A 230,686-nucleotide genomic window follows, 5' to 3' on the forward strand; every position below is an offset into this window, starting at 1 on the left:
CACACGTCGACCAGCGGCACGCGGCTGCTGAGCCGGCGGGTCTTCACGTCCACCACGCTGGCGATCTGGACCCGCCAGCTCGCCGGCCTGGTCGGAGCCGGGCTGCCGCTGGAGCGCGCGCTGACAGCGCTGGGCGACGAGGCCGAGGATCCCAAACAAGGCGAGCTGCTCGCCCACCTGCGCGCCGAGGTCAACGCCGGCTCGCCGTTCGCGCGGGCGCTGGCCAGCGCGCCACGCGAGTTCGACGACGTCTACCGCGCGGTGGTCGCGGCCGGCGAGCAGAGCGGCCAGCTCGGCCGGGTGCTCGACAAGCTGGCCGACGATCTGGAAGAACGCCAGGCGCTCAAGGGCAAGCTGATCGGCGCCACGCTGTATCCGGCGATCGTCTCGCTGGTGGCGATCGTGATCGTGGTGTTCCTCGTCACCTACGTGGTGCCGCAGGTGGCGCAGGTGTTTGCCGGCGGCAAGCGCGCGCTGCCCTTCCTGACGATGGCGATGCTGGCGATCAGCGATTTCCTGCGCACCTGGGGCTGGCTGCTGCTGCTGGCGCTGGCCGGCGCGGTGGCGATGCTGAGCCTGGCGCGCCGCAACCCCGCCACCCGCGAGCGGCTCGACGCCGCCTTCCTGACGCTGCCGCTGATCGGCAAGCTCGCGCGCGGCTACAACGCGGCGCGTTTTGCCGGCACGCTGGCGATGCTGGCCGGCTCGGGCGTGCCGATCCTGAAAGCCTTGCAGGCCGCGGCCGAGACGCTCTCGAACCGCGCCATGCGCGCCGACGCGCTCGACGCGCTGGCGCAGGTGCGTGAAGGCGCGCCGCTGGCGTCGGCGCTGGCGGCCAAGAAACGGTTTCCCGGCCTGCTGCAGATGTTCGCCCGCCTGGGCGAGCAGACCGGCGAGCTGCCGCTGATGCTGCAACGCGCCGCCACCCAGCTCAGCGCCGAGGTGCAGCGCCGCGCCATGCAGACCGCCACCATCCTGGAGCCGCTGCTGATCGTGGTGATGGGCGCGGCGGTGATGCTGATCGTGCTGGCGGTGCTGATGCCGATCATCCAGCTCAATACCTGGGTGAAGTGACACCCGCCCGGCCGCTCGAAGGCCGACCGGCCCGGCCTTGACCGGGCCGGCCGGTGCCCCGGTCAGCGGACGGCGCCGGATTCCAGCGTCACCCGCGTGGCGGCCTTCTGGCCGGCATCGCTCTGTGCCGTCACCACCACCTCGAACACATCGCGGCTGCCGGCCGGCGGAAGCCCCGTCAGCGTGCCGGTCTGGGGATCGATCTTGAGCCAGCTCGGCAACGCGGTGCCGTCCGCCAGCGTGGCCGTAAACGCCACGCTGCTGCCCGCCGGTTTCTCGAACACAGCGCCGGCCTCGAAAGTCACGCCGCGGACCGGGTCGGCGCTGATCTGGCTGATCGGCCGCACCGCGACCAATCGTCCGTCACCGCCACCCGCGCCGGCACTGGCACTGGCGGATGCACCGCCGGCACCACCCGTGCCGCCAGTGGACTGACCCGTAGCCGAGCTGTCGCCGGTGATCCCCGCCGAGCCACCTGCGCCGCCGGCAGCGTTTGCGCCACCGGTGTCGACCAGGCCACCCGCATCTGCGGCACCGGTTGCACCAGCGGTCCCGGCGGTGCTGCCCGTGCCCGTTGTGCCCGTGGTGGCATTGGTGCGGCCTGCACCACCAGTGCCGCCAGCCCCACCCGATGCGCCATCGGCAGCCGAACCGCCCCCCGCACCGTTCGCACCGGCGGAGCCGAATCCGGCATTGCCGCCTGAAGTACCCCCACCGAAGCCACCACCAAGGCCCCCCGAGGAACCGAATCCGCCCGAAAGACCTGCGCCCTCCGGCGAGCCGGCCGAGCCTGCCGAGCCCGACGACGACACGGGGACGGTCAGCCCGCCGCCAATCACGGTCAGACTGCCCGGCTGGACCACCGCGGCACCGGTCGAGACCGGTGTGGGTGCGACCACGGGCGCAGTCACCACCCGCGTCTGCGTGGCCAGGTTCTCGGCCTTCACGCTCGGCGAAGGCTTGACGGTCAGACGGCCGTCGACAAAACCCAGCTCGTAGTTGTCGGCCGTGCCCTGGCCGGCCACGATGGCGTAGTCGCCCGGAGGCAGGCCGTTGCCGGTGGGCGCGGTCAGCGTCACGTCACGCACCACGCCGGCATCGTCGGCGTACTTGAGCTGGCTGGCGTCGACGCTGTAGCTCAGCGCCGGGTCGCTCTCGCCCGCGGTCTTGCTCTTGTCGTCGGCCGTCACGGTCAAGGCGGCCTTGTCGACGCTCAGCGTGCCGTCGACCGACACGATGGCGTAGTTGGCCGCCGTCGCACCCGAGAGGGTGATCACGTGGCTGCCCGCGGTCGCCTGCGCACCCGTCGCGGTGCTCAGGCCGACACCCGTCACCACGGCGGCGGTGTCGCTGTACTTGAGCTGCGAGGCGTCGACGGAGTGGCTCAGCAGCGGATCCGCGTCGCCGTAGGTCTTGTGCCGGTTGTCGGCCGTGACGGTCAGTGCCGCCCGGTCCACCGCCAGTTCGCCGTCGAGCACGGTGATGACATAGTTGTCCGCCACGCCCTCGCCGACGATGCGGTGCGTGCCCGCCGTGGCCGCTGCGCCCGTGGCGGTGCCCAGCGTCACGCCGTCGGCCACGGCGACCGTGTCGGTGTACTTCAGCTGCGCCGTGTCGAGGCTGTGGGTCAGCGTCGGATCGGCGTCGCCGTAGGTCTTGCGCTGGTTGTCGGCCTGCACGGTCAGCGCCGCCTTGCCGACCACCATCTGACCGGCCGTGAACTGGCCCACGCGATAGTTGTCACCGACGGCGAGCGTGCCGATGTCGATGGCATGCAGCCCGGCCGTCGCTGCCGCCCCCACCGCGGTGGAGAGCGCGCCGGCAAAGACATCGGCGGCGCTGTCGCCTTCGGCCAGCCCCAGGCCACCGATGCCGAACGTCAGCACCGGGTCGGCATCGCCGTAGGTCTTGGCCTTGTCGTCGGCACGCAACTCGAGGGTGCGCGCCGTGATGTCGGCGGTGGTGCCGGCCTGGCCGGTGATGCTGTAGTTGCCGAGGTCGGCGCCGGCGTAGCTGCTGGCCAGCGTCACGGTCTTGCCCGCGCCGACGTTCTTGTCGGCAAACGTGCCCGTGGCGCGCAGGGTCAGGTCGTCGCCCGTCACCAGCCCGTTCAGGCTCGCGGCGCTCGTGTCGACCCTCGCGGCGGTGTTGCCGTCGTAGACCTTGCCGGTCGCCGTCACGCCCGTGACCGTCAAGGCCTTGGCGGTGATGTCGGCCGTCGTGCTCGTCTGGCCCGTGATGGTGTAGTTGCCAAGGTCGACGCCGCCGTAGCTGCTGGTCAGCGTCACGGTCTTGCCCGTGCCGACATTCTTGTCGGCAAAGACACCCGTGGCGCTGAGCGTCAGGTCATCGCCGGACACGAGGCCGGCGAGGCTCGCGGCACTCGTGTCGACCACCGCGGCGGTGTTGCCGTCGTAGGTCTTGCCGGCGGCCGTCACGCCACTGACCGTCAGGGCCTTGGCCGTGATGTCGGCATGGGTCGTGGTCCGGCCGGTGATGCTGTAGTTGCCCGCATCGGCGCCGTCCAGGCTCAGGCTGTCGATCGTCACCACCTTGCCCGTGCCGACGTTCTTGTCGGCAAACGCTGCCGTGGCCAGGCTCGTGTCCAGGCCGACGGCATCGGCGCCGATCACGCCGACCAGGCTGCCGGCGCTGCCGACGGTGGCCAGGGTGTTGCCGTCGTAGACCTTGCCGCCGGCCGTCGCGCCGGTCACCGTCAAGGCCTTGGCGGTGATATCGGCGCGGGTCGTGGTCTGGCCCGTGATGCTGTAGTTGCCCGCATCGGCGCCGTCCAGGCTCAGGCTGTCGATCGTCACCGCCTTGCCCGTGCCGACGTTCTTGTCGGCAAACGCTGCCGTGGCCAGGCTCGTGTCGAGGCCGACGGCATCGCCGCCGATCACGCCGACCAGGCTGCCGGCGCTGCCGACACTCGCCACGGCCGTGCCGTCGTAGACCTTGCCACCGGCCGTCGCGCCGGTCACCGTCAAGGCCTTGGCCGTGATGTCGGCGCGGGTCGTGGTCTGGCCCGTGATGCTGTAGTTGCCCGCATCGGCGCCGTCCAGGCTCAGGCTGTCGATCGTCACCACCTTGCCCGTGCCGACGTTCTTGTCGACGAACGCTGCCGCGACCCGGCTGGCATCGAGGCCGACGACATCGTCGCCGATCACGCCGACCAGGCTGCCGGCGCTGCCGACACTCGCCACGGCCGTGCCGTCGTAGACCTTGCCGCTGGCGGTAGCGCCGGTCACCGTCAAGGCCTTGGCGGTGATGTCGGCCGTCGCACTCGCCTGGTCGGTGATGCTGTAGTTGCCGAGGTCGGCGCCGTCGTAGCTGCTGCTCAGTGTCACCGTCTTGCCCGTGCCGACGTTCTTGTCGGCGAAGACACCCGTGGCGCGGAGCGTCAGGTCGTCACCGGTGATCAGCCCGGCGAGGCTCGCGGCGCTCGTGTCGACCATCGCACCGGTGTTGCCGTCGTAGACCTTGCCCGATGCCGTCACGCCGCTGACCGTCAGAGTCTTGGCCGTGATGTCGGCCGTCGTGCCGGCCTGGTCGGTGATGCTGTAGTTGCCGAGGTCGGCACCGTCGTAGCTGCTGCTCAGCGTCACGGTCTTGCCCGTGCCGACGTTCTTGTCGGCGAAGACACCCGTGACGCGGAGCGTCAGGTCGTCACCGGTGATCAGCCCGGCGAGGCTCGCGGCGCTCGTGTCGACCGTCGCACCGGTGGTGCTGTCGTAGACCTTGCTGCTGGCCGTCACGCCGCTGACCGTCAGCGCCTTGGCCGTGATGTCGGCCGTCGCACTCGCCTGGTCGGTGATGCTGTAGTTGCCGAGGTCGGCGCCGTCGTAGCTGCTGCTCAAGGTCACGGCCTTACCCGTGCCGACGTTCTTGTCCGCGAACGTGCCCGTCGCGTTGAGCGTCAGGTCGTCGCCTTCCACCAGCCCGGCGAGGCTTGCGACTGCCGTGTTGACGGTCGCATTGACACCGCCGTCGTAGACCTTGCTGCTGGCCGTCACACCGCTGACCGTCAGAGCCTTGGCCGTGATGTCGGCCGTCGTGCTCGCCTGGTCGGTGATGCTGTAGTTGCCGAGGTCGGTGCCGCCGTAGCTGCTGCTCAGCGTCACGGTCTTGCCCCTGCCGACGTGCTTGTCCGCGAACGTGCCCGTCGCGTTGAGCGTCAGGTCGTCGCCTTCCACCAGCCCGGTGAGGCTTGCGACTGCCGTGTTGACGGTCGCGTTGACGCCGCCGTCGTAGACCTTGCCGCTGGCCGTCACACCGCTGACCGCCAGCGTCTTGGCGGTGATGTCCGCGCTCGTCGTGGTCTGGCCCGTGATGCTGTAGTTGCCTACATCCGCGCCGTCGTAGCTGCTGCTCAGCGTCACTGTCTTGCCGGTGCCGACGTTCTTGTCGCCGAATGCACCCGTGGCGTTGAGCGTCAGGTCGTCGCCCTCCACCAGCCCGGCGAGGCTTGCGCCGGCCGTGTTGACGGTCGCGTTGACGCCGCCGTCGTAGACCTTGCTGCTGGCCGTCACACCGCTGACCGTCAGCGCCTTGGCCGTGATGTCGGCCGTCGTGCTCGCCTGGTCGGTGATGCTGTAGTTGCCGAGGTCGGTGCCGCCGTAGCTGCTGCTCAAGGCCACCGTCTTGCCGGTGCCGACGTGCTTGTCCGCGAACGTGCCGCTGGCGCTGAGCGTCAGGTCGTCGCCTTCCACCAGCCCGGCGAGGCTTGCGCCGGCCGTGTTGACGGTCGCGTTGACACCGCCGTCGTAGACCTTGCTGCTGGCCGTCACGCCGCTGACCGTCAAGGCCTTGGCCGTGATGTCGGCCGTCGCACTCGCCTGGTCGGTGATGCTGTAGTTGCCGAGGTCGGCGCCGTCGTAGCTGCTGCTCAGTGTCACCGTCTTGCCCGTGCCGACGTTCTTGTCGGCGAAGACACCCGTGGCGCGGAGCGTCAGGTCGTCACCGGTAATCAGCCCGGCGAGGCTCGCGGCGCTCGTGTCGACCGTCGCACCGGTGGTGCCGTCGTACACCTTGCCGCTGGCCGTCACGCCGCTGACCGTCAAGGCCTTGGCCGTGATGTCGGCGCTGGTCGTGGTCTGGTCGGTGATGCTGTAGTTGCCTGCGTCCGCGCCGCCGTAGCTGCTGCTCAGTGTCACCGTCTTGCCCGTGCCGACGTTCTTGTCGGCGAAGACACCCGTGGCGCGGAGCGTCAGGTCGTCACCGGTGATCAGCCCGGCGAGGCTCGCGGCGCTCGTGTCGACCGTCGCACCGGTGGTGCCGTCGTAGACCTTGCTGCTGGCCGTCACGCCGCTGACCGTCAGCGCCTTGGCCGTGATGTCGGCCGTCGCACTCGCCTGGTCGGTGATGCTGTAGTTGCCGAGGTCGGCGCCGTCGTAGCTGCTGCTCAAGGTCACGGCCTTACCCGTGCCGACGTTCTTGTCCGCGAACGTGCCCGTCGCGTTGAGCGTCAGGTCGTCGCCTTCCACCAGCCCGGCGAGGCTTGCGACTGCCGTGTTGACGGTCGCATTGACACCGCCGTCGTAGACCTTGCTGCTGGCCGTCACACCGCTGACCGTCAAGGCCTTGGCCGTGATGTCGGCCGTCGTGCTCGCCTGGTCGGTGATGCTGTAGTTGCCGAGGTCGGTGCCGCCGTAGCTGCTGCTCAAGGTCACGGCCTTGCCCGTGCCGACGTTCTTGTCCGCGAACGTGCCCGTCGCGCTGAGCGTCAGGTCGTCGCCTTCCACCAGCCCGGTGAGGCTTGCGACTGCCGTGTTGACGGTCGCGTTGACGCCGCCGTCGTAGACCTTGCTGCTGGCCGTCACACCGCTGACCGTCAGAGCCTTGGCCGTGATGTCGGCCGTCGTGCTCGCCTGGTCGGTGATGCTGTAGTTGCCGAGGTCGGTGCCGCCGTAGCTGCTGCTCAAGGTCACGGCCTTACCCGTGCCGACGTTCTTGTCGGCGAACGTGCCCGTCGCGCTGAGCGTCAGGTCGTCGCCTTCCACCAGCCCGGCGAGGCTTGCGCCGGCCGTGTTGACGGTCGCGTTGACACCGCCGTCGTAGACCTTGCTGCTGGCCGTCACACCGCTGACCGTCAGAGCCTTGGCCGTGATGTCGGCCGTCGTGCTCGCCTGGTCGGTGATGCTGTAGTTGCCGAGGTCGGTGCCGCCGTAGCTGCTGCTCAAGGTCACGGCCTTACCCGTGCCGACGTTCTTGTCGGCGAACGTGCCCGTCGCGCTGAGCGTCAGGTCGTCGCCTTCCACCAGCCCGGCGAGGCTTGCGCCGGCCGTGTTGACGGTCGCGTTGACGCCGCCGTCGTAGACCTTGCTGCTGGCCGTCACACCGCTGACCGTCAGCGCCTTGGCCGTGATGTCGGCCGTCGCATTCGCCTGGTCGGTGATGCTGTAGTTGCCGAGGTCGGTGCCGCCGTAGCTGCTGCTCAGCGTCACTGTCTTGCCGGTGCCGACGTTCTTGTCCGCGAACGTGCCCGTCGCGTTGAGCGTCAGGTCGTCGCCTTCCACCAGCCCGGCAAGGCTTGCGCCGGCCGTGTTGACGGTCGCGTTGACACCGCCGTCGTAGACCTTGCTGCTGGCCGTCACACCGCTGACCGTCAGAGCCTTGGCCGTGATGTCGGCCGTCGTGCTCGCCTGGTCGGTGATGCTGTAGTTGCCGAGGTCGGTGCCGCCGTAGCTGCTGCTCAAGGTCACGGCCTTACCCGTGCCGACGTTCTTGTCCGCGAACGTGCCCGTCGCGCTGAGCGTCAGGTCGTCGCCTTCCACCAGCCCGGCGAGGCTTGCGCCGGCCGTGTTGACGGTCGCGTTGACGCCGCCGTCGTAGACCTTGCTGCTGGCCGTCACACCGCTGACCGTCAGCGCCTTGGCCGTGATGTCGGCCGTCGCATTCGCCTGGTCGGTGATGCTGTAGTTGCCGAGGTCGGTGCCGCCGTAGCTGCTGCTCAGCGTCACTGTCTTGCCGGTGCCGACGTTCTTGTCCGCGAACGTGCCCGTCGCGTTGAGCGTCAGGTCGTCGCCTTCCACCAGCCCGGCAAGGCTTGCGCCGGCCGTGTTGACGGTCGCGTTGACGCCGCCGTCGTAGACCTTGCTGCTGGCCGTCACACCGCTGACCGTCAGCGCCTTGGCCGTGATGTCGGCCGTCGCATTCGCCTGGTCGGTGATGCTGTAGTTGCCGAGGTCGGTGCCGCCGTAGCTGCTGCTCAGCGTCACTGTCTTGCCGGTGCCGACGTTCTTGTCCGCGAACGTGCCCGTCGCGTTGAGCGTCAGGTCGTCGCCTTCCACCAGCCCGGCAAGGCTTGCGCCGGCCGTGTTGACGGTCGCGTTGACACCGCCGTCGTAGACCTTGCTGCTGGCCGTCACACCGCTGACCGTCAGCGTCTTGGCGGTGATGTCCGCGCTCGTCGTGGTCTGGCCCGTGATGCTGTAGTTGCCCACATCCGCGCCGTCGTAGCTGCTGCTCAGCGTCACTGTCTTGCCGGTGCCGACGTTCTTGTCGCCGAATGCACCCGTCGCGCTGAGCGTCAGTTCGTCGCCTTCCACCAGCCCGGTGAGGCTTGCGACTGCCGTGTTGACGATGGCGTTGACGCCGCCGTCGTAGACCTTGCCGCTGGCCGTCACACCGCTGACCGTCAGCGACTTGGCCGTGATGTCGGCCGTCGTGCTCGCCTGGTCGGTGATGCTGTAGTTGCCGAGGTCGGTGCCGCCGTAGCTGCTGCTCAAGGTCACGGCCTTACCCGTGCCGACGTTCTTGTCCGCGAACGTGCCCGTCGCGCTGAGCGTCAGGTCGTCGCCTTCCACCAGCCCGGTGAGGCTTGCGACTGCCGTGTTGACGGTCGCGTTGACGCCGCCGTCGTAGACCTTGCTGCTGGCCGTCACACCGCTGACCGTCAGAGCCTTGGCCGTGATGTCGGCCGTCGTGCTGGCCTGGCCGGTGATGCTGTAGTTGCCGAGGTCGGCACCGTCGTAGCTGCTGCTCAGCGTCACGGTCTTGCCCGTGCCGACGTTCTTGTCCGCGAACGTGCCCGTCGCGCTGAGCGTCAGGTCGTCGCCTTCCACCAGCCCGGTGAGGCTTGCGACTGCCGTGTTGACGGTCGCGTTGACGCCGCCGTCGTAGACCTTGCTGCTGGCCGTCACACCGCTGACCGTCAGAGCCTTGGCCGTGATGTCGGCCGTCGTGCTGGCCTGGCCGGTGATGCTGTAGTTGCCCGCACCCGCGCCATCCAGGCTCAGGTTGCCGAGCGTCACCGTCTTGCCGGTGCCGACGTTCTTGTCGGCGAACTCAGCGGTCACCTGGCTGGCGTCAAGGCTGACCGCGTCGCTGCCGATCACGCCGACCAGGCTGCCGGCGCTGCCGACCGTGGCCAGGGTGTTGCCGTCGTAGACCTTGTCGACGGCCGTCGCGCCGGTCACCGTCAGGGCTTTGGCCGTGATGGTGGCCGCCTGGCTGCCGGCCGCGAGCACGTAGTTGCCCGCTTCGGTGCCGCTCAGGCTCAGGCCGCCGAAGGTGACGGCGCTGGCATCGGCCACGTTGACGCCGTTGTAGGTGGCGCTCGCGGTGCCGACGAGGCTGACGCTGTCGCCGGTGTAGCGACGGCCATCGCCCGTGCTGCCGCTGCCGACCGCCTCGGCCGCCAGCAGGGCGGCGCTGCCGATCGGGGTGGCTTGGGCAGTGCCGTCGTAGACCTTGCTCGCGGCCACGCTCAGGCCCGTCAGGGTGACGGTCTTGGGCGTGATGTCGGCCGTGACCGAGTCGGTGCTGATGGTGTAGTTGGCCGCGTCGGCGCCGCTCAGGCTCAGGCCGCCGAGCGCGACGCTCTTGGCGGTGCCGACATGGCGATCGACGAAGCTGCCCGAGGCCGTGCCGCCGATGGCGAGCGTGTCGCCGGTGAGGTATTTGCCGTCGAGGTTGGTGGCGCCTCCGCCGGTCAGGCTGGCGGTGCCGCTGACCGTGGTGGTGGTGCTGCCGTCGTAGACCTTGCTGTCGGCGGCGAGGCCGGCCACGTTGATCGCCTTGGCCTGCACCGTGAGGGTGGCGCTGCCGGTGGTGACGGCGATCTGGTAGCCCAGATCGCTGGTCAGCGTGCCCTGGCCGCTGAGCGTCAGGGTGTGCGAACCGACCGGGATGAAGCCCGCGCCGGACGCCGTGTAGCTGCTCGTGGAAGAGGCCAGGCTGCCGGTGGTGGCGCTCGCCAGCGTGTCGCCGTCGATCAGGCCGCTGATGTTGACGCCCGGGGCGCTGCCCGGCTGGCCGTAGGTGATGGTCGAACCCGCGCCGAGCGAGGCGGTCAGGGTCGGCGCCACGCTGTACAGGAACCAGTCGCCGGCGCTGGCATAGGCGGGGTCGGAGCCGGCGCTGTAGCTCTGGTTGTAATGCTTCGAGTAGCCCGTCATGCCCTCGGTGGTGTCGACCGGGCTGGCCGAGTACACGAGGTAGCGGCCGGTGCCCGCGTCGATGCCGGTATCGGCGGCGACGTTGTTGACGAAGTCGCCTGCGGCGGCCATGACGAGCGTGCCGCTGGCGTTGGTGACGGCCTGGTCGAGCACGACGTCGGTGGCGCTGCCGGCGGCCTGCAGCGTCATGCCGCTGGTGGTGGTGAGCCCGTCGACGGTGCCCACCGATCCCACGGTGAGGTTGCCGCTGCTGGTGCGCACGTTGGCCGTGCCGACCGTGCCGGCCAGCGTGCCGATGGTGTTGCTGCCGGCGTTCAGCGCCACGGAGCCGGTGCCGTCGAGCAGCAGTTGCGTGGCGTTGAGCGTGTTGCCGGCGTTCTGCGTCAGCGCCGCGCTGCCGTGGGCGGCGAGTTGCAGCACACCGGTCGCTGCGGTGATCGATGCGCCGTTGGCGAGCGTGATGGCACCGTCCGTGCCGGCCACGGTCAGCGTGCGGCCGGCGGCCTCGGCCGAGGTGACGGCGCCCGACAGCGTCGTGCCGCCGCTGCCGCCTTGCAAGGTCAGGTCGGCGTCGAGGCTGCTGCTGCCGCTGCGCAGCATCGCAGCCTGCGTGAAGTCGAGTGTGCCGACGGTGGTGGCGCCGCTCTGGTCGGCGCGGCCGAAGACGATCTCGGCAAAGCCGCTGGACTGCTGGATCACGCTGCCCATCTCGGCGCCGGTCATCGCCAGGCCGCTGCCGCTGGCGCTGCCCAGGTCGACCGCGATGCTCGCGTCCGATGCACCGACCGAGAGCGTGGCCGTGTTCGAGCCCTGCAGCACGGTGTCGCTCTGCAGCGCCAGCCCGCCGGCCAGCCCGGTGTAGCCGCGGGTTTGCAGCGTGAGCGACTCGGTGGCGCTGCTGCCGATCGTGGCGCCTTCGTTGAAGCGGATGCCGCGGCCGTTGCCGGCCGCGTCGATGCCCTGGTTGACCACCGAGATGCTCGCGCCGTCGAGGTTGGACAGGCGGATGTCGCCGGCGTCGTCGGACGTCTTGTCGGTGCTGGCCAGCAGGGTCAGGCTGACGCTGCCGGTGCCCGCATCGATGTGGCTGCCGGCCTGCTGGACGATCTCGGCCACGCAGGTGGCGCAGTCGGCGTCGACCACACCGGCGGCCAGGCTCTGGTTGGCGATGGCGGTGAAGTTGCCGTTGTCGGTGCGAATGTCGGCATAAAGGTGGATCGAGCGACCCGCCTCCAGCGTCAGGTCGCCGCCGTTGCCGCCGGCCGAGGTGGTGATGTCGCGCAGCACCGTGATGTCGTTGCTGGCCTGCAGCGTGACGTCGGTGCCGGCATCGAGCAGGCCCGTGAGGGCCGCCGGCGTGATGACCACGTCTTCACCGGTGTTGGCCGAGAAGCCCAGCAAGCCGGTGCCGGTGTTGCCGCCCACGCCGGTGTAGCCCGCGTTGTCGCCGGCAAACCAGCTGCCGGCCCAGTTGGCCCCGCCGCCGGTGTTGACCTGATCGGCGCTGTCGGGCGCGGTGTTGCTGTCGCTGACCAGCGTCAGCGCCAGCGCGCGGCTGCCGTTGTTGCCACTGGTGGTGTTGGGCGTGGTCCAGATCAGCGGCCGCCAGGCGACCTGCTCGGCGCCGGTCACGGCGGTGGGCAAGAGCGTGGCGTGCACGTCGGTGCTGTAGCTGTAGCCGTCAAAGCTCGACGTGTTCATGCCGTCGGCTGCGGAGGCGAATCCGATCATGCTGTTGCGCCAGCTCACCGGCCCTGCGGCGCCCTGCGCACCGGACAGCAAGGTGATCGCACCCACGCCGGGCACGCCGCAATAGGCCAGGTTGCTCAGCAGCAACTGGTCGCCGGTGGCCACGCTCTGCCCACTCACGTTACGGGTCAGCGAGATCAGCTGGGCGCCGACGCCATCGCCGGCGACGTTGCCGACCACGCTGTTGGCGGCCGAGACCACCGCACCGGTACCGCCTTCACCAAATGCGTGGCCGGTGCTGCCGTCCACCCAGGTCACCGCGCCAGCGCCGGCACCACCGCCGGCGATGTCGTTGGCATTGGTCCAGTCGGACGTGCGCACGAGGTAGTTCGTGTAGCTGCCGTCACTGAGCACCTGGACGCCGGAATAGATGATGGCGGTGTAGTACCAGGGGTCGTAACTCGACAGGCCTCGGCCGACGTGGTCGCCGGCACTGGCCCCGACCAGGCTGTTGCCGACGCCGACCTCGCCGACGATGCCGCCTGCCGTGCCGTAGGTGACGGCGCCCACTTGCGAGGTGGCGCCGTTCGACCACCAGGGGCTGGCCACCACGTAGTTGCCGGCGGCCAGCGCCGTGATGCCGGAGGTCACATAGTGTTGAAGTGAGTAGGGGTCGACGAAGGCCGCATACGACACCGCGTCGCCATGCTGGGATCCGACCAGCGAGTTGCTCGCGCTGATGCTGCCGCCGGCGCTGCCATCCTTGAGCAGCCCGTTGCTGCCGTCGATCCAGGTGGCGGCGCCGAGCGAGCTGGGGGCTGAATAACTGTCCCAGGCGGCGGACTGGTTCCAGAACGGCGAGCCGATCACGGCATTGCCGTCGGCCAGCACGGTGACACCGCCCAAGCCGACGCGGTCACCGGCCTGATCGGAACGGCGGTCGGTCCAGTCGTACGAGAAGTTGGAGCCGACCAGTCGATAGACATAGTCGCTCGGCAGACTGAAGCCGAGACTGCCCGAGGCGATCTCACCGACCAGGCTGTTGGCGGCCGACACCGTGCCGGTCACGCCGGCCGTGCCGCTGCCCCAGGTGACGGCACCGCGCTCCTCGTTCCACTGCGGATTGATCAGCAGGAAGTTGCCGTTGGCGAGCTCCGCCACGCCGTCGAGCGGAAGGCGAAAGCCCAGCACATCGTCGGTGTGGTCACCGACCAGGCTGTTGGTGGCACCGAGCGTGCCACCCTGGCTGGCATCGGCCAGCGTGCCGGTGGCGCCGTTGATCCAGGTGACGGCGCCGGCGCGCGTGGCGCTGCCGTTGTTCCAGCTCGGGCTGCCGATCAGCGCGTTGCCGTTCGACAAGGTCGCGACGATGGGTTTGGCGTTGTAGGCGAAATGGCTCGTCAGGTAGCCCCAACCGTCGGACTCGATCTGCGTGCTCGCCACCGAAGTCGTGCCGTAGTTCTTGCCGGCCACCGGATAAGTCCAGGTGCTGCCGTTCCAGTAGGCGAAGGTGACGTTCCAGCTGGTGCCGAGCTGATAGGGCCCGAGGTTGCGTGTGCCGGTGGGGGAGTAGCTGTCCGAGTTGCGGCTGCTCACGACCGGCACAACCCAGGTGCTGTCGGCCAACGTGCCGAGGCGGTCACCGGCCGACACCAGGGCTGTGTGGGTGGCGTCGGTGAAAACGTCCTGGGTGCTCCCGACCAGGCTGTTGCCCGCACTCACGGCGCCGGTGGGCGCACTCGCGCCGAGCCAGCTGATCGCGCCGCGGCCGTTGCCCCAGCTGGGGCTGATGGCCAGGAAGTTGCCATCCTGCAGGGCCGTGCCGAGCAGGCCGACGTGGTCGCCGGTGGTGGTGAGTTGATAGGTCGTGTCGGTATAGACAGCAGCGTTGACGGTGTGGCTGCCGGTGACCGTGGCGTACTGGTCGGAGGTGCTGCCCACCAAGCTGTTGCCCGCGCTCACCGAGCCGGCGATGCCGGCGCTGCCGTCGGCCCAGGTCGCGGCGCCCTTGCCGGCATCCCAGCTCGGGCTGCGCACGACGTAGTTGCCGTCGGCGAGCACGTCGACGGTGGCGGTCGGGTTGGCGTACCACGGCGTCGTGATCGGCGAGGCACCGTCCACTGGGTTCCCCAGCACGCGCGAGTACGAGCCGACGTAGCTGCCGACGTAGTCGCCGGTATTGCTGCCGACCAGGCTGTTGGTGCTCGAAACCGCGGCGCCGTTGGCGCTGCTGCCGTGCACGTCGCCGTTGCTGCCGTCGACCCAGGTCACCGCGCCATAGGCGGTGGTCGAATACTGCGCGCTGCTGCGGTTGCCCCACAGCGGGCTGAGCACGATGTAGTCGGTGCGCAGGCCATCCGCACCTGTGGCGCCCACGCCGATGGCGCCGCCCGAGCCGACCTGTTCATAGTCATCGCTGCCGACAAGACTGTTGCCGGCCGAGACCGCCCCGCTGACGCCGCTGGTGCCCGAACCCCAGGTGACGGCGCCGGCATCGGTTGCGCCGGCAGCGGTGTTGTCCCAGGTGCTGGAGACGACCGCGTAGTGGCTGCCGCTCAATTCGAGCACCGACGCGCCCACGCCATCAGACGCCGTGCTGCCCACCAGGCTGTTGGCGGCCGACACGCTGCCGGCGACACCCGCTGCGCCGTCGCCGAACGTGACCGAGCCGCGGCTGCCGCTCCACGAGGTGTCGACCACCAGGTAGTTGCCGTTCGCCAGTTCGGTGATGCCGTCGGTGGTCGCGAAGGTGCGTGTCGACGAGGTGGTGCTGTAGCTGTACGGGCTGGGCACGAGGTCGTAGGTGGCGGTCGGCGTGCCGATGCTGTTGCTGCGTGCGCCCAACCCATCCCCCGCACCACCGATCAGGCTGTTGCCGCCGCCCACGGCAGCGCCCGTGCCGGCCTCGCCGAAGGCCCGGCCGGTGCTGCCGTCCACCCAGGTGACGGCCCCGTTGGGAGCGTTCTCGAGATAGCGCCCGACCGCGGCATTGCCGCTGTCGGTCCAGTACGGACTGGCCACCAGGTAGTTGCTGTCGATGGCACCCACCGGCGTCACGCCACCGCTGCCGACGAAGTCGTAGGCATTGCTGCCCACCAGGCTGTTGCCGCTCGACACCACCCCGGCCGTGCCTCCCGCACCGGACCAGGTCACGGCGCCGGCATAGGCCGCAGCGCCGTTGCTCCACTGCGGGCTCGCGATCACGTAGCTGCCGTCGTCGAACAGCGTCAGGTTTCTGCCGATGGCGTCGCCGCCGGCACCGGGCGGTGTGCTGCGCCGGTTGGTGGCGCCGGCCGTGTAGGTGAAGGGGAGCGAGGCGTCGAAGCCGATCACGTAGACCTTGTCGCCGCTGGCATCGGTCGACACCGGCGCCAGGGTGCGGATCGGCGTAGCCCCTGTCGTGGCCACGCTGGCCGACACCTCGGCGCCCGCTGCACCGGTGAACAGCGCGCCGGTGGCGCCGTTCATCCAGGTCACTGCACCGCGGCCGTTAAACCAGTTCGGCGTGGCGATGGCGACATTGCCGTCGGCCAGTTCGTGCACGGTGGTCGTGCCGGCAACGGCCACATCGCCCCACGGCTCGTAGGTGGACACCTTGCCGAGCTGGTCATTGGCGGTGACCGACACGCTGGCTCCGGCCGTGACGGTGCTGCCGCTGTAGCTGTAGCTCGTCACGCTGTCGGTGTTGGCGGTGCTGCCGACCAGGCTGTTGGCCGCACTCACCAAGCTGCTGCCGGCCGCCCCGGTGGCACTTTGCCAGGTGATCGCACCGGCCGACGCCGTGCTGCTGGCCGTGATGGCGTAGGCGCTGGGTGTGCCGATGGTGGACGAATCGCTGGTCGACGTACCGAAGACGTTGACGCCGCTGACCGTGCCGTACTGCGGGCTCAACACCAGGTAGTTGTCGTTGCCCAGTACCTGGATGCCGGCGCTGCCGACGTGATCGCCCGCGCCGCTGCCACGCAGGTTCGACAGCAGGGCGCCGTTCGAACTGTCGAACAGGTAGACCGCGCCGGTGTCGGCCGTGGCGGCGGTGTCGGCGTTCGGTGCGGTGATGACGACGTTGCCGTTGCCGAGCACCTGGGTCACGGTGCCGAAGCCGCTGGTCGCGTCGGGCGTGGGGTCGTCCATCGCCAGGCTGGCGATCGAGCTGGCGGCGTTGTCGACGATGATGTTGCGCGGATCGAGCAGCAGGCGGCCGGCCTGGCCCTGCGGCGCCGACAGGTCGGCCGTGCCGGCGAAGATCAGGTCGCCCTTGCCCGACACCTCGGCCTGGCCGCCGTCACCACCGGCGCCCGCGCCGCGTGCGAAGACGTGGCCGCCGAAGGTGGTGCGGTCGTCCGACCAGACCACCACCTGGCCGCCGTCACCCTGCACGCCGGCATCGGCGCGCAGCACGGTGCTGGCGTTGATGCCGACGTTCAAGGCGTTGGCCAGGTCGGTGTCGTGGCCCTGGAAGCCGCCGCCCACCCGCACCCGGCCGCCACCGGCCTGGCCGCTGGCGTCAAGGTTGGCCGCGCGCAGCTGCACGCTGTCGGCGCTGACGGCGATCTCGCCGCCGACCGCCGCGGCCCCGGTGCCGCGGGCGCTGATCTGCGCCGAGCTGTAGACGACGCCCGCGGCGCCGTCATCGGCGGCGATGCGCACGCTGCCACCGCCACCCGCGCCGTCGGCATTGAGCGTGGCGGAGGCGGTCTGGATCGTGGTGTCGGCGCTGATCGCGATCCGGCCACCGGCACCCTGGCTGGCGCTGGCGTCGATGCGGCCCGACTGGCTGACGAAATCGGCGCCGACCCGCACGCTGCCGGCCTGCGCGCCGCTGGCGTCGAGCGTGCCGGAAAGGTCGACCGTGCTGCCTTCGACGTCGATGCGCCCGGCGCCCGCCTTCACCGTGCCGCCGGCCGAAACCAGCCGCACGCCGCCGTCGTGTTCGACCAGTTCGGTGGCGCCCGCGCTGCCGGCCACGGCCTGTTCGAGCAGGCGGTTGGCGGCGCCGGCACTCAGGATCACCCGGCCGCCTTCGGCCTGCACCAGCTGGCGGTTGGCGACCAGCGCCTTGACGCTGGCCGGATCGACCTTGACACCCAGCAGCTGGTTGCCGCCGAGGTCGAGCGTGACCGCGTCACCGGCGGCCAGCGCCACCGTGCCGAGCTGGGCGCTGATGACGCCTTCGTTGATCACCTCGGGCGCCAGCAGGGCCACGTAGCCGCCGTCGGCCTTGAGCGTGCCCTGGTTGAGCACCTTGCCGAGCGCGTCGCCGCGCACGAAATTGAGCTTGCCCGACATGAAGTCGGCGTCGGCCAGATCCAGCGAACTGGCCACCAGGCCGCCCACGTCGACCTGCGAGCCCTTGCCGAAGACGATGCCGTTCGGGTTGACCAGGATCACCTGACCGTTGGCATTCAGGCGGCCGTGGATGGCCGACGGATCGGCGCCGAGCACGCGGTTGAGCGTCACCGACTGGGCGTCGGGCTGCCGGATGTTGACCTGGGCCTGCGCGCCGATGTCGAAGGTCAGCCAGTTGATGGCCGCGCGCACGCTGGTCTGCTGGATGTTGAGCGCGTTGCCGTTCTGGCTGATGCCGGCCTGGCCCGCCACCACCGTGCCGCCGCTCGGCAGCGCGTTGACCGCCGGCGGCCCCGCCGCCTGCACCCCCGATCCCGTGCCCAGCAGCGTGACGGCGAGCACCGCGCCGACCACCGACGAGCTGCGCTTGCCGCGCCCACGGGCGAACTCGGCCACGGCGACAAAGGCGCCGACGATGTCGTTCCAGACCAGGCGATAGACGCGATTCATGGAGCCGGGGCCGTTTTTCATGGTTCAACTTTCTGACGATCGGATGGGCGTCGCGCAGTGACGCCGTCATCCAGGAACTGGGGGTGTGCGGGGCGGAGGGCGGGCGGGCCGCTCAGAAGGTCTTGAGCGCGGAGACGAACAGGCGCGGGTTGCGCCTTGTGCCGTCGCCGTCGGCGTCGGTGGCCAGGTTGCGGGTCGGGTTGCTGCCGTGGCGCCAGGCCAGGCTGGCACGCACCAGCACCGCGCTGGGTTTGCCCCAGGTCACGCCGACGCCGCTGCCGGCCAGCGTGTAGCGGTTCGGGCTCAGGCTGGCGACGTTGAGCGTGTGGTCGCGGGTCAGCCAGGCGCGGTCGTGGAACAGCGCCACCGACAGATCGGCTCCGTATTGACGGCGCCACTCCAGGCTCAGCAGCCGGCCGTCGTCGCCGCTGGGCTCCGAGCTCGAATAGGCGCGCACCGCCGAGGTGCCGCTGGCGAGGAACTTCTCCGACGAATCGAGGTTGCCGCTGGCGAACTGGCCCGACAGCTGGGCCGACAGCGTGTTGACCCGGTCGATGCGCTGCAGGCGCGTCAGCGAGGCGTTGAGCTTGCGGAAGCGGCCTTGCCGGTCGGGGCCGTTGGCGATCTGGTCGGACGCCAGGTCGCCGGCATTGCCGCCGAGATCGAGCCGGCCCAGCGTCAGGCCGAGGCTGAACTGGGTGATGCCGCCGCCGAAGGCGTCGTCGAGCCATTCGCCGTCCAGGCCCAGGGTGTTCAGGTTCAGGCGCTTGTCGTTGAGCGCGATGCCGGCCACGGCGTTGTCGAACCGCTTGCGGTCATGGCCAAAGGTGGCGTTGAGCTTGCCGGCGGTGCTGCGCAGCCAGGGGTAGTTCAGCGTCAGGCCCAGCACGCCGGCGCCGCCGGTGTAGCGGGTGCCCGACAGGCTGTAGCCGTAGTGCAGGCGCGAGGCCGAAGCGCCCACGCGCAGGCCGTCGTGGCCGACCGGCAGGCTGTAGGCGGCGCGCCCGTAGGTCGAACCGCGACTGGTGTTGACCAGCACCTGCACCTGGTCGCCCAGGCCCAGCGGGCTGTTGACGGTGCCGCCCAGCGTCAGACGCTCGGCGCCGCTGGCCTTGGAGCCGGCGTTGTCGATCTGGGCCAGGCCGGCGTAACGCGGGGTGTCCTGCACCGACACCACCAGGCGCGACTCGCCCGCCTTGTCGCCCGGTTCGAGCAGCGAACTCGCGCTCAGGCCCGGCATCTCGTTGAGCAGGCTGACGGCGCGCTGCACGTCGTCCGGCCGCACCGGTTCGCCGATCTTCTGGCGTGCGCCCATGTAGGCCAGCACCTGCTCGTCCGACAGGTGTCGGCCCGCCTGCGGGCGGTCCACACGCACCGCGCCGAGGCGGCCTTCGAGCACCGCGATGGTGACCGCCCCGTCGCGGATGTCCTGGTCGGGCAGATAGGCACGCACCAGGAAACCGCGCTGGCGGTAGACCTCGGCCACCGCGTCGGCGGCGCGGCGCAGGTCGGCAAAGGTCGACGGCTTGCCGATCCAGGCGGCCAGCGCGGCCTGCAGGTCGGTCTCGGGCACCAGGGTCGCGCCGGTCAGGCGAAAGCTGCCGACCTGCACCCGCGCACCCTCGGCGGTGTCGGTCGGTCCCTGGGGCTTGGGGCTCGGCAGGGCCGGCGCCGGCCGAGGCGTCGGCTGGGTGCGCTCGACATCGAGCAGCAGGTTGCCCGCATCCGGCGCGGTCTGGGCCTGGGTCAGGGTGCACGCCAGCAACAGGCCGGCAGACAGGCCGCGAACGGCGGGGGGCAAGGAGTTCATGGTCATTTCGGTGGTTTCGGCACCGGCCACGGCGCAGACGGCATGGATCGGGGGCGAAGACGTGGCGGGATGCGGCTCTGACAAAAATGAAAATCGCGCAAGCCAGTCTAGAAATACCCCTGCGAATCGATGGGTCGAACAGACTGGAGAAAACCTCGCAGTTGCCGATTCGGGCGGTATCGGTCGGGAATGCCCCCAACTGAAGGCCTGTCCGGGTCTTTCTTCGGGCCTTGGCATCAGGCATGCTTGGTTCCAATCGAAATCAGCCGCACTTGGCTTTCGTGTTTGGAGGTCCGCATGAACCGCAGCCCGTCCACCGATCTGGTCCCCACCCAGAACGCCCGCCCATCGGCGATCCCGATCGCCCAGATGCGTCACCTCTACCGTCTCGACGAGGTCGAGAAGCGGCTCACCAAGCTGCCGACCAAGGAGCATGAGCACCTGCGCGCCACCTACGAGCGCATGCTCGAGAAGGGCCCGGAGCGCTTCCAGGTCAAGCCCTCGTCGCTGCCGGCGATGGATCACCTGTACAGCACGCTGCCCAACTTCCATCCGGTGCTCGACGACGTCAAGCGCCAGCTCGCGCTGTGCGAGGACAGCCGCGACGCGCTCGAGATCACGCCGATGCTGCTGCTCGGCCCCCCGGGTGTCGGCAAGACCCACTTCGCCCGCGAGATCGCCCAGCTGCTGGGCACCGGCATGGGTTTCCTGTCGATGAGTTCGCTGACCGCCGGCTGGGTGCTGTCAGGCGCCAGCTCGCAGTGGAAAGGCGCGCGGCCCGGCAAGGTGTTCGAGACGCTGGTCGACGGCTCGTACGCCAATCCGGTGATCGTGGTCGACGAGATCGACAAGGCCGGCGGCGAACACGCCTACGACCCGCTGGGCGCGCTCTACAGCCTGCTCGAGCACGACACCGCGCACAGCTTCGTCGACGAATTCGCCGAGGTGCCGATCGACGCCAGCCAGGTGATCTGGGTCGCCACCGCCAACGACGAGCGGTCGATCCCCGGCCCGATCCTCAACCGCATGAACGTCTACGAGGTGCACTCGCCCGACCGCGACGCGGCGCGCGCCATCGCGCTGCGGCTCTACCAGGGCATCCGCCAGTCGCACGACTGGGGCCAGCGCTTCGAGGCCGTGCCGTGCGACGACGTGCTCGACGCGATGGCCGCGCTCGCCCCGCGCGAGATGCGGCGCAGCTGGATGACCGCCTTCGGCAACGCCAAGCTGGCGCGCCGCGAGCGCATCGAGGTGGCCGACCTGCCCGATCAGGGTGCGGGCAAGCGCAACCCGATCGGCTTCGTGCACTGAATCAGACCGCGGCTCGAATCCCCGCCGGGCCGGCCGTCAGATGCCGGCCCGGCTTCATTCCGGTGCACGGTGCAGCACGCGCCGCAGGCCGGCCAGGTCGAGCACCCGCAGGCCGCCGTATTCGATGCGGATCAGGCCCTGCGCCTGCAGCGTCTTCAGCGCCTCGTTGACCCGCTGGCGCGACAGCCCGACCAGATACGCCAGCTCCTGCTGCGTGATGCGCAGCACCTCGCCCACGCCGGGGTAGAGCACCGGGTGGAACAGCGCGGCCAGGCCGCGCGCCACCTTGGTGTCGGGGTCGTTGAGGCGGTCGATCTCGCGCGCGGCGATGAACTGGCCGAGCCGCTCGTTGAGCTGGTTCATCACGTAGCGGTTGAAGGCGATGCTGCGGTCGAGCAGCCACTCGAAGGTGGTGGCCGGCAAGCCCGCCACCACGCTCTTGCGCAAGGGCTCGATGTTGTAGCGGTAGACCTCGCGCTTGAGCAGCGTGCCCTCGCCGAACCAGGCGCCCGGCGGCACGCCGGTGAAGGTGATCGAGGTGCCGACCGAGCTGTCGTTGCTCATCTTGAGCAGGCCGTCGACCACGCCGAACCAGAAGCTCGCCGGCCGGCCGATCTTGCAGACGAAGTCGCCCACCGCCGCATCCACCACCTGCAGGTCGGCGATCACCCGCTCGCGTTCGTCGACTGCCAGCACCCTCAGCCACGGCACCATCTCGAGTTCGTCGCGGGTGGCGGCGCGCGCGCGCTGGCGCAGCGGCTCGCGCGTCGGCCGCGATGCGGTCTGGAAGGAGGGGTCGACGGGGGCCATGCCGGCGAGGTGACGCGTCCAAGTTGACGAGGCACTGACAAGTGCCTGTGCAACACACCTGGGAAAGTCCCGCCCGGGGTGTCCCTTAGATTGTCGTCCGGCCGACAACCTGACGTCAAACATCTGCCTACGATCGCGCACCATGCACCCCGGTGTGGTCACTGCCGACCCCACCGACCCGAGGAGATCACCGGTGTCCACCACATTCCCGCGCCTGCTGCTTGAACACGCCGCCCGACGCCCCGATGCGCCGGCGCTGCGCGAGAAGGAATACGGCATCTGGCAGACCTGGAGCTGGCGCCACCTGGCCGAGCAGGTGCGCCTGATCGCCGGCGGCCTGGCCGCGGCCGGCCTGCAGGCCGGCCAGCACATCATCGTGGTCGGCGACAACCGCCCACGCCTGAGCGCCACCATGCTCGCCGCACAGAGCCTGGGCGCGATCCCGGTGCCGCTGTACCAGGACGCGGTGGCGGCCGAATTCGTCTTCCCGGTCAACAACGCCGAGGTCGCGTTCGCGGTGGTCGAGGACCAGGAACAGGTCGACAAGATGCTCGAGATCCGCGAGCACTGCCCGCAGCTCGCGCACATCTGGTTCGACGATCCGCGCGGCCTGCGCAAGTACGACGAGCCCGGCCTGGCCTCGCTCGAGGCGCTGATGGCCGAGGGCCAGGTGCATGCGCAGCGCCACGCCGGCTTCTTCGAGGCGGCGATCGAGCGCACCCGGGCCGACGACGTGGCGGCGATGTTCTTCACCTCCGGCACCACCGGCAACCCCAAGGGCGTGGTGCACACGCACGCGTCGCTGATCGACCGCTCCGGCGCCGGCGCGCGTTTCGACAAGCTGACCGAGCACGAGGAGGTGCTGGCCTACCTGCCGCCGGCCTGGATCGGCCAGAACTGCTTCAGCTACGCGCAGTGGCTGGTGTGCGGCTACGTCGTCAACTGCCCCGAGTCGGCCGCCACCGTGACGATCGACCTGAAAGAGATCGGCCCGACCTACTACTTTGCGCCGCCGCGCGTCTTCGAGGGCCTGCTGACCAGCGTGATGATCCGCATGGAAGACGCCAGCCGCATCAAGAAGTGGCTGTTCGAGCGCTGCATGGCGCTGGCCCGCCGGGTCGGCCCGGCGCGCATGGACGGGCAACAGCTGGGCGCGCTCGACCGCTTCAAGTACGCGCTCGGCGACCTGTGCATCTACGGCCCGCTGCGCAACTCGCTGGGCATGAGCCGGGTGCGCGTGGCCTACACCGCCGGCGAGGCGATCGGGCCCGACCTGTTCACCTTCTACCGCTCGATCGGCATCAACTTGAAGCAGCTCTACGGCTCGACCGAGACCGCCGTGTTCGTCTGCCTGCAGCCCGACCACGAGGCCCGCGCCGACACGGTGGGCGTGCCGATCGAGGGCGTGCAGATCAAGCTGGCCGACAACGGCGAGATCCTGGTCAAGAGCGGCGGCCTGCTCAAGGAGTACTACAAGAACCCGGCCGCCACGGCCGAGGTGCTCAACGCCGAGGGCTGGTATCACACCAGCGACGCCGGCTTCATCGACGCGCACGGCCACCTCAAGATCATCGACCGCGTCAAGGACGTCGGCCGGCTGATGGGCGGCGCCAACGACGGCGCGATGTTCGCGCCCAAGTACGTCGAGAACAAGCTGAAGTTCTTCCCGTACATCAAGGAGGCGGTGGCCTTCGGCGACCGGCGCGAGCGGGTCTGCGCCTTCATCAACATCGACGTCGAGGCGGTCGGCAACTGGGCCGAAAAGCGCAACCTGCCCTACGCCGGCTACACCGACCTGGCGCAGAAGCCCGAGGTCTACGAGCTGATCCGCGACTGCATCGAGAAGGTCAACGCCGACCTGGCGCAGGACACCTTGCTGACCGGCAGCCAGATCAGCCGCTTCCTGGTGCTGCACAAGGAACTCGACGCCGACGACGGCGAGATGACGCGCACCCGCAAGGTCAAGCGCGGTTTCATCAACGACAAGTACAAGGTGCTGGTCGACGCCCTCTACGACGGCAAGACCGAGCAGTTCATCGAGACGGTGGTGAAGTTCGAGGACGGCCGCAGCGGCAGCGTCTCGGCCACCTTGAAGATCGGCGACGCCCGGACGTTGCCGGCAGTGCGGAGGGCGGCATGAGCGGCACGAACGACAAAGAGATCGGCGACGTCATCCTCGACGTCAGGAACATCAGCCTGCGATTCGGCGGCGTCAAGGCGCTGACCGACATCAGCTTCAACGTGCGCGAGCACGAGGTGCGCGCCATCATCGGCCCCAACGGCGCGGGCAAGAGCTCGATGCTCAACTGCATCAATGGCGTCTATGCGCCGCAGGAAGGCAGCATCACCTTCCGCGGCCAGACCTTCGGCCACATGAACAGCCGCCAGGTAGCCGAGATGGGCGTGGCACGCACCTTCCAGAACCTGGCGCTGTTCAAGGGCATGAGCGTGATCGACAACATCATGACCGGGCGCAACATGAAGATGAAGTGCAACCTGTTCCAGCAGGCGCTGCGCATCGGCGCGGCCGCCCGCGAGGAAGAGGCGCACCGCGCGCACGTCGAGCAGATCATCGACTTCCTCGAGATCCAGGCCTTCCGCAAGACGCCCGTGGGCCGTCTGCCCTACGGCCTGCAGAAGCGCGTCGACCTCGGCCGCGCGCTGGCGATGGAGCCGCAGGTGCTGCTGCTCGACGAGCCGATGGCCGGCATGAACGTCGAGGAGAAGCAGGACATGTGCCGCTTCATCCTCGACGTCAACGACGAGTTCGGCACCACCATCGTGCTGATCGAACACGACATGGGCGTGGTGATGGACATCTCCGACCGCGTCGTGGTGCTCGACTACGGCAAGAAGATCGGCGACGGCACGCCCGATGAAGTGCGCGCCAACGAGGACGTCATCAGCGCGTACCTCGGCACGAGTCACTGATGACCCCCACGCTTGCCACTTCGTGCGCTGCGCTGCCCCCCGAGGGGGCGCCAGTTGCCTTGGGGCGGCCCGGCGGCAACTGAACCGAGTAAAAACATCATGGGCTTTTTCCTGGAAACCTTGTTCGGCGGCCTGATGGCGGGCATGCTGTATTCGCTGATCGCGCTCGGCTTCGTGCTGATCTACAAGGCCAGCGGCGTCTTCAACTTCGCGCAGGGCGCGATGGTGCTGTTCGCGGCGCTGGCCATGGCGCGCTTCGCGGAGTGGGCGCCCCAGCTGCTGGGCTTCGACAACAAGATCCTCGCCAACCTGATCGGCTTCGGCATGGCGATGCTGGCGATGATCGCGGTGGCCTGGGTGATCGAGCGTTTCGTGCTCGGCAAGCTGGTCAACCAGGAAGGCATCACGCTGCTGATGGCCACGCTGGGCATCACCTACTTCCTCGACGGCTTCGGCCAGACGCTGTTCGGCTCGGACATCTACAAGATCGACGTCGGCCTGCCCAAGGACCCGCTGTTCCTGTTCGAGAGCGTGTTCCAGGGCGGCGTGCTGATCAGCCAGGAGGACCTCTACGCCGCGGTGATCGCCGCCGCGCTGGTGGCCGCGCTGAGCCTGTTCTTCCAGAAGACCGCCACCGGCCGCGCGCTGCGTGCGGTGGCCGACGACCACCAGGCGGCGCAGTCGATCGGCATCCCGCTCAGCCGCATCTGGGTCATCGTCTGGTCGGTCGCGGGCTTCGTCGCGCTGGTCGCCGGAATGATCTGGGGCAGCAAGCTGGGGGTGCAGTTCTCGCTCTCGCTGGTGGCGCTGAAGGCGCTGCCGGTGGTGATCCTGGGCGGCCTGACCAGCGTGCCCGGCGCCATCATCGGCGGCCTGATCATCGGCGTGGGCGAGAAGCTCTCGGAGGTCTACATCGGCCCGATGTTCGGCGGCGGCATCGAGATCTGGTTCGCCTACGTGCTGGCGCTGCTGTTCCTGGTCGTGCGGCCGCAAGGCTTGTTCGGCGAGAAGATCATCGACCGCGTCTGAGCACCCAAGGACAACAACATGATTTATCGTGAAAACGGTCAGTTCAAGACCAGCTACCGTGCCGACCAGCAGATCTTCCCGATCCGCCAGGACCGCATCGCCGTGCTGCTGCTGCTCGCGTTCGCGGCGCTGGTGGTGCCGGCGATCGCGTCCGAGTACGTCTTCCGCGCCATCCTGATCCCGTTCCTGATCCTGTCGCTGGCGGCGCTGGGGCTGAACATCCTGGTCGGCTACTGCGGCCAGATCTCGCTGGGCACCGGCGCCTTCATGGCGGTGGGCGCGTATGCGGCCTACAACTTCTCGGTGCGCATCGACGGCATGCCGCTGATCGCCGCGCTGCTGCTGGGCGGGCTGTGCGCCACCGGCGTGGGCGTGCTGTTCGGCATCCCGAGCCTGCGCATCAAGGGGCTGTACCTGGCGATGGCGACGCTGGCGGCGCAGTTCTTCACCGACTGGGCCTTCCTGCGCATCCGCTGGTTCACCAACGACTCGTCGTCGGGTTCGGTCAGCGTGGCCGGGCTCAACGTGCTGGGCATCCCGATCGACACCCCGGTGCAGAAGTACCTGTTCTGCCTGGCCTTCCTGAGCGTCTTCGCGCTGCTGGCCAAGAACCTGGTGCGCGGCAACATCGGCCGCGAGTGGATGGCGATGCGCGACATGGACGTGGCCGCCGCGGTGATCGGCATCCGGCCGATCTACGCCAAGCTCACCGCGTTCGCGGTCAGCAGCTTCATCGTCGGCGTGGCCGGCGGGCTGTGGGGCTTCGTGCACCTGGGCTCGTGGGAGCCGGCGGCGTTCTCGATCGACCGCTCGTTCCAGCTGCTGTTCATGGTGATCATCGGCGGGCTGGGCTCGATCATGGGCAGCTTCTTCGGCGCCGCCTTCATCGTGCTGCTGCCGATCCTGCTCGACAACGCGCCCTACTGGTTCGGCATCCCGATCGACACCGCCACCGCCGCGCACCTGACGTCGATGATCTTCGGCGCGCTGATCGTGTTCTTCCTGATCGTCGAACCGCACGGCCTGGCCCGGCTGTGGTCGATCGCCAAAGAGAAGCTGCGGCTGTGGCCCTTCCCGCATTGACGCCGTCGCAGCGCCTGCGCCCCCGCACAAACCCCGACGGACGAATCGCCGCCTAGAGCGTTCTGAGTCTCACGTTCCCGTACCCGCACTGACGCGTGCGTTTCCCTAGACCCTCTGGAGACAAACATGAAGTTGAAGTCCATCGCCACGACCGCGGCCATCGCCGCGGCCGGTCTTGCCAGCCTGGTTTCGGCCACCGCCGCGCAGGCCCAGGTCAAGGAGCAGTACTTCCCGCTGCTGGTCTATCGCACCGGCCCGTACGCGCCCAACGGCGTGCCGTGGGCCAACGGCAAGCAGGACTACATCAAGATGATCAACGCCCGTGACGGCGGCATCAACGGCGTGAAGATCAGCTTCGAGGAATGCGAGACCGGCTACGCCACCGACAAGGGCGTCGAGTGCTACGAGCGCCTCAAGGGCAAGGGCGCCACGCTGATCGATCCGCAGTCGACCGGCATCACCTTCGCGCTCACCGACAAGGCGCCGGGCGACAAGATCCCGCTGATCACGCTCGGCTACGGCCTGTCGGCGGCGGCCGATGGCGGCGTGTTCAAGTGGAACTTCCCGCTGATGGGCAGCTACTGGACCGGCGCCGACATGCTGATCCAGCACATCGGCAAGAAGGAAGGCGGCCTCGACAAGCTGCGTGGCAAGAAGATCGCGCTGGTCTACCACGACAGCCCGTTCGGCAAGGAGCCGATCCCGCTGCTCGACGAGCGCCAGAAGATGCACGGCTTCGAGCTGGTCAAGATTCCGGTGACGGCGCCGGGCGTGGAGCAGAAATCAGCCTGGCTGCAGGTGCGCCAGCAGCGCCCGGATTACGTGCTGCTGTGGGGCTGGGGCGTGATGAACTCGACCGCGCTCAAGGAAGCGCAGGCCACCGGCTACCCGCGCGAGAAGATGTACGGCGTCTGGTGGGCGGGTGCCGAACCCGACGTCAAGGACGTCGCCGAAGGTGCCAAGGGCTACAACGCGCTGGCGCTCAACACCTCGGGCCAGCAGCCCAAGGTGATCCAGGACATCCTGAAATACGTGCACGACAAGGGCCAGGGCACGGGGCCGAAGGATGAAGTGGGCTCGGTGCTCTACACCCGCGGCCTGATCATCCAGGCGCTGGGCGTTGAGGCGGTGCGCCGCGCGCAGGAGAAGTACGGCAAGGGCAAGGTCATGACCAGCGAGCAGGTGCGCTGGGGCCTGGAGAACCTGGCGCTCGACGACAAGAAGCTCGCCACGCTGGGCCTGACCGGCGTGATCCGCCCGATCAGCACCTCGTGCCAGGACCACATGGGCTCGACCTGGGCCCGCGTGCAGACCTGGGACGGCGCCAAGTGGAGCTTCACGTCCGACTGGCTGCAGGCCGACGAGATGATCATCAAGCCGATGGTCAAGGCCGCGGCCGACAAGTACGCGGTCGAGAAGAAGCTGACGCGCCGCGCACCGGCCGACTGCCAAGGCTGACCTGAACGTTTCACACACGAGGGCCCCTCGGGGCCCTCTTCACAGCGCCGCGGGCGGTGCTGCGAAGAGTCACAAGGGCACGCGATGAGCACACCGAACATCCTTCTCAACGTCAACGGCATCGAGGTCATCTACAACCACGTCATCCTGGTGCTCAAGGGCGTGAGCCTGCAGGTGCCCGAAGGCCGCGTGGTGGCGCTGCTGGGCGGCAACGGCGCGGGCAAGACGACCACGCTGCGTGCGGTCAGCAACCTGCTGGCCGGCGAGCGCGGCGACGTCACCAAGGGCAGCATCGAGCTGCGCGGCGAGCGCATCGAGAAGCTCAGCACCTCGGACATGGTCAACCGCGGCGTGGTGCAGGTGATGGAAGGCCGGCACTGCTTCGCCCACCTGTCGATCGAGGACAACCTGATGACCGGCGCCTACACCCGCCGCGACGGCAAGGCCGCGGTGGCCGAGACGCTGGAGAAGGTCTACAACTACTTCCCGCGCCTGAAGACGCGCCGCACCAGCCAGGCCGCCTACACCTCGGGCGGCGAACAGCAGATGTGCGCGATCGGCCGCGCGCTGATGGCCAACCCGAAGATGGTGCTGCTCGACGAGCCGTCGATGGGCCTGGCGCCGCAGATCGTCGAGGAGGTGTTCGAGATCGTGAAGGACCTCAACACCAAGGAACGCGTGACCTTCCTGCTGGCCGAGCAGAACACCAACATCGCGCTGCGCTACGCCGACTACGGCTACATCCTCGAGAACGGCCGCATCGTGATGGACGGCGAGGCCCACGCGCTGCGCGAGAACGAGGACGTCAAGGAGTTCTACCTCGGCATGGGCGGCGGCGACCGCAAGAGCTTCAAGGACGTCAAGAGCTACAAGCGGCGCAAGCGCTGGCTGGCCTAGCCCGCTGCGTGCGGCCTGCTTGCCGGCTGAAGACACCCGCTGCTGGAGACCGGATCGATGTCGGAAGACTGGGGCTTCGCCGCCCCGCCATTCAAGCCTGACGAGGCCCTGCAGCGGCTGCGCCGCGAGCTGCGCGAGCTGGGGCTGACCGAGCGTGCCGGCGTGTTCGAGCGGCGTGGCACGCCGATCGCGCGCGCGGCGGTGGCCGGCGCCACGATCGCGGTGGCCGTGGTCGAGCGGCCGTCGCGCCGCAGCCCGCAGTGGCGGCCGCGGACGCTGGCATCGAGCGCCGAGCAGCGCGCTTTCGTCACCCACCTGAAACAACAACTCGGCGCCTGGAGCGAAGACGATGACTGAGACCCTCGACGCGCTGGAGACCCGCGCCCCCGCCACCCGCGAGGCGGCCCTGCTGGCTGCGCTGCCGGCGCAGATCGGCCACGCGCAGCAGCACAGCGCGGCCTTCGGCGCCATCCTCGCCGGTGTCGACGCCGGTGCCGTGACCAGCCGCGCCGCGCTGGCCGGCCTGCCGGTGACACGCAAGAGCGAGCTGCTGGAACGCCAGAAGGCGCAACGCGCCAGCGACGCCTTCGGCGGTTTCGCGACCATCGGCTGGGCCAGCCAGGCCGGCGCGCGGCGCACCCGGCGGGTGTTCCAGTCGCCCGGGCCGATCTACGAACCCGAAGGCGAGGCCGGCGACTACTGGCGCATGGCGCGGGCGATACGCGCCGCCGGCTTCCGCGCCGGCGATCTGGTGCACAACAGCTTCAGCTACCACCTGACGCCGGCCGGATCGATGATGGAAACCGGCGCGCTGGCGCTGGGCTGCACGGTGTTTCCGGGTGGTGTCGGCAACACCGAGTTGCAGTTGCAGGCCATCGCCGAACTCAAGCCGGCGGGCTACATCGGCACGCCGAGCTTCCTGAAGATCCTGGTCGACAAGGCCGCCGAGACCGGTGTCGACATCGGCAGCGTGCGCAAGGCGCTGGTCAGCGGCGAGGCCTTCCCGCCGAGCCTGCGCGACTGGCTGCGCGAGCGCGGCATCGAGGGCTACCAGTGCTACGCCACCGCCGATCTCGGGCTGATCGCCTACGAGACGCCGGCCCGCGAAGGCCTGGTGATCGACGAGGGCGTGGTGGTCGAGATCGTGCGTCCCGGCACCGGCGACCCGGTGCCCGACGGCGAGGTCGGCGAACTGGTCATCACCACGCTCAATCCGGATTACCCGCTGATCCGCTTCGGCACCGGCGACCTGTCGGCGGTGCTGCCGGGCGCCTGCCCGAGCGGGCGCAGCAACACCCGCATCAAGGGCTGGCTGGGCCGGGCCGACCAGACCACCAAGGTGCGCGGCATGTTCGTGCACCCCTCGCAGGTGGCCGAGGTGGTGAGGCGTCATCCGGCACTGCTGCGCGCCCGGCTGGTGGTCGAAGGCGAGATGGCCAACGACCGCATGACGCTGAAGGTCGAGGTGGCCGACGCCCCCGCAGGTCTGGCCGAACAGGTGGCACACAGCGTGCGCGACGTCACCAAGCTGCGCGCCGAGGTCGAGCTGCTCGCACCCGGCAGTCTGCCCAACGACGGCAAGGTGATCGAGGATGCGCGAAGCTACCACTGAGCGCGGCGGCGCCCGTGCATCGGTTTCTACGTGGTTCCCGACATGGACGGGCGACATGCCGCCGCTAGCATCGGCACGATGTCCGATGGTCTGTTCCGCTCTAGGAGACGTTGAATGAAGAAACTGATGCTGGCCTCGTTGGCCGTTCTGACTGCAGGCGCGGCATTCGCGCAGGAATATCCGAGCAAGCCGGTCACGATCGTGGTGCCGTTTGCAGCCGGTGGCCCGACCGACAAGGTCGCACGCGACTTCGCCGAAGCGCTGCGCAAGCCGCTGGGCGGCGCGACGATCGTGGTCGAGAACGTCGGCGGCGCCGGCGGCACGCTGGGCGCATCGAAGGTCGCCAAGGCGGCACCGGACGGCCACACGCTGCTGCTGTATCACGTCGGCATGGCGACCTCGCCGGCGCTGTACCGCAACATGCCCTACAAGACGCTCGAGGACTTCGAGTACCTGGGCCTGATCAACGAAGTGCCGATGACGCTGGTCGGCCGCTCGACGCTGCCGGCCAACAACTACGCCGAACTGGTGAAGTGGCTCGAGGCCAACCGCGGCAAGATCAACCTGGCCAACGCCGGCCTGGGCGCCGCCTCGCACCTGTGCGGCCTGCTGTTCCAGCAGAGCCTCAAGATCGACATGACCACCGTGCCGTACAAGGGCACTGCGCCGGCCATGACCGATCTGCTGGGCGGCCAGGTCGACCTGATGTGCGACCAGACCACCAACACCACCAGCCAGATCGCGTCGGGCAAGGTCAAGGCGTTTGCGGTCACCAGCAGCAAGCGCCTGACGACGCCGGCCCTGTCCAATCTGCCGACGCTCGACGAATCCGGCCTGAAGGGTTTCAACGTGTCGATCTGGCACGGCCTGTATGCCCCCAAGGGCACGCCCAAGGCGGTGCTCGACAAGGTCAACACCGCCCTCAAGGCTGCGCTGAAGGATCCGGAATTCATCAAGCGTGAAGAAGCGCTGGGCGCCGTGGTGACGACCGATGCGCGCACCAACCCGGCCGAGCACAAGGCCTGGGTCACCAGCGAGATCAACAAGTGGACGCCGGCGATCAAGGCCGCTGGCCAGTACGCCGACTGAGTCGACAAAACGCGACAAATCGTCGGGCATCAGCCCCGGCGAGGTGTCGATGAAGCCTCGAATCGGCAAAAGCGGCACACCGTCGGGTGTGCCGCTTTTTTTATGTTCGGTTCAGGCACCAGTCTTGAGTACGATTGCGGCGATCTCGATCGAGATCAAAAGTTTCAGGTTTTCGACAATCTGAACTGCGTGGTTTGCGTGCTGCAAGTCTCGCCCCCCATCGACAACAACTCTGCCCCTGGTGCAATGGCCGCTCATGCGTGTACTCCTGCTTGAAGACGACATCGATCTGGGTCAGGCGGTCGACGACCACCTGGAGGCGGCGGGCCATTCGGTCTACTGGTGCAAGCTGGTCTCCCAGGTGCGCAACGTGACCTTCGATCTGGCCCTGGTCGACCTCAACCTGCCCGACGGCGACGGCGTCGACCTGGTGCGCTACTGGCGCCAGGCCGGACGCCTGACACCGGTGATCATGCTGACCGCACGTGACCAGGTCAGCGACCGCATCCGAGGCCTGCAGGCGGGCGCCGACGACTACCTCGTCAAGCCCTTCGACCTCGACGAGATGCTCGCCCGCATCGACGCCGTGCTGCGGCGCAGCTCACCCTCGCCGCGCCTGCAGGTGCACGACAACGTGGTCGATCTCGAGCAGCGCCAGGTGCTGCACCAGGGCCAGCCGCTCGACCTGACGGCCATGGAATGGGCGGTGCTGCGCTGCCTGGCCAGCCGACCAGGACGCATCTTCAACCGCGGCGAAATCGATGTCGCGCTGGCCGCCGACGGCCAGCCCAGCAGCGACAGCAACACGCTCGAGGTGATCGTCAGCCGGCTGCGCAAGAAGCTGGGGGCCGACGTGATCAGCACCCATCGCGGCATGGGCTATCGGCTCGATGTCTGAGACCGGCAGAAAGAACAGCCTCGAACGGCTGCTGCGACATCGGCTGCTGCTGCTGATCGGCGGACTGTGGGTTGCGGCATCGGTGGTAGTCTGGTACGGACTGCGTTCGCAGACCAATGCCCTGCTCGACCTGATCCTGCTCGAAACCGCCGAGCAGCTGATGGTGATGCCCGACGAGGCGCTCGGCGATGGCAGCTCGCCGCCGCGGGTGATCGAGATCGGCACCGACGAGGCCGACATCGTCTATCAGGTCTACGACGGCAACGGCCGCCTGCGCCTGCGCTCCCACGCCGCGCCGACCACGCCCATGATCGCCGTGCAGCAGGATGGCCGGATCGAGACCGACCGCTGGTACCTCTTCAGCCTGACCCATCCGGATCGGTCGCGCCGGGTCCTGATCGGCGAGTCGCAGTCGCACCGCAACGGCGCACTCTGGGACCTCAACGCCTGGCTGATCGCACCGCTGGTGGTGCTGCTGCCGCTGATGGCGCTGGTCTTGACGCGCGTGTTGCGGCAATCGTTCCTGACGCTCGAGCCGGTGCGGGACAACCTCGACCGGCGCGCCCCGCATGAGCTGCATGCGGTCGACGTGTCGGCTGCACCGCTCGAACTGCAACCGATGCTCGAGACCGTCAACCGGATGATGGCGCGGGTGAGTTCGCTGGTGGAGGCCGAGCGGGCCTTCGCCGCCCACACCGCCCACGAGCTGCGCACGCCGCTGGCGGCCGCGCGGGCGCAGGCACAGCGCCTGGCCGTCGAGGCGAACGAGCACGGCACGCCGCAGCTGGTCGAACGGGCGCTGGCCCTGATGCGCCAGCTCGATCGCCTGACGCGGCTGGCGAGCCGGCTGCTGCAGCTGGCGCGGGTGGATTCGGGGGTCGCACTCAAGCGCACGGACGTCGATCTGCGCCAGCTCGCCGAGCTGGTGACCGACGAGTTCGGCGACGCGCGCGCCCAGGGTTTCCTGCTGCCGACCGAAAACACCGACGGCGCACACGAAGAGGTGTCCGGCGACGTCGACGCCCTGGGCATCGCCCTGCGCAACCTGATCGACAACGCCCTGAAGCACGGCGGCGAGCAGCCTCGCGTGCGGGTCTGTGTCGGCCATCGCCGGCTGGCGGTGCAGGACTGCGGCCCGGGCATCGCCGCCGACGAGCTGCAGCGTCTGGCCAAGCCGTTCGAACGCGGCCCCACGGTGGCCGAAGGATCGGGGCTGGGGCTCACGATGGTCCAGACCGTCGCCCGCCAGTCCGGCGCGACGCTGGATTTCACGTCACTCGACGGCGTCGCGGGCGGCTGGCGCTTCGAAGTCAGCCTGTACTTCCCCGAGGGCGCCCAGGCCGAGGAGGCAGCCGCCGCCCGGCAGGATCCGCCCGGCGGCGGCTGAGCCGCCACCCGGCCTCAACTCAGATCGACCTGCGCGAACTTGCGCTTGCCCACCTGCAGCACGTAGCGGCCGGCGGCGAGCTTGAGGCCCTTGTCGCTGATCACGCCGCCGTCGATGCGCACGCCGCCCTGCTCGATCAGGCGCATGGCCTCGCTGGACGACGGCACCAGGTTGGCCTGCTTGAGCAAGGCGCCGATGCCCAGCGGCGCGCCCGACAGGCTGACCTGCGGCAGATCATCGGGAATGCCGCCCTTGGCGCGATTCTGGAAATCCTGCTCGGCCGCGTCCGCCGCCGCCGCGCCGTGGAAGCGCGCGGTGATCTCCTTGGCCAGCAGCACCTTGGCGTCCTTGGGGTTGCGGCCGGCGTCGACCTCGGCCTTGAGCGCAGCGATCGCCTCTTCGCTGCGAAAGCTCAGCAGGGTGAAGTACGACCACATCAGCGTGTCGCTGATCGACAGCAGCTTGGCGAACATGTCGTTGGCCGCCTCGCTGATGCCGATGTAGTTGCCCTTGCTCTTGGACATCTTCTCGACGCCGTCGAGCCCGACCAGCAGCGGCATGGTCAGGATGCACTGCGGCTCCTGGCCGTATTCGGCCTGCAGGTGGCGGCCCATCAGCAGGTTGAACTTCTGGTCGGTGCCGCCGAGCTCGAGGTCGCTTTTCAGCGCCACCGAGTCGTAACCCTGCATCAGCGGGTACAGGAACTCGTGCACCGCGATCGAGGTGCCGGCATGGAAGCGCTCGTGGAAATCGTTGCGCTCCATCATGCGCGCCACGGTGTAGCGCGAGGCCAGCGCGATCATGCCGCGCGCGCCCAGCGGGTCGCACCACTCGCTGTTGTAGCGGATCTCGGTGCGCGCCGGATCGAGCACCAGGCTGGCCTGGCGGTAGTAGGTTTCGGCGTTGAGCTTGATCTGCTCGGCCGTCAGCGGCGGGCGGGTGGTGTTGCGCCCGGACGGGTCGCCGATCATCGACGTGAAGTCGCCGATCAGGAAGATCACCGTGTGGCCCAGGTCCTGCAGCTGGCGCAGCTTGTTGAGCACCACGGTGTGGCCGAGGTGGATGTCGGGCGCGGTCGGGTCGAGGCCGAGCTTGATGCGCAGCGGCGTGCCGCTGGCCTCCGAGCGCACGAGCTTCTTGAGCCAGTCGGCTTCGGGCAGCAACTCCTCGCAGCCCCGCCGGCTCACTTGCAGGGCCGCCAGGACGGCGTCGGAGGGCGGAGTGGGCGAGGTGTTGCTGAACGGCAGGCTGGACATGAAATAGCTACGGGTTATTACAAAAATTCACGCTGGTACGCGCCGGTATACTCGGTCGGTCGCAAGGCGATCCGGATTCTAGAGCGGCATCAAATGCCGCCGGGACGTGGCCTGAGGGAGCGGATTCAAGCAGTAACCAGGTGCATCCACGTCGCACCGCCAGCACAGAGACGACATGGTCAAGAATTTCGGTGAACACACGCGCCATTGGATGGCGCGTGCAGAACTGGCGCTACGCCATCACCCCCGGGTCATCAGCGGCGCCGTCCTCACGCTGCTGCTGGGCAGCGGCGTGACGGCCTTCGGGGTCGCACCGCTGACGGCGATCGACACCACGCCGGTGGCCACCCGCATCATCAGTGAAAGTTTCGCGGCGCAAGATCTGTCGGGCCAGTTGCAGGCGCTCGACGAACTGGCGCTGACGCTGCACCGCAGCGACGTCACGCGGTCGACCGACACCGCCGACACCCTGCTCAGCCGCCTGGGCATCCACGATCCCGAAGCCGCAGCCTTCCTGCGCAACGATCGCACCGCCCAGCGCACGCTGATGGGCCGCAGCGGCAAGCTGATCCGCGCCCGCGGCGACGGCAGCGCCGGCGGCGGTCAGCTGCAGGAACTGGTGGTGCGCGGTCCGGCGGCCGACAGCCGGCACGCGGCCACCCATTTCAATCGCCTGACGATCACCCGCACCGCCCAGGGCCTGAGCGCCACCGCGCAGGATCTCCCGCTGGTGGCCGACGTGCAGGTCGGTTCGGGCACGATCGAGTCGAGCCTGTTTGCCGCCGCAGACGACGCCGGGCTGCCCGACGCCGTGACGGTCCAGATGGCCGAGATCTTCGGCAGCGAGATCGATTTCCGCCGCGAACTGCGCAAGGGCGACACCTTCTCGGTGGTCTACGAAACGCTCACCGCCGACGGCGAGCCCATCACCTGGCACTCGGAAGCCGGCCGCGTGCTGGCCGCGCGTTTCGTCAACGACGGCCGCACCCATGAGGCCGTGTGGTTCCAGGATGGCGACCAGAAGGGTGGCTACTACGGCCCGGACGGCAAGAGCAAGACGCACCTGTTCCTGACGTCGCCGCTGAAGTTCTCGCGCGTGAGCTCGGGCTTCGCGATGCGCTTCCATCCGATCCTGAAGCAGTGGCGGGCCCATCTGGGCGTCGACTATGCGGCGCCCACCGGCACGCCGGTGCGCTCGGTCGGCGACGGCGTGGTGGATTTCGCCGGCGTCCAGAACGGCTACGGCAAGGTGGTGGTGGTTCGGCATGCCGGTGAACGCAGCACCGTGTACGCACACCTGAGCCGCATCGACGTGCGCAAGGGCGAGCGGATCACGCAGGGCGCAAGCCTCGGCGCGGTGGGCTCGACCGGCTGGGCCACCGGCCCGCACCTGCATTTCGAATTCAAGCTGGCGGGCAAGCAGGTCGATCCGGTCAAGATCGCCCGGGCCTCCGAAACCGTCGAACTGCCCGCCGCCGCCAAGCCCCGCTTCGACAACGTGGCGGCCGTGGCGCGCGAGCGGCTGGCCGCCGGCATGCATCGGGCTGGCGCAGTGGCTCGCATGGAGTGAGCCCGGCGAGCGGCACGGTGACGACACATTGCATCGGCCTGATGTCGGGCACCTCGCTCGACGGTGTCGACGGCGTGCTGTGCCGATGGGATGAGAGCGATCGCTGGCACGGCGTGGTGGCCCATGTCCACCAGCCTTTCGAAGCCGATTTCCAGGCGCAGCTGCTGGCGCTCCAGGCCAGCGGCCCTGACGAACTGCACCGGGCGGCGCTGGCCGGCAACGCACTGGCGCGCCGTTATGCCGAGGTCGTCGAACGGCTGCTGCAGCAAGCGGCCATGCCGGCCAGCCAGGTGCGTGCGGTCGGCGCGCATGGCCAGACCGTGCGCCACCAACCGCTGGCATTCGACGGCGTGGGCTACACGTCGCAGATCAACAACCCGGCCTTGCTGGCCGAACGCTGCGGCATCGACGTGATCGCGGATTTCCGCAGCCGCGATCTGGCCGCGGGCGGCCAGGGTGCGCCGCTGGTGCCGACCTTCCATCACGCCGTCTTCGGTGATCCGAACCGCACCCTCGCGCTGGTGAACATCGGCGGCATCAGCAACCTGACGCTGTTGCAGGCCGGGCTGGCGCCGCGTGGCTGGGACGTCGGCCCGGGCAATGTGCTGATGGACCTGTGGACCATCCGCCACCTCGGTCGCACCTATGACGAGGGCGGCCGCTGGGCCGCCTCGGGCCAGGTCCTGCCGGGCCTGCTGAACGCGCTGCTGGCAGAACCCTTTCTGGCGCTGTCGCCGCCCAAGAGCACCGGACGGGATCTGTTCCATGCCAGCTGGCTCGATGCCCATCTGGCACGCAGCGCACGATCGGCCGAACCAGCCGATGTTCAGGCCACGCTGTGCGCGTACACCGCGCAGTCCATCGCCGGCGATCTGCTGCGCCTGCAACTGCAGGTGGATGAACTGCTGGTCTGCGGCGGCGGCGCATTGAATGGCGAACTGATGCGCCAACTGCAGGCGGCCCTGGCTCGGACACCCGTGCTGTCCAGCGACGAACGAGGTCTGCCGCCCTTGCAGGTGGAAGCGGCTGCATTTGCATGGCTGGCACATCAGCACCTGCGCCGACAAGCGGCCAGCGAGCCGGCGGTGACCGGCGCCCGGGGGCCGCGCATCCTGGGCTGCTGCTACCCTGGGTATTGAGTTCCGAAGCTCGCAGGACCGCATTGCAGACAAAAGAAAAGCCGCCCGAGGGCGGCTTTTCTGCAAGCGTGACGATCGCTCAGGCCGAGAAGCTCGACCCGCAACCGCAGGTGGTGGTGGCGTTCGGATTCTTGATCACGAACTGGGCGCCCTGCAGATCTTCCTTGTAGTCGATCTCGGCGCCGGCCAGGTACTGCAGGCTCATGGCATCGATCAGCAGCGTGACGCCGTTCTTCGACATCTGGGTGTCGTCATCGTTGACGATTTCGTCGAAGGTGAAGCCGTACTGGAAACCCGAGCAGCCGCCACCCTGAACGAAGACGCGCAGCTTGAGGTCAGGATTGCCCTCCTCTGCGACCAGATCCGCCACCTTGGAGGCGGCACTGTCGGTGAAGATGATGGGGCTGGGCATCTCGGTCTGGATGTTTTCTGCAACGGCGCTCATGGGGCTCTCCTGCTCTTTGCTTGGTAACGGGCGGATGACGAAGGGGTTCGGCGAGCAGGCCGAATCCCCCGGGAATCATTTCATATCGTTGCCAGCGGCCAGCAGCTTCAGCGCCGGCTTGTCTTCGATAACGGCGGCAACGGAACCCGAGGTCAGTCGCTGCAAGGCACCATCGATGGTGGCACCCTGGTGCATTTCAAGCGACTCGTAACGCACGTCGCCCTGGATGCGGGCCTTGGGCTGCAATTCCAGCAGAAGCGTGGATTCGACCGGCCCCATCACCGTCCCGTTGATGATGACATGACCGGCCTTGACCGTACCGATGACCCTGGCTTTTTCGCTGATGACGAGAATGCTCTTGTCGTCGGGACTTGCGACGACGTCGCCCTGCACTTCACCGTCGATGCGCAAGCCGTCGCTGAAACGCAAGGTGCCCTGCACCACAGTGCCTTCGCCGATGAGGCTGCGGATGGCAGGCTGTTTCTTCGAACCGAACATGAATGATTTTCCTGAAGCTGGGAGGAGGATCCGGGGGCACAGTCGGCGGAACGCTGCACCCCGTCAAAGCGAGGGTCCGGATGTCACAGGCGGGCAATTTCGGTGGCCTGCACCTTGCCGCTGGCATCGAGGACCTTGACCTCCAGTTGTTTTACCACGGCCGTCGCCGGGTAGTCGACCGCACCTTCCAGGCGTTGATACTGTTTCAGATTTACAGTATTTGTTGCGATCTGGACAGCCTGTGTCCAACTGCGTCCGTCCTGCGTGCCGCTCAGATGCAGCTCGTATCGACCCTTGAATTCGCCCGAACGTCCGCCGGCCAGTATCAACAGGCCCTGGAACCGCAAGCGCCCGGGCGCCTCGATCTCGACCTGCAAACCCCGCAAGGTCAACAGCTTCGTACTGCCCGTGGAGGGCATCAGCCGCTCGAAGAAGGCCAGGTCGCGCGTCAGCGCCAGGTTCTCGGACTCGAGTGCCTTCACCCGGGACGCAAGACTTTCCTGCGTCGCCCGTTCGGCCTTGAGCAGACTGTCGGCAGAGTTGGCGATCGAGATCGCGCGCTCATGCTCGGAGCGCAGGCGCACCAGTTCTTCTCGCAGCAGCTTCAGTTCTTCGTGAGCGCCCCGGTCGAGACCGGCAAAGTCCTTGCCGAATTCATAGGCCCAAAGGCCCAGGGCAGCGCAGAAGCCCAGCATCACCGCGAAGAAGATCCACCTCACCGGCCAAGGCAGGCGACTGCGCACGGTGACACGGGGCGCACTGACAGATAGACGACGACGTATGAGCTTCCAGCGCATGCCAAAAAATGGGGACCGAGCAGCACTCGGTGGGTGGTCAGTTCGACGACTGTCGCCGAATTGAAACGCACCATACACGAAGGGCCACCGATGGTGGCCCTTCGATCGCAGGCGTACGCAACAAGGCGCGCCAGCTTGCTCGCAGGAGACTCCGGGTGATCGGAGCCCTCCTGCGCCAGATCAGCGCTTGCTGAACTGCTTGCGACGGCGAGCGCCGTGCAGACCGACCTTCTTGCGCTCGACTTCGCGCGCGTCACGCGTCACGAAGCCGGCGTTGCTCAGTTCGGGCTTGAGCGCTGCGTCGTAGTCGATCAGCGCGCGCGTCACGCCGTGGCGCACTGCGCCGGCCTGGCCCGACTCGCCGCCACCGTGCACGTTGACCTTGATGTCGAACGCTTCAGCGTTGTTCGTCAGGAACAGCGGTTGCTTGCAGATCATGATCGAGGTTTGACGACCGAAGTACTCTTCGACCGTCTTGCCGTTCACGATGATCTTGCCCGTGCCCTTCTTGATGAACACACGTGCGACCGACGACTTGCGACGGCCCGTGCCATAGTTCCATTCACCGATCATGGCCGTTCCTTAAATGTCCAGCGTCTTCGGCTGCTGAGCGGCGTGCGGGTGCGTGTCACCGGCATAGACCTTCAGCTTCTTGATCATCGCGTAACCCAGCGGGCCCTTGGGCAGCATGCCCTTGACGGCCTTCTGGAGTGCACGGCCGGGGTGCTTGGCCTGCATGTCACGGAAGTTGGTTTCGAAGATACCGCCCGGGTAGCCCGAGTGACGGTAGTACTTCTTGTCGATCGACTTGGTGCCGGTCACGCGGAGTTTTTCTGCGTTGACGACAACGATAAAGTCACCGGTATCCACGTGAGGCGTGTAGATGGCCTTGTGCTTGCCGCGCAGGCGGAGGGCGACTTCGCTGGCCACCCGTCCGAGAACCTTGTCCGTTGCGTCAATCACAAACCACTCATGCACGACCTCTGCCGGCTTGGCACTGAAGGTATTCATGGCAAATCTCTTTGCAAGGGTTTGCGGCTACTGCCAGTGCCATCGGTGCCGCTTATCGGGGCGGCCGCTCAAGCTCCTGGACTGGAACCGGCCGTGCCATGCCTGCTTGCGCCTGCATCACACCGGGGAACCAGCTCTTCCGCGTAGCCAAAGACGGAAAAGCCCGCGAGTATAGCGCGAGCGCCGTACCGCGGGCCATGGCATGCGAACGGCCGGGACTGGATGCCCGGCTCGCCCGCATCACGTCAGGTCACTTGCCGCTCGGCACCTTGCCCTCGACACCCTTGACGTAGAAGTTGACGCCGCCCAGGAACTTGTCGTCGGCGACCTCGTCCTTCTTCAGCACTTCCTTGCCGTCCTGACCCACGATCGGGCCCTTCCAGATCACGAAGCTGCCGTCGATCAGGCCGGCCTTGACCGTCTCGACCTTGGCCTTCAGTTCGGCCGGCACCTTGTCGGAGATCGACACGATGTCGATCGCGTTTTCCTTCACGCCCCACCACACGCCGCCGGTCGTCCAGGTGCCTTCGAGCGCGTCCTTGATGGCCTTCTTGTAATACGGCGCCCAGTTGATGATGGCCGAGGCCAGGTGGGCGTTGGGCGCGTACTTGCTCATGTCCGAGTCCCAGCCGAAGGCGAGCTTGCCCTTTTCGTCGGCCTTCTGCAGCACCGCGCTGGAGTCGGTGTTCTGGAACAGCACGTCGGCGCCGCCGGAGATCAGGCTCTGCGCGCCCTCGCCTTCCTTCGGGGGATCGAACCACTTGTTGATCCAGACCACCTTGGTCTTGACCTTCGGATTGACGCTCTGCGCGCCCATCGTGAAGGCGTTGATGTTGCGGATCACCTCGGGGATGGGGATCGAGCCGACCACGCCCAGCGTGTTGCTCTTGGTCATGCCGCCCGCGATCACGCCGGCCATGTAGGCACCTTCGTAGGTGCGGCTGTCGTAGGTGCGCAGGTTGGCGGCGGTCTTGTAGCCGGTGGCGTGCTCGAACTTGACGTCCGGCGTGTCGGCGGCAACTTTCAGCATCGGCTCCATGTAGCCGAAGGTGGTGCCGAAGATCAGCTTGTTGCCCTGGCCGACCAGATCGCGCATCACGCGCTCCGCGTCAGCCGACTCGGGCACGTTCTCGACGAAGCTGGTGACGATCTTGTCGCCGAACTCCGCCTCGGCGGCCTTGCGTGCGTTGTCGTGCGCGAAGGTCCAGCCCGCGTCACCCACCGGGCCCACGTAGGCAAACGCCACCTTCAGCGGCTCGGGCTTGGCTGCGACCGAAGCCGCGGGCTCGGCGACTGGCGCTGCAGGCTCTTCCTTCTTGCCGCAACCCACCAGGGCCGCCGACATCGCGAGCGATGCCAGCGCGGTGAGCTTCATCACGGAACGCTTGGTTGGATCTGTCATCGGTGTCTCTCTTCATGAGGGTCGGATCAGGCGGTGAATTATGGCGGCGGCACCGACCCGGTACCGCCTCCTGCAGATCAGAAATGAGCCTCGAACTTCAACTCGGGCGCCGACACCTTGGTGCCGGGCAATGACGCACGGTTGCCGAACTTGTGCTTGATGTACTGGTAGCCGATGCCCGCGTAGAAGGTCTTGGGCGTGCCGGCCACCGAGCCGATGTCCCACAGCAGGGCCGAGTCGAGCCAGGTCTCGGGCGAAGTCTGGGCACCGCCGCCGTCCAGGCCCTTGGCACCGGTGAAGTTGGCAAAACCCTTGAACACGGCCGGCGTGCCGGCCTGGAACGGGAAGTTCCAGACCGCAGCCAGCCGGGCCGTGCCGTCGAAATGCACGTTCCGGCCGGCGAAGCTGTTGTTGTTGTGTTCCTTGTAGTACAGCAGGCCCAGCGTCAGCAGTCCCGGCACGTCGAACTCGACCTTCGGGCCCGCGATGAACTTGACCAGGCCGGCCCCGAAGGCGTCGTTCTTCGAGTTGAAGTCGAAGCCGGTCTGCCACGCCACGTCACGCACCGGGCCGAACTTGACCGGGCTGCCGCCGAGCTTGCCCAGGCTCAGCGAGTTGCTGTAGACGACGTAGACCTCCTGGGCGCCGCGCGTGCTGTTGCGCGCCGGGTTGTTGACGTCGGACTTGAGCATGTCCAGGGTGAAGAAATTGACGCCGTACTTGAAGCCACCGACGTACTGCAGCGTCACGATGGTCTTCTTGACTTCCGCGGCATTGCCGGGCTCCTTGAACTTGGTGCCGTAGGTCAGGCCGATGGAGGCATTGCTCCAATCGGCAGACTGGGCGACGCCAGCGATCAGGGCCAGGGAAACAGCGCAAGCGAGCTTGGTTCTGGAGAGCATGTCGAACTTTCGGTGTTGGAGTGAAGCCACCCCGACACCTCGCAAATCGCATACCAAAGTGCACACACTTTTACGCGCCAAAACCGCACTTGAATGAGGGCCTCGAGCACGGCTTGCGGGCGTCGACGCACCAAGCCGAGGCCACGCTCAGCTGCCCGGGAAAAACGGCTTGCCGATCGAGGCCGGGATGTTGGCGCGGATCCAGGCCGGGTTGCGCGAGATCAGCACCAGCACGACGATGGTGGCGATGTAGGGCAGCATCGTCAGCACCTGGCTGGCGATCTGCACGCCCTCGCCCTGCAGGTGGAACTGCAGCATCGTCACGCCGCCGAACAGGTAGGCGCCCAGCAGCACGCGCGCCGGCCGCCAGGTCGCGAAGGTGGTCAGCGCCAGCGCGATCCAGCCCTTGCCGGCCGTCATGCCCTCGACCCACAGCGGCGTGTAGATCACCGACAGATAGGCCCCCGCGACCCCGCACAGCGCGCCACCCACCATCACGGCGGCCAGGCGGATGCGCCGCACCGGATAACCCAGCGCATGCGCCGACTCGGGCGACTCGCCGACGGCGCGCAGCACCAGCCCGGCGCGCGAGCGGTAGAGGAACCACATCAGCGCGAACACGAACAGGACGGTCAGGTAGACCATCGGGTGATGCTTGAAGAAGGCCGGGCCGACGAAAGGCAGGTCGGCCAGCAGCGGCACCTCGAAACTCGGCCGCTGGGCCAGTTTTTCCTGCGTGTAGCGGATGCCGAGAAAGGCCGAGAAGCCCGCGCCGAACAGGCTCAGCGCCAGGCCGGTCGCGTACTGGTTGGTGTTGAGCCAGATCACCAGCAGGCCGAAGACGGCCGCCATCAAGGCGCCGGCAATGGCCCCGGCGCCGAACGCCAGCCAGTCGTTGCCGGTGTGCACCGAGGTGGCGAAGCCGGCGATGGCCGCCACCAGCATCATCCCTTCGGCCCCCAGGTTGAGGATGCCGGCGCGTTCGTTGATCAGCAGGCCGAGTGCGGCGATGGCCAGCACGGTGCCGGCGCTCAGCGTCGCGGCGATCAGCAAGGCGATTTCATTCATGGTGCGTGCTCGATCGCGTCAGGCGGTCTTGAGGAGTTGCGGCCGCACCCAGCGGATGCGGTAGGCGATCAGCGTGTCGCAGGCCAGCAGCGAGAACAGCAGCAGGCCCTGGAACACGCCGGTCAGCGATTTCGGCAGGCCCAGGCGCGACTGCGCCAGCTCGCCGCCGATGTAGAACATGCTCATCAGCACCGCCGAGAACACGATGCCGACCGGATGCAGCCGGCCGACGAAGGCGACGATGATGGCGGCGAAGCCGTAGCCCGCCGGCACGTAGGGCGTCAGCTGCCCCAGCGGCCCGGCGGCTTCGAGCGCACCGGCCAGGCCGGCCATGCCGCCCGAGATCAGCAAGGCCGTCCACAGCGCGGTGCGCGACGAGAAACCGGCGTAACGCGCCGCCGCCGGCGCCAGCCCGCCGACCTGCAGCGCGAAGCCGCGGTAGGTGCGAAACAGGAAGGCCGTGAACGCCGCCACCGCCACCAGCGCGATCAGCGTGCCGGCGTTCAGGCGCAGACCGTCGATCAGGCGCGGCACCTTGGTGATGGCGTCGAAGGTGATGGTCTGCGGGAAGTTGTAGCCCAGCGGGTCCTTCCACGGCCCGTAGACCAGGTAGCTCAGCACCATCTCGGCCACGTACACCAGCATCAGGCTGACGAGGATCTCGCTGGCGTTGAAGCGGTCGCGCAGCAGCGCCACGATGCCGGCCCAGACCATGCCGCCCAGCACGCCCGCGAGCAGGATCGCGACCACGATGCCGCGGCCCATCCAGGCCGTCTCGGGCCCGGCCTGCATCGCCACCCAGCCGCCGGCCAGCGCGCCCAGGATGTACTGCCCCTCGGCGCCGATGTTCCACAGGTTGGAGCGGAAACACACCGCCAGGCCGAGCGCGATCAGCACCAGCGGCACCGCCTTCACGCTCAGCTCCGACAGCGCGTAGGCGTTCTTGAGCGGCTCGACGAAGAACATCTGCAGGCCGCGCACCGGGTCCTTGCCCAGCAGCAGGAACAGCACGATGCCCAGCAGCACCGTGATCACCAGCGCCAGCAGCGGCGAGGCCAGCGACATGACCCGCGACGGCTGCGGGCGCGCTTCAAGCTTGAGCATGAACGAGCTCCCCTTCGATGGCAGCCGTGCTGCGGTTGACCGGTTCGGGCCACAGCCCCGACATCCATTCGCCGATGCGCTCGACGCTGGCCTGCGCGGTGGCGATCGACGGCGACAGCCGTCCTTGCGCGATCACGACCAGCCGATCGCAGATCTCGAACAGCTCGTCGAGCTCCTCGCTGACCACCAGCACCGCGCAGCCGGCGTCGCGCAGCGCCAGCAGTTCGCCGCGGATCTGTGCCGCAGCACCCACGTCGACGCCCCAGGTCGGCTGGCTGATCAGCAGCAGCTTCGGCCCGGCCTCGATCTCGCGGCCGACGATGTACTTCTGCAGGTTGCCGCCCGACAGCGACTTGGCCGCCGCCTCCGGCCCGCCGGCCTTGACGTTGAAACGCTCGATCAACCCGGCCGCCTGCTGGCGGATCGCCGCCATGTTCAGCCAGCCGCTGCGCCGGTCGACGCCTTCGGTGCGCGTGAGCAGCACGTTGTGCGCGAGCGAAAGCGTGGGCACCGCGCCGCGGCCGAGCCGCTCCTCGGGCACGAAATGCATGCCCTGGCGCCGCAGCGCACGCGGCGAGGCGCGCGACACGTCGCGGCCGAACAGCATCACGCTGCCCGGCGTGCCGCGCGGATCCTCGCCCGACAGCGACGCCATCAGCTCCTGCTGGCCGTTGCCCGACACACCGGCGATGCCGACGATCTCGCCGGCTCGCACGTCGAGGCTGACGTCGCGCAGGTCCATGCCGAACGGATCCTGCTTGGCCAGGCTCAGGCCGCGCACCTCGAGCGCCAGCGCACCCGGCCTGGCCGGGCGATGCGTCAGCGCCGGCGGCTCCGAGCCGATCATCAGGCGCGACAGCGACGCGTTGCTCTCCTGCGCGGGATCGACCTCGCCGGTCACCTTGCCGCCGCGCAGCACCGTGCAGTGGTGGCACAGCGCGCGGATCTCGTCGAGCTTGTGGCTGATGTAGAGGATCGAGCAACCCTGCTCGGCGAGCTTGCGCAAGGTGACGAACAGCTTGTCGACCGCCTGCGGCGTCAGCACCGAGGTCGGCTCGTCGAGGATCAGCAGCTTCGGGCGCGTCAGCAGCGCGCGCACGATCTCGACCCGCTGGCGCTCGCCGACGCTGAGCGTGTGCACCGGGCGCAGCGGGTTGACGTCGAGGCCGTATTCACCGGCCACCGCGCGGATGCGGTCGATCACCTCCATCAGGCCCATCGACTTGCCCAGGCCGAGCAGCACGTTCTCGGCTGCGGTCAGCGTGTCGAACAGCGAGAAGTGCTGGTAGACCATGCTGATGCCGAGCGCGCGCGCCTGCGCCGGGCTGGTGATCGTGACGCGCTCGCCGTTCCATTCGATCTGGCCGGCGTCGGGCTGCACCGCGCCGTAGATGATCTTCATCAGCGTCGACTTGCCGGCGCCGTTCTCGCCCAGCACGGCGTGGATCTGGCCGGGCATCACGGTCAGGCCGACGCTGTCGTTGGCGCGCACCGCCGGGTATTGCTTGGTGATGCCGCGCAGCACCAGTCGAGGGGTCTGGCTCATGTCGGGGTACCCCGCAGCAGGAGGTGGAGAAGGAAGGGGTCGAGACACATGGCGGCGCTCAATCGCGTTGATGGCGGGGCTGCCCGGCCACCCAGGTGGCGCGCAGGTTGCGTTCGTCGCCCAGCACCAGCCAGGCAAACAGGCGTTCGTGCAAATCCTGCGCCAAGGCGTCGCGGTGCCGGGCCACGGCGCCGTGCGACCAGTCCCACACGCACAGGTCGGCGCTGCAGCCGGCATCGAACGAGCCGATCTCGTGCGCCAGGCCGAGCGCTTCGGCGCCGCCGCGGGTGGCCGCATGCAGCGCCTTGAAGGCCGTCAGCCGCACGCCCTGCAGCGCCTGGATCTTGTAGGCATCGGCGAGCGTGCGCTGCATCGACAGGCTGGTGCCGCCACCCACGTCGCTGGCCATGCTGACGTGCGCGCCGGCCGCCTCAAGAGCCTGCCAGCCGAACAGGCCGCTGCCCAGGAACAGGTTGCTGCTCGGGCTGTGGGCGATCTGCGCGCCGGTATCGGCCAGCAGCGCGCGGTCGGTGTCGTCGAGCCAGATGCCGTGTGCCAGCACGGCGCGTCCGTTGAGCAGGCCGGCGCGGTGGTAGACGTCGAGGTAGCTGCGCGCCTCGGGGAACAGCTGGGCCACCCACGCCACCTCGGTGCGGTTCTCGGCCACGTGGGTCTGCATGTAGAGGCCGGGCACCTCGGCCATCCAACGCCCGGCCATCGCGAGCTGTTCGGGCGTGCTGGTGGGTGCGAAGCGCACCGTCATCGCGTAGGACAGGCGGCCGGTGCCGTGCCAGCGTTCGATCAGCGTGCGGCTGTCGGCGTCGGCGCTGGCCACGTCGTCACGCAGGCCGTCGGGGCAATGACGGTCCATCAGCACCTTGCCGGCGATCAGCCGCATGCCGCGGGCATGGGCGCCGGCCAGCAGCGCATCGGCCGAGACCGCGTGCACGGTCGGGAACACCACCGCCGAGGTCGTGCCGTGCGCGAGCAAGGCGTCGAGAAACGTCTGCGCGCCGGCGTGTGCCACGGCCGGGTCGGCGTAGCGGCGCTCGGCCGGAAAGGTGTAGCGCTCCAGCCAGTCGAGCAGCTCGGTGCCGTAGCTGGCGATGACGTCGAGCTGCGGGCTGTGCACGTGGGTGTCGATGAAACCCGGCAGGATCAGCCGGCCGGCGTGATCGTGGCGCTGCCAGTCGTCGCCCGGCGCCTGCGGCTGGGCGGCGACGATGCGGCCGTCCTCGATCAGCAGCCAGTGATCGGGCCGCCAGCGCACGGCGGGCAGCGCATCGGCCGGCGCGGCCCAGCCGGGGTCGGCGGTGAAGTCGAGCAGGTCGCCGAACAGGGCTTGACGAACGGGTGCGCTCATGCCGATTTCCCGTTCGCCTTGGACGGGCTGAGGCCTCGTGCGACGTCGCGCACGGTTTCGCGCAGCCAGCGCAGGGACGAGGCACTGTGGCTGACGTCGTGCCAGAGCTGGTAGTAGGTCATGCTGGGAAAGTTGACGGGGCAGCGCACGATGCGCAGGGGCAGCAGGTCGACATAACGTTGGCAGAACAGCCGGCCGGTGGTGAGCACGAGCTGAGTTTGCGCCAGCATCAGCGGCACCAGCGCGAAGTGCGGGCTGCGCACCGCGATGCGCCGGCTCTTGCCCAGGCGCTGCAGGTGTTCGTCGATCACGCCGCGTGCGCCGGCATGCAGCGCGGTCGGGGCGACGTGCTCGGCGTCGAGGTAGCGATCGAGCGTCCAGCTGCGCGGGTTGCGCACGGCGGCGTGATCCTGCCCGACCAGGCAGACGATCTCGTCGGAAAACAGCCGCCCGAGGTGCAGCTCGCCGGGGGGTTCGAGCCAGTTGCCGATCACCAGGTCGACCTCGCCACGCGCCAGCCGGGCGCGGTAGTCGTAGTCGGCCGACAGCGCGTGGATCGTCAGCTGCGCCATCGGCGCCTCGTGCTTGATGCGCGCCACCAGCGTGGGCAGGAATGTGGGGTCGAGGTAGTCGCTCGCCGCGATGCGGAACTCCACCGCCTGGCTCTGCGGCGAGAACGCGCCGAACGCGCGCTCGCCGAACTTGCCGCCGAACAGCTGCTCGGCGCTGCGCAACAGCGTCTCGGCCGGGCCCATCAGCTGCAGCGCCACCTCGGTGGGCACCATGCCGGTGCCGGCACGCACCAGCAGCGGGTCGCCGGTGAGGGCACGCAGGCGCTTGAGTTGGGCGCTGACGGCGGGTTGGGTGGTGGCCAGGCGCATCGCTGCTCGCGACACGCTGCGTTCGGTGATCACGGTGTGCAAGACCCGGACAAGATGAAGCTCGATCTTGTCAAAGTTGGGGCGGTTGTCCATACCGTTCGAAGCATACTTTCTATCCACCAGCACGTATAGCTGCGGGAAACCAAAGGAGTATGGTGCGGGTGATTCCCGAGCAGCCCCCAGCAGGAACGAACGATCCATGACCGACACCCGGCCCATCCGTTTCCATCACCGCGGCAGCGTGCAGACCGTTGCCGGCGCACCCACCACCCGCAGCCTGCTCGAGTGGCTGCGCGAAGACCAGCGCTGCACCGGCAGCAAGGAAGGCTGCAACGAGGGCGACTGCGGCGCCTGCACCGTGATCGTGGCCGAACTCGCCACCGAACAGGACCGCAAGACACCCGGCGCCACGCTGATCGGCAGCGGCGATTCGACCTTGCGGCTGCGCAACCTCAACGCCTGCCTCACTTTCCTGCCCACGCTCGACGGCAAGGCGCTGATCACGGTCGAAGACCTGCCACGCGCCTGCGGTCTGCCGGCAGGTCAGCTGCATCCCGCGCAGCAGGCGATGGTCGATTGCCACGGCTCGCAATGCGGTTTCTGCACGCCCGGTTTCGTGATGACGATGGCCACGGTGCACGAGCGCCAGGCGGCAACGGATCAGCCCGCCAGCCGCGCCACGCTGTCCGACGACCTGGCCGGCAACCTGTGCCGCTGCACCGGCTATCGGCCGATCCTGGACGCCGCGATGCGGCTCGGCGACGCCACCGCCGCCCGCATCGACGCCGCGCCGATCGCCGCCGCGCTGCAGGCGCTGGCGCACGATGCGCCGCTGCATTACGCCGCGCAGAACCCGGCCGTGATCGCCGACGGCATCGCGCGCACCGACCATTTCCACGCGCCGCGCACGGTGGCCGAACTGGCCGCGCTGCGCCTCGCCAACCCGCAGGCACGCCTGCTGGCCGGCGCCACCGACATCGGCCTGTGGGTCAACAAGCTGTTCCGCGACCTGGGCGAGCTGCACTTCATCGGCGAAGTGGCCGAGCTGAAGCGGCTGGCCGTCATCGACGGCGCGCTGCACATCGGCGCGGCCGTGAGCCTGGAAGACGCCTGGTCCGCGCTCGCCACGGCCACGCCCGAGCTGACCGAAGTCTGGAAGCGTTTCGCCTCGCCGCCGGTGCGCCACGCCGGCACGCTGGGCGGCAACATCGCCAACGGCTCGCCGATCGGCGACGGCGCGCCGGTGCTGATGGCGCTCGATGCACAACTCGTGCTGCGCCTGGGCGACGTCACGCGCACGGTCGCGCTGAAAGACTTCTACCTCGGCTACATGGTCAACGCGCTGGCGCCGGGCGAGTTCATCCAGGAACTGCGCGTGCCGCTGCCCGATGCACACACCCTCGTGCGGGTCTGGAAAGTCTCCAAGCGCTACGACAGCGACATCTCGGCGCTATGCGGCGCATTCGCGTTGAAGCTCGATGCCAACAGTGTGATCGGCCATGTGCGCCTGGCCTGGGGCGGCCTCGCCGCGACCGTGAAACGCGCGGTCGGCGCCGAAGTCGCGCTGCTCGGCCAGCCCTGGAACGAGGCCACGCTGCAAGCGGCTCAAGTCGCGCTGGCGCAGGAGTTCCAGCCGCTCGACGACCTGCGCGCCAGCGCCGCCTACCGCCGCACGGTGGCCGCCAATCTGCTGCGCCGGCTGTGGCTCGAAACCCGCCTCGACGCGCCTCTCGACGCGACGCACACCCGCGTCTGGAACACCGCCAACCCGACCGAATCGGAGGCCGCATGAATGTCCTGAACGACGCCTTCGCCAAGCCGATCGACGCAACAGCCGACGCGCCTGATCCACGCCGCGTCGGCGTCAATCGCGCACACGAATCGGCCCACCTGCACGTGGCCGGTGCCGCGCCCTACATCGACGACATCCCCGAAGTGGCCGGCACGCTGCACGCGGCGCTGGGCCTGTCGCCGCTGGCGCACGGCAGGCTGCTCGGCATCGACCTCGACCTGCTGCGCGCCCAGCCCGGCGTGGTGGCGGTCTACACCGCCGCCGATCTGGCGGGCTTGAACGACTGTGGCCCGATCGTGCACGACGAGCCGATCCTGGCCGAAGGCACCTTGCGCTACGTCGGCCAGCCGGTGTTCGCGGTGATCGCTCAAACGCGCGACCTCGCCCGCCGCGCCGCCGACCTCGCAAAGAAGGCGATTCGCGCCGAGCCGCTGCCGGCAGTGATGACGGCCCGCGAAGCCCACGCGCTGCAGCAGTACGTGGTGCCGCCGATGAAGCTCGCGCGTGGCGACGCCCCCGCCGCACTGGCCGCCGCACCACATCGGCTGAACGGCAGTTTCAGCCTCGGTGGCCAGGAGCAGTTCTACCTCGAAGGCCAGATCTCGTATGCGATCCCGCAGGAAGACGGCGGCCTGCTGGTGCACTGCTCGACCCAGCACCCGAGCGAGATGCAGCACCTGGTGGCTCACGCGCTCGGCCTGTCGTCGCACCAGGTGCAGGTGCAGTGCCGGCGCATGGGCGGGGGTTTCGGTGGCAAGGAGTCGCAATCGGCGCCGTTCGCCTGCATCGCCGCACTGGCCGCGCAGCGGCTGGGCCGGCCGGTCAAGCTGCGGCCCGATCGCGACGACGACATGTTGATCACCGGCCGGCGCCACGGCTTCGAGTTCGACTACGAGGTCGGCTTCGACGACGCCGGCCACGTGCTTGGCGTGACGATCGACATGATCGCCAACGCCGGCCATTCGGCCGACCTGTCGCCGCCGGTGATGACACGTGCGCTGTGCCACTTCGACAACGCCTACTGGCTGCCGAACGTGGCGATGCGCGGCTACTGCGCGCGCACCAACACGCAGAGCAACACCGCGTTCCGCGGCTTCGGCGGGCCGCAGGGCGCGCTGGCTGTCGAGTGGATCCTCGACGGCATCGCGCGCCAGCTCGGTCTCGACGCGCTGGCGGTGCGGCAGGCCAACTTCTACGGCGTGACCGATCGCAACGTCACGCCCTACGAGCAGGTCGTCGAAGACAACGTCATCCACCCGCTGGTCGAGCAGCTCGCCCGCGAGGCCGATTACGCCGGGCGTCGCGCCGAGATCGACGCCTTCAACGCCAGCAGCCCGGTGCTGAAAAAAGGCCTGGCGCTGACGCCGGTGAAGTTCGGCATCAGCTTCAACGTCGCGCACTTCAACCAGGCGGGCGCGCTGGTGCACGTCTACGCCGACGGCTCGATCCTGGTCAACCACGGTGGCACCGAGATGGGCCAGGGCCTGAACACCAAGGTGGCGATGGTGGTGGCGCACGAACTGGGCGTGGGTTTCGAGCGCGTGCGTGTCACCGCCACCGACACGCAGAAAGTGGCCAACACCTCGGCCACCGCGGCGTCGACCGGCAGCGACCTCAACGGCAAGGCGGCGCAGGACGCGGTGCGGCAGATCCGCGCGCGGCTGGCCGCGTTCATCGCCCGACGCTGGCAGGTGTCGGCCGACGCGGTGGTGTTCGGCAACGACGTCGTCAGCGCGGGCGAACACCGCATCGGTTTTGCCGAACTGGCGACGCAGGCGTATTTCGGCAGCGTGCAGCTGTGGAGCGACGGCTTCTACGCCACGCCCGGCCTGCACTGGAACCGCGAGACGCTCAAGGGCAAGCCGTTCTTCTACTTCGCCTACGGCGCCGCCGTCAGCGAGGTGCTGATCGACACGCTGACCGGCGAATGGAAGCTGCTGCGCGCAGATGCGCTGCACGACGTGGGCGCCTCGCTGAATCCGGCCGTCGACATCGGCCAGGTCGAAGGTGCCTTCGTGCAGGGCATGGGCTGGCTGACCACCGAGGAGCTGTGGTGGCACCCCAAGACGGGCAAGCTGATGACGCACGCGCCCAGCACCTACAAGATCCCGACCGCCAACGACGTGCCCGAAGCTTTCCACGTCAAGCTGTTCGAGAACCGCAACAGCGCCGACACCATCCACCGCAGCAAGGCGGTCGGCGAGCCGCCGCTGCTGCTGCCGTTCAGCGTGTTCCTGGCGATCCGCGACGCGGTGTCGGCGGCGGGCGGTCACCGCACGCAGCCGCCGTTGCGCGCACCGGCCACCAGCGAGGCAATCCTGGATGCGGTGATGGCGGTGCAAGGCGCGGCCACGGCGTGATCGGGCCACGGGCATGAGTCACGCCGCGCTGTTGTCCACCGCTCGGCAATGGCTGGCGAGCGGCGTGCCGTGTGTCGATGTCAGCGTGGTGGCGCATCGCGGCTCGGTGCCGCGCGAGAGCGGCACGCACATGCTGGTGAGCGCCGGCGAGGTGGCCGGAACGATCGGTGGTGGGCACCTGGAGCTGAAGGCGATCCAGGCCGCGCAGGAACTGCTGGCGGCAGGGTCGCAGCGGCTGGCCGCGCTGGCGCACGCGCCGCTGGATCTGCATTTCCCGCTCGGCCCCGCGCTCGGCCAATGCTGCGGCGGCAGCGTGACGCTGCGCCTGCAGCCGCTGACCGCCGACGCGCTCGCGGCCTGGAGCACCGCCACGCCACGTTTCCACCTGCAGCTCTACGGCGCCGGCCACGTCGGCCGGGCGATCGTCGCGCTGCTGGCCGGCATCGACTGCCGGGTGCAGTGGATCGACGAACGCGAGGCCGAATTCCCGCCGCTGCGGCCCGGTGCGTTCGAGCCCGCACACATCGAACGCGTCTGCGTCGAGCCGGTCGAAGCCGAGGTGGCCGTCGCGCCGCCGCTCTCGCATTACCTCGTGCTCACGCACAGCCACGACCTCGACCTGCGCATCACCGAGGCGATCCTGCGGCGCGGCGATTTCGCCTTCTGCGGCCTGATCGGCAGCCAGACCAAACGTGGGCGTTTCATGCACCGCTTCGAGCAGCGCGGCATCGGCGCCGACACGCTGGCGCGCCTGACCTGCCCGATCGGTGTGCCGGGCATCGCCGGCAAGGAGCCCGAAGTGATCGCGATCGCGGTGGTGGCGCAGCTGCTGGCCGGCGGCACGGGCTGAACCGGGCCGCACGGACGAGGCTCGGGCTCTCGAGGCTCAGCGCGTGCGCGTGATCAGCCCGGCGTCCTGCAGCTCGGCCAGCGCCTGCTCGAAACGCAGGCCTTCGATGCACATGCGCAGGTTCGCGAACGACTTGCCTTCGATCTGGCCCGCCAGGGCATCGGACAGCGCCTTGAACAGGCGCAGCGCCGTCAGGTCGTTCTGGCGCAGGGCCTGCACCAGCGCGTCGAGCTCGCCGGCGGTGGGCGGCGGCGCCACACGTTCGGGGCGAGGCGGCGGCGGCTGCAGCAGCGTCTGCAAGGTCGGCGCGCTGGCCACCTGCAGGCGCACCATCGCCGCGCCGAGTTCGGCCAGCATGGCCTGGATGCGCGACATCAGCTCGGCGTTCAGCGGCGTGCCGGCGTGCCGTGGCACCTGTTCGAGCACGGTCTCGAGCGCGCCCGCCACGACGTGCACCGGATGCGCGCCCAGGTTGCCGGCGACGCCGCGCAGCTTGTGCGCCTGCTGGCGCGCCTGTTCGACGAAGCCGGCGTCGATCGCCTGGCGCAGCTCGCCGGCAATGCCGCCGAACTCGTCGAACAGGCGCGCCAGCAGGCGCTTGAACAGCGCCTCGTCGCCGAGCATGCGGCCGTGCGCCGACTGCGCGTCGATGCCGTCGATCGCCGGCCAGTCGGCGGGCAGCGCCAGCACGGCCGGCACGTGGCTGGACAGCACCTCGCGGCGCACCCGCTGGACATGGGCGCGCACCGTGCGCACCAGGTGTTCGACCTCGAACGGCTTGCTGATGAAGTCGCTCATGCCCACCGCATGGGCGCGCTCGCGGTCGCTGGGCAGCGCGCCGGCGGTCAGCGCGATCACCGGCACGGCCTGCAGGTCGGCGCGCTCGCGCATCAGGCGCACGGCCTCGAAGCCGTCCATCACCGGCATCTGCAGGTCCATCAGCACGATGTCGAAGGCGTCCGGGCGGGCCTGCAGCAGGTCGAGCGCCTCGCGGCCGTTGCCGGCGGCGTTGACCAGGGCGCCCTCGCGCTCGAGGATCAGGCGCGCCATCTCGAGGTTGATGCTGTTGTCCTCGACCACCAGCACGCACACGTGCGGCAGGCGCTGCGCCGCCTGCGCGGCCGGGTCGGCCGGCCAGGCCGTGCCGCTGCGCTGACGTGCCCGCGCCGCGGCCACCGCACTGGCGAGCGTGCTCGCCATGATCGGCTTGCAGAGCACGGCATCGATCGAGGCCGCGGCCGGCTCGCGCCGCAAGGCGTCTTCTTCGCTCGGCGCCACCGTCATGACCAGCGGCGGCATCTCGGCGAACACGCCGTCGGCGGCGCATTCGGCCAGCCGCCGGTGCAGCAGCGCCAGCGTGGCCAGGCCGTCGCGGCCGGGCATCTGCCAGTCGAGCACCAGCGCGTCGAAGGGCGCGCCCGCGGCGGCCTGGGCGACGGTGCGTTCGATCGCGGCGTCGCTGCTGGCCACCGCTTCGACGCGCCAGCCGAGGCTGGCCGCGGCCTCGGACAGCACGGCGCGCTGCAGGGCGTGGTCGTCGACCACCAGCACGTGGATCGGCGCGCCGCCGGCGCCGGCCGGCACGCTGGCCTCGTCGACGTCGAACGAGAGATCGAAGCTGAACTCGCTGCCCTTGCCCGGCGCGCTGCGCAAGCTGATGTCGCCGCCCATCAGGCGCACCAGCCGGCGCGAGATCACCAGGCCCAGGCCGGTGCCGCCGTAGCGGCGGGTGGTGCTGGCGTCGACCTGCGCAAACGGCCGGAACAGCCGCGCCTGCTCGGCCGCCGAGATGCCGATGCCGCTGTCGCGCACCGTGAAGCGCAGGCGCAGGCGCCCGCTCTGGCGCGCCACCAGCGCGACCTGCAGCAGCACCTCGCCGACGGTGGTGAACTTGAGCGCGTTCGACAGCAGGTTGTTGAGCACCTGGCGCAGCCGCATCAGGTCGCCGTCGAGCTGGTCGGGCAGGCCGGCGTCGCAGCGCATCACCAGTTCGAGGGTGCGGTCGTGCGCGCTCAGCGCCATCAGGCCGCGCAGGTCGTCGAGCAGGGCCTGCAGGCTGAACGCGCTGCGGTCGATGCGCAGCTCGCCGGCCTCGATCTTGGAGAGGTCGAGCACGTCGTCGATCACCGCCATCAGCGACTTGCTGGCGCCGCGCATCTTGCGCAGCAGGTCCTGCTGGTCGGGGTTGAGGCGGCTGTTCTCGAGCAGGTGGCTCAGGCCGACGATCGCCGCCATCGGGGTGCGGATCTCGTGGCTCATGTTGGCCAGGAACTCGCTCTTGGCGGCGTTGGCGCTTTCGGCCTGGCGGGTGCGGGCGGCGAGTTCGGCGTTGGCGTCGGCGAGCTTGCGCTGCGCCGCCTTCAGCTCGGTGATGTCGGACACCTGCACGAAGAAGCCGCGCACCACGCCGTCCTCGATGTCGGGCACGTACTGCAGCCAGGCGTCGACCAGGCTGCCGTCACGGGCCGTGTGGCCGCGCTCGAACTGCTGCGGCTCGCCCGCCAGCACGGCGCGGATGTGCGGCTTGCTGAGCGCGTAGCGCTCGGCCCCGATGACGTCGGCCAGGCGCGGCTGCGGCGGCCGGGTCGGGTCATGGCCGAGCCACTCGATGTGCGCCCGGTTGGCGAACACGCAGCGCTCGTCGCGATCCCAGTACGCCAGCATGCCCGGCACGTTGTCGGCGATGAAGCGCAGGAAGCGCTCGCTGGCCTGCAGCGCGGCCAGGCGGTCGCGCCGCTCGGTGACGTCGTCGACCTGCATCAGCGTGTAGAGCACCTGGCCGCGCTCGTCGCGCACCAGCGCGGCGCTCAGCTGCACCCAGACCTTGCTGCCGTCGCGGTGCGCATAACAGCGCTCGGCGCTGTAGCGCCCGCCCTCGCTGCTGGCGAGCTGCTGCAGGCCGCTGCCGGCGAGCTCGGGATCCTCGGGGTGGCGCAGCTCGCGGGTGCGCATCTGCGCCAGCTCGTCGGCGCCGTAACCGAGCATCTGCTGCAGGGCCGGGTTGCTGCGCAGGATCCGGCCGTCGATCGTGACCAGCGCCATGCCGAGCGCGGAGCGTTCCATCGCCAGGCGGAAGGTCGCCTCGCTGTTGGCCAGCCGGTGACGGTCGCGCCGCCCGCGGGCCTGGGCGGCCGCCAGCAGCAGCGGCGGCAGCATCGTCAGCAGCAGCGGCAGCACCGTCACCCAGCCCGACGCGAACAGCGGGGGATCCTGGCCGGCCGGCACCGTGCCGAGCCCGACCACCACCGACATCGCCAGGGACGAGGTGAAGACCACCAGCCCGGCGCCCCACAGCGGCAACTGCACGGCGGCCACCACCAGCGCCGCCGACACGTAGACGAACGGGTGCGGCATCGAGCGGATCGCCAGCGCCGAGATCAGCGCACAGGCCAGCGCGGCACCGGCCACCAGCGCCAGATCGCGCCGGCGCAGGGGTTGCGCCTGGGGACCGAGCGGCCATTCGAGCACCATCGTCAAGGTGGCGACCGCACCGAGCACCGCGCCCTGGAACCAGACCGTCCAGATCGCCGCGGGCACCGGTTCGCCCAGCGCGCCGAGCAGCACGGTGGCGACGCTGGCGCTGGCTGCGGCCGGCAGCACGGCCGCGGCCAGCAGCATCGCCAGCAGCGTGGACGGCCCGCCGAACGGCCGCTGACGCGAGCGCACCTGCACGATCATCAGCGCCATCAGGCCGGTCTCGACCAGGTTGGCGAGCATGAAGGCCAGCGCGGTGATCACCGGGTTGCCAAGCACGATGTTGGCCAGCGTGATCGCCAGTGCGCTCACCAGCAGCAGCCCCGGCCAGGCGGCGCGTGCGTGGCGCACCAGGAAACCGGCGGCCACCGCATTGGCCCACCAGACGCTGGCGATCGATTCGGGCTGGCGCAGCAGCAGCAGCGCCAGGGTGGCGAGCCCGAAGCTCAGCGCACCCAGCAGCAGCAGGCCCTGCCAGCCGGCGCGCGGGCGTGGCGCCGGCCAGGCGGTCGTGTCATCGATCTGCGGGGGGAGCGGGGGCTCGTCGGACTGGCTGCTGAACACGGCACGGCACCTCTTTGCCGAGCGATTCTAGGCACGCCGCCTAGACCACCGCGCCAGCTTCTCGACGGGCGGCGCGCAGGACGCTCGAAAACTCTGCGGCGGGCATCGGCACGCCGTACAGGAAGCCCTGGAACTGCCGGCAACCGAACTCGCGCAGCATGTCGCCCTGCGCCGCCAGCTCGACCCCTTCGGCCACCACGCTCAGGCCCAGGCTGGCCGCCAGCGCCACGATGGCACGCGACAGCCGCGCGTCGACGGTGTCCTCGAGGATGTCGCGCACGAACGAGCGGTCGATCTTGAGCTGGTCGAACGGCAGCCGCTTGAGGTAGGACAACGACGAGAAGCCGGTGCCGAAATCGTCGAGCGAAAAACCCACGCCGTGGTCGCGCAGGCGGTGCATGCGCGCGGCGATGTCGTCGACGTCGCCCACCAGTGCGCTCTCGGTGAGCTCGAGCTTGAGGCGGCGCACCGGCGCGCCGGTGCGTGCCAGCGTGGCCAGCACGAAGTCGACGAAATCGGGTTCGTGCAGCTCGCGGGCGCTGATGTTGAGCGCCACGGTCAGGTCGTCGAGATCGGCGTCGCGCTCCCAGGCGCACAGCTGCTCGCAGACCTGCTCGAGCAGCACCCGCCCGAGCGGCACGATCAGGCCGGTTTCCTCGGCCAGCGCGATGAATTCGGTCGGGCCGATCACGCCGCGCTGCGGGTGGTGCCAGCGCACCAGGGCCTCGGCGCCGAGCGCGGCCGAGCGGTCGCCGACCTGCAGCTGGTAGACCAGCTGGAACTGCCGGCAGGCCAGCGCGGTGCGCAGCTCGGCCTCGAGCGCCGAACGGGCCTCGACCGCCGCCTGCATCGCCGGATCGAAGAACCTCAGGCAGCCGCGGCCGGCCCGCTTGGCCTCGTAGAGCGCGATGTCGGCCCACTTCAGAAGCTGCTCGGCCTGCTCGGCCTTGTCGGCATCGACCGCCACCACGCCCATGCTGGCGCTGCAGTGGTGCAGGTGGTCGCCGATCGCGTAGGGCTCGGCCAGCACCGCCAGCAGCTTGGCACCGGCCGCCTCGGCAGCTGCGGCGGGCGAGACCGCCGAGCGGCGCTCGTGCATCAGCAGCACGGCGAACTCGTCGCCACCGAGCCGCGCGACGATGTCCTGCTGGCGCACGCAGGCCTTCAGGCGGACGGCGACCTGGCGCAGCAGCTGATCGCCGACATCGTGGCCGTGGGCATCGTTGACGAGCTTGAAATGGTCCAGGTCGACCAGGCACAGCGTGGCGCTGCCCTGGCCGAGCTGGTCGCCGACCAGGCTGAAGCGCAGCAGCTCGACCAGCCGGCGGCGGTTCGGCAGCTCGGTCACGGGGTCGTAGAACGCCAGGCTGAAGGCCTGCGCCTCGGCTTCCTTGCGGCGCGAGATGTCGCTGAGCGTGCCGATCATGCGCATCGGCCGACCGGCCTCGTCGTGCTGCACGACCCGCCCGCCCTCGAGCACCCAGACGTAGCTGCCGTCGCCGCAGCGCATGCGGTGCTCGCTCTCGTAGCCGCTGCTGATGCCGCGCCGGTGGCGGTCGAGGCGGCGCTGCACCGCCGCGGCGTCGTCGGGGTGGACGCGTGCGCGCCAGGCGTCGACGCTGGTGTCGCCCGCGCCTTCGTCGTCGCCCAGCAGGATGCGCCACTGCTGCGACAGCGTGACGCTGTGCTCGCGCAGATCCCAGTCCCAGACGCCCTGCTCCGCGCCCTCGACCGCGAAGATCCAGCGCGCCTCGTTGCGCTGCAGGTTCTCGGCGTTGTCGCGGTACAGACGCAGCACGTTGGCCACGCGCGCGTGCACCACCGGCGGGCTGAAGGGCTTGGTGATGAAGTCGGCGGCACCGAGCGCGAGGGCGAGCGACTCGTTGGCCTCGTCGACATGCGCCGTGACGAAGACCACCGGCATGCCCTGCAGATACGGGTCGCGCTTGATGCGGCGCAGCAGCTCGAAGCCGTCCATGCCGGGCATCTGCGCATCGAGCAGCACGATGTCGCAGCGGTCGTGGCCCAGGCGCGTCAGGGCGTCGGCACCGGAGGTCGCGAAACACACGGTGTACTGGGGCTCAAGGATGCGCGAGAGCAGCTGGATCGCCGCCACGTCGTCGTCGACTATGAAAACCCGCGGCAGACTCGACATGACGGTGTTCGGAACTGGTGAAGGGACAGGAAACGGGGACAGGTTCGGCGCGCGCCCGCCAGCCGGATTTGACACGAAGTCGACGCGCCCCCGCACGGTGGCGGCAGCTCACTCGGGGGCCGGGTCGACATCGTTGCGCAACGGCGAGGCAATACAGTATGCCTTCGGCTCGATGACGGCCGATAGTCGCAAAACTGAAAACCGGGGTGTCGGACGACGCGCTCGGGCGGACACGCCCGATGCCATCGGTACTGTGGCGTTTTCGTAAATCGGGGTTTGAAACGCAAGGGCATGCAACAAGCGGAAAAACCGGCGCTCAAACTGGAGCGATGACCCTTGATTCAGGGCGCGACATGGCGCAGGCGCCACACCGGGGCTGGCACATTGCAGCTATCTTGAAGATCTCTGCATCAACCTGAGTCACGCCTTGGACGCACAAGCAAAGCCGGTGACCCGCAAACACTGGGTCAGGCTGCTGTCGATCGGCCTGGTGGCCACCGCCGTCGGCGCCCTGGTGGCGCTGATTGTCGACGAGGTGCAGACCTCGCGCCTGCAGGCCCGCCTGATCAGCCGCCTGAGCGGCGAACTCAAGCACACGCTCGAGCTCGGGCCCAGCGACGCGATCCGCTACCCCGGCGACGGCCCCTACGACGCGCGGCTGGGCTACCACCAGCTGCCCGGCCTGATCGAGCGCCTGTCGGCGCAGCAGTTCGACGTCACGGCGCAGGCCCGCATGTCGGCACGCCAGATCGCGCTGCGCGATCAGGGCCTGTTCACCATCTACGCCGAGAAGGACCAGGCCGGGCTGACGCTGCGCGACTGCCGCAACGCGCCGCTCTACAGCGCGCGCTACCCGAAGCGGGTCTTCGAGGGCTTCGACGCCGTGCCGCCGCTGCTGGTGGCGTCGCTGCTGTTCATCGAGAACCGCGAGCTGCTCGATGCCGACCGGCCGACCCTGAACCCGGCCGTCGAATGGGCCCGGCTCGGCAAGGCGGTGGGCGAGCAGGCGCTGCGCCTGGTGGGCGACGACCACCGCACACCCGGCGGCAGCACGCTGGCCACGCAGCTCGAGAAATACCGCCACTCGCCCGACGGCCGCACCGACTCGGCGGCCGAGAAGCTGCGGCAGATGGCGTCGGCCTCGCTGCGCGCCTACCTCGACGGCGAGAACACCCTGCCGCGGCGGCGCCAGATCGTCGTCAACTACCTCAACACCGTGCCGCTGGCGGCGCGTCCGGGCTTCGGCGAGGTCAACGGCATGGGCGACGGCCTGTGGGCCTGGTACGGGCGTGATTTCGACGAAGTCACCGCACTGCTGAGCCAGGCCGACGACCCGGCCGGGCCCGGCGCCTTCGAGCAGCGCCAGCGCAAGGCCGCCGCGTTCAAGCAGGCGCTGTCGCTGATGGTGGCGCAGCGCCGGCCCTCGCATTACCTGGGCGCGGGCAGCGACGGCTCGCTGGCCGACCTGACCAACAGCTACCTGCGCGTGATGGCCGAGGCCGGCGTGATCCCCGCCGCGCTGCGTGACGCGGCGCTGGCCGCACCCCTGAAGCGGCTGCCCAATCCGCCACGCGAGACGATGGCACCGTTCACCGAACGCAAGGCCAGCACGGCGCTGCGCAGCCGGCTGTCGAACCTGCTGGGCGTGCCACGCGCCTACGACCTCGACCGGCTCGACCTCAGCGTCGACAGCACGCTCGACGGCGCGACCCAGCAGGCGCTGACGCGCACCCTGGTCAGCCTGCGCGAGCCCGAGGCCGCCCGCGCCGCCGGGCTGTACGGCCACCACCTGCTCAAGCCGGGCGACGACCCGAGCAAGCTGCAGTTCAGCTTCACGCTCTACGAGCGCGGCGAACGCGCCAACCTGCTGCGCGCGCAGACCGACAACGTCGACCAGCCCTTCGACATCAACGAAGGCGCCCGCCTCGACCTCGGCTCGACCGCCAAGCTGCGCACGCTGGTCAGCTACCTCGAACTGGTGGCGCAGCTGCACGAACGCTGGAGCGGGCTCGACCGCACGGCGCTGCTGGCGCTGAAGCCGGTCGACAACGACAACCTGGCGCGCTGGGCCCGCAACCACCTGCTGGGCGCCGCCGACAAGAGCCTGCCGGCGATGCTCGAGGCGGCCATGCTGCGCACCTATTCGGCCGACCCCGGCGAAAGCTTCTTCACCGGCGGTGGCGTGCACACCTTCGTCAACTTCGACCCGGAGGACAACTTCCGGGTGCTCACGGTGCGCGAATCGTTCCGCCGCTCGGTCAACCTGCCGTTCATCCGGATCATGCGCGACGTGGTGCGCCACGTGCTGGCGCAGTCGCCCGGCGCCGCCTTGCTGAGCAACCCCGCCGATCCGGCCCGGCGCGAATACCTGGCGCGTTTTGCCGACCGCGAGGGCAGCCAGTTCCTGACCTCGTTCCACACCAAGTACCGCGGCCTGACCCGCGAGCAGGCCGAAGACCTGCTGCTGCGCGACCTGCGCGCCACGCCGCCGCGACTGGCGGCCGTGTTCGGCGTGCTCGAGCCGACGTCCGGGGTCGACGCGCTGGGGGCCTTCCTGGCCCGGCGCCTGCCCGGCACCCGGCTCACGCCGGCGGCGGTGCAGTCGCTGCTCGACAAGTACGGGGCGCAGAACATGAGCCTGGAGGACCAGGGCTACGTGGCCGGCATCCACCCGCTCGAGCTCTGGCTGGTCGGCCACCTGCGCCAGAACCCCGGCGCGCGCCTGCCGGCCGTGCTGGCCGCCAGCAAGGACGAGCGCCAGCGGGTCTACGGCTGGATCTTCCGCACCCGCCACAAGCAGGCGCAGGACGTGCGCATCCGCCAGCTGCTCGAGTTCGAGGCCTTCGCCACGATCCAGCGCAGCTGGCAGCGCCTGGGCTATCCGTTCGGATCGCTCACGCCGTCGTACGCCACCGCGCTCGGCGCCTCGGGCGACCGGCCGGCGGCGCTGGCCGAGCTGATGGGCATCATCGTCAACCAGGGCATGCGGCTGCCGGCCTCGCGCATCGAGTCGCTCGCCTTCGCCACCGACACGCCCTATGAAACCCACCTGACGCGCCGGGCCGGTGCCGGCGAGCGGGTGCTGCCCGCCGAAGTCACGCTGACCGTGCGGCGCGCCCTCACCGACGTGGTCGCCAGCGGCACCGCCGGGCGGCTGCGCGGCTCGCTGGTGCGCAGCGACGGCAGCGCGGTCGAGATCGGCGGCAAGACCGGCACCGGCGACCACCGCTACGACGTCTACGGCCCGCGCGGGCAGCTGATCTCGACCCGGGTGGTCAACCGCACGGCGACCTTCGTGTTCCTGATCGGCGAGCGCTATTTCGGCACCGTGATGGTCTACGCCCACGCGCCCCATGCCGAGAAGTACAAGTTCACCAGCGCGCTGCCCACGCAGCTGCTGAAGTCGCTGGTGCCGATGCTCAAGCCGCTGGTCGACAACGACGCCTGCAGCGCGGCGGCCGACGACGCCACCCAGCGCGCCAGCGCGGGGGTCGGCCGCTGACGATTGAGCATGCGCAAGCCCGGCCCGCATGTGCACCTCACGCGCGATGACCCGGATGTCGACCTGCGGCCGCAACGGTGACAATCGGCACGAAGTTCGGCACACAAGAACATAGCTCCTGACCTGCACCGTGCGATCCCGCGTGCGCACGGCCGTCGACAAGAACCGCATCAAGCCCGGGGAGGATCAGGCCGTGAGCAACCGCCTGAGGAAGCAGTTGAAAGGCGATCCACGTGGCCGCTAGAAAAAGTCCGGCCCCGCCGGCGACCGGCAAGGCGCCGGATCGACAGGGCGCCAAGGCGGGCGAAACCGTGCCCGACAGCCGTTTCCCGATCGTCGGGCTGGGCGCGTCGGCCGGCGGGCTGGAGGCCTTCGAGCAGTTCTTCCGCCAGATGCCCGCCGACAGCGGCATGGCCTTCGTGCTGGTGCAGCACCTCGACCCCAGCCACGCCAGCATCCTGGCCGAGATCCTGCAGCGCAGCACCACGATGCCGGTGGTCGAGGCGCAGGACCAGATGGCCGTTGCGCCCAACCGCGTGCACGTGATCCCGCCGAACCGCGACATGGTGATCTTCCACGGCGCGCTGCAGCTGAGCGTGCCGGCCGAGCCGCACGGCCAGCGCATGCCGATCGACGCCTTCCTGCGCTCGCTGGCCGACGACCACGGCGCCGACGCGGTCGGCATCATCCTGTCGGGCACCGGCACCGACGGCACGCTGGGCTTGCGCGCCATCTTCGGCGCCGGCGGCCTGTGCCTGGTGCAGGAGCCGGCCACCGCCAGGTACGACGGCATGCCCAGCAGCGCGATCAAGGCCGGTCATGCCACCCGCGTGCTGCCGCCCGACCAGATGCCGCAGGCCCTGCGCGACGGCACCCGGCCGCTGGCGATCCGACAGGCCGTCAGCGCACCCATCCCCACCGCGGCGAACGGGCTGGTGAAGATCCTGATGCTGCTGCGCTCGAGCACCGGACACGACTTCTCGCAGTACAAGGTCAGCACGATCGGGCGGCGCATCACGTCTCGCCCGAGCGGCTGCGGCGCTTCTTCGCCAAGGAGGACAGCGGCTACCGGATCAAGAAGGAGATCCGCGAGATGGTGGTGTTCGCTGTGCAGAGCGTGATCAAGGATCCGCCCTTCACGCGGCTCGACCTGCTGGCCTGCCGCAACCTGATGATCTACCTCGAGCCGGAGCTGCAGAACCGCCTGGTCCCGGCCTTCCACTACGCGCTCAAGCCCGGCGGCGTGCTGCTCCTGTCGCCGTCCGAGAGCGTGGGCAACCACACCGAGCTGTTCGAGCCGATCAGCCGCAAGTGGAAGATCTACCGCGCCCGCCCGACCGTGGCTTCGACCCGCGCGGTGCTCGGCAGCGGCCTGTCGTGGGCGGCCGACGGCGCCAGCCGCCCCTCACCCGACACGCGCCCGGTCGCCCGCGAGCCGCAGATCGCCGACCTCGCCCGCCGCACGCTGCTGCAGTCGTTCGCACCGGCGGCGGTGGTGACCGACCTGCAGGGCAACGTGCTGTACGTGCATGGCGAGACCGGCAAGTTCCTGCGCCCGGCACCGGGTCATCCGTCGCACAACGTGGTCGACATGGCCCGCGACGGCCTGCAGCTCGAACTGCGCGAGGCCATCGGGCTCGCCGCCGGCCAGGGCCTGGCGACGCACAACCGCGAACTCAGCGTCAAGACCGATCGCGACGAACAGCCGCTCAACCTCAGCGTGCGGCCGATGCACGACCCCGAAGGCCGCCAGAGCATGCTGCTGGTGAGCTTCCAGGAACGCGCACCGGCGACCCTTCCGGCCACCACACGCAAGTCGCGCAGCAAGGTGTCCGAAGAGGCCCGGCGCATCGCCGCCCTCGAACGCGAGCTGACGCACGCCAAGGAAAGCATGACCGCCATGCTGGAGGAGCAGCAGGCCTCGAACGAAGAGCTCAAGTCGACCAACGAGGAGCTGCAGTCGACCAACGAGGAACTGCAATCCACCAACGAGGAGCTCGAGACCTCGAAGGAAGAACTGCAGTCCGTCAACGAGGAACTGGTGACGGTCAACAGCGAGCTGCAGATCAAGATCGAGCAGATGGCCAACATGCAGGACGACATGAAGAACCTGCTCGACAACATCCGCGTCGGCACGATCTTCCTCGACCGCCACCTGCTGATCCGGCGCTTCACGCGCGACGCGACCCGCGTCTACCGGCTCGCCGGCATGGACGTCGGCCGCCACCTCGCCGACATCCGCAGCGAGCTGCAGGGCGTCGACCTGCTGGCCGACGCGCAGACCGTGCTCGACACGCTGGTGCCGATCGAGCGCGAGGTCGGCACCGCCGGCGGCGTCTGGTACCTGGCGCGCATCCAGCCCTACCGCACGGTCGACAACGTGATCGACGGCGTGGTGCTGACCTTTGCCGACGTCACCGAGCGCGTGCAGGCGATCGCCTCGCGCCAGGCGCGCGAGCTGGCCGAAGCGGTGGTCGACGCGGTGCGCGAGCCGCTCGTCGTGCTCGATGCCGGCCTGAACGTGATCTCGGCCAACCAGGCGTTCTGCGAGGCCTTCGGCGTGACGGCACCGGACACGCTGGGGCACGGCATCTTCGAGTTCGGCGACCGGCAGTGGGATTTCCCGGCGATGCACGAACTGCTCGAAGTGATCCTGCCGCGCGAGCACAGCTTCGAACACCGCCGGGTGCTGCACGATTTCGCCGGCCTCGGATCGCGGCAGCTCCAGCTCAGCGCCCGCCGGGTGCTGGAGAACGCCGGCATGGGCAAGCTGGTGCTGGTGGTCGTCGAGCGCATCACCGACACGGAGGCCGGCACATGAGCCGGCGCGTGCGCTCGCAGCCGGGTGCGTCGCGCCAGGGCCCGGACCTGCCGGCCGCTGCCGCTGCCGCGACGCCCGTCGCGACCGAGGCCGAACGCCGCGCCGAAGCGATGGCCCACGAGCTGCAGGTGCACCGCATCGAGCTCGAGATGCAGAACGACGAGCTGCGCCGCGCCCAGATCGCGCTGGAGACGGCGCGCGACCGCTACATCGACCTGTACGACTTTGCGCCGGTGGGCTATTTCACGCTCGACACCAACGGCCTGATCACCGAGGCCAACCTGACCGGCGCCGACCTGCTGGGCGAAGCCCGCGCCAAGCTGGTGGGGCGGCGCTTCGAGCGCTACATCGCGCCGGTCGACCGCGACCGCTGGCATCGCCACGCCCTGAGCCTGTCGCGGCGCGGCGAACCCGGCCGCATCGAACTGCTGGTGCAGGGCGCGGGCGGGCGCAGCATCCACGCCCAGCTCGACGGCCTGATGGCCCGCGCGAACCACGACGCGCCGCTGCTGCGCATCGCGCTCACCGACATCAGCGAGCGCAAGCACGCCGAGTCGGAACTGCGCCTGGCCGCCACCGCGTTCGAGGCCCAGGAAGGCATGATGATCACCGACGCGCACGGCGTGATCGAGCGCGTCAACAAGGCCTTCACGCAGATGACCGGCTACAGCGCCGCCGAAGCGATCGGCCAGACCGCCAGGCTGCTGCACTCGGGCCGGCACGACCCGGCCTTCTACGCTGCCATGTGGGACAGCCTGCAGCGCACCGGCACCTGGCAGGGCGAGGTCTGGAACCGGCGCAAGTGCGGCGAGGTGTATGCCGAGTGGCTCACCATCACCGCCGTGCAGGACGAGCACCGCACCGTGACGCGCTACGTCGGCACCATGCTCGACATCTCGCAGCGCAAGGCGCGCGAGGAAGAGATCGCCCAGCTGGCCTTCTACGACCCGCTGACCGGCCTGCCCAACCGGCGCCTGCTGAAAGATCGGCTGAACCAGGCGATGGCCATCAGCGCGCGCTCGCAGCGCGAGGGCGCGCTGCTCTTCATCGACCTCGACCACTTCAAGGACATCAACGACACCCGCGGCCACGACAAGGGCGACCTGCTGCTGCAGAACGTCGCGCAGCGCCTGAGCGGCTGCGTGCGCGAGGGCGACACCGTCGCCCGCATCGGCGGCGACGAGTTCGTGGTGATGCTCGGCGCCGACCTCAGCACCGCCACCGACGAGGCCGCCTCGCATGCGCGCAGCGTCGCCGAGAAGATCCTCGCCGCGCTCAATCTGCCGTACCTGATGAGCGGCGAGTTCGTGCACTGCAGCGCCAGCCTCGGCGTGGCGCTGTTCAACGATCACCACGACACGGTCGACGAACTGCTCAAGCGCGCCGACCAGGCGATGTACCAGGCCAAGGCGGGCGGACGCAACACGCTGCGCTTCTTCGACACCGCGGTCCAGCAGACCATGATGCTGCGCGCCGCCCTCGAAGCCGAGCTGCGCCTGGCGGTGCAACGCGATGAACTGGTGCTGTGCTACCAGCCGGTGATCGACCACCAGAACCGCCTGCTCGGCGCCGAGGCCCTGGTGCGCTGGAAGCACCCGCGGCGCGGCCTGGTGTCGCCGGCCGAGTTCATCCCGATCGCCGAGGACCGCGGCCTGATCCAGGCCATCGGCCGCTGGGTGCTCGAGACCGCCTGCACGCAACTGGCCACCTGGGCCGCCGACCCCGCGACGGCCGATCTCGTGCTGTCGGTCAACGTGAGCGCACGTGAACTGCACGAGCCGCAATTCGTCGAGCGGGTGATCGAGATCCTCGCGTGCACCGGCGCCAGGCCGGCCCGGCTCAAGATCGAGCTCACCGAAAACGCGGTGCTCGACCACGTCGACGACAGCATTGCCAAGATGAAGCGCCTGAAGGCGCACGGCATCCGCCTGGCGCTCGACGATTTCGGCACCGGCCACGGCTCGCTCTCGCTCCTCAAGCGCCTGCCGCTCGACGAACTGAAGATCGACCGCACCTTCGTCCAGGATCTGCTGACCGACACGCACGACGCGGCGATCGCCCGCACCATCGCCGCCCTGGGGCTCAACCTCGGCATCTCGGTGGTGGCCGAAGGCGTCGAAACCCCCGCCCAGCGCGACCTGCTGATCGCCTGCGGCTGCCGCATCTTCCAGGGCGACCTGTTCGGCCCACCGGCAGCACTGGAGGCGCTGGCCCGGATGGCCATGCCAAAATGATGGGGTTTCGAAGGTAGCGGGCCGTTAGCTCAGTTGGTCAGAGCAGAGGACTCATAATCCTTTGGTCGTTGGTTCAAGTCCAACACGGCCTACCAAAGACAGCTACGCAAGAGACCAGAAAAGACGAAATGTTCAAGTAAATCAACAATTTACGTCTTTTTTATTGCCCGCATGAGGCCAGTTAACTTGGCTTGCCTCCAGCCTTTTTGTGGGTAACTTTGCGGGTAGCTTCCCCATGTGATCCCATGCAGGGGTAAAGTTACCCGCATGGCAGCGACGAACAACCTCGACGACAAGAGCATCCGTGCCGCGATCAAGCGGGCGATGAAGGCGCAGGCCGGCGAGCGGCTGACCGATGGCGATGGCTTGCGCCTGGACGTGCAGCCGACCGGTTCTGCCTGGTGGCGCTGGCGCTACCGCTTCGGCGGGAAGGAGGGGATGCTGTCTCTCGGCACCTACCCCGACACGTCCCTGTCGGCAGCTCGCGGCAGGCGCGACGAGGCGCGCGAGCGGCTGGCAGCCGGGATCAACCCGAGCGAGGCGCGCAAGGATGACAAGGCGGCCCAGGCGCTGAAGGCTGAGGCTGCCCGCCTGGCCGCAGCGGGATTGCCCGGGCCTGGCACGTTCGAGCACGCGGCCCGGGAGTGGCATGCCCGCATGGCGCCGAGCTGGTCGGAAGGGCACGCTGGCAAGGTGCTGGCGCTACTGGTGAATGACCTGTTCCCCTTCATCGGCACGAGTGCGCTTGCCGAGCTGACCCCGCCCGAGCTGTTGAAGCACGCTCGGCGCATCGAGGCCCGCGGTGCGGTCGAAACCGCATACCGGGCCCTGAAGGCGGCTGGCGCCGTGTTCCGCCACGGCGTGCAGAACGGCTACTGCGACAGCGACCCCACGCGAGACCTGAAGGGCGCCATCGTGCTGCCCGTACCGGAGCATCGGGCTGCCATCACCGACCCAGCCAGGTTGGGCGAACTGCTGCGGGCCATCGACGGATACCAAGGCACGCCGGTTGTACGCTCCGCTCTCGCGCTGGCGCCGCTGGTTTTCCTGCGACCGGGTGAGCTGCGCAAGGCCGAGTGGGCAGAGTTCGACCTCGACGCAGCCGTGTGGACCATCCCGGCTGCGCGCATGAAGGGGCGGTTGAAAGCCAAGCTCAACGGCCCCGATCATGTGGTGCCGCTGGCGCCACAGGCGGCGGCAATCCTGCGCGACCTGCAACCGCTGACGGGTGCCGGCAAGTACGTGTTCCCGAATCCGCTCACGCCCGACCGTCCGCTATCCGACAACGGTGTGCTGTCAGCGCTGCGCCGGATGGGCTTCGACAAGGACGAGATGACGGGCCACGGATTCCGTGCCACGGCGCGGACCATCGCGGCCGAGCGGCTGAAGATCGACCCCGTGGTGCTCGAAGCGCAGCTTGCGCACGTAGTGGCCGATGCGCTGGGCCGGGCCTACAACCGTACGCAGTACCTCGACCAGCGCCGCGACATGATGACCCGCTGGGCCGACTACCTGGACCGCCTGCGCAAGGGCGCAGAGGTGGTCGACCTGACAAGCAAGCGGGCCTGACCCGCGAACCCGCGCCGACCGGCTGCCGGCATCGGGCGGGGCCGGAAGCTGCTGGAACAGTGACCGACCCCTGACCACAACGTGCACACCTGAAAGGACCGCACATCATGGCTACCGAAACTGTATCTCTCGCCGCCAAGCCAGTCGCATTCCCGCTCATGGGCTGGGCTGGTGACATGCACTCGTATCCCGGCGACGCCCCCGCCGTCATCGTCAACCCGGAGGCAACGCCCGCCGCCCTGCTGGACTGGGCTGTGGGTCAACTGTCGCAACTGAACTTGCTGCTTGAAGTCATGGGCACGGCCCGGAGTGAACGCATCGCCATCCCGATGGAGGAGGTCATCGGCGCCATTCGGAACACCACCGAGCCGGTGCAGGCCGCGCTGAAGTACGCCCTGGAGAACAAGAGGTTCGACGCCGCCCGCGTCTGACCCTGAATCGGCCCCAGCTAGGCCCGCGAACCGAAGAGCGGGATTCCTTCCCCCGCCTGCTGGGGCACCTTCTTGGAAGAACACCGAGAAGGGGGTGTGCATGGACGACCACATCTATCGAACGTTGCGCGCTGCTGCGTTGAACGTCTTGAAGCCACATCTTGATGCGCTCTTGGCCCATGACGTTCCTGAAGCGGTTGAGGTACGGGGTGGGAAGGCCACAGTTCTGAGACGCGAAAGAGAACAAGTCATCGCACTGCGGCGCGCCCGTCTTCCATCGGAAAAAGAGCGAAGCGCCGCCCGCTTGTTGGCCGTGGTTGTGAAGCATCGTGCGCTCGTCTTGTGGCGCGAGTGGCCGTTCCCAAATTGGCCGAACCAGAAAATAGACGACAAGTCATTGCCCTTGCGGCGCTTGGACCGAATACAACTTGAATCGTTGGAGAACCGGACGCTGGTTGCGGTGAAGCGGTTCGCCGCCCAACTGCCGAAGCGCGAAGCCGACCGCTTGGTCGGATTGGTAACGGGCACTGGATTCCAAGTCGCAGTTGCTGCCGCCATGGAAGAGATGGAGGTAGCGCGACATGCACCAGAGTCAGATGCCATGCTGTGTATCGGCTGGTACGACGCAACGATGGACGCGGCGCATTGGTTCGCCATGAAGGCAATCGGCCCGGAAATGGCTGCGATGTTGCTGTGTCGGTACAACCCGAATACGGAAACACTGGCCGCTGCCGAGCATTCAACCAATGACAAGACGAGGCCACGCCACCTGGTTCAACTGAGGCAACGCTTCGAGGACATCAATCGAACTGATCCTTCCAATCGCGCCTTGGTCGATTGGCTACGCATCGCCCGTGAACTGGAGTTGCGGTATCACTCGTGGATTGACCAATATGTCGGTGATGCCGGAATTCCAGTCGCCGTGTCAAAACCGTTGACGACCGCTCAGGCCGAACCCGTGACACCTACGCCGCCAGCGCCAGCGGCCGAATCACCAACGGTGGCCCGACAGCGGCAGCGAGCGCAGGAATTGGCGATCCTCGCCAAGCTGACCGACTTGGGCGTCGATGCCAAGGCCGTACCGCCCGCGCCCGCTGGCAAGCCGTCCAAGGCGAAGCAGGACGTGAAGGCAGCGCTGGGCTACTCCAAAGACGTGATGAACAAGGCGTGGCAGCGGCTGCGTTCGGCGGGCGATATCAGGGACGCCCAACCCTAGGCCGGCACCCTGGGCCAAACTGGCCCAAAGCCTAGGGTTGAACGGCCTAGGGAGCGGTCTGGATGATGCCTCATGCATAACCGCTTAGGGCCGAAAACGTCGGGGAAGGCCCACCCGAATCCATCATCGCAATCGCTGCCAACTGGCGTTGACGACGTGCGGTTGGTCGATGCGAAGTTCTCATCCACGACCGGCGGCATGTCGCTGAGTTGGTGGTACGAGAAGGTGGCCACTGGCGAGGCACCGCCGCCCGTTCACCGCGCTCCGCGCTGCACTCGCTGGCGCCTCACCGACGTGGTCGAGTTCTGGAAGAGGTTTGCCGAAAAGGCGAACACCGAGGCATCCGACACCGTGATGGTGACTGCGAAGAAGGCCAGCGCCGCCGCCCAGGCGAAGCGCAGCGCCAAGGCCATGCAAGGTTAGGGGCCGGCCATGCAGACCAACCCTGAAAACGACAAGGGCCGGCACCCTGGACAAGCGCCGGCCCCCATGCAGACCGGCGACGATCCTACCGTGATTCGTCGTCCGCCCAGGCCGTTCACTCCGCGCCAGCAGCGCGCCATCGATGCGCTGCTGCAGGGACCGGTGCAGACCTGCCGCCTGCCGCGAATCGCTGGCGTCAACAACGGCCCCGACCTGGTGGCCACGCTGCGCGAGAAACTGGGCCTGGAGATTCCGTGCCCCATGCACAAGGTGAGTGACCGCGACGGCAACCGCGTGGAGGCCGGCGAGTACAGCCTGACCGCCGCCGACCGATCGAAGATCAATGCCTTCATGCTGGCGCTGGCCGCTGATCTGCGGGAGAGCGGCGCATGAGAACGCTTGACCACGCACAAGCTCGGCCGGCATACTGGTTGCAGGTGCTTGAAACCACCTTGAATCACGCGGATAGCCGCCCCGACAGCGCGGCTTTGTCACGCCCGAATTTCGTCAAGGTTTTGGGGTGGCAGATGGGCCATCGCGTGAGCATGGCCACTCGACGTGATTCGAGGTTTCAACATCTGCCACTCCACCCCGTGCCGTGTGAAACCGGCCGGTGTGGTTCTTCGATGCTCATCCCGGAGCCCGAGACCATGACGACCCCCAAGTCGGCACAAGCTGCCGCATCCGCACCCCTGGCGCCCCCCCCCCCGCCACTACCTGAAGCGCCTGGCTTTCCGCCTGGCGCACAACGCAGCTTTGCGCCGTGCCGAGCTGCGTGCCCGCGCCTATGGCGTCATCGCCGCCGACCGCCTGAGCCGTGGGAGCGCAGCATGAGCACCGCCCACGACTTGGAGAAGCTCGTGCGCGCTGTTGGCGACGTGACCTGCCTGGTGTCCGTGGCCGCCGACCTGGCGGAAAGCATCGACGCAGGTGACCACGGCCGCACGCACGTCCTGGCCGCCGTGCTGCGCGCGCTGCGGGTGCAGGCCCGTGCCGCGTTCGACCTGGCCGACGCGCAGTGGATGGACGCCCATCGCGCCGCGACCGCCACCACCACCCCCGAACAAGGAGCCTGACATGGCCGCCAAGAAGAAGACCGGCGCGGCCGGTGACGCCGCTGCATTGCCTGCCGTGTGGGATCAGCTCCCGTTTCGCACCAAGCGCAAGGACTGGGCACCGCGTGCGCCGGGTGTCGACGAAGATGCGACGCTGGTGTCGATGGAGGCACTGCGCGCCGTGATGCTCTCGATGAAGGAGGTTGCGCCGCAGGATGTTCACGCCCTGGCCCACCGCATCCACTGCTCGGTGAGGAGCGCCACCGCCGCAGCGTGGTCGGGCGACTGGGACAACCGCGACCAGACGGCGCACTGGTTCATGCACGAGCTGGTCGAGTGGGCGTGCCTGGCGATGCGCGAGGTCGGCCGTGTCGAGTACCTCGACGAGAAGATGGACCGGCATCGCAAGGCGCTGGAAACGATGCGCCAGATCGACGCCAAGGAGAAGGCCGAGAACGTTGCCCGCCTGGCCGCCGGCCGCAAGGCTGCTGCCGAGCGCTGCGCCGTCGCTGCGCTGAGTGCGTTCCCGCATCAGGCGCACGCCGTCATCCATGTGGCTGCGGGCGTGCCGGCAAGGAGCGCAGCATGAGCGAGCCCGCCGACCTCTTCCGCGCCGCCGTCTTGGCCGAGCTGGGCAACACGCCCGATTACATCGTTCCCGGCGAATTCCACCGCTTCAGCACCAACGGCCGCCCGAACAACCGCGACGGCTGGTGCAAGCTGTTCGCCGATGGCTACGGGGGTGCGTTCGGCTGCATGCGACAGGGCTTCACGAGTTCCTGGAGCAACCGCGCCCACCGCTTCACCAGCCCGACCGACCGCATCGTGCAGGCCCAGCGCATCGCCCAGGCCCGGCAGGAACAAGCCGAGAACCAGCGCCAGCAGTGGGCGCACAACGGCGAGCGCAACGCCCGGCTGTGGGCTGCGTGTCGGCCGCTGGTGCCCGGTGATGCCGCGTCGCTGTACCTGCGCCACCGCCTGAAGGTGGGCGTACTGCAGGCGCCCGCGGCGCTGCGCTTTCACCCGGGCCTGGACTACTGGCACGACGGCCAGAAGATCCGCACCTTCCCCGCCCTGGTGGCCGCCATCACCAGCCCTGCCGGTGAGCTGGTGGCGCTGCATCGCACCTACCTGAGCCGCGAGGGCCGCAAGGCCGCCGTGCCCACGGCCAAGAAGCTGACCCGCGCGTCGGGGCCGGTGCTCGGTGGCTGCATCCGCCTGGCCGAACCGACCGAGGCCGGCCTGATCGGCGTGGCCGAAGGCATCGAGACCAGCCTGGCCGCCGGCATCGCCGGGCGCCTGCCGGTGGTGGCCGCGTACTCGTGCGGGGCGCTGGCCGCGTGGCAGTGGCCGCAGGGGACACAGACCATCGCCATCTGTGCCGACGCCGACGAAGCCGGGCAGAAGGCCGCCCGCGAGCTGGGTCAACGCGCCCTCGCTGCCGGGATCAAGGTGCACGTCGCCACGCCATCGGTAGCGGGCCTGGACTGGTGCGACCTGCTGGCTAGCCGCGACCTCGACCGCCCGCCCTACAGCCATCCGCAACAACATCAAGGGGCCGCCCATGAATGACGACCTGAACACCGCGGCCGGCGACCTCGATCACCTGGCACGAGTGGCCGCTGGCGAAGCCGGTGAAGTCGAGCAGGTGCACGCCGAAGTGACCGAACTGGCCGCAGTCCGCAAGGCCCGGCGCAAGAGCACCCAGGCGACCGCCCCCACCAAGCCCAGGCGCAGCGGGCACGGCGCAGGCGCGCAGTTCCTGATTCTCGACGGCAGCGAGGGCCAAGGATCGGCCGGCGTGTACTTCGTCGGCCGCGATGCCGAGGGCAACGAGAAGGCGCCGCTGTGGGTCTGCGCGCCGCTGCACATCCTGGCCAAGACCCGGGGCGCCAAACAAGCCGACTGGGGCCGCCTGCTGGACTGGCACGACGCAGACGGACACCCGCACCGCTGGGCCGTGCCCGATGAGCTGCTCAGTGGCGACGGCCTGGACGTGCGCCGCGAGCTGATGCGTCAGGGGCTGGCCATCTCGCCGAACCGGGCCGCGCGCGAGATGCTGTCGACCTATCTGCAGGTCTGGCCGGTCGACGCCCGCGCGCGATGCGTGGAGCGGCTGGGCTGGGCCGGGCCGGTGTTCGTGCTGCCCAATGAGGCCATCGGCGCTGATGCCGAGTTGGTGGTGTTCCAGAGCGCCAGCGCCATCGAGCCCGCATTCAGCAGCGCCGGTACCGTCGACGACTGGCGCGCCCAGGCCGCCGCGCTGGCTGCAGGCAACAGCCGCATGGTGTTCGCCATCTGCTGCGCGCTGGCGCCGCCGCTGGCCAGCCTGGCGGGCGAGGATTCGGGCGGCTTCCACCTGCGCGGCAAGAGCAGTTCGGGCAAGTCGACCGCGCTGGCGCTGGCCGCATCGGTGTGGGGCTCGCCCGCGACCTTCCCGCGGCTGTGGCGCACCACCACCAACGGACTCGAAGGGCTGGCGACGATGCACAACGACGTGTTGCTGATCCTCGACGAGCTGAGCCAGTGCGACCCCAAGGACGCGGGCGACGCCGCCTATCTGCTGGCCAACGGGCAGGGCAAGACGCGTGCGAGCCGCGCCGGCATGGCGAGGCAGGCTGCGCGCTGGCGCCTGCTGTTCCTGTCGGCCGGGGAAGAGAGCCTGTCGGCCATGATGACCCGCGCCGACAAGCGGGCGAACGCGGGGCAGGAAATCCGCCTGGCCGACATCGAGGCCGACGCGGGCGCCGGGCTGGGTGCGTTCGACACCTTGCACGGGCACCCGAGCGGCGCGGCGCTGTCGCTGGCGCTGAAGGATGCGGTGCAACAGCAGCACGGCGCCGTCGGCGTCGCCTGGCTGCGGCTGGTGGTGCGGGATCGCCTGAAGCTGGCCGATGAAGTGACGGCGCTGGTGCGCGAGTTCGTGGACGCCTACACCGAGCCCGGCTCCAGCGGGCAGGTGATCCGGGTGGCGCGGCGCTTCGGCCTGGTCGCGGCTGCCGGCGAACTGGCCACGGACTACGACCTGACCGGCTGGCGAGGGGGCGAGGCGTTCGACGCCGTGGGGCAGTGCTTCACGTCTTGGCTGGCCGGGTTCGGTGGCGCGGGAAACCGCGAAGACCGGGCGCTGTTGACACAGGTGCGGGCGTTCTTCGAGGTGCACGGCGCCAGCCGCTTCGAGAGCATGGAAGCCACCGTTGAACAGCGTGTCGCCAACCGGGCCGGCTTCTGGCGCGACGGGGAGGACACCGGCCGGCAGTTCCTGGTGCTGCCCGAGGTGTTCAAGCGCGAGCTGTGCGCGGGGTTCGATCCGAAGGCCGCGGCGAAGGCGCTGATCGAGGCGGGTGTGATCCTGGCCGGCAAGGACGGGAAGGCCAGCCGCAGCGAGCGATTGCCCGGCATCGGCGCCACGTCGCGGGTGTACGTGTTCGGGTCGAAGCTGTGGGCGTGCGAGGAATGACCGCGCGTTTCCAGTCGCCTGCAGTGCAGGCGCATCACTTTCTCGGTGTGACAGGTGTGACGGGTGTGACGGGTGTGACAAACCCGGCTCTACAGAGGGAAACCCGGGCCGCGCCGGCTGTCACACCGGGATCGAAAGCCGGTGTGACACGGTGTGACGCTCGCGCTTCAGAGGGTGACGGGCCGGAAAGCAGCGCCAGCCGGAGCCCGTCACACCACGTCACACCGCAACTTCTGGCCGGTGTGACAGGCCGCAGAAGGCGTTTTCCCAGGGACACCGGGTCGGGTCACACCTGTCACACCCGTCACACCGCAAAAAGCGTGCATCTGCAGATGCAGCAGACCGCACCAGCACCAGCAACCACCCGAACACGAGGAACTGACCCATGAACGAACTCAACATCGCCGACGCACTGGGCGCCGACGCCGACGACTTGGCGGAGATCGCCGTCGAGATGGAAGACGCGGGCCTGACCGTGCGGCAGGTGGCCGCTGGGCGGCTGCAATGACGGGCGCCGATGTGATCGTGCGCGGCATGCGCGCGGCTGGCTTCAACTTCTCAGGAGCATGAACATGGCAACGAGCAAGAACACCAAGATCCAGACCACTCCGGAGCCAGCTCCAGCAGCACTGCCGGCAACCGCTGACGACCTGGCACGGCAAGCCAAGGCCAAAGCCGAGGACGAGAAGTACTTCGCCACAGTGATGGCGGACGGCACCATCAATATGATGGTGACGCAAACCTATCTGCCGGAATTCAACAAGGCCACGACAGTGGAGGCATTGGAAAAAGTCCGTCAACAACAGGTCAAGGCCATCGCAGCCGGCGACCTGACCCAGCTGGAGCAAATGCTACTGACCCAGGCCGCCGCGCTGCAGGCGATGTTCATTGACTTGGCGGTGCGGGCCAAGAAACAGAACCAGTTCGACGGCATCCAGACCATGACCGGGCTGGCGCTCAAGTGCGCCGCGGGCAGCCGGCAAGCCATCACCGCGCTCGCCGAACTGCGCATGCCCAAGACGGCGGTGTTCGCCAAGCAGGCCAACGTGACCACCGGGCCGCAGCAGGTCAACAACGGCACGCACCCGCAGGCCGGATCGGCTCGCGCGGAAAAAATCGCAACCCGACCAAACGAACTACTGGAGGCAAGCCATGAGCAACGGCTGGACACCCGAGCGCAGGGCCAAGGCGGCCGAGCAGATCCGGGCGCGCGAGCCCTGGAAACGGTCAACCGGGCCACGCACGGATGAGGGTAAGGCCATCGCATCGCGCAACGCATTCAAGGGCGGCTGGCGCGCGCAACTGCGGGTGTTGCGCAAGGACGTGAACACGTTGCTGCGCGAACTGCGAGAGCTGGTGGGCAGCGGCTGACCTCGGGGCGGCGGATCCGCCGAATAGTGGATCGATCAGTCGTCATGGGCTGGAGGCCTCGCCCTACGATGTCTCCCCACTTCCTGGAGACCGTCATGAGGATCAACCGCGTGGCCGCCGCACTGGCGACCTTGGCACTGTCGGGCATGACCAGTGCCGCCAGTTTCTGCCCGCCGCAGCAGCTGGGTGCCAAACGATGAGCAGACACCCGGGCGACAGGATCTTCGTGGGCTTCATCCTGTTCGTGGTCATCATTGGGGTCTTGGCCGCAGTAGTAAGGGGAGCTGCCTGGCTGAAGGAGAACGGGCCATTCCTCTTCTGGACGCTGGTCATTGCCGGCATCCTCAAACTGATTGAGGTCTACAAGGACCGGCCGCAACCACCAAAGTTGAACGCTGGGCCCAGCACGCCCCGCGCACCAGGGCAACAAGCAGCCGCAAGCCCTGAGCCAATGAACGCCAGCACGACAGGCGCTCCAGGGCCGACAGCGCATCGTTGCCGCCCACGCTCAGGGCGAGGTAGGTGACGTCGGCAGAGACGCGGCCGACCTGGCCCGCCACATCGCCGGCAATGCTGCCGTCGACGGCGACCAGACCCGCCCGCCGTGGACCCGCGACCTGTCCGGGAAGATCAAGGCGCGCTCCGATGATCTGGTAAACAGGCAGGCGGTAAACACGAGGGCAAACAAAGAGGCCGCCGTTTACTCGGACCGCATCGTCATCGAGGCCAACGCGGCGCGCATCGCCCAGGTTCGAGGCGAGCACCGGGCCGACATCGCCCGCATGCGGCCCTGGTGCTGGGCCTGCTGGCCGACCTGATCCGAGCGAACGCGGCGCATCGCGTGGGTAACTTTGCGGGTAACTTTGTCAGTAAGTTGATCAATTCCTAGGGGATTCGGTAGAAACACGGCCTACCAGAAATCACAATCGAATCAAGGGCTTGGCTTCTCGGCCAAGCCCTTTGCACTTGCGCCGGGGCGGCCGTATCGGCCGCCCCGGTCGGTTCATTCAGGCTGCTTCACGATCACCGGCTCGATCTGGAAGACCTGCTCGGACTGCGGATCGACCGTCACCTTGACCCAGTGCAGGCTGGGGCTGCCGAAGGTCTCGAGCCGGGTGAAGTGGGTCAGCATCCGGCCCGGGCTGTGCAACGGCTTGTCGACCTTGAAGTAGTGCGTGTCGCCATGCACCAGCAGCACCTGGCCGTTGAACGCGGCGGTCTGCTTCTCGACCTGGGCCATGAAGTTGCGGTAGCCGCTGACGCCCGGCAGCTTGCTTTCGTCGGCGTCTTCGGTTTCCGGCAGATCGAAGCCCGGGTCGCCCTGGATCACCAGCACCACGCCTCGCGCCTGGCTGTCGCGGGCCTTCTGGAACGACTGCGCCAGCCAGGCGATGTTGGCGGCGTCGCGCTCGGCGTGTTCGGCATTGGCCGCGTCGCACTGCGCGACCGTGCGCGCACTCTTGCTGATGCACTCCTTGGCGTTGAGCACGACGTTGTTGTTGCTGCCCGGCACGTTGAGGCCGACGAACAGCACCGGGCCGTGGCTGAAGCGCGTGTTCTCGATGTACTTGTCGCCCGGCGCCTGGCCCTGGTGCTCGAGCGGCATCTGCACCTGCCCGAGGCTGGCAAGGGTCGGGTACATGACGCGGCGCAGATGGGCCAGGCGCTCCAGCGCGTCAAAGCCGCCGTTGTTGAGTCGATGGCAATCGGTCCATTCGTTGTCGCCGGGCACGTAGACCACCGGACGGCGCATGCCGGCAAACATCGTCAGCGCGTCGGTGTAGATGTCGTCGGTGCATTTGGAACTGCCGTCCTTGATGTCGCCGTCGTAGATCGAGAAGGCGATGTCGGAGCGGTTGATGCTGGCCAGCACGGCCGGCAGTTTCTTGTCGTCGCCAGCCTTCTTGTAGGGCATGTCACCCCACAGGCCGAACGAGTAGGTGCCGGCATCGTGGTGGCGGGCATGCATCGGGGCGTGGCGCTCGCCCAGTGCGGCGCAGCCGGTCAGGGCGGCCAGCATCAGCGGTGCGGCGAGGGTGGCAAGGCGCAGTCGGGTCATGTGTCTTTCCTTCGAAGGCAAAGCGGCCCGCGGTGATCGACGCATCGATCAGCGCAGGCCGGTGCTGCAATACCCGGCATCGGCGTCGGCCGCTGCGGGTACCGCTTGGACAAGGTCGGCGCGAGCCGACCGATCAGAACGAGTAGCGCACGCCCGCGCCCAGGGCGCGCGGGTCCTTGCCGGCGACGACGCTCGGGAAGTTGTCCGAACTGACCAGGGTGCCGCGAGCGGCCGAGTCGTTGGTCAGCTTGGTGAAGTAGCCGTAGACGGCGACTTGCTTGTCGATGGCGTAGTTGGCTTCGAAGGCCATGCCCTTGATGCCGTCGTTGGCGCCGGTGCTCGACTCGCCCGACTTGCCCAGGCTGGCCTTCAGGGTGAGGGCCGAGTCCAGCTTGTAGGCGCCGGTGATGACGGCGTTGCTGGTTTCCTTGCCGTTGCTGTTGTCGAGCTTGCTGAAGGCGACGCCCACGGTGAAGTCGCTCAGGGCCGTGCCCAGCGTGACCTTGGTGGCCTTCATCGCCTTGCCGGCGGCGATGGCGTCCTTCTGGTTCTCGATGGCGACGCCGCCGTTGAACATGCCGTCGTTGTACTCGACCGAGGCGCCGAACACCGCCTTGTTCAGGACCGTGGTCTTGGCCTCGTCAGGCGAGTAGGCCACCTTGGCGACGATCGCGTTGGCGAACTTCGGGCTGGCGTAGTGCAGCACGTTGGTCTTGCGGGTGTGCACGTTCTGGAAGTTGGCGTTGCCGATGGCGACGCGGCTGCCCTTGCCGTGCACCAGGATCTCGAGCAGGTCGCCCTGGCCCCACAGGCCGCCGGAGGTGCCTTCCAGGGTCTTGAGCGGCATGTCGTAGGTGCCGACCAGCACGGTGCCGGCGTTGGCGGACTTCAGGCCGACGAAGCTGTTGCGGTTGGCGAAGGCCTTGCTGTTGGCGGTGTCGTCAGGGGCGACGCCGGTCTCGACCTGGAAGATGGCGCTCAGGGCGGGGTTGAACTTGTGCTCGCCCTTGATGCCCAGGCGCGAGGCGAAGTTGCTGGCCATGATGCGCGAGACATCGCCGTCGCTGGTGCTTTCCAGGCCGAGGTCGATGCGGCCGTACCAGGTGAATTCGGTCGACTGGGCCGAAGCGGCCATCGGCGCCGCAGCGCCGACGAGGGCCAGCAAGGCGGCGATCGAGAAAATGTTCTTGCGGGTATTGATCTGCATGGCTGATGAGTTCGGTTGTTGGCTTTGAACGTCCGCGGGAAACCGCATCCGAGCCAGTCAAGGCTAATTTCCACTTGTTGCAAACCGATGACGCACTCGGGCCCTACCCGCGGCCGATGCACCTGCCCCACAGCTTCGAAAAAATCATCCGACGTCACAGGCGCGACACGTCGGGCAGGCATGAAAAAAGGGTCTGGCAATTCGCCAGACCCTTTTTGATGGTGCAGAGGACTGCGTCAGCCCCGCCTCCGGCCGGACCGCTTCAGAACGACGTCCAGTCCTGCTCGGCGGCTTGTGCCGGCTGCGGCGTGGCGCGGGCCGGCGCGCTGGCCTGGGCGGCCGGCGCGCGCGGCGACAGCGGCGCACGCGGCGCTGCCGGGGCCTGCGGCCTGGCGCTGCTGCGCGAGTGCCCCGCCGCGCGGGCGCCTGCCACCTCGTGACCCAGCTTGAACACGCTGACGATCCCGACCAGCTGTTCGGCCTGCTGGCGCAGGCTCTCGGCCGCGGCGGCGCTTTCTTCGACCAGAGCGGCGTTCTGCTGCGTCACCTGGTCCATCTGCGAGACGGCCTGGCCGACCTGGCTGACGCCGGCACTCTGCTCGACGCTGGCGGCGCTGATCTCGGCCACGATGTCGGTGACACGCTGGATCGCGCCGACGATCTCGGTCATCGAGCCACCGGCCTGATCGACCAGGGCGCTGCCGTTCTCGACCTGCTCGACGCTGCGCGTGATGAGCGTCTTGATCTCCTTGGCCGCGTCGGCGCTGCGCTGCGCCAGGCTGCGCACCTCGGCGGCCACCACGGCGAAGCCGCGGCCCTGCTCGCCGGCACGCGCCGCCTCGACGGCCGCGTTCAGCGCCAGGATGTTGGTCTGGAAGGCGATGCCGTCGATCACCGCGATGATGTCGGCGATGCGCTTGGAGCTGTCGTTGATGCCCTTCATGGTGTCGACCACCTGGGCCACCACCTCGCCGCCCCGGGTGGCGACGTTGCACGCGCCCAGCGCCAGCTGGTTGGCCTGCTTGGCGCTGTCGGCGTTGTTGCGCACGGTGCTGGTCAGCTGGTCCATCGTGGCGGCGGTCTGCTGCAGCGCGCTGGCCTGCTCTTCGGTGCGCTGGCTGAGGTCGACGTTGCCCTGCGCGATCTGCGAGCTGGCGGTGGCGACGCTTTCGGCATTGCCGCGCACGTTGGCCACCACCGCCGACAGGGCCGCCTGCATGGTGCTGAGCGCCGCCATCACGCTGACGGTGTCACCCGCGCGCAGGCTGATGGGCGTGGACAGGTCGCCCTCGGCCACCCGCCGGGCCAGGTCGGCGGCAACCTCGGGTTCGGTGCCCAGCTGGCGCGTGACCGAGCGGCTCAGCCAGTAGCCGCAGGCCAGCCCCACGGCGACCGACAGCGCCACCAGCAGCAGCATCATGGCGCGGCCGCTTTCGTAGATCTCGGTCACTTCCAGGGCGGTGCTGCGGGCGTTTTCGGCCTTGAACTCGGCCAGCGCCGTCATCGCATCGTCGACCGCGTTGCTGGCTTTCGCGTAATCGCCGAACAGGTAGACCGCCACGTCGACGCTGTCGCTCAGGGCTGACGCCTGGGCCACGCCGTACATCTTCTCGGCCGTCTGCTTGTAGGTCTGCCAGAGCCGGTCGGTTTCGACGAACTTGCGCTTGCCGTCCTCGCGCACGAACAGCGGACGGGCCTTGTCGAGATGGGCCTCGACCTCGACGATCCGGGCCTTGACGCGGCTGAGCGCCTCGGCACGCTGTGCGTCGGTGGTCGCCAGCAGCGCGTTGCGCAGCGCACGGCCGACATACAGCAGGCCGATGTTGGCCTCCTTGACCTCCGAAAGCCCGATCAGCTCGCGCTCGTACATCGTGTCGGCCGCCTCGTTGATGAGGCCCGCGTTGCGGATGCCGACGCCGCTGACGATGGCCCCCAGCAGGCAGACAGCCAGAAACGCACCGAGAAGTTTGGTTCCAAGTTTCATGATGACGTTGTTGTCGTTTTGGTGATTCGGACGAGCTGGCGTGGACGCCCTCGTCCGGCCAGCACCTGAGAGCTGATTCTTCGGCCGATGGCCGACGGGCTTGAACCCTCGGGCGCCGATGCTTGAGCGACATCAAGGTCGATGCGTGCAGACTGCCAATCTTTCCGGTCTTGCCGGATCGGGACGCCAGGCCCGGTTCAGCCCCACAGGTCCAGCGGCGGATCGGCGGTGACGGCGCGCAGGATGTCCGAGCGCGACACGAAGCCGATCAGCCCGCCCTGCGCGTCGCTGACCGGCAGGCCCGGCAGGCCGGTGCCGAGCAGGGCAGCGGCCAGGCGGCGCAGATCGGTGTCGGGCGATGCCGCCGGCACGGGCGTCCACATCACGGCGCGCACCGGCTGGGCCAGCCAGGCCCGCCAGGCCGGCGGGTCGGTGGCGGCACGCTCGAGGGAGTCGCCACGCATCAGTTCGGCGCGCAGCAACAGCCCGACCAGGCGGGCGTCGGTGTCGAGCACCGGCGCCTGGCCGATGCCTTCGCGGGCGAGCTGCTGCCAGGCCTGCAGCACGCTGGCATCGGCCGCCACCGACAGCACGCGCCGGCTCATCACGTCGGCCACGCAACGCAGCGACTGGCGCGGCTGCAGGGCCTGCCCGGCATCGGCGTAGGCCGCCAGGGCGGCGCGGTGGCCGGTGTCGGCGGGCGTGGACAGGGGCGACTGCGGGCGATCCGGTGCGTCATCGGGCTCGCGGCCCAGCGTGGCGATGCGGCGCGGGCGCGCCACCGCCGTCGTCGGCGCGACCTGGCGCAGTTGCTCGAGCGTGGCGGCGTACATGCGGCCACCGATGCCGTGGACGTAGAACATCTGCGCAGGCTCCTCGGGCGGCGGTGGGTGCGGCCGGCGCCGCCGGGACGCCGCTCAGCCCTGCTTCTGGCTCAGCGCGTTGCCCACCAGGCGTGACGTGATGTCGACGATCTGGATCATGCGCTCGTAGGCCATGCGGGTCGGGCCGATCACACCCAGCGTACCGACCACCTGGCCGTCGACCTCGTAGGGCGCCGACACCACCGACAGCTCCTCGATCGGCACCACGCCGCTCTCGCCGCCGATGTAGATGCGCACGCCGTCGGCGCGGCTGGAGCCGTCGAGCAGGCGCAGCAGCTGGGTCTTCTGCTCGAACAGGTCGAACATCTTGCGGATCGAGCCCATGTCGCTGCCGAAATCCTGCACGCCCAGCAGGTTGCGCTCGCCCGAGACGATCAGCTGCTCGGTGTCCTCGTTGACCGCCTCGGTGCCGGCCTGCACGGCCGCCTGCATCAGGGTGCCGATCTCGCCGCGCAGGGCGTCGACCTCGAGCTTGAGGCGCTCGCGCACGCCTTCTATGCTGAGCCCGGCGTAGTGGGCGTTGAGGTAGTTGGTGGCCTCGACCAGCTGGCTCTGGGTGTAGTCGTGGGCGGTGAACAGCACGCGGTTCTGCACGTCGCCGTCGGGCGAGACCAGGATCAGCAGCACGCGCCGCTCGCCCAGGCGCAGGAACTCCATGTGGCGGAACACGCTGGGCTTCTTGGGCACCGTGACCACGCCGACGAACTGGCTCAGGCTCGACAGCAGCTGCGCGGCGTTGGCGATCACGCGCTTGGGTTGGTCGGGCTGGAGCAGCGGCGCGCTGCCGGTGTCGGCCACCTCACGGGCAAACGCCCGGCTGGTGAGCATGCTGTCGACGAACAGCCGGTAGCCGCGGGCGGTCGGGATGCGCCCGGCCGAGGTGTGGGGGCTGGCGATCAGGCCGAGCTCCTCGAGGTCGGACATGACATTGCGGATGGTCGCCGGCGACAGCTCGAGCCCCGAGGTCTTCGACAGCGTGCGCGAGCCCACCGGCTGGCCGTCGGCGATGTAGCGCTCGACCAGCGTCTTCAGCAACATCTTCGCGCGTTCATCCAGCATGGAAACGATTGTAGGTCGCCCCCGTGGGCACGCCAGACCGGGCTGAACCGAGGGTCGAACGGCACGGCATGTCACAGGCGCTGTGGTGTAATTTCTGCATGATCAGCCGCTTCCGTCACGCCGCGCTCGTGGGCAAGTACCAGGCCCAGGGCATGCGCCCGTTGCTGGAGGAAATCGCCCATGTGCTGACCCGGCGCGGGCTCGAGGTCTCGGTCGAGGCGGCCACCGCGCAGAACACCGGCATCACCGGCTACACGGCGCTGTCGGCCGACGAGCTGGGCCGGCACTGCGACATCGCGATCGTGGTCGGCGGCGACGGCACCATGCTCGGCATCGCCCGCCACCTGGCGCGTTTCGGCGTGCCGGTGGTCGGCATCAACCAGGGCCGGCTGGGCTTCATCACCGACGTGCCGGTGGCCGGCGTGGCGCGTGCGCTCAATGCGGTGCTCAACGGCGACTACGAAGAAGAAACCCGCGCCATGCTCGAAGGCCACGTGCTGCGCGGCGGCGAGCCGATCTACGACGCGGTGGCCATGAACGACGTGGTGCTGCGCAGCGGCGCGACCGCGATGCTGGAGCTGCGGGTGGCGGTCGACGGCCAGTTCGTCGCCAACTTCCGCGCCGACGGCCTGATCCTGGCGTCCCCCACGGGCTCGACCGCCTACGCGCTGTCGGCCGGCGGGCCGATCCTTCACCCGAGCGTGGCCGGCTGGCTGCTGGTGCCGATCGCCTCGCACATGCTGTCGAACCGGCCGATCGTGCTGCCGGACTCGGGCGAGGTCACGATCGACATCGTCTCGGGGCGCGAGCCGAGCGTCAATTTCGACATGCAATCCCTCGCCAGCCTGCTGCACGGCGACCGCATCAGCGTGCGCCGCTCGGCGCACCGGGTGCGTTTCCTGCATCCGCCGGGCTGGAACTATTACGCCACCCTGCGCCGCAAGCTGCACTGGAACGAAGGCGCCTTGCCGCACGACGGCCACGGGTGACCCAGAAGACACCGATGCTCAAGCGACTGTCCCTGCGCGATTTCGTCATCGTCACCACGCTCGAAGTCGACTTCAGCGCCGGCTTCGCGGTGCTGACCGGCGAGACCGGTGCCGGCAAATCGATCCTGATCGACGCCCTGCAGCTCGCGCTCGGCGGCCGCGGCGACTCCGGCGTGGTGCGCGAAGGCGCCACGCGGGCCGAGATCAGCGCCGAGTTCGAGCCCGTCGATCCGGCCCTGACGGCCTGGCTCGACGAGGCCGGCTTCGGCACCGACGACAGCCTGCTGCTGCGCCGCACGGTCGACGCGCAGGGCAAGAGCCGCGCCTGGATCAACGGCAGCAGCGCCACGGTGGCGCAGCTGCGCGAGCTGGGCGAGCAGCTGGTCGACATCCACGGCCAGCACGCCTGGCAGAGCCTGACCCGGCCGGCCTCGGTGCGCGCCCTGCTCGACGCCTACGCCGGGCTCGACACCGGCGCGCTGGCGCAGGCCTGGGCGCAGTGGCGCGAGCACCAGACCCGGCTCGATTCGGCACGCGAGCGCGGCGGCGAGATCGAGCGCGAACGCGAGCGCCTGGCCTGGCAGATCGGCGAGCTGGCCAAGCTGGCACCGGCGGCCGACGAGTGGGCCGAGCTCAACGCCGAACACGAACGCCTGGCGCACGCCCAGGCCATCCTCGACGCCACCCAGCTGGCCCTGCACCTCACCAGCGAGGCCGACACCAGCGCCCGCGTGCTGACCGGCCAGGCCGCGCACGCGCTCGAAAGCGTGGCCGCCTACACCCCCGCGCTGGCCAACGCGCTGGACGTGCTGCGCGCGGTGCAGAACGAGCTGGCCGACGCCACCCACAGCCTCAACCTGGCACTGCGCCACACCGAACTCGACCCCGACCGGCTGGCCCAGCTCGATGCCCGCCTGGCCAGCTGGCTGAGCCTGGCGCGGCGCTATCGCCGCCAGCCCGAAGACCTGCCCGCCACGCTGCAAGGCTGGCGCGACGAGCTGCGCAGCCTGGAGGCCGCCGCCGATCTGGCCACGCTGGAGCAGGCCGCCGCGCAGGCCAAGGCGCTGCTGCTCGACCAAGCCGCCCGGGTGTCGGCGCGCCGCCGGCAGGCCGCGCCGCAGCTCGCCCAGGCGGTCAGCGCGGCGATGCAGGATCTCGGCATGGCCGGCGGGCGCTTCGAGGTGCTGCTGCAGCCGGCCGACGAGGTGCAGGCACACGGCCTGGAATCGGCCGAGTTCCTGGTCGCCGGACATGCCGGCAGCACGCCGCGCCCGCTCGCCAAGGTGGCCTCGGGCGGCGAACTCTCGCGCATCGCGCTGGCGATCGCCGTCACCACCAGCCAGATCCGGCTGGCCCAGGGCGCGGCGGCCGGCACGCTGATCTTCGACGAGGTCGATGCCGGCGTCGGCGGCGCGGTGGCCGAAACCGTCGGCCGGCTGATGCAAAGACTCGGCCGCGAGCGCCAGGTGCTGGCCGTCACCCACCTGGCGCAGGTGGCGGCCTGTGCCGACCTGCACCTGGTCGTCAGCAAGGCCAGCGCCGAGGGCCGCACGCACAGCCAGATCCGCGCGGTGGCCGGCCAGCAACGCGTCAGCGAGATCGCCCGTATGCTGGGTGGCCAGCAGCTGTCCGGTGCCGGACTGGCGCACGCCCAGGAAATGCTCGCCGCAGTGCAGTCGGACGAGCGATCGGCGGGCACGCCACCGGCGCGACGCTGAACCGAACTGCCAACACACCCCACGCCATGAGCTCCCGACCGCCCTACCTGCCGCCCATCCCGACCCACGTGCCCGGCGCCACCGCGGCCGAGCTGGCTGCGCTGCCCGAGCCGGTGATCCTGATCTCGGGCATCTCGGGCGGCGGCAAGTCGGTCGCGCTCAACGCGCTCGAGGACGCCGGCTATTTCTGCGTCGACAACCTGCCGCCCGAGCTGCTGCCGGAATTCATCCGTCTGCAGCGCGCCCAGGCGGTGCGCAAGGTGGCGGTGGCGGTGGACGTGCGCAACGCCGCGTCGCTGCCCAAGCTGCTGCCGCTGGTCGACCAGCTGCGCCGCGAGGGCACGCGCATCCTGCCGATGTTCCTCGAGTCGCGCTCGGACACGCTGGTGCGGCGCTTCTCCGAGACGCGGCGCCGCCACCCGCTGTCGAGCCGGCAGGACGACCAGGGCCAGACCCGCTCGGCGCTGATCGACGCGATCGAGCACGAGCGCGAGCTGCTCGCCTCGCTGCGCGAGGTCAGCACCGTGATCGACACCAGCGACCTGCGCCCGGCCCAGCTGCGCACCTGGGTGCGCCAGCTCGTCGGCGCGGCACATTCGTCGCTGACGCTGGTGTTCGAGTCGTTCGCCTTCAAGCACGGCGTGCCGCGCGACGCCGATCTGGTGTTCGACCTTCGCGTGCTGCCCAACCCGCATTACGTGCGCGAGCTGCGCCCGCTCAACGGCCGCGATGCCGGCGTGATCGACTTCATGCACGCGCAGCCCGAAGCGGCCGAGATGCTGGCGCAGATCGAAGGGTTCCTGCTGCGCTGGCTGCCCAGCTACGCGATGGACCAGCGCAGCTACCTGACGGTGGCGCTGGGCTGCACCGGCGGCCAGCACCGCTCGGTCTACGGCGCCGAACAGCTGGCGCAGCGCTTCCGCGAGCGCGTGCCGACCCTCGTGCGGCACCGCGAGATCGAAGCACGCGAAGCCGTGCTGTGATGACACCCGACCCGGCGGTGCTGCACGATCTGCCGCTGTTTCCGCTCGGCACGGTGCTGTTCCCGCGCGGCGTGCTGGCGCTGAAGGTGTTCGAGGTGCGCTACCTCGACCTCATCAGCACCTGCCTGCGCGAGGGTTCGCCGTTCGGCGTCGTCACGCTGATGCAGGGCGGCGAAGTGCGCCGCCCCGGCGACAGCGTCAAGTTCGAGCGCGTCGGCTGCCTGGCCACGCTGCAGAGCTGCGACAGCGACCAGCCCGGCATCCTGCAGGTGCGCTGCATCGGCGGGCGCCGCTTCGAGCCCGAGCAGACGCTGCAGCGCGCCGACGGGCTCTGGCTGGCCGGCCACGCCACCTTGCTGGCCGACGACATCACGCAGGCGCCGCGACCCGAATCCCACGGCGCCGTGCTGGCGCTCGGGCGTGCGGTGGCGGCGCTCGACCAGCGCGGCCAGCACCCGTTCCAGGCGCCCTACTGCTACGACGACGCCGGCTGGGTCGCCAACCGCTGGTGCGAGATCCTGCCGATCCCGCTGGCCACGCGCCACAAGCTGATGGCCCTGCCCGACCCGCACGCCCGGCTGCAGCTGGTCAACGACTTCCTGTGCCGTCACGGCATCGTCGACGCCTGAATTTCGGGCCCGATCGTCAGGTGATATCGAGCAGCACCTTGCGCAGCGGCGCCGGCAGTCCGAGCCGGTGCAGATCGGCTGCAGCGTGCCAGCGGCCGGCACCGAGCTGCTGATTCAGCACGGCATCGAGGCGCTCGAGCGGGCCGTCACCGCGTTCCCCGTCACCCCCGCCGGGCTCACGGGCTTGCAGCACCACCGGCGCCGGCAGGTGCAGGCGGCAGGGGTGCAGCGTCCAGTCGAGGTGCGTGAGCACGTGCACGAAGCCGGGCAGGCGGTTCGCCTGCAGCCGCTCGGCATGGCCGCCGAGGGCGGCGAGCAGCTGCGCCGTCAGGCGCTCGACCGCGTCGGTGTCGTCGAACAAGGGCCAGGCCCAGAGCCCCGCCCAGATGCCGGTGTCGGGACGCTGCTGCAGCCAGACCGCGTCGCCCAGGCTGAGCCACAGGCACCAGTTCTCGCGCCGGCTGCGCTTGAGCTTGCGCGACTTGATCGGATAGGTCAGGACCGACCCGGCGGCATGCGCGCGGCAGGCGCGCTGCAGCGGGCAGGCGGGGCATTGCGGATCGCGCGGCGTGCAGACCGTGGCGCCCAGGTCCATCAGGCCCTGGGTGTAGGCCGGCATGTCGGCGGCGTCGGTCGGCACCAGCCGGTCGGCCTGCGCCCACAGCACCTTGGCCGCGCCCGCCTGGGCCAGGTCGCCCTCGAACGCCAGCAGCCGCGCGAGCACGCGCTTGACGTTGCCGTCGAAGATCGAGACCCGCTCGCCGTGGCAGAACGAGGCGATGGCGGCGGCGGTCGAGGGGCCGATGCCCGGCAGCTCGACCAGCTGCTCGGCACGGCGCGGCAGCGCAGCGCCGTGTTCGGCCACCACCACCTGCGCGCAACGGTGCAGGTTGCGCGCGCGGCTGTAGTAGCCCAGGCCGCTCCACAGCGCCAGCACGTCGTCGAGCGGCGCGGCGGCGAGCGCGGCGATGTCGGGAAAGCGCTGCAGGAAGCGCTCGTAGTAACCGAGCACGGTGGCAACCTGGGTCTGCTGCAGCATGACCTCGGACAGCCAGACGCGATACGGGTCGCGGCTGGCCTGCCAGGGCAGGCCGTGGCGGCCGTGCTGGCGCTGCCAGCGCACCAGATCGGCGGCGATGGATGGCAGCTCGGCCGTGGCGGCGCGGCTCAAACCTGGATCACGTGTGTGCCCAGATCGGGCCGGTCGCCGGGGCTGGCCGGCGCGCTGCCGACGAACGCCTGGTTGAGCGCCAGCATCGACACCGGCTCGCTCGGCCGTGCCACGGCAGCGGGCGCAAGCGCCTGCAGGGTGGAGGTCGTGACCGTGTCACCACCGACGTGCAGGAACTCGCGCCGCGTGGCCGAGCGGCGGGCGCCCTCGAACAGCGCGGCCAGGCCGGCCTCGATGTGGGCCAGCCGCTCGTCCTGCTGCTCGAGTTCACCCAGCCGGGTCTCGAGTTCGGCCGAAGCCGCCTGGATGCGTTCGAGCGATTCACGGCGGCGCTTGAAGGCGCGCCGGCGCTCGCGCAACTGGCCGTCGACCTGCGCCGAGGCGGTGCGGTTCCAGAGCTCGATCTCGCTGGATGCGCTCTCGAACACCACCCGCAGGCGCGACATCAGCATGCGGCGGAACTGCTCGAGGAACCGCGGCTGCGCCAGCCGCATCGCCTGCGTCAGGCCGAGGTACTGGATGTAGTTGCGCTCGATCAGCGCCAGGTCGTCACGAAAGCGCGACAGGTCCGGCGTCGGCGCCGGCACCAGGCTGAAGGCGAACTCGGTGTTGAGGCGGGTGAACGAGGCGGCCAGCATGTCGCGGATGTCCTGGCCGCGTTTCTGCGCCTCGTCGAGCATGCTGCGCAGATCGGCGAACAGCTGGGTGAACGAGCGCCGCGCCCCCAGCTTGAGCAGCGACTCGCGGATCGAGCGGATCATGCCCTCGACCTGCACCCGCAGCGGCTCGCCCGCCAGGCACTGCAGCAGGTCCTTGAGCATGCGGGTGTGCACCGCGCGCAGCGCCTGCAGCTGGGTGGTGCACTGCTCGAACTCGACCGTCTCGGCGCTCACGCGCTGCAGCATCAGCTGCACCTTGCTGCTGTTCTTGCCACGCAGGCCGCGCAGTTCGGACAGCTGCTCGGCCAGGTGGCGGCGCAGGTCGGTCAGGTTGCGAACGGTCGACTGCTGCACCACCGCCAGCGCCTCGAGCGTGAGCTGCTCGAACACCGCGCGGCGCTGCGGCAGCAGCTGCTGCGCCAGCGCCTGCTCGAGCGCCAGCAGGCGGCTGTCGACCAGCAGACGGGCGTTGCCCTCGACCCGCGCCTCGAGCGCCTGGCGGGCCGACAGCGGGAAGACGCGCGAGCTCGGCATCTCCAGCGTCTTGGCGACCTGCGCACACTGCCTGGCGATCTGCGCCTCGTTGAGCTCGATGCTCGACAGCGGGTCGTACAGCGCATCGATCTTGTTGAGCACCACGTAGCGCGTCAGCGCCTGCGAGGCCAGGTGGTCGCGCCAGATCTCGAGGTCGGACTTGGTGACGCCGGTGTCGGCGCCGAGCACGAACACCACCACGTGGGCGCTCGGCAGCAGGCCGACGGTGAGTTCCGGCTCGGCACCGATGGCGTTGAGCCCCGGTGTGTCGATCACCACCAGGCCGCGCTTGAGCAGCGGGTGCGGCACGTTGATCAGCGCGTGGCGCCACAGCGGGATCTCGACCAGCCCGTCGTCGGACATCGGCGGGTTGTCGGCGAGCTGTTCGTCGTTCCAGAACCCGAGCGCGCGGGCCTCGTCGACGCTGGCGCCGCGCGTGCCCATCACGGCGGTCAGCGCGCGGGCGAAGGCTTCCGGATCCTTGATGTCGATCGGCTGACGCACCCAGGCGCGCGGCTGGCCGCGCAGCTCGGACAGCGAGGCACCATCGAGCCGGGTGTCGATCGGCAGCAGCGACAGGCCGGGCGACTCGTCGGCGTCCCAGCCCAGCTCGACCGGGCACATCGTGGTGCGGCCCGGCGTGGCCGGCATGATGCGGCGCCCCGCGTCGGCGAAGAAGATCGCGTTGATCAGCTCCGACTTGCCGCGCGAGAACTCGGCGACGAAGGCGACCACCAGCTTTTCGCCGGCCAGACGCTGGCGCAGCGAATCGAGCAGGTCGTTGGCCGATTCGTCGAGCAGCGCGTGCTCGCGCAGAAAGCGCACCAGATCGCGCACCCGCTCTTCGAGTTCGGCGCGCCAGTTGCCCATGGCATCGAGGCTGCGCACAAAAGGCTCTTGGGGGAGCTCGGACGGATGTTCAAACGTGGGCATGCCTGATCCCTGCTAGACGGCCAAAGTTCATGGTATCGCAGCCCCCCTGGCCGGCAACGCCTTGAAACGCCAAGGCTGTCACGGCCGGTGGGTCAACGGCGCTGGCAAACCGGACAGAAATATGTTGCACGCTGGCCCTGGACGATGCGGCGCACGAGCGCGCCGCAGCGCCGGCACGGCTGATCGGCGCGATCGTAGACCTGCGCCTGGAGCTGGAATGCGCCGCCCATGCCGTGGGCATCGCGGAAGTCGCGCAGCGTCGAACCGCCCGCCATCAGCGCCTGGCGCAGCACTTGGCGGATCGCCTGGACCAGCCGCTCGCAGCGCGCCAGGCTCAGGCGCTGCGCCGCCAGTCGGGGATCGATGCCGGCCACGAACAGCGCCTCGGAACAATAGATGTTGCCCACGCCGACGACGATGTCGCCCGCCAGCAGCGCCTGCTTGATCGCCACCCGACGCCCGCGCAGACCCTGGTGCAGCACGCTGGCGGTGAAGCCGTCCTCGAGCGGCTCGACACCCAGCCCGCCGAGCAGCCTGGCGGCGCAGCCGGCCTGGAGCGACGGCGACCAGACCACTGCGCCGAAGCGGCGCGGGTCGGTCAGGCGCAGGCTGCCGCGGTCGGTGACCAGCTCGACGTGATCGTGCGGGCCGGGCGGCGGCAGCTGCGCCTCGAAGCGCAGCGAGCCCGACATGCCCAGATGCCAGAGCAGGCCACCGGCCGGCGTGCTGCCGTCCTGCAGCGGCATCCAGATGTACTTGCCGCGCCGCGCCAGCTCGCCGATGCGCTGGCCCGCCAGCTGCTGCGGCGCCACGCCGATCGGCCAGCGCAGCGGCTTGCCCAGCTGCAGGGCGCGCACCGTGGCGCCGCCGATGCGGTCGACCAGACCGAGGCGCGTGACTTCGACTTCCGGCAATTCAGGCATGAATGGATTATCTGAGCCCGGCTCGCCCGTCCGGAGGCGCCGCCTAGAATGAATTGATGCTTGGAGTCCGTCTCATGCGCCTGTCTGTCAGCCCGTCCTGCACGGCCCCATCGAATCGCCACATCGGGCCGCCGCACCAGTCGGGCATCGACAAGACGGGTTTGCCACGCTGGCTCGCCAGCGCGTCGATCGTGCTGGCGGTGCTCGCCACGCCGGCCTGCGCGCAGGTTCGGCCGGCCACCGGGCCGCAGGCCACCGTGAACAACTCGGCGCTCGACGCCGAGACGTTCTACCAGCTCTTCATCAGCGAACTCGAATTGCGCCGCGGCGAGCCCGGCATCGCCTACCAGGTGATGCTCGACGCGGCGCGGCGCACCCGCGACGACCGGCTGTACAAGCGCGCGGTCGACATGGCCATCGGGGGCCGCGCGCCCGAGCAGGCGCTGGCCGCGCTCAAGCAGTGGCGCCAGACGCTGCCCAAGTCGCGCATGGCGGCCGAGTTGCAGGCGCAGGTGCTGATGGCGCTGGGCCGGCCGCAGGACGCCCGCGAGCCGATGCGCGCGCTGATCGAACTCACGCCGGCGGCCGACCGCGCACGCACGATCTCGGCCCTGGCCGGGCTGGTCGTGCGCGGCGACAAGGCCGCCGCCGCGGCCGGTGCGGTCGACGAAGTCCTCAAGCCCTGGAAGGATCAGGGTGCGACCCGCGCCAGCGCCCTGCTCGCGTCATCGCGCGCCTGGCTGGCGGCAGCCGACAACGGCCGGGCCCTGACGCTGGCGCAGGAGGCGCAGCGCGTGGAGCCGGGCGCCGAAACCGCCGCGCTGGTCGGCCTGGAGCTGTTCGGCCAGGACCCGCGTGCCGAACAGCTGGTGCAGGCCTACGTGAAGACGCCACAAGCCAGCGCGCCCCTGCGGCTGATCCATGCCCGCCGCCTGACCGCCGCGCAGCGCTACCCCGAGGCGCTGGCCACCGCCCAGGCCATCATCGCCAAGGAACCCGAATTCGCGCCCGCCTGGCTGATGCAGGGCGCGCTGCAGATCGAGCTGGCACAGACCGAGGCCGCGCGTGGATCGCTGACGCGATTTCTGGAACTGAAGGACAAGGCGGTCGCTGCCGACGATGACGAGGACGTCGAGGAAACTGCCGCGACCCATCAGGCCGGTGACGAGCAGGAACGCAATCAGGCCTACCTGATGCTCGCGCAGGCAAGCGAACAGCTGAAAGACTATGCCGCCGCGCAGCAGTGGCTCGAACGGCTCGGCAACAACCCGAGTTCGTCCGCGGTGGTGCTGCGGCGCGCCTCCCTGCTGGCGCGCCAGGGCAAGCTCGACGACGCACGCGCACTGGTTCGCGCCCTGCCCGAGCAGACCGCCGACGACAGGCGCGCCAAGGTCATGGGCGAGACCCAGCTCCTGCGTGACGCCAGGCAATGGCAGGCCGCCTACGAGGTGCTGGTGGCCGCCAACGGCGCACTGCCCGACGATCCGGACCTGCTCTACGAACAGGCCTTGCTGGCGGAAAAGCTGCTGCGTTTCGACGAGATGGAGCAGCTGCTGCGCCGGGTGATCGCCATCAAGCCGGATCAGCAGCATGCGTACAACGCCCTGGGCTACAGCCTGGCCGATCGGGGCCTGCGCCTTGCCGAGGCGCGCCAGCTCGTAGCCAAGGCGCTGGAGCTGGCGCCCGGCGATCCGTTCATCACCGACAGCCTGGGCTGGATCGAGTTCCGCATGGGGCGCGTGCAGGAAGCGTTGGTGCTGCTGCGGGGCGCCTATGGCCAGCGGCCCGACGTGGAGATCGGCGCGCATCTGGGCGAGGTGCTCTGGTCGCTGGGCCAGCACGACGAGGCACGCCAGATCTGGCGCGCCGGCCAGGAACGTGACGCCAACAACGAGGTGCTCGCCGAAACCCTGGCGCGGCTCAAGGTCCGGCTGTGAGCGCACCGGGCTCGATCAACCGGGAAGCACCGGCGCGGCCGATCCGGTCGGCAGCGCAGAAGCTGGCCCGGGCCACCCTGCTGGCGGCGGCCTTGTGCGGCCTGACGGCCTGCCAGAGCCTGACCCCGAGCACGCCGGTGGCGGGTGCGCAGTTTGCCGGTCGGCTGGGCGTGAAGGTGGACGGCGACGAGCAGCGATCCTTCAGCGCATCCTTCGAACTGCGTGGCGATGCGCACCACGGCTGGATGGCCTTGAGCAATCCGCTGGGCACCCAGATCGGCCGCGCGGAGTGGGCGCCGAGGCAATCGGTGCGCCTGCTCGGCAGCGACGGCCTGCGGCAGTACGACAGCCTCGACGCGATGGCGGAAGACCTGATGGGACAGGCCCTGCCGATCGCCGCCCTGTTCGATTGGCTCGATGGCCGCCCGTGGTCGGCGGCGGCCCACAGCCCGCTGGCCGACGCGGGTCGCGTCGGCTTTCGCCAGCTGGGCTGGGACGTGCAGCTCGAGCGCCAGCAGGACGGCCTGATCGTCGCCGTGCGCGAGCAGCCGTCACCGCGGGTGACGGTCCGCGCCAAGCTCGACACGCCCTGACCGAGGGCATCACGAAACACCACGCGGCAGCCGGCCACCACACCGGGGCGCCCGCCACACCGATGATCACAGCGCTCTACGACCTGCTGGCCCCGGCCAAGCTCAACCTGTTCCTGCATGTCATCGGGCGCAGAGCCGACGGTTATCACCTCCTGCAATCGGTCTTCCGGCTGATCGACTGGTGCGACACCCTGCATCTCGAATTGCGTCGCAACGGCCAGATCAGCCGCAGCGATCTCGGCCCCGCACTGCCGGCCGACGATCTGTGCCTGCGCGCCGCACGGGCCCTGCAGACCGCCAGCGGCACCCCCCTGGGCGTGCACATCAGCATCGACAAGAAGGTGCCATGGGGCGCGGGCCTCGGCGGCGGCAGCTCGGATGCGGCCACCACGCTGATCGGACTCAACCGTCTGTGGCGACTGGACTGGTCACGAGAGCAGCTTGCGACCCTGGCCCTTCAACTGGGTGCTGACGTGCCGTTTTTTGTCGGCGGACGCAATGCCTGGGTGGAAGGCATCGGCGAGAAACTCACGCCGATCGAGCTGCCCGGCGCCGCTTATGCTGTGGTGAAACCCGAGGTCGCGATCCCGACCGCTGCAATTTTTTCGAGCCCCCTCTTGTCAAGGGACACTTCGCCCGCTATAGTTGCGGACTTTCTTGCAGACACAAAGTCGTTTGGCAAAAATGATTTGCAGCGCAGCGCGCAAGCGCACAGCGCCGAAGTCAGCCAAGCACTGAGCTTGCTGGAACACCATGTCGGCGCAAGCCGCATGAGTGGATCAGGAAGCGCCGTGTTTGCTTGTGCGGGGCTCGCGCCCGGTGCAAGCGCAAAGTCTGAAGGTTGGCAGCAAGTCTTGGCGACATTGCCGCAAACCTGGACAGCGCGCTGGTGCCACGGTCTGGATGATCATCCCTTGTCGGGATGGTCCAAGGACTGAATCGCAATGAATTCAAGGTCTGTTCGCAAGAACAGTCCTGTGTAGGGGAGTCGCCAAGTTGGTCAAGGCATCGGATTTTGATTCCGACATGCGAGGGTTCGAGTCCTTCCTCCCCTGCCAAATCATCTGAAGGCGCCCGCTGGCTTCCGGCGAGGCGCCTGTTTTTTGATCTCACGCTGATTTCGGCCACTCGACCATCACAGGACCACGAGCATGCTCGCCGACACCGTTCTCTTCACCTGCAACGCCAACCCGGCGCTCGCCCAGGAAATTGCCTCCGACCTGCACATCGAACTGGGTAAAGCCAGCATCGGTCGTTTCTCGGATGGCGAAGTCACCATCGAAATCCAGCAGAACGTGCGTGCACGTGATGTCTTTGTGGTCCAGCCGACCTGCGCGCCGACCAACGAGCACATCATGGAGCTGCTGCTGATGGTCGACGCCCTCAAGCGCGCTTCGGCCGGGCGCATCACGGCCGTGATGCCCTATTTCGGCTATGCACGCCAGGATCGCCGGCCGCGCTCGACGCGGGTGCCGATCAGCGCCAAGGTCGTGGCCAACATGCTCGAGGCCGCTGGCGTCAACCGCGTGTTGACGATGGACCTGCACGCCGACCAGATCCAGGGCTTCTTCGACATCCCGGTCGACAACATCTACGCCTCGCCGGTGCTGCTGTCGGATCTCAAGTCCAAGAGCTACGAGAACCTGGTGGTGGTGTCGCCCGACGTCGGTGGCGTGGTGCGCGCACGCGCGCTGGCCAAGCAGCTCGGCTGTGATCTGGCCATCATTGACAAGCGCCGCCCCAAAGCCAACGTGTCCGAGGTGATGCACATCATCGGCGACATCGACGGCCGCAACTGCGTGATCATGGACGACATGATCGACACCGCCGGCACGCTGGTGAAGGCCGCCGAGGTGCTCAAGGAGCGCGGCGCCAAGAGCGTGTACGCCTATTGCACGCACCCGGTGTTCTCGGGCCCGGCGCTCGACCGCATCGAGAGCTCGCATCTCGACGAAGTCGTCATCACGAACACCATCCCCCTGCGCGGCACGGCCAGGCAGTCCAAGAAGATCCGCCAGCTGTCGGTGGCCTTCCTGTTCGCCGAGACCATCCGCCGCATCTCGGATGGCGAATCGGTGACGTCGCTGTTCGCCGAACAGAACAACAATTTCTGATCCGGCGGCGTTTGCCGCCACCACCCGGGTACCTGGTCGCGGGGCCCTTCCATTCTGGAGAATCCAAATGAAATTCGTCGCATTCGCTCGTGAGCTGCAGGGGACCGGAGCGAGCCGCCGCCTGCGCCACGGCGGCAAGGTGCCGGGCATCGTCTACGGTGGCTCGGGCAAGCCGACCTCGATCGAACTCGATCACAACGCGCTGTACCACGCGCTGAAGAAGGAAGCCTTCCACTCGTCCATCCTCGAGATGGAACTGGCCGGCCAGTCCGAAAAGGTCGTGCTGCGCGCCCTGCAGATGCACGCATTCAAGCAACTGGTGCTGCACGTGGACTTCCAGCGCGTGGACGAAACCACCCGCATCAAGAAGAAGGTGCCGCTGCACTTCGTCAACGAAGCCGAGTCGCAGGCCGTCAAGCTCGACAAGTGCCTGATCAATCACGTGGTCAGCGAACTTGAGATCGAGTGCCTGGCCGAGAAGCTGCCCGAGTTCCTGACCGTCGACCTCGGCGGCCTGAGCAAGGGTCAGTCGCTGCACGTCGACGACCTCAAGCTCGAAGCCAGCATCAAGGTCGTGACCCACGGCCGCAAGAACCCGGTCGTCGCGACCGTGGTGCCGATCGTCGAAGAAGAAGTGATCGTTGCCGCACCGGTCGAAGCACCTGCCAAGGGCAAGGGCAAGGGCAAGAAATAAGACTGCTCAGACCGCTGTTGCCTGCAACCGGTTCGAACCCAGCCCCGCCCGCGCGGGGCTTTTCACTTTCTGGGCCGGCCCGCCATACCATTGACGCGCATTCGGAGCGCACCGACCTGATCAGGATGTCCGCATGATTCGACTCTTCGTCGGCCTCGGCAACCCGGGCCCCGAGTACGAGGCCACGCGCCACAACGCCGGGTTCTGGTGGACCGATGCACTGGCCCGACGCTGGAACTGCCAGCTCCAGCCCGACCGCAGCTACCACGGCCTGATGGCGCGCTGCACCCAGCGCGGCACGCCGGTCTGGCTGCTGCAGCCGATGACCTACATGAACCTGTCGGGCAAGTCGGTCGCGGCGCTGGCGCGCTTCTTCAAGATCGAGCCGGCCGAGATCCTGGTCGTGCACGACGAACTGGATCTGCTGCCCGGCCAGATGAAGCTCAAGCAGGGCGGCAGCGCAGCCGGTCACAACGGCTTGAAGGACATCCAGGCCCAGCTCGGCAACCCGGAGTTCTGGCGCCTGCGCCTGGGCATCGGGCACCCGGGGGTCAAGGCCGAGGTGGCCGCCTACGTGCTGCGCAAGCCGCCGTCAGCAGAACGGGAGGCGATCGAGGCCTGCATCGATCGGTCGCTGGATGCCGTCGACCGCATGCTGGGCGCCGACATGCCGGCCGCGATGATGCAGATGCATGCCAAGCCGCCGCGGCCCAAACCGCCACGCCCCGTCACCGCACCAGGCGCGCCGGTGCCGCCCACCGAACCGTCGGCCTGATGGCCGGCGTCAAGATGCGCAGACGGTGCTGCCTTGCGCCGCCTGCAGCATCACGTACTTGCGCTCGAGCTGCTGGTGGGTCTCGACATGTGCCGGATCGACCGGAATGCACTCGACCGGGCAGACCTGCACGCACTGCGGTTCGCCGAAATGGCCGACACATTCGGTGCAGCGCGCCGGGTCGATGACGTAATAGTCCTCGCCCATCGAGATCGCCTGGTTCGGGCACTCGGGCTCGCAGACGTCGCAGTTGATGCACTCGCTGGTGATGATCAGCGCCATGGATGTCTCCCGTGCGAGCCAGCGGCGAGCGCAGGCATCAGGCCGCTCCTCATTTCTGGGTGACGCGACGCTGCAGGCGCTCGAGCACCGACGGCGCCACGAACTTCGACACGTCGCCACCCAGCACCGCGATCTCGCGCACGAAGGTGCCGCTGATGAACTGGTACTGATCGCTCGGCGTCAGGAACAGGGTTTCCACCTCGGGCATCAGCTGGCGGTTCATGCCGGCCATCTGGAACTCGTATTCGAAGTCGCTGACGGCACGCAGGCCGCGCACGACCACCTTGCCACCGTGCTCGACGACAAAATCGCGCAACAGGCCGCGGAACGCCACCACCTCGACATTGGGGTACTTGGCCGCCAGTTCCCGCGCGATCTCCAGCCGCTCCTCGACGCTGAACATCGTGCGCTTGTGATGCCCTGCGGCCACGGCGACGATCAGGCGACTGAACAGCCGGCTGGCGCGGCGCATCAGATCCTGGTGGCCCAGCGTCATCGGGTCGAAAGTGCCGGGATAGATGGCTGTGAGTTCCTGCGTCACCGGGGTCAAGAAGGGCTCCTCGCGTCAGTCGGTTGGAAGGGACAGGGGCGGATCAGTGTAATCGTTCACTGACATCGCAAGCCGCTCCAGCAGGTGGAAGTGCACCATGCCGGCGCAGCCGATGCGGCGAATGCGCAGCCCCATCCCGGCCAGCGCTTCCTCGCCGAATGCGCGGTCGGCCTCGAGGTAGATCCAGCCATCCGGCCGCAGCAGGTGCACGGCCTGCGCGAGTGCAGCGGCAAAGAGATCGAGCGAAAAAGGCGGGTCGAGCAGGATGAGGTCGAAGCTCGCCTCCTTCTGCTCGCCCATCCAGGCCAGCGCATCGGTGCGCAGCACGTCCACCGTGTCGGCACCCAGGCGGTCGCGCGTGGCCTGCAGTTCATGGACCAGCACGGCATCGAGTTCCAGCATGCGAACCCGGCTCGCACCACGCGAAGCCGCCTCGAAGCCGAGCGCGCCGCTGCCGGCGAAGGCGTCGAGCACGCTCCAGCCGTCGAGCGACTGGCCGAGCCAGTTGAACAGCGTCTCGCGCACCCGGTCGGGCGTGGGGCGCAGGCCGGGCCGGGCCGTGAAACGCAACTTGCTGCGCTTCCAGCGCCCGCCGATCAGGCGCACCTCGCCGGCGGATGGGGCAGCCGTGCGTGGCGCCGGGCTGGGGTCGGAACGTCGAGAACGCGGATTGCTCATGGCCGGATTGTAGAAACCGGGCGCCGCCCCCGAAAACCGCGCCGCAGCGGTCGCGGCGCCACGAGGCGCACTGCCTACAATCGGCGCGACCGCCTCGCGAGCCCTTCGCCGGCCCATCGATCTTCTCCTTGCGCGCACGCCTGCGCGCCTGCCCCATGTTCAGTTTCCTGCGCCGCAAGGCAACCCCGCCGCCGCCGACGGTGGCACCCGTGACCCCGGAATCGCCGGCCGTCGAGGTCGTCAGCGCACCGCCACCCGCCGCCGTCGAGAACCGCGGCGGCTGGCTGAACCGCCTGAAGCAGGGCCTGCGCCGCACCGGCTCGTCGATCGCCCAGGTGTTCACCGGCACGCAGATCGACGATGCGCTCTACGAAGACCTGGAAGCCGCGCTGCTGGTCGCCGACGCCGGGGTCGGCGCCACGCAGTTTCTGCTCAACGACCTCAAGCGCCGGGTCAAGGAGACCCGCACCACCGACCCGGGCGCCGTCAAGGCCCTGCTGGCCGATGCGCTGACCGACCTGCTGACGCCGCTCCAGGGCACGCTGAAGGTCGATGCCCAGCAGCCCACGGTGATCATGGTGGCGGGTGTCAACGGTGCCGGCAAGACCACCACCATCGGCAAGCTCACGCGCAACCTGGCCGAGGCCAACTGCAAGGTGCTGCTGGCCGCCGCCGACACGTTCCGGGCCGCCGCGCGCGAGCAGCTGGCGGTGTGGGCCGACCGCAATCAGGTCGAGATCGTCAGCCAGGAGGGCGGCGACCCGGCCGCCGTCTGCTTCGACGCCATCTCGGCCGGCCGCGCGCGCGGCTGCGACGTCGTCATCGCCGACACCGCCGGACGGCTGGCCACCCAGCTGCATCTGATGGAGGAGCTGCGCAAGATCCACCGCAGCATCGGCCGGGCCATGCCGGGCGCGCCGCACGAAGTGCTGCTGGTGGTCGATGGCAACACCGGCCAGAACGCGCTAGCACAGGTCAAGGCCTTCGACACGGCCCTCGGCCTGACCGGCCTGGTCGTCACCAAGCTCGACGGCACCGCCAAGGGTGGCGTGCTGGCAGCCATCGCGCTGTGGGGGCGTGAACGGCAGGCGCGCGGGCTGGGCGCCGTGCCGGTCTACTTCATCGGCGTCGGTGAAAGCCTGGCCGACCTTCAGACCTTCGACGCCCGGGAGTTCTCGCAGGCCTTGCTGAACTGAATCAGGCGGCGACCGCGACCGGCGCGGGCACGGCCGCCTGCTGCCGGCCGATCCAGCCGCACAGATGGGTCTGCAGGACCTCGACCGCGCCACCCCCGTCAGCAAGCGACTCGCGCACCGTCCCGGGTTCGATGCCGGCGATCCAGGCTGAAACGGCGTCGCGCGGGTCGGCACCGTGGTCATCCCCGTCGCTCACCATGCCTGCGATGGCGTCGGCAGGGACGAGACGGCCGTTGATGTCCAGCAGCGTCGGCACGTTCAGCAGATCGGCCGCATCCACCAGCACCTGGCCCGGCTCGAGCAGCGCCCAACTGGCACCGCGCAGCATGCTCAGCTGATCGGGCAGCACATCGACTTCACGGCACAGCACACGCGCCTGGTCCATCTGCTCGCGCATCTCGGCACCACGCGGACCGTCGCCCTCGACCAGCACCACCGGCCCGGCCAGTTCGGGGCGATCGGCCAGCAGCAGGCGCAAGGCAGGCGTCGCGCAGCGGTCGAGGATCCAGACCACCTTGTCGGTCTGCGGCAGGGACAGCACGGTCGACACGGCGTCGGCGATCGCGGCCGGATCGTTCGGATCGAAGGTCAGCCCGCACAGCACGTACGGCGTGCCGGCTCCGGCATGCTCCGACCAGGTCGGCCCGAGGTAGATCGGCAGCCCGTGGCGCATGAAGGCGCCATAGGCGGTGCTGACTTCCTTCCACACCGCGGCCAGGGCATCGACCTGCAGCAGGCCCGGGATGCTGTAGACACGCTCGGCGGCGATGCCTTGGCGCTGCAGGCCACGCAGGACACCCGGTCGGGCGCTGGCAAACAGCAGGTCGGCGATCTGGTCGAGCAAGGCGCCATTGATCGACGGCCGGGCGCTGGCATGGTGCAGCCCGGCCTCGACACGGATCAACGGGACATGCCGACGTCGGGCGCACAGGGCGCTGGCCAGCAGGGCATCACCGTCACCCAGGGTCAGCACCGCGAGCGGGTTGAATTCATCCAGGACACGCCCGAAACGCTCGAAGATCAGCGGCAGAACACGCTCGAGGTCGGCACCGGCAGGCGCTCCGAGGTGCAGGCCGATTTCAAGTGACGGCAGCAGACGCTCCATCTGCTCCCAGGGCCAGACCGTCGCCTTGACACCCGGATTGACCAGCACCATGCGCGCAGCGCCGGCCTGCTCGGCCATGCGCTTGGCCAGGGCCGCGAACTTGAGCGCCGCGCTGGCCGTGTCGGCGACACAAAGAACCACGCCGGATCGAGGCGGCATCCCGGCTCTCTGGGTGCGCTCGACCGCGATGGCGGGCAGCGGCGCGACCGGCTGTTCCAGCATCACCCGCTTCGCGACCGATTCGAGATCCAGCGCGGAATCGGCCTGGACCCGTGCGGCGATCACCGCCAGCTGACGCGCCGAAACCGCCAGCAAGGCGTCGACATCTTCGAGCAGATCGTCGCCGACCGGTTCGACCAGCAGGGGATCCGCGTCGGTCAACGTCGCCAGCTCGGCTGCCTCGACAGCCATGTCGGCGAGTGTCGAATCGGCAGCAGCGGCCTCCTCGGGCACGGCTACCGACTCGGGCTGCGGATCGACAGCCGGCGCGGCAATCGGTTCAGGCTCGACGGTCCGTGGTGCAACGACCGGCGCGGCAGGCGCACGCTGCGGAACGACCGACGGCGTGAAGTCGGATTCGCCGATTTCCTCGCGCAGTTCAAGTGCCGTGCGTTCGACCAGCGCCTCGTTCACGACATCGGTGCCATCCAGAAAGCTGGCCAGGAGGACACGGTTGCACAGCCGGTTGATGCGGCGCGGCACGCCCCCCGTCCAGCGGAAGAGGCTGTCGAAAGCACCCTCGTCGAACGAGGGCCGGCCACTCCAGCCCACGTGCTTGAGGCGGTGCTGAACATAGCCTTGTGTTTCTTCGATGCCGAGCGGCCCGAGGTGATAGGAGGCCGTGACACGCTGGCGCAACTGCTCCATCGACGGCGATTCGAGCAGGCGGCGCAACTCGGGCTGGCCGACCAGGAAACTCTGCAGCAGCGCCTTGTTGCCGAGCTGGAAGTTCGACAGCATGCGCAGCTCCTCGACCGCGCGTGGATCCAGATTCTGGGCCTCGTCGACGATCAGCAAGGCATGCCGGCCCTGTGCGGCCAGCGCGGTCAGGAAGGCTTCGAGCGTGGCGATCAGGTGCGCCTTCGATGTCCCCTGCGACGGGATGCCGAACGCGGTGATGATGGCCTGCAGCAACTCCCCGGACTCGAGCTGCGTGCTAACGATCTGGGCAGGCAGGACCTTCTGGCGGTCGAGCCCCTCGAGCAGCATGCGGACCAGGGTCGTCTTGCCGGCACCGATCTCGCCGGTGATGACGATGAAGCCCTCCGACTGGGTGACGCCGTACTGCAGATAAGCGAGCGCCCGACCGTGACCCCGGCTGTTGAAGAAGAACGCCGGATCGGGATTGAGCTGAAACGGTTGCCCGTGGAAACCGAAGTAGGACTCGTACATCGAAGCGCCGTCAGAAGCGGTGGAGCAGACCGAACGACAAGGCGGTCTGATTGGCATTGGTGACCGCGGTCGAATCGACCCACTGGCGACGCAGCGCCGCCGACACGGTCGTGCGCAGTGAAAGCTGGCGGCTGGCGCCGAAGCGAACGCTGAGATTGTTCGTGACCACGCCGGCGTTGGTGCCGAACCCGACCACGCGACTGCGGGTGAGGCTGAAATCCGCCGTGGCATCGGGCTGCAGGCGTCGGGTCATGCCGAGCGACGCGCCATATTGCCGTGCATTGCTGGAGAACAGCGGCGGCGGATTGACGCCGATCAGGTCTTCGGTTCGATCGTAGAAACCTCTGAGGGTGATCGTATGGCGCACACCGAGCAGCGCCGCAGACAGGCTGGCCGAGTTGAGCAACTGGGCGCTGGGCGAGAACAGGTCCAGCGCACTCGCAAGAGTGGCCGGCAACCCGCGTTGCGCGATCAGCTGCTGCACGGCCGTGGCACGCTCGACCGGATTGGTGATCCGGGTGCTGAGCAATGAATCGAGCAATTGCGCCACATCGCCGCCGGCCGGCAAGGCGGCCACCTGTGCGGCATAGGTGGTCGATCGACGCTGCATGTCGGCATTGAGAACCAGGAAAGGAGCACGATGCGCCAGATTGACCGCCCAGCCCGTACCGAAGAACCGCTTCTCGACCAAGGCGCCGACTGACGTGCGTTCGGATGGCTCCCAACGCAATCCGAAACCTCTCAGGGTCTCGCGCTGGTCGATGCCGCTGTAACGGGCGTGATCACTGCCAGCCGTGAGTGTCAGCACCAGTTGCGGTGCGGCCTCGTACATGGCGCTCAGTCGCGCAGTCTCGAACAGGACACTGCTGTCGGGCAGGTTCGAGTAATCGGAAGAGTCTCGCGTGTACTCGGCCCGCAGTCCCAGCGGTTGAGGGCGCAGCTCGTAGCTGGCACGCTGCGATAGCAGATAGGTATCGATCCGCGTATCCGTGCCCCCGGCATTGCGGTTCTGGAACCAGCTGTGGTCCGTGCGCAGTTGCAGGCGCTCGCGAGGACTCAGTTCACGCTCGACATAGGGGCTGATGCGCTGGCGATAGACCGTGGTCCGATTGAAGATCGTCGAGGACTCGTCCTCGAGCACGCCAAATGGATTGCCCGCCGTGGTGTCGGCACTCAGCCTGCCGTCGACGAACAGCCACCGCTCGACCAGTTGCGCCGTCAGATCGGCCTGCGCGCGAGGAAGCAGGCGATCTGCCTGACTGCGCCCGAGATAGGTGACGGCATCCGCGGCGAGCGAAGCATTCAGCCTGTAGCCTGGATTGACCGTCAACACGTCCAGCCTGGGCGTGACGATCAGGACCGAATCGGAGCGAGCCACCTCGGCCTCGGCAAACGAGACGTTGTTGGTGGTCACGCTTCTGACCTGCACAGCCGGCTGCACGACCACCGACTGAGCCGAAGCAGCCTGGGCTGCATTGAGCACGACGGCGCACAGCATCACGCGCCCGATCGGCAATCGGAGAATACGGCCTACCTGGCCCGACGCTGCACGGTATCGCGACAGGTCAAGCCGAGTAGTAATAGCCGTAGGCATCACTCGCTCCCTTGTTCTGACACTTGTTGAGCACAGACAGAACCACCGGGCACTGGGCGACTGCGGCATAGGCCTGCGTCACCACCGAGTGCGTGGTCTTCTCGGCCTCGACCACCATCACGACCTGGCCGACGTGAGAAGCGAGCACCCGGGATTCAGTGGTGGGAATCAGAGGTGGTGCATCAAACACGATGATGCGATCCGAGTACTTGGCCGCCAACTCGTCCAGCAGATTGCTCATTGCAGCGCTGGCCAGCAGTTCGGTCGATTTCTGATTGGCCGCACCGGCTGGCAGGATGCTGAGCTTTTCGACATTGGTACGCAACAGCACGTCGGAAAGCGGCAGGTCCTTGGACTGCAGCACATCCAGCAAACCGGGTGCCGGCTCGACGCCCAGGCGCCGCAACACGGACGGTCGGAGGACATCGGCATCGACCAGCAGAACGTGGTGATCGACCTCCATGGCAATGCTCATGGCCAGATTGATGGCAAAAAAGGTCTTGCCTTCCTCGGGCATGGCGCTGACCACCTGGATCAGGTTGGCGCGAGGGATCGTCTGGCCGGAGTCTCCGTTCGCATTGGCCAGCAGTGGACGCTTGATGATGCGCATCTGTTCGGCAAGCTTCGACCTGGCCTGAGACGGCACCAGATAACCCTCTCGCTCGAGCCGTGCGAGGTCGATGACGACCTCGCGCGAGCGCCGCGCAACCGCCTGCTCCAGATCGGCATTGACCGTGGGGGCAAGTTCAGCCGGTGCAACCGGAAGAGGGGTCGGCAATGCACGTCCGGCTGCCGCTGGAGCGCCTGTCGGCATCGGAACCACCGGTACTTCAATCCCGGCACGGCGCAGTTCTTCCAGGCGCTTGGCTGCCTGTTCAATGATGCTCATCGCTCGTAACCTTCTTGATCAGTTGCCGGAGTGCATCAAAAGGAATGCAATCCAACCGAGATGAACCGTGACAAACAATGCCACGACACCGGTGATGCGCAATCTTTCGTGGCGCTCTAGATCCAGCGCCATCGCATCCTGAATGCGGCTCAGTCCACCGAGCACGGGACGCTTGGTGAATTCCCGCAGCTCACGCTCTGACGAGAACGTCGGCTTGAGCAGCGTCATGCCGTATGCCGAACCGATGCCGGCCATCAGCGCCAGGATCATCACCACCGCAGCCAACTGGATTCGACTCGGGAAAACCGCTGTCGGAAGCACACGCGGCGGCTCGATCAGCCGGAAATCGGCAAGAGACGAGGACTGGTCGATCTTGACGCCAAAGGATGCAGCCTCGCGGCGAGTGACCAGCTGCTCGTAGTTCCTGCGAATCACGTCGTAGTCGCGATTGAGCTGAGCAAGCTCGGCTTCGGCTTGCGGCATGCGACCGGCTTGTGCCCGGATCTCTTCCAATCGTCCCTGCTGCGTGCCCAGTTGAGCCCGCAGCGAAGCCACACTGGCTTCGGCCTCGGCAAACCCGATGCGAAGACGCTGATACACCGGATTGGTCGCTGCCGCGGCAACACGCGGCTTGCTCGACTCGGCGCGGCTCTTGGTATCGGACTCCTGACGCCGCTGCGCCTCGAGTTGGGCGATCGTCCGGCGCGTGGTCAGAACATCCGGGTGCACATCCGTGTAGCGGCGCAGCATCTCATCGAGTTGACGCTTCTGGGTCTCGATGCGCGCGTCCAGTTCGGGCGTGTACGAGGCCTGGGCCGAAGCGGCATCCGAGGGCAGCTGCGGCTCCTCTGACGCCAGTTCCCGCCGCATCGCGTCGCGCGCTTGCTCGGCGGCACTGAGTTGCACACGCAGGCGATTGATGTCGTCGGTCAGTGCCCCCATTCGAGCGAAATAGTCCTGATTGGAGGTTGACGCAACGGTCATGTTGCGCAACTTGAAATCCTTGAGGCGGTTCTCCGATTCAACCAGTTTCGACTCGTAGAGCTTGATCTGCTCGTCGATGAAACGGCTGGCCTCCTGGGAATCCTTGCGCTTGCTGTCGACCCCGGCATCCATGAACATGCCGACGAGCGTCTCGACCAATCTCAGCGCCCGGGCACTGTCGACGTCGCGGTAGCTGATCGCGTACATGTTCGTCCCGCCCTGCAGTTCGACCTTGATCGCCTTCATCAGGGCGTCGACCTGACGCTCATCCTCCAAGGGAGAGCCTTTCGACAAGCCGATGACCGGGTTCTTGATCAAGTTCTCGACCGCGGGCCGAGTCACCAGGGTGCGTCCGATCATGCGCACCTGCTGGTCGATATCAGGCTGAAAGGCCAAGCCGGCCATCAAGGGCTTGAGAACCGTCTGCGTGTCGACGTAGATGCGCGCACTGGCAGCGTAGCGTTCAGGGACGACCCACGCGATGACCGCTCCGAGCAGCGCCACCGACCACGTGACTGCGACAGCAAGCCACCGATAACGCCAGACACTGCGAGCCAGATGCGTGGCTTGTCTGGAAAATTCATTCATACCCGATATCACCTGTGATCAACCGTTCATGCTCGGTGATGTGCACACATCACCCAGACCCATCCGTGCAGACCGGCCCGCCGACAAGACAGACCGGGCTGCCACGTTGCCGATCACGCGGGATCAGAACCAGCTTTGCGGCACGATGACGATATCGCCCGGTCGGACGTCGACGTTGGCAGAGATGTCACCGCGCTTGAGCAGGTCCTTCAGGCGCACGCTGTACTGCTTGCCGCCTTCCGCGCCCCGCACCAGAACGGCGCCGTTGCCGTCAGCGAAGTCGGTCAGACCGCCGGCTTGAATCATGACGTCGAGGATGGTCATGTTCTGGCGAAACGGCACGCTCTGCGGACGAGTCGCCTCGCCGACGATGCGGATCTGCTCGCCGAATGCGCCCTGGAAGGTGCTCACGACGACGGTCACGACCGGATCGCGGATCACCCGAGCGAGCAGTTGCTCGATTTCACGCGCCAGATCGGCGGGATTCTTGCCTGCCGCCAGCACGTCATCGACCAGGGGCGTGGAGATCCGTCCGTCAGGACGCACCGTCACGTTCGCGGAGAGTTCAGGATTGCGCCAGACGACGATGTTCAGCGTGTCGAGGGGCCCGATCTTGTAGCGATGGCCGACCGTCTCCGCAGCACGAGGTGCGGGCGGATAGTTGTTCGTCGTGCCGCAGGCAGCCAGACCCACGACCACGGAAAGGCTGGCCAGCAACAGCCCCAGAATGCGCCCCATACGGATTGGTGCCAGATCAAATCTCATGCTTGTTCCTCTGGATATAGACAAGGTTGGGCCAAGAACCACGCGAGATCGTAGCGCGGGGTCGGTGTGGATCCATCGAGACACCCCGACCCCGGGGCCTAGACGTGCAGTATGAACGCGGTGTAGACACGCTCGGATCAACTTCGGGTCACGTGCCCCTGAAACGACAACGGCGCACGGGCCTGAGCCCGTGCGCCGTCGACCGAGGATGGAAAACGCGCGGTCAGTGTGCGCCTTCTCGGAAAAGAACCACGCTGACGGTCTCGATCAGCACCTGCAGATCGAGCAGCAGGGAGTTGTTCTTGACGTAGTACAGATCGAACTGATGCTTGCGACGCGCATCGTCCAACGACGCGCCGTACGAGAAGCGCACCTGTGCCCAGCCGGTCAGGCCCGGCTTGACGGTGTGGCGCAGGTCATAGTAAGGAATCTGTTCCCGCAACTGCGCCACGAACGACGGACGCTCCGGACGCGGACCGACCATCGACATCTCACCGCGCAGAACGCTGAACAGTTGCGGCAGCTCATCGATGCGGGTCTTGCGGATGAAGGCGCCGACACGGGTGATGCGGTTGTCATTCTTGGTCGCCCAGCGAGCCACGCCATCCTTCTCGGCATCGGTGCGCATGCTGCGGAACTTGATGCACTGGAAGGTCTTGCCGCCGAGACCGACGCGCTCTTGCTGATAAAGAATCGGGCCACGGCTGTCGAGCCGGATCATGACCGCGGTCAGCGCCATCAGCGGCGCACCCAGCACCAGCAAGGTGGCCGAACTGACGATGTCGAACACGCGCTTGGTGATCTCCCGTGCCCGCCCCTGGACGAAACCGTCACCGTAGACAAGCCAGCTGGCCTTCAGGCTGTCCACCGGAACTTCAGCCTTGGTGCGCTCGTAGAACCCCGCCAGATCGAGGATCGGCACGCCCGCAATGCGGCAATCGAGCAACTGATCCATCGGCACACCCCCACCGCGCTGCTCACGCACCGCCACGATGATCTCGTCGACGCGGTGGGCACGAACCAGTTCGGACAGCTTGCTCTGACTGTTGAAGGTCGGCGCATCCGGCGAAGTGCGGCTGGAAGCCGAGTCGGCGGCAGACGGGAAGAAACCGACCACCTCGTAACCGATCCATTGATCCGCCGAGCGCAGATCGGTGCAGACCTGCTGAGCCTCGGCACCGCTGCCGACGATCAGGACACGACGGATGCCGACTGCGCGACGCACCATCCAGGCTGCACCGCGGTAGACCGCCATGCCGGCCAGCAGGTAGACCAGCGAGTAACCCACCAGACGGCTCGCATAGCCGTCGTAGTCGACAAACTTGATTGCCAGGTAGGTGATGTAGCCGCCGACCGCAAACACGAAGGCGATGCGCAACACGAGGGGAAGGATTCCCAGGTTGCGATGGCGATACAGCCCCACGAAGGAATACATCAACGCCATGACGAGGGCGAAGGCGCAAGCCGACAGCAAGACGCTGGGGGTCGTCAACGATGCCATCGCTGAAGCACCGGAAGCCGCCTGCGACAAGGTCATCGCGGACAACAACGTGGCGATGAAGCAGAGCAGTCCATCTGCGAGCAACTCGACGAAGTGCGTACCCGACGTGCGGTGCTGAAAAACTCGAAACATCCGTGATCCCCCTCAGGCGAAACGATGCAGCCATTCGGCTTGCCCGCAACATTGGGTCGTTGCGTCTGAGAATTCTCGTTCGTGGAAGTGCTCGGAGGACCCCTCCATGTGGGTGTAGCCATACATCCCGACGTGCAACAGCAGCCTTCCGTGATGTAGTGACGCCGAGGTGAGTCGTCCGGCCCACTCTTTTCAGATGTCACGCACGCAAGCGCCCTCGCCCGATGCGGACTGCGGGCCGGAACCCGCAAACTTGAAGGCGACCGACACCGAATTCAGCACTTCAGGCCGACATGCAGGGCGACCACGCCGGCCGACATGTTGTGCACGTCGACGTGCCCGAAACCCGCCGTCTTCATCATCGATTTCAGCTCGGCCTGAGGCGGATGCATGCGGATCGACTCGGCCAGATAGCGGTAGCTCTGCGCATCACCCGTGAGCACCTGACCGAGACGTGGCAGCACGTTGAACGAGTACCAGTCATACGCGCGCCGGAGCGGCTCGGCGACACGGGAGAACTCCAGCACCAGGAGCTTGCCGCCGGGCTTGAGCACCCGAGCCATTTCGCCCAACGCCACATCCTTGTGGGTCATGTTGCGCAGGCCGAACGCCACGCTGACGATGTCGAATCGGGCCGAAGGGAACGGCAGGCGCTCGGCATCGCACAGCACCGTCGGGAGTTGCAGCCCTTCGTCGAGCAGCCGGTCACGTCCGGTGCGCAACATGGACTCGTTGATGTCGGTGTGGACGACCGTGCCGCTGGCCCCGACCTTGCGCGCGAACTGCCGCGTGAGGTCGCCGGTGCCGGCGGCGATGTCGAGCACCTGATGGCCTTCCCGCGCACCTGAAACAGCGACCGCGTAGGCCTTCCAGAGCCGGTGCATGCCCATCGACATGGCGTCGTTCATCACGTCGTAACGCGATGCCACCGAGTCGAAGACGCCTCGAACCAGATCGGCCTTCTGGCGCTCGTCGACCGTCTTGAATCCGAAATGCGTGTCGCTCATGGAGGTCTCAACCGATAGGAATCTGGCGACGAAGCCGCAGCGGGTGTGCGCTCGTCAGTGTGTGCAAGAGGCGTCAATGGCTGGCGCACGCGCCGCCGGACTTCGGCGGCATCGGGGCGTCGCGATCCACGCCTGCCGCCTTCAGGCGCGCCTCGTAGTCGCTCCACACCTGGGCCTGATTGACACCGAGCTGGTGCAGGTACTCCCAGGTGAAGATGCCGGTGTCGTGGCCGTCGCTGAACCGGGGCTGGATCGCGTAGTGCCCCACCGGCTCGACGTCGACGATCTCGACCATGCGCTTGCCCGTCTGCAAGACCTCCTGCCCCGGGCCATGACCCTGGACTTCGGCCGACGGCGAGCAGATCCGCAGCAGCTCGAAAGGCAGCTCGAACGCGCTGCCGTCAGCGAACTCGATGGCCAGCACGCGCGTGCGCTGGTGCAGCGTCAAGGCGGTGGGACGGATGCGTGCGACTTCGGTCATGGCGGGAAAACTCATCTGAAGGGTCGGTCGATCGAACGCCGCGGCGGCCGTCCTGGGTTCCGGACGGCGTGTCCGGCTCAGGCCTTGCCCTGGTTGGCAACAGCCGCCGCGGCCTTGGCCACCGCCTCGGCATCACCGAGGTAATAGCTGCGGATCGGCTTCAGGTCGGCATCGAGCTCATAGACCAGCGGCACGCCGTTGGGGATGTTGAGGTTGACGATGTCCGCGTCGCTGATGCCGTCGAGGTACTTCACCATCGCGCGGATCGAGTTGCCGTGCGCGGCGATCAGCACCCGCTTGCCCGACAGGATGGCCGGCGCGATCGAGTCGTTCCAGAACGGCAGCACCCGCGCCACGGTGTCCTTGAGGCACTCGGTGAGCGGCACCTGCTCGGCGTCGAGCTTGGCGTAGCGGACATCCTGGCGCTGGCCGCGCGGGTCATCGGCTTCGAGCGCCGGCGGCGGCGTGTCGTAGCTGCGGCGCCAGATCAGCACCTGCGCGTCGCCGTACTGCTTGGCCATGTCGCCCTTGTTGAGGCCCTGCAGCGCGCCGTAGTGGCGCTCGTTGAGGCGCCAGCTGTGCGCCACCGGAAGCCAGGTGCGGTCCATCTGGTCGAGCGCATGCCAGAGCGTCCAGATCGCGCGCTTGAGCACCGAGGTGTAGGCGATGTCGAATTCGTAGCCGCCCTCCTTGAGCAGGCGTCCGGCCTGCTGGGCCTGCGAGACACCGGTGGGCGTGAGCTCCACGTCGGTCCAGCCGGTGAAACGGTTCTCCAGGTTCCAGGTCGATTCACCGTGGCGGATCAGCACGAGCTTGTACATGGCAGGTAGGCGTGTGTGGATGAGGCGGGCCGAATTCTATAATCCGGCCCCTTCATCTCCTAGACGCCAGTTTGGCGGACACCCGCGTGACCTTCCTTCTCGACAACTGGTATTGGATTGCAGCCGCGCTCGTGTCCGGTGGCGCGCTGATGTGGCCGATGCTCAAGGGCGGCGATGCCGACGCGATCGGCGTCACGCAGGCCGTGCAGCTCATCAACCGCGAAAAGGCGGTGGTGATCGACGTCTGCACGAAAGACGAATACGCCGCGGGCCATGTCGCCAACTCCCGCAACGTGCCGCTGGCCGACCTGGAGTCGAGCAAGAACCTGCCGACCAACAAGGCGCTGCCGCTGGTGGTGGTGTGCGCCACGGGCACACGCGCCAGCCGCGCCATCGGCACGCTGACCAAGCTCGGGCACCAGCGCGTCCACGTGCTGTCCGGCGGCCTGGCGGCCTGGCGCGAAGCGAATCTGCCGGTCGAAAAATCCGCCTGACCGACACACGGACTTTGAGACCCCGGCCGCCGCGATCGCCGCGTCGGCCGGACAATCGGTATCTTTGGCATGAGTCCGGATGTCGGGCTCGTGACCCGATGACTGCAAAGCGGATCGCATGAAACCCGTCAAGATGTACACCACGCAGGTCTGCCCGTACTGCCAGCGTGCGAAGGCCCTGCTCAAGCAACGCGGCGTCGAGCACGTCGAGGAAATCCGCATCGACCTCGATCCGGTGCAGCGCAACCACATGATGGAGATCACCGGACGGCGCACCGTGCCGCAGATCTTCATCGGCGACACCCATGTCGGTGGCTGCGACGACCTGATGGCGCTCGATCACGCCGGCGGCCTCCACACGCTGCTGCAAGCCTGACGATCCGACGCCCGGTCGCAGGCCCCTCGTGACGAGCGGCAGCGACACGGGCGCAGCGCGGCAACAACGGTCGTCGCAACCCTGCGTGCCGAGCGCACAATCGCACCCCTCGACACCACGGCCGACCCAGGTCGGCCACGTTCCGTGAGCTCTGCTTCCAACCGCCGCCTCACGCCCGGCGAGCTTGCCGGCCTGACGCTGGGCGCCCTGGGCGTCGTCTATGGCGACATCGGCACCAGCCCGCTGTACGCCCTGAAGGAAGTCTTCCACGCCGGCCATGTCCCGCCGAGCGACGCCAACATCCTCGGGGTGCTGTCGCTGATCTTCTGGACCATGACGACGGTGATCTCGCTGAAGTACGTGCTGCTGATCCTGCGCGCGGACAACAACGGCGAAGGCGGGCTGATCGCGATGCTCGCGCTGGCCACGCACGCCGTGCGCGAACGCCCGGCCCTGCGCGACACGCTGATGATCGTCGGCCTGTTCGGCACCGCCGTCTTCTACGGCGACGGCGTCATCACGCCGGCGATCTCGGTGCTCTCGGCGGTCGAGGGCCTCGAAGTCGCCACCCCGCAGTTGCACAACATGGTGCTGCCGATCACGCTGGTCGTGATCACCGGCCTGTTCGCGGTGCAGCGCCTGGGCACCGGCGGCATCGGCAAGGCATTCGGCCCGATCACGCTCGTCTGGTTCGGGGTGCTGATCGCGCTCGGCCTGCCGCACATCGTCGCCAACCCGGCGGTGCTGGTCGCGGTGAGCCCGACCTATGCGATGGCCTTCTTTGTCGACCAGCCGCTGGTCGCCTTCATCGCGCTCGGGGCGGTGGTCTTGTGCGTCACCGGCGGCGAGGCGCTCTACGCCGACCTGGGCCACTTCGGCAAGCTGCCGATCCGCATCGCCTGGTATGCGCTGGTCATGCCGGCGCTGGTGATCAACTACTTCGGCCAGGGCGCGATGCTGCTCGGCCATCCCGAGGCGATCGACAACCCGTTTTTCCTGATGGCGCCCAAGTGGGCCCAGCTGCCGCTGGTGTTCCTGGCCACGGCGGCCACGGTGATCGCCTCGCAGGCGCTGATCACGGCGGCGTTCTCGGTCACCAAGCAGGCGGTGCAGCTGGGCATCCTGCCGCGCATGGTGATCAAGCACACCTCCGTGCGCGACACCGGCCAGATCTACGTGCCCTTCGTCAACTGGGGGCTGTACGTCTTCATCGTGCTGGCGGTGGCGCTGTTCAAGAGCTCGTCGAACCTGGCCTCGGCCTACGGCATCGCCGTCACGCTGGACATGACGATCACCACCATCATGACCTTCTACGTGATCCGCTACGGCTGGCGCTACCCGCTGTGGCTGTGCATCGCCGCCACGGGCTTCTTCTTCATCATCGACGTCACCTTCTTCGCCTCCAACATGCTCAAGCTGTTCGGCGGCGGCTGGTTCCCGCTGGTGATCGGCGTGGGCATGTTCACGCTGATGCTGACCTGGAAACAGGGCCGCGCGCTGATGGCCGAACGCCTGCGCGACGACGCCATCGATCTCAAGAGCTTCCTCGAAGCCGTCTTCGTCAGCCCGCCCACCCGGGTCAGCGGCACGGCGGTGTTCCTGTCGGCCGAATCCGGCCTCACGCCCAATGCGCTGCTGCACAACCTCAAGCACAACAAGGTGCTGCACGAGCACAACCTGTTCGTCTCGGTACGCCACCACGACGTGCCCTGGATCGGCTTCGACCAGCGCATCCAGATGGAGCAGCTGGGCCGCCACTGCTGGCAGGTGACGCTGAATTTCGGCTTCAAGAACGACCCCGACGTGCCCGAGGCGCTCAAGCTGCTCGAAGGCCGCGGCGTGCCGCTCGACGAGATGGACACCAGCTACTTCCTGTCGCGTGACATCGTCATCCCGACCTTCGGCCATGGCATGTCGATGTGGCGCGAGAAGCTGTTCGCCAACATGCACCGCAACTCGGCGGCGGCGGCCGACTTCCTCAACCTGCCGTCGAACCGGATCGTCGAACTGGGCGCCAAGGTCGAGATCTGACGCGCTGCGCTCAGCGCCCCGCCGGCCAGAAACGCAGCCCGATCGCCCCCAGCAGCGTGCCCCAGAACACGCCGCCGGCGTGCGCCAGCGGGGCGATCGCGATGTCCCAGCCGGCGACGTGGATCAGCGGCCCGGCCCACGGCTGTTCGAGCGCCACCTTGAGCAGCAGGCCGGCCAGCACCGCCGCCCCCAGCCCGCGCTCGCCGGTCGATCGCCCGCGCAGGCAAAGGCCGGTCGCGCACACCGCCACGCCCGCGTGCAGCACGCCCGACAACCCGCCGTATCGCTGCAGCTGCGGCTGAATCAGCAGGCTCAGATGGGTCAGCGGCCAGGCCAGCGCCCAGGCCCAGGCGGCCGCTCGCGGCGGATTCAGGAACCAGCCCAACAAGGCCACCAGCAGCGCACCGAGCAGGTTGGCCAGCCAGTGCAAGTCACTGAAATGCACCCAGGCGGCGCTCCACCAGCGCCACGGCTCGGCCCCGGCCCGGGCCGGCTGCCAGCTCAGCACCTCGCGGCTGAGCGGATCGGCCACGCCCATGAGCAGCGCAGGCACCAGCAGCAGCGCCCAGACCATCAGCCAGGCGACGCGGCCCGAACTCAGGCGCAGAGGGCGCATCACGCCGCGGGTGCCGCGGTTCAGGCGCCGAAGACGGCCCGCCAGAGCGCCAGCACGGCTTCGCGGTGCGCCGCCAGCGGGCCGAGTTCGGCCAGGTCGAAGGCGGTGCTGGCTTCGTCGAGCCGCGCCCGGTGCTGGGCCCGGCGCATCTCGCGGTAGGCGTCGGCCGCGGCGGTGCCTACACCTTCGGGCAGCAGGCCGACCTGTTCGGCACGGCCGAGCAAGGCGATGTTGCCGAGGTTGTCCATCAGGCCCGGATGCACGGCGCTGTGCGCCAGCACCAGCAGCTGCACCGCGAACTCGACGTCGATCATGCCGCCCGGGCTGTGCTTGAGCTCGAACCGGTCGGCTCGCAGGTTCTGCGCCGCGCGCATGCGCTCGCGCATGACACGCACCTCCTCGCGCAGCGCGGGGAAATCGCGCGGCGCGCACAGCACGCTGCGGCGCGTCGCCTCGAACCGTGCATCGAGCGCCGGCAGGCCCGCACACCAGCGCGCCCGCGTGATGGCCTGGTGCTCCCAGGTCCAGGCGGTGTTGCTGCCGCGGCCCTGCTGATAACGCTCGAACGACGCCAGCGACGTCACCAGCAGGCCGGAGTTGCCGTTGGGCCGCAAGGCGGTGTCGATCTCGTAGAGCGCGCCCGCCGAGGTGCGCAGCGACAGCCAGGTGATCAGCTTGCGCGCGAACGCGGCGTAGATCTCGGCGGCGCGTTCGTCGTCGTCCTCGTAGACGAAGACCAGGTCGAGATCGCTGCCGTAACCGAGCTCCTTGCCGCCCAGCTTGCCGTAGGCGATGACCGCGAACTGCGGCTCGGCGCGGTGGCGCTGGCGCAGGTGCTGCCAGGCCCAGCACATGCCGCATTCGAGCGTGGCGTCGGCCAGCGCCGACAGGTCGTCGGCGACCTGCTCGACGCTGATCTCGCCCTCGACGTCGCGCACCAGGATGCGGAAGGTCTCGGCCTGGTGGGCGCGCCGCAGCGTGTCGAGCAGCGACTCCTCGTCGGCCTGGCCGGAGCGCATCCAGGCCAGATGGCGCTCGTCGAGATCGGACCGGTAGGCCCGCGGGTCGAAGCGCTGGTGCGACATGCGCGCGTCGGCCAGCTCGTCGATCACGCCCGGGTGCTGCATGAGGTAGCGCATCGGCCAGCGCGCCAGGCCCAGCAGCTGCAGCAGCCGGCCCAGCACCTGCGGCCGTTCGGCCAGCAGCGCCAGATAGCTGTCGCGGCGCAGCAGCGGCTCGACCCAGTCGATGAAACGCAGCAGCGCCTCGTCGCGCTGCGCCGGCGTCAGCGTGGTCTGCGCCTCGATGATGCGGCGCGCGCGGGCGAACAGGTGCGTCAGGCGCTGGCGCGCCTCGTCGCGCAGCAGCACCACCCGCGGGTGTTCGACAAAGCGCTGCACCCGCTCGGCCACCGCCGGGTTCAGGCCGACCAGCAGCGCCGGGCTGTCGAGGCTGAGCGGCTCGCCGCCGCAGTTGCGGCAGCCCGAGCCGCCGTTGCCACGCTGGGGCGGGCGGCCGTCGTGCAGCAGCGCGTCGAACTCGGTGGCGACCACCTCGCGGTGCGCGCACAGCTGCTCGATCAGCTCGCAGGCGTCGACCCGGCAGGCCAGCCCCATCGAGGCGGCGATCCAGCGCAGATCGGCATCGGCGGTGGGCAGCAGGTGGGTCTGCTGATCGTCGAGAAACTGGATGCGGTGCTCGACCCGGCGCAAGAAGACATAGGCCTGCGCCAGCCGCTCGGCGGTCTCGGGCTTGATCATGCCCACCGCGGCCAGCAGCGACAACGCCTTGACCGTCGAGCGGGTGCGGATCTCGGGGAACTGGCCGCCGCGCACCACCTGCAGCAGCTGCACGATGAACTCGATCTCGCGGATGCCCCCGCGCGACAGCTTGACGTCGTTGGCGCGCTCGGGCCGGCCGGCGGCGCGGCGATTGGCCTCGTCGCGGATCTTGCGATGCAGCTGGCGCAGGCCCTCGAACACGCCGTAATCGAGGTAGCGCCGGTAGACGAACGGCCCCACCGCATCGGCCAGCGGCTTGGCACGGCCGGCCAGCACGGCGCTGCGCGGCGCCACCACGCGGCTCTTGAGCCACGCGAAGCGCTCCCACTCGCGGCCCTGGACGAGAAAGTACTCCTCCAGCATCGCCAGACTGACCACCGGCGGGCCGGCGTTGCCGTTGGGCCGCAGCGCCAGGTCCATGCGGAAGACGAAGCCGTCCTCGGTGACGTCGCCGATCAGCGCACGCAGCCCACGCGCCAGCTGGGCGAAATACTCGTGCGCCGAGATCACGCCGGCGCCGTTGGCCCGGCCAAGGGTCTGGCCCTCTTCTTCGTAGACGTAGATCAGGTCGATGTCGGACGACACGTTGAGCTCGCGCGCGCCGAGCTTGCCCATGCCGATGATCCAGAAATCGATGTCGCCGCCGGCCGCGTTGCGGGGTGCGCCATGCTGGGCATCGAGTTCGGCACGGGCGCTGCCCAGCGCGTGTTCGAGCGTCACCTCGGCCAGCTCGGTCATGGCCGAGGTGACGACCTCGACCGGCACGCGGGCCTCCACGTCGAGCACCGCCAGGCGCTCGAGCACCAGCTGGCGCAGCACCCGCAAGGCCGCCGGCACGCCGCGGCCGCGCTGCAGCAGCACGGCCAGCGTCTGTTCGATCTCGGCGCGGCGCGGCGGGCCCGGGGGCAGCAGCGCCAGGTCGGCAGCGAGCGCGCGGCGCACGCGCTGCACGAAGCGGCTGTGAGAGGCGTCGGCCGTGGGGATGGGCGGGGTGGGGTCCAATACCGCCACTGGAGTGTCGTGCTCAGCCAAGGCCTTGACCTCGCAGCAACAACGCTGTGCTAGCGTTCCATCGGTCGTGCCACGTCCCAGCTGGGATCCGTGCGCCGCCGCCCGCTTCGGCCTGTCGTGTTTCCATGTCCCTCGCTTCGCGCTCTCTTGCTCTCGTTCATCGCGGCCGCGCCCTCGCACAGCCCCTCGTGTCAGGCCTGCTCCGGGCGGCCATCGGCGTCGCCAGTATCGTCGTCGCGGCTTGGCTGACCTTGCAATGGGGAATTCTCCCCCGCCTCGACCACTGGCGCCCCGAGATCGAGGCCTGGAGCAGCAGGAGCCTGGGCCTGCCGGTACGAATCGGCACGCTGGCGGTGCGCGGCGACCTCTGGTCGCCGACGATCCTGGTGCGCGACCTGCAGCTGCTGGCTGCCAACGGCCAGCCCGGGCTGCGGCTCGCCGACGTCGAAGCGGTCATCACGCCCGGCTCGCTGCTGCCGCGTTCACTCACCGACTGGCGCCCGCACCTGCGCCGCCTCAGCCTGCGTGGCGCCGATCTGGCGGTGCAGCGTCTGGACGACGGCCGCTGGCAGCTGGCCGGCCTGGTGCTCGCCGACGGTGACGGCAGCACGGCCCGCCGCCTGGTCGACTGGCTGCTGCGCCAGGGCGAGGTCGTGATCGCCGCCAGCACGCTCACCTACGCCGACACCCGCCTCGGTCCCGCCCCCGCACGCCTGAGCGACATCGAGCTGCTCTGGCGCAACCGCCTCGGCCGCCATCGGCTCACGCTCGGGCTCAGCGCGCCGCCGGACTGGGGCGGCCCGCTGCGCGCCGAGCTCGACCTGCGCGAGCCGCTGCTCGCCGCCGCCGGCCTGTGGCGCTCGGGCGACTGGGCGCGCTGGCGCACCGACATCCAGGCGCAGCTGCCCGCCGTGGCCCTGCGACGCGCCCAGGCGCTGCTGCCGCAGTCGGTCACCAACGGCCGGTCGTGGCAAGGTGGCAACGGCGCGCTGTCGCTGGCGCTGCGGCGCGACCAGGGCGAGTGGCGCAGCGCCCGCATCACGGCCGATCTGCGCGACCTGCAGCTGTCGCCGGCCCCGGGCGCCGAGCCGCTGCGCATCGCCCAGCTCGCCGGCACGCTGGTGGCGCAGATCGACGCCCGATCGCTGCAGCTGCAGGCCAGCGACTGGCAGCTGCAGCTGGCCGACGGCGCTGCGCCCTCGGCCACACGAACCACCGCCCCCGCCAGCAGCTGGTCGCTGAACTGGGATCGCAGCGACGCCGCCCAGGCCCGGCACACGCTGCAGGCCGACCGGCTCGACATCGCCACGCTCGCCACGCTGGTGCCGGCGCTGGCCCAGGCGCTGGCGCCGTCGGCATCGACATCCGCGCCGCCTGCCGCACCCGGCTGGCTCGCAAGCAGCAGGCCGGCCGGCACGCTGCGTGACCTGGAACTGCAGTGGAACGCGCCCCCCGGCGCCGCGCCCACCTGGCGCGCCAGCGGCCGGCTCAACGGGCTGAGCCTGCAGCCGGGCGAGCCGGCCGCACCGACCGGCACCGATCCGCCGGGCAGCGGCGTCGGACGGCCCGGCCTCTCGCCGGCCGATCTGCGCTTTCGCGCCAGCCAGGCCGGCGGCGAGGCCGAGCTCGACATGCGCGCCGGCTGGCTGGCGTTTCCGGGCCTGTTCGAGGAGCCGCGCCTGCCGCTCGATCGCCTGCAGGCCCAGCTGCGCTGGCGGCTGATCCCGGACGGCGCCTCGGCCCGGCCCGCCGCGGTCGAGATCGACGTGCGACACCTGCAGGTCGACAACGCCGACCTGCGCGGCGAGGCCAGCGGCCGCTGGCAGGTGCGGCTGACGGATCGCGCCGTCGACGACCGGGCCGCCCGCGCCTGGGCCGCCTGGCCCGGCCAGCTCGAACTGCAGGCCCGGGTCGCCCAGGGCGACGCCACGCGGGTGCACCGCTACCTGCCGCAGGCCATCCCGGCGGATGTGCGCCATTACGTGCGCGACGCCGTGCGCGCCGGCCAGGTGCACGACTGGCAGGCCCAGGTGCGTGGCGCCTTGCGCGAGTTTCCGTTTGCCGATCCGGCGCAGGGTCGCTTCGAGATCGGCGGCCGGGTGCGTGGCGTCACGCTCGACTACGTGCCGGCCAGCCTCGGCCTGGCCGGCCCCGCCTGGCCGCGCCTGAGCCAGCTCGACGGCGGCCTGCACTTCGAGCGGCTGGGCATGCAGATCCGCCAGGCCAGCGCCCGGCTGGCCGACAGCGGCCGCGGCGAGACGCTGTTGACCGGCGTCGACGGCGGCATCACCGACCTCGCCCATCAGCCCGAGCTCAAGCTCGAAGGCCGCGCCAGCGGGCCGCTCGACGACATGCTGCACTACGTCGACCGCTCGCCGGTGGGCGGCTGGCTGGCACAGGCGCTGGCCCAGGCCAGCGGCAGCGGCGCCGCGGCGCTCGACCTGAAGCTGGCAATTCCGCTGCTCGACGCCGAGCGCAGCCGCGTCACCGGCCGGCTCGCGCTGGCGGGCAGCCAATTCCAGATCCATCCGCTGGTGCCGCGCCTGAGCGACGTGCGTGGCGAACTGACCTTCAACGAACAGGGCTTCACGCTGCGGCCGACCCGCGCGCGCGCACTCGGCGGCAGCGTGCTGCTGCAGGGCGGCATGGACGCCGACCAGCCGGTGCGCCTGTCCGCCGAGGGCCAGGCCAGCGCCGAAGGCCTGCGGCTGGCTGCGCCCCACGAGGCGCTGGCCACGCTGGCGCGCCAGATGACCGGGCAGGCGCCGTACCGGCTGCAGATCGCGATCGATCGCCAGGGCACGCGCGTCGACGTCGCCAGCGCGCTGACCGGCCTGGCGCTGCAGCTGCCCGCCCCGCTCGGCAAGAGCGCCGAACTGGCCTGGCCGCTGCGCCTGCAGGTCGACGACACGACACCCGGCGAGGGCTCGCGCTGGTCGCTGCGGCTGGCCGACCGGGTGGCCGCACGCTGGCAGACCGAAGCCACCGGCGCGATGCCCGAGCGCGGCTGGCTGCAGGTCGGCCAGGCCACCCGCGACGCCATGCCCGCCCTGCCGAGCGAAGGCTGGAGCGTGTCGCTGGCCGACGCCCGGCTGTCCATCGACGCCTGGACGCAGTGGTTCGACCGCTTGGGCGAGCGGCCTGGCGGCGCGTCCGCCGCCGCACCGGCCCGGCCCTCCGACCGCACCGAGTCGCTGGCCGCGCTGCACGACGTCAGGCTGCAACTGGGTGAACTCGAATGGCGCGGCCGGCGCTTCCATCAGGTCGACGCGCGGCTGGTGCAGAGCGCCGGCATCGACGGCCAGCACTGGAACGGCCGCGTCGAGGCGCAGGAGCTGGCCGGCGACATCGAGCTGCGACTGCCGCCGCAGCCGAGCCAGCCGGCCCGGATGCGCGCCCGGCTGACGCGGCTCACGCTGGCCCGCGCGGACGGCGGCGCCTCGGCACCGACGCGGGCATCGGCGCCCATGCAGTCCTTCGACCCGATCGCCGAGCCGACGCCTGCCGCGAGCGCGACGGACGGCGCCACCGCCCGCGCCTCGCCGCTGCCGAGCCTCGACATCGAGGTCGAGCAGTTCCAGCTCGGCCAGCGGCCGATGGGCCGGCTGGTGCTGCGCGCCGGCCACCGGCCCGGCAGCCGCGCCGGCGCCTGGCACGACGAGTGGCAGATCGACCAGCTCTCGCTGCAGACCCCCGACGCACGGCTGGCGGCCACCGGCGTCTGGCAGACCACGCCCGGCGCGGCGGGCGTGCCGCTGTCGGCGCTCGAACGCAGCGGCAGCACGCGGCTGAACTTCAAGCTCACGCTCGACGACAGCGGCGCGCTGCTGGACCAGCTCGGCTGGCCCGGCACGGTCCAGGGCGGCAGGGGTTCGCTGCAGGGGCGCATCGGCTGGCCGGGCTCCCCGTTCGATCCGTCGGTGCGCCAACTCGACGGCCAGCTGCGCATCGATCTCTCGGCCGGGCAGTTCCTGCAGGCCGATCCGGGCGTGGCCAAGCTGCTGGGCATCCTCAGCCTGCAGTCGCTGCCACGGCGCTTTCTGCTCGACTTCCGGGATCTGTTCCAGCAGGGTTTCAGCTTCGACCAGATCGACGGCGACGTCGACCTGCAGGCCGGCCTGGCGCGCACCCGCAACCTGCGCATGCGCGGCGTGCAGGCGCTGGTGCTGACCGAGGGCGAGGCCGACCTGAACGCCGAGACGCAGGACCTGCACGTCTGGATCGTGCCGGATCTGGACGCCGGCGCCGCCTCGCTGGCCTACGCCGTCATCAACCCGGCCGTCGGCCTGGGCACGCTGCTGGGCCAGCTGTTCCTGCGCAGATCGCTGACCGAAGCGGCCACCCGCGAGTTCCGCGTCGGCGGAACCTGGGACACGCCCTCGGTCACGCCGATCGGCCGCCAGCAGGGTCGGCCGCTGCCGCAACCGACCGGCGATCCGGCCGAGGCGGCGGCGTCGCAGCCGGCCACGCAGCCGTGAGTGATCCAACCCGACCTCCAACCCGGTACCCCGCATGAAGATCGCCGCGATCCAGATGGTCTCCAGCCCCGAGCTGGCCCACAACCTCGAACGCGCCACCGCGCTGGTGGGCGAAGCCGCCGCCGCGGGCGCCGAGCTGGTGGCGCTGCCCGAATACTTCTGCGTGATGGGCCGCCACGACACCGACAAGCTCGCCATCGCCGAGACGCCCGGCAGCGGGCCGATCCAGCAGCGCCTGGCCGAGCTGGCGGCCAAGCACGGCATCTGGCTGATCGGCGGCACGCTGCCGCTGCGGGTCGACGGCGACGCCGATCACGCCACCAACAGCTGCCTGGTCCACGGCCCGACGGGCCAGCTGGTGGCGCGCTACGACAAGATCCACCTGTTCCGCTACGACGACGGCGAGCGCCGCTACGACGAGGCCGCCACGCTGCGGCCGGGCCGCGAGCCGGTCGCGTTCGAGGCGGTCGGCCGCAGCGGTGAGACGTTGCGGGTGGGGCTGTCGATCTGCTACGACCTGCGGTTTCCGGAGCTCTACCGCGCGCTGATGCGCCCGCCCTGCGACCTGCTGGTGGTCGGCGCGGCCTTCACCTACCCGACCGGCGAAGCCCACTGGGAGCTGCTGCTGCGCGCCCGCGCGGTCGAGAACCAGTGCCACGTACTGGCCAGCGCGCAAGGCGGGCGCCACGCCAACGGCCGGCGCACCTGGGGCCACAGCCTGGTGGTCGACCCGTGGGGCCGGCTGCTCGGCGATCTGGCCGAAGGCGAAGGCGTGGTGCTGGCCGAGGTCGAAACCCGCCGCACGACCGAGGTGCGCACGCAGTTGCCGGCACTGCAGCACCGCGTGCTTTGATCGGGGAGCAAGGCAACTTGGGGCGGCCCGGCGTTTCCTTGAGCGGCGCTGCCTCGTTCAGCGCGAGCCGAACATCATGCGCCGGGCGATCTGCGACTTCACCATCGGCAGGCCCTGCAGCAGCGACAAGCCGGCGCCGCGCAGCGTGTTCAGCCCCGGCAGCGGCCAGGTGAAGCTGCGGGCCAGGAAATCGGTGGCGGCGATCATGGCCCAGCGGTCCGGCGCGCGCTGCCAGGCCACCCGGGCGAGCGCCTGGTCGATGTCGGCGTGGCGCGCCAGCGCGGCGAGCAGCGCCTGGGCGTCACGCAGGCCGAGGTTCAGGCCCTGGCCGCCGACCGGGTGCAGCGTCTGCGCCGCGTTGCCGATGCGCACGGTGCGGCCCTGCACCAGGCTGCGCTCGGCATTGAGTCCGAGCGGGAACGCCTTCAGCGCGCTGATGCCGACCAGCTTGCCCACCCGCGCCGGCAGCACGTGCTGCAGCACCGCCAGGCGCTGGGTGTCGTTCAGCTCGCGCACCGGATCGTCGTCGGCATCGACACACCAGACCAGCGCGGCGCGGGCGCGGCCGTCTTTCGGTGGCAACGGCAGCAGCGCGGCCGGGCCTTGCGGCGTGAAGCGCTCGTAGGCCACGCCGGGCTCGCCGCCGTCGACGAACACGCTGCCGACCCAGGCGGTCTGGCGGTAGTCGTGGTGCACCGCCTTGCGCGACTGGTCGGCGAACACGCCGCCTTCGGCGATCACCGCCAGGTCATGCGACTCGACGATGCCGGCGTCGATCTCGACGCCATCGGCCCGAGGCACCACCGCGCTGACCTTGGTGCCCCAGCGCGCGGCCAGGCGCTGCGGCTCCTGCGCGCAGGCGTCCAGCCAGGCGGCACGCAGCGGCGCGACGATGGCGCCGTAACTCGCCACCGCGCCGAGCTGCGCCAAACCTTCCTGCTCGGCGCGGATCAGCAGCTCGGGCTCGCCGCCCGGGCGCCGGCCGGGCAGCGGCAGCAGGTCGAGCAAGGCAGGCTGCTGCTGCGACACGTGCACGGCCAGAATCGGCGCGGCCTGGGCGGCGATCTGGGGCCACAGGCCGAGCCGGGTCAGGTCCTGCACCGAGCCCTGCGCCAGCGCCAGGGTGCGGGCGTCGGCCGACACGTCGTGTTCGGCCGGCAAGGCGTCGTAGACCGTGATCTGCAACTGCGGCAGGCGGCGCTGCGCCTGCAGCGCGAGCACCAGCCCGACCGGGCCGGCACCGATGATGGCCAGGCGCCTGGGCTGGGCGGGCTCGGGAACAGGTTCTGCGGCGGCGGACAGGAGTTCGTCCATCGATGAAGGGGGCGCGGACTGCGGCATCGGGATGTGCGTCGTTGAGCGTGCGGGGGCGCGGTGTGGCGATTGTCGGCGGGCCGGCACGCTGCGCCAGCGGCCGCGTCAGATCGCCAGCGGATCGACGTCCACCGCCCAGCGCAGGATGCGCTGCTCGCTCACCTGGCACTGGTTCAGCTGCGGCACCCAGCGCGCCAGGAAGCGCTGCAGCACCACCCGCGAGGGCGACTCGATCAGCATCTGCGCCCGCTCCACATTGGCCACCCGCTGGATCGCCGGCGGCACCGGCGGGTAGATCAGCAGATCCTGCAGCGCGGGGTGGTCGGCCTGGATCTGCGCACCCAGTTCGGCGGTGCGGTCGAGGAAGGCGGTGGCGGCCTGCTGGCTGCGCGCCTCGCAGCGCAGCAGCGCGAGGTGCGCAAACGGCGGCAGCCCCGCCTGCTGTCGCTCGATCAGCTGGCTTTTGGCGAACGCGGCGTAGTCGTGCGACACCAGCGCCGCATACAGCGGGTGGCCGACGTGCCAGGTCTGGATCCACAGCTCGCTGCGGCCGGCCTGCGCGGCGTCACGCCCGGCCCGCCCGCCGGCCTGCATCAGCAGCGAGAACAGCCGCTCGGGTGCGCGGAAATCGCTGCCGAACAGGGCCGAGTCGGCATTGACTGCAGCCACCAGCGTCATGCGGCGGAAGTCATGGCCCTTGGCGACCATCTGGGTGCCCACCAGCACGTCGACCTCGCCGGCGTGCACGCTGGCGAGCTGGCTCTCGAGGCTGCCTTTGGCGCGGGTCGAATCGGCATCGATGCGGCCGATGCGCGCGCCGGGCAACAGGTCGCCGAGCTGTTCCTCGAGCCGCTCGGTGCCGCGGCCGACCGGCTGGATGTCGGGGTCGCCGCAGTCCGGGCAGGCACGCGGCACGCGCTCCGAGAAACCGCAGTGGTGGCAGCGCAAGGTGCGGTCGAGCTTGTGGAAGACGCGCCAGGCGCTGCAGTGCGGGCAGGCGCTCTTCCAGCCGCAGCCGGTGCAATGCAGCACCGGGGCATAACCGCGGCGGTTGAGCAGGATCAGGCTCTGCTCGCCGCGTTCGATGCGCTCCTTCAGCGCAGCCACCAGCGCCGGCACCAGCGGCTGCTTGTGCACCGCGCCCTGGCCGAACTGCGCGGCGATGCGCGCCAGGTCGACCAGTCGCACGGTCGGCAGGCTGCCGGCGCCGATCCGGCTCGGCATGGCCAGCAGCTGGTAGCGCGCCCCGCCCGGCAGCGTCGGCGAGGCGTTGTGCCAGGTCTCCAGCGACGGCGTGGCCGAGCCCAGCAGCACCGTGAGCGCCTCGTTGCGGCCGCGCCAGACCGCCAGGTCGCGGGCCGAATAACGCGCGCCCTCCTGCTGCTTGTAGGACGGGTCGTGTTCCTCGTCGACCACGATCAGGCCCAGCCGCGGCAGCGACGCGAAGATCGCCATGCGGGTGCCCAGCACCACGTCGGCCAGCCCCAGGTGCGCCGCGAGCCAGCTCTGCAGGCGCTCGGCGGGTGTCAGGCCGCTGTGCAGCGAGACGATGCGGCGGGCCGGAAAGCGGGCGCGAAAGCGCGCCTCGAGCTGCGGCGTCAGGTTGATCTCGGGCACCAGCACCAGCGCCTGGCGGCCTTGCGCCAGCACGTCGGCGACGCAGCGCAGATAGACCTCGGTCTTGCCGCTGCCGGTCACGCCGTGCAGCAGGTGCGTGCCGGGCTCGGCGCCGGCCAGCGCCTGCAGCACGGCCTGCTGCTCCGCGCTCAGCGGCAACAGTTCGTACGCGGGCACATCGACCTGGCCGATCGGCTCGGCGGCCAGGCGTTTGTGCAGGCGCTTCAAGCGGCGCTGCAACTGGGTGGCGTCGAGATCACGCAGCTCGCCGGGCAGCACCGACAGTGCCAGTTCGCCGGTCGAGCGCTGGTAGTAGGCCGCGGCAAAGCTCACCAGCGCGCGCCAGGGCGGGCCGAGCGGCGGCAGGGCGTCGAGCACCTCGGCGACCGGGCGCAGCTCGATGTCGGGGGCCTGCGGCTCGGCCTCGGCCCAGGCGATGCCGCAGACGGTCCGGCGGCCCAGCGGCACCCGCACGAGCTGGCCGGCCGCGAGCGGCAAGTCGCTGGCGTAGCTCAGTGCGCTGTCCACCTGGCTGTGGCGTGGCAGCTCCACCAGCACCGAGACACGGTGCCCTGCGGTTGGCAGATCCGAGGCGAGGGACTCCATTCAGTTAGCCGGCTGAGCTCTCGCCTGTTCGAGCAAATCGACGCAAGTCCCTGATCACCAACGAGTTTTCACAACTGTCCACCTTTGCTGTGGATAACTTTGTGAACAAGCTGAGAAAACCAGCGACAAACCCTTGTGAATCAAGCACCAAAGTCGGATTGCATGTTCTTGCGGCAGCAACCGTGCAGTACCAAAACTTTTCCATATCAAGGACTTAGCAGCGACCTTGATGACACGCGGATGTGCGAATGCAGCATGCACCGCTTCAAAACGGTGCACGCCGACATTGGGGACAACTGTCAGAAATCGGGGCTGAAAACAATGCTGTTTCACAGCTTTTCAGCCCGCTCCGGCGCAGCGTTCAGGTCTGAGCGCGCCAGCGGCGCGAATGCGCATGCACCGCGTCGACCAGCACCGACACCGCCTCCGGCGGCGTGAACTGGCTGATGCCGTGGCCGAGATTGAAGATGTGGCCGGGGTGCGGGCCGAAGCTGTCGAGCACGGCCTGGGCCTCGCGCGTGATCTGCTCGGGCGACGCGAACAGCACGTTCGGGTCCAGGTTGCCCTGCAGCGCAACCTTGTGGCCGACTCGCCGGCGGGCCTGGTCGAGGTTGACGGTCCAGTCGAGGCCGACCGCATCGGTGTCGCACGCGGCGATCTCGTCGAGCCACAGGCCACCGCCCTTGGTGAAGACGATGCGCGGGATCTGCTGGCCGTCGTGTTCGCGCTTGAGCTGCGCCAGCACGCGCCGGGTGTAGGCCAGGCTGAAGGTCTGGAACGCGCCGTCGGCGAGCACGCCGCCCCAGCTGTCGAAGATCATCACGGCCTGCGCGCCGGCTTCGATCTGGGCGTTCAGGTAGGCCGCCACCGAATCGGCGGTCACGGCCAGCATGCGGTGCATCAGGTCGGGGCGCTGATACAGCATGGTCTTGACCAGCCGGTAGTCGTCGCTGCCACGGCCTTCGACCATGTAGCAGGCCAGCGTCCACGGGCTGCCCGAGAAGCCGATCAGCGGCACACGGCCGTCGAGTGCGCGCCGGATCGAGGTCACGGCGTCGAACACGTACTGCAGCTTGGCCATGTCCGGCGCTTCGAGCGCGGCCACGGCGGCTTCGTCACGCACCGGCGTGGCAAAACGCGGGCCTTCGCCGGCCGCAAAGCTCAGACCCAGGCCCATCGCGTCGGGCACGGTCAGGATGTCGGAGAACAGGATCGCGGCGTCGAGCGCATAACGCTCGAGCGGCTGCAGCGTCACCTCGGTCGCAAAATCGACGTTCGTGGCCAGCCCCATGAAGCTGCCGGCCTTGGCGCGGGTGGCGCAGTACTCCGGCAGATAACGCCCGGCCTGGCGCATCAGCCAGATGGGGGTGTGGTCGGTCGGCTGGCGGCGCAGGGCGCGCAGGAAGTTGTCGTTTTGCAGTGCGGCGTACATCGGGCGATTGTAGGCAGGGCGGCCGGTAGGAAATGGAAAACGCCCGCGGCTGCGGGCGTCTGCTTGCGGTCGGACAAACGGCTGCGCCGTCCGTCCTTCGGGCAATGTCTTATTTCTTGCGGAACTTGCGGATCGCGGCGATCTGCGCGGCCATCGCGGCGAACTCGCCCTGAGCCTTGGCCAGGTCGAGATCGCTGGCGGCGTTTTTCATGGCCTCTTCAGCCAGGCGCTTGGCCTCGATCGCCTTGGCCTCGTCGAGGTCATGACCACGGATGGCGGTGTCGGCCAGCACGGTCACGCGATCGGGCTGGACTTCCAGGATGCCGCCGGCGACGAAGACGAACTCTTCCTCGCCGTTGTCAGCCCGCTCGATGCGCACGGCGCCCGGCCGGATGCGCGTGATCAACGGCGTGTGCTTGGGCAGGATGCCCAGCTCGCCGCTCTCGCCCGGCAAGGCCACGAACTTGGCCTCGCCCGAGAAGATCATTTTTTCCGCCGAAACGACGTCAACATGAATGGTTGCCATAACGGTCTCGATAAGCGTGTAGAAGAAGGGGCAGGAAGCAAGCAGACGGGTGTCAGGCTAGGCGCCTGCCGCCCGTATGCGCCGCTTACTGCATCTTCTTCGCTTTTTCGAAGGCTTCGTCGATGGTGCCGACCATGTAGAACGCCTGCTCGGGCAGGTGATCGCACTCGCCGGCCACGATCATCTTGAAACCGCGGATGGTTTCCTTCAGCGGCACGTACTTGCCCGGCGAGCCGGTGAACACTTCGGCGACGTGGAAGGGCTGCGACAGGAAGCGCTGGATCTTGCGAGCGCGCGACACGGCCAGCTTGTCTTCCGGAGCGAGCTCGTCCATGCCCAGGATGGCGATGATGTCGCGCAGTTCCTTGTAGCGCTGCAGAACCTGCTGCACGGCACGGGTGGTGTTGTAGTGCTCTTCACCGACGACGTTCGGGTCGACCTGGCGGCTGTTCGAGTCGAGCGGATCGACCGCGGGGTAGATGCCCAGCGAAGCGATGTCACGCGACAGCACGACCGTGGCGTCCAGGTGGGCGAAGGTGGTGGCAGGCGACGGGTCGGTCAGGTCGTCCGCAGGGACGTAGACGGCCTGGATCGAGGTGATCGAGCCGACCTTGGTCGACGTGATGCGCTCTTGCAGGCGGCCCATTTCCTCGGCCAGCGTCGGCTGATAGCCCACGGCCGACGGCATGCGGCCGAGCAGTGCCGACACTTCGGTACCGGCCAGCGTGTAGCGGTAGATGTTGTCGACGAAGAACAGCACGTCACGGCCTTCGTCGCGGAACGACTCGGCGATCGTCAGGCCGGTCAGCGCGACGCGCAGACGGTTGCCCGGGGGCTCGTTCATCTGGCCGTAGACCATCGCGACCTTGGACTCGCCCAGGCTCTCGAGGTTGACGACGCCCGAATCGGCCATCTCGTGATAGAAGTCGTTGCCCTCACGGGTCCGCTCGCCCACACCCGCGAACACCGACAGACCCGAGTGAGCCTTGGCGATGTTGTTGATGAGTTCCATCATGTTCACGGTCTTGCCGACGCCGGCGCCACCGAACAGACCCACCTTGCCGCCCTTGGCGAACGGGCAGATCAGGTCGATCACCTTGATGCCGGTTTCCAGCAGGTCCTGCGACGGGCTCAGCTCGTCATAGGCCGGTGCCTTGCGGTGGATCGAGGCCGACAGCTCCATGCTGACCGGACCGCGCTCGTCGATCGGGTTGCCCAGCACGTCCATGATGCGACCCAGCGTCGCCGGGCCGACGGGCACGGTGATCGGCAGGCCGGTGTTCTTGACTTCCAGACCGCGGCGCAGGCCGTCGGACGAGCCCAGCGCAATGGTGCGGACCACGCCGTCGCCGAGCTGCTGCTGGACTTCCAGCGTCAGTGCGGTGCCTTCGAGCTTCAGCGCGTCATAGATGCGCGGCATCTGGTTGCGCGGAAATTCCACGTCCACCACGGCGCCGATGCACTGAACGATCTTGCCGACCGCACCAGCGGTGGCTTGAATGTTGGCCATTTTTCGTTCCTTCAATCTTGATTCGTTGCGAGCCTGTCCGCCCCCTCGGGTGCCGCTGTGCGGCGCCCTGCCCCCCGAGGGGGTCAAGGAAACTTGGGAGCGGCCCGGCGTTTCCTTGCGATCGAATGCGCGATCAACCCACAGCGGCGGCGCCGCTGACGATTTCCGACAGTTCCTTCGTGATCGCGGCCTGGCGGGTCTTGTTGTAGACCAGCTTGAGCTCGCCGATCAGGCTGCCGGCGTTGTCGGTTGCGGCCTTCATCGCCACCATGCGCGCGGACTGCTCGGAGGCCATGTTCTCGGCGACCGACTGGTAGATCAGCGCTTCCGCGTAACGCACCATCAGGTTGTCGATCACCGCTTGCGCGTCGGGTTCGTAGATGTAGTCCCAGCCGTGCGACTGCTGCTCGGCGGCCGACTGCGACAGCCGTTCATCCGACAAGGGCAGCAGTTGCTCCACCTGCGGCTCCTGCTTCATCGTGTTGAGGAAGCGGGTGTAGCAGATGTAGACCGCGTCGAGCTTGCCTTCGGCGTAGAGGTCGAGCAGCACCTTGACCGGGCCGATCAGCTTGTCCAGATGCGGCGTGTCACCGAGCTGGGTGGCCTGCGAGACCACCTTTGCGCCGATGCGGTTCAGGAAACCGAGACCCTTGTTGCCGATCGCGACCGCCTGCACCTTGGTGCCGGCGGCGTCGAGTTCGCGCATCTTGTTGGTCACGAGCCGCAGCACGTTGGTGTTCATGCCACCGCACAGACCCTTGTCGGTCGTGACGATGATCATGCCCACCACACCGCTGCCGCTGTTCTTGACCACGAACGGATGGTGGTACTCGGGCGTCGCCCGCGACAGGTTGGCCGTGATGTTGCGGATCTTGTCGGCATACGGACGAGCCGCCCGCATGCGTTCCTGCGCCTTGCGCATCTTGGACGCAGCGACCATTTCCATGGCCTTGGTGATCTTCTTGGTGTTCTCCACCGACTTGATCTTGCCGCGTATTTCCTTGCCTGCCGCCATGACGGTGCTCCTTGTGAGTCAGTCAGTGAGGCTTCAGGCGAAGGACTTCTTGAACGCAGCGATCGCGCCTTGCAGCTCGGCTTCCGCGTCCTTGTCCAGGGCCTTGGTCGTTTCCAGCTTCTGCAGCAGGGCGGCGTGGCTGGTCTTCAGGTACTGGTGCATGCCCGATTCGAAGGCCAGGACCTTCTTCACCTCGATGTCGTCCAGGTAACCCTTGTTGACCGCGTACAGCGTCGCACCCATCAGGCTGATCGGCTGCGGCGAGTACTGAGCCTGCTTGAGCAGTTCGGTCACGCGTGCACCGCGATCGAGCTGCTTGCGCGTCGAAGCGTCGAGGTCGGAAGCGAACTGCGCGAACGCAGCCAGTTCACGGTACTGCGCCAGGTCGGTACGGATACCGCCGGACAGGCCCTTGATCAGCTTGGTCTGTGCAGCACCACCGACGCGCGACACCGAGATACCGGCGTTGATGGCGGGGCGGATGCCGGCGTTGAACAGGCTGGTTTCCAGGAAGATCTGGCCGTCGGTGATCGAGATCACGTTGGTCGGAACGAAGGCGGACACGTCACCGGCTTGCGTTTCGATGACCGGCAGAGCCGTCAGCGAACCGGTCTTGCCCTTGACCGCACCCTTGGTGAACGCCTCGACGTAGTCGGCATTCACGCGGGCTGCGCGCTCGAGCAGACGGCTGTGGAGATAGAACACGTCGCCGGGGAAGGCTTCGCGGCCCGGCGGACGGCGCAGCAGCAGCGACACTTGACGGTAGGCGACGGCCTGCTTGGACAGATCGTCATAGACGATCAGCGCGTCTTCGCCACGGTCACGGAAGTACTCGCCCATCGTGCAGCCGGTGTAGGCCGAGATGTACTGCATGGCGGCCGATTCCGACGCCGAGGCAGCCACGACGATGGTGTATTCCATCGCGCCGGCCTGCTCCAGAGCGCGCACCACGTTCTTGATCGACGAAGCCTTCTGGCCGATCGCAACGTAGACGCAGGTCATGTTCTGACCCTTCTGGTTGATGATCGCGTCGATCGCCACGGCGGTCTTGCCGGTCTGGCGGTCGCCGATGATCAGCTCGCGCTGGCCACGGCCGATCGGCACCATCGAGTCGATCGACTTCAGACCGGTCTGCACCGGCTGGTCGACGGACTTGCGTGCGATCACGCCCGGCGCGACCTTCTCGATCACGTCGGTCATCTTGGCGTTGATCGGGCCCTTGCCGTCGATCGGCTGACCGAGGGCATTGACCACGCGGCCGATCAGCTCGGGGCCGACCGGCACTTCCAGGATGCGGCCGGTGCAACGCACCGTGTCGCCTTCGGAGATGCCTTCGTATTCGCCCAGGATCACGGCGCCGACGGAGTCGCGCTCCAGGTTCAGGGCCAGACCAAAGACGTTGCCGGGGAACTCGAGCATTTCGCCGGCCATCGCGTCGCTCAGCCCGTGCACACGCACGATGCCGTCGGTCACCGAAACGACGGTGCCCTGGTTGCGAACATCAGTGGCTGCGCCAAGACCCTCGATGCGGCTCTTGATCAGTTCGGAAATTTCTGCGGGATTCAGTTGCATTGCGTGCTCCCAGTCTGGTCAAGCGGCCTCTTTGCAGAGGGCAGACGTGACGCAGGGATGAATTCGATGCGTGTCGTCACGCGCTTGGTTTGGCTGTGCCGTGCGCTCACGCGCTCAGCGCCACCTTCATGCGTTCGAGACGGGCTTTGACCGACGTGTCGAGAACCTCGTCACCCACGACGACACGAATGCCGCCGATGAGTTCGGGCTCCAGGGTGACGTTCACGGACAGCTTGCGGCCGAACCGCTGCTCCAGTGCCGCCACGACCTCGGCCAGCTGAGCCGGCTCGATCGGATAGGCACTGAAAATCGCGGCATCCGCCACGCCGCTGGCCGCATTCACCAGTGCATTGAACTGCACCGCGATGGCCGGCAGCACCGCAAGGCGACCGTTGTCGATGACCGTGCGCAGGAAGTGCTGCACACCGGTCGACAAGGACACACCCGCGGCAGCGGCGACCACGTCGTAGACCTGTTCGGCCGACACCTTGGGGCTGCCGGCGAACTGGCGCAGTTCGGCGTTCTCGGCCACTTGGGCCAGGGCAGAGACTTGCTCTACCCAGACCGCCACGTCACCCTGACGGGCGACCTGGTAGAGGGCTTCGGCGTAGGGACGCGCGACTGTAGCGAGCTCGGCCATGTTTACAGCTCCGTCTTCAGGCGGGTCAGCAGCTCGGCGTGGACGCCGGCGTTGACTTCGCGCTTGAGGATCTGCTCGGCACCCTTGACCGCCAGGGCCGCGACCTGCTCACGCAGAACTTCGCGGGCCTGGATCGACTGCTGGTCGGCTTCCGCCTTGGCAGCAGCGACGATCTTGGAACCTTCTTCTTCGGCGCGTTTCTTCGCTTCGTCGACGATGGCCTGTGCACGCTTTTCAGCGTCGGCCAGCAACTTGGCGTTTTCATTGCGCGATTGGACGAGCTGCTCTTCGACGCGCTTGTTCGCGGTGGCCAATTCGAGCTTGGCTTTGTCGGCCGCAGCCAGACCGTCCGCGACCTTCTTGGCGCGTTCGTCCAGAGCCTTCGTGATCGGCGGCCACACGAATGTCATCGTGAACCACCAGAGGATCCCGAAGACGACGATCTGCGCGAACAGTGTTGCGTTCAGATTCACGGCTTCGACCTTTCTCGTTGAGAGGAATCAGGAATGACGAGAAAGACCGATTACTTCAGGACGAACGGGTTCGCGAAGGCGAACAGCATCGCGATGCCGACGCCGATCAGGAAGGCCGCGTCGATCAGACCGGCCAGCAGGAACATCTTGGTCTGCAGTTCGTTCATCAGCTCAGGCTGGCGGGCCGAAGCTTCGAGGTACTTGCCACCCATCAGGGCGATACCGATACAGGCGCCGATAGCACCCAGGCCGATGATGATGCCGCAAGCCAGAGCGACGAGACCGAGGACGTTTTCCATGATTGCTCCTAAGAGAGGTAGTTGACGGACGGAAGGGAAAGTGAAATTACAGGCCGGATCAGCGCGACTGATCAGTGCTTGTCGTGTGCCTGACCGACGTAGACGAGGGTCAGCATCATGAAGATGAAGGCCTGCAACGTGATGATCAGAATGTGGAAGATGGCCCATGCGGTGCCGGCAATGATCTGCCCGACCCACAGCGCGATGCCACCGAAGGAACCAAAGCCCACCGCGCCCATCAGCGCGATCAGCATGAACACCAGCTCGCCGGCAAACATGTTGCCGAACAGTCGCATGCCGTGCGAGATGGTCTTGGCCAGGAACTCGATGATCTGCAGCGTGAAGTTGATCGGCGCCAGCAGGATGGCCGCGGGGCCATGTGCATGGAAAGGCGCCGAGAACAGCTCGCCGACCCAGCCGCCCAGGCCCTTCATCTTGACGCTGTAATACAGGCAGGCCAGCAGCACGGTGATCGACATGCCCAGCGTCACCGACAGGTCGGCAGTCGGCACGACACGCATGTAGGCGTGATGCGGATCATGGCCCGCAGCACCGTAGATGACTTCCCAGATGCGGGGAATCAGGTCCAGCGGCAGCAGGTCCATCGCGTTCATCAGGAAGATCCAGACGAAGGCCGTGAGAGCCAGCGGTGCCACGACCTTGCGCGACTGCTCGTTGTGGATGATGCCCTTGGCCTGGGTATCGACCATCTCGACCAGGAACTCGACCGCAGCCTGCATGCGCCCCGGCACGCCGGAGGTCACGCTGCGGGCGACACGCCACAGGAAGAAGGAGCCCAGCACACCCAGCAGGATGGACCAGAAGAGCGAGTCCAGCTTCAGTACCGGATCAGCAAGAGAGAAGTCCGCAATGCCACCCTGCGCACGACTCGTCAGGTGCGTCAGGTGGTGAGAAATGTATTCCCCGGCGGTCGGCGCGTGTTCTGCAACGTGTTCTTCGGCAGCCATCGTTGTTTCTCGTACGGTCCGTTCAGGACCGAGTTGTCGTCACCCGACCCCGCCAAAGCAGGGCCAGCCAGTTCACCTTCATGCACACGACCATGCTGACCAGCAATGCCGGCCAACTGAGATCAGGCACAACCCAGGCTGCCGCCACCAACATGGCAACGGTCAAGCCGATTTTCACGAACTCCCATAACACGAAGCTGAATGCCGCAGCACCCGACCCCGCGCCGTAAGGCCTGGTCATGCCATGAGCCAGCAAGGCCGTTGGCAAAACCACCGCGGCGGCACCGTACAGCGCCGACACAGTCACTCCCACCGATCCGACCAGCCACCACGCAACCGCGACGACCAGCAGACCCGCCACAGCCTGGGCTGCAACGATCCGCCACGGAGACAGTGACGGATGCAGGGCTCTCAATGCCGACGCCTCTTCGCGCGTCAGACTCTTGAAAGGTGCTTCGCCGTCCTCATCTGCACCCCAGTCGGTTGTCGACTGCTTCATGTCAGACGAGTCGGACATGGGCAAGGCGAGCAAAGGCCACGGCAATCACAGCAAATCAGCGACAAATCCACGGCACTTACAGACGGTTTCAGCAAAACCAAAAAATTATACGTGGAAACCCCCACGCGACCAACCATCCGGGATGCCACGCATGAATACGGGCGATTCGTGCACCAAAAACAACATCCATCGCCAACAGTCTTCGCACCACTTGTGCGCAGCCGTCCGTTTGTGTTTGAGAGGCCTGGCGCCGATCAAAGCCTCGCGTAGTTCACCGGCAGGCCAGGCACGTCGACCCGCAATGAGAGCACACAGCCCGCCAGCGGCTGTTCGGCCAGTTCTGGGGCGGGCCGGTTCTCGCGCGCGGTCGTGATGTACAGGGTGCGCAGGTCCGCCCCACCGAAACACGGCATGGTCGGACAGCGCACCGGCAAGGCCAGCTCGCGCAGCACCGTGCCTTGCGGCGACAGACGCAGCAGACGCTGGCCCTCGAACATCGCCACCCAGTAGCAGCCCTGCGCATCGACCGCCGCGCCGTCCGGGCGGCCGCCGTAATGGCGCAGATCCTGATCCGGCCGCTTGCGCTCGAAGCTGGCAAACACGCGCTGCTGCGACACGGCGCCCTCACCGACATCGAAGTCCAAGGCGTAGACCGTGTGAGCCTTGGTGTCGGACCAGTACATCGTGCGGGCATCGGGGCTCCAGCCCAGGCCGTTCGAGACCGTGATGTCTCCGGCCATGCGATCGAGCTTGCGTGCGTGCCAGCGGTACAGCGCGGCTCGCGCGGGCTCGCGCGGCTCGTAGATGGTGCCGACCCAGAAGCGCCCCAGCGGATCGCACTTGCCGTCGTTGAAGCGTTCGCTCGACGGGTCGTAGGGCGGCTCGCACAGCAGGCTGCGCAACGAGGTTTCGGGGTCGAAGCGCCACAGGCCGTCGCGCATGGCCAGCAGCAGGCCGCCACCCAGCACCGGCGCGCAGGCCGCCGGCTCGCACGGGAAATCCCAGTGGCGCTGGGCACCGCTGCCCGGATCGAGCCGATGCAGGCGCTTGCCGGGGATGTCGACCCAGTACAGCAACTGCTCCTGCGGGTGCCACATGGGGGACTCGCCGAGCAGCATCGGGGCACTGACGGCGTAGATCAGGTCGAGCGACATGCACAGTCTCCTTGGATCGTTGAAGGCCCGGCGTCGATGCGCCAGTGCGCCGCGATGCTAAGGCCGTACCGCGGCGTAACCGACGCCCGACGTCGACGAAACCGAATCGACCCCGGCCCGCTTCAGGTCAATAGCGCGTGACGCTGCGGTCGAGATCGACACACAGGTAATGCGCGCCGGGAATCGGATTGAAGTAGTACGGCGCAACCTCATGGAAGCCGAGCGTCGCGTAGAGCTCTCGGGCCGACTCCATGTCGTCCAGGGTGTCGAGGTACATCCGCGAATAACTCGCTTCTCGCGCCTGATCGATCAGCTGCTGAGCCAGCAGCCGGCCCAGGCCGTAGCGGCGAAAGGCGGGGCGCACATACAGGCGCTTCATCTCGCAGGCATTGGGCAGATCGGCATCGGGCAGCGGCCGGAAGGCCCCGCACCCTGCCAGCTCGCCGTCGACCAGCACCAGCAGCAGGGCGCCGGCCGGCTCGGCGTAGTCACCCGGAAGGCCGGCCAGTTCGGATTCGAAGCCCTGGAAACACAGATCCACCGCGAGGCTCTGGGCGTACTCCCGGAACAGCTCGCGCGCAGCGTCGATCAAGGCCGGTGTATCCGGCGAGATCAGGCGCATCTGGGGCATCCGCATGGCGCCAGTCTAGCCGCCCTGCCGGCTCACCCAGATCGCCAGCGCCGCACACGCCGCGCCCACCAGCAGCGCCAGCAGGCGCCTCGGCCAGCTGTCGACCGACGGCGGCACGTGCGCGGGCAAAGGTTTGTCGCCATGCAGCATCGGGCCGACCAGATCGACCCGCTTGCCGACCCGGTAATAGACGATCGCCGCCAGGTGCAGGCCCACCAGCAGATAGATCAGCCACTGCCCGCCGGTCTTGTGCCAGGTCGTGGCCAGGCTCGAGACCGCGCCGCTGACGTGGGCGATCAACGGGCCGGCATTGGCGATCTCGTCGTCGGCCACCAGCCCGGTGCCGACCTGCACGAGCATGACCCCCAGCAGGCCAAACACCGACAGGCTGCCCAGGGGGTTGTGGCCGACCTCGAAGTGATCGCCGGGCTGCGGCTGGCCGCGCAGATACCGCAGCAGGCTGGACGGCGAATAGACGAAGCTGGCAAAGCGCGACCAGCGCCCGCCCACCAGCCCCCAGATCAGCCGGAACGTGAGCAAGGCCAGCACCGCCAGACCGAGCCGGAAATGCCACACCGTCGCATTGCCGCCGACCTTGGCCGTGATCACCGATCCGACCACGCAGACGAACAGGCTCCAGTGGAACAGCCGCGTGGGCAGATCCCAGACGCGCACGCGGACAGCCGCAGAAGAACCGGAAGAAGGAGAAGAGCGAGAAGCATGAATAGACGACGATTGCATCGTTGAGCCTTTGTGTGGACGTGACCGCCGCATGCCGGGGCGGAAAACACTGTTGCTGTCAATGGACACAGCGGGCGGTTCTGCTCGATTTCGTGAATGCGAGCGTAGACTGATCTTGGCCCTTTTGGGGCAAACAACCCGATTTGTCAGTCGACCATCACCCACATCCGATCACCGAGGAGTTCTGACCGATGAAACGTTTCACCCTTGCACTGAGCGCAACTGTTGGCCTGTTCCTGGCCCTGCCCGCGGCAGCCCAGTTCCAGAAGCCCGAAGATGCGATCAAGTATCGCAAGTCGGCCTTCACCGTCATGGGATCCCACTTCGGCCGCATCGGTGCGGTCGTTCAGGGCAAGGCCCCGTTCGACGCCAAGACCGTGGCCGACAACGCCCAGATCGTGGCCACGATGTCGATGCTGCCGTTCGCCGGTTTCGTGCCGGGCAGCGACAAGGGCGACACCCGCGCCAAGCCGGAAGTCTGGACCGAGATGGACAAGGTCAAGGCCGGCGCCACCAAGATGCAGGAAGCCATCACCGCCCTGAACGCGGCGGCCAAGACCGGCAACCTCGACCAGATCAAGGTCGCGTTCGGCGAAGCCGGCAAGACCTGCAAAGGCTGCCACGACAACTACCGCAAGGACTGAACGCCACGAGCGCCGGCTCGCCCGCAGCGGGTGAGCGGCGCTTCGGGTCATGTGCCCACGCGCGACGAGAGGCCTGCCTTTGCGCAGGCCTCCTGCTTTCGTGGCGCAGCTACAGCCTGACCATCCCGGTGATGCACTCGGCCACGTCGCCGCCGATCCAGACCGTGTCGCCGTCGGCCTGGACGTGAACACGGCCGTCGCGGCCGAGCGCACGGCCCTGCCCCGCCACATAACGCCGCGGCGCGAGACCGGCGCCGATCAGCCATTGCGCGACACCCGCGTTCAGGCTGCCGGTGACCGGGTCTTCCGGCACGCCGAGTTCGGGCACGAAGGCACGCAGCTCGAAGTCGAGCGCACTGCCCGCCGGATAGGCGCCGACCACGCCCAGCTCCAGGCCCTGCATCGCAGCGAAATCAGGCTGCAGCGCGTGGACGGCCTGCGCGTCCTGCAGCAGCGCGGCGATCCAGGGCGGGCCGTTGTCGACCCACTCGACCGCGCGCACCGCCTCGGCGGGCAGGCGCAGGGCGGCGAGCACGCGGGCATGCCGCGCCGCATCGACCGGCCCGCTGCGGCGCAGCGGCGGCGCGGCAAACGCCAGTCGGGTGCGGCCGTCGACCGTCTGCCGGCGGATCCGGACCAGGCCGACGCCGCACTCCTGCAGCACCTCGCCCGCGTCATGCGGCACACCCCCGGCGGCCAGCCAGGCGTGACACGAACCGAGCGTCGGATGACCCGCGAACGGCAGTTCGCGTGCCGGCGTGAAGATGCGCACCCGGTAGTCGGCCCGCGGATCCTCGGGTGGCAGCAGGAAGGTGGTTTCGCTCAGGTTGGTCCAGCGCGCGAAGGCCTGCATCGTGGTGTCGTCGAGCCCCCGGGCATCGACGACCACCGCGAGCGGATTGCCGAGCAGGGGCTCGGCGCTGAAGACATCCAGCTGGGCGTAGCGGCGCGATTCGCTCATGGCACTCTTTCGTGCAATCAGGGGGCCGACTGGGCCACGTCGGCCAGCTGCTCGCGCAGCACCCGGCCCAGCACGGCCACGCCGGTGGCGATGTCGGCCGGACTCAGCGTCACGAACGACAGCCGCAGCGTGCGCGGATCGGCGGCGTGGGCGTAGAAGGCCGACCCCGGCACGTAGGCGATGCCCTCGCGCACGGCCTGCGGCAGCAGCGCCAGCGCGTCGATGCCCTCGGGCAGGCGCAGCCAGAAGAACATGCCGCCCTGCGGCGCCGACCACTGCGTGCCCTCGGGCATGTGCGCCAGCAGGGCAGCCTGCATGGCGTCGCGCTGGGTGCGGTAGAGGGCGCGGATGGTGGGCGTGTGGCGATCGAGGAAACCGTCGCGGATGACCTCGTGGACCAGCCGCTGGTTGAAGCTCGGCGTGTGCAGGTCGGCGGCCTGCTTGGCCTGCAGCAGCTTGGGGCACAGCTCGCGCGGCGCCACCACGTAACCCAGCCGCAGGCCGGGGGCGAGGATCTTCGAGAACGAACCCATGTAGATCACGCCCTCGGGCCAACGCGCGGCCAGCGGCGCGGGTGGCGGCGCTTCGTACCAGAGGTCGCCGTAGGGGTTGTCCTCGAGCAGCGGCAGGCGGGCACGCTGTGCCGCGGCGATCAGCTCGTCCCGGCGCGCCTGCGGAATCAGGCGCCCGGTCGGGTTCTGGAAGTTCGGCAGCACGTAGAAGAACCGGCAGCCCGGCGCCAGCCGCGGCAGCTCGGCGACGGCCTGCGGCAGCGGGCCGGACTCGTCGCCCGCGACGTTGACGAACACCGGCTCGAACGGCGCGAACGCCTGCAGCGCGCCGAGGTAGGTGGGCGTCTCCACGGCCACCGGCGCGGCCGGATCGACCATCACCTTGGCGACCAGATCGAGGCCCTGCTGCGAGCCGGTGGTGATCAGCACCTGGTCGGCACCGACCTGCATGCCCTGCGCGCCCAGGTGCGCCGCAACCCACTCGCGCAGCGGCCCGTAACCCTCGCTGGCGGCGTATTGCAGCGCCTCGCGCGGGCAGTCGCGCAGGACCCGATCGCTGGCCTCGCGCATCGCCTCGATCGGAAAGGTGTCGGGCGACGGCAGGCCGCCGGCCATCGACAGGATGCCGGGCTGCTCGGTCACCTTGAGGATCTCGCGGATGATGGACGGGTTGAGGCGGGCGCTGCGGCGCGCCTGCTGCCAGAGGGGATTGGATGCGGTCGAGGTCATGGCTTCAGACAGATGAAACGCGCGGTGTGGGGACAGGAATCAGGCCGACGATAAACCCTGCGCTCAGGCCTGCTGCACCGGCATGCGCTTGCCCAGCAGCACGGTGGCCAGCACGGCCAGCGCAAACACGACGGTGGCGGGTTCGAGCGGCTCGCCCAGGATCGGCACCGCCATCAGCAGCGCCAGGAAAGGCTGCACCAGCTGCACCTGGCTGACGCGCACCGTGCCGCCGATCACCAGCGCGCGGTACCAGGCGAAGAAACCCAGCCACATCGAGAAGACCGTGACGTAGCCGAGCGCCGCCCAGGCGGTCGGCAAGGCCGGTTGCTGCGGCCAGCTCCAGACGGTCAGCGGCAGGGTCGACGGCAGGCTGCCGACCAGCACCCAGCTGATGACGTGTTCGGCCGGCCGCCGCACCGACAGCTGCGCGCCAGCCACGTAGCCGGCCGACGCGCTCAGCACCGCCAGCAGCAGCCAGAGGTCGGCCAGCACCGGCGCGCCACCGCCCTGCCAGACCGCGAAGCCGATCACCAGCGCGCAGCCCAGCCCGGCACACGCCCAGAACGCCGGCGATGGCCGCTGGCGCAGGTGCCAGGCCGCAAACAGCGCCGTGCTCAGCGGCAGCACGCCGGTGACGACGGCCGCGTGCATCGCCGGCACCTCGCGCAAGGCCAGGCCGACGAACAGCGGAAAGCCGATCACGGTGCCGGCGGCGCAGACGGCATAACGGCGGAATTCATCGCGATCGGGCCGCGCCGCACGGCTCAGGCGCAGATAGGCCAGGCTCAGCAGCCCGGCCCCGCAGGCGCGCGCGGCGGTCACGAACAGCGGCGACAGCTGCGGCGCGTCGAGCGGGCCGACCGCCAGCCGGGTCATCGGGAAGGTCATCGCGAAGATCACCACGCCGAGCAGGCCGAGCCACAGGCCCAGGCTTTCGCGCCGGCGGCGCGCGGCGGGCGTCTCGAAGGCGGCGGCGCTCGCGTTCGGCATCACCGGGCCCTCAGGTCCGCGCCATCCACACCGCGGTGGCCAGCAGCACCAGCGCCATGCCGCGGTTGAACCAGGCCAGCCGCCGCCCCACCGTCAGCCAGCGGCGCAGCAGCGAGCCGATCAGCGCATAGCTGAAATTGCTGGCGAAGGCATAGAACACCATGGTCGGTGCGACCACCAGCAGGCGCTCGCCCAGCGGCCCGGGCAGCACCCAGCCGGCGGTGACGGTGAGCGCGGCCATCCAGGCCTTGATGTTGACGAACTGCAGCGCCACACCTTGCCGGAAACCGACCCGCAGGCCGGCGCCATCGGCCTCGCCCAGCCGATCGGCGCCCCACAGCCGCCAGGCCAGCCAGCACAGATACGTCAGCCCGACCGCCTTGATGGCCCAGCCCAGCGCCGGCCAGGCCTGGATCGCGCCGGCGAGACCCAGGCTGGCGCACAGCAGCAGGAGCGTCCAGCCGACCGGCACCGAGACCACGAAACGCAGCGCGCCGCGCAGGCCGAAGTTGGCCGCCAGCGCGGTCGACAGCGTGGTGTTGGGCCCGGGCGTGAACGCCATCGCGGTGATGAGCGCCAGCAGCGCGAGGTAGTCGGCGAGGGGCATCGGGGTCGAGGTGAGCAGCCGGCCAGTCTAGAGGCTCGGCGCGGTGCGCGGCCAGTACAGTTTGGCGCCGATGCGCGCGCGATCTGTAGCGACCGGCGCAATGAAAACGCCGGCACGAGGCCGGCGTGTTGACGGAGGATGCGAACGCTCAGGCGTGTTCGACCAGCGCCTTGCGCATCTTCTTCATCGCCGCCACCTCGATCTGGCGGATGCGTTCGGCGCTGACGCCGTATTCGGCCGCCAGGTCGTGCAGCGTCAGGCCGCCCGAGCCGTCGTCGTTGACCTTCAGCCAGCGCTCCTCGACGATGCGGCGGCTGCGGGCGTCGAGCGCGTCGAGCGCGCGCAGCAGGCCGGGGCCGGCGAGTTCGTCGCGGTGCGCGGCCTCGAGCGCGCGGGTCGGCTCCTGGCGCTCGTCGGCCAAGTAGGCGATCGGCGTGTAGCTCTCGTCGTCCTCGTCGGAGCCGGGCTCGAGCGCCACGTCGCCGCCGGCGAAACGCGCCTCCATCTCGATCACTTCTTCGCGCTTGACGTTGAGTTCGCGCGCGACGGTGTCGATCTCGGCTTCGGTCAGCGAGCTGCGATGGGTGTCGCCGTCGGCGGCTTCGCCCTTGAGCTGGCGCTTCATCGAGCGCAGGTTGAAGAACAGCTTGCGCTGCGCCTTGGTGGTGGCGAGCTTGACCACGCGCCAGTTCTTCAGGACGTACTCGTGGATCTCGGCCTTGATCCAGTGCATGGCGTAGCTGACCAGGCGCACGCCCTGCTCGGGGTCGAAACGCTTGACCGCCTTCATCAGGCCGACGTTGCCTTCCTGGATCAGGTCGCCGTGCGGCAGGCCGTAACCGAGGTACTGACGCGCCACCGACACCACCAGGCGCAGATGCGACAGCACCAGCCGGCCGGCCGCTTCGACGTCCTGGCTGTCACGCAGACGCCGCGCGAAGCTCACTTCTTCCTCGTGCGTGAGCAGCGGCAGACGGTTGACCGCGCTGATGTAGGCGTCCAGATTGCCCAGCGAGGGAACCAGGGCCCACGGATCACGGACGATGACGGCGGTCGAGGCAGCAGATGCAGACAGGTTCATGGTAGACATAGACGGGTCTGTCCTCCTTAAGTTCAAGAATTTTAGCACTCGACCCTCGAGAGTGCTAAGCCGCCAGTCCGTCAAACCGGAGCCCGCCGCCAGGAGGGCACCGAATCCGAGGCCTATGCCACAGACCGGGCACGAAGGCACCGCGATAATTTCGCGCCCCGGCATCCGGCCGGCTCGGCCCCCGGGAGCCGACACGGGCCATCACCGAAAACAGACTTCTGAAAGGCGCCGTCGTCGATGTTGCGGGATCAATCCAGCTGGCGCTCGGACGCCGTGATGCCCGCAGGTGCCATCGTGCTGAGCCTGTGCGCGGCGGCCATCGCGGGCTGGCTGCTGGTCGCGGCCGGCGACGCCCGCCCCGAAGCGCCGCAGCACGCCTGGGCGCCATGGCTGGCGAGCGCCGCCGGCCTGCTGGGCAACGCCGTGCTGGCGGTGTGGCTGTGGCGCCGGGTGCGCCGCTGCCGGCAGGTCGAATCGCAGATGCAGCAGTGGCTGGCCGAACACGGGCTGCTCGCGCTGGTGGCCCGCCGGACCTCCAACGCGGTGATCATCACCGACCGGGCGCTGCGCATCACCTGGGTCAACGACGCCTTCACGCAGGTCTACGGCTACAGCCCGGAGCAGGCGCTGGGCGCCACCCCCGGCCGCCTGCTGGGCCACCCGGACAGCTCGCCGGCGGCGATCGACACGCTGCTGCGTTCGGCCGCGGCCGGCGTCGGCTGCCGGGTCGAGATCCTGAACCGGGCGGCCGACGGCCACGACGTCTGGGTCGACACCGAGGTGCAGCCGGTGCACGACGACGCCGGCCAGGTGATCGGCTTCGTCGAGATCGCCACCGACATCAGCGCCAGCAAGCTCGCCGTGCAGGAGATCGCCGACCAGCGCCGGCGGCTGGCCGCCATCATCGACGGCACCCAGGCCGGCACCTGGGAACACGACCTGGCGAAAAGCGAGAACCGCGTCAACGCGGCCTACGCGCAGATGCTCGGCTACACGCTGCCCGAGTACACGGCGCTGCTGCGGGCGCATTCGTTCCCGTCGCTGGTGCATCCCGACGATCTGGCGCGCGTGGAGCAGGCGCGCGAGTCGCACCTGACGGGACGCAGCAGCGAGTACGAGGCCGAGTTCCGGATGCGCCACAAGGCCGGCCACTGGGTCTGGATCCAGAGCCGCGGGCGCGTGACCGGGCACGACGCGCACGGACGCCCGCTCGTCATCGCCGGCATCCACCTCGACATCTCGGCGCGCAAGCACGCCGAGCTCGAACTCACCCGCGGCCAGCAGCGCCTGGCCAACATCCTGGCCGGCACCGACGTCGGCACCTGGGAATGGAATGTCGAGACCGGCGAAACCATCTTCAACGAACGCTGGGCCGGGATCGCCGGCTACACGCTCGACGAGCTGGCGCCCACCCACATCGGCACCTGGAGCGCGCTCACGCATCCCGACGACCTGCGCCGCTCGGCGGTGCTGCTCGAGCACCACTTCAACGGCGCGCTGCCCGCCTACGAGTGCGAGGTGCGCATGCGCCACCGCGACGGCCACTGGGTCTGGGTGCTCGACCGCGGCAAGCTGTCGGGCCGCAGCGAGAGCGGACGCCCGCTGTGGATGGCCGGCACGCACATGGACATCAGCGAGCGCAAGCACGCCGAAGCCGCGCTGCGCGCCAGCCAGGACCTGCTCGACCGCACCGGCCGCATCGGCGGCGTGGGCGGCTGGTCCTACGACCTCGGCACGCAGGAAATCCTCTGGACCGACCAGACCTGCCGCATCCACGGCGTCGAGCCCGGACACCGTCCGACCCTGACCGAGGTGATGTCGTACTTCGACCCCGAAAGCCGGCCGCTGCTCGAACAGGCGGTGCAACGCAGCATCGCCACCGGCGAGGGCTACGACATGGAGCTGCCGTTCACCACCGCCGGCGGCCAGCACATCTGGGTGCGCGCCGTCGGCGAGACCGAATTCGTCGGCGACCAGGCGGTGCGCATGCTCGGCACGCTGCAGGAAGTGACCGCGCGGCGCGAGCTGGAGTCGGAGCTGCGGCGCAACAACGAGGTGCTGGCCAGCGTGCTCGAGAACCTGCCGTGCGGCCTGAGCGTGTTCGATGCCGACGGCCTGCTGGTGGCCGCGAACGCCCAGTTCCGCAGCCTGCTGGACCTGCCCGACCGCCTGTTCGAGGGCCCGGTCACGCGCTTCGAGGACATCATCCGCCACAACGCCGAACACGGCGAATACGGCCCCGACGACATCGAGGCCAAGATCCGCACCATCGTCGACCGGGCTCGTTCGCCGGTCGTGCAGCACCAGTTCGAGCGGGTGCGCCCGGACGGCACCTCGCTCGAGATCCGCGGTGGCCCGCTGCCCGCCGGCGGCTTCGTGACCACCTACACCGACATCAGCGCACGCCGCAAGGCCGAGGCCGAGGTGCAGCGCAGCGCGCAGCTGCTGCGCGGCGCCATCGACACCATCGACGAGGCCTTCGTGCTCTACGACCCCGACGACCGGCTGGTGTTCTGCAACGACAAGTACCGCCGCATCTACGCCGCCTCGGCCGACCTGATCGTGCCCGGCACCACCTTCGAGGAGATCGTGCGCAAGGGCGCCGAACGCGGCCAGTACGTCGACGCGATCGGCCGCGTCGACGACTGGGTGGCCGAGCGCATGGCCGCGCACCGTGCCGGCAACGCCCCGCTGGTGCAGGCGCTCGACGACGGCCGCACGCTGCGCATCGTCGAGCGCCGCATGCCCGACGGCCACACCGTGGGCTTTCGCATCGACATCACCGAATTCCAGCGTGCCCGCGAGGCGGCCGAAGCGGCCTCGCGCGCCAAGAGCGAGTTCCTGGCCAACATGAGCCACGAGATCCGCACGCCGATGAACGCCATCCTGGGCATGCTGGCGCTGCTGCACAAGACCGAGCTGGCGCCGCGCCAGGCCGACTACGTCGCCAAGACCGAGGGCGCGGCGCGCTCGCTGCTGCGCCTGCTCAACGACATCCTCGACTTCTCCAAGGCCGAGGCCGAGCGCATGGTGCTCGAGGCCCGGCCGTTCCGGATCGACCAGCTGCTGCGCGACCTGTCGGTGATCCTGTCGGCCAACATCGGCGGCAAGGAGGTCGAGGTGCTGTTCGACATCGACCCCACCCTGCCGCGCGCCCTGGTGGGCGACGCGATGCGGCTGCAGCAGGTGCTGATCAACCTGGGTGGCAACGCCATCAAGTTCACCGCCGAAGGCGAGGTGGTGGTGTCGGTGGCGGTGCGCGAACGCAGCGCCCTCGGCGTGACGCTGCAGATCGCCGTGCGCGACACCGGCATCGGCATCGCCGCCGAAAACCAGGCCCGCATCTTCAGTGCCTTCACGCAGGCCGAGGCCTCCACCACGCGCCGCTTCGGCGGCACCGGCCTGGGCGTGGCGATCAGCCAGCGGCTGGTGGCGCTGATGGGCGGCGAGCTGCAGGTCGCGAGCGAACCCGGCCGCGGCAGCCGCTTCCATTTCTGCATCACGCTGCCGGTGGCGCCCGAGCCGGCCGACGGCCCGGCCGACTCGCCGCCCCGTCTGGCGGCCCTGCACGCCCTGGTGGTCGACGACCACCCGATCGCGCGCGACGTGCTGGGTGGCATGTGCCGCTCGCTGGGCTGGCAGGTCGACCTGGCCGTCAGCGGCGAGCAGGCCCTGGCGCTCATGCACGCCCAGGCCGGCGCGGGCAACAGCTACCAGGCGGTGCTGGTCGACTGGCAGATGCCCGGCCTCGACGGCTGGGAGACCGCGCGGCGCATCCGCGAGCGCGGCCTCGACGGTGCGGCGCCGATCGTCGTCATGGTCACCGCCCACGGCCGCGAGCTGCTGGCCCAGCGCAGCGAGCGCGAACCGGGCGTGCTCGACGGCTTCCTGGTCAAGCCGGTCACCGCGTCGATGCTGTTCGACGCCATCGCCGATGCCCGCCCGGCGCAGCCCGGCCCGCAAGCCCGCGCCCGGAACGGGGCAGTCGGCCTGCACCGGCTGGCGGGCCTGCGGCTGCTGCTGGTGGAAGACAATCCGACCAACCAGCAAGTTGCGCGCGAACTGCTCACCCAGGAGGGCGCGATCGTGCAGATTGCGAACCACGGCGAAGAAGCCGTCGTGGCGGTGGCCGCAGCGACCCGGCCGTTCGATGTCGTGTTGATGGACCTTCAGATGCCCGTGATGGACGGCTACACCGCCACCCGCCGGATCCGCCAGAACCTCGGCCTGACGAGGCTGCCGATCGTGGCCATGACCGCCAACGCGATGAGCACCGATCGCGAGGCCTGCCTGGCCGCGGGCATGGACGACCACGTCGGCAAGCCCTTCGACATCGACCACCTGGTGCAGGTGCTGCGCCGCCAGGCCGGGCTCGCGCCATCGAGCGAACCCGCCGCGGCCGATGCACGGCCCACCCGCTTCGAGGCCTCGCCGGCGCTGCTTGCGGCGGCTGCCGATGCGGGCGTCGACCTCGGCGCCGCACTCGATCGGCTCGGCGGCCGGCTGGCGGTCTACCGGCAGATGCTGCGGGTGTTCGTGGACGACCTGGCGCTGCTGCCCGCGCAGCTGCGCGACGACATCGCCTGCAGCGACCTGGCCTCCGCGGGGCGGGCCCTGCACACCCTCAAGGGCGTCGCCGCGACGCTGGGCGCCACCCGCCTGGCCCGCGACGCGGCGATCGGCGAGCAGGTGCTCGGCAACGGCGGCAACGCCACGCAGGCACGGCCGCTGATCGATCAGATCTGCCGCGCCATCACCGCTGCGGGCCCGAACCTGGCCGCGCTGCTGCAGGCCCTGCCGGCCGAGCCCGCATCGGCAGCCACGCCGGCACCGTCCGGCCACGCCGCGTCGCAGCCCGATGCCGGCGCCGCCGACGCGACCGGCCTGCACCGCCGGCTGCACGACCTGGGCGACCTGCTGCACAGCTGCGACATGGGCGCGATCGACGCGCTGGCCGAACTGCACCGGCACCCGGCGGCCGCCCTGCTCGGCGATCGCCTTCAGGCGCTCGACGATGCCGTCGAACGGCTCGACTTCGAACGCGCCCTGCGCGCCTGCAACGAACTGATCCAGGCTTACGCGCCATGAACGCCTCAGAACCCGAAGTCGCACCGATCCCGCGCCTGCCGTCCGACGAACCGAACCGGCGCCGCCGCCTGCTGATCGTCGACGACCAGCCGATCAACATCCAGGCGCTGTACCAGGTCTTTGCGGCCGACCACCAGGTCTTCATGGCCACCAGCGGCCCGCAGGCACTGGCGCTGTGCCTGAGCAAGCAGCCCGACCTGGTGCTGCTCGACGTGATGATGCCGGGCATGGACGGCTTCGAGGTCTGCCGCCGGCTGAAGGCCGATCCGGCCACCGCCGACATCCCGGTGATCTTCGTCACCGCCCACAGCGACGAGGCGGCCGAGACGCTCGGGCTCGATGTCGGCGCGGTCGATTTCATCTCCAAGCCGATCAACCCGAACATCGTGCGCGCCCGGGTCCGCACCCATGTCACGCTGAAGGCGCAGAGCGACCTGCTGCGCCACTGGGTCTACATCGACGGCCTGACCGGCGTGCACAACCGGCGCTACTTCGACGAGCGCCTGGCCACCGAATGGGGCCGCGCGGTGCGCTGCGGCACCGCGCTCAGCGTGATCCTGATCGACGTCGACTTCTTCAAGCCCTACAACGACCACTACGGCCACCAGACCGGCGACGACTGCCTGCGCCGCGTCGCCAGCACGCTCAAGGCCGGCCTCAAGCGCCCGGGCGACCTGATGGCGCGCTACGGCGGCGAGGAGTTCGCCTGCCTGCTGCCCGAGACGCCGCTGTCGGGCGCGCTCGAACTCGCGCATCAGCTCGGCCAGCACGTGTTCGACCAGCAGATCGCCCACGACGCCTCGCTGGTCGCGCCGGTGGTCACGGTCAGCCTGGGGGTGTGCAGCAAGCGCGAGGACACCGTGGCCACCGTCGCCGCACTGGTGCGCGAGGCCGACGCCCAGCTCTACATCGCCAAGTCGCGCGGGCGCCACCAGGCCTGCGGCGCCGAGCTCGACCAGCCTTGAGGGCCGTGCGCAGTCCGGGCTTGCTCAGGCCTGCTTGTCCGCCAGGGCCGTCAGCTGCTCGTGGCCCTGCCGCGCCAGCCAGCCCACCACGTCGGCCGCAGCCAGCGGTTTGCTGAAAAAGTAGCCCTGGCCTTTTTCACAACCGAGCTGGCGCACCAGGTCGGCCTGGGCCCGGGTCTCGATGCCCTCGGCCACGGTGTTCATGCCCAGGCTGTTGGCCACCCGCACGGTGGCCTCGATCAGCACGCGGTGGTGGTGGCTGGTGTCGACCTGGCTGACAAAGGACCGGTCGATCTTGACCGTGTCCACCGGCAGCAGGTGCAGGCTGGCCAGCGATGAATAGCCGGTGCCGAAGTCGTCGAGCGCCAGCGTCAGCCCGAGCGCCTTGAGCTCGTGCAGGCGCGAACGCACGCCATCGTCCTGCGCGGCCAGGCTTTCGGTCACTTCGAGCTGGAGCTGGCCGGGCGCCATGCCGCTGGTCTGCAGGATCTGCCGCACCGCGTCCACCCAACCGGGCTGGCCGAGCTGGGCGCGCGACAGGTTGACGGCCAGCTTGCGCGGCGCGCGTTCACCCTGCACCTGCTGCCACTGCACGAACTGATGGCAGGCGGTGGCGAGCACGAAGTCGCCCAGCGCGCCGATCAGCCCGCAGTCTTCGGCCACGCCGATGAATTCGAGCGGCGGCACCAGGCCGCGCCGGGGATGGCGCCAGCGCACCAGCGCCTCGACCCCCGCCGACGCGTCGATGCGGCCGTCCACCAGGTCCGCGCCCTGCAAGCCGACGACGGGCTGATAGACGACGAAGAGTTCGCCTTCGGCCAGCGCCCGGCGCAGCTCGGATTCGATGTCGCCGCGCTGCGCCGCGCGCTCGCGCATGGCCGGCTCGAACACCACGTAACGTGCGGCACCGGCGCGCTTGGCCTCGACCATCGCGATGCTGGCGTCCTGCAGCACGGCGTCGGCATCGCCGCGGGCCTGGGCCCCCAGCACGATGCCCATGCTGACGCTGCAGTGCAGCTGATGGCGGCCGATGCCATAGGGTTTGGACAGCACGTCGAGCAACCGCCGCGCCACCGCATGCACATCGTCGGGGCGGCGCAGATCGTCGAGCATCACGACGAACTCGTCGCCGCCGATGCGTGCGGCCATCGGCTGGTCCGGGTCGATCTGGCCGACACGATCGTGGCGGCGCAGCGTGCCGCGCAACCGGTCGGCCATCAGGCCCAGCACCTCGTCGCCGACGGCGTGGCCGAGGGTGTCGTTGATCTGCTTGAAGCGGTCGCAGTTCATGAACAGCACCGCAAAGCCCGGTTCATCGTCTGTCGCCGCGAGCAGCAGAGCGCGCTGGATCTGATCGCACACCGCGGCGCGGTTGGGCATCTGCGTCAGGCTGTCGATGCGCGCCGCATCGCTGAGCCGGCGCGCCAGGTGCTGCTGTTCGCGCTGCACTTCGTGGGTGACATCGCTGAGCACGGCCATCAGTCGCGCCGAATCGAGCTTCATCAGGCTCACCGACAGCACCTGGGCCTCGGCCAGGCCACCGGTGCCGGCCTCGATGGCCATGCGCACCGACTCGCACACCACCCCGCTGGACGGCTCGAACGCCGCCACCAGACCACGCAGCTGGGGCGCAAACCCGTCGAGCACCTCGAACAGGTTGTCGAGACCGCCGTCACGCGACAGCGGCATCAGCAACCGGGCCGACATCGGATTGATCATCTCGATCTCCCCGGCCAGCGTGGTCTGCGCCAGACCGATCGGGGCCCGGTACAGGAACTGCATCAGCGCTTCATGGGCATCATGGGCTTGGGCGGTGTCATCACTGTCGATGTGCATCGTGGACCCTCTCCGGTTCAGTCGCGCTCAGGCAGGGGCGGCCGATTCGATGCGATTGCGCCCCGCCGCCTTGGCCGCGTACAAGGCCTGGTCGGCGCATTTCATCAAGGCATCCAGTCCGCTCAGGCCGGCCGCCATTGTGGCCACACCGCCGCTGACGGTGCAATGGATCTCGACGCCATCGACCTCCACCGTCTGCGCCTCGACGGCCTGCCTCAGCCGGTTGGCCACCCGCACGGCGCCGTGCAGTCCGGTGGAAGGCAACAGCACCGCGAACTCCTCGCCACCCACCCGCGCCACCACGTCCACCTGCCGGAAGTTGGCCGTGAGCAGGGCGGCCAGGTGACGCAGCACCGCATCCCCCGCGTGATGGCCATGGCGGTCGTTGATGAGCTTGAAATGATCGGCATCGAACAGGATCATCGACAGCGGCCGGGGCGACTGTCTCGCGCGCATCAGTTCGAGTTCTGCGGCCTCGAAAAACGACCGCCGGTTGGCGATGCCCGTCAGGTGGTCGCAGTCGTTGGCCTGGCGCTGCTGCTCGCAGGCCTCGCGTTTGTCGGAGATGTCGCGCAAGACCAGGCAATAGGCCGGCTCGTCGGTGTCGCCGGGCCGGCCTGCAGAGGCTGGCACATGGGGCTCTTCGCGCTCGCGCAGCGGTGCGATCAGGGCGCTGCCCCAGAAGCGCGAACCGTCGGCCCGCAGGCGCCAGCCGTCGTCGAGGCTCCAGCCGTTGGCATCGGCCTCGCGCAGGCGGTCGAGCAGGCGCTCGGGCGTGGTGGCGTCTTCGGGGTAGAAGATCGAATAGGGTCGGCCGAGCACGGCCTCGCGGGCAAAGCCGGTGACCCGGCCGATGCTCGGATTCCAGTCGTCGATGCAGCCGCGGGCGTCGAGGCTGACGAGTGCGTAGTCGGTCACGCCGGTGAAGATGGCGTTCAGCCAGGCCTCGTTCTGACGCAGCAGCCGCTCGCGCCGGACCTGTTGCGTGATGTCGCCGAGCACCGCCATCAGGCGCGTCTCGTCGAGCTTGAGCAGGCTGATCGACAGCATCTGCGCGTCGGACAGGCCTCGCGCGCCGGCCGTGATCGGGATGCGCAGACCGTCGCACACCATGCCGTGCGAGGCGGCAAAGCTGGCCGTCAGGGCGCGCAACTGCGGCGCCACGCCTTCGAGCGCGGCAAACAGGTTGCTCAGGTCGCCACCGCGCGACAGCGGCATCAGCAACTGGGCCGAGATCGGATTGATCATCACGATCTCGCCATCCATCGAGGCCTGCACCAGCCCGACCGGGGCCATGTACATGAACTGGATCAGCGCCTCGTATTCATCGGCAAGATCAGGCATGGCGTGCCCTCAGGCCGGGCGTTGCACGAGCACGTAGCGCAAGGCCGTGGCAGGCGCGGCCAGCAATCGGAGCTTGACCTTGACCGGGCGCATGCGCAGCGTCAGCACGTAGTCGATGGTGGCGTCGAGGCTGGCGGCGCTGGCGGCGGCGTCTTCGAAGCGCTGGGCGACCATGAAGTTGTTCATGCACGGTGCCACCACGGTGAACAGCGGATGGCCCAACACCCGCTGCGGCGACAGCCCGGCATATTTCGACTCGAAGGCGTTGTAGACACGCACCACACCCTGCGCATCGAAGCCGATCACACCGAAGCCGAGGCCATCGAGCTGCGCCTCGCTCAGCGTGCCGATGCAGGCAGCCAGATCAGGCTGGTCGAACACCAGCGGCAGCGCTTCATTCATCTCGGGAACTCCTTTGAACTGCGGCGAAAACACCGGGGGAAGTGTCGTGTTTTCGGCCGCAGCGCAGATGAACTTGAGGGCTGCTCAGTGTGACCCGGGCCCGGGCCGGGCGTGGTCCAGATCGGGCCGGTGCCACGGATCCACATGCGTCATCAGGTTGAGCACCCGGTGGCGCTGCAGCACGCGCTGGCGCGCCGCCACGGCGATGTCGTGGCCGGCCTCGACGCTGATGTGCGCGTCGACCTCGATGTGGGCGTCGACCACGATCAGGTCGCCCATCTTGCGGGTGCGCACGTCGTGCACGTTGCGCACGCCGGGTGTCTCGGCCAGGGTGCGGCGGATCGCCTCGACCTCCTGCTCGTCGATCGCCCGGTCCATCAGGTCGTGCAGCGCGTCCCAGCTGAACGACCAGCCCATCCGGGCGACCATGAAGCCGACGATCGCCGCGGCGATCGGGTCGAGGATCGGATAACCCGCCAGGTTGCCGATGATGCCGATGCCCACCACCAGCGACGACGCCGCGTCCGAGCGCGCGTGCCAGGCGTTGGCCACCAGCATGCTCGACTTGACCCGCTTGGCCACCGCCAGCATGTAGCGAAACAGCAGCTCCTTGCCCACCAGCGCGGCGCCGGCCACCCACAGCGCCATCACCTGCACCGTCTCGATGGTCTCGGGCGACTCGAGCTTGCGCGCGGCCGACCACAACATGCCCGCCCCCACCGCCAGCAGCAGCAGGCCCAGCACCAGCGAGGCCGCGGTCTCGAAGCGCTGATGGCCGTACGGGTGGTCCGCGTCGGCGTCCTTCTGGCTGTGGTGACTGGCCAGCAGCACGACGAAATCGGCCACCAGATCCGACAGCGAATGCAGGCCGTCGGCGATCAGCGCCTGCGAGCGCGCGACGATGCCCACCGCGATCTGGGTGATGCTGAGCACCAGGTTGACCGCCACGCTGACCCAGGTGCTGCGTGATGCCGCGGCGGCGCGCTCGGCCGGGCTGTGAAGGTCGTGATCGGGGTCGTCAGACAGGTCGTCGAGGTTCATGGCCATCGGTTGCGGCGCGCACGGCGCCAGGCAGAGTGGAAAACGCGGGAAGCGACATGCAGCCAGCGTGCCCGCCGAATCTGAACGTCCGATGAGGATCGATGCGGCTCGATCCGGCCTAACCGCCGGCGCGCTTGACCGTCCAGCCCTCTTTCTTGAGCGCCTCGACGACCCGCTCGCAGTGGTCGCCCTGCACCTCGACCACGCCGTCCTTGGCGGTGCCACCCGAGCCGCAGGCGGCCTTCAGGCGCTTGGCCAGTTCGGTGAGCGCGCCCGCTTCGAGCCCGAGGCCACGCACCACGGTGACGGCCTTGCCGCCGCGGCCCTTGGTCTCGCGCGAGACCCGCACGATGCCGTCGCCCGCCGGTGCCGGCGCGGCGCGCTTGCACAGGCAGCCGGCGATCGGCTGGCGGCATTGCGGGCACATGCGACCCGAATCGGTTGAATAGACGAGACCGCCGGAGCTGCTGCGCGTGGGCATGGAAAACTGCCTTGGATCGAATCGAGGGAATGAGGTGTCGGGGCGTCGCTCGACGCGGTGCGCAGCCTACACGCAAGCGGCCTCGGCGCGACCGGACGTGCCTCGGTCGGCGCGCGAGCGCGCGGTCAGGGTGCCGTCCTGACGCCGGCCCGCAAGACCCGCAGCCGGCTTTCGAGCGCCACGGCGTTGAGCACGCCGAAATGGGCATCGACCAGCCGGCCGCCGGCGTCGTAGAACAGCGTGGTGGGCAGGCCGCGCGAGCCGACCGCCGGGCCGAGCCGCGAGCCCGCATCGAGCAGCACCTCGCGCAGCGCGAGATCCTGATCGGTCAGATAGGCCTGCACCGCCGCCGCCGATTCGCCCTGGTTCACGAACACGAAACCGACCGCCGCCTCGCGCTGCTGCGCCGCCGCCAGCACGGGCATCTCCTGCCGGCACGGGCCGCACCAGCTGGCCCACAGGTTGACGACCACCGGGCGGCCGCGGGCGGCCTGCGCCAGATCGGTCGCCGTGGCACCGGTCGGCTCGGTGAGCCGGATCGACGACAGCGCCGCCAGCGTCGGCGCCTGCTGCACGCCCAGCACGTGGGTCGCGGCCAGCCAGGCCAGCGCGCCCGCCGATGCCCCCAGGCCGAGCGAGCGGCGCAAGGCCGGCCGGCGCAGGCCGCGCCAGAACAGCCAGGCCGCACCGGCCAGCGCGCCGGTGGGCGCATGCCAGCCGCCGTCGCGCACGTCCAGCACGGCCAGCGGCGTGGCCGCATAGAGGTCGGCCGCCAGCGCGACGTGGGCCAGGCGCGCGGCCAGCAGGCCCAGCCACAGCGCGCTGATGACGGCATTGCCGGCCTCGGCGGCCCGCTCGCCCCCGGCCAGGCGCGAGGCCAGCCACGACGCCCCCCATCCCGACAGCAACAGCAGCACCGGCGCGAGCGGCAGGGCCAGGGGCCCGAGTGAGATCGACAGCATCGGATCAGTATCGGCGAGCCGCAGCGGCACGGACTCCGCGCCCCACGGCGTGTGCCACGCCGTCAGCCGCGCGGGAAATACAGCTTGGACTTGTCGAGCTTGTAGCTCCAGGGCAGGCCGGCGTTCTTCCAGCCGTTGACGCTGCGGCGGCCGTCCTTGGACAGGTCGCCCTCGAAGCCGTCGACCACCGAATAGACCCGCGTGTAGCCGTCATCGGCCAGGCGATTGGCGCCACGGCTGCTGCGGTCCCCCGAGCGGCAGATCAGCACCACGACATCGGTCTTGGCCAGACCTTTTTCGCTCAGGCGCCGGTTCACTTCGGGCACGAAATCCTGCAGCGGCTCGAGCCGGTAGATGTTGCGCTGCGCGTCCCAGTCGGTCATCAGTTCCTGATGCTCGACGTAGGGCACCAGCGCGTCCACCGGCGTGGCCATACCCACGTACATGGCCTCGGCGCGGGTGCGCAGATCGAGGAACAGCACACGCGCCGCACCGCCCTGCGCATCGATGAAGGCCGGCACCTCGCGCGCCTCCAGGTAGAGCGCCGCGCGCGTGCGCTTGGGCTCGGGCAAGCTCGCGGCATCGACGGCGGCCCGGGCCGACGCGACCGGCCACAACACCGCCGCTGCCGCCAGCCCGCCCAAGCGGCCGATGGCCGACCTGCGGGTGGTGGCCGGGCCGGTGGCCTCGAAAGAATGCGCGGATTCGTGAGCAGGTGCAGGCTGTTTCATGGCGTCGACGGGATGGAGGGTTGGGACAGGTCTCCAGCTTAATATAAGTGATTGCAAATATAGAGAATCTCGTCGTTTTCCCGTGCGCGCGAAGGCGCGACTTCAGGCCTCTTCGCCGATCACGAGCCGCGTGGCGCTGGCGTAGAAGTGCGGCGGGATCTCGAGGTTGGTGGGCGCGGGCTTGTTCTTGTAGACACGCCCGGCGCCGTCGAAGGTGGAGCCATGGCAAGGGCAGAAGAAGCCGCCCGGCCAGTCGGCCGGCAGGCTCGGGTTGGCAGTGCCTTGAGGCACTTCGGTCGGCGAGCAGCCCAGGTGGGTGCAGATGCCGATGGCCACGAACACCTCCGGGTGGATCGCCCGCGCCGGGTTGGCGGCGTAGGCCGGCTGCTGCTGGCGCGCCGATTGCGGATCGACCAGTTCGGCCTCGTGGCCCTGCAGCGCCGCCAGCATCGCGGGCGTGCGGCGCACCACCCACACCGGCTTGCCGCGCCACTCCACCGTCTGGCTGGCGCCGGGCGGGATCGCACCGATGTCGACCTCGACCGATCCGCCGGCCGCCTTGGCACGCTCGCTGGGCGCGAAGCTCGAGACCAGGGGAATCGCCGTGGCCGCAGCCGCCACGCCGCCGGCCGCGCCGCAGGCGATCAGCCAGCGGCGCCGATCGGGATCACCGGCCGACACGGTGCAGGCGGGGTTCGGGAGGGTGTGATCCATGGGTCGGTTCCTTGCCGTTGAACAGGGGGGCACGCGTGTCGGGATGGATCGCGCGCCATACCCCAACACGTATCAAGAGCCATGCCAGTTCGGCGTGCCGGAAAACATGTGCTGCGACAAGGACTTGGCGCTGGTCGCGGATGACACTGACAGTGTCGCGCGACGTCATGACTGACATGGATGGCAGTCGACTGCCATGAATGGCACAGGCGTCTCTTTATCAGCGTAGACTGATATTGATCCGCCACCCCTTGCCGAGCCCGACCGTCATGACGAGCGCCCTGCCCGAACTGGTGTCCTACCTCGAAGGCCTGCCCGAGCCTCACATCCTGTTCGACCGGCAGTACCGCATCCTGGCGGCCAACGCGGCCTACCGGCGCCAGTTCAGCCCCGACGCCTCGGTGCTGGGGCGCACCTGCCACGAGGTTTCGCACCGTTTCCGCGTGCCCTGCGATCAGGCCGGCGAGACCTGCCCGCTGGTGCGCGCCCGCGAGTCGGGACAGCGCGAGCGCGTGCTGCACCTGCACCACACCGCACAGGGCGAGGCCTACGTCGACATCGAACTCGTGCCCTTGCGCGATGCCAGCGGCGAGCAGACCTGTTTCATCGAAAAGATGGCGCCGCTGCGCGTGGCCCAGGGCGAGCCTGCCGCCGCAGGCCTGATCGGCCGCTCGCCGGCGTTTGCACGCCTGCTCGAACAGGTGGCGCGTGTCGGGCCGTCGAACGCCAGCGTGCTGCTGCTGGGTGAATCGGGCACCGGCAAGGAACTGATCGCCCACGCCGTGCACGAGGCCAGCGCACGCGCCGCGCACCCGCTGGTGGTGGTGGACTGCGCCAGCCTGCCGGAGTCGCTGTTCGAGAGCGAGCTGTTCGGCCACGAACGCGGTGCCTACACCGGCGCCCATGCGGCCCGGCCTGGCTTGGCAGAGGCCGCCAGCGGCGGCACGCTGTTCCTCGACGAGGTGGGCGACATCGCGCTGGCGATGCAGGTCAAGCTGCTGCGGCTGCTCGAAAGCGGCACCTATCGCCGGGTCGGCAGCACGGAGCTGCGCCGCACCGATCTGCGCGTGGTGGCGGCCACCCATCGCGACCTCAAGGCGATGGTGGCGGACGGGCGCTTTCGCGAAGACCTGTATCACCGGCTCAGCACGTTTCCGATCCGGCTGCCGGCCTTGCGCGAGCGGGCCGGCGACATCGCGCTGCTGGCCGTCGGGCTGCTGGCGCGGGTGGCCCCGCAGCGGCGCCTCGGCCTGTCGCGCCAGGCACTGGCCCGGCTGGGCACGCAGCCCTTTCCCGGCAATGTGCGCGAGCTGCGCAACGTGCTCGAACGCGCCGCCCTGTTCACCGACGGCACGCTGATCGACGACCTGCAGATCGAGCAGGCGCTCGCGGCCGACGGGCCCGTCGCACCGAGGGTGCCGGTGCGTGCAGCGGCCCCGCCAGAGGCCGGCCCCTCGTTGCGTGAGATGGCGAGCGCGCAACTGCAGGCCCGACTCGACGCCCACCACGGCAGCCGCGCCGAACTGGCGCGCCAGCTCGGCATCAGCGAGCGCTCGCTGTACCGCAAGCTGCGGGCCCTGGCGCCGCGCGAGTGAGCACGCGCCCGTGGCGATCACCCGGCGTTGCGGTGATCATGGCGCCCATGGACTACCTCACCCTCAAACTGATCCACCAGAGCGCCGTCGTGCTGTCGATCGGCGGTTTCGTGTTGCGCGGCTGGGCCAGCCTGAACGGCCAGGCCTGGGTGCGCGGCCGCGCCGCCAAGACGTTGCCGCACCTGATCGACAGCGTGCTGCTGGCCTCGGCCATCACGCTGGCCTGGCTGGCCGGACTGGTGCCCTGGCACACGCCGTGGCTGATGAGCAAGATCGTCGGCCTGCTGGTCTACATCGGGCTCGGCATGATCGCGCTCAAGCCCGGACGCGACCTGCGGCTGCGCTGGGCGGCGTGGCTGGGAGCACTGGTGACCTTCGGCTTCATCGTCTCGGTGGCGATCACCAAGCAGCCGGCGGGCTTTCTGTTACGGCTGGCTTGAGGCACGACCCTAAACTGGTCCGCCTGATCCACACCCGAACACCCACCATGCAACGACGTGCCCTGTTCCTGCTGCTCGCCTCGGCCCTGGCCGGCTGCGCCACGCTGACGGCCGAACGCGAGCCGCTGAAGATCAGCCTGGCGGGCATCGAGCCGCTGGCCGGCCAGGGGCTGGAGCTGCGCATGGCGGTCAAGCTGCGGGTGCAGAACCCGAACGACAACCCGGTCGACTACACCGGCGCGGCGCTCGACCTCGAGGTGCGCGGCCTCGCCTTCGCCAGCGGCGTCAGCGACGCCAGCGGCAGCGTGCCGCGTTTCGGCGAGGTGCTGCTGACGGTGCCGGTCACGGCCTCGGGTTTCGCGATGGTCCGGCAGGCGCTGTCGCTGGCCAACGGCGATCGCAGCAAGCTCGACTTCGTCGCCCGCGGCCTGCTCGCCAGCCGCGGCGCGGCGCCGGAACGCTTCACCGCGCGCGGCGATTTCGAGTGGCCGGACGCGCGGCCGTCCACGGCGCCATCGACCGGGCCGTGAACGCCGCAGCAGCCGGGCGCCCTACTTGGGCACCTCGTAGTGCTCGACCTTCACGGCGTCGAGGTGATAGCCGCTCACGCCCATCATCGAGTCGTCGCGCTGCGTCTTGAGCGTGCCGTTGACCCACACCGGCACCATGCCCTTGAAACCCTTCAGCGGCTGGGCCGGCAGCACGTGGATGATCTGGTTGGCCGGCGGCGGCGGGGTGTGGATGCAGGCACCGAAATACGGCACCAACAGGAACTCCTTCAACTCGCCCTTGGCCTCTTCGAGCGGCACGATGTAGCCGGCCAGCCGCACGCGCGCGCCGTTCATCAGCGGGTTGGTGGGCGCGGCGTCCCAGACCTCGCGCATCTCCTTGAGCATCGCCTCCGAGCGCGGGTCGTTGTCGGTCAGGCCGTCGAGCTTCTTGTCGCGGAAACGCTTGTAAGGATCCCAGTCCTTGGGCACCAGTTCGTCCCAGCGGATCTCCTTGAAGGGGGCCGGCGCGGCACGGCCGGCATCGGCCGCCTGCGCCGATGGCACCGGAGCAAACACCGCGACGCCGGCCATGGCGGCCAGCATCAGGGCGCCGAGCTTGAGGGCAAGTTTCATCGTCGATCTCCTTGTTGATGAACGGCCGCGCCGCCTCAGGCGCGCGGCGACAGCCCGTCGGCCAGCGACAGCCGATAGGCGCGCCAGCCCGGCACCAGGCTGGCCAGCCAGCCGCCGGCCAGCACCGCGGCCATCAGCAGCCACTCGTTGGCGGCGGGCGGCGAGAGCGTCAGCGCAAAGCCGAAACGATCCTGGAACCAGCCACCCAGCGTGGCCAGCAGCAACGCGCCAGACAGCAGCCCGAGCAGCACGCCGCACGCCGTGACGAGCGCACCCTCGATGGCCAGCAGCGCCAGCATCGTGCGCGGCCCGCAACCCACGGCACGCAGGATCGCCAGCTCGCGGCGGCGCTCGTTCAGCCCGGCCAGGATCACCGCCACCAGCCCGGCCAGGCTGACGACCGACACCAGCACGCTGACCGCCAGCAGGCCACGCTCGCCGGCACCGACCACCTCCCACAGCTCGTCGAGCGCCACGCCCGGCAGCACCGCCATCAGCGGCTCGTCACGGTAGTCGGCGATGCGGCGCTGCACCGAGAACACCGCCGCGCGGCTCTTGAGCCCGACCAGCACGGCGGTGACGTTGCGCGGCGTCAGGTCCTGCAGAACGGCCTGCTCGGCCGACACCGCCATGCCGGGCAGCGGCACGCCGGCGATCCAGTCGAGGTGCATCGCCTCCATGCCGGCCAGGCCGATGTGCAGCGAGCGATCGACCGGCGTGCCGGTGCGCGCCAGGATGCCGACCACCGTGAACGGCTTGTCGGCGTGGTCGTTGGCGGCGATGGCGCCGTCGCCGTGGCTCAGCACCACGCGGTCGCCGAGCCGGTAGCTCAATCGATGAGCCACCTCGGCGCCGAGCACGACGTCGAACACGCCCGCATCGGCAAACGGCCGGCCTTGCGCCAGCACCAGCGGCTGGCGATCGCCGTAGTGGAAGTGCTCGAAGTAGCCGGCGCTGGTCGCCACCACCGAGTAACCGCGGTGGCTGTCGCCCAGCGAGATCGGCACCGTCCACGCCACCGCCTTGTGCTGCGACAGATCCAGCACGCTCTGCCAGCGGATGTTGTTCGTGGCGCTGCCGATGCGGAAGACCGAATACAGCAGCAGCTGGACCGGCCCGGTGCGCGCGCCGACGATCAGGTCGGTGCCCGAGACCGACTGCGAAAAACCCTCGCGCACCTCGTTGCGGATGCGCTCGATGCCCAGCAGCAGCAGCGTCGACAGCGCGATCGACGCCACCACCAGCGACAGCACGAAGCGCCGGTTCCAGGCGCTGCGGGCGGCCAGTTGCAGCAGCGGCACAAAGCGTGTCATGCCGCCACCTCGCTGTCAGCCGCGGCGCGGTTGATCGACGGCAGATCGAGCTGGCGGTCGAAGGCCGCCGCCAGCCGCGTGTCATGGCTGACGAACAGCAGCGCGCTGCCGGCGTCAGCGCAGGCCTGCAGCAGCACGGCCATGAAGGACTCGCGCAGCGTCTCGTCGAGCGCCGAGGTCGGCTCGTCGGCGATCACCAGCTCGGGCGCGCCGATCAGCGCCCGCGCCGCCGCCACGCGCTGCTGCTGGCCGACCGACAGCTGCACCGCGCGGCGCGACCAGAAGACCTCGCCGAGGCCGAGCTGGCCGAGCAGCTGCTCAGCTCGCGCGCGCTGCGCCGCCGGGTTGGCACCGGCCCGCGCAGCCCGCGGTGCCGACAGCCGGCACGGCAGCAGCACGTTGTCCAGCACCGACAGATACGGCAGCAGGTTGAACTGCTGGAAGATGTAGCCGATGTGCGCGGCGCGCTGGCGGTCGCGCGCCGACGCCGACAGCCCCGACCAGCTCCGGCCGAGCAGGCTCGCCGTGCCGCTGCCGGCGAGTTGCACGCCCGCGGCCAGCGACAGCAGCGTGCTCTTGCCGCAGCCGCTGGGGCCGCGCAGGAACAGCGTCTGGCCGGCGGCCAGGGTCAGCTCGTCGATGTCGATCACGTCTCGCGCCGCACCGGGCCAGCGAAAGCGCACTTGCGCCAGCGCGAGCACCGGGCTCGCGGCGTTCACTTGCCCCATCGCAGCACCTTCTGCGGCCGCTTCAGGCGCTGCTTGAACTGGCCGGTGGGGCTGGCGATCTGCGCGTCGACGGTCTGGATGCGCTGGTAGCCGTCGAGCAGGCCGCCGAGATCGACCGAACGCAGCGCTGCGGCGTTGCCGCAGGTCCATTCGTAGCGGGCGTCGAGATCGGCGTGGTCGGCGTGCCCGCCGGCCTTGGTATCGGGTGCGAGCGCGGCCGAATCGGCGCTGGCGCTCTTGAGCGTGCAGGCCGCGGCGGCGTCGGGCACGAACAGGCCGTCGGGCTGGCGCAGACGCGCCAGCAGCGCCTGCGCGGCCTGCTTCTGCGCGGCGGTGCGCGGTGCGTGTTCGAAGCCGAGCAGGCTGTCGAGCGGGGCTTCCATCTCGATGGCCAGCGTCGGGCCGTCGATGGCGATGTCGAGCGTGAGCGCGCCGTGCTGGTGGCCGCCAGTGGCCGCATGGGCCTGCCACGCCGCCAGACCGAGCACGGTGGCCAACACGCAGTTGCGCAGTCGATCCGAGGTGCGGTGCGGGGAAACAGATGCGTGTGTCATGGGATGCGGCTTGAACGGGTGGAGGACATCGAACGGATCAGCCCGGAACGGCTCGGATACACGGCCCCTGACGGGCGTCAGTTGCGCGGGGCCGGCGCGGCGCCGAGCGCACTCGCCAGCGTCGCGACGTTGTGTTCCATCAGCCGCAGATAGCTGTCGGCCTCGCCGCCGGGGCGGGTCAGCGCGTCGCCGTGCAGTTGCCCGCCGACGACGGCGCCGCTGTCGCGCGCGATCTGCTGCATCAGGCGGCTGTCCTTCAGGCTGTCGATGAAGACCGCGCGAACCTGCAGCTTGCGGATCTGCGCGATCAGCCGCGCCACCGCGGCGGCCGAGGGTTCCTGGTCGTTGCGCCAGCCCAGCGGCGATAAAAACTCCAGTCCGTAGGCACCGCCGAGATAACCGAAGCCGCCGTGCGAGGTGATGACGCGCCGGCCGCTCTCGGGGATCGCACCCAGGCGCGCGCGGGCGCTGTGGTCGAAGCGGTCGATCTGCTGCAGATAGGCATCGGTGCGCTCGCGCACGCTGGCCGCCTGCGCCGGGCGCAAGGCCTGCAGCGCGGTGCTCAGGTTGCGCACGTACAGGCGCACGCTGGCCGGGTCGTGCCAGGCGTGCGGGTCGGGCGTGGGGCCGAGCTTGCGCGGCACCAGCCCGGCGCTGGCCACCTGCAGCACGCCGCGGTAGCCAGAGGCCTTGACCAGCCGCTCGATCCAGCCCTCGAAACCGAGGCCGTTGATCGCCACCAGGTCGGCGGCGGCCAGGCGCTTGACGTCACCGGGCGTGGGCGCGTAGGCGTGGGCGTCGCCCTCGGGGCCGACCAGCGCGCCGACCTCGGCGTCGGCCGGGGCGATCTGCCGCAGGATGTCGGCCAGGATCGAGAAACTGGCGACCAGGCGCAGCGGCTGCGCCTTGGCGGACTGTGCTCGGGCGGGGCCGAACGCGGTCAGGCCGGCACCAAAACCAAGTCCCGCCAGCAGGAGCTTGCGACGCGAAGCGATGTTCATCACGCGCCCTCCACGGCGGCCGGATGGCGGTCGCGCCGCAGCAGGTGCGGCAGCACGCCGTCGACCCGCCCCAGCAGCACCGACAGCAGATACGCGAGGCCGCTGACCAGCACGATGCTCGGCCCCGACGGCAGTTCGGCGTGGAAGGACAGCAGCAGCCCGGCCGCGCCGGCCAGCACCGCGATCGCCAGCGCCACGCAGACCATGCCGATCAGGCTGGCGGCCCAGAAGCGCGCGGCGATCGCCGGCAGCATCATCTGGCCGACCGCCATCAGCGTGCCCAGGGTCTGGAAGGCGCTGACCAGATTGGCCACCACCAGCACCAGCAACAGGCCGTGCACCCACGGCCCGGCGGCGCTGACGCTGCGCAGGAAACCGGCGTCGACGCTGTCCATCACCAGCGGCCGCCAGGCCAGCGCGAGCGCGAGCAGCGTCAGGCTGCAGACCGCGGCGATCAGCGCCAGCGCGGCGTCGTCGATCGCCAGCACGCTGCCGAACAGCACGTGCAGCAGGTCGGCACCGCCGCCGCGCAGCGACAGCAGCAGCACGCCCAGCGCCAGCGCCACCAGGTAGAAGGCGGTGAAGCTGGCGTCCTCGCGCTGGCGGGTGGCGCGGCTGACCGCGCCGGCCAGCAGCGCCACCAGCAGCGCGGCCACGAAGCTGCCGATGCCCATCGCGGTCAGCGACAGCCCGGCGACCAGATAACCGACCGCGGCGCCGGGCAGCAGCGCGTGCGCCATCGCCTCGCCGACCAGGCTCATGCGGCGCAGCACCAGCAGGCAACCCAGCGGCGCACCGCCGAGCGCGAGCGCCAGCGTGGCGACCAGGGCGCGGCGCATGAAGCCGAAATCGGCAAAGGGCTGGATGAGCAGGCTGTAGAGGTCCATGCGTATGCGAGATACGGGTGCGGGTCGCGGCCGGGCCGCGACGGATTCAGGCGGCTTGCAGCCAGGGGGCGGACGGGTTCAGCCAGGCGACGGCCGCGGACGGCTCGACCGTGCCGAGCACCTCGGCGGTCGGGCCCCAGGCGCGGCAGCGCTGGCCCGACAGGATCAGGGTCTGGTCGAAATGGCGGCGCACCTGCGCCAGGTCGTGCAGCACCGCGATGACGGTGCGGCCCTGCGCCACCCACTGCGCCAGCAGCGCCAGCAGGTCGGTGGTGGTCTGCTCGTCGACGGCGTTGAAGGGCTCGTCGAGCAGGATCACGTCGGCGTCCTGCAGCAGCAGGCGCGCGAACAGGGCACGCTGCCACTGCCCGGCCGACAGCTCGGCGACCGGCCGCCGGGCCGCATCGGCCAGGCCGACCTGCGCCAGCGCGGCGTCGATCAGCGCGCGGTGCGAGGCGTCGATGCGGCGCCACGCGCCCAGCCGCGGCCACAGGCCCATCGCCACCAGATCGTGCACCGAGACCGGAAAGCTGCGGTCGAACGCGGTCTGCTGCGGCAGATAGGCGATGCGGCTGCGCGGGTCGCGCTCGATCTGGCCGGCGGTCGGCCGCAACTGGCCGGCCAGCGCGGCCAGCAGGCTGCTCTTGCCGGCGCCGTTCGGGCCGATGACGGCGGTGGCGACACCGGGCTCGAAACGCCCGTTCAGGCCGATCAGCGCGGTGCGACCGCGGTGCGCCAGCGTCAGGTCACGCACGCTCAGCGCGCAGGGCTGCGTCGTCATGCCGGCGCCCCCGCCCACATCACGCACAGCCACAGCGCGCCGATCAGCAACACCGCCGCCGCGAGCCGGGCCGTCACGCTCCAGGCCATCATGCCGACACCTTGGCGCCAGCCTGGACGCAATCGGCACAGCGGCCGTGCAAGGTGATGTCGTGGCGCTCGACCGTGAAACCGGCCGGCGCGAGGCGCTCCATCGAGCCCGGGCAGGCCAGCACCGGAAAGACGCGGTCGCAGACCTCGCAATGGAAATGGTGCTGATGCGCATGCCGCACCAGCTCGTAGCGCGCCGCCTGGCCGGGCAGCTCGACCGCGCGCACCAGCGCATCGGCCTGCAGCGATTTCAGGTGGCGGTAGACGGTGGCGATGCCCAGCCCCGGCACACGCGACTGCGCGGCGGCCAGCAACTCCTGCGGCGCCATCGGGCGGCCGGCGGCTTCGAGGCTGACGCGCACAGCCTCGCGCTGGCGCGTGCTGCGCAAGGCCGGGCCGGTGGCCGGCGACACGAAGCCGCTGCACGGCGCCGCGCATTCACCTTCCGCATGGGCATGCGAATGGGTGTGGACGTGAGAGTGGGAATGCGCGGACGCTGCGGCCTTCATGCGTCAAATGATACGTGAATATCAATAAGACGACACACACGAAGGCCACGCCCGGATGGCAGAACGGCGCCGAGCGGCGCCGCGGGTCAGAGCATCTGCAGGCGGTTGCCGTCGACCTTGACACGCTGGCCGACCGCCGGCGAGCTGCTCTGCTCGATGGTGCGCACCTCGCCGCCATCGGTGCGCACCTTGACGCGGTAGACCGTGACGGCGCGGACCTGCTTCTCGACCTCGTTGCCGGCCACCGCGCCGCCGATGGCGCCGAGCACGGTCATCGCGGTGCGGCCGTTGCCGCCGCCGACCTGGTTGCCCAGCGCGCCGCCCACCACCGTACCGGCCACGGCGCCGACACCGGTGCCTTCACCCTTGCGCTGCACGGCGGTGACCGACTCGACCACGCCGCACATCGGGCAGGCCACCGCCGGTGCGGCATCGGCGGATGGGTTGCCGGTGGCATTTGATCGGGCCGACGAGGTGGGCTTGGCCGGCGCCTTCTTCGGCGCGTCGGCCTGGGCGTTGTCCTGCTGCGCGTTCATCTGCGCGGCGGCCGGCACCGGCTCGTCGGGCGCGCGCTCGGCACCACGGCCGGCGTAATAGGCGCCGGCGGCCACGGCACCGAGCGCCAGCACGCCGGCGGCGATCCAGCCCACGGGCAGACGCCCGGCGGCGGCCGGCATCGGCGCGGCCGCATGCGGGGTCATCGTCATGGCGCCACCGGAATGGGTGCGCGGCTCGACGACGACGGGGGAAACGGTGCGGGACATGGGGTACTCCTGGATCAGATCGGTGTCAGCAGGGATTGCACCGCACAAGCGCGGCTCAGCCGTGACGTGCCGGGAACATTGGTAACGAGCGGTCAACCACGGCGCCACACCCTGACAACAGGACACGCACCGCACACCCCCCGGCGCCGCCGTGCCACGCCGAAGACCTTGCGGCGATCGGCCCGTCCACGACCCGATGGCCGCCACCCGTGCCGCACAAGGCTGATCAGGCGCAGGGCCGAACAGCGCGTCTGCGCCACAATCCGCCCTCCCGCGACACGCGGAACCCACGCTCCATTCGAGGAAAACACATGAACAAAGCCGAACTGATCGAAGTCCTGGCCAAGCAGCACACCCTGTCCAAAGCCGAAGCCGCCCGCATCCTGGCGACCGTGCTCGACACCGTCGTGGCCACCGTCAAGAAGGGCGGCGCCGTCACCCTGCCGGGCTTCGGCTCGTTCAAGCAGCACGCCCGCGCAGCGCGCAACGGCGTCAACCCCGGCACCGGCGACAAGATCAAGATCGCCGCCGTGAAGCTGCCCAAGTTCACGCCCGGCACCGCCTTCAAGGCCGCCGTCGACCCGAAGGCTGCCGCTCGCAAGGCCGCCAAGGCCGCAGGCGCCGCACCGGTCAAGGTCGCAGCCAAGAAGGCCGCCAAGACCGCCGCCAAGCCGGCCGCACGCAAGTCGGGCAAGACCGGCGGCTGAAGCGGCTGCGTGGGCCTCGGCCAGTGCCGGGGCCCACGCGAGCTCAGACCGGCGCCGAACCTGAACCTGATTGCACCGCCGGCTGCACCACGGCAGGCGGCTTGCCCGAACCGCGCAAGGGCAGCAGCCGCGAGATCAGGTCGAACCAGAACGGCGCGCCCAGCAAGGCCGCCAGCGCGGTGATGACCCAGCCGATCGGCGTGGTCCAGTGGAAGCCGGTGAAGTCGATCGCGGTGGTGCGGGCCTGATCGTCGACCTGCCAGTTCCAGCCCATCGGCAGCTGCAGTTCGCGCACCTCGTTGCGCGCCTTGACGACCGCGCGGATCTGCTCGGCCACCACGGCCGCATCCACACCCGATGCCGCCGCAGCGCCCACCCCCGCACCGGCAGCCGCCGGCGTCCCCTGCGCCAGAGCCGGGATCGCCCATTGCTCGACGATGCGTTGCGACTCGGCCGGATTGCGTTTCAGGTAGCCGGCGATCGCGATCGAATCGACGTTCATCAGCATCGACACCAGCAGCGCCAGCGCAAAACCGGCCAGCTGCGCGCGCCGCTTGTACCAGCCCGAGACGCGGTCCATGACCTCGTTGAAATGCGCCTCGATGGCCGCCTGCAGCGCCTGCGGGCTACCTTCGGCCCGATCGACCAGCACGCCGAGCTGGCGCTTGAGGGCCGACTCGGGCAGACGCTCGATCGCATCCGGCAAGCCCCTGAACAGCTTCTGCTTCGTGTCGGTGATGCGCACCAGCTCGTCGGCCAGCGCCACCGCAAACGTCGAGGCGGCGATGTAGGCCGGCAGGCGCTTGCGGCGGGTGTCGCTGAGCGCCTTGATCGACGGATGTTCGTAGATCACGTCGGCCAGGCCGGGGCCCTGCGCCGAGCCCGCGGCGGCGCCCTGCAGGATGCTCTCGATGCCGCGCTTGAGGTAGAGGCCGCGCCACTGCAGCGCCGACGCCAGCATCTCCTGCAGGCCGCTCACCAGCCCGGCCATCATCATGTAGACCAGCGCCAGCGAGATGGCGACGTCGATCATTTGCATGGGGTCCTCCACCCGTCGATCACGCCGCGATTCTGCGGGCCGGCGGAGGATTGCGGAAGCCTGCCGCGCTTCAGCCGCGCTTGGCCACCAGCGTCAGGATGTCGTAGCTCGCCACCAGTTCGCCGAGCTGGTTGGTGACCTCGACGTCCCACGCCACCACGCCCTGCCCCACACCCTTGGCATCGACGCGGTTGCGGTCGATCTTGCGCTTGGCAGTGAGCCGCGCCTGGATGGTGTCGCCGATCGCCACCGGCTTGACGAAGCGCAGCGCGTCGAGGCCGTAGTTGGCCAGCACGGGGCCGGGGGCCGGGCTGACGAACAGCCCCGCCGCGGCCGACAGCACGAAGTAGCCGTGCGCGATGCGCTGGCCGAACTGCGTGTCCTTGGCCGCGATGGCGTCGAAGTGCATGTAGAAGTAGTCGCCCGAGATGCCGCCGAAGTTGACGAGGTCGGCCTCGGTGACGGTGCGGCGGTGCGTCAGCAGGCTCTCGCCGATCTGCAGCTCCTCGAAGTGACGGCGGAACGGATGAACCTCGGTCTCGATCACCTGGGCGCCGCGCACATGTTCGCCGGTGATGGCGGCGAGCATCGTCGGCGAGCCCTGCACGGCGGTGCGCTGCAGGTAGTGCTTGACGGCGCGCATGCCGCCGAGTTCTTCGCCGCCACCGGCTCGGCCCGGGCCGCCGTGCTTGAGCATCGGCAGCGGTGAGCCGTGGCCGGTCGATTCGACGGCAGCTTCGCGGTCGAGCACCAGCAGGCGGCCGTGCAATGCGGCGGCGACCGGGATCACGCGCGCGGCAATGGCCGGGCTTTTCGTCACCAGCGTGCCGACCAGGCTGCCGCGGCCACGGGCGGCGAGCGCCAGCGCTTCGTCGATGCCGTCGTACGCCATCAGCGTGCTGACCGGCCCGAACGCTTCGACGTCGTGCACCGCGTCGTGCTGCAGCGGCTGGCGGCTGAGCAGCAGCGTGGGCGAGAAGAACGCACCCTCGGCCACGCCCGTGCCTTGCGGCGCGGCGCCATCTTTCGCGCCGTAGACCTGTTCGCAGCCCTGCAGCAGCAGCGCGACCCGCTCGGCCACGTCGGCCTGCTGCGCGTGCGAGGCCAGCGGCCCCATGCGCACGCCTTCGAGCGACGGATCACCCACCGTCGTCTTCGCCAGCCGCGCACGCAGCTTCTCGGCCACCGCATCGAGATGCTGGCGCGGCACGATGGCGCGGCGGATCGCGGTGCATTTCTGGCCGGCCTTGACGGTCATCTCGCGCGCCACCTCCTTGACGAAGAGCTCGAACTCCTCGTCGTCGGGCGACACATCGGGCGCCAGGATCGCGCAGTTGAGCGAGTCGGCCTCGGCGTTGAACGGGATCGAGTGGCGCACGATGTTCGGGTGCACACGCAGCTTGGCGGCGGTGTCGGCCGAGCCGGTGAAGGTGACGACATCGCTGCCGTCGAGCCGATCCAGCAGATCGCCCGTGCCGCCGATCACCAGCTGCAAGGCGCCCGCGGGCAGCAGGCCGCTGGCGTCGATCAGGCGCACCAGCGCTTCGGTCAGATAACTCGTGGCCGTCGCCGGTTTGCCGATGCACGGCATGCCGGCCAGGAAGCTCGGCGCGAACTTCTCCAGCAGGCCCCAGATCGGAAAGTTGAACGCATTGATGTGCACCGCCAGGCCGCCGCGTGGCACCAGGATGTGCGTGGCCGCGAAGCCGCCCTTCTTGCTCAGGTTCAGCACCGGGCCTTCGTGCAGCAGGTTGCCGCTGGGCAGCTCGTTGCTGCCGGCACTGGCGTAGGCGAACAGCGTGCCGGTGCCGCCCTCGATGTCGATCCAGCTGTCGGTGCGCGTCGCGCCGGTGTGGGCCGAGACTGCGTACAGCTGCTCCTTGTGTTCGTTGAGGTACTTGGCCAGCGCCTTCAGGCGTTGCGCGCGCTGCTGGAAATCCAGCGCCAGCAGGCCGGGCAAGCCGGTGCGGCGCGCGTAGGCCACGGCCTCGCCGAAGTCGATCGCGTCGGCGTGGGTGGCGGCCACGGGCTGGCCGTTGATCGCGCTGCGCAGCGTCTGTGCGGCTTGCGTGCCGATCCAGCGGCCACCGATGTGGCTCTGCAAAACGGAAGGATGCATGGGTTCAGTCTCGGTGGGTATCAGCGTGCGTTCAGCGAGCGTCAAAGCTCAGCACCACGCGCTCGGTCAGCGGGTGCGCCTGGCAGCACAGCACGTAGCCGGCGGCCACCTCGGCCTTGTCGAGCGCGAAGTTGCGCTCCATGCGCACCTGGCCTTCGAGCAGCTTGGCGCGACAGGTGCCGCAGACACCCGAGGTGCACGAGAACGGCATCTCCAGCCCCGCGGCGCTGGCGCAATCGAGGATGCTCGGCTGCTCGCGGCGGAACACGATCTCGCGGCTGAGGCCGTCGCGGATGATGGTGACACGCGCCTGCTCGGCGTCGCCCGGCTGCGCCTCGTGCACCACCGCGCCGACTGGCGCACCGGCCGGCTGCGCCACGCCGAAACGTTCGATGTGGATGCGCTCTTCGGGCACGCCCGCCGCCAGCATCGCGGCCTCGGCCTCGTCGTTCATCTGGAACGGACCGCAGACGTAGGCGTGGTCGATCTGCGCCGCCGGCACCAGCACGCGCAGGAACTCGCCGATCTTGTCGCGGTTCATCAGGCCTTCGTTGATCGGCGAATCGGTGTGTTCATCCGAAAAGACGTGGTGCAGGACGAGCCGCGTCAGGTAGCGGTTCTTGAGGTCCTCGATCTCCTCCTTGAACATCGTCGACTGCAGCGAGCGGTTGCCGTAGATCAGCGTGAAGCGGCTGGCCGGCTCGCGCGCCAGCACCGTCTTCATGATCGACAGGATCGGCGTGATGCCACTGCCGCCGGCAATGCCGAGGTGATGGCGCCGCGCTGCAGGCTCGATCGGTACGAAGAAACGGCCCTGCGGCGCCATCACCTGCAGGCGGTCGCCGACCTTCAACTCGGCGTTGATCCAGTTCGAGAACACACCGCCCTTGACCTTGCGCACGCCCACGCGCAGCTCGCCGTCGTCGACACCGGCGCAGATCGAATACGAGCGCCGCAGGTCCTGGCCATCGACGTGGTGGCGCAGCGTCAGGTACTGGCCCTGCGTGAAGCCGAAGGTCTCGCGCAGTTCGGGCGGTACCTCGAAGGTGACGATCACCGCTTCGGCGGTATCGGGCTCGATCGCGCGCACGCGCAATGAATGAAAGAGAACCGATGTCATGACAGCCCCTCGACCGACGGGTACATCGCCCGATCCCCCAAGGGGATACGGGCCGGCTTGGGAGCGGCCCGGCGCTCGGCCCGCGGCAATCGCTTCGAGAAAGTCAGGCTCATGGTGCCCCTCAAATAGGCTTGAATTGTTCGAACGGTTCGCGGCAGGCCAGACAGCGCCACAACGCCTTGCAGGCGGTGGATCCGAAGGCCGACAGGCGTTCGGTGTGATCGCTGCCGCAGCGCGGGCAGGCGATGTTGATCAGCGCGGCGCGGCGTGGCTGGAAGCGCACCACCGCGGTCATTCCCACCGCAGCGCCCGGCTCGGTCGGGCCGGGTGGTGCGATGCCGTACTCGCGCAGCTTGCGCTTACCGTCGGCGCTGATCCAGTCGGTAGTCCAGGCCGGGTCGCGACGCATGCGCGCGCTGGCCGGGCCCAGGCCGGCGGCCTCGATCGCATCGAGCACGCTGCGTTCGATCACCTCGGTGGCCGGGCAGCCGGAATAGGTCGGCGTCAGCACCACCTCGATGCCGCCGCCGTCGACCGCGTTGACCTCGCGCACGATGCCCAGATCGGTGACGGAGATGGCGGGCACCTCGGGATCGGGCACCTCGGCCAGCACCTGCCAGGCGCGAGCGATGCGCGCCCCGGCCGTGTCGGCGCTCGCGGCCTCGATGGTCACCACACGCCTCCGGGATAGGTGCGCTGCAGGTACTGCATCTCGGCCAAGATGCGGCCCATGTGCTCGGTGTGCACGCCGCGTTTGCCGGTGCTGCGGAAGGCCGACGGCGCCGGCGCGCTCAGGTGGGCGGCGGACAGGATCGCCTCCATGTCGGTCAACCAGTCGGCCAGCAGTTCGGAGCTGGCCGGGCCCAGGCCGGTGGCGGCGGCATGCGCGTCGACGGCATCGTCCTCGAACAGCTCGGGCGCATAGCGCCACAGCTCGCCGAGCGCACGCGCCATGCGGCGCGCCGATTCGGGCGTGCCGTCACCCAGGCGCAGCACCCAGTCGGCGGCGTGCTGCTGGTGGTAACGCGCCTCCTTGACGGCCTTGCCGGCGATGCCGGCCAGCTCGGCATCGCTGGACGCCTGCAGGCGCTGCCACATCAGGTGCAGCCAGGTCGCGACCATCGCGTTGCGCAGCACGGTGAAGGCGAAGTCGCCGCGCGGCAGCTCGACCAGCGTCGGGTTGACGTAGTCGCGTTCGTCGCGCAGGAAGGCGAGCTGGTCTTCATCGAGCGCCACGCCGGTGCCGGATGCACCGGCACCGAGCTGGCCGGCACGCGTCAACAACGCGCGCGACTGGCCGATCAGGTCGAGCGACATGTTCGTCAGCGCGATGTCTTCTTCGAGGATGGGCGCGTGGCCGCACCACTCACCCAGGCGCTGGGCCAGGATCAGGCAGGTGTCGCCCAGGCGCAGCACGTACTGCGCCGCGGGGTCACGGCTCGGGGTCACGGAGGCTTGCATCGTCACGCTCACATGTGGTCCACGGACTTCGGGAGTTGATAGAAGGTCGGGTGGCGGTACACCTTGTCCTCCATCGGATCGAAGTACATGTCCTTGTCGCCGGGGTCGCTGGCGGTGATCTGGTCCGAGCGCACCACCCACACGCTGGTGCCCTCCTGCCGGCGCGTGTAGACATCGCGCGCCAGCTGGATCGCCATGCGCGCGTCGGCCGCATGCAGGCTGCCGCAGTGCTTGTGATCGAGGCCGGCCTTGCTGCGCACGAACACCTCGTACAGCGGCCATTCGTTGGCCAGGGTTGCAACGTCGCTCATGATTCGGTTTCTCCGGTTGGACGGTCAGGCCGCCTGCTGTTGCGGCGCGGTCGGTGCATCGGGCGAATGCTTGCGGGCGTGTGCCAATGCGGCCTCGCGCACCCATTCGCCGTCTTCCCAGGCCTGCACGCGCATGGCCAGGCGTTCACGGTTGCAGGGGCCGTCGCCGCCCACCACGCGCCAGAACTCGGCCCAGTCGATGACACCAAAATCCCAATGGCCGCGGGCCTCGTTCCACTTCAGGTCCGGGTCGGGCAGCGTGATGCCGAGCACCTTGGCCTGGTCGACGGTGGCGTCGATGAACTTCTGGCGCAGGTCGTCGTTCGAGACCCGCTTGATGCCCCAGCGCATGCTCTGCGCGGTGTTGGGCGACTGGTCGTCGGGCGGGCCGAACATCATGATCGACGGCCACCACCAGCGGTTGACGGCGTCCTGCACCATCGCCTTCTGCGCCTCGGTGCCCTTCGTCATCATCACCAGCAGCGCGTCGTAACCCTGGCGCTGATGAAAACTTTCTTCGCGGCAGATGCGGATCATCGCCCGCGCATACGGCGCGTACGAGCAGCGGCAGATCGGCACCTGGTTCATGATCGCCGCGCCGTCGACCAGCCAGCCGATCACGCCGATGTCGGCCCAGGTCAGCGTCGGGTAGTTGAAGATCGAGCTGTATTTGGCGCGGCCGCTGTGCAGGCCGTCGAGCAGCTGGTCGCGGCTCTGGCCGAGCGTCTCGGCGGCGGCGTAGAGGTAGAGGCCGTGGCCGCCTTCGTCCTGCACCTTGGCCAGCAGGATCGCCTTGCGCTTGAGCGTCGGGGCGCGGCCGATCCAGTTGCCCTCGGGCAGCATGCCGACGATCTCGCTGTGCGCGTGCTGGCTGATCTGCCGCGTCAGCGTCTTGCGGTAGTTGTCGGGCATCCAGTCCTTGGCCTCGATGAAGTCGCCGGCGTCGATGCGTTCGTCGAAACGCGCCTGCAACTGCATCTCTTCGGCCGAGCGCAAGGCCTTGGGCGCGTCGGCGCCTTCCTTGCCCATCGTGTCCATCGCTTGTGTGTACATGCGCGTCCTTGTGTCCTGCGGAATTCATTGACCGTCCGGTCGGTAAATTATGAATTCGCGATCGGCTTGATGCAAGGCAGAAGAACGAGGGTTTGCCCGGGCACGTGGATTGCGTAGCCTGCCCACCATTCCCGATCTGAACCAATTCACGGAGCCCCCATGACGATGACGTTCACCCGACTCTCTCGGCGCCACCTGATCGCGCTCGGCCTGGCCGCCGCCACCCTGGCCCCCGGCCTGGCCGCCGCGCAGGCCAAGCTCAAGGTCGCCGCGATCTACACCGTGCCCTTCGAGCAGCAATGGGTCAGCCGCATCCACAAGGCGCTCAAGGCCGCCGAGGCGCGTGGCGAGATCGACTACAAGGCGAGCGAAAACGTCGCCAACGCCGACTACGAGCGCGTGATGCGCGAGTACGCCAACGGCGGCAATGCACTGATCGTCGGCGAGGTGTTCGGCGTCGAGGCCGCCGCACGCAAGGTGGCCAAGGACTTCCCGAAGGTGTCGTTCCTGATGGGCTCGTCGGGCAAGCCGCAGGCGCCCAACTTCTCGGTGTTCGACAACTACATCCAGGACCCGGCGTATCTGAGCGGCATGGTCGCCGGCGGCATGACCAAGTCCAACAAGATCGGCATGGTCGGCGGCTTCCCGATCCCCGAGGTCAATCGCCTGATGAACGCCTTCATGGCCGGCGCCAAGGAGGTGAACCCGAAGGTCGAGTTCACGGTGTCCTTCATCAACAGCTGGTTCGATCCGCCCAAGGCCAAGGAAGCCGCCTTCGCGATGATCGACAAGGGCGCCGACGTGATGTATGCCGAGCGTTTCGGCGTCAGCGACGCGGCACAGGAGCGCAAGGTGCTGGCGATCGGCAACGTCATCAACACGCAGGACAAGTACCCCGACACCGTGGTCGCCTCGGCGCTGTGGCACATGGAGCCCAGCATCGACCGCGCGCTCGGCCTGGTCAAGACCGGCAAGTTCACCGCCGAGGATTACGGGCCGTATTCGCTGATGAAGAACAAGGGCTCCGAACTGGCGCCGCTGGGCAGCTTCGAGAAGAAGGTGCCGGCCGACGTGGTGGCCAAGATGCGCGCCAAGGAGAAGGCGATCCTGGCCGGCACGTTCACGGTCAAGGTGGACGACTCGCAGCCCAAGTCCACGGCCAAGTGAGCGTCAGCGACGCATGACCCGAATGTCGGTACGAAGGGACACCGGACCGAGCGCCGGGCCGCCCCAAGCCGGTCCGGATCCCCTCGGGGGATCGGCCGACGTATCCGGCGGACGAGGGGCACCCGTCCTGCGGCTCCAGCACATCAGCAAGCGCTTTGGTACGCTGGTCGCCAACGACGACATCTCGCTCGAACTCGGGCGCGGCGAGGTGCTGGCGCTGCTGGGCGAAAACGGCGCCGGCAAGTCGACGCTGGTGTCGATCCTGTTCGGCCATTACATGGCCGACAGCGGCTCGATCGAGGTCTTCGGCCAGCCGCTGCCACCGGGCCAGCCGCGTGCGGCGCTGGCCGCGGGCATCGGCATGGTGCACCAGCATTTCACGCTGGCCGACAACCTGAGCGTGCTCGACAACGTCATGCTCGGCAGCGAACCGTGGTGGCAGCCGTGGTCGAGGCGTGATGCGGCGCGCACGCGGCTGCTGGAGGCGGCGCAGCGTTTCGGCCTGACGGTGCAGCCCGATGCGCGCGTGGGCAGCCTGTCGGTCGGCGAGCGCCAGCGGGTCGAGATCCTGAAGGCGCTGGTGCGCGGTGCACGCATCCTGATCCTCGATGAACCCACCGCGGTGCTGACGCCGCAGGAGAGCGAGGCGCTGTTCCACACGCTGGCGCAGATGGTGGCGCAGGGGCTGTCGATCATCTTCATCAGCCACAAGCTCGGCGAGGTGCTGCGGGTGTCGCAGCGCATCGCCGTGCTGCGCGCGGGCAAGCTGGTAGCGCAAGCCGCGGCCGGCGAGGTGACGCAGGCGCGGCTGGCGCTGTGGATGGTCGGCCATGCGATCGAGCTGCCGGCGCGCCGGCCGGCGCAGCAGGTGGGCGAGGCGCTGTGTGCGCTCGACCGCGTCTGCACCGCGGCCGGCGGGCGGGATCGGCTCGATCACGTCTCGCTGGAGTTGTGCAGCGGCGAGATCGTCGCCATCGCCGGTGTGTCGGGCAATGGCCAGGTGGCGCTGGCCGAGGTGTTGAGCGGCATGCGTGCGGCGAGCGCCGGCAGCGTGCGGTTTCTGGATGCCGACCTGTCGCGCAACCCGGCCGTGCTGGTCGAACAAGGGCTGGCGCGCATCCCCGAAGACCGCCACGCGGTGGGCGTGGTCGGCGACCTGCCGGTGTGGGAGAACGCGGTCAGCGAACGGCTGCGCAGCGGGGCGTTTTCGCGCCGGCTGCTGGGGCTGCGCTGGGTGCGGCGTGCGGCGGCCAAGGCGCATGCGCAAAGCATCCTCGACGATTTCGACGTGCGTGGCGCGGGGCCGCAATCGCCGGCCCGGGCGCTGTCGGGCGGCAACATGCAGAAGCTCATCCTCGGCCGGGCGCTGCGGGCGCCCGACGGCCGGCCGGCGCGGCTGATCGTCGCGCATCAGCCGACCTGGGGGCTGGACGTGGGCGCGGTCGCCTACGTGCAGCAGCAGCTGATCGCCGCACGCGATGCGGGCGCGGCGGTGCTGGTGATCTCGGACGATCTCGACGAGGTGCTGGCACTCGGCGACCGTGTGGCGGTGATGCACGCCGGCCAGCTCACCGCCGCCTTGCCCGGCGAACAGTGGACCCGCGAGACGCTGGGCCTGGCGATGGCAGGGGTCAACGTCGGGCACGGCCACGGCGCACCGGCGGTCGCGGCATGAGGATCCAGACATGAGACTCGAAAGACGCAGCCAGGCTTCCGCCGCGGCAATGCTGCTGGCGCCGGTGGGCGCCGTGCTGTTCACGCTGGCGATCAGCGCGCTGCTGGTGCTGTGGGCCGGCGCGCCGGTCGGGCGCACGTTTGCAGCGATGTTCGCGGGCGGCTTCGGCTCGGTGTTCGCGTGGAGCGAAACGCTGACGCGCGCCGTGCCGCTGATCCTGACCGGGCTGGCTGCCACGGTGGCGTTCAAGGCGCGGCTGTTCAACATCGGCGCCGAGGGGCAGCTCTACGGCGGCGCGCTGGCGGCGGTAGCGGTGGGCAGCCTGTTCGGCGAGAGCGGCTGGTGGTCGTCGAGCTGGCTGGTCTTCGTGTCGATGCTGATCGCCGCGGCGCTGGCCGGTGCGGCGCTGCTGCTGGGGCCCGTGCTGCTGAAGGTGCGGCTGGGCGTCGATGAAGTCGTCACCACGCTGCTGATGAACTTCATCGTGCTGCTGGCGGTGTCGGCGCTGCTCGACGGGCCGATGAAGGACCCGAGCGCGCTCGGCTGGCCGCAGAGCGTGGCGCTGCCCGCCGAGCTGGAACTGGCGCGGCCGATCGAGGGCACACGCCTGCACAGCGGCCTGTTCATGGCGACCGGCCTGGCCGGTGCGCTGTGGCTGATCTTCAAACACTCGGTGCTGGGTTTCGACATCCGCGCCACCGGCGCCAACGCCCGCGCCGCGGCGTTTGCCGGCGTGCCGGCGCTGCGCACCGCGGTGCTGGTGGCGCTGCTGTCGGGCGCATTGGCCGGGCTAGCCGGTGCGATCGAGGTGGCGGGCCGCGCCGGTTACGTCACGCTCGACATGTCGCCCGGCTTTGGCTACACCGGCATCGTCATCGCGATGCTGGCCGGACTGCATCCGCTGGGCGTGCTGGCGGCGAGCGTGTTCGTCGCCGGCGTGCTGGTCGGCGCCGACAGCATGAGCCGCGCGGTCGGCGTGCCGACCTACATCGCCGACGTGATCGTGGCGACCTCGCTGATCGCCGTGCTGGTGGCCACGCTGCTGACGCAATATCGTCTGCAACCGCGGCTGCGCACGGGCACCTCGACATGAGCGAGTTCATCGACATCTTCAGCCAGTGGTCGTTCTGGAGCGCGGTGCTGCGCATCGCCACGCCGCTGATCCTGGGCACGCTCGGCGTGCTGCTGTGCGAGCGCGCCGGGGTGCTGAACCTGGGCATCGAGGGCATCATGGTCGCGGGCGCGTTCAGCGGCTGGCTGGCGGTCTATTCGGGGATGGGCCTGTGGGCCGGTGTCGGCGTGGCGGCACTCACCGGCGCGGCCTTCGGCCTGCTGCACGCGGGGCTGACGGTGGGACTGGCGCTGTCGCAACATGTCTCGGGGCTCGGCATCACGATGCTGGCGACGGCGCTGAGCTACTACGGCTACCGGGTCGGTTTCCCCAAGGTCAGCACGCCGCCCACCATCACGCCGTTTGCCGAGATGAGCGGCATCGGCATCCCGGTGCTCGCCAGCCAGACGCCGCTCACGCTGCTGGCCTTGCTGCTGGTGCCGCTGCTGGCCTGGCTGCTGCAGCGCACGCCGGCCGGGCTGATGTTGCGCATGGTCGGCGAGAACCCGCAGGCGGCCGAAGGCCAGGGTGTGTCGGTGGCCTCCACGCGCACCGCGGCGATCGTGGCGGGCTCGGCGCTGATGGGCGTGGCGGGCTCGTTTCTCACGCTGGCTGCCTTCAACGCCTTCTTCTTCAACATGGTCAACGGCCGCGGCTGGGTCTGCGTGGCGCTGGTGGTGTTTGCCTCGTGGCGGCCGGGCAAGGCGCTGGCCGGCGCGCTGCTGTTCGCGGTGTTCGATGCGCTGCAGCTGCGGCTGCAGCAATCGGCTTCGAGTCTGCTGCCGTATCAGGTCTACCTGATGCTGCCGTATCTGCTGTCGATCGTGGCGCTGGTGGTGGTGGCGCGCAAGGCGGCCTATCCGCAGGCGCTGATGAAGCCCTATCGCAAGGGCGAGCGCTGAGGCCGGCATCGGGCTGATGCCGCGGCACTGCCGCTATGCTCGTGACCATGGCTTCTGTGTTCAATGCCTTCTGGCGCGCCGCCGCCTATTGCCTGCACCCGCGGCTGATCGTGCTGTCCTTGCTGCCGGTGCTGGTGGCCGGTGGCGCCGCCTTCGGGCTGGCGTATTTCTTCTGGGACGCAGCGGTCGACATCGTGCGCCTCGCGATCGACGGTTTCGTGCTCCTGGCCCCCGTCACCGGTTGGCTCAACGAGATCAGCGGCGGCGCCTTCCGCAGCCTGATCGGGCCGCTGGTGGTGGTGGCGCTGAGCGTGCCGGTGCTGCTGATCAGCGCGATGCTGCTGGTGTCGGCCTTCATGGGTTCGGTGATCGTCGACCTGGTGGCGCGGCGCCGCTTTCCGGATCTGGAGCGCCGCCGTGGCGGCTCGTGGTGGGGCTCGCTGGCCGGCTCGCTCGGCTACACGCTGCTCGCGGTGCTGCTGCTGCTGATCTCGATCCCGTTCTGGCTGATCCCGCCGCTGGTGCTGGTGCTGCCGCCGCTGATCTGGGGCTGGCTGAGCTTCAAGGTCATGAGCTACGACGCGCTGGCCGAACACGCCAGCCGCGAGGAGCGCCAGCAGCTGATGCGCGAGCACCGCTGGCCGCTGCTGGCGATCGGCCTGATCACCGGCTACCTGGGCGCGGCGCCGTCGCTGGTGTGGGCCACCGGCGCCATGATGCTGCCGATGATGCCGCTGCTGATGCCGGTCTTCGTCTGGCTCTACACGCTGGTGTTCGCCTTCGCCTGCGCCTGGTTCACCCACTACTGCCTGGCGGCACTGGCCCGGTTGCGGCACGACCGCCTGCCCGAGATCGTGCCGCCGGCCGTGCCCGTGGTGACCACGACACCACCGCCCAGGCTCGACACGAACCTCCCCTTCCCTCCTGCATGAAGACACGCGCATGAACTTCGGACTCATCATCATCGGCGACGAGATCCTGTCGGGCAAACGCCAGGACAAGCACCTGAGCAAGGTGATCGAGCTGCTCGGCGCCCGCGGCCTGAGCCTGGCCTGGGCGCAGTACCTCGGCGACGACCCGGCGCGCATCACCGCCGCGCTGCGCATCGCGTTTGCCAGCGGCGACGCGGTGTTCTCGTGCGGCGGCATCGGCGCCACGCCCGACGACCACACCCGCCAGTGCGCCGCCGCCGCACTCGACCGGCCGCTCGCCCTGCACCCGCAGGCGCGCGACCTGATCATGGAGCGCGTGCGCAAGCTGGCGATCGAGAAGGGCTGGTCCGACGATCCCGAGCATCCGGACACGGTGCACCGCCTCAACATGGGCGTGTTCCCCGAGGGAGCCGAAATCATTACCAACCCCTACAACCAGATCCCCGGCTTCTCGGTCGGCGAGGTGCATTTCGTGCCCGGATTCCCGGTCATGGCGCATCCGATGATCGAAGCCCTGCTCGACACCCGCTACGCGCACCTGCACGGCGCGCAGGTGCAGGAGGAGCGCTCGGTGATCGTCTACGGTGCGATGGAGGCCAGCCTGACGCCGCTGATGATCGACATCGAGGCGCGCTTCGGGGGCATCAAGGTCTTCAGCCTGCCCAGCGTCGACCACCCGGTGCACGGCCGCCACATCGAACTGGGCGTCAAGGGCCGCGGCACGGCACTGGCCGAGGCCTACGCGGCCTTGCTGGCAGGACTGACAGCCTTTGGCGCCCGAACGGGCCCCGAAATGGTGCGCTGAAGACGATCCAAAATGGTGCGAACAAACGCACCATGTTTGTGCAATTTCGCGTCATGAACCGGGTTCGGACCCGCGTCTCGAACCGCCTGCACCGCCCTCGGGCGACGGCACGATTTCTGCTAAATTGTTGTGCTTCCTGGGCCCAGGCCCTGGAACGAATACACACCCTCAACGCATTTACCGCATCCCGCTAGGAGCCCCCTGATGGCCAAGACCGTCGCCGACGTGATGAACATGGTGAAGGAAAACGAAGTCAAGTTCGTCGACTTCCGTTTCACCGACACCCGCGGCAAGGAACAGCACGTCACCGTGCCTGTTTCCCATTTCGATGAAGACAAGTTCACGTCGGGTCACGCCTTCGACGGTTCGTCGATCGCCGGCTGGAAGGGCATCGAAGCCTCGGACATGCAGCTCATGCCCGACCCGAACACGGCCAACATCGATCCGTTCTTCGAAGAGCCGACGATGATCCTGACCTGCGACGTGGTCGAGCCCGGTGACGGCAAGCCCTACGAGCGCGATCCGCGTTCGCTGGCCAAGCGCGCCGAGGCCTACATGAAGTCCACCGGCCTGGGCGACACCGCCTACTTCGGCCCGGAACCCGAGTTCTTCGTCTTCGACAGCGTGCGCTGGAACGCCGACATGTCGGGCTGCTTCGTCTCGATCGAGTCGGAAGAAGCCGCCTGGAACACCGGCAAGGACTACGAGCACGGCAACAAGGGCTTCCGCCCCGCCGTCAAGGGTGGCTACTTCCCCGTGCCGCCGGTCGACTCGTCGCAAGACATGCGCTCGGAGATGTGCCTGATCCTCGAATCGCTGGGCATCCCGGTCGAAGTGCATCACCACGAAGTGGCGACCGCCGGCCAGATGGAACTGGGCACCAAGTTCAGCACGCTGATCCAGCGCGCCGACTGGGTCCAGCTGCAGAAGTACGTGATCCACAACGTCGCGGCCGCCTACGGCAAGACCGCCACGTTCATGCCCAAGCCGATCGTCGGTGACAACGGCAGCGGCATGCACGTGCACCAGTCGGTCTGGAAGGACGGCAAGAACCTGTTCGCCGGTGACGGCTACGCCGGCCTGTCGGACTTCGCGCTGTACTACATCGGCGGCATCATCAAGCACGCCCGTGCGCTCAACGCCATCACCAACCCCGGCACCAACAGCTACAAGCGCCTGGTCCCCGGCTTCGAAGCCCCGGTGAAGCTGGCCTACTCGGCCAAGAACCGCTCGGCCTCGATCCGCATCCCGCACGTCGCCAATCCGAAGGGCCGCCGCGTCGAAGCGCGTTTCCCGGATCCGCTGATGAACCCGTACCTGGGTTTTGCCGCGCTGCTGATGGCCGGTCTGGACGGCGTGGAAAACAAGATCCATCCGGGCGAGCCCGCCTCGAAGGACCTGTACCACCTGCCGCCGGAAGAAGACGCGAAGATCCCGACCGTGTGCTCGAGCCTGGAACAGGCCCTCGAGTATCTGGACAAGGGCCGCAGCTTCCTGACCAAGGGTGGCGTGTTCACCGACTCGTACCTCGATGCCTACATCGAGCTGAAGATGCAGGAAGTCACGCGCATGCGCATGACCACGCACCCGATCGAGTTCGACATGTACTACACGCTGTGATCGGCAGGCGGCACCGCAAGGACGCCGCCTCCGTCGCCCAGCGAAAGACGGCCTGCGGGCCGTCTTTTTCGTTGCGGGGCCACACGCCAGCCCGGCGAGACGTTTGGGTGATACTGAAAGCCATGTCCCGATTCCCTCCTCCAGCGGCCGCCCTCCGGCCCGCATTCGCCTGCAGGATGGCGCTGGCGAGCGGCCTTCTGCTGCTGGCCGGCGCCGCCGCCCAGGCCCAGGACCGCATGGTCTATCGCTGTCCTGGCAATCTCTACACCGACCAGATCAGCAGCAAGGAAGCCGCCGAGCGCGGCTGCAAGACGCTCGAGGGCGCGCCCGTCACCGTGATCCAGAGCCGTCGCCCCGAGGCGCCGAAAGCGGCTGCCGCGGCCAGCGTCGGGGCGGCCAGCGGCGGCGCGTCGCGGCCGGCCGGCGAGACCCGGGTCGATCCGGCCGAGCAGCGCGCGCGCGACACCGACGCACGGCGCATCCTCGAGGCCGAACTGCGCAAGGAGGAAGAACGCCTGGCGCAGCTGCAGAAGGACGGTGGCGCGCTCGACGAACGCGGCCAGCCGCGCAGCGCCGACCGGCTGGCCGAGCTGAAGGCGGCGATCGCCCGAAAGGAAGCCGACGTGGCCGCCATCAAACGTGAAATCACCAAGCTGGGCAACCCATGAGTCTGTTGCGAGGCAACCCCTACGACGCCTTCGACCACCTCGCCACGATGGTGGCGGTGCTCAAGGCCGACGGCCGCTGCGTCTACGCCAACGCCGCCTTCGAGGCCGTGCTGGGCCTGCCGCGGCGGGCACTGCAGAAGTCGCGCATGTTCGACTGGTTCGTCGAGTCGCACCTGCTGCAGAGCACCTTCCGCGCGGTGGTCGACAACGAATACAGCACCGGCCGGCTCGAGGCGCTGCTGCGCCGCGCGCCCGGCAACAACGGCGATCCGCTGCCGGTGCATGCGATCGTCACGCAGATCGACCACGGCGAGCAGGTGCTGCTGGAGCTGGTCGAGATCGAGCAGCAGTCGCGCCAGGATCGCGAGACCCGCACGCTCGACCAGGTCCGCGTGACCAAGGAGCTGATCCGCAACCTGGCGCACGAGATCAAGAATCCGCTGGGCGGCATCCGCGGCGCGGCGCAACTGCTCGAGATGGAGCTCGACGACAAGTCGCTGACCGAATACACCCAGGTCATCATCCACGAGGCCGACCGCCTGCAGGCGCTGGTCGACCGGCTGCTGGCGCCGCACCGGCGCCCGCACATCGTCGCCGAGGTCAACATCCACGAGGTGCTGGAGCGCGTGCGCTCGCTGGTGCTGGCCGAGTTCTCGAAGGGGCTGGTGATCGTGCGCGACTACGACGCCTCGCTGCCCGAGTTCCGCGGCGACCGCGAGCAGCTGATCCAGGCGGTGCTCAACATCACCCACAACGCCGCGCTGGCGCTGACCCAGCGCCGCCAGGACGGCGACGCCCGCATCGTGCTGCGCACCCGCGCCGCCCGCCAGGTCACGATCGACCGCACCCGCTATCGACTGGCACTGGACTTGCATATCGAGGACAACGGACCCGGCGTGCCCGCCGAAATCCGCGATCGCATCTTCTTCCCGCTGGTCTCCGGCCGGGACGGTGGATCAGGCCTCGGATTGACGCTGGCACAGGACTTCATCCAGCAGCACCACGGCCTGATCGAGTGTGAAAGCGAAGCCGGGCGCACCGTGTTCAAGATACAGATTCCGCTGCCTTAGCCGGGCGCCTTCGTGCCCGGCGGTTGGCTCCGCACAGCCAGGACTGCCCAAGCATGAAACCCATCTGGATCGTTGACGACGACCAATCCATCCGCTTCGTTCTGGAGAAGGCACTGGCCCGCGAGGAGCTGCCGGTGCGCAGCTTCACCAATCCACGCGATGTGCTGCTCGCGCTCGAGGACGACTCGCCGCAGGTGCTGGTGAGCGACATCCGCATGCCCGGCGGCTCGGGCATCGACCTGCTGGCCAAGGTCAAGGAGCGCCACCCCGGCCTGCCGGTCATCATCATGACCGCCTACTCCGACCTCGACAGCGCCGTCTCGGCCTTCCAGGGCGGCGCCTTCGAGTACCTGCCCAAACCCTTCGACCTGCCGAAAGCGGTCGAGCTGATCCGCCGCGCGGTCGACGAGAGCCTGCGCGAGGAAAGTGTCGACGAGCACGTCACCGAAGTGCCCGAGATGCTCGGCCAGGCGCCGGCGATGCAGGACGTGTTCCGCGCCATCGGCCGTCTCAGCCAGAGCAACGTCACGGTGCTGATCACCGGCGAATCGGGCTCGGGCAAGGAGCTGGTGGCGCGCGCGCTGCACAAGCACAGCCAGCGCAGCGCCGGGCCGTTCGTGGCGATCAACACGGCGGCGATCCCGAAGGACCTGCTCGAGAGCGAACTGTTCGGCCACGAGCGCGGCGCCTTCACCGGCGCGCAGGCAACGCGGCGCGGCCGCTTCGAGCAGGCCGAAGGTGGCACGCTGTTCCTCGACGAGATCGGCGACATGCCGTTCGACCTGCAGACCCGCCTGCTGCGGGTGCTCAGCGATGGCCAGTTCTACCGCGTCGGCGGCCATTCGCCGCAGAAGGCCAGCGTGCGGGTGATTGCCGCGACCCACCAGAACCTCGAGGAGCGGGTGCGCGACGGCGCCTTCCGCGAAGACCTGTTCCACCGCCTCAACGTCATCCGCCTGCGCCTGCCGGCGCTGCGCGAACGGCGCGAGGACATCCCCGGGCTGGTCCGCCATTTCCTGCAGCGCAGCGCCAAGGATCTCGGCGGCGAGCCCAAGCGCCTGTCGGACGCGGCGATGGTCCTGATGGCGAATTTCGACTTCCCCGGCAACGTGCGCCAGCTCGAGAACATCTGCCACTGGCTGACCGTGATGGCGCCGGCCCAGGTGGTCGACCCGAAGGACCTGCCGCCCGAGGTGCTCGGCACCCTGCCGGCGATGGCGCCTGCGGGTGGCCACGGCCTGGTGTCGAGCCCTCCGATGCTGGCGCAACCGGGCAGCGGCAGCGCGGCGACCGAAGCGCCACGCAGCGCGCCGCCGGCGGTCGGCAGCAACTGGCTCGGCGACCTCGAACTCGAGGCCCGCGCCCTGCTCGACAGCGGCCAGCCCGACGTCTGGGATCACCTGACCCGGCTGTTCGAGGGCCGGCTGATCCAGACCGCGCTGGCGATCACCAAGGGCCGGCGCATCGAGGCGGCACACAAGCTCGGCATCGGCCGCAACACCATCACGCGCAAGATCCAGGAACTCGGCCTGGATTGATCCGCTGTGGCGATTGGCGCCCAAACGCGCAAATCCGGGGTCAGGCAGCCCCGCCCCTGCCCCAAGGTTGACCTGCCTCAAGCACCACGGGCCGCGATTGCAGGACATTGATTGAAACCCGGTTCGTCAGAACACGGAATTCCTCACCCAAACCTGCTGTCAACGCCGTGGAGACTCTGGACACCCTCACCGCCGCACCGCGGGCGCCGCGTGCAGTTCATCTGCCCAAACCGCGCCGGCGGCTGGCTGCCGCCCCGCCCGCGCCGGCCGATCCGGCACCCTGGCAGATCGCCATGGGCTCGCCGCCCCTGACCCCGGCCGAAATGGCCTTGCTGCTGCAACTGGCGCAGCGACACAGCGTGCATGCCGGCGACGTCGTGCTCGACCCCGGCGAGACCGCCCGTTCGCTGGTGCTGCTGCTGTCGGGCGACGTGGTGCTCGGTTCACGCGCCCACGACGGCGGCCTGCGCACCGAACGCAGCCTGGCCGGCCCGGCCTGGCTCGACGCCAGTTCGGCCTGGCTCGGCGAGCCCTACGCGATGGAGGCGCTGGCGCTGTCGGACGTCGTGATCGCCGAGATCCCGCTCGATGCGCTGAAGACGCACCTGACCACGCATCCGCAGCTGGCGCAGCGCTTCTGCGTCAACCTGGCGCGGCGCGTCAACGAGCTGACCGAAGCCTCGCGCAACCTGCTGCACAACGACGCCCCGGCGCGTTTTGCCCGCTGGCTGCTGCAGCGCTGCCCCGGCACGCTCGATCACTGCGAGCTGCGCCTGCAGGAGCGCAAGCGCGACATCGCCCAGCAGCTGGCGATGACACCCGAGACGCTGTCGCGCCTGATGCGCAGCTTCGAGTCGCGTGGCGTGGTCAGCGTGCGCGGCTACAACCTCAGCGTGCACGACCTGCCGGCGCTGCGCGCACTGGCGGGCGACGACGCCTGACACGGCCGATCGACCGCAGCCCGGCCGCCGTGCCCGCGCCACGGCTTCAGGCCACGCCGTGCGAGCGCAACCAGGCCTGGCAGCGCTGCCAGCCGTCGTCGGCCGCATCCTTGCGGTAGCTCGGCCGGTAGTCGGCATGAAAGGCATGCGGCGCGTCCGGGTAGATCACGAAGCGTGACGCCGTCGCCGCGGCCGGCCCGCCCGACAAGGCGGCCTTCATCTTGTCGACCGTGTCGAGCGGGATGCCGCTGTCCTGCCCGCCGTAGAGGCCGAGCACCGGCGCCTTCAGGTCGCCCGCCAGGTCGAGCGGATGGCGCGGCGTCAAGGCGCTCGGCGCGCCCACCAGCCGTCCGTACCAGGCCACGCCGGCCTTCACCGTCGGGTTGTGCGCGCTGTACAGCCAGGTGATGCGCCCGCCCCAGCAGAAGCCGGTGATCGCCAGGCGCGAGGTGTCGCCGCCGTGCGTGCGCGCCCAGGCCACGGTGGCGTCGAGATCGGCCATCACCTGCGCGTCGGGCACCTGGCTGATGACCTCGGCGATCAGCCTGGCGATCTCGCCGTAGCTGCCGGCATCGCCCTGGCGCACGAACAGCTCGGGCGCGATGGCCAGGTAGCCAAGCTTGGCAAAGCGCCGGGCCACGTCGGCGATGTGCTCGTGCACGCCGAAGATCTCGCTCACCACCAGCACCACCGGCAGGTTGCTGCGGCCGGCCGGCGCGGCGCGGTAGGCCGGCATCTTGAAGCCGGCGACGTCGATCGTGACCTCGCCGACCTCGAGCCCGACGGCATCGGTGCGGATCTCGGTCTGCGCCACCACCGGCAGCACCGCGGCGGCAAATCCGCTGCCCAGGGCCGCACGCAGGAAACCGCGCCTGCCGCGGTCCGAATCAGGGGCTGGCGAAGTGCGGGCTTGCGGCAATCCGGTGTCGAGCATCAGTCGTCCCCATTCGGCAAAGTCCCGATTCTAGGCAGGCAGGCCCAGGCGCGCCGGGCTTGCGACATGCCGGCGCCGACGATCACGACGTCGCAGTCCATCGATCCACGGGGCCGAACCGGGCCGGGATCTCCTGCGGGTTCATCGGGACAGGCTCTCGTTCAGGACCAGCTCACGGCCGCAGCGAACAGATAGCCGGCGCCGTAGACGGTCTTGATGAGGGTGGGGTGTTGCGGGTCGGGCTCGAGCTTGCGGCGCAGGCGCGAGATGCGCACGTCGATGCTGCGGTCCAGCGGCGAGAGGTCGCGCGAGCCGACCAGCTGCTCGCGGGTCAGGATCTGGTGCGGGCGTTCGACGAACACGCGCAGCACCTGGGTCTCGGCGGTGCCCAGCAGGTGTTCGGCGCCGTCGGCCGCGCGCAGCACGTTGGCGGCGCAGTCGAGCGTCCAGCCCAGGAAGCTGGCGTAGCGGCGCTGCGGCGCGCCGCAGCCCGCGCCGGGTGCCGTGCGGCGGCGCAGGATGCTGCGCACCCGCGCCACCAGCTCGCGCGGCTCGAAAGGCTTGACCATGTAGTCGTCGCCACCGAGTTCCAGCCCCATCACGCGGTCGACCGTGTGGCCGCGGCCGGTCAGGATCAGCACGCCGGAATTGCCCATGGCGCCGATCTCGCGCACCAGCGCCATGCCGTCCATGTCGGGCAGGCCGAGGTCGACGATGAACAGCTCGGGCCGTTCGGTCTGCAGCCGGCGCAGCACGGCGGCGCCGCTGCGGAAGGTCTCGGTGAGGAAACCGAACTCGTGCAGGGCGTGCACCACCAGGCGGGCGACGTCGTCGTCGTCCTCGATCACGTAGACCAGCGCGGTCATGTGCGCCTCACTCGCGCGGTTCGCGCAAGGCCGCCGCCAGCTCGGCGGCGCTGAAGGGTTTGCGCAACAAGGGCAGATCGCCGGCTTCGGCGCGCGCCGGGGCGTGGCCGCTCATCAGCAGCACCCGCGGCACGTGGTGCAGGTCGCGGGCCTCGCGGGCCAGGTCGCGGCCGTCGACACCGCCGGGCATCACCACGTCGGTCAACAGCAAGGTGATGCCAGGCGCATGCGCGAGCATCTGGCGCGCCTCGGCGCCGTTGCCGGCCTCCAGCACCGCATAGCCCAGCGCGAGCAGGTTGTGGCGCACCACCTGGCGCACCGCAGCATCGTCTTCGACCAGCAGCGCCAGGCCCTGCGGCTGCGCGCCCGGCGGCAACTCGGCTGGCACGTCGAGGGCTTCGTCGTCAGGCGCATCGGTCGCCGGCAGCCAGATCGAGATCGTCGTGCCGCGGTCGGGTGCGCTTTCGACGTCGATCGCACCGCCCGACTGGTTAACGAAGCCGTAGACCATCGCCATGCCGAGCCCGGTGCCCGATCCTGGCGGCTTGGTGGTGAAAAAGGGGTCGAACAGGCGGGAGCGCGTCGCCTCGTCCATGCCGCAGCCGTCGTCGCTCACATCGATGCGCACGTAGCGTCCGGGCGCCAGTCCACGGTCGCCGGCGGCATCGGGCAGCAGCTCGGCGGCGCTGGCGCGGATCGACACCCGGCCGTTGCCCGCGGTGGCATCGCGGGCATTGAGCAGCAGGTTGAGCAACGCGGTCTCGAGTTCGGCCGGGTCGATCCAGATCCACAGCCCGGATTGCGCCTGCACCTCGATCTGCAAACTCTCCGGCAGCGAGCGGCGTACCAGCCGTGCGACGTCGATCAAGGCCTGGTGGACATTCACCGCCACCGCCGCGAGCGGCTGCTGGCGCGCAAAGCTCAGCAGGCGCCGGATCAGCTCGGCGCCACGCCGCGCGGCCTGCAGCGCCGGGGCGACGAACTCGGCGGTGTCGGCGGTGTCACGTCGCTGCTCGGTCAGGATGCCGAGGTTGCCGATGATCACGGTCAGCAGGTTGTTGAAGTCGTGCGCCAGCCCTCCGGTGAGCTGGCCCAGCGCCTCCATCTTCTGCGCCCGCAGCACCAGCTCCTGCGCACGCAGGTGTTCGGTGTTGTCGAAGGTGAGCTCGAAACAGCCGGCCACCTGGCCGTCGGCGCCGATGTCGGGGATCAGCGAGGTGTGCACGCGGATGCGCGAGCCGTCGATGCGCGTGAGTTCGTAGTCGAAGCTCGCCGGCTGGCCCGAGAAGGCCTGCGCCACGTGGCCCTTGATGCCTTCGTAAGTCGAAGCGCCCAGGAATTCGCGTGCGCTGATCGCCGCCGGCCGGGCCGGGTCGAGCCCGAACCACTCCTGGTAGCCGCGGTTCACGTAGCGGTAGCAGCGTGTGCGGTCGACATAGGCCACCAGTGCCGGGATCGAGTCGGTGATCAGGCGCAGCTGCGCCTCGCTGTGGCGCAGCGCGGCGGTGCGCTCGGCCACGCGGGCCTCGAGCAGCGCGGCGTGTTCGCGGATCTGCCGCTCGGCCGCCTTCTGCGCCGTAATGTCCGAATACAGCGTGACGAAGCCGATGCCCGGCACCGGCACGCCACGCACCCGCAGCACCTGGCCGTTGGGGCGGGTGCGTTCGATCTCGTGCGGGGTGAAGCGGCGTGCCGCGGCCATGCGCTCGGCCACGTAGGCCGGCGCGTCGCCGGGGCCGTATTCGCCGCGCGCGGCGTTGTAGCGCATGAAGCTCTCGAACGGCGCACCGACGAAGACCATCTCGCGCGGGAAATCGAGCAGCCGGATGAAGGCCTCGTTCCAGGCGACGAAACGCAGATCGCCGTCGATCAGCGTGAAGCCCTGGTCGATCAGGTCGAGCCCGGCCTGCAGCGACTCGTGGCGTTTGAGCCGATCACTCGCGGCGTCGGGGATCGTGGCAGTCAAGGGCGGCTCCGCATCGGGTTGGCGCGACCATTCTAGGAGGGGGGTGCGGGCCGCAGCGGTGCTGCAAACATTCGTCACATTGGCTCGCAACTGGTGAAAAAGTCATGCCCGATGCTTGCCTCCCATGTCGCCGCCCGGGCATCGAGAAGGCCCGGTCGACGCGACACCACGAGGAGACAACCATGTCGCGGATCCATCCGTACGACGTCGGCCTGGAGCGCAATCCGGCCAACTTCGTCGCACTTTCACCCCTGAGCTTCATCGAGCGCGCCGCAGCGGTCTATCCGCAACGCGTTGCCGTGATCCATGGCGAGCTGCGCCAGACCTGGGCGCAGACCTTCGAACGCTGCCGCCGCCTGGCCAGCGCGCTGCGGCAGGCGGGCGTCGGCCGGGGCGACACCGTGGCGGCCATGCTGCCCAATGTGCCGGCGATGTTCGAGGCCCATTTCGGCGTGCCCGCCACCGGCGCGGTGCTCAACACGCTCAACACCCGGCTCGACGCCGAGGCCATCGCCTTCATGCTGCAGCACGGCGAGGCCAAGGTGCTGCTCACCGACCGCGAATTTGCCGGCGTGATCGAGCCGGCGCTGGCGCTGCTGGGCGAACACCGCCCGCTGGTGATCGAGGTCGAGGACGAACTGGCCCCGGCCGGCAAGGCGCTGGGCGAGATCGGCTACGAGGCCTTCCTGGCCGGCGGCGACGCGGCCCAGGCCTGGACCCTGCCCGACGACGAGTGGGACGCGATCGCGCTCAACTACACCTCGGGCACCACCGGCAACCCCAAGGGCGTGGTCACCCACCACCGCGGCGCCTACCTCAACGCCGCCAGCAACGTGATCGGCTGGAGCCTGCCGCAGCACCCCACCTATCTGTGGACGCTGCCGATGTTCCACTGCAACGGCTGGTGCTTCCCGTGGACGATGGCGCTGGTGGCCGGCACCAGCGTGTGCCTGCGCCGCGTCGACCCGGCACTGATCTACACGCTGATCCGCGCACACCGGGTCACGCACCTGTGCGGCGCGCCGATCGTCTACAGCATGCTGATCCACGCACCGGCCGCGCTGCGCGAAGGCATCACGCACACCGTCAACGGCCTGATCGCCGGGGCTGCACCGCCGGCCGCCGTGATCGAAGGCTGCGAGGCCGCCGGCATCAACCTGACCCACGTCTACGGCCTGACCGAGGTCTACGGCCCGGCGGCGGTGTGCGCCAAGCAGGAAAGCTGGGATGCGCTGCCACTGGCCGAGCGCGCCATGCTCAACAGCCGCCAGGGCGTGCCGTATCCGCTGCAGCAGGCGGTGGCCGTGCTCGACCCGGCAACGATGCAGCCGGTGCCCGCCGACGGCGTCACCATGGGCGAGATCTTCTTTCGCGGCAATGTCGTGATGAAGGGCTACCTGAAGAACCCGGACGCCACCGCCGAAGCCTTTGCCGGCGGCTGGTTCCACACCGGCGACCTGGCCGTGCTGCACCCTGACGGCTACGTCAAGATCAAGGATCGCAGCAAGGACATCATCATCTCCGGCGGCGAGAACATCAGCTCGCTCGAGGTCGAGGACACGCTGCATCGCCACCCGGCCGTGATGCTGGCCGCCGTGGTGGCCCAGCCCGACGCCAAGTGGGGCGAGGTGCCTTGTGCCTTCATCGAGCTCAAGCCCGGCATGCAGGTCAGCGAGGCCGAGCTGATCGACTTCTGCCGCAGCCACCTGGCGCGATTCAAGGTGCCCAAGCGCATCGTCTTTTCCGAACTGCCCAAGACCTCGACCGGCAAGCTGCAGAAGTTCGTGCTGCGCGGCCAGGCCCAGTCGGCCAGCGCGATCGAGTGAGGTCGTCGACATGACTCAAGACCTGATCCTCGAAACGCGCGGCCTGACGAAGGAGTTCAAGGGCTTCGCCGCCGTCTCCGACGTCAATCTGCGGGTGCAGCGCGGCCACATCCACGCGCTGATCGGCCCCAACGGTGCGGGCAAGACGACCGTCTTCAACCTGCTGACCAAGTTCCTGCAGCCCAGCCGCGGCACGATCACCTTCAACGGCCACGACATCAGCCACGAGGAGCCGGCGCAGATCGCCCGGCGCGGCGTGATCCGCTCGTTCCAGATCTCGGCCACCTTCGGCCACATGACGGCGATGGAAAACGTGCGCGTGGCGCTGCAGCGCAAGCTCGGCACCTCGTTCCACTTCTGGCGGCCCGAGGCCAGCCTGCACGGGCTCAATGCCCGTGCGCTGGAACTGCTCGAAGCGGTCGACCTCGCCAGCTATGCCCGCACGCTGGCCGCCGAGATGCCCTACGGCCGCAAGCGTGCACTCGAGATCGCCACCACGCTGGCGCTCGACCCCGAGCTGATGCTGCTCGACGAGCCCACCCAGGGCATGGGCCACGAGGACGTCGACCGCGTGGTCGAGCTGATCCGCAAGGTCTCGGCCAACCGCACCGTGCTGATGGTCGAGCACAACCTGTCGGTGGTCGAGACGCTGAGCGACCGCATCACCGTGCTGCAACGTGGCCAGATCCTCGCCGAAGGCGGCTACGCCGAGGTCTCGCAGGACCCGCGGGTGCTCGAAGCCTATGTGGGAGTCGAAGCATGAGCGGAGCAGGCTACAAGAACGAGATGCTGCGGATCTCGGATCTGCACGCCTTCTACGGCGAAAGCCACATCCTGCACGGCATCGACCTGCAGGTGAACGAGGGCGAGCTGGTCACGCTGCTGGGCCGCAACGGCTCGGGGCGTTCGACCACGCTGAAGGCCGTCATGGGCCTGGTCGGGCGCCGCACCGGCTCGGTGATGTTCAACGGCAACGAGGTCACCGCCCTGGCGCCGCACCGCATCGCCCGCCTGGGTGTCGGTTATTGCCCCGAAGAGCGCGGCATCTTCGCCGGCCTGTCGACCGAAGAGAACCTGATGCTGGCGCCCGAGGTGCGCAGCGGCGGCATGACGGTCGAGGAGATCTACCAGGTCTTCCCCAACCTGCACGAGCGCCGCCACAGCCCCGGCACACGGCTGTCCGGCGGCGAACAGCAGATGCTGGCGATGGCGCGCATCCTGCGCACCGGTGCCCGCCTGCTGCTGCTCGACGAGATCACCGAAGGCCTGGCGCCAGTGATCGTCAAGAAGCTCGGCGAGGTCATCCGGCTGCTCAAGACCCGCGGCTACACCATCGTGCTGGTCGAGCAGAACTTCCGGTTCGCCGCGCCGCTGGCCGACCGCCACTACGTGCTCGAACACGGCCGCATCGTCGCCACGGTGCAGAAAGACGAATTGGCCGACAAGACCGAGATGCTGCACCAGCTGCTCGGCGTCTAGCGACACCCTGCCCGTTTCACTTCTCTCACCCGTTCTTCAGGAGACATCCATGACCTTCAAGACCCTCACGCTGGCCGCCGCGCTGGCCGCCGCCTTTGCCCCGGCCCAGGCGCAGATCTCCGACAACCTCGTGCGCATCGGCGTGCTGACCGATCTGTCGGGCGTCTATTCCGATGTGGCCGGCAAGGGCACCGTGATCGCCACGCAGATGGCGATCGACGACTTCGTCGCCAAGGAGAAACCGGCCTTCAAGATCGAGTCGATCTCGGCCGACCACCAGAACAAGGGCGACGTGGCCGCCAACAAGGCCCGCGAATGGTTCGAGCGCGAGAAGATCGACGTGGTCTCCGAGCTGGTGACCACCTCGGTGGCGCTGGCGGTGCAGAAGATCGCCAAGGAGAAGAACAAGGTGGTACTGGTTTCGGGCGCAGCCTCGACCCGTGTCACCAACGAAGACTGCAACGACGTCACGGTGCACTGGACCTACGACACCTACGCGGTCGCCAACGGCACCGCCAAGGCCGTCACCAAGGCCGGCGGCAAGAAGTGGTTCTTCCTGACCGCCGACTACGCATTCGGCCACTCGCTGGAGAAGGACGCCATCGATGTCGTCAAGGCCAACGGCGGCGAGGTGATGGGCACGGTGCGTCACCCGTTCCCGGGTTCGGACTTCTCTTCCTTCCTGCTCAAGGCGCAGTCGTCGGGCGCGCAGATCATCGGCCTGGCCAATGCAGGCGGCGACACCATCAACTCGATCAAGCAGGCCGCCGAATTCGGCGTCACGCCCAAGCAGCAGCTCGCCGGCCTGTTGATGTTCATCAGCGACGTGCATTCGCTGGGCCTGAAGACCACGCAGTCGATGTACCTCACCGAAGGTTTCTACTGGAACCTCAACGACGACACCCGGGCCTGGTCCAAGCGCTTCTTCGAGCAGGCCAAGCGCATGCCGACGATGGTGCAGGCCGGCCAGTATTCATCGGTGATGCACTACCTGAAGGCGGTCAAGGCGGCCGGTACCGACGACACCGCAAAGGTGATGGCGCAGATGAAGAAGACCCCCGTCAACGACTTCTTCGCCAAGGGCGGCACGATCCGCGAAGACGGCCGCATGGTGCACGACATGTACCTGCTGCAGGTCAAGAAGCCGGCCGAGTCGACCACGCCCTGGGACTACTACAAGGTGGTGGCCACGATCCCCGCGGCCGAGGCCTTCCAGCCGCTCGCGGCTTCGAAGTGCGCGCTGGTCAAGAAGCCTTCCTGACGCGAAAGCACGGCGATGGAACTCTTCGGCATCCCCAGCAAGGCGCTGTTCGGCCAGCTGCTGCTCGGGCTCATCAACGGCTCGTTCTACGCCGTGCTGAGCCTGGGTCTGGCTGTGATCTTCGGCCTGCTCAACATCATCAACTTCTCCCACGGCGCGCTCTACATGGTGGGCGCCTTCGTGGCCCTGCTGGGCCTGAACCACCTGGGCATGAGCTACTGGACGGCGCTGCTGGTGGCGCCGGCGCTGGTGGGCGCGCTGGGCATGCTGATCGAGCGCACGATGCTCAAGCACCTGTACAAGCTCGATCACCTCTACGGCCTGCTGCTGACCTTCGGGCTGGCGCTGATCGGCGAGGGGCTGTTCCGCTACTACTTCGGTGTGTCGGGCGAGTCGTACCCGGTGCCCGAGCAGTTGCAGGGCGGTGTCGACCTGGGTTTCATCTTCCTGCCGCTCTACCGCGGCTGGGTGGTGCTGGCCTCGCTGGCGGTCTGCACGGCCACCTGGTACCTGATCGAGCGCACGTCGCTGGGCGCCACGCTGCGCGCCGCCACCCAGCGGCCTGATCTGGTGCAGGCGCTGGGCATCAACGTGCCGCTGATGGTCACGTTGACCTACGGCGCCGGCGTGGCGCTGGCGGCCTTTGCCGGCGTGCTGGCGGCGCCCGTGATCCAGGTCAATCCGGTGATGGGCTCGAACCTGATCATCGTGGTGTTCGCGGTGGTGGTGATCGGCGGCATGGGCTCGATCGCCGGCTCGATCATCACCGGCCTGGGGCTGGGCGTGATCGAGGGCCTGACCAAAGTGATCTACCCGGAGGCCTCGGCGGTCGTGATCTTCGTGATCATGATCGTGGTGCTGCTGTTCCGTCCCGCCGGCCTGTTCGGCAAGCAGGCGTGAAGGAGCCCTGTCCATGAAACTCATCCGACTGAACGCGGGCTGGCTGGCGCTGCTCGCGCTGGCCCTGGTGGCCCCCTTCGTGTTCTATCCCACCTTCCTGATGAAGGTGCTGTGTTTCGCGCTGTTCGCCTCGGCCTTCAATCTGCTGCTCGGCTTTGCCGGCCTGCTGTCGTTCGGCCATGCGGCCTTCTTCGGTGGTGCGGCCTATGTCTGCGCGGCGCTCAGCAAGAACTACGGCCTCACGCCCGAGCTCGCGGTGCTGGCCGGCGCAGCGGTGGCCGCCGTGCTGGGCCTGGGCGTGGGGGCGCTGTCGATCCGCCGCTCGGGCATCTACATGACGATGATCACGCTGGCGCTGGCACAGCTGGTCTTCTTCCTGGCGGTGCAGCTGCCCTTCACCGGCGGCGAGGACGGCCTGCAGGGGGTGCCACGCGGCAAGCTGTTCGGCCTGATCGACCTGAACGACAACATCGCGATGTACTTCTTCGTGCTGGCGGTGTTCGTGGCGGGCTTCTGGCTGATCCGGCGCACCGTGAGTTCACCGTTCGGCCAGGTGCTCAAGGCGATCCGCGAGAACGAGCCGCGGGCGATCTCGCTCGGCTACGACGTGGCGCGCTACAAGCTGCTGGCCTTCGTGCTGTCGGCCGCGCTGGCCGGCGTGGCCGGCGGGCTCAAGTCGCTGGTCTTCCAGCTGGCCTCGCTGACCGACGTGCACTGGCACATGTCCGGTGAAGTGGTGCTGATGACGCTGCTCGGCGGCCTGGGCACGATCGCCGGCCCGGCGGTGGGCGCGCTCACCATCGTCACGCTCGAGAACGAGCTGGCCGACAAGGTCGGCAGCTGGGTCACCGTGATCATGGGCGTGATCTTCGTCGTCTGCGTGCTGGCCTTCCGGCGTGGCCTGGTCGGCGAAATCCTGGCCCTGCGCGGCCGCCGTTCCGGTTCCTGAATCCTGATTGCAGATTCCAAGAGGAGTTGTTCCGATGTCGACCTACCAAGCGCCGCTGCGCGAGATGCTGTTCACGATGAAGGAGATCGGCGGGCTGGACGCGGTCTGCGCCTTGCCTGGCCATGAGGAGACCACGCCCGATCTGGTCGAGGCCATCCTCGAAGAGGCCGGCAAGTTTGCCGCCGGAGTGCTCGATCCGATCAACTACCCGGGCGATCAGCAGGGCGCCCGCTGGCAGGCCGGCGTGGTCACGGCCGCCGACGGTTTCAGACAGGCTTACGCCAGCTTCTGCGAGACCGGCTGGAACGCCATGCCCGCACGCACCGAGTTCGGCGGCCAGGGCCTGCCCACGCTGGTGTCGACCGCCGTGCTGGAGATGTGGAAGTCGGCCAACATGGCCTTCAGCCTGTGCCAGATGCTCACGCTCGGTGCCGTCGAGGCCATCGCCCACCACGGCAGCGCAGTACTCAAGCAGCGCTTTTTGCCCAAGATGGTGGCCGGCGAGTGGACCGGCACCATGAACCTGACCGAACCGCAGGCCGGCTCGGACCTCTCGGCCGTGCGCAGCCGCGCCGTGCCCGAGGGCGATCACTACCGCGTCAGCGGCACCAAGATCTTCATCACCTGGGGCGAACACGACCTGGCCGAGAACATCGTGCACCTCGTGCTGGCCCGGCTGCCCGAGGCACCCGCCGGCGTGAAGGGCATCTCGCTGTTCGTCTGCCCGAAGTTCCTGGTCAACGACGACGGCAGCCTGGGTGCACGCAACGACCTGGTGTGCGCGTCGATCGAACACAAGCTGGGCATCCACGCCAGCCCGACCGCCGTGATGAGTTTCGGCGAAGGGCCGGGGGCGATCGGCTATCTGGTCGGCGAGCCGCACAAGGGGCTGGGCTACATGTTCACGATGATGAACCACGCCCGGCTCAACGTCGGCCTCGAAGGCGTGGGCATCTCCGAGCGCGCCTACCAGCATGCGCGCGCCTATGCGCTCGACCGCGTGCAGGGCCGCACCCTCACGGGCAGCAAGACCATCATCGGCCACCCCGACGTGCGCCGCATGCTGCTCGACATGAAGGCGCGCACCGAGGCCATGCGTGCGCTGGCCTACTACGCCGCCGGCCAGATGGACCGCGCCCATGCGCACGCCGATGCCGACGCCCGCGCGCGCAGTCAGGCGCTGGTCGAACTGCTGACGCCGGTGGTCAAGGGCTGGTGCACCGAGAACGCCCTGGGCATCGCCTCCGACGGCGTGCAGGTGCATGGCGGCATGGGCTTCGTCGAAGAAACCGGCGCGGCGCAATACCTGCGCGACGCCCGCATCACGACGATCTACGAGGGCACCACCGGCATCCAGGCCAACGACCTGATCGGCCGCAAGCTCGCCCGCGAAGGCGGCGTGACGATGCGGGCGCTGATCGCGCAGATGCGCAGCGATGCCGACCGCATCGGCGACGGGCCCGATGCGCAGCTGGTCGCGCTGGGCCAGCCGCTGCGCGGCGGCCTGCAGGCGCTGGCCGATGCGGTCGACTGGCTGCTGGCGGTGAGCGCCAGCCAGCCGGCACAGGCCGCGGCCAGCGCGGTGCCCTTCCTCCAGCTGACCGGCACGGTGGTCGGCGGCTGGCTGATGGCACGCAGCGCCGAGGCCGCGGTGGCCCAACTGAGCGCGGGCAGCGCCGACACCGACTTCCTGTCGGCCAAGGTCGCGACCGTGCGCCACTACATGGCGCACGTGATGGCCGAGGCCGGCGGACTGCGCGACATCGTCACCGCCGGCGCAGCCACCACGCTGGCGCTGGCCGACCACCAGTTCTGAGCCACAGGAGCCCACCATGAACCCGATGAACGGCCACGACATCGAGGACCTGCGCCCCGGCATGCAGGCCACCTTTTCCAAGACCATCACCGAAGCCGACATCGTGCTGTTCGCCGGTGTCTCGGGCGACAACAACGCCGTTCACACGAACGAGGAGTTCGCGCAGACCACGGCCTTCGGCGGGCGCATCGCGCACGGCTTCCTGACCGCCAGCGTGATCTCGGCCGCGGTGGCGAACCGGCTGCCCGGCCCGGGTACGGTCTACCTCGGCCAGCAGATGAAGTTCTGCGCCCCGGTGCGCCCAGGTGACACGGTGCATGCGACGGTCACCGTGCTGTCGGTCGACGAGGCGCGCGCACGCGCGGTGCTGTCGACCGTCTGCCGCGTCAGGGAGACGGTGGTGATCGAAGGTGAAGCGACGGTGATGACGACCTCTCAACGGCGCCGCCAGGCCGCGGCGCCAGCCCCAACCGCGGCCCGTGTGGCCGCCTGAAGCGGAGAACGAAGCCATGAAGGCATTGGTGAGTGTGAAACGGGTGGTCGACTACAACGTCAAGGTTCGCGTCAAGAGTGACGGCACGGGCGTGGACATCGCCAACGTCAAGATGAGCATGAACCCGTTCGACGAGATCGCGATCGAGGAGGCGGTGCGCCTGCGTGAGAAGGGTGTGTTGACTGAAGTGATCGCCGTGTCCTGCGGTGTCACGCAGTGCCAGGAAACGCTGCGCACCGCGATGGCGATCGGCGCCGACCGCGCCATCCTGGTCGAGACTTCTGATGAGTTGCAGCCGTTGGCTGTGGCCAAGCTCTTGAAGGCCTTGGTCGACCGCGAACAGCCCGGCCTGATCATCCTGGGCAAGCAGGCCATCGACGACGACAACAACCAGACCGGCCAGATGCTGGCGGCATTGGCTGACCTGCCGCAAGCCACGTTCGCCAGCAAGGTTGAAGTGATCGATGGCCGTGCCAACGTGACGCGTGAAATCGACGGTGGCCTGGAGACGATCTCGCTCAGCCTACCCGCGGTCATCACCACAGACCTGCGCCTGAACGAGCCGCGTTACGTCACGCTGCCCAACATCATGAAGGCCAAGAAGAAGCCGCTGGAGACGATCAAGCCGGCCGACCTGGGTGTCGACGTGAGCCCGCGCCTGAAGACGCTGAAAGTCAGCGAGCCGCCTAAGCGTGGCGCCGGCATCAAGGTGCCCGACGTCGCCACACTGGTGGCCAAACTCAAGAACGAAGCCAAGGTGATCTGAACATGACCGCTCTCGTCATTGCCGAACACGAACATGGCGCACTGAAGGGCGCCACGCTCAACACCGTTACCGCCGCAGCCCAACTGGGCGAGGTCCATGTGCTGGTGGCCGGTGCCGATTGCGCCGCTGCAGCACAAGCTGCAAGCCAGATCGCCGGCGTCACCAAGGTGCTGCACGCCGATGGCGCGAGCCTCGGAGAGCAGCTCGCCGAGAACATCACCGCGCAGGTGATCGCTGTCGCATCGAACTACAGCCACATCCTCTTTGCTGCCACCGCACATGGCAAGAACGTCGCTCCGCGCGTGGCCGCCAAGCTCGACGTGGCGCAGATCAGCGAGATCACCAAGGTGATCAGCGCCGACACCTACGAGCGCCCGATCTACGCCGGCAACGCCGTCGCCACGGTGCAGAGCAGCGACAAGATCCAGGTCATCACCGTGCGCACCACCGGCTTCGACGCCGCGGCGCTCGGTGGATCGGCTCCGATCGAAACCATCGCCGCGGTGGCCGACAGCGGCAAGAGCGCCTTCGTCGGCAGCGAGATCGCCAAGAGCGACCGGCCCGAACTGACGGCGGCCAAGATCATCGTCAGCGGCGGCCGTGCGATGGGCAGCAGCGACAAGTTCAACGACGTGCTGACGCCGCTCGCGGACAAGCTCGGCGCCGCGCTCGGTGCCAGCCGCGCGGCGGTCGACGCGGGCTACGCACCCAACGACTGGCAGGTCGGCCAGACCGGCAAGATCGTGGCACCCAGCCTGTACATCGCCTGCGGCATCAGCGGCGCGATCCAGCACCTGGCGGGCATGAAGGACAGCAAGGTGATCGTGGCGATCAACAAGGACGCCGAGGCACCGATCTTCAGCGTGGCCGACTACGGGCTGGAGGCCGACCTGTTCGTGGCCGTGCCGGAGCTGGTGAAGGCGCTCTGAGCCCCCGGCGCCACCCATGACGAGAGGGGATTCATGCTCCGATCGAAGCGACCAGCAAGGTGCTGAAAACCGCTTGCGCCAGCGGTTTATCGGTCATCGGCTGCCGACGGCATGACGGGTGACATCAGGAACGGCCACACCGGGAACGCGGCGACAGGGCGATCTTGGCGGCAGGTCGGTGCGTACAAACCTGTGCGAAATGATCTGCCGAGCCTCGGGACAGCTGCAAGCACGGGTGAGAATGGCTGGTACGCCCGGGATCGGGCGCAAGCCCTGCCACCCGGCGTACCCCGACGCCACCGTCCGCGATGATCGAGCCCCAACCCAGCGATCCCGTCCGCCCGGCCACCGGTCATGCCAGCAGCAGCGCCTGGCGCGGCGTGCTCGCGTCGATCGACATGGGCTCGAACAGCTTCCGGCTCGAGATCGGCCGCAGCAGCGCCAGCCGCTACCGGCGCATCGACTACCTGAAGGAAACCGTGCGCCTGGGCGCCGGGCTCGGCCCGGACGGTCGACTGAGCGACGAGGCCGCGCAGCGCGGCCTCGCCTGCCTGGCGCGCTTTCGCCAGCGCCTGGACGGCATCGCGCCGACGCAGCTGCGCGCGGTCGCCACCCAGACCCTGCGCGAGGCCACCAACCGCGACGAGTTCCTGCGCCTGGCTGGCGCCACGCTGGGCCATCCGATCGAGGTGATCTCGGGGCGCGAGGAGGCCCGCCTGATCTACAAGGGCGTGGCACGCCTGCAGCCCTGCGAGGCCCCACGGCTGGTGATCGACATCGGCGGGCGCTCGACCGAGATGATCATCGGCCACGGCGCCCACGTGATCCGGGCCGAGTCGTTCCGGGTCGGCAGCGTCAGCCTGTCGATGCAGTTCTTCCCGGACGGACGCTTCACGACGGCCGCCTTCCAGGCCGCGCAGGTGGCCGCCGGCGCCGAGCTCGAGGAGGCGCTGGTGCCGTTCGCGCGCCAGCACTGGCGCGACGCGCTGGGCTCGTCGGGCACCGCCGGCGCGGTGTCGGACCTGCTGCGCGCCAACGGCGTGACCGACGGCCGCATCACGCCCGAGGCCTTGCGCTGGTGCATGCGCGCCTGCCTCGAAGCCGGCTCGGCCGACCGGCTGCAGCTGCCCGGCCTGAAGCCCGACCGGCGCGCGGTGCTGGGCGGCGGGCTCGCCATCCTCTACACGCTGGCGACCCATTTCGAGATCGACGGCCTGCTGCCCGCGCGCGGTGCGCTGCGCCAGGGCGTGATCTTCGACCTCGAGGAGCGCCGCGCCGCCGAGCGCCATGCCGTGCACCACGACATGCGCGACGACAGCGTGGCCGAGCTGCAGCAGCGTTTCGGCGTCGACCGCGGCCAGGCGCGGCGGGTCGAGGCGCTGGCGCAGAACCTGTACCGGCAGATCGCGCCGCAATCGAGCCTCGAGCTGCACCGAGAGCTCGGCTGGGCCGCGGCGCTGCACGAGATCGGCATGATGGTGTCGCACCACGACCACCACCGCCACAGCGCCTACCTGCTCGGCCACGTCGACGCGGCCGGTTTCTCGCAGAGCCAGCAGCGCGGCCTGGCCGAGCTGGTGCTGGGCCAGCGCGGCGGGCTGCGCAAGGTCGAGGCCGTGTGGTCGGACGCCGAGCGCATGCGCCAGCTGCTGGCACTGCGCCTGGCGGTGCTGCTGTGCCACGCCCGGCTGGAGCCGCCGCAGGGCCTGCAGCTGGCCATCAGCGGCCGCGAGATCCGCCTCGGCTGGCCACCCGCCTGGGCCGCGCGCCAGCTGCGCAGCGTCTACCTGCTGCGCGAGGAGGCCGAGGACTGGCGGCGCATCGCCGGCTGGCGGGTCGAGCTGCCAGCCTGAACGCCGACGCGCACAACTGTCACAAGGCCGTCACGCAGCCTGCCTAGCATGCATGGCATGCCCGAATCAGATTCCCAGCAGCGCCTGACCCTGCTCAACCGCGAACGCGCGATCCTTGCCTTCAACCGCCGCGTGCTGGCCCAGGCACGCCGCAATGACGTGCCGCTGCTCGAGCGGCTGCGCTACGTCTGCATCGTCTCGTCGAACATGGACGAGTTCTTCGAGGTGCGTTTCGCCGACGCGCTCGAAGCCGCCATCGAGACCGGCAGCAACACCACGCGCAGCGAGCTGGCGGTGGTGGCCGGCGAGGCGCACGAGCTGATCGACCAGCAGTACGCCATCTTCAACGACGAGCTGATGCCCGCGCTGGCCGCGCACGGCATCGTCATCGTCAACCACGCCGATCGCAACGAAGCCCAGCGCAAGTGGGTGTCGCAGCTGTTCCACCGCGAGGTGCATCCGCTGCTGACGCCGCTCGGGCTCGATCCGGCGCATCCGTTTCCGCAGGTCGCCAACAAGTCGCTGAACTTCATCGCCCAGCTCGGCGGCATGGACGCCTTCGGCCGCGAGAACAGCATCGCCATCGTCAAGGTGCCGCGTGCGCTGCCGCGCGTGATGCGCCTGCCCGACCGGCTGGCCGAGGGCAAGCAGGCCTTCGTGCTGCTGTCGAGCGTGATCCGCGCCCACCTCGGCGAGCTGTTCCCGGGCCGCATCGTCGAAGCGTTCTCGCAGTTCCGCGTCACCCGCGATTCGGATCTCGATGTCGACGAGGACGAGGTCACCGACCTGCGCAAGGCCCTGCGCAGCGAGCTGAGCGCGCGCCACTACGGCCGCGCGATCCGGCTCGAGGTGGTCAACACCTGCCCCGAGGTGCTGAGCAACTTCCTGCTCAGCCAGTACGGCCTGCCCGAGGCGGCGCTGCACCGCGTCAACGGGCCGGTCAACCTGGTGCGGCTCAATTCGCTGATCGACCAGGCGCACGCGCCCAAGCTGCGCTTCAAGCCGCACGAGCCGGTCTGGCCACATGGCCGGCTGCCGCGCACGCGGCCGCTGATGGCCAGCATCGCCGAGCGCGACATCCTGCTGCATCACCCGTTCGAGTCGTTCGAGCCGGTGGTGCAGTTCCTGCGCGAGGCCGTCAACGACCCGCAGGTGCTGGCGATCAAGCAGACCATCTACCGCACCGGCAGCGAGTCGGTGCTGATGGAGCTGCTGATCGAGGCGGCGCAGCGCGGCAAGGAGGTGCTGGTGGTGGTCGAGCTGAAGGCGCGCTTCGACGAGGAGGCCAACATCAACTGGGCCGAGCGGCTGGAGGCGGTGGGTGCGCAAGTGGTCTACGGCATCGTCGGCCTCAAGACCCACGCCAAGCTGCTGCTGGTCACGCGCAAGCAGGGCCAGCGCATGGTGCGCTACGTGCACCTGTCGACCGGCAACTACAACCCCAAGACCGCGCGGCTCTACACCGACGTCGGCTACTTCAGCGCCGACCCCGACCTGACCGCCGACGCCGAAGGCGTGTTCCAGCACCTGGCCAGCCTCAACACGCTGCGCACGCCCAAGCACCTGCTGGTCGCGCCCAGCAACCTGCACGCGCAGATGGTGGCGCTGCTCGGCCGCGTCGCCCAGGCCGCGCGGGACGGCCAGCCCGCGCGCGTGGTCGCCAAGTTCAACGCGCTGACCGATCCGGGCCTGATCGCCGCGCTGGTCGCGGCCAGCCAGGCCGGCGCCGACATCGACCTGATCGTGCGCGGCGCCTGCATGCTGCCGCCCGGCGTGGCCGGCTACACCGACAACATCCGGGTGCGCTCGGTGGTCGGACGTTTTCTCGAACACAGCCGGGTCTTCTACTTCCGCTGGGGCGCGCGCGAGAGCCAGGAGGCGCTGTATCTCAGCAGCGCCGACTGGATGAGCCGCAACATGCACGGCCGCATCGAGATCGCCTGGCCGGTGCGCGACCCGACGCTGCGCCAGCGCGTCATCGACGAATGCCTGGTGCCCTACCTGCGCGACGACATCGACGCCTGGACGCTCGACGCTCACGGCGGCTACGTCGCCGTGCAGGGTCCGGGGGGGCTGAGCGCGCAGCGCGCCCTGGTGCGCCGGTACTGAGCGCCCCGCGCTTCAAACGCCTGTCAAAAACGGCATCGATACTCGGTGACCCAGTGGAGACACGGCATGAACAAGCGCAGTCAGACGGCCATCGACAAGGCCATCAACACGGCCCGGGGGGCCATGAAGGTGATGCGTGCGCTGTCGCCGCAGGCGGCCGCCCGGGGCCGTGACGGCCCAGCCGACAGCCGCTCGCTGCAGCTGCGCCAGGCCGGCGAGTTCGACCTGCCGCGCCTGCTGCAGCTGCTGATCGACGCCGGGGTCGACCAGGCCGACGAGGGCGATCCAGCGGCTGCCATCGAGTCCCTGCGCCGCATCCACGGCGCGGGCGGCGAGGTCTGGCTGGCCGAGGAAGACGGCCGCCTGCTCGGCAGCCTGACGTTCTACCTGCTGCCGCTGCTGGCCCACCGCGGCACGCCGATCGCGCTGGTCGAGGAGGTCGTGATCCACCCCGCCGCCCGCCGCCACGGCATCGGCCGCGCCCTGATGAACCACGCCACGGCGCGGGCGCGCGCCCGCGGGGCCAGCAAGCTGGCGCTGTCGTCCGGCCACGCGCGCTCAGGGGCGCAGTCGTTCTTCGATCACCTGGGTTATGCCCGGCACGGCAACAGCCCGCTGCTGCCGCCGGGCACGCCCGAACACAGCGCCGGCTGATCCTGGGCGGAGCGGGCGATCAGCATCGCCAGGATCTGCGGCACCTCGAACACGGCGCGGTTGTCGATCGTGCACACCCGCGCGCGCAGCGCGGGCAGGCGCTCGATCATCTCGGTCACGCCGGGGCCGATCGCACGCACCGACTTCAGCACCAGGCCGACACCCTGCTCGCGCACCCACTGCGCGTTGTAGCGCTCCTGCGGCATGGTCCAGGCGTTGTCGAAGGTGATCACCGGCAGCTTCATCTGCACCGCCTCGCTGAGGCTGCCCGGGCCGGGCTTGCCGATGAAGTAGTCGCCCAGCTGCATGTAGCGGCAGACGTCGGGCGTGAAGCCCACCACCGCGTGCGGCATGGCCGGCTGCAGCGCCTTCAGCTTGCGGATCAGCGCCTCGTTGTGGCCGCACATCAGGATCAGCTGGCGGTCGGCCAGGGCGCGGGCAATCGTCACCATCTGCGTCGAGCCCTGGCCGCCGAACATCACGATGCCGGTCGGGCGCGCCGGGTCCAGGCCCAGCGCGCTGCGCTCGGCGGCACGGTCGATGCGAGGGGTTTCGTAGAAGGCCGGCCGCAGGATCATCCCCGAGGTCAGCGAGATCTGCCGCTGCGCATACCCCGCCGCCCGCGCCTGTGCCACGGCATGCGGCGTGCCGCACACCAGGTGCTGGTCCTGGCCGGGTTCGATCCAGAAGTTGGGCGGATGGTCGGCCATGTCGGTCAGCACCGTCACGAACGGCACGCCCGGCAGCGAGCCGGCCACCGACTCGCACAGCGCGCGGTTGAAGTTGGGCACCAGCGAGACCACCAGGTCAGGCTCGCTCGCCAGCCAGTGCTGCGCGAGGCGCCGCACCAGCGTCGTGTGGCCGAGCCGGATCAGACCCTGCACCAGCTTGAGCTCCTGCGTCAGCCCGAGCGTCCAGCCGCGCGCCAGGCGCTTGTTGTAGAGGTCTTCCGGCGCCAGCCCGGTGAGCTTGCGGAACGCGCCTTTCGGGTCGAGCACCTCGACCAGATCGACCAGCCGAACCCGCCAGTCGGGCCGGGTGGTGCGGATCACGCCCTGCAGCGCCAGCGCGGCGGCACGGTGGCCGCCGCCATAGTTGAAATAGACGAGGTCGATGTGTTTCATGGTCGGCGCGATGATGTTGCGCAGGCGTGACCGCCACGTGAATTCAAGGCTCGGTCGGCAGCTGCAGCAGGGCCCGGCCCATCCGGATGCGGGCACCGGGCTCGATGCCCTCGCTCAACGTGAAACCCCTGGGGGCGAACACGATGATCGTGGAGCCGTGCTGGAACCAGCCCATCTCCTCGCCCTTGGCGTAGTGCGCGCGGCAGGCGATCTCGTGCGGGCCGCGATAGCGCAGATGCAGCAGCACGTCGAGAAAGTGGAAGCGCATGCTCGCCACCAGGATCGCCGCCACCGGCACGATCGCGATCGGCTGACCGCCACGTGACAGCCGCGTGCGCAGCACCGCGCGCTCGTTGCGGCAGAACAGCCGCTCGACCCGTTTGAGCGCGATCGGGTTGACGTTCCAGGTGTCGCCGCTCAGGTAGGTGACGTGGTCGACCTCGAGGTCGTGCGGCGCATGGAAGCGGTGGTACATCGCCGAGGTCAGCCGCAGCGTGACGTAGACACCGTCGTGGAACGGCGTGCTGTCCTGCGTCGGCCCGAACAGGTCGCCCAGCGCGTACGGAAAGCCCTTGGCCTGGAACAGCTGCGTGCCCTGCACGTCGCCGCAGGCGCCGACGATCGCGTCGCTCGGGCTGCACAGCACGTCGGCATCGGGGTCGATCGTGCGTGCGCCGGGTCTGAGCTCGCGCGTGAAGCACTCGTGCAGGCTGGCAAAGCGCTGCTGGCGCGCATCGCTCAGGTCGAGGTCGGTGAACAGCCGCCAGACCGCGATCGACGCGCGTGCCAGCAGCGGGCTGCGGATCTGGCTGAACCAGCCCATCGCCCGGGTCAGCGCGATGCGCGGCACGCGGTTGGTGAACAGGAAGTTGAGATCCTCCTGAAGGAAGATCCGTTGCAGAAGATTGGGTTTCATGAGCCTGTCAATCGGGACTGTTAGACAGCAGGGGCACATCACTCGAACGAGCCCTGCCGACAAAATGGACAACACCTTTGCTCTGACCGCGCTGGCCCTGGGCGCACTCGCCTGGACCTTGCCGAAAGCCCGCCGGCGCCTCGAACTCTCGCGCGCCAAACACCGCTCGCTGACCGGCCACTCGCGCATGGCCAAGCGCGTCGCCGGGCTGATCCCGGGTTATGCGTACGACGAACAACGCTTCTTCAACTCCGACGGCGCCAGCGCCGAAATCGCCGCCCGGCGCAAGGCCGGTTTCGACCGGCTGGCCGCGCTCTACGCCGAGCGCTACCCGCAAAGCGCGGCCCTGACCGCGCAGGCCCGCGAGGGCATCGCCGACCTGCAGTTCACCGGCAACTACCGGGTGCCGTTTCAATACAGCCCCTACCTGCGCGAGCACATCAAGTCGGGCAGCTTCCTGCGCGCCTCGTCGGGCGTGACGGTCGAGGACCTCGATGGCAACGAGTTTCTCGACCTCACCGGCTCGTATGGCGTCAACGTCTTCGGCTACGACTTCTACAAGGCCTGCATCGACGAAGGGGCTGCGCGGGTGCGTGAACTCGGCCCCGTGCTGGGCGCCTATCACCCGTGCGTGCTCGACAACGTCAAGCGCCTCAAGGCGATCTCGGGCCTCGACGAAGTCTCGTTCCACATGTCGGGCACCGAGGCCGTGATGCAGGCCGTGCGGCTGGCCCGCTATCACACCCGCCGCAGTCACCTGGTGCGCTTCTGCGGCGCCTATCACGGCTGGTGGGAAGACGTGCAGCCCGGCCCCGGCAACCCGCTGCCACCGCGCGAAACCTACACGCTGCAGGACCTGGACCCGCGTGCGCTGACGGTGCTGCGCAAGCGCCGCGACATCGCCTGCGTGCTGATCAACCCGCTGCAGGCGCTGCACCCGAATGCCGGCGCGCCGGGCGACTCGTCGCTGGTCGACAGCAGCCGCCGCGCAGCGTTCGACCGCGCCGCCTACACGGCGTGGCTCAAGCAGCTGCGCGAGGTCTGCACCGAGCGCGGCATCGTGCTGATCTTCGACGAGGTGTTCGTCGGCTTCCGCCTCGCCCCCGGTGGCGCGCAAGAGTACTTCGGCGTCCGGGCCGACATGGTCACCTACGGCAAGACGCTGGGCGGCGGCCTGCCGGTGGGCGTGGTCTGCGGCAGGAGCCAATGGATGAAGCGCTTCCGCGAAGACCGGCCGGCCGACATCTGCTTTGCGCGCGGCACCTTCAACGCGCACCCCTACGTGATGGGCGCGATGAACGCCTTTCTCGAGCGCATCGAGATGCCCGACGTGCGGGCCCTCTACGACGGCCTCGACGAGCGCTGGAACGCGCGCGCGGCGCGCTTCAACGCCGTGCTCGCCGAGGCCTGCCTGCCGGTGCAGGTGGTCAACCTGTCGTCGATCTGGACCGTGCTCTACACCCAGCCCTCGCGCTACAACTGGATGCTGCAGTTCTACCTGCGCGCCCACGGCCTGGCGCTGAGCTGGGTCGGCAGCGGCCGGCTGATCTTCAGCCTGAACTACAGCGACGCCGACTTCGAGGCGGTGCTGCAGCGCTTCGTCGCCGCCGCGCAGGCGATGCAGGCCGACGGCTGGTGGTGGCGCGATGCCACGCAGACCAACCAGTCGATCCGCCGCGGCATCCTGCGCGAGATGCTGAAACAACGCTTCTGAGCGATCAGCGATGGTGCACGTGCACCATCGGATCGATCAGCTCGCCGCGCAGCAGGTACAGCGGCGACTTCCAGTACATCTTGATGTCGTGGAAGGGGTCGGTGAGGATCTTGCTCATCCAGGCCAGGCCGGTGAGCAGGTCCTGCTCGATCCACAGCTGGCCGACGCGAAACAGCAGGCCGGACACGCCCAGCGCCAGCCAGGCCATGCCGACATCGTGGATCCAGCCGTTCACCGACGTGGCCGGCTCGATCAGGCCGAACAGCGACGGCTGCAGCCACAGCAGCAGCGGCAGCAGCACCCACACCGTCAGCAGCGCGGTCTTGCGGCGCATGTTGAAGCCGACCTTGATCGCCTCCTTGTGCTCGTCGGTGGCCTGGTTGACCTGGTCGTAGCCGCGCGGCTCGAAGACGTAGTGGCCGGTCTGGCGCGCCACCATCGAGACGCACCAGCCGATCAGCGCGGCCAGCGCCGGATCGAAGAACAGCACGACGTAGGCGACCAGGAAGCTGATCGCGCTGACCAGGTGCAGGCTCTGGTTGATGCGGCTGTGGTGGTAGTAGCGGTGGTCGTCCCAGCGCTGGGTCGCGAGGGTTTCAAGGTAACGATTCACGGTGGACCTCGGTGATGGAATGAAGCACGACCTCGGACGAGACCGTGCGTGACGCGATGGTGTCGACGCCGCGTGAAAGGAGCGTGACGATGGCGTGATGACACGCCTCCTTCATCGAAAGGCCGCGGCTGTCATCGCGCTGTTGCATGGCGTGTGCAGCATGTCGGCATGAACACCCTCACGCCCGCAGGCAACCGGCTCGATGTCGAACACGCGGCGCACCGATCGCTGCGCATCGCCGTCGTCACCGAGACCTATCCGCCCGAGGTCAACGGCGTGGCCCTGACGATGGCCCGCGTGGTCGAGGGCCTGCATCGCCGCGGCCACGACCTGCAACTGATCCGCCCGCGCCAGCAGGCCGGCGAGACGGTGGCCGCGCGTGCGCGCTTCGAACAGGTGCTGGTGGGCGGGCTGCCGATTCCGCGTTATCCGAACCTGCGCATGGGCCTGCCGGCCGGGCGCGCCTTGACGCGGCTGTGGCAGGCGCAGCGGCCCGACGTCGTTCACATCGCCACCGAAGGCCCGCTCGGCTGGTCGGCGCTGCAGGCCGCGCGCGCGCTGGGCTTGCCGGTGAGTTCGGACTTCCGCACCAACTTCGACGCCTACAGCCAGCACTACGGCATCGGCTGCCTGATGCGGCCGATCCGCGGTTATCTGCGCGCCTTCCACAACCGCACCACCTGCACGATGGTGCCCACCGAGGGGCTGCGCCGCGAGCTCGAAGCGGCCGGTTTCGAGCGCCTGAACGTGGTCACGCGCGGTGTCGACACCCGCCTGTTCATGCCGCACCGGCGCAGCCAGGCGCTGCGCGAACAGTGGGGCGCCGGGCCGGAGGACCTGGTGGTGATGTGCGTGGGCCGGCTGGCGGCCGAGAAGAACCTCGGCGTGCTGCTGAGCGCCCACGAGGCGATCCGCCAGATCGACCCGAACGCGCGGCTGGTGATGGTCGGCGACGGCCCGCAGCGTGCCGAGTTGCAGGCACGTTGCCCGCAGGCGGTGTTCGCCGGCCAGCGCCGTGGCGACGACCTCGCGGCGCACTACGCATCGGCCGACCTGTTCCTGTTCCCGAGCCTGACCGAGACCTTCGGCAACGTCACCGCCGAGGCGATGGCCAGCGGCCTGCCGGTGCTGGCGTTCGCCTACGCCGCCGCCGCGCAGCTGATCCGCCACGGCATCAATGGCGCGCTGGCGCCGGTCGACGACACGGCGGCGTTCGTGCGCGCGGCGGTCGAACTGGCGGCCGATGCGGCGCAGCGCCGCGACATCGGCCTGCAGGCCCGCAAGACCGCCGAAACGCTCGACTGGGACAGCATCGTGGCCCGCTTCGAGGGCGTGCTGCGGCAGGTGATGCACAGCGCCGACGCGCCCGCCACGATCACCTTGCCGGCACGACGTCACCCGGTGGCTTGAGGCGCGAGCGGGCCCGTTCGAGCGCCATCAGCGCGCCGATCGCCGCGGCGATCGAGAAGCCGAAGCCCCACATCAGCGGCACGATCGACACATCGAGCGCGATCAGCGCCGCATAGACCGCCAGCATGCCCAGCACGCTGGCGTTTTCATTGAAACCCTGCACGGCGACCGAGCGTCCCGCGCTCAGCAGCGTGTAGCCGCGGTGCTGCAGCAAGGCGTTGAGCGGCACCACCAGCAGGCCGCCCACCGCGCCGGCCAGCGCCAGCAGCGGCACGGCGTGCAGCAGGTCGGTCGACGAGGCCACCGCCGGCATCAACAGGCCCAGCATCACGCCGGCCCACAGCATGCGCTTGGCGCCGGCCAGCGGCACCCAGCGCCCGGCCGCTGCCGCACCCACCACCACGCCGATGGCCACGGCGGCCTGCAGGTAGGCGGCCTGGTTCAGCGGTAGCTGCAGCACGTCGGTGGCCCAGCGCAGCACGGCGAACTGCAGGGTCGCGCCGACGCCCCAGAAGATCGTCGTCACCGCCAGCGACAGGCCGCCGTCGTGGTCGCGCCACAAGGTGCGGTTGGCGCGGCAGAAGTCGCGCATCAGCGCGGCCGGATGGATCTCGCAGGCGGCGTAACGCGCGCCGCTGTCGGGCACGCCGATGTTGAGCAAGCCGGCCAGCGCGTAGATCGCCAGCAGCGCGCACAGCGACACGCTCAGCGCGCCGGCATCGCCGATGGCCACGGCCTGCAGCCATTGCCGGCCCACGTCGACGAGTGCCGAATCGAGCACCATCGCGCTGACCAGCAGGCCGCCGACGCCGGTGCCGAACAAGGCCGCGCAGACCACCGACACCTCCAGCCATCCGTTGGCCGCCACCAGCCGCTGCGGGCCGACCAGCTCGGTGATGAGGCCGTACTTGGCCGGCGCATAGGCCGCCGCGCCGAGGCCGACCACCACGAAGGCGGCGATCGGGTGCACGCCCGCCAGCAGCGCCAGCACGCCCAGCACCTTGACGCCGTTCATCCACGCCATCAGGCGCGCCTTCGGGAAGGCATCGGCCAGCGGCCCGAGCAGCGGCGCCAGCAGCACGTACGACAGCGTGAAACCGAACTTCAGCATCGGCGCCCACCAACCCGGCAGGCCACGCTCCTGCAGCACGGCGATGGTCACGATCAGCAGGGCGTTGTCGGCCAGCGCGGAAGCGAACTGGGCGGCGATCAGCAGGTGGAAACCAGGGGGCATGATTCTTCTTGTGTGCGAACGATCCGGCCGCGCGGCCGCCTGCCGCGGCGGCCGGCGCAACATGCCGTCAGTCGGCTCGCCGGCGTGATGCCCGTATCGACGCGCTCAGGCGTAGCTGATGGCGCCGCCGACCGACACGCTGATGGTCTTGCCCACGGCGGCCGTGTAGGTGGTCGACTTGACCGTGCTGACGTAGACGAACTCGCCCGTCACGGCGGCGTCGGTGACGGTCATCAGCAGATAGCCGCGGCGGATCGTGTCGGCATAGTTCAGGTCGGAGATCAGGCCCAGGCCGGTGCCGTTGGAGCCGGGCGACACGGCACTGCCGTCGAGCGAGCTGGCCAGGCCGCCCAGGCCGACACTCTCGAAACCCGGCGACGTGACCGACGAGCCGGCGAACTCGACGCCGATCTTCTCGCCGCTCAAGGTGGTGAGGTGGTTGAACCAGGCGTTGTGCGAATCGCCCGACAGCGCCACCAGCTTCTTGCCCTGCGCCTTGACGGTCTGCAGCAAGGCTTCGCGTTGCAGCGGATAGCCGTCCCAGGCGTCGAGGTTGTAGGGCAGCAGCGGGTTGACGGCGGTGTCGAGCAGGCCGGTCTGGGTGGCGGTCAGCGGGCCACCGGCAGCGGCCGTGGCCTTGGCGGTGAGGTAGGCGCCGATGGCGGGCTGGGCTGCGGCCGGGTCGCTCGCCAGGCTCAGCACCGAGGCGGGGATCCACATGCGGGCCATGATGTCCTGATTGCCGAGCACCTGCCAGGTCGCGGTCGAGGCCGCCATGCCGTCGGTGAGCCAGGCCTGCTGGGCGGCGCTGATCATGCGGCGGCTGGCATCGCTGCCGGTGGCCAGGGCGGTGCCGTAACGGTTGTAGCCGCCATCGGCATCGCCGAAGCTGTCGTACTGGCGGTCGCGCCCCTCGATGCGGGTGTCGAGCATGTGCAGCGTGAACAGGCGGCCGAAGTCGAAGCGGCGGTAGATCTTCAGCAGGTCGGTGGTGTCGGGCGTGCGGATCGGCATCCACTCGTGATAGACCCGCGCCGCGATCGCCTTGCGGGTGTTCCAGTCGCCCTGCGTGGCCGGGTCGTGGTTCTCGGCACCGCTGCCGTCGACGCTGTTGTAGGCGTTGTTGGCGAACTCGTGGTCGTCCCACACCGTGATCCACGGCATCTTGGCGTGCAGCGCCTGCAGCTTGGCATCGGCGCGGTACAGGGCATAGCGCGTGCGGTAGTCGCTCAGGCTGACCATGTCGTTGGACGGCACGATGACGCGGCCCAGGCTCACCGCATCGGTGTTGCCGAACTTCGCCGGATCGGCGCCGTATTCGTAGAGGTAGTCGCCCAGGTGCACGGCGTATTGCGCGTCCGAGGTGGCGGCCGAGTCGTAGGCGTTGAAGAAGCCTTCGGAGTACAGCGCGCACGAGAACACCGCGAACTTGACCGACGTGGCGTCGGCCGCCGGCAGGGTGCGCGTGCTGCCCACGGTGGAGACACCACCGGCGTCGTCGAGAAAGCGATAGAAGTAGCTCGTGCCCGCGGTGAGCCCGGTGGCATCGACCTTGGCGGTGAACGAGGTGGCCTCGCTCGCGGTGACACGGCCCGAGCGCAGCACGCTGGCGAAGGCGGCATCGCTGGCCACCTGCCAGGTCAGGCCGACGGCGTCGTTGCTGTCCGGGCGCTTGGCGTGGGTCCACAGGATCACCCGGTCGGCCAGCGGATCGCCGCTGGCCACGCCGTAGCGGAAATCGGCCGGCGTGTCGTCGCCACCGCCGCAGGCCGCGAGCGTGCCGCCGACGGCTGCCAGCGTGGCCACGGTCGAGGTTCTGACGAGAAAGTCGCGGCGATTGAGGGCGTTGGACATGAACGGGTTCCTGGATGAGAACCCGTCGAGCCGGGTTCAATAGGAGCCGGACGATGCAGCAGCAACATGACACGCTGGTGAACCGCGCCCATGATCGAATCGACCCAGGGGCTCATCTAGCCACCGAGATATCGTGCGCATGGAAGCCTTCGTTCGCGTGGGCGACAGGGCCCACCGAGAACCGGAAAACACATGGTCGAAATCGAGTTGAAGTTCCAGATCCCCGCCACGAGCGCGCAGGCCGTGCAGCGGGCGGTGGCCACATCCACGGCGCAGATCACGCACCTGCGGGCGCAGTACTTCGACACCCCCGATCGCCGCCTCGCAGCCGCCGGCATGGCCTTGCGGCTGCGGCAGGAGGACGAGCGCTGGGTGCAGACGCTCAAGGGCCGCGGCGACGGCCACCTGCATCGGCTCGAACACGAGGTGGTGATCGAGACGGCGGGTGGCGAGCCGGTGCTCGACATCACCCGCCACGCCGGCACGCCCGCGGGCGCCGCGCTCGCGGCCACGCTGGCTGGCGACGGCGACGCGCTGCGCGTGATGTTCGAGACCGACGTGCAGCGCACCCACCGCATGATCCGCAGCGGCAGCGCCCGCATCGAGCTGGCGCTCGACATCGGCGAGATCCGCTCGGGCGCGGCGCGGCTGCCGCTGCACGAGATCGAGTTCGAGCTCAAGCAGGGCCCGCTCGCCGGCCTGATCGCGCTGTCGTCGCGCTGGGTCGAGCGCCACGCGCTGTGGCTCGACGTGCGCAGCAAGGCCGAACGCGGCGACCTGCTCGCGCGCAGCGTGAAAGTGAATGCTGCCACGCTGGCCGAGCAGCCCACGCTGCGGGCCGACATGAGCGCCGACGCCGCGCTGCGCGCGATGGTCGGCGCCTGCCTCGCGCAGATCCTGCCCAATGTGGCGAACCTGGCCGGCGGCGTTGGCGAGGCCGAGCACCTGCATCAGGCGCGCGTGGGCCTGCGGCGCCTGCGCAGCGCGCTGCGGGTGTTCGGTGAAGGTTCGGACGATGTCGACGCGACCTGGCAGCCCGCGCTGGCCGAACTCTTCGCGCATCTGGGCAGCGCGCGCGACCGGGACGTGCTGGCCGACACCTGGCTGCCTGCGCTGCGTGCGGCGGGTGCGCCGGACTTGTTCGACGGTTCGGCCACGGCTGACGAAACCGACGGCATTGACACGGTCGGCGAGGCGCTGCGCGCACCGGCCTGCGGCCTGTTGCTGCTCGATCTGATGGCCTTTGCGCACGGTGCGGCGCAGACCGCCGAGGCCGCGGATCAGCCGTCGGACCTGTCGCTGACCGAGCGCGTCCGCCCGCTCGTCGAGCGCCTGCATCGACAGCTCGGCAAAGATGCCACCGAGTTCCTGACCTGCGACGACGCTCGCCGCCACCGCACCCGCAAGCGCCTGAAGCGGCTGCGTTATGCGGTCGAGCTGGTGTCGTCGGTGTGCCGCGGCAAGGCCGTCAAGCGCTACCTCGCGCGGCTGCGGCCGGCCCAGGATGCGCTCGGCCTGTACAACGACCTGACGGTGGCCGAGGCGCTGTTCAAGCGCCGCCTCGAACACGATCCGCGCGCCTGGTTCGCGCTCGGCTGGCTGGCCGCGCAGCGCCAGAAGCTGCTGGCCGACGCGGCCCAGGCACTGGCCGAACTGCCGCGTTCAGCGCGGATCTGGCGCCGCGACTGACCCACCAGCCCGCCGCAGCGCGGGCGCGTCAGCGCAGGCCCAGCAGCGCCGGCAGGCCGGTGGCGAGCAGCGGCAGCCACGCGATCGCCAGCGTGCCCAGAAAGATCGCCAGCAGCGCCGGCAGCACCGAGGCCGCCACGTAGTGGATCGGCTTGCCGAACATGGCCGAGGCGAAGTAGATGTTCATGCCCGCCGGCGGACACAGGAAACCCATCTCCATGCCGGCCAGGAAGATGATGCCGAAGTGCACCGGGTCGATGCCGTAGCTCAGCGCCACCGGCAGCAGCAGCGGCACCAGCACCACCAGCGCGGCGTAGATCTCCATCAGCGCGCCGGCCACGAACAGGAAGGCGGTCAGCGCGAGCAGGAACACGAAGCGGTTGGGGATGACGCCCTGCACCCACTCGATCGCCGCATCGGGGATGCCGGCGTCGACCAGGAAGTTGGTCAGCCCCAGCGCCATGCCCAGGATCAGCATCACGCCGCCGATCACCTGCGCGCAGTGGCTCAGGCACTGAGCCAACAGGCGCGCACCCAGCTCGCGGTGCGCCACGGCCTGCGTCAGCACCGCGTAGGCGGCGGTCAGCGCGGCGCTTTCGGTGGGCGTGGCCAGGCCGCTGGCGAGCGAGCCGATCGCCACCACCGGCGCCAGGATCTCCCATTTGGCCGCCCAGGCCGCGGCCCGCACGCGCGGCGCAGCCAGGTCCGGCGCTCGGGTGACGGTGACGTCGGCGGCTTGGGCGGAATCGGTGCGAGCGCCACGCCGCAGGTAGCCGCCAAACACCAGCAGGAAGGCCACCATCACCGCGGCCGGCAGCAGGCCGGCGACGAACATCGTGTTGATCGGCACCCGCGCGATGATGGCGTACATGATCAGCGGCACCGACGGCGCCAGCAGCACGCCCAGCGCGCTGGCGCTGGTGACGAGGCCGATGCCGCGCCGCTCGGGGAAACCGGCGTTGCGCAGCAGCGGCAGCAGCAGGCCGCCGAGCGCAAGGATGGTCACGCCGCTGCCGCCGGTCAACGCGGTGAAGAACGAACACAGCACCGCCGCGGCCACCACCGTGCCGGTGACGCCGCCGCCGAACAGCGCCGTGAACACCGCGCCCAGCCGCTGCGCCGCGCCGGTGCGCGCGAAGATCAGCCCGGCCAGCGTGAACAGCGGCAACGCCGGCAGCGACGGGTTGACGGTGATCTGGTAGTGCGACAGCGGGATCGACGCCAGCGGCAGCGCGTCCTGCCAGAACAGCGCCAGCGCCAGGCCGCCCAGCACCGCGAAGATCGGCGCGCCGGCCAGCAGCAGCGCCAGCAGCACGAGCAGCGCCGGCCACAGCATCAGGCTCTCGCCATCGAACTGCCAGGCCAGCGCGTAGCCGATCGCCGGCAGGGCGACCGCGCTGACCCACCGCAGCCGGCTGGAAAAACAGCGGCTGCCGAGCTTGAGGCCCAGCAGCACGAAGCCGACCGGCATCGCCGCCTCGACCCACCACAGGCGCAGGCCGTAGGCCAGCTCGTGCGCGACCTCGATCTCGCTGGCCACGAAGCGCCAGCTCGCCAGCGCCAGCAGGCCGCAGATCAGCGCCGCGCCGCCGTGGGCAAACAGCCGCACGGCGGCCTGCACACGCGCGCCACCGAGCCGGGCCAGGCCGCTGCCCAGCGTCGTCAGATGGCCGTGGCGCTCGGCCGCCACGGCGCCGAACATCGCCAGCACCAGGCCGAGGTGCTGAACCAGCACCGGTGCGTTCTCGACGCCGCGGCCGAGCAGCGGGCGCAACAGGATCTCGACCAGCGGGATCAGCGTCATCAACACCAGCGCGGCGGACGCCAGCACCTCGTCGAAACGGCCGAGCGCCCGCAGGCGGCTGCGCAACGGCGCGGCCACGGCGGGTGCCGATGCAGGGGCAGCCGTGTTCATCGGGGCTTGCCGGCGCGGTAGGCCTTCAGGTGCATGAACACTTCATCGAAGGTCTCGGCCGGCACCATCGCGCCGCGGATGCGCGGGTAGAGCTTGTCGGCCAGCTCGTTCCATTCGCGCATCTGTTCGGGCGTGGGGCGGTTGACCACCAGGCCGCGTTTCTTCATCGCGTCGACCGCTTCGTCGACCTCCTGGCGGGCCTTGCTGCGGATCTGCAGACCGATCTTCTCGCCGGCGGCGCGCACGCTATCCTGCGCGGCGGGGCTCATCTCGTCCCACGCCTTCTTGGTGACCACCAACGCGCCGACGATCGGCGCCCAGTTGATCTCGAGCATGTTGGGCGCCGTGGCGTAGACCTGGCTGGCGAGCGCGAAATACGGCGTCGACGGCACCACGTTGATCATGCCGGTCTGGATGGCGGGCAGGATGTCGCTGGTCTCCAGCGGCACCGGCGTGTAGCCCAGGCTCTTCATGATCTCCTGCTGCTCGGTCTCGGAGCCCCAGGCGAAGAACTTCATCTTCTTGTAGTCGTCGGGCCGGAAGGCCGGCTCCTTCGAGAAGAAACGCACCCAGCCGGCGTCGCCCCAGGCGAGCACGACGAAACCCTTGTCGAGGAACTTCTTCTCCATCGCCGGGCGCATCTTGTCGCGCACGTAGTCGACCTCTTCCCAGCTGCGAAACAGCAGCGGCAGCGACTGCAGGGCCGCCACCGTCGGCTCGATCTCGCGCAGCCCCACGACAGACAGCAGCGCGCCCTGCAGCTGGCCGATGCGCATGCGCCGCGCCAGTTCGGCCTCGCCACCCTGGCTGCCGTCGGTGAAGACCAGGTACTTGGCGTCGCCGCCCTGCGCCGTGCGCCAGACCTCGCCGAGCTCCATCAGCTGGCGGTGGTAGAGCGAGTTCTTGGGCACCAGGGTGCCGATGCGCAGCGGCTTGACGGCGGCCGAGGCGCCGGTGGCGCAGAGCAGGGAGAGGGCGATCAGGCCGAGGGAGACGAGCTTGCGCATGGGGTTCATTCGGGTTCGGAGGGCGCCAGGATGGCGGGGAACGGTCAGAAAAGGTCGTCGGCCGAATCGAGCAGCCATTGCGCGCGTTCGCGCATCACCTCGTTCTGCAGATCGCGCCGTGCGGCGCTGGCCGCCAGCGCCTGGCGCAGCAGGGCTTCGAAGGCGGGCCGATCGGCCGCCGGCAGCGCGATACCCTCGGCCTTGGCCACGAAAGGACCGGCGCGCAGGCCTGCGCCGAGTGCGATCGCGCGATCGAAGTAGGCCGCCGCCTGCTGGCGCGAGCCACCCGGGCGCGCGGCCTCGAAGCTGCCCATCAGGCTGGCCAGTGCGCCGTCGCCGTGATCGGGCGCTTTCTGCCACGCCAGCGTGGCCAGGCGGATCGCCAGCGGCAGGTCGGCGACCGCGTCGGGATCGTCTTTCGACAGCGAGATGGCGCCGCCCCACGAGGCCGCCGCCCAGTACGCGAGGCCGATCTCGTCATCGGCCAGGCGCGGCCATTTCGAGGCATCGGCACTCGCCAGCGCCTGGGCGAAACCCGGTGAGCGGTGTGACAGCGCGGCCATGGCGTGGCGGTACGCGCGCCGGTAGAGCCGGGCCGCGCGCTCGCGCAGCTTCTGGGCCGCCTTGGCATCGCGGGCCTCGATGCGCTCGGCGTCGAAGGCGACGAAGGCGTAGGCGTATTGCGTGAAGCCGGCCGCCACCGACTCGGCAAGCGGCAGGTGGCCGGGGGTCTGGCGCAGCACCGATTCGGACAGCTTGAGGTGGAAGGCGGCGGCCTCGCGCGCCAGTTGCAGATCGTCTTCGACCACCTGGCCCTGGCCGGCCAGTCCGTCGGCCATGCCCTGCACGATCAGATGACGCGGCGAACACGCGCACAGCATCGCCAGCAAGGCCAGCAGGCCGAGCCGCGCGCAGACCCGCGGCAGCGGATCGAGAAAACGAGTGACGAGCAGGGGCACCATGCGCCGATGCTCGATCACGCGCATGACAGGCCGGTGGCACCGTTGTGTCGGCGCCATGACGGCTGTGCCGACGCCGTGCAAGGCCGGCTCAGGCAGGCGTCAGTGCGCGCCCTGGTCGATAGAATCGGCCATCAAGGAGCGCCCTCATGGAATCGCAAAGAGAAATCGACACCCGCGGACTGACCTGCCCGCTGCCGATCCTGAAGGCCAAGAAGGCGCTGGCCGACATGGCCAGCGGCGACGTGCTCAAGGTGCTGGCCACCGACCCCGGGTCAGTGCGCGATTTCCAGGCCTTCGCGCGTCAGACCGGCCACGTGCTGGTCGAGCAGCAGACGTTGCCGGGCAACGAGTTCATCCACGTGCTGCGTCGGCGCTGAGCAGATCGCCCCACTGCGAGACCGTCGGCGCAGGGTCGCCCTCCGGCTCGCACAGGCAGGCCAGGCCGGCCTGCACCAGCTGCATCGCCGCCAGCTGCATGTCGGCAAGCTCGTCCTCGCACACCAGCTCGGACAGCGCCGTGTAGCCATTGAGCCGCATCAGCAGATGGGACTGCGCAGGCGACAGGCCTTCGTTGCCCAGAACCACCGCCTGACCCGCGCGGGTGCGATACAACACGGATGCCGAAGTGAGTGACTGCATCGGAGTTCCTTTCGATGGGTGTGCGAAATGACCGCGCATTCTTCCACGTGACCCGTCAACGGAACACGGCGCGGCGAGAGACAAATTCAATCGCTTCGCACGGCCTGTTCAGGACGCCAGCTGCAGCGTCAGGTCGCCGACCCGGGCCCAGGCCGCGGCCTCCTCGCGCAGCAGGTGCATGCAGCGCGGGTTGTCGCGGGCCCAGGTGGGGTCGAGCACCAGGGTGGCGGTGCCGGCGACCAGGCCGAGCTCGGGCACCGACTGCAGCAGATCGCAGCGGGCATGGAAGAACAGCACCGACAGCCGCAGCGCGAGCACCTGCGCGACCCGTTTCGGATCGGCCAGCATGGCCTCGATCTTGCGCAGGCCGCCGCGCTGGCCCAGCACCAGGTCGGCCAGGCGGCGCTGCTGGCTCTGCGAAAACCCCGGCGCGTCGATGTGCGCCAGCAGGTAGGCGCTGTGGCGGTGGTGGTCGTGGTGCGACACGCTCATGCCGATCTCGTGCAGCGCGGCGGCCCAGGCAAGCTCCTGGCGCGCCTCTGCGTCAGGCGTGCGCACCATCTGGTCGAACAGCGCCAGCGTCAGCGTCTGCACCCGCTGCGCCTGCAGCAGGTCGACCTGGAAGCGGCGCTGCAGCTCGGCCACGGTCTCGTCGCGCCAGCCGTGGCCGTCGGGCTCGCGCCGCGCCTGGATGCGCTGTGCCAGGTCGAAGATCACGCCCTGGCGCAAGGCGGCGCGGGTCGGCCGCAGCTCGGCGATGCCGAACTGATTGAGCAGCGCGGCCAGGATCGCCAGCCCGCCGGCCAGCACCGCGCGACGCTCGTCGCGCAGGCCGGGCAGGGTCAGCGCCTCGACCGAGCCGGCGGCGATGCACTGGCGCATGCACCAGCGCAGGCCGTCGGGCGTGATGGTGCCGTCGCTGCGGCCATTGGCCTGCAGCAGCTGGCTGACCGCGCCGGCCGTGCCCGACGAACCCAGCACCTCGACCCAGCGCTCGCGTCCGAAGGCCTGCAGCGCCTCTTCGAGCTGCGCCTCGGCGGCGATCTGGGCCCGGCGAAAGGCCTGCTCGGTGCAGCGGCCGTCGCCGAAATAGCGCGCCGACAGGCTGACGCTGCCGATCTGGAACGACTCGGCGATCTTCGGCGTGCGGCCTTCGCCGAGGATCAGCTCGGTCGAGCGCCCGCCGATGTCGACCACCAGCCGCGCGTGATTGCCGGGCTCCAGGCGCGACACGCCGGCGTAGATCAGCCGCGCCTCCTCGCGCCCGGAGATCACCTCGATCGGATAACCGAGCACGTGCTCGGCCTGGAACAGGAAGGTGTCGCGGTTGTTCGCCTCGCGCAGCGTCTGCGTCGCCACCGCGCGCAGCTGGCCGGTCGGCAGGCCGCCCAGGCGCTGGCGAAAGCGCGCCAGGCAGGCCAGGCCACGCTCGGCGGCGGCGCGGTCGAGGCGGCCGTCGGCATCGAGGCCGGCGCCCAGGCGCACGGTTTCCTTCAGGTAGGCGATGCGCCGGTACTCGCCGTCGCGGATCTGCGCCAGCTCGAGGCGGAAACTGTTGGAACCGATGTCGATCGCGCCCAGCACGCCACGCCAGTGCACGCCGTGCGACGACGGCAGCAGCAGCGGCACATCGTCGATGCGGTGTTCGGCGTGCTCGCCGAGCACGTCCAGTTCGTCGGCCGCCGTCATGGCCGCAGGCCCGTGTCGACGGTGCCGCGATTCATCGTTGTCATGCAATGCGATTCATGCTGTTCATGGAGCAGGCCAAGCCCGCCCACTTCGTGACAGCTTACGGACGCAACATGACAGGACGATGGCAGCGGCGGCCCGCTCACGCGGGCACGCCGCTGCGCGCTCAGCTCTTCTTGCCGCCGTTGCGGGCCTTGACGGCGGCCTTCTCGGCCTTGGGCTTCTTGGGCCGACCGGTCTTGAGCGGCGGCACCGACTGCAGCGCCGCCAGCAGCTGGGCGTCGTCCATCGCCGCCAGGGTGGCGATGCCGGCACGCAGCACCTCGCTCTTCTTGGCGTGATGCGCCAGCGCCAGCGCGCGCCGCTTGAGGGCCTCGAGCTGGGCGTACTCGAGCTCGGGGATGGTGAAGCTGTCACGCACCAGCCGGGGCTTGGACTGCGCCACCTCCGGCAGCACCGCGGGCTGGGCCGGTTTCGCGGGCTTGACGGGCTTGGCCACCTTGACGGCCTTGGCGGGTTTCACCGGCTCGGCCGCCGCGGCCTTGACGGCCTTGGCCGGCTTGGCGACCGGGGCCACCTTGGCCGGCTTGGCCGCCTTCACGGGCGCTGCCGGGTCCGCTTCAGCGGACGGCTTGACCGCCTGGGCCTCGCCGGCGCGCTTGGCCGGCTTGCGCACCGCCTTGGCGGCGGCGGGGGCCGCGTCGGCCGGTGCACTCGGCGCTGCGGCGGGGCTGTCGTCGATGCTGGCAGCGTCGGTCCTGGACTGGGGCATTCGGTATCTCCGTAAACGATATAAACGGTTTATTCTAAATCAATCGTCATTCTTCTTGCGGAAGGCCCACCAGCCGGCCACGAACATGAAGGTGATGACGATGCCCACGATGATCAGGAAGCCGTGCGCATGCTCGGCCAGCGGGATGCCGCCGACGTTCATGCCCAGCAGGCCGGCGATGATGTTGATCGGCAGCGCCAGCACCGTCACCACCGTCAGCACGAACAGGCTGCGGCCGGTCTGCTCGTTGACCTGCGCGGCGACCTCTTCCTGCAGCAGCTTGACGCGCTCCTGCAGCGCCACCATGTCGCGCAGCACGACCGAGAACTCCTCGGTGGCGTCGCGCAGGTCCTGCACGTCGGTCTCGGTCATCCACGGCGGCGGATGCTGCAGCAGGCGGAACAGCGCCGCCGGCTCGGGCAGCAGCAGGCGCTGCAGGCGCACCAACAGCCGGCGCATGGCGCCCAGGCGGGCGCGCTTGTGTTCGAGCCGACCCGACAGCAGCCGGTCCTCGACCTCGTCGACCCGGTTGGTCATCTGGCGCGCCAGGTCGCCCAGCACGTCGACCTGGTGGCGCAGCAGCTGGGCCAGCAGGTCGGCGCTCGAGCGCACCGGCTCGCCGTCGCGCACCGACACCCGCAGCTGGTCGACCGATCGCAGCGGCTTGCGCCGACCGGTCACGACCAGGCGCCGGTTCAGGCAGATCCACAGCGTCGCGGTGTCGGAGGGCTCGAAGGCGAAGTCGAACTGCAGGTCGTTGACCACCGCCAGCAGCGTCTGCTCGACGCGTTCGACGCGGGTCGAATGCAGGCCGCCGCGCAGGGTGTCGAAAAACGCCTCGGCCAGATCGGTGTGTTCGGCCAGCCAGCGCTCGGCGGCCTTGTCGGCGAGGTTGAAATGCAGCCACAGGAAGCTGTCGGGCGCGGGCGTGCCATCGTCGGCAGCGAGGTCGGCTTTCAGCCAGGCGGCGGCGGCCTCGGCGCCGATGGGCGTGGCGGTGGGCGCAAACAGGTAGCCGCAGATCAGCCCGGCGGCGTCGCTGCCGAAGGTGGCCTCTGCGGTGGATGCGCGCCCGGGGCGGGCCGGTTCTTTCCGGCTGAGGGCGTTGCTCAGGCTGCTCACGATCATGGGCCCTGGGGGTGGAAACGGGCCGAGTCTGCCGCAAGCCGCCCGCCGCACGTGCCCGGGTCGCAGTCTGTTGCGCGCCACACGGTTCACGAAAGCGTCACGGCCGCATCAAGCCGCTGTCATCTGCGGCGCGGAGCATGCGCCGCATGAATGCCTCCGCCCTGCCGATCCTGCGCATGCCCGGCTCCCTGAGCCCGGCGGCGAATCTGGCTGCGAACCTGGACGCGGGGGCCGACACGGCCGACGTCGAGCTCGACGTGCCGCCGTCGCCGGGCGATCACCTGTCGGTGCGCAGCGTCTTCGTCTCCGACATCCACCTCGGCACGCCCGGCTGCCGGGCCGACGCGCTGCTGGATTTCCTGCGCCACGTGCACTGCGAGCAGCTGTTCCTGGTCGGCGACATCGTCGACGGCTGGCAGCTCAAGCGCCGCTGGTACTGGCCGCAGGCGCACAACGACGTGGTGCAGAAGCTGCTGCGCGCGGCCCGCAAGGGCACCCGGGTGGTCTTCATCCCGGGCAACCATGACGAATTCGCGCGGCGCTACCTGGGCCAGCAGTTCGGCGGCATCGAGGTGCACGAGGACTTCGTGCATCGCAGCGCCGACGGCCGCCGGTTCTGGGTCATGCACGGCGACCTGTTCGACGGCGTGGTGCAGTGCGCACCCTGGCTGGCGCACGTCGGCGACCGGGCCTACGAGTTCACGCTGCGGCTGAACCGCCACCTCAACTCGCTGCGGGCGCGGCTCGGGCTGCCGTACTGGTCGCTGTCGCGCTACCTCAAGCTCAAGGTCAAGCGCGCGGTCAACTTCATCGGCGACTTCGAGGCCGCGGTGGCGCACGAGGCCCGCAAGCGCGGCCTCGACGGCGTGATCTGCGGCCACATCCACCATGCCGAACTGCGCCAGATCGACGGCATCACCTACGCCAACGACGGCGACTGGGTCGAGAGCCTGACCGCACTGGTCGAACACCCCGACGGCCGGCTCGAGATCATCGACTGGGCCGAGGTGCTGCGCGCGCGCCACCACCGCGACACCACCCCGTCGCGCGCCGAAGCCGGCACCGCGCTGGCGGGCTGAGCGAGCCCGCCGACCCGCCGTCACGGCATCGACACCGAAAGGTCACGTCGACGTCACCCCGGCTCATCAGCATGCCGCCATGCATGCACCTGTCGTCGAATTCGATCCCCTCGCCGGCCCGGCCCCGATCCTCGGCCGCACCGACTGGCTGCTCTGCCTCGGCGCCCTGGCTCTGGCCGTCGGCCTGCGCGTCAGCGGCTTCGACCGGGCGCTGTTCCACCTGATCAACGCCCCGGCCGCGCAGGCCGCCACGCTGTGGTCGATGCTCAGCGTGGCCGGCCTGGGCCTGAGCGCGCTGCTGCTGTGCCTGTCGCTGCTGCCCGGCCCGGCCCCGGCAAACAACCGCCATGCCCCGCTCGACCCGGCACCGGCGGCGGCACTGATCGGCGGCCTGCTGCTGTGTTTCCCGATCGGCGGCGCGCTCACGCACCTGTTCAAGTTCGCGCTGGCCCTGCCACGCCCGAGCGCGGTGCTGCCGGCCGGCGATCTGGTGGTGATCGGCGACGCGCTGCTGCGCAACTCGATGCCGTCCGGCCACGCCGTCACGGCGTTCGCGATGGCCGGCCTGCTGACACGTTGCCTGCGGCTCGACGGCGGGCCGCGCCTGGCCGTGTTCGGCGTGGCCGCGGCGATCGCCTGCTCGCGCATCAGCACCTCGGCACACTGGCCCAGCGACGTGCTGGCCGGTGCCGCGCTGGGCTGGCTGGTCGCGCCGCTGGCGGTGCAGATCGCCGGACGGCTGGGCCTGACGCGCTGGCTGTGCGGACGCTCGGCACACCGGCCGCTGCTGCTGGCCGCACTGATCCCGGCAATCGTGATGGCGACGATGAACACCGGCTATCCGCTGGCGCGCCCCGCGCAATGGGCGCTGGCCGCGATCGGGCTGCTGGCGGCCTGGCGCCAGTCCGGCCTGCTGCACACGCAGCGGCGCACGCAGGCATTCGACTGGCTGCGACGCCAGGCGCTGCGGGCCGCGGCCGAGCTGCGTGCGGGCCGCGCCGGTGGGGCCACTTGATGCGGCGCGGGCTGCGGCGGATCCGCCTGCCTCGCCATGTCATGCCGCTGATGGCGGCGGCCGTGGCGCTGCTGCTGTTCGCGCTGGTCTTGCGCAGTGTCGACCTGGCGCAGCTCACGCGCAGTGCGGCGGCGTTGCCGCCGCAGGTCTGGCTGGCCACGCTGGCCGGCGCGTTCGCCAGCTTCGGCCTGCGCGCCGCGCGGCTGTGGCTGGAGTGGCGCAGCCGCGCGCGGGTCGACTACCGCAGCTGCCTGCGGCTGTTCCTGCTGCACAACGCCGCGGTGGCGTGGCTGCCGCTGCGCAGCGGTGAAGCGGTCTATCCGTGGTGGTTGCACCGGCGCTGGCAGGTGCCACTGCACGACGCCGCGGCCAGCCTGCTGTGGCTGCGCCTGCAGGACGCGCTGGTGCTCGGCGCCCTGACGCTGGCCTGCTTCGGCCCCGGCTCCATCGGCACGTCGACCCTGCTCGCGGTGCTGCTGTCGCTGCTGGCGCTGACGCTCGGTGCGCGGCTGCAATCCAATGGACTGGCCCGGTGGGATCGCGCCATGCAAGCCGCCTCGTCCACACAGACCCCTGCCCCGGCGCGCGCCTTCACACGCCACGCCGATCGCCTGCTGCAGGCCAGCCGCGCCAGCCGCGGCGGCCGGCTCGCCTGGTGCTGCTGCCTGGCCAACTGGCTGATCAAGCTCGCCGCGGTGGCGTGGCTGCTCGGTGCGCTGGCCGGCCTGCCGGGCGGCGATGCCTGGCGCGGCGCGATCGCCGGCGAGTGGGCCGCCGTGCTGCCGCTGCACGGCCCGGCCGGCCTCGGGCCTTACGAGGCCGGCATCTGGCTCGGTGCCACCGTCCACGACCCGGCGGGTGCGCTGCCGTGGGCCGAGCTGACCGGCGCCGCGCTGCTGGCACACCTGTGCTGGCTGCTGGCCGCTGCCCTCGGCGCCGCTGGCGCGCTGCTGCTCGATCCCCTTCCCAAGACCCCTCGACCGAGGACATTGCCATGAGCGCCCTCCTCACCCACCCCGTGCACTC

189 protein-coding genes and 2 tRNA genes (2 of these 191 only partly in view) are annotated in these 230,686 nt (G+C 69.2%); 90 read left to right on the forward strand and 101 right to left on the reverse strand.

Going from position 1 to position 230,686, the window contains the following annotated elements:
* On the forward strand, window positions 1–1,074 hold the 3' portion of the coding sequence (gene gspF, locus LCHO_RS17095; protein ID WP_012348434.1) for a type II secretion system inner membrane protein GspF. The gene continues 144 nt to the left of window position 1, outside the view; only the last 1,074 of its 1,218 coding nucleotides appear in the window; the start codon falls outside the window, past its left edge; it ends in the stop codon at window positions 1,072–1,074.
* A 62-nt stretch (window positions 1,075–1,136) separates the two neighbouring features.
* Here the strand turns inward: gspF and LCHO_RS17100 are convergent, their stop codons facing one another.
* Both LCHO_RS17100 and LCHO_RS17105 read right to left on the reverse strand, forming a co-directional pair.
* Window positions 1,137–17,978, reverse strand: a complete 16,842-nt coding sequence (locus LCHO_RS17100) for a YDG domain-containing protein (RefSeq protein WP_012348435.1) — start codon at window positions 17,976–17,978, stop codon at window positions 1,137–1,139.
* A gap of 91 nt (window positions 17,979–18,069) precedes the next feature.
* Complete coding sequence (locus LCHO_RS17105; protein ID WP_150105513.1) at window positions 18,070–19,767, reverse strand: ShlB/FhaC/HecB family hemolysin secretion/activation protein; 1,698 nt, start codon at window positions 19,765–19,767, stop codon at window positions 18,070–18,072.
* Between the two features lie 297 nt (window positions 19,768–20,064).
* Here LCHO_RS17105 and LCHO_RS17110 point away from each other — a divergent pair, with 297 nt between their 5' ends.
* Window positions 20,065–21,078 carry an AAA family ATPase gene (locus tag LCHO_RS17110; protein ID WP_012348437.1) on the forward strand — a complete coding sequence of 338 codons (1,014 nt, stop codon included), beginning with the start codon at window positions 20,065–20,067 and terminating at the stop codon, window positions 21,076–21,078.
* A gap of 54 nt (window positions 21,079–21,132) precedes the next feature.
* On the opposite strand, the gene LCHO_RS17115 is transcribed toward LCHO_RS17110, so the two are convergent.
* Window positions 21,133–21,888, reverse strand: coding sequence for a Crp/Fnr family transcriptional regulator (locus LCHO_RS17115; protein WP_012348438.1), 756 nt, complete (start codon window positions 21,886–21,888; stop codon window positions 21,133–21,135).
* A 193-nt stretch (window positions 21,889–22,081) separates the two neighbouring features.
* On the opposite strand from LCHO_RS17115, the gene LCHO_RS17120 reads away from it, so the two are divergent.
* The 11 genes from LCHO_RS17120 (at window position 22,082) to LCHO_RS17170 (ending at window position 34,272) form a co-directional block, all read left to right on the forward strand.
* Window positions 22,082–24,028: an AMP-dependent synthetase/ligase gene (locus LCHO_RS17120; protein ID WP_012348439.1), complete on the forward strand. Its 1,947-nt coding sequence runs from the start codon at window positions 22,082–22,084 to the stop codon at window positions 24,026–24,028.
* Window positions 24,025–24,819: an ABC transporter ATP-binding protein gene (locus tag LCHO_RS17125; protein WP_012348440.1), complete on the forward strand. Its 795-nt coding sequence runs from the start codon at window positions 24,025–24,027 to the stop codon at window positions 24,817–24,819. Before LCHO_RS17120 ends, LCHO_RS17125 begins: the two co-directional genes overlap by 4 nt.
* Window positions 24,820–24,918: 99 nt before the next feature.
* Complete coding sequence (locus LCHO_RS17130; protein ID WP_012348441.1) at window positions 24,919–25,848, forward strand: branched-chain amino acid ABC transporter permease; 930 nt, start codon at window positions 24,919–24,921, stop codon at window positions 25,846–25,848.
* Between the two features lie 18 nt (window positions 25,849–25,866).
* On the forward strand, window positions 25,867–26,931 hold the full coding sequence (locus LCHO_RS17135; RefSeq protein ID WP_012348442.1) for a branched-chain amino acid ABC transporter permease: 1,065 nt from the start codon (window positions 25,867–25,869) through the stop codon (window positions 26,929–26,931).
* A gap of 126 nt (window positions 26,932–27,057) precedes the next feature.
* The gene (locus tag LCHO_RS17140) at window positions 27,058–28,389 is read left to right on the forward strand and encodes an ABC transporter substrate-binding protein (protein WP_012348443.1); all 1,332 of its coding nucleotides are present in this window, start codon (window positions 27,058–27,060) and stop codon (window positions 28,387–28,389) included.
* Between the two features lie 84 nt (window positions 28,390–28,473).
* Entirely contained in the window at window positions 28,474–29,286 is an 813-nt protein-coding gene (locus tag LCHO_RS17145; RefSeq protein ID WP_012348444.1) for an ABC transporter ATP-binding protein, read from the forward strand.
* A gap of 57 nt (window positions 29,287–29,343) precedes the next feature.
* The gene (locus LCHO_RS17150) at window positions 29,344–29,643 is read left to right on the forward strand and encodes a hypothetical protein (protein ID WP_012348445.1); all 300 of its coding nucleotides are present in this window, start codon (window positions 29,344–29,346) and stop codon (window positions 29,641–29,643) included.
* A complete protein-coding gene (locus LCHO_RS17155; RefSeq protein WP_012348446.1) occupies window positions 29,636–30,898 on the forward strand; it encodes a phenylacetate--CoA ligase family protein in 1,263 nt (420 codons plus the stop codon). Before LCHO_RS17150 ends, LCHO_RS17155 begins: the two co-directional genes overlap by 8 nt.
* 114 nt (window positions 30,899–31,012) lie before the next feature.
* A complete protein-coding gene (locus LCHO_RS17160; RefSeq protein WP_012348447.1) occupies window positions 31,013–31,987 on the forward strand; it encodes a tripartite tricarboxylate transporter substrate-binding protein in 975 nt (324 codons plus the stop codon).
* Window positions 31,988–32,243: 256 nt separating this feature from the next.
* On the forward strand, window positions 32,244–32,885 hold the full coding sequence (locus LCHO_RS17165) for a response regulator transcription factor (RefSeq protein ID WP_012348448.1): 642 nt from the start codon (window positions 32,244–32,246) through the stop codon (window positions 32,883–32,885).
* Window positions 32,878–34,272, forward strand: a complete 1,395-nt coding sequence (locus tag LCHO_RS17170) for an ATP-binding protein (RefSeq protein ID WP_012348449.1) — start codon at window positions 32,878–32,880, stop codon at window positions 34,270–34,272. Before LCHO_RS17165 ends, LCHO_RS17170 begins: the two co-directional genes overlap by 8 nt.
* 14 nt (window positions 34,273–34,286) lie before the next feature.
* On the opposite strand, the gene tyrS is transcribed toward LCHO_RS17170, so the two are convergent.
* Window positions 34,287–35,528 (reverse strand): tyrosine--tRNA ligase, encoded by a 1,242-nt coding sequence (gene tyrS, locus LCHO_RS17175; RefSeq protein WP_012348450.1) that lies wholly within the window; start codon window positions 35,526–35,528, stop codon window positions 34,287–34,289.
* A gap of 175 nt (window positions 35,529–35,703) precedes the next feature.
* Between tyrS and LCHO_RS17180 the strand changes: the two genes are divergently transcribed.
* Both LCHO_RS17180 and LCHO_RS17185 read left to right on the forward strand, forming a co-directional pair.
* The gene (locus LCHO_RS17180) at window positions 35,704–37,098 is read left to right on the forward strand and encodes a M23 family metallopeptidase (RefSeq protein ID WP_012348451.1); all 1,395 of its coding nucleotides are present in this window, start codon (window positions 35,704–35,706) and stop codon (window positions 37,096–37,098) included.
* Window positions 37,099–37,115: 17 nt separating this feature from the next.
* Window positions 37,116–38,237, forward strand: a complete 1,122-nt coding sequence (locus LCHO_RS17185; RefSeq protein ID WP_043705712.1) for an anhydro-N-acetylmuramic acid kinase — start codon at window positions 37,116–37,118, stop codon at window positions 38,235–38,237.
* A gap of 79 nt (window positions 38,238–38,316) precedes the next feature.
* Here LCHO_RS17185 and erpA read toward each other — a convergent pair whose 3' ends face one another.
* From erpA to LCHO_RS17245, 12 genes are all read right to left on the reverse strand, one after another.
* Entirely contained in the window at window positions 38,317–38,682 is a 366-nt protein-coding gene (gene erpA / locus LCHO_RS17190; RefSeq protein ID WP_012348453.1) for an iron-sulfur cluster insertion protein ErpA, read from the reverse strand.
* A gap of 75 nt (window positions 38,683–38,757) precedes the next feature.
* Window positions 38,758–39,180: a bactofilin family protein gene (locus tag LCHO_RS17195; RefSeq protein ID WP_012348454.1), complete on the reverse strand. Its 423-nt coding sequence runs from the start codon at window positions 39,178–39,180 to the stop codon at window positions 38,758–38,760.
* A gap of 83 nt (window positions 39,181–39,263) precedes the next feature.
* The gene (locus LCHO_RS17200; RefSeq protein WP_223210458.1) at window positions 39,264–39,923 is read right to left on the reverse strand and encodes a DUF6776 family protein; all 660 of its coding nucleotides are present in this window, start codon (window positions 39,921–39,923) and stop codon (window positions 39,264–39,266) included.
* A gap of 234 nt (window positions 39,924–40,157) precedes the next feature.
* Entirely contained in the window at window positions 40,158–40,550 is a 393-nt protein-coding gene (gene rpsI, locus LCHO_RS17205) for a 30S ribosomal protein S9 (protein WP_012348456.1), read from the reverse strand.
* Window positions 40,551–40,559: 9 nt separating this feature from the next.
* Window positions 40,560–40,988, reverse strand: a complete 429-nt coding sequence (gene rplM, locus LCHO_RS17210; RefSeq protein WP_012348457.1) for a 50S ribosomal protein L13 — start codon at window positions 40,986–40,988, stop codon at window positions 40,560–40,562.
* A gap of 250 nt (window positions 40,989–41,238) precedes the next feature.
* Window positions 41,239–42,390: a BMP family ABC transporter substrate-binding protein gene (locus LCHO_RS17215; protein ID WP_012348458.1), complete on the reverse strand. Its 1,152-nt coding sequence runs from the start codon at window positions 42,388–42,390 to the stop codon at window positions 41,239–41,241.
* A 77-nt stretch (window positions 42,391–42,467) separates the two neighbouring features.
* Entirely contained in the window at window positions 42,468–43,292 is an 825-nt protein-coding gene (locus tag LCHO_RS17220; RefSeq protein WP_012348459.1) for a hypothetical protein, read from the reverse strand.
* Between the two features lie 147 nt (window positions 43,293–43,439).
* Complete coding sequence (locus LCHO_RS17225; protein WP_012348460.1) at window positions 43,440–44,360, reverse strand: ABC transporter permease; 921 nt, start codon at window positions 44,358–44,360, stop codon at window positions 43,440–43,442.
* An 18-nt stretch (window positions 44,361–44,378) separates the two neighbouring features.
* Window positions 44,379–45,464, reverse strand: coding sequence for an ABC transporter permease (locus LCHO_RS17230; protein ID WP_012348461.1), 1,086 nt, complete (start codon window positions 45,462–45,464; stop codon window positions 44,379–44,381).
* Window positions 45,451–47,010, reverse strand: a complete 1,560-nt coding sequence (locus LCHO_RS17235) for an ABC transporter ATP-binding protein (protein ID WP_012348462.1) — start codon at window positions 47,008–47,010, stop codon at window positions 45,451–45,453. Before LCHO_RS17235 ends, LCHO_RS17230 begins: the two co-directional genes overlap by 14 nt.
* Window positions 47,011–47,068: 58 nt before the next feature.
* Window positions 47,069–48,373 carry a guanine deaminase gene (gene guaD / locus LCHO_RS17240; protein ID WP_012348463.1) on the reverse strand — a complete coding sequence of 435 codons (1,305 nt, stop codon included), beginning with the start codon at window positions 48,371–48,373 and terminating at the stop codon, window positions 47,069–47,071.
* Window positions 48,370–49,347, reverse strand: a complete 978-nt coding sequence (locus tag LCHO_RS17245) for a LysR substrate-binding domain-containing protein (protein WP_012348464.1) — start codon at window positions 49,345–49,347, stop codon at window positions 48,370–48,372. The genes guaD and LCHO_RS17245 overlap by 4 nt, the downstream gene beginning before the upstream one ends.
* A 106-nt stretch (window positions 49,348–49,453) precedes the next feature.
* Between LCHO_RS17245 and xdhA the strand changes: the two genes are divergently transcribed.
* Genes xdhA through xdhC form a run of 3 tightly spaced genes read left to right on the forward strand, consistent with a single transcriptional unit; the run spans window position 49,454 to window position 54,256 of the window.
* Entirely contained in the window at window positions 49,454–51,046 is a 1,593-nt protein-coding gene (xdhA, locus tag LCHO_RS17250; protein WP_012348465.1) for a xanthine dehydrogenase small subunit, read from the forward strand.
* The gene (xdhB, locus tag LCHO_RS17255) at window positions 51,043–53,406 is read left to right on the forward strand and encodes a xanthine dehydrogenase molybdopterin binding subunit (protein ID WP_012348466.1); all 2,364 of its coding nucleotides are present in this window, start codon (window positions 51,043–51,045) and stop codon (window positions 53,404–53,406) included. The genes xdhA and xdhB overlap by 4 nt, the downstream gene beginning before the upstream one ends.
* A 13-nt stretch (window positions 53,407–53,419) precedes the next feature.
* Window positions 53,420–54,256, forward strand: a complete 837-nt coding sequence (xdhC, locus tag LCHO_RS17260; RefSeq protein ID WP_012348467.1) for a xanthine dehydrogenase accessory protein XdhC — start codon at window positions 53,420–53,422, stop codon at window positions 54,254–54,256.
* Between the two features lie 36 nt (window positions 54,257–54,292).
* Here the strand turns inward: xdhC and LCHO_RS22335 are convergent, their stop codons facing one another.
* Both LCHO_RS22335 and LCHO_RS17270 read right to left on the reverse strand, forming a co-directional pair.
* The gene (locus LCHO_RS22335; protein ID WP_012348468.1) at window positions 54,293–58,294 is read right to left on the reverse strand and encodes a response regulator; all 4,002 of its coding nucleotides are present in this window, start codon (window positions 58,292–58,294) and stop codon (window positions 54,293–54,295) included.
* 40 nt (window positions 58,295–58,334) lie between these two features.
* Complete coding sequence (locus tag LCHO_RS17270; RefSeq protein ID WP_012348469.1) at window positions 58,335–60,449, reverse strand: putative bifunctional diguanylate cyclase/phosphodiesterase; 2,115 nt, start codon at window positions 60,447–60,449, stop codon at window positions 58,335–58,337.
* 427 nt (window positions 60,450–60,876) lie between these two features.
* On the opposite strand from LCHO_RS17270, the gene LCHO_RS17275 reads away from it, so the two are divergent.
* From LCHO_RS17275 to LCHO_RS17340, 16 genes are all read left to right on the forward strand, one after another.
* Complete coding sequence (locus LCHO_RS17275) at window positions 60,877–63,951, forward strand: transglycosylase domain-containing protein (RefSeq protein WP_012348470.1); 3,075 nt, start codon at window positions 60,877–60,879, stop codon at window positions 63,949–63,951.
* 233 nt (window positions 63,952–64,184) lie between these two features.
* Window positions 64,185–65,072, forward strand: coding sequence for a chemotaxis protein CheB (locus LCHO_RS24040; RefSeq protein WP_223210459.1), 888 nt, complete (start codon window positions 64,185–64,187; stop codon window positions 65,070–65,072).
* Entirely contained in the window at window positions 64,985–66,772 is a 1,788-nt protein-coding gene (locus LCHO_RS17280; protein ID WP_223210564.1) for a PAS domain-containing protein, read from the forward strand. The genes LCHO_RS24040 and LCHO_RS17280 overlap by 88 nt, the downstream gene beginning before the upstream one ends.
* A complete protein-coding gene (locus LCHO_RS17285) occupies window positions 66,769–69,006 on the forward strand; it encodes a putative bifunctional diguanylate cyclase/phosphodiesterase (protein ID WP_012348471.1) in 2,238 nt (745 codons plus the stop codon). The genes LCHO_RS17280 and LCHO_RS17285 overlap by 4 nt, the downstream gene beginning before the upstream one ends.
* Window positions 69,007–69,024: 18 nt before the next feature.
* A tRNA-Ile gene (locus tag LCHO_RS17290) sits at window positions 69,025–69,101 on the forward strand.
* Window positions 69,102–69,273: 172 nt separating this feature from the next.
* The gene (locus tag LCHO_RS17295) at window positions 69,274–70,575 is read left to right on the forward strand and encodes a tyrosine-type recombinase/integrase (protein ID WP_012348472.1); all 1,302 of its coding nucleotides are present in this window, start codon (window positions 69,274–69,276) and stop codon (window positions 70,573–70,575) included.
* Window positions 70,576–70,682: 107 nt separating this feature from the next.
* The gene (locus LCHO_RS17300; protein ID WP_012348473.1) at window positions 70,683–71,006 is read left to right on the forward strand and encodes a hypothetical protein; all 324 of its coding nucleotides are present in this window, start codon (window positions 70,683–70,685) and stop codon (window positions 71,004–71,006) included.
* Window positions 71,007–71,106: 100 nt separating this feature from the next.
* The gene (locus LCHO_RS23500) at window positions 71,107–72,222 is read left to right on the forward strand and encodes a hypothetical protein (RefSeq protein WP_012348474.1); all 1,116 of its coding nucleotides are present in this window, start codon (window positions 71,107–71,109) and stop codon (window positions 72,220–72,222) included.
* A 72-nt stretch (window positions 72,223–72,294) separates the two neighbouring features.
* On the forward strand, window positions 72,295–72,645 hold the full coding sequence (locus LCHO_RS23760; RefSeq protein WP_190274816.1) for a helix-turn-helix transcriptional regulator: 351 nt from the start codon (window positions 72,295–72,297) through the stop codon (window positions 72,643–72,645).
* A gap of 9 nt (window positions 72,646–72,654) precedes the next feature.
* The gene (locus LCHO_RS17315) at window positions 72,655–73,038 is read left to right on the forward strand and encodes a hypothetical protein (protein WP_012348476.1); all 384 of its coding nucleotides are present in this window, start codon (window positions 72,655–72,657) and stop codon (window positions 73,036–73,038) included.
* Between the two features lie 437 nt (window positions 73,039–73,475).
* On the forward strand, window positions 73,476–73,721 hold the full coding sequence (locus LCHO_RS17320) for a hypothetical protein (protein ID WP_012348477.1): 246 nt from the start codon (window positions 73,476–73,478) through the stop codon (window positions 73,719–73,721).
* Between the two features lies 1 nt (window position 73,722).
* On the forward strand, window positions 73,723–74,289 hold the full coding sequence (locus LCHO_RS17325; protein WP_012348478.1) for a hypothetical protein: 567 nt from the start codon (window positions 73,723–73,725) through the stop codon (window positions 74,287–74,289).
* A complete protein-coding gene (locus LCHO_RS22340; RefSeq protein WP_012348479.1) occupies window positions 74,286–75,272 on the forward strand; it encodes a DUF7146 domain-containing protein in 987 nt (328 codons plus the stop codon). The genes LCHO_RS17325 and LCHO_RS22340 overlap by 4 nt, the downstream gene beginning before the upstream one ends.
* Window positions 75,265–77,160, forward strand: a complete 1,896-nt coding sequence (locus tag LCHO_RS17335; protein WP_012348480.1) for a DUF927 domain-containing protein — start codon at window positions 75,265–75,267, stop codon at window positions 77,158–77,160. The genes LCHO_RS22340 and LCHO_RS17335 overlap by 8 nt, the downstream gene beginning before the upstream one ends.
* 385 nt (window positions 77,161–77,545) lie before the next feature.
* Entirely contained in the window at window positions 77,546–77,668 is a 123-nt protein-coding gene (locus LCHO_RS24155; RefSeq protein ID WP_012348481.1) for a hypothetical protein, read from the forward strand.
* Between the two features lie 64 nt (window positions 77,669–77,732).
* Window positions 77,733–78,410 carry a hypothetical protein gene (locus tag LCHO_RS17340; protein WP_012348482.1) on the forward strand — a complete coding sequence of 226 codons (678 nt, stop codon included), beginning with the start codon at window positions 77,733–77,735 and terminating at the stop codon, window positions 78,408–78,410.
* Between the two features lie 465 nt (window positions 78,411–78,875).
* Here the strand turns inward: LCHO_RS17340 and LCHO_RS23505 are convergent, their stop codons facing one another.
* The 6 genes from LCHO_RS23505 to hrcA form a co-directional block, all read right to left on the reverse strand.
* Window positions 78,876–79,295: a hypothetical protein gene (locus LCHO_RS23505; RefSeq protein ID WP_150105514.1), complete on the reverse strand. Its 420-nt coding sequence runs from the start codon at window positions 79,293–79,295 to the stop codon at window positions 78,876–78,878.
* Between the two features lie 239 nt (window positions 79,296–79,534).
* Window positions 79,535–80,590, reverse strand: a complete 1,056-nt coding sequence (locus tag LCHO_RS17345; protein WP_012348484.1) for a hypothetical protein — start codon at window positions 80,588–80,590, stop codon at window positions 79,535–79,537.
* Between the two features lie 133 nt (window positions 80,591–80,723).
* Entirely contained in the window at window positions 80,724–81,797 is a 1,074-nt protein-coding gene (locus tag LCHO_RS17350; RefSeq protein WP_012348485.1) for a porin, read from the reverse strand.
* A gap of 262 nt (window positions 81,798–82,059) precedes the next feature.
* The gene (locus LCHO_RS24215) at window positions 82,060–83,781 is read right to left on the reverse strand and encodes a methyl-accepting chemotaxis protein (protein ID WP_012348486.1); all 1,722 of its coding nucleotides are present in this window, start codon (window positions 83,779–83,781) and stop codon (window positions 82,060–82,062) included.
* Window positions 83,782–83,978: 197 nt separating this feature from the next.
* Window positions 83,979–84,644: a CBS domain-containing protein gene (locus tag LCHO_RS17360; protein WP_012348487.1), complete on the reverse strand. Its 666-nt coding sequence runs from the start codon at window positions 84,642–84,644 to the stop codon at window positions 83,979–83,981.
* A gap of 54 nt (window positions 84,645–84,698) precedes the next feature.
* On the reverse strand, window positions 84,699–85,724 hold the full coding sequence (hrcA, locus tag LCHO_RS17365; protein WP_012348488.1) for a heat-inducible transcriptional repressor HrcA: 1,026 nt from the start codon (window positions 85,722–85,724) through the stop codon (window positions 84,699–84,701).
* A 98-nt stretch (window positions 85,725–85,822) separates the two neighbouring features.
* On the opposite strand from hrcA, the gene LCHO_RS17370 reads away from it, so the two are divergent.
* The 4 genes from LCHO_RS17370 to LCHO_RS17385 are packed head-to-tail and all read left to right on the forward strand — an operon-like array spanning window position 85,823 to window position 90,043.
* Window positions 85,823–86,713 (forward strand): NAD kinase, encoded by an 891-nt coding sequence (locus tag LCHO_RS17370; protein WP_043704437.1) that lies wholly within the window; start codon window positions 85,823–85,825, stop codon window positions 86,711–86,713.
* A gap of 14 nt (window positions 86,714–86,727) precedes the next feature.
* Window positions 86,728–88,431 (forward strand): DNA repair protein RecN, encoded by a 1,704-nt coding sequence (recN, locus tag LCHO_RS17375; protein WP_012348490.1) that lies wholly within the window; start codon window positions 86,728–86,730, stop codon window positions 88,429–88,431.
* A gap of 26 nt (window positions 88,432–88,457) precedes the next feature.
* Window positions 88,458–89,414, forward strand: a complete 957-nt coding sequence (gene rapZ / locus LCHO_RS17380; protein WP_012348491.1) for an RNase adapter RapZ — start codon at window positions 88,458–88,460, stop codon at window positions 89,412–89,414.
* Complete coding sequence (locus tag LCHO_RS17385; RefSeq protein WP_012348492.1) at window positions 89,414–90,043, forward strand: LON peptidase substrate-binding domain-containing protein; 630 nt, start codon at window positions 89,414–89,416, stop codon at window positions 90,041–90,043. The genes rapZ and LCHO_RS17385 overlap by 1 nt, the downstream gene beginning before the upstream one ends.
* Before the next feature lie 16 nt (window positions 90,044–90,059).
* Here the strand turns inward: LCHO_RS17385 and mutY are convergent, their stop codons facing one another.
* The 3 genes from mutY to mutM form a co-directional block, all read right to left on the reverse strand.
* Window positions 90,060–91,214 carry an A/G-specific adenine glycosylase gene (gene mutY / locus LCHO_RS17390; protein WP_012348493.1) on the reverse strand — a complete coding sequence of 385 codons (1,155 nt, stop codon included), beginning with the start codon at window positions 91,212–91,214 and terminating at the stop codon, window positions 90,060–90,062.
* The gene (locus LCHO_RS17395; protein ID WP_223210460.1) at window positions 91,211–93,295 is read right to left on the reverse strand and encodes a dynamin family protein; all 2,085 of its coding nucleotides are present in this window, start codon (window positions 93,293–93,295) and stop codon (window positions 91,211–91,213) included. The genes mutY and LCHO_RS17395 overlap by 4 nt, the downstream gene beginning before the upstream one ends.
* Before the next feature lie 137 nt (window positions 93,296–93,432).
* Window positions 93,433–94,263 (reverse strand): bifunctional DNA-formamidopyrimidine glycosylase/DNA-(apurinic or apyrimidinic site) lyase, encoded by an 831-nt coding sequence (gene mutM / locus LCHO_RS17400; protein WP_012348495.1) that lies wholly within the window; start codon window positions 94,261–94,263, stop codon window positions 93,433–93,435.
* Window positions 94,264–94,337: 74 nt separating this feature from the next.
* Here mutM and LCHO_RS17405 point away from each other — a divergent pair, with 74 nt between their 5' ends.
* The 7 genes from LCHO_RS17405 (at window position 94,338) to pth (ending at window position 100,376) form a co-directional block, all read left to right on the forward strand.
* Window positions 94,338–96,200, forward strand: coding sequence for a tetratricopeptide repeat protein (locus LCHO_RS17405; protein ID WP_012348496.1), 1,863 nt, complete (start codon window positions 94,338–94,340; stop codon window positions 96,198–96,200).
* Window positions 96,197–96,793 carry an outer membrane lipoprotein LolB gene (locus LCHO_RS17410; RefSeq protein ID WP_012348497.1) on the forward strand — a complete coding sequence of 199 codons (597 nt, stop codon included), beginning with the start codon at window positions 96,197–96,199 and terminating at the stop codon, window positions 96,791–96,793. The genes LCHO_RS17405 and LCHO_RS17410 overlap by 4 nt, the downstream gene beginning before the upstream one ends.
* 65 nt (window positions 96,794–96,858) lie before the next feature.
* On the forward strand, window positions 96,859–97,731 hold the full coding sequence (ispE, locus tag LCHO_RS17415) for a 4-(cytidine 5'-diphospho)-2-C-methyl-D-erythritol kinase (protein ID WP_043705745.1): 873 nt from the start codon (window positions 96,859–96,861) through the stop codon (window positions 97,729–97,731).
* 43 nt (window positions 97,732–97,774) lie between these two features.
* Window positions 97,775–97,851, forward strand: a tRNA-Gln gene (locus tag LCHO_RS17420).
* Window positions 97,852–97,944: 93 nt separating this feature from the next.
* Window positions 97,945–98,907: a ribose-phosphate pyrophosphokinase gene (locus LCHO_RS17425; protein ID WP_012348499.1), complete on the forward strand. Its 963-nt coding sequence runs from the start codon at window positions 97,945–97,947 to the stop codon at window positions 98,905–98,907.
* Window positions 98,908–98,974: 67 nt separating this feature from the next.
* Entirely contained in the window at window positions 98,975–99,601 is a 627-nt protein-coding gene (locus LCHO_RS17430) for a 50S ribosomal protein L25/general stress protein Ctc (protein WP_012348500.1), read from the forward strand.
* 133 nt (window positions 99,602–99,734) lie between these two features.
* A complete protein-coding gene (pth, locus tag LCHO_RS17435; RefSeq protein ID WP_012348501.1) occupies window positions 99,735–100,376 on the forward strand; it encodes an aminoacyl-tRNA hydrolase in 642 nt (213 codons plus the stop codon).
* Window positions 100,377–100,385: 9 nt separating this feature from the next.
* On the opposite strand, the gene LCHO_RS17440 is transcribed toward pth, so the two are convergent.
* The 3 genes from LCHO_RS17440 to rsmD are packed head-to-tail and all read right to left on the reverse strand — an operon-like array spanning window position 100,386 to window position 101,886.
* The gene (locus LCHO_RS17440; RefSeq protein ID WP_012348502.1) at window positions 100,386–100,658 is read right to left on the reverse strand and encodes a YfhL family 4Fe-4S dicluster ferredoxin; all 273 of its coding nucleotides are present in this window, start codon (window positions 100,656–100,658) and stop codon (window positions 100,386–100,388) included.
* Window positions 100,659–100,707: 49 nt separating this feature from the next.
* The gene (gene coaD / locus LCHO_RS17445; protein ID WP_012348503.1) at window positions 100,708–101,208 is read right to left on the reverse strand and encodes a pantetheine-phosphate adenylyltransferase; all 501 of its coding nucleotides are present in this window, start codon (window positions 101,206–101,208) and stop codon (window positions 100,708–100,710) included.
* Window positions 101,209–101,223: 15 nt separating this feature from the next.
* Window positions 101,224–101,886 carry a 16S rRNA (guanine(966)-N(2))-methyltransferase RsmD gene (rsmD, locus tag LCHO_RS17450; protein ID WP_012348504.1) on the reverse strand — a complete coding sequence of 221 codons (663 nt, stop codon included), beginning with the start codon at window positions 101,884–101,886 and terminating at the stop codon, window positions 101,224–101,226.
* Between the two features lie 155 nt (window positions 101,887–102,041).
* Between rsmD and ftsY the strand changes: the two genes are divergently transcribed.
* Window positions 102,042–103,082: a signal recognition particle-docking protein FtsY gene (gene ftsY, locus LCHO_RS17455; protein WP_012348505.1), complete on the forward strand. Its 1,041-nt coding sequence runs from the start codon at window positions 102,042–102,044 to the stop codon at window positions 103,080–103,082.
* Between the two features lies 1 nt (window position 103,083).
* Here ftsY and LCHO_RS22905 read toward each other — a convergent pair whose 3' ends face one another.
* The 9 genes from LCHO_RS22905 to gpmA all read right to left on the reverse strand — a co-directional run bounded on the left by LCHO_RS22905 (window position 103,084) and on the right by gpmA (window position 114,341).
* Window positions 103,084–105,579: an XrtA/PEP-CTERM system-associated ATPase gene (locus LCHO_RS22905; protein WP_012348506.1), complete on the reverse strand. Its 2,496-nt coding sequence runs from the start codon at window positions 105,577–105,579 to the stop codon at window positions 103,084–103,086.
* A gap of 10 nt (window positions 105,580–105,589) precedes the next feature.
* The gene (locus LCHO_RS17465) at window positions 105,590–107,173 is read right to left on the reverse strand and encodes a TIGR03016 family PEP-CTERM system-associated outer membrane protein (RefSeq protein ID WP_190274817.1); all 1,584 of its coding nucleotides are present in this window, start codon (window positions 107,171–107,173) and stop codon (window positions 105,590–105,592) included.
* Window positions 107,145–108,062 (reverse strand): XrtA-associated tyrosine autokinase, encoded by a 918-nt coding sequence (locus LCHO_RS17470; RefSeq protein ID WP_012348508.1) that lies wholly within the window; start codon window positions 108,060–108,062, stop codon window positions 107,145–107,147. Before LCHO_RS17470 ends, LCHO_RS17465 begins: the two co-directional genes overlap by 29 nt.
* 18 nt (window positions 108,063–108,080) lie before the next feature.
* Window positions 108,081–109,634 (reverse strand): XrtA system polysaccharide chain length determinant, encoded by a 1,554-nt coding sequence (locus tag LCHO_RS17475; RefSeq protein WP_012348509.1) that lies wholly within the window; start codon window positions 109,632–109,634, stop codon window positions 108,081–108,083.
* 123 nt (window positions 109,635–109,757) lie between these two features.
* A complete protein-coding gene (locus tag LCHO_RS17480) occupies window positions 109,758–110,399 on the reverse strand; it encodes an XrtA/PEP-CTERM system exopolysaccharide export protein (protein WP_012348510.1) in 642 nt (213 codons plus the stop codon).
* A gap of 223 nt (window positions 110,400–110,622) precedes the next feature.
* Entirely contained in the window at window positions 110,623–112,032 is a 1,410-nt protein-coding gene (locus LCHO_RS17485; protein WP_012348511.1) for a TIGR03013 family XrtA/PEP-CTERM system glycosyltransferase, read from the reverse strand.
* 275 nt (window positions 112,033–112,307) lie between these two features.
* Window positions 112,308–113,039, reverse strand: coding sequence for a bifunctional demethylmenaquinone methyltransferase/2-methoxy-6-polyprenyl-1,4-benzoquinol methylase UbiE (gene ubiE / locus LCHO_RS17490; protein ID WP_012348513.1), 732 nt, complete (start codon window positions 113,037–113,039; stop codon window positions 112,308–112,310).
* A 73-nt stretch (window positions 113,040–113,112) separates the two neighbouring features.
* On the reverse strand, window positions 113,113–113,520 hold the full coding sequence (locus tag LCHO_RS17495) for a gamma-butyrobetaine hydroxylase family protein (RefSeq protein ID WP_012348514.1): 408 nt from the start codon (window positions 113,518–113,520) through the stop codon (window positions 113,113–113,115).
* A 77-nt stretch (window positions 113,521–113,597) separates the two neighbouring features.
* Window positions 113,598–114,341, reverse strand: a complete 744-nt coding sequence (gene gpmA / locus LCHO_RS17500; protein ID WP_012348515.1) for a 2,3-diphosphoglycerate-dependent phosphoglycerate mutase — start codon at window positions 114,339–114,341, stop codon at window positions 113,598–113,600.
* An 86-nt stretch (window positions 114,342–114,427) separates the two neighbouring features.
* Here gpmA and LCHO_RS17505 point away from each other — a divergent pair, with 86 nt between their 5' ends.
* The 3 genes from LCHO_RS17505 (at window position 114,428) to LCHO_RS17515 (ending at window position 117,242) form a co-directional block, all read left to right on the forward strand.
* Complete coding sequence (locus LCHO_RS17505) at window positions 114,428–114,835, forward strand: rhodanese-like domain-containing protein (RefSeq protein ID WP_043705755.1); 408 nt, start codon at window positions 114,428–114,430, stop codon at window positions 114,833–114,835.
* Between the two features lie 118 nt (window positions 114,836–114,953).
* Window positions 114,954–115,211, forward strand: a complete 258-nt coding sequence (gene grxC, locus LCHO_RS17510; protein WP_043704442.1) for a glutaredoxin 3 — start codon at window positions 114,954–114,956, stop codon at window positions 115,209–115,211.
* Window positions 115,212–115,355: 144 nt separating this feature from the next.
* Complete coding sequence (locus LCHO_RS17515; protein WP_012348518.1) at window positions 115,356–117,242, forward strand: potassium transporter Kup; 1,887 nt, start codon at window positions 115,356–115,358, stop codon at window positions 117,240–117,242.
* Between the two features lie 10 nt (window positions 117,243–117,252).
* Here the strand turns inward: LCHO_RS17515 and rrtA are convergent, their stop codons facing one another.
* Complete coding sequence (gene rrtA / locus LCHO_RS22345) at window positions 117,253–117,858, reverse strand: rhombosortase (RefSeq protein WP_012348519.1); 606 nt, start codon at window positions 117,856–117,858, stop codon at window positions 117,253–117,255.
* A gap of 20 nt (window positions 117,859–117,878) precedes the next feature.
* Entirely contained in the window at window positions 117,879–120,650 is a 2,772-nt protein-coding gene (glnE, locus tag LCHO_RS17525) for a bifunctional [glutamate--ammonia ligase]-adenylyl-L-tyrosine phosphorylase/[glutamate--ammonia-ligase] adenylyltransferase (protein WP_223210461.1), read from the reverse strand.
* 125 nt (window positions 120,651–120,775) lie between these two features.
* Here glnE and LCHO_RS17530 point away from each other — a divergent pair, with 125 nt between their 5' ends.
* Window positions 120,776–125,128 (forward strand): YhdP family protein, encoded by a 4,353-nt coding sequence (locus LCHO_RS17530; RefSeq protein ID WP_012348521.1) that lies wholly within the window; start codon window positions 120,776–120,778, stop codon window positions 125,126–125,128.
* A 34-nt stretch (window positions 125,129–125,162) separates the two neighbouring features.
* Window positions 125,163–125,981 (forward strand): carbon-nitrogen hydrolase family protein, encoded by an 819-nt coding sequence (locus LCHO_RS17535; RefSeq protein WP_012348522.1) that lies wholly within the window; start codon window positions 125,163–125,165, stop codon window positions 125,979–125,981.
* A gap of 57 nt (window positions 125,982–126,038) precedes the next feature.
* Here LCHO_RS17535 and LCHO_RS17540 read toward each other — a convergent pair whose 3' ends face one another.
* From LCHO_RS17540 to LCHO_RS17610, 15 genes are all read right to left on the reverse strand, one after another.
* Window positions 126,039–127,295: an FAD-dependent monooxygenase gene (locus LCHO_RS17540; RefSeq protein WP_012348523.1), complete on the reverse strand. Its 1,257-nt coding sequence runs from the start codon at window positions 127,293–127,295 to the stop codon at window positions 126,039–126,041.
* A gap of 105 nt (window positions 127,296–127,400) precedes the next feature.
* Window positions 127,401–129,518: a replication restart helicase PriA gene (priA, locus tag LCHO_RS17545; RefSeq protein ID WP_012348524.1), complete on the reverse strand. Its 2,118-nt coding sequence runs from the start codon at window positions 129,516–129,518 to the stop codon at window positions 127,401–127,403.
* Between the two features lie 361 nt (window positions 129,519–129,879).
* Window positions 129,880–130,950: a uroporphyrinogen decarboxylase gene (hemE, locus tag LCHO_RS17550; protein ID WP_012348525.1), complete on the reverse strand. Its 1,071-nt coding sequence runs from the start codon at window positions 130,948–130,950 to the stop codon at window positions 129,880–129,882.
* Between the two features lie 109 nt (window positions 130,951–131,059).
* The gene (locus LCHO_RS17555; protein ID WP_043704448.1) at window positions 131,060–131,476 is read right to left on the reverse strand and encodes a F0F1 ATP synthase subunit epsilon; all 417 of its coding nucleotides are present in this window, start codon (window positions 131,474–131,476) and stop codon (window positions 131,060–131,062) included.
* Between the two features lie 85 nt (window positions 131,477–131,561).
* Complete coding sequence (atpD, locus tag LCHO_RS17560; protein ID WP_012348527.1) at window positions 131,562–132,986, reverse strand: F0F1 ATP synthase subunit beta; 1,425 nt, start codon at window positions 132,984–132,986, stop codon at window positions 131,562–131,564.
* 133 nt (window positions 132,987–133,119) lie between these two features.
* Window positions 133,120–134,001 (reverse strand): F0F1 ATP synthase subunit gamma, encoded by an 882-nt coding sequence (gene atpG / locus LCHO_RS17565; protein ID WP_012348528.1) that lies wholly within the window; start codon window positions 133,999–134,001, stop codon window positions 133,120–133,122.
* A 33-nt stretch (window positions 134,002–134,034) separates the two neighbouring features.
* Entirely contained in the window at window positions 134,035–135,573 is a 1,539-nt protein-coding gene (atpA, locus tag LCHO_RS17570) for a F0F1 ATP synthase subunit alpha (protein ID WP_012348529.1), read from the reverse strand.
* 106 nt (window positions 135,574–135,679) lie between these two features.
* On the reverse strand, window positions 135,680–136,213 hold the full coding sequence (locus LCHO_RS17575; RefSeq protein WP_012348530.1) for a F0F1 ATP synthase subunit delta: 534 nt from the start codon (window positions 136,211–136,213) through the stop codon (window positions 135,680–135,682).
* Between the two features lie 2 nt (window positions 136,214–136,215).
* Window positions 136,216–136,686: a F0F1 ATP synthase subunit B gene (locus LCHO_RS17580; RefSeq protein ID WP_012348531.1), complete on the reverse strand. Its 471-nt coding sequence runs from the start codon at window positions 136,684–136,686 to the stop codon at window positions 136,216–136,218.
* 50 nt (window positions 136,687–136,736) lie between these two features.
* Entirely contained in the window at window positions 136,737–136,985 is a 249-nt protein-coding gene (gene atpE / locus LCHO_RS17585; protein WP_012348532.1) for a F0F1 ATP synthase subunit C, read from the reverse strand.
* 71 nt (window positions 136,986–137,056) lie between these two features.
* Window positions 137,057–137,953 (reverse strand): F0F1 ATP synthase subunit A, encoded by an 897-nt coding sequence (atpB, locus tag LCHO_RS17590; RefSeq protein ID WP_012348533.1) that lies wholly within the window; start codon window positions 137,951–137,953, stop codon window positions 137,057–137,059.
* A gap of 22 nt (window positions 137,954–137,975) precedes the next feature.
* On the reverse strand, window positions 137,976–138,452 hold the full coding sequence (locus LCHO_RS17595) for an ATP synthase subunit I (protein WP_223210462.1): 477 nt from the start codon (window positions 138,450–138,452) through the stop codon (window positions 137,976–137,978).
* Between the two features lie 254 nt (window positions 138,453–138,706).
* On the reverse strand, window positions 138,707–139,606 hold the full coding sequence (locus LCHO_RS17600) for an SMP-30/gluconolactonase/LRE family protein (protein WP_012348535.1): 900 nt from the start codon (window positions 139,604–139,606) through the stop codon (window positions 138,707–138,709).
* 127 nt (window positions 139,607–139,733) lie between these two features.
* Window positions 139,734–140,243, reverse strand: coding sequence for a GNAT family N-acetyltransferase (locus LCHO_RS17605; RefSeq protein WP_043704451.1), 510 nt, complete (start codon window positions 140,241–140,243; stop codon window positions 139,734–139,736).
* Between the two features lie 9 nt (window positions 140,244–140,252).
* Complete coding sequence (locus LCHO_RS17610) at window positions 140,253–140,912, reverse strand: cytochrome b/b6 domain-containing protein (RefSeq protein ID WP_012348537.1); 660 nt, start codon at window positions 140,910–140,912, stop codon at window positions 140,253–140,255.
* Window positions 140,913–141,169: 257 nt separating this feature from the next.
* Here LCHO_RS17610 and LCHO_RS17615 point away from each other — a divergent pair, with 257 nt between their 5' ends.
* Entirely contained in the window at window positions 141,170–141,622 is a 453-nt protein-coding gene (locus tag LCHO_RS17615; RefSeq protein WP_012348538.1) for a c-type cytochrome, read from the forward strand.
* Between the two features lie 109 nt (window positions 141,623–141,731).
* Here LCHO_RS17615 and LCHO_RS17620 read toward each other — a convergent pair whose 3' ends face one another.
* The 5 genes from LCHO_RS17620 to rpoH all read right to left on the reverse strand — a co-directional run bounded on the left by LCHO_RS17620 (window position 141,732) and on the right by rpoH (window position 146,502).
* Window positions 141,732–142,583 carry a PhzF family phenazine biosynthesis protein gene (locus LCHO_RS17620; protein WP_012348539.1) on the reverse strand — a complete coding sequence of 284 codons (852 nt, stop codon included), beginning with the start codon at window positions 142,581–142,583 and terminating at the stop codon, window positions 141,732–141,734.
* A gap of 17 nt (window positions 142,584–142,600) precedes the next feature.
* A complete protein-coding gene (locus LCHO_RS17625; protein WP_012348540.1) occupies window positions 142,601–143,824 on the reverse strand; it encodes an aminotransferase-like domain-containing protein in 1,224 nt (407 codons plus the stop codon).
* A 63-nt stretch (window positions 143,825–143,887) separates the two neighbouring features.
* Window positions 143,888–144,814, reverse strand: coding sequence for a DMT family transporter (locus LCHO_RS17630; RefSeq protein ID WP_012348541.1), 927 nt, complete (start codon window positions 144,812–144,814; stop codon window positions 143,888–143,890).
* Window positions 144,815–144,824: 10 nt separating this feature from the next.
* Window positions 144,825–145,421 carry a LysE family translocator gene (locus LCHO_RS17635; RefSeq protein WP_012348542.1) on the reverse strand — a complete coding sequence of 199 codons (597 nt, stop codon included), beginning with the start codon at window positions 145,419–145,421 and terminating at the stop codon, window positions 144,825–144,827.
* Window positions 145,422–145,569: 148 nt separating this feature from the next.
* Window positions 145,570–146,502: an RNA polymerase sigma factor RpoH gene (gene rpoH, locus LCHO_RS17640; RefSeq protein ID WP_043704454.1), complete on the reverse strand. Its 933-nt coding sequence runs from the start codon at window positions 146,500–146,502 to the stop codon at window positions 145,570–145,572.
* A gap of 285 nt (window positions 146,503–146,787) precedes the next feature.
* Between rpoH and LCHO_RS22350 the strand changes: the two genes are divergently transcribed.
* On the forward strand, window positions 146,788–151,599 hold the full coding sequence (locus LCHO_RS22350) for a PAS domain-containing hybrid sensor histidine kinase/response regulator (RefSeq protein ID WP_012348544.1): 4,812 nt from the start codon (window positions 146,788–146,790) through the stop codon (window positions 151,597–151,599).
* Window positions 151,596–152,564, forward strand: a complete 969-nt coding sequence (locus LCHO_RS17650) for a diguanylate cyclase (protein WP_012348545.1) — start codon at window positions 151,596–151,598, stop codon at window positions 152,562–152,564. Before LCHO_RS22350 ends, LCHO_RS17650 begins: the two co-directional genes overlap by 4 nt.
* A 24-nt stretch (window positions 152,565–152,588) precedes the next feature.
* Here the strand turns inward: LCHO_RS17650 and LCHO_RS17655 are convergent, their stop codons facing one another.
* The 8 genes from LCHO_RS17655 to petA all read right to left on the reverse strand — a co-directional run bounded on the left by LCHO_RS17655 (window position 152,589) and on the right by petA (window position 160,075).
* Window positions 152,589–154,400, reverse strand: coding sequence for a putative bifunctional diguanylate cyclase/phosphodiesterase (locus LCHO_RS17655; RefSeq protein ID WP_012348546.1), 1,812 nt, complete (start codon window positions 154,398–154,400; stop codon window positions 152,589–152,591).
* A gap of 27 nt (window positions 154,401–154,427) precedes the next feature.
* Window positions 154,428–155,744, reverse strand: coding sequence for a GGDEF domain-containing protein (locus LCHO_RS17660; protein WP_012348547.1), 1,317 nt, complete (start codon window positions 155,742–155,744; stop codon window positions 154,428–154,430).
* Window positions 155,745–155,753: 9 nt separating this feature from the next.
* The gene (locus LCHO_RS17665) at window positions 155,754–156,146 is read right to left on the reverse strand and encodes a PAS domain-containing protein (RefSeq protein ID WP_012348548.1); all 393 of its coding nucleotides are present in this window, start codon (window positions 156,144–156,146) and stop codon (window positions 155,754–155,756) included.
* Between the two features lie 84 nt (window positions 156,147–156,230).
* On the reverse strand, window positions 156,231–157,187 hold the full coding sequence (locus LCHO_RS17670) for a cation diffusion facilitator family transporter (protein WP_043704456.1): 957 nt from the start codon (window positions 157,185–157,187) through the stop codon (window positions 156,231–156,233).
* Between the two features lie 118 nt (window positions 157,188–157,305).
* Window positions 157,306–157,668, reverse strand: coding sequence for a translation initiation factor Sui1 (locus tag LCHO_RS17675; protein WP_012348550.1), 363 nt, complete (start codon window positions 157,666–157,668; stop codon window positions 157,306–157,308).
* Between the two features lie 125 nt (window positions 157,669–157,793).
* Window positions 157,794–158,630 (reverse strand): redoxin family protein, encoded by an 837-nt coding sequence (locus LCHO_RS17680; protein ID WP_012348551.1) that lies wholly within the window; start codon window positions 158,628–158,630, stop codon window positions 157,794–157,796.
* A gap of 62 nt (window positions 158,631–158,692) precedes the next feature.
* A complete protein-coding gene (locus tag LCHO_RS17685) occupies window positions 158,693–159,361 on the reverse strand; it encodes a rhodanese-like domain-containing protein (protein WP_012348552.1) in 669 nt (222 codons plus the stop codon).
* A gap of 102 nt (window positions 159,362–159,463) precedes the next feature.
* Window positions 159,464–160,075 (reverse strand): ubiquinol-cytochrome c reductase iron-sulfur subunit, encoded by a 612-nt coding sequence (petA, locus tag LCHO_RS17690; protein WP_012348553.1) that lies wholly within the window; start codon window positions 160,073–160,075, stop codon window positions 159,464–159,466.
* Window positions 160,076–160,344: 269 nt separating this feature from the next.
* On the opposite strand from petA, the gene LCHO_RS17695 reads away from it, so the two are divergent.
* From LCHO_RS17695 to LCHO_RS17705, 3 genes are read left to right on the forward strand one after another with little or no spacing between them, the layout of a single operon-like run.
* Window positions 160,345–161,670: a sigma-54 interaction domain-containing protein gene (locus tag LCHO_RS17695; protein WP_012348554.1), complete on the forward strand. Its 1,326-nt coding sequence runs from the start codon at window positions 160,345–160,347 to the stop codon at window positions 161,668–161,670.
* 47 nt (window positions 161,671–161,717) lie between these two features.
* Entirely contained in the window at window positions 161,718–162,110 is a 393-nt protein-coding gene (locus tag LCHO_RS17700) for a SirB2 family protein (RefSeq protein WP_043704458.1), read from the forward strand.
* Between the two features lie 47 nt (window positions 162,111–162,157).
* Entirely contained in the window at window positions 162,158–162,640 is a 483-nt protein-coding gene (locus LCHO_RS17705) for an LEA/WHy family protein (RefSeq protein ID WP_012348556.1), read from the forward strand.
* 21 nt (window positions 162,641–162,661) lie between these two features.
* Here the strand turns inward: LCHO_RS17705 and LCHO_RS17710 are convergent, their stop codons facing one another.
* The 9 genes from LCHO_RS17710 to LCHO_RS17750 all read right to left on the reverse strand — a co-directional run bounded on the left by LCHO_RS17710 (window position 162,662) and on the right by LCHO_RS17750 (window position 169,860).
* The gene (locus LCHO_RS17710) at window positions 162,662–163,234 is read right to left on the reverse strand and encodes a DUF3299 domain-containing protein (RefSeq protein WP_012348557.1); all 573 of its coding nucleotides are present in this window, start codon (window positions 163,232–163,234) and stop codon (window positions 162,662–162,664) included.
* Between the two features lie 35 nt (window positions 163,235–163,269).
* Window positions 163,270–164,547, reverse strand: a complete 1,278-nt coding sequence (locus LCHO_RS17715) for an ABC transporter permease (RefSeq protein WP_012348558.1) — start codon at window positions 164,545–164,547, stop codon at window positions 163,270–163,272.
* On the reverse strand, window positions 164,544–165,275 hold the full coding sequence (locus LCHO_RS17720) for an ABC transporter ATP-binding protein (RefSeq protein ID WP_012348559.1): 732 nt from the start codon (window positions 165,273–165,275) through the stop codon (window positions 164,544–164,546). Before LCHO_RS17720 ends, LCHO_RS17715 begins: the two co-directional genes overlap by 4 nt.
* Window positions 165,263–165,829, reverse strand: coding sequence for a ZrgA family zinc uptake protein (locus tag LCHO_RS17725; RefSeq protein ID WP_012348560.1), 567 nt, complete (start codon window positions 165,827–165,829; stop codon window positions 165,263–165,265). The genes LCHO_RS17720 and LCHO_RS17725 overlap by 13 nt, the downstream gene beginning before the upstream one ends.
* Before the next feature lie 77 nt (window positions 165,830–165,906).
* The gene (locus LCHO_RS17730) at window positions 165,907–166,830 is read right to left on the reverse strand and encodes a metal ABC transporter solute-binding protein, Zn/Mn family (protein WP_012348561.1); all 924 of its coding nucleotides are present in this window, start codon (window positions 166,828–166,830) and stop codon (window positions 165,907–165,909) included.
* A complete protein-coding gene (locus LCHO_RS17735; protein WP_012348562.1) occupies window positions 166,830–167,717 on the reverse strand; it encodes a metal ABC transporter permease in 888 nt (295 codons plus the stop codon). Before LCHO_RS17735 ends, LCHO_RS17730 begins: the two co-directional genes overlap by 1 nt.
* Window positions 167,718–167,763: 46 nt before the next feature.
* Window positions 167,764–168,498, reverse strand: coding sequence for a zinc ABC transporter ATP-binding protein AztA (gene aztA, locus LCHO_RS17740; RefSeq protein WP_012348563.1), 735 nt, complete (start codon window positions 168,496–168,498; stop codon window positions 167,764–167,766).
* An 88-nt stretch (window positions 168,499–168,586) separates the two neighbouring features.
* Window positions 168,587–169,000, reverse strand: a complete 414-nt coding sequence (locus LCHO_RS17745) for a Fur family transcriptional regulator (protein WP_012348565.1) — start codon at window positions 168,998–169,000, stop codon at window positions 168,587–168,589.
* Between the two features lie 182 nt (window positions 169,001–169,182).
* Window positions 169,183–169,860 (reverse strand): outer membrane lipoprotein, encoded by a 678-nt coding sequence (locus LCHO_RS17750; RefSeq protein WP_012348566.1) that lies wholly within the window; start codon window positions 169,858–169,860, stop codon window positions 169,183–169,185.
* Between the two features lie 251 nt (window positions 169,861–170,111).
* Between LCHO_RS17750 and LCHO_RS17755 the strand changes: the two genes are divergently transcribed.
* A complete protein-coding gene (locus LCHO_RS17755) occupies window positions 170,112–170,567 on the forward strand; it encodes an HU family DNA-binding protein (protein WP_223210567.1) in 456 nt (151 codons plus the stop codon).
* 43 nt (window positions 170,568–170,610) lie between these two features.
* Here the strand turns inward: LCHO_RS17755 and LCHO_RS17760 are convergent, their stop codons facing one another.
* From LCHO_RS17760 to paaA, 7 genes are all read right to left on the reverse strand, one after another.
* A complete protein-coding gene (locus tag LCHO_RS17760; RefSeq protein ID WP_012348568.1) occupies window positions 170,611–171,606 on the reverse strand; it encodes a hypothetical protein in 996 nt (331 codons plus the stop codon).
* Window positions 171,607–171,676: 70 nt separating this feature from the next.
* Window positions 171,677–173,725, reverse strand: coding sequence for a phenylacetic acid degradation bifunctional protein PaaZ (paaZ, locus tag LCHO_RS17765; RefSeq protein ID WP_012348569.1), 2,049 nt, complete (start codon window positions 173,723–173,725; stop codon window positions 171,677–171,679).
* 31 nt (window positions 173,726–173,756) lie between these two features.
* Window positions 173,757–174,845 (reverse strand): 1,2-phenylacetyl-CoA epoxidase subunit PaaE, encoded by a 1,089-nt coding sequence (gene paaE, locus LCHO_RS17770; protein WP_012348570.1) that lies wholly within the window; start codon window positions 174,843–174,845, stop codon window positions 173,757–173,759.
* 121 nt (window positions 174,846–174,966) lie between these two features.
* Window positions 174,967–175,518, reverse strand: a complete 552-nt coding sequence (paaD, locus tag LCHO_RS17775) for a 1,2-phenylacetyl-CoA epoxidase subunit PaaD (protein WP_012348572.1) — start codon at window positions 175,516–175,518, stop codon at window positions 174,967–174,969.
* On the reverse strand, window positions 175,515–176,306 hold the full coding sequence (gene paaC, locus LCHO_RS17780) for a 1,2-phenylacetyl-CoA epoxidase subunit PaaC (RefSeq protein WP_012348573.1): 792 nt from the start codon (window positions 176,304–176,306) through the stop codon (window positions 175,515–175,517). The genes paaD and paaC overlap by 4 nt, the downstream gene beginning before the upstream one ends.
* A gap of 8 nt (window positions 176,307–176,314) precedes the next feature.
* Window positions 176,315–176,617 (reverse strand): 1,2-phenylacetyl-CoA epoxidase subunit PaaB, encoded by a 303-nt coding sequence (gene paaB / locus LCHO_RS17785; protein ID WP_012348574.1) that lies wholly within the window; start codon window positions 176,615–176,617, stop codon window positions 176,315–176,317.
* Between the two features lie 24 nt (window positions 176,618–176,641).
* Window positions 176,642–177,670, reverse strand: a complete 1,029-nt coding sequence (paaA, locus tag LCHO_RS17790) for a 1,2-phenylacetyl-CoA epoxidase subunit PaaA (RefSeq protein ID WP_012348575.1) — start codon at window positions 177,668–177,670, stop codon at window positions 176,642–176,644.
* A gap of 159 nt (window positions 177,671–177,829) precedes the next feature.
* Between paaA and LCHO_RS17795 the strand changes: the two genes are divergently transcribed.
* The 11 genes from LCHO_RS17795 (at window position 177,830) to LCHO_RS17845 (ending at window position 190,099) form a co-directional block, all read left to right on the forward strand.
* Window positions 177,830–178,837 carry a BMP family protein gene (locus tag LCHO_RS17795; RefSeq protein ID WP_012348576.1) on the forward strand — a complete coding sequence of 336 codons (1,008 nt, stop codon included), beginning with the start codon at window positions 177,830–177,832 and terminating at the stop codon, window positions 178,835–178,837.
* A 22-nt stretch (window positions 178,838–178,859) separates the two neighbouring features.
* Entirely contained in the window at window positions 178,860–180,512 is a 1,653-nt protein-coding gene (locus LCHO_RS17800; protein WP_012348577.1) for an ABC transporter ATP-binding protein, read from the forward strand.
* Between the two features lie 10 nt (window positions 180,513–180,522).
* Window positions 180,523–181,605, forward strand: a complete 1,083-nt coding sequence (locus tag LCHO_RS17805) for an ABC transporter permease (protein ID WP_012348578.1) — start codon at window positions 180,523–180,525, stop codon at window positions 181,603–181,605.
* The gene (locus LCHO_RS17810; RefSeq protein ID WP_012348579.1) at window positions 181,602–182,525 is read left to right on the forward strand and encodes an ABC transporter permease; all 924 of its coding nucleotides are present in this window, start codon (window positions 181,602–181,604) and stop codon (window positions 182,523–182,525) included. The genes LCHO_RS17805 and LCHO_RS17810 overlap by 4 nt, the downstream gene beginning before the upstream one ends.
* Window positions 182,526–182,572: 47 nt before the next feature.
* Complete coding sequence (locus LCHO_RS17815; protein ID WP_043705786.1) at window positions 182,573–183,457, forward strand: EI24 domain-containing protein; 885 nt, start codon at window positions 182,573–182,575, stop codon at window positions 183,455–183,457.
* A gap of 10 nt (window positions 183,458–183,467) precedes the next feature.
* Entirely contained in the window at window positions 183,468–184,262 is a 795-nt protein-coding gene (locus LCHO_RS17820; RefSeq protein ID WP_012348581.1) for a competence/damage-inducible protein A, read from the forward strand.
* Window positions 184,263–184,466: 204 nt separating this feature from the next.
* The gene (gene glnA, locus LCHO_RS17825; RefSeq protein ID WP_012348582.1) at window positions 184,467–185,882 is read left to right on the forward strand and encodes a type I glutamate--ammonia ligase; all 1,416 of its coding nucleotides are present in this window, start codon (window positions 184,467–184,469) and stop codon (window positions 185,880–185,882) included.
* 176 nt (window positions 185,883–186,058) lie between these two features.
* Window positions 186,059–186,550 carry a hypothetical protein gene (locus tag LCHO_RS17830; protein ID WP_012348583.1) on the forward strand — a complete coding sequence of 164 codons (492 nt, stop codon included), beginning with the start codon at window positions 186,059–186,061 and terminating at the stop codon, window positions 186,548–186,550.
* The gene (glnL, locus tag LCHO_RS17835) at window positions 186,547–187,620 is read left to right on the forward strand and encodes a nitrogen regulation protein NR(II) (protein WP_012348584.1); all 1,074 of its coding nucleotides are present in this window, start codon (window positions 186,547–186,549) and stop codon (window positions 187,618–187,620) included. The genes LCHO_RS17830 and glnL overlap by 4 nt, the downstream gene beginning before the upstream one ends.
* A gap of 53 nt (window positions 187,621–187,673) precedes the next feature.
* Complete coding sequence (gene ntrC, locus LCHO_RS17840; protein ID WP_012348585.1) at window positions 187,674–189,158, forward strand: nitrogen regulation protein NR(I); 1,485 nt, start codon at window positions 187,674–187,676, stop codon at window positions 189,156–189,158.
* Window positions 189,159–189,325: 167 nt separating this feature from the next.
* Window positions 189,326–190,099, forward strand: a complete 774-nt coding sequence (locus LCHO_RS17845) for a Crp/Fnr family transcriptional regulator (protein WP_223210464.1) — start codon at window positions 189,326–189,328, stop codon at window positions 190,097–190,099.
* 46 nt (window positions 190,100–190,145) lie between these two features.
* On the opposite strand, the gene LCHO_RS17850 is transcribed toward LCHO_RS17845, so the two are convergent.
* From LCHO_RS17850 to LCHO_RS17860, 3 genes are all read right to left on the reverse strand, one after another.
* A complete protein-coding gene (locus LCHO_RS17850) occupies window positions 190,146–191,033 on the reverse strand; it encodes a dienelactone hydrolase family protein (RefSeq protein ID WP_012348587.1) in 888 nt (295 codons plus the stop codon).
* Window positions 191,034–191,194: 161 nt separating this feature from the next.
* Window positions 191,195–191,899, reverse strand: a complete 705-nt coding sequence (locus LCHO_RS17855; RefSeq protein WP_012348589.1) for a response regulator — start codon at window positions 191,897–191,899, stop codon at window positions 191,195–191,197.
* 7 nt (window positions 191,900–191,906) lie between these two features.
* Window positions 191,907–193,865, reverse strand: a complete 1,959-nt coding sequence (locus LCHO_RS17860; protein WP_012348590.1) for a PAS-domain containing protein — start codon at window positions 193,863–193,865, stop codon at window positions 191,907–191,909.
* A 182-nt stretch (window positions 193,866–194,047) separates the two neighbouring features.
* Here LCHO_RS17860 and LCHO_RS17865 point away from each other — a divergent pair, with 182 nt between their 5' ends.
* From LCHO_RS17865 to LCHO_RS22355, 13 genes are all read left to right on the forward strand, one after another.
* Window positions 194,048–195,691, forward strand: coding sequence for an acyl-CoA synthetase (locus LCHO_RS17865; RefSeq protein WP_012348591.1), 1,644 nt, complete (start codon window positions 194,048–194,050; stop codon window positions 195,689–195,691).
* 10 nt (window positions 195,692–195,701) lie between these two features.
* Entirely contained in the window at window positions 195,702–196,454 is a 753-nt protein-coding gene (locus LCHO_RS17870) for an ABC transporter ATP-binding protein (protein ID WP_012348592.1), read from the forward strand.
* Window positions 196,451–197,170, forward strand: a complete 720-nt coding sequence (locus LCHO_RS17875) for an ABC transporter ATP-binding protein (RefSeq protein ID WP_012348593.1) — start codon at window positions 196,451–196,453, stop codon at window positions 197,168–197,170. The genes LCHO_RS17870 and LCHO_RS17875 overlap by 4 nt, the downstream gene beginning before the upstream one ends.
* Window positions 197,171–197,219: 49 nt before the next feature.
* Window positions 197,220–198,431: an ABC transporter substrate-binding protein gene (locus LCHO_RS17880; protein ID WP_012348594.1), complete on the forward strand. Its 1,212-nt coding sequence runs from the start codon at window positions 197,220–197,222 to the stop codon at window positions 198,429–198,431.
* A 15-nt stretch (window positions 198,432–198,446) separates the two neighbouring features.
* Complete coding sequence (locus LCHO_RS17885) at window positions 198,447–199,331, forward strand: branched-chain amino acid ABC transporter permease (protein WP_012348595.1); 885 nt, start codon at window positions 198,447–198,449, stop codon at window positions 199,329–199,331.
* A gap of 13 nt (window positions 199,332–199,344) precedes the next feature.
* Window positions 199,345–200,280 carry a branched-chain amino acid ABC transporter permease gene (locus LCHO_RS17890; protein WP_012348596.1) on the forward strand — a complete coding sequence of 312 codons (936 nt, stop codon included), beginning with the start codon at window positions 199,345–199,347 and terminating at the stop codon, window positions 200,278–200,280.
* A gap of 34 nt (window positions 200,281–200,314) precedes the next feature.
* Window positions 200,315–202,096, forward strand: coding sequence for an acyl-CoA dehydrogenase (locus tag LCHO_RS17895; RefSeq protein WP_012348597.1), 1,782 nt, complete (start codon window positions 200,315–200,317; stop codon window positions 202,094–202,096).
* 16 nt (window positions 202,097–202,112) lie between these two features.
* Window positions 202,113–202,589, forward strand: coding sequence for a MaoC family dehydratase (locus tag LCHO_RS17900; protein ID WP_012348598.1), 477 nt, complete (start codon window positions 202,113–202,115; stop codon window positions 202,587–202,589).
* A gap of 16 nt (window positions 202,590–202,605) precedes the next feature.
* Window positions 202,606–203,355: an electron transfer flavoprotein subunit beta/FixA family protein gene (locus LCHO_RS17905; protein ID WP_012348599.1), complete on the forward strand. Its 750-nt coding sequence runs from the start codon at window positions 202,606–202,608 to the stop codon at window positions 203,353–203,355.
* Between the two features lie 2 nt (window positions 203,356–203,357).
* Window positions 203,358–204,284 (forward strand): electron transfer flavoprotein subunit alpha/FixB family protein, encoded by a 927-nt coding sequence (locus tag LCHO_RS17910; RefSeq protein WP_012348600.1) that lies wholly within the window; start codon window positions 203,358–203,360, stop codon window positions 204,282–204,284.
* 308 nt (window positions 204,285–204,592) lie between these two features.
* Window positions 204,593–206,137 (forward strand): Ppx/GppA phosphatase family protein, encoded by a 1,545-nt coding sequence (locus LCHO_RS17915; RefSeq protein WP_012348601.1) that lies wholly within the window; start codon window positions 204,593–204,595, stop codon window positions 206,135–206,137.
* 48 nt (window positions 206,138–206,185) lie between these two features.
* Window positions 206,186–208,246, forward strand: a complete 2,061-nt coding sequence (ppk1, locus tag LCHO_RS17920; RefSeq protein WP_012348602.1) for a polyphosphate kinase 1 — start codon at window positions 206,186–206,188, stop codon at window positions 208,244–208,246.
* 66 nt (window positions 208,247–208,312) lie between these two features.
* Complete coding sequence (locus tag LCHO_RS22355; RefSeq protein ID WP_012348603.1) at window positions 208,313–208,900, forward strand: GNAT family N-acetyltransferase; 588 nt, start codon at window positions 208,313–208,315, stop codon at window positions 208,898–208,900.
* On the opposite strand, the gene LCHO_RS17930 is transcribed toward LCHO_RS22355, so the two are convergent.
* Entirely contained in the window at window positions 208,837–210,024 is a 1,188-nt protein-coding gene (locus LCHO_RS17930; RefSeq protein ID WP_012348604.1) for a glycosyltransferase family protein, read from the reverse strand. The two genes, LCHO_RS22355 and LCHO_RS17930, sit on opposite strands and share 64 nt — an antisense overlap.
* 43 nt (window positions 210,025–210,067) lie before the next feature.
* Entirely contained in the window at window positions 210,068–210,940 is an 873-nt protein-coding gene (gene asd, locus LCHO_RS17935; RefSeq protein WP_012348605.1) for an archaetidylserine decarboxylase, read from the reverse strand.
* 64 nt (window positions 210,941–211,004) lie between these two features.
* Between asd and LCHO_RS17940 the strand changes: the two genes are divergently transcribed.
* Window positions 211,005–212,654 carry an aminotransferase class III-fold pyridoxal phosphate-dependent enzyme gene (locus LCHO_RS17940; RefSeq protein WP_012348606.1) on the forward strand — a complete coding sequence of 550 codons (1,650 nt, stop codon included), beginning with the start codon at window positions 211,005–211,007 and terminating at the stop codon, window positions 212,652–212,654.
* Window positions 212,655–212,658: 4 nt separating this feature from the next.
* On the opposite strand, the gene LCHO_RS17945 is transcribed toward LCHO_RS17940, so the two are convergent.
* Both LCHO_RS17945 and LCHO_RS23765 read right to left on the reverse strand, forming a co-directional pair.
* Entirely contained in the window at window positions 212,659–213,267 is a 609-nt protein-coding gene (locus LCHO_RS17945) for a hypothetical protein (protein WP_012348607.1), read from the reverse strand.
* The gene (locus LCHO_RS23765) at window positions 213,251–213,415 is read right to left on the reverse strand and encodes a hypothetical protein (RefSeq protein ID WP_190274819.1); all 165 of its coding nucleotides are present in this window, start codon (window positions 213,413–213,415) and stop codon (window positions 213,251–213,253) included. Before LCHO_RS23765 ends, LCHO_RS17945 begins: the two co-directional genes overlap by 17 nt.
* A 20-nt stretch (window positions 213,416–213,435) precedes the next feature.
* On the opposite strand from LCHO_RS23765, the gene LCHO_RS17950 reads away from it, so the two are divergent.
* Window positions 213,436–214,677, forward strand: a complete 1,242-nt coding sequence (locus tag LCHO_RS17950) for a glycosyltransferase family 4 protein (protein WP_012348608.1) — start codon at window positions 213,436–213,438, stop codon at window positions 214,675–214,677.
* On the opposite strand, the gene lplT is transcribed toward LCHO_RS17950, so the two are convergent.
* The gene (gene lplT, locus LCHO_RS17955) at window positions 214,643–215,911 is read right to left on the reverse strand and encodes a lysophospholipid transporter LplT (protein WP_012348609.1); all 1,269 of its coding nucleotides are present in this window, start codon (window positions 215,909–215,911) and stop codon (window positions 214,643–214,645) included. The two genes, LCHO_RS17950 and lplT, sit on opposite strands and share 35 nt — an antisense overlap.
* A gap of 105 nt (window positions 215,912–216,016) precedes the next feature.
* A complete protein-coding gene (locus LCHO_RS17960; RefSeq protein ID WP_012348610.1) occupies window positions 216,017–217,765 on the reverse strand; it encodes an alkaline phosphatase D family protein in 1,749 nt (582 codons plus the stop codon).
* Between the two features lie 192 nt (window positions 217,766–217,957).
* On the opposite strand from LCHO_RS17960, the gene LCHO_RS17965 reads away from it, so the two are divergent.
* A complete protein-coding gene (locus LCHO_RS17965) occupies window positions 217,958–219,454 on the forward strand; it encodes a CYTH and CHAD domain-containing protein (RefSeq protein WP_012348611.1) in 1,497 nt (498 codons plus the stop codon).
* A gap of 28 nt (window positions 219,455–219,482) precedes the next feature.
* Here LCHO_RS17965 and LCHO_RS17970 read toward each other — a convergent pair whose 3' ends face one another.
* From LCHO_RS17970 to LCHO_RS17980, 3 genes are read right to left on the reverse strand one after another with little or no spacing between them, the layout of a single operon-like run.
* Window positions 219,483–221,369: a TRAP transporter large permease gene (locus LCHO_RS17970; protein WP_012348612.1), complete on the reverse strand. Its 1,887-nt coding sequence runs from the start codon at window positions 221,367–221,369 to the stop codon at window positions 219,483–219,485.
* Window positions 221,366–222,376: a TRAP transporter substrate-binding protein gene (locus tag LCHO_RS17975; RefSeq protein ID WP_150105515.1), complete on the reverse strand. Its 1,011-nt coding sequence runs from the start codon at window positions 222,374–222,376 to the stop codon at window positions 221,366–221,368. The genes LCHO_RS17970 and LCHO_RS17975 overlap by 4 nt, the downstream gene beginning before the upstream one ends.
* 44 nt (window positions 222,377–222,420) lie before the next feature.
* Complete coding sequence (locus tag LCHO_RS17980) at window positions 222,421–223,338, reverse strand: TRAP transporter TatT component family protein (protein ID WP_050757529.1); 918 nt, start codon at window positions 223,336–223,338, stop codon at window positions 222,421–222,423.
* Window positions 223,339–223,484: 146 nt separating this feature from the next.
* On the opposite strand from LCHO_RS17980, the gene LCHO_RS17985 reads away from it, so the two are divergent.
* Complete coding sequence (locus LCHO_RS17985) at window positions 223,485–223,715, forward strand: sulfurtransferase TusA family protein (RefSeq protein WP_012348615.1); 231 nt, start codon at window positions 223,485–223,487, stop codon at window positions 223,713–223,715.
* Here LCHO_RS17985 and LCHO_RS17990 read toward each other — a convergent pair.
* The 4 genes from LCHO_RS17990 to LCHO_RS18005 all read right to left on the reverse strand — a co-directional run bounded on the left by LCHO_RS17990 (window position 223,690) and on the right by LCHO_RS18005 (window position 227,566).
* Window positions 223,690–223,977 carry a hypothetical protein gene (locus LCHO_RS17990; protein WP_012348616.1) on the reverse strand — a complete coding sequence of 96 codons (288 nt, stop codon included), beginning with the start codon at window positions 223,975–223,977 and terminating at the stop codon, window positions 223,690–223,692. The two genes, LCHO_RS17985 and LCHO_RS17990, sit on opposite strands and share 26 nt — an antisense overlap.
* A gap of 108 nt (window positions 223,978–224,085) precedes the next feature.
* Window positions 224,086–225,666, reverse strand: a complete 1,581-nt coding sequence (locus tag LCHO_RS17995) for a Ppx/GppA phosphatase family protein (RefSeq protein ID WP_012348617.1) — start codon at window positions 225,664–225,666, stop codon at window positions 224,086–224,088.
* Window positions 225,667–225,832: 166 nt separating this feature from the next.
* Window positions 225,833–226,438, reverse strand: coding sequence for a hypothetical protein (locus LCHO_RS18000; RefSeq protein ID WP_012348618.1), 606 nt, complete (start codon window positions 226,436–226,438; stop codon window positions 225,833–225,835).
* A gap of 39 nt (window positions 226,439–226,477) precedes the next feature.
* Window positions 226,478–227,566: a magnesium transporter CorA family protein gene (locus tag LCHO_RS18005; protein WP_012348619.1), complete on the reverse strand. Its 1,089-nt coding sequence runs from the start codon at window positions 227,564–227,566 to the stop codon at window positions 226,478–226,480.
* Between the two features lie 176 nt (window positions 227,567–227,742).
* Between LCHO_RS18005 and LCHO_RS18010 the strand changes: the two genes are divergently transcribed.
* The 4 genes from LCHO_RS18010 to LCHO_RS18025 all read left to right on the forward strand — a co-directional run.
* On the forward strand, window positions 227,743–228,645 hold the full coding sequence (locus LCHO_RS18010; protein ID WP_150105630.1) for a UDP-2,3-diacylglucosamine diphosphatase: 903 nt from the start codon (window positions 227,743–227,745) through the stop codon (window positions 228,643–228,645).
* Between the two features lie 79 nt (window positions 228,646–228,724).
* Window positions 228,725–229,660, forward strand: a complete 936-nt coding sequence (locus LCHO_RS22360) for a phosphatase PAP2 family protein (RefSeq protein ID WP_012348621.1) — start codon at window positions 228,725–228,727, stop codon at window positions 229,658–229,660.
* Window positions 229,661–229,701: 41 nt separating this feature from the next.
* Window positions 229,702–230,658, forward strand: coding sequence for a lysylphosphatidylglycerol synthase domain-containing protein (locus LCHO_RS18020; RefSeq protein WP_050757401.1), 957 nt, complete (start codon window positions 229,702–229,704; stop codon window positions 230,656–230,658).
* On the forward strand, window positions 230,655–230,686 hold the 5' portion of the coding sequence (locus LCHO_RS18025) for a glycosyltransferase family 2 protein (RefSeq protein WP_012348623.1). It continues 1,165 nt past the right edge of the window; 32 of the gene's 1,197 nt are visible here — the first part of the coding sequence; the start codon lies at window positions 230,655–230,657; its stop codon lies off the right edge, out of view. Before LCHO_RS18020 ends, LCHO_RS18025 begins: the two co-directional genes overlap by 4 nt.

It is taken from the genome of Leptothrix cholodnii SP-6 (assembly GCF_000019785.1).
GTDB classification, from domain to species: domain Bacteria; phylum Pseudomonadota; class Gammaproteobacteria; order Burkholderiales; family Burkholderiaceae_C; genus Sphaerotilus; species Sphaerotilus cholodnii.

Coding starts and splice junctions, on each gene's coding strand:
- LCHO_RS17100 (WP_012348435.1), bottom strand. CDS start 17,978: ATGAAAAACGGCCCCGGCTCCATGAATCGCGTCTATCGCCTGGTCTGG.
- LCHO_RS17105 (WP_150105513.1), bottom strand. CDS start 19,767: ATGAACTCCTTGCCCCCCGCCGTTCGCGGCCTGTCTGCCGGCCTGTTG.
- LCHO_RS17110 (WP_012348437.1), top strand. CDS start 20,065: ATGAACCGCAGCCCGTCCACCGATCTGGTCCCCACCCAGAACGCCCGC.
- LCHO_RS17115 (WP_012348438.1), bottom strand. CDS start 21,888: ATGGCCCCCGTCGACCCCTCCTTCCAGACCGCATCGCGGCCGACGCGC.
- LCHO_RS17125 (WP_012348440.1), top strand. CDS start 24,025: ATGAGCGGCACGAACGACAAAGAGATCGGCGACGTCATCCTCGACGTC.
- LCHO_RS17130 (WP_012348441.1), top strand. CDS start 24,919: ATGGGCTTTTTCCTGGAAACCTTGTTCGGCGGCCTGATGGCGGGCATG.
- LCHO_RS17135 (WP_012348442.1), top strand. CDS start 25,867: ATGATTTATCGTGAAAACGGTCAGTTCAAGACCAGCTACCGTGCCGAC.
- LCHO_RS17140 (WP_012348443.1), top strand. CDS start 27,058: ATGAAGTTGAAGTCCATCGCCACGACCGCGGCCATCGCCGCGGCCGGT.
- LCHO_RS17145 (WP_012348444.1), top strand. CDS start 28,474: ATGAGCACACCGAACATCCTTCTCAACGTCAACGGCATCGAGGTCATC.
- LCHO_RS17150 (WP_012348445.1), top strand. CDS start 29,344: ATGTCGGAAGACTGGGGCTTCGCCGCCCCGCCATTCAAGCCTGACGAG.
- LCHO_RS17155 (WP_012348446.1), top strand. CDS start 29,636: ATGACTGAGACCCTCGACGCGCTGGAGACCCGCGCCCCCGCCACCCGC.
- LCHO_RS17160 (WP_012348447.1), top strand. CDS start 31,013: ATGAAGAAACTGATGCTGGCCTCGTTGGCCGTTCTGACTGCAGGCGCG.
- LCHO_RS17165 (WP_012348448.1), top strand. CDS start 32,244: ATGCGTGTACTCCTGCTTGAAGACGACATCGATCTGGGTCAGGCGGTC.
- LCHO_RS17170 (WP_012348449.1), top strand. CDS start 32,878: ATGTCTGAGACCGGCAGAAAGAACAGCCTCGAACGGCTGCTGCGACAT.
- tyrS (WP_012348450.1), bottom strand. CDS start 35,528: ATGTCCAGCCTGCCGTTCAGCAACACCTCGCCCACTCCGCCCTCCGAC.
- LCHO_RS17180 (WP_012348451.1), top strand. CDS start 35,704: ATGGTCAAGAATTTCGGTGAACACACGCGCCATTGGATGGCGCGTGCA.
- erpA (WP_012348453.1), bottom strand. CDS start 38,682: ATGAGCGCCGTTGCAGAAAACATCCAGACCGAGATGCCCAGCCCCATC.
- LCHO_RS17195 (WP_012348454.1), bottom strand. CDS start 39,180: ATGTTCGGTTCGAAGAAACAGCCTGCCATCCGCAGCCTCATCGGCGAA.
- rpsI (WP_012348456.1), bottom strand. CDS start 40,550: ATGATCGGTGAATGGAACTATGGCACGGGCCGTCGCAAGTCGTCGGTC.
- rplM (WP_012348457.1), bottom strand. CDS start 40,988: ATGAATACCTTCAGTGCCAAGCCGGCAGAGGTCGTGCATGAGTGGTTT.
- LCHO_RS17215 (WP_012348458.1), bottom strand. CDS start 42,390: ATGACAGATCCAACCAAGCGTTCCGTGATGAAGCTCACCGCGCTGGCA.
- LCHO_RS17220 (WP_012348459.1), bottom strand. CDS start 43,292: ATGCTCTCCAGAACCAAGCTCGCTTGCGCTGTTTCCCTGGCCCTGATC.
- LCHO_RS17225 (WP_012348460.1), bottom strand. CDS start 44,360: ATGAATGAAATCGCCTTGCTGATCGCCGCGACGCTGAGCGCCGGCACC.
- LCHO_RS17230 (WP_012348461.1), bottom strand. CDS start 45,464: ATGCTCAAGCTTGAAGCGCGCCCGCAGCCGTCGCGGGTCATGTCGCTG.
- LCHO_RS17235 (WP_012348462.1), bottom strand. CDS start 47,010: ATGAGCCAGACCCCTCGACTGGTGCTGCGCGGCATCACCAAGCAATAC.
- guaD (WP_012348463.1), bottom strand. CDS start 48,373: ATGAGCGCACCCGTTCGTCAAGCCCTGTTCGGCGACCTGCTCGACTTC.
- LCHO_RS17245 (WP_012348464.1), bottom strand. CDS start 49,347: ATGGACAACCGCCCCAACTTTGACAAGATCGAGCTTCATCTTGTCCGG.
- xdhA (WP_012348465.1), top strand. CDS start 49,454: ATGACCGACACCCGGCCCATCCGTTTCCATCACCGCGGCAGCGTGCAG.
- xdhB (WP_012348466.1), top strand. CDS start 51,043: ATGAATGTCCTGAACGACGCCTTCGCCAAGCCGATCGACGCAACAGCC.
- xdhC (WP_012348467.1), top strand. CDS start 53,420: ATGAGTCACGCCGCGCTGTTGTCCACCGCTCGGCAATGGCTGGCGAGC.
- LCHO_RS17270 (WP_012348469.1), bottom strand. CDS start 60,449: ATGTCGAGTCTGCCGCGGGTTTTCATAGTCGACGACGACGTGGCGGCG.
- LCHO_RS17285 (WP_012348471.1), top strand. CDS start 66,769: ATGAGCCGGCGCGTGCGCTCGCAGCCGGGTGCGTCGCGCCAGGGCCCG.
- LCHO_RS17295 (WP_012348472.1), top strand. CDS start 69,274: ATGGCAGCGACGAACAACCTCGACGACAAGAGCATCCGTGCCGCGATC.
- LCHO_RS17300 (WP_012348473.1), top strand. CDS start 70,683: ATGGCTACCGAAACTGTATCTCTCGCCGCCAAGCCAGTCGCATTCCCG.
- LCHO_RS23500 (WP_012348474.1), top strand. CDS start 71,107: ATGGACGACCACATCTATCGAACGTTGCGCGCTGCTGCGTTGAACGTC.
- LCHO_RS23760 (WP_190274816.1), top strand. CDS start 72,295: ATGCATAACCGCTTAGGGCCGAAAACGTCGGGGAAGGCCCACCCGAAT.
- LCHO_RS17315 (WP_012348476.1), top strand. CDS start 72,655: ATGCAGACCAACCCTGAAAACGACAAGGGCCGGCACCCTGGACAAGCG.
- LCHO_RS17320 (WP_012348477.1), top strand. CDS start 73,476: ATGAGCACCGCCCACGACTTGGAGAAGCTCGTGCGCGCTGTTGGCGAC.
- LCHO_RS17325 (WP_012348478.1), top strand. CDS start 73,723: ATGGCCGCCAAGAAGAAGACCGGCGCGGCCGGTGACGCCGCTGCATTG.
- LCHO_RS22340 (WP_012348479.1), top strand. CDS start 74,286: ATGAGCGAGCCCGCCGACCTCTTCCGCGCCGCCGTCTTGGCCGAGCTG.
- LCHO_RS17335 (WP_012348480.1), top strand. CDS start 75,265: ATGAATGACGACCTGAACACCGCGGCCGGCGACCTCGATCACCTGGCA.
- LCHO_RS24155 (WP_012348481.1), top strand. CDS start 77,546: ATGAACGAACTCAACATCGCCGACGCACTGGGCGCCGACGCCGACGAC.
- LCHO_RS17340 (WP_012348482.1), top strand. CDS start 77,733: ATGGCAACGAGCAAGAACACCAAGATCCAGACCACTCCGGAGCCAGCT.
- LCHO_RS17345 (WP_012348484.1), bottom strand. CDS start 80,590: ATGACCCGACTGCGCCTTGCCACCCTCGCCGCACCGCTGATGCTGGCC.
- LCHO_RS17350 (WP_012348485.1), bottom strand. CDS start 81,797: ATGCAGATCAATACCCGCAAGAACATTTTCTCGATCGCCGCCTTGCTG.
- LCHO_RS24215 (WP_012348486.1), bottom strand. CDS start 83,781: ATGAAACTTGGAACCAAACTTCTCGGTGCGTTTCTGGCTGTCTGCCTG.
- LCHO_RS17360 (WP_012348487.1), bottom strand. CDS start 84,644: ATGTTCTACGTCCACGGCATCGGTGGCCGCATGTACGCCGCCACGCTC.
- hrcA (WP_012348488.1), bottom strand. CDS start 85,724: ATGCTGGATGAACGCGCGAAGATGTTGCTGAAGACGCTGGTCGAGCGC.
- LCHO_RS17370 (WP_043704437.1), top strand. CDS start 85,823: ATGATCAGCCGCTTCCGTCACGCCGCGCTCGTGGGCAAGTACCAGGCC.
- recN (WP_012348490.1), top strand. CDS start 86,728: ATGCTCAAGCGACTGTCCCTGCGCGATTTCGTCATCGTCACCACGCTC.
- rapZ (WP_012348491.1), top strand. CDS start 88,458: ATGAGCTCCCGACCGCCCTACCTGCCGCCCATCCCGACCCACGTGCCC.
- LCHO_RS17385 (WP_012348492.1), top strand. CDS start 89,414: ATGACACCCGACCCGGCGGTGCTGCACGATCTGCCGCTGTTTCCGCTC.
- mutM (WP_012348495.1), bottom strand. CDS start 94,263: ATGCCTGAATTGCCGGAAGTCGAAGTCACGCGCCTCGGTCTGGTCGAC.
- LCHO_RS17405 (WP_012348496.1), top strand. CDS start 94,338: ATGCGCCTGTCTGTCAGCCCGTCCTGCACGGCCCCATCGAATCGCCAC.
- LCHO_RS17425 (WP_012348499.1), top strand. CDS start 97,945: ATGCTCGCCGACACCGTTCTCTTCACCTGCAACGCCAACCCGGCGCTC.
- LCHO_RS17430 (WP_012348500.1), top strand. CDS start 98,975: ATGAAATTCGTCGCATTCGCTCGTGAGCTGCAGGGGACCGGAGCGAGC.
- pth (WP_012348501.1), top strand. CDS start 99,735: ATGATTCGACTCTTCGTCGGCCTCGGCAACCCGGGCCCCGAGTACGAG.
- LCHO_RS17440 (WP_012348502.1), bottom strand. CDS start 100,658: ATGGCGCTGATCATCACCAGCGAGTGCATCAACTGCGACGTCTGCGAG.
- rsmD (WP_012348504.1), bottom strand. CDS start 101,886: ATGAGCAATCCGCGTTCTCGACGTTCCGACCCCAGCCCGGCGCCACGC.
- ftsY (WP_012348505.1), top strand. CDS start 102,042: ATGTTCAGTTTCCTGCGCCGCAAGGCAACCCCGCCGCCGCCGACGGTG.
- LCHO_RS22905 (WP_012348506.1), bottom strand. CDS start 105,579: ATGTACGAGTCCTACTTCGGTTTCCACGGGCAACCGTTTCAGCTCAAT.
- LCHO_RS17465 (WP_190274817.1), bottom strand. CDS start 107,173: ATGCCTACGGCTATTACTACTCGGCTTGACCTGTCGCGATACCGTGCA.
- LCHO_RS17470 (WP_012348508.1), bottom strand. CDS start 108,062: ATGAGCATCATTGAACAGGCAGCCAAGCGCCTGGAAGAACTGCGCCGT.
- LCHO_RS17475 (WP_012348509.1), bottom strand. CDS start 109,634: ATGAATGAATTTTCCAGACAAGCCACGCATCTGGCTCGCAGTGTCTGG.
- LCHO_RS17480 (WP_012348510.1), bottom strand. CDS start 110,399: ATGAGATTTGATCTGGCACCAATCCGTATGGGGCGCATTCTGGGGCTG.
- LCHO_RS17485 (WP_012348511.1), bottom strand. CDS start 112,032: ATGTTTCGAGTTTTTCAGCACCGCACGTCGGGTACGCACTTCGTCGAG.
- ubiE (WP_012348513.1), bottom strand. CDS start 113,039: ATGAGCGACACGCATTTCGGATTCAAGACGGTCGACGAGCGCCAGAAG.
- LCHO_RS17495 (WP_012348514.1), bottom strand. CDS start 113,520: ATGACCGAAGTCGCACGCATCCGTCCCACCGCCTTGACGCTGCACCAG.
- gpmA (WP_012348515.1), bottom strand. CDS start 114,341: ATGTACAAGCTCGTGCTGATCCGCCACGGTGAATCGACCTGGAACCTG.
- grxC (WP_043704442.1), top strand. CDS start 114,954: ATGAAACCCGTCAAGATGTACACCACGCAGGTCTGCCCGTACTGCCAG.
- rrtA (WP_012348519.1), bottom strand. CDS start 117,858: ATGCGCCCTCTGCGCCTGAGTTCGGGCCGCGTCGCCTGGCTGATGGTC.
- LCHO_RS17530 (WP_012348521.1), top strand. CDS start 120,776: ATGTCCCTCGCTTCGCGCTCTCTTGCTCTCGTTCATCGCGGCCGCGCC.
- LCHO_RS17535 (WP_012348522.1), top strand. CDS start 125,163: ATGAAGATCGCCGCGATCCAGATGGTCTCCAGCCCCGAGCTGGCCCAC.
- LCHO_RS17540 (WP_012348523.1), bottom strand. CDS start 127,295: ATGGACGAACTCCTGTCCGCCGCCGCAGAACCTGTTCCCGAGCCCGCC.
- priA (WP_012348524.1), bottom strand. CDS start 129,518: ATGGAGTCCCTCGCCTCGGATCTGCCAACCGCAGGGCACCGTGTCTCG.
- hemE (WP_012348525.1), bottom strand. CDS start 130,950: ATGTACGCCGCACTGCAAAACGACAACTTCCTGCGCGCCCTGCGCCGC.
- LCHO_RS17555 (WP_043704448.1), bottom strand. CDS start 131,476: ATGGCAACCATTCATGTTGACGTCGTTTCGGCGGAAAAAATGATCTTC.
- atpD (WP_012348527.1), bottom strand. CDS start 132,986: ATGGCCAACATTCAAGCCACCGCTGGTGCGGTCGGCAAGATCGTTCAG.
- atpG (WP_012348528.1), bottom strand. CDS start 134,001: ATGGCGGCAGGCAAGGAAATACGCGGCAAGATCAAGTCGGTGGAGAAC.
- atpA (WP_012348529.1), bottom strand. CDS start 135,573: ATGCAACTGAATCCCGCAGAAATTTCCGAACTGATCAAGAGCCGCATC.
- LCHO_RS17575 (WP_012348530.1), bottom strand. CDS start 136,213: ATGGCCGAGCTCGCTACAGTCGCGCGTCCCTACGCCGAAGCCCTCTAC.
- atpE (WP_012348532.1), bottom strand. CDS start 136,985: ATGGAAAACGTCCTCGGTCTCGTCGCTCTGGCTTGCGGCATCATCATC.
- atpB (WP_012348533.1), bottom strand. CDS start 137,953: ATGGCTGCCGAAGAACACGTTGCAGAACACGCGCCGACCGCCGGGGAA.
- LCHO_RS17595 (WP_223210462.1), bottom strand. CDS start 138,452: ATGAAGCAGTCGACAACCGACTGGGGTGCAGATGAGGACGGCGAAGCA.
- LCHO_RS17600 (WP_012348535.1), bottom strand. CDS start 139,606: ATGTCGCTCGACCTGATCTACGCCGTCAGTGCCCCGATGCTGCTCGGC.
- LCHO_RS17605 (WP_043704451.1), bottom strand. CDS start 140,243: ATGCGGATGCCCCAGATGCGCCTGATCTCGCCGGATACACCGGCCTTG.
- LCHO_RS17615 (WP_012348538.1), top strand. CDS start 141,170: ATGAAACGTTTCACCCTTGCACTGAGCGCAACTGTTGGCCTGTTCCTG.
- LCHO_RS17620 (WP_012348539.1), bottom strand. CDS start 142,583: ATGAGCGAATCGCGCCGCTACGCCCAGCTGGATGTCTTCAGCGCCGAG.
- LCHO_RS17625 (WP_012348540.1), bottom strand. CDS start 143,824: ATGACCTCGACCGCATCCAATCCCCTCTGGCAGCAGGCGCGCCGCAGC.
- LCHO_RS17630 (WP_012348541.1), bottom strand. CDS start 144,814: ATGCCGAACGCGAGCGCCGCCGCCTTCGAGACGCCCGCCGCGCGCCGC.
- LCHO_RS17635 (WP_012348542.1), bottom strand. CDS start 145,421: ATGCCCCTCGCCGACTACCTCGCGCTGCTGGCGCTCATCACCGCGATG.
- rpoH (WP_043704454.1), bottom strand. CDS start 146,502: ATGAACCTGTCTGCATCTGCTGCCTCGACCGCCGTCATCGTCCGTGAT.
- LCHO_RS22350 (WP_012348544.1), top strand. CDS start 146,788: ATGCCCGCAGGTGCCATCGTGCTGAGCCTGTGCGCGGCGGCCATCGCG.
- LCHO_RS17650 (WP_012348545.1), top strand. CDS start 151,596: ATGAACGCCTCAGAACCCGAAGTCGCACCGATCCCGCGCCTGCCGTCC.
- LCHO_RS17655 (WP_012348546.1), bottom strand. CDS start 154,400: ATGCACATCGACAGTGATGACACCGCCCAAGCCCATGATGCCCATGAA.
- LCHO_RS17660 (WP_012348547.1), bottom strand. CDS start 155,744: ATGCCTGATCTTGCCGATGAATACGAGGCGCTGATCCAGTTCATGTAC.
- LCHO_RS17665 (WP_012348548.1), bottom strand. CDS start 156,146: ATGAATGAAGCGCTGCCGCTGGTGTTCGACCAGCCTGATCTGGCTGCC.
- LCHO_RS17670 (WP_043704456.1), bottom strand. CDS start 157,187: ATGAACCTCGACGACCTGTCTGACGACCCCGATCACGACCTTCACAGC.
- LCHO_RS17675 (WP_012348550.1), bottom strand. CDS start 157,668: ATGCCCACGCGCAGCAGCTCCGGCGGTCTCGTCTATTCAACCGATTCG.
- LCHO_RS17680 (WP_012348551.1), bottom strand. CDS start 158,630: ATGCTGTCGATCTCACTCGGGCCCCTGGCCCTGCCGCTCGCGCCGGTG.
- LCHO_RS17685 (WP_012348552.1), bottom strand. CDS start 159,361: ATGAAACAGCCTGCACCTGCTCACGAATCCGCGCATTCTTTCGAGGCC.
- petA (WP_012348553.1), bottom strand. CDS start 160,075: ATGGATCACACCCTCCCGAACCCCGCCTGCACCGTGTCGGCCGGTGAT.
- LCHO_RS17695 (WP_012348554.1), top strand. CDS start 160,345: ATGACGAGCGCCCTGCCCGAACTGGTGTCCTACCTCGAAGGCCTGCCC.
- LCHO_RS17700 (WP_043704458.1), top strand. CDS start 161,718: ATGGACTACCTCACCCTCAAACTGATCCACCAGAGCGCCGTCGTGCTG.
- LCHO_RS17705 (WP_012348556.1), top strand. CDS start 162,158: ATGCAACGACGTGCCCTGTTCCTGCTGCTCGCCTCGGCCCTGGCCGGC.
- LCHO_RS17710 (WP_012348557.1), bottom strand. CDS start 163,234: ATGAAACTTGCCCTCAAGCTCGGCGCCCTGATGCTGGCCGCCATGGCC.
- LCHO_RS17715 (WP_012348558.1), bottom strand. CDS start 164,547: ATGACACGCTTTGTGCCGCTGCTGCAACTGGCCGCCCGCAGCGCCTGG.
- LCHO_RS17720 (WP_012348559.1), bottom strand. CDS start 165,275: ATGGGGCAAGTGAACGCCGCGAGCCCGGTGCTCGCGCTGGCGCAAGTG.
- LCHO_RS17725 (WP_012348560.1), bottom strand. CDS start 165,829: ATGACACACGCATCTGTTTCCCCGCACCGCACCTCGGATCGACTGCGC.
- LCHO_RS17730 (WP_012348561.1), bottom strand. CDS start 166,830: ATGAACATCGCTTCGCGTCGCAAGCTCCTGCTGGCGGGACTTGGTTTT.
- LCHO_RS17735 (WP_012348562.1), bottom strand. CDS start 167,717: ATGGACCTCTACAGCCTGCTCATCCAGCCCTTTGCCGATTTCGGCTTC.
- aztA (WP_012348563.1), bottom strand. CDS start 168,498: ATGACGACGCAGCCCTGCGCGCTGAGCGTGCGTGACCTGACGCTGGCG.
- LCHO_RS17750 (WP_012348566.1), bottom strand. CDS start 169,860: ATGTCCCGCACCGTTTCCCCCGTCGTCGTCGAGCCGCGCACCCATTCC.
- LCHO_RS17760 (WP_012348568.1), bottom strand. CDS start 171,606: ATGCAAATGATCGACGTCGCCATCTCGCTGGCGCTGGTCTACATGATG.
- paaZ (WP_012348569.1), bottom strand. CDS start 173,725: ATGCATCCTTCCGTTTTGCAGAGCCACATCGGTGGCCGCTGGATCGGC.
- paaE (WP_012348570.1), bottom strand. CDS start 174,845: ATGACATCGGTTCTCTTTCATTCATTGCGCGTGCGCGCGATCGAGCCC.
- paaC (WP_012348573.1), bottom strand. CDS start 176,306: ATGCAAGCCTCCGTGACCCCGAGCCGTGACCCCGCGGCGCAGTACGTG.
- paaB (WP_012348574.1), bottom strand. CDS start 176,617: ATGAGCGACGTTGCAACCCTGGCCAACGAATGGCCGCTGTACGAGGTG.
- paaA (WP_012348575.1), bottom strand. CDS start 177,670: ATGTACACACAAGCGATGGACACGATGGGCAAGGAAGGCGCCGACGCG.
- LCHO_RS17795 (WP_012348576.1), top strand. CDS start 177,830: ATGACGATGACGTTCACCCGACTCTCTCGGCGCCACCTGATCGCGCTC.
- LCHO_RS17800 (WP_012348577.1), top strand. CDS start 178,860: ATGTCGGTACGAAGGGACACCGGACCGAGCGCCGGGCCGCCCCAAGCC.
- LCHO_RS17805 (WP_012348578.1), top strand. CDS start 180,523: ATGAGACTCGAAAGACGCAGCCAGGCTTCCGCCGCGGCAATGCTGCTG.
- LCHO_RS17810 (WP_012348579.1), top strand. CDS start 181,602: ATGAGCGAGTTCATCGACATCTTCAGCCAGTGGTCGTTCTGGAGCGCG.
- LCHO_RS17815 (WP_043705786.1), top strand. CDS start 182,573: ATGGCTTCTGTGTTCAATGCCTTCTGGCGCGCCGCCGCCTATTGCCTG.
- LCHO_RS17820 (WP_012348581.1), top strand. CDS start 183,468: ATGAACTTCGGACTCATCATCATCGGCGACGAGATCCTGTCGGGCAAA.
- glnA (WP_012348582.1), top strand. CDS start 184,467: ATGGCCAAGACCGTCGCCGACGTGATGAACATGGTGAAGGAAAACGAA.
- LCHO_RS17830 (WP_012348583.1), top strand. CDS start 186,059: ATGGCGCTGGCGAGCGGCCTTCTGCTGCTGGCCGGCGCCGCCGCCCAG.
- glnL (WP_012348584.1), top strand. CDS start 186,547: ATGAGTCTGTTGCGAGGCAACCCCTACGACGCCTTCGACCACCTCGCC.
- ntrC (WP_012348585.1), top strand. CDS start 187,674: ATGAAACCCATCTGGATCGTTGACGACGACCAATCCATCCGCTTCGTT.
- LCHO_RS17850 (WP_012348587.1), bottom strand. CDS start 191,033: ATGCTCGACACCGGATTGCCGCAAGCCCGCACTTCGCCAGCCCCTGAT.
- LCHO_RS17855 (WP_012348589.1), bottom strand. CDS start 191,899: ATGACCGCGCTGGTCTACGTGATCGAGGACGACGACGACGTCGCCCGC.
- LCHO_RS17865 (WP_012348591.1), top strand. CDS start 194,048: ATGTCGCGGATCCATCCGTACGACGTCGGCCTGGAGCGCAATCCGGCC.
- LCHO_RS17870 (WP_012348592.1), top strand. CDS start 195,702: ATGACTCAAGACCTGATCCTCGAAACGCGCGGCCTGACGAAGGAGTTC.
- LCHO_RS17875 (WP_012348593.1), top strand. CDS start 196,451: ATGAGCGGAGCAGGCTACAAGAACGAGATGCTGCGGATCTCGGATCTG.
- LCHO_RS17880 (WP_012348594.1), top strand. CDS start 197,220: ATGACCTTCAAGACCCTCACGCTGGCCGCCGCGCTGGCCGCCGCCTTT.
- LCHO_RS17885 (WP_012348595.1), top strand. CDS start 198,447: ATGGAACTCTTCGGCATCCCCAGCAAGGCGCTGTTCGGCCAGCTGCTG.
- LCHO_RS17890 (WP_012348596.1), top strand. CDS start 199,345: ATGAAACTCATCCGACTGAACGCGGGCTGGCTGGCGCTGCTCGCGCTG.
- LCHO_RS17895 (WP_012348597.1), top strand. CDS start 200,315: ATGTCGACCTACCAAGCGCCGCTGCGCGAGATGCTGTTCACGATGAAG.
- LCHO_RS17900 (WP_012348598.1), top strand. CDS start 202,113: ATGAACCCGATGAACGGCCACGACATCGAGGACCTGCGCCCCGGCATG.
- LCHO_RS17905 (WP_012348599.1), top strand. CDS start 202,606: ATGAAGGCATTGGTGAGTGTGAAACGGGTGGTCGACTACAACGTCAAG.
- LCHO_RS17910 (WP_012348600.1), top strand. CDS start 203,358: ATGACCGCTCTCGTCATTGCCGAACACGAACATGGCGCACTGAAGGGC.
- LCHO_RS17915 (WP_012348601.1), top strand. CDS start 204,593: ATGATCGAGCCCCAACCCAGCGATCCCGTCCGCCCGGCCACCGGTCAT.
- ppk1 (WP_012348602.1), top strand. CDS start 206,186: ATGCATGGCATGCCCGAATCAGATTCCCAGCAGCGCCTGACCCTGCTC.
- LCHO_RS22355 (WP_012348603.1), top strand. CDS start 208,313: ATGAACAAGCGCAGTCAGACGGCCATCGACAAGGCCATCAACACGGCC.
- LCHO_RS17930 (WP_012348604.1), bottom strand. CDS start 210,024: ATGAAACACATCGACCTCGTCTATTTCAACTATGGCGGCGGCCACCGT.
- asd (WP_012348605.1), bottom strand. CDS start 210,940: ATGAAACCCAATCTTCTGCAACGGATCTTCCTTCAGGAGGATCTCAAC.
- LCHO_RS17940 (WP_012348606.1), top strand. CDS start 211,005: ATGGACAACACCTTTGCTCTGACCGCGCTGGCCCTGGGCGCACTCGCC.
- LCHO_RS23765 (WP_190274819.1), bottom strand. CDS start 213,415: ATGCAACAGCGCGATGACAGCCGCGGCCTTTCGATGAAGGAGGCGTGT.
- LCHO_RS17950 (WP_012348608.1), top strand. CDS start 213,436: ATGAACACCCTCACGCCCGCAGGCAACCGGCTCGATGTCGAACACGCG.
- lplT (WP_012348609.1), bottom strand. CDS start 215,911: ATGCCCCCTGGTTTCCACCTGCTGATCGCCGCCCAGTTCGCTTCCGCG.
- LCHO_RS17960 (WP_012348610.1), bottom strand. CDS start 217,765: ATGTCCAACGCCCTCAATCGCCGCGACTTTCTCGTCAGAACCTCGACC.
- LCHO_RS17965 (WP_012348611.1), top strand. CDS start 217,958: ATGGTCGAAATCGAGTTGAAGTTCCAGATCCCCGCCACGAGCGCGCAG.
- LCHO_RS17970 (WP_012348612.1), bottom strand. CDS start 221,369: ATGAACACGGCTGCCCCTGCATCGGCACCCGCCGTGGCCGCGCCGTTG.
- LCHO_RS17975 (WP_150105515.1), bottom strand. CDS start 222,376: ATGCGCAAGCTCGTCTCCCTCGGCCTGATCGCCCTCTCCCTGCTCTGC.
- LCHO_RS17980 (WP_050757529.1), bottom strand. CDS start 223,338: ATGGTGCCCCTGCTCGTCACTCGTTTTCTCGATCCGCTGCCGCGGGTC.
- LCHO_RS17985 (WP_012348615.1), top strand. CDS start 223,485: ATGGAATCGCAAAGAGAAATCGACACCCGCGGACTGACCTGCCCGCTG.
- LCHO_RS17990 (WP_012348616.1), bottom strand. CDS start 223,977: ATGCAGTCACTCACTTCGGCATCCGTGTTGTATCGCACCCGCGCGGGT.
- LCHO_RS17995 (WP_012348617.1), bottom strand. CDS start 225,666: ATGACGGCGGCCGACGAACTGGACGTGCTCGGCGAGCACGCCGAACAC.
- LCHO_RS18000 (WP_012348618.1), bottom strand. CDS start 226,438: ATGCCCCAGTCCAGGACCGACGCTGCCAGCATCGACGACAGCCCCGCC.
- LCHO_RS18005 (WP_012348619.1), bottom strand. CDS start 227,566: ATGATCGTGAGCAGCCTGAGCAACGCCCTCAGCCGGAAAGAACCGGCC.
- LCHO_RS18010 (WP_150105630.1), top strand. CDS start 227,743: ATGCCCGGCTCCCTGAGCCCGGCGGCGAATCTGGCTGCGAACCTGGAC.
- LCHO_RS22360 (WP_012348621.1), top strand. CDS start 228,725: ATGCATGCACCTGTCGTCGAATTCGATCCCCTCGCCGGCCCGGCCCCG.
- LCHO_RS18020 (WP_050757401.1), top strand. CDS start 229,702: ATGCCGCTGATGGCGGCGGCCGTGGCGCTGCTGCTGTTCGCGCTGGTC.